This is a genomic window from Tardiphaga sp. 839_C3_N1_4 (genome assembly GCF_051811045.1).
Taxonomy (GTDB): Bacteria; Pseudomonadota; Alphaproteobacteria; order Rhizobiales; family Xanthobacteraceae; genus Tardiphaga.
On record NZ_JBPWQD010000001.1, the window covers coordinates 4,540,778 to 4,766,444 of the forward strand.

Annotated in this window: 213 protein-coding genes, 2 tRNA genes and 1 pseudogene (1 of these 216 only partly in view); 124 read left to right on the plus strand and 92 right to left on the minus strand. The window is 62.0% G+C overall.

Annotated elements, in window-relative coordinates; genetic code table 11:
- The 5 genes in view from AB8A38_RS21725 to AB8A38_RS21745 are tightly spaced (at most 15 nt apart) and all read left to right on the plus strand, a layout consistent with a single transcriptional unit that may run on beyond the window.
- Positions 1-348, plus strand: the 3' portion of a protein-coding gene (locus AB8A38_RS21725) for a formate dehydrogenase subunit gamma (RefSeq protein ID WP_089267785.1). It extends 144 nt beyond the left edge of the window; the window shows 348 of its 492 coding nt (coding positions 145-492); its start codon lies beyond the left edge, outside the window; its stop codon occupies positions 346-348.
- Positions 345-1,916 (plus strand): formate dehydrogenase beta subunit, encoded by a 1,572-nt coding sequence (locus AB8A38_RS21730; RefSeq protein WP_439087359.1) that lies wholly within the window; start codon positions 345-347, stop codon positions 1,914-1,916. The genes AB8A38_RS21725 and AB8A38_RS21730 overlap by 4 nt, the downstream gene beginning before the upstream one ends.
- 11 nt (positions 1,917-1,927) lie before the next feature.
- Positions 1,928-4,837 (plus strand): formate dehydrogenase subunit alpha, encoded by a 2,910-nt coding sequence (fdhF, locus tag AB8A38_RS21735; protein WP_315839558.1) that lies wholly within the window; start codon positions 1,928-1,930, stop codon positions 4,835-4,837.
- A 15-nt stretch (positions 4,838-4,852) separates the two neighbouring features.
- Complete coding sequence (fdhD, locus tag AB8A38_RS21740) at positions 4,853-5,710, plus strand: formate dehydrogenase accessory sulfurtransferase FdhD (protein WP_315839556.1); 858 nt, start codon at positions 4,853-4,855, stop codon at positions 5,708-5,710.
- Positions 5,682-5,909 (plus strand): formate dehydrogenase subunit delta, encoded by a 228-nt coding sequence (locus AB8A38_RS21745; protein WP_068729526.1) that lies wholly within the window; start codon positions 5,682-5,684, stop codon positions 5,907-5,909. The genes fdhD and AB8A38_RS21745 overlap by 29 nt, the downstream gene beginning before the upstream one ends.
- A gap of 169 nt (positions 5,910-6,078) precedes the next feature.
- Here AB8A38_RS21745 and AB8A38_RS21750 read toward each other — a convergent pair whose 3' ends face one another.
- A complete protein-coding gene (locus AB8A38_RS21750) occupies positions 6,079-6,351 on the minus strand; it encodes a BolA family protein (RefSeq protein WP_439087360.1) in 273 nt (90 codons plus the stop codon).
- A 136-nt stretch (positions 6,352-6,487) separates the two neighbouring features.
- Here AB8A38_RS21750 and AB8A38_RS21755 point away from each other — a divergent pair, with 136 nt between their 5' ends.
- Positions 6,488-7,144 carry a J domain-containing protein gene (locus AB8A38_RS21755; protein WP_089267780.1) on the plus strand — a complete coding sequence of 219 codons (657 nt, stop codon included), beginning with the start codon at positions 6,488-6,490 and terminating at the stop codon, positions 7,142-7,144.
- A gap of 399 nt (positions 7,145-7,543) precedes the next feature.
- The gene (locus AB8A38_RS21760; RefSeq protein WP_439087361.1) at positions 7,544-9,046 is read left to right on the plus strand and encodes a L,D-transpeptidase family protein; all 1,503 of its coding nucleotides are present in this window, start codon (positions 7,544-7,546) and stop codon (positions 9,044-9,046) included.
- 33 nt (positions 9,047-9,079) lie between these two features.
- On the opposite strand, the gene AB8A38_RS21765 is transcribed toward AB8A38_RS21760, so the two are convergent.
- Complete coding sequence (locus tag AB8A38_RS21765; RefSeq protein ID WP_439087362.1) at positions 9,080-9,787, minus strand: MgtC/SapB family protein; 708 nt, start codon at positions 9,785-9,787, stop codon at positions 9,080-9,082.
- A gap of 202 nt (positions 9,788-9,989) precedes the next feature.
- On the minus strand, positions 9,990-12,836 hold the full coding sequence (gene secA, locus AB8A38_RS21770) for a preprotein translocase subunit SecA (RefSeq protein ID WP_439087363.1): 2,847 nt from the start codon (positions 12,834-12,836) through the stop codon (positions 9,990-9,992).
- A 368-nt stretch (positions 12,837-13,204) separates the two neighbouring features.
- Here secA and AB8A38_RS21775 point away from each other — a divergent pair, with 368 nt between their 5' ends.
- Complete coding sequence (locus AB8A38_RS21775; RefSeq protein ID WP_439087364.1) at positions 13,205-14,143, plus strand: peptidylprolyl isomerase; 939 nt, start codon at positions 13,205-13,207, stop codon at positions 14,141-14,143.
- 147 nt (positions 14,144-14,290) lie between these two features.
- On the opposite strand, the gene AB8A38_RS21780 is transcribed toward AB8A38_RS21775, so the two are convergent.
- A complete protein-coding gene (locus tag AB8A38_RS21780) occupies positions 14,291-15,097 on the minus strand; it encodes an SDR family NAD(P)-dependent oxidoreductase (protein WP_439087365.1) in 807 nt (268 codons plus the stop codon).
- Between the two features lie 122 nt (positions 15,098-15,219).
- On the opposite strand from AB8A38_RS21780, the gene AB8A38_RS21785 reads away from it, so the two are divergent.
- A complete protein-coding gene (locus tag AB8A38_RS21785) occupies positions 15,220-16,164 on the plus strand; it encodes a GlxA family transcriptional regulator (protein WP_439087366.1) in 945 nt (314 codons plus the stop codon).
- 193 nt (positions 16,165-16,357) lie between these two features.
- On the opposite strand, the gene AB8A38_RS21790 is transcribed toward AB8A38_RS21785, so the two are convergent.
- Positions 16,358-17,320, minus strand: a complete 963-nt coding sequence (locus AB8A38_RS21790) for an acetyl-CoA carboxylase carboxyltransferase subunit alpha (protein ID WP_093757526.1) — start codon at positions 17,318-17,320, stop codon at positions 16,358-16,360.
- 139 nt (positions 17,321-17,459) lie between these two features.
- Positions 17,460-18,110, minus strand: a complete 651-nt coding sequence (locus AB8A38_RS21795) for a DedA family protein (protein WP_315839538.1) — start codon at positions 18,108-18,110, stop codon at positions 17,460-17,462.
- Positions 18,111-18,409: 299 nt separating this feature from the next.
- On the opposite strand from AB8A38_RS21795, the gene cobS reads away from it, so the two are divergent.
- Genes cobS through AB8A38_RS21815 form a run of 4 tightly spaced genes read left to right on the plus strand, consistent with a single transcriptional unit; the run spans position 18,410 to position 22,847 of the window.
- The gene (gene cobS / locus AB8A38_RS21800; RefSeq protein ID WP_068729504.1) at positions 18,410-19,417 is read left to right on the plus strand and encodes a cobaltochelatase subunit CobS; all 1,008 of its coding nucleotides are present in this window, start codon (positions 18,410-18,412) and stop codon (positions 19,415-19,417) included.
- A 4-nt stretch (positions 19,418-19,421) separates the two neighbouring features.
- On the plus strand, positions 19,422-19,832 hold the full coding sequence (locus AB8A38_RS21805) for a GNAT family N-acetyltransferase (protein WP_315839533.1): 411 nt from the start codon (positions 19,422-19,424) through the stop codon (positions 19,830-19,832).
- A 9-nt stretch (positions 19,833-19,841) separates the two neighbouring features.
- The gene (cobT, locus tag AB8A38_RS21810) at positions 19,842-21,743 is read left to right on the plus strand and encodes a cobaltochelatase subunit CobT (RefSeq protein WP_439087367.1); all 1,902 of its coding nucleotides are present in this window, start codon (positions 19,842-19,844) and stop codon (positions 21,741-21,743) included.
- 51 nt (positions 21,744-21,794) lie between these two features.
- Positions 21,795-22,847, plus strand: coding sequence for an esterase-like activity of phytase family protein (locus AB8A38_RS21815; RefSeq protein ID WP_439087368.1), 1,053 nt, complete (start codon positions 21,795-21,797; stop codon positions 22,845-22,847).
- A gap of 4 nt (positions 22,848-22,851) precedes the next feature.
- On the opposite strand, the gene AB8A38_RS21820 is transcribed toward AB8A38_RS21815, so the two are convergent.
- The 3 genes from AB8A38_RS21820 to AB8A38_RS21830 all read right to left on the minus strand — a co-directional run bounded on the left by AB8A38_RS21820 (position 22,852) and on the right by AB8A38_RS21830 (position 28,187).
- Entirely contained in the window at positions 22,852-25,581 is a 2,730-nt protein-coding gene (locus tag AB8A38_RS21820) for a bifunctional diguanylate cyclase/phosphodiesterase (protein ID WP_439087369.1), read from the minus strand.
- Between the two features lie 125 nt (positions 25,582-25,706).
- Complete coding sequence (locus AB8A38_RS21825) at positions 25,707-27,197, minus strand: diguanylate cyclase (RefSeq protein WP_439087370.1); 1,491 nt, start codon at positions 27,195-27,197, stop codon at positions 25,707-25,709.
- A gap of 240 nt (positions 27,198-27,437) precedes the next feature.
- The gene (locus AB8A38_RS21830) at positions 27,438-28,187 is read right to left on the minus strand and encodes an SDR family NAD(P)-dependent oxidoreductase (protein ID WP_439087371.1); all 750 of its coding nucleotides are present in this window, start codon (positions 28,185-28,187) and stop codon (positions 27,438-27,440) included.
- Positions 28,188-28,536: 349 nt separating this feature from the next.
- Here AB8A38_RS21830 and AB8A38_RS21835 point away from each other — a divergent pair, with 349 nt between their 5' ends.
- Both AB8A38_RS21835 and AB8A38_RS21840 read left to right on the plus strand, forming a co-directional pair.
- Positions 28,537-29,463, plus strand: coding sequence for an AraC family transcriptional regulator (locus AB8A38_RS21835; protein ID WP_231078897.1), 927 nt, complete (start codon positions 28,537-28,539; stop codon positions 29,461-29,463).
- Positions 29,464-29,765: 302 nt separating this feature from the next.
- Positions 29,766-30,398 carry an HAD-IA family hydrolase gene (locus AB8A38_RS21840; RefSeq protein WP_439087372.1) on the plus strand — a complete coding sequence of 211 codons (633 nt, stop codon included), beginning with the start codon at positions 29,766-29,768 and terminating at the stop codon, positions 30,396-30,398.
- 252 nt (positions 30,399-30,650) lie between these two features.
- On the opposite strand, the gene AB8A38_RS21845 is transcribed toward AB8A38_RS21840, so the two are convergent.
- Both AB8A38_RS21845 and AB8A38_RS21850 read right to left on the minus strand, forming a co-directional pair.
- Positions 30,651-30,983: a PepSY domain-containing protein gene (locus AB8A38_RS21845; RefSeq protein ID WP_068729486.1), complete on the minus strand. Its 333-nt coding sequence runs from the start codon at positions 30,981-30,983 to the stop codon at positions 30,651-30,653.
- A gap of 119 nt (positions 30,984-31,102) precedes the next feature.
- Positions 31,103-31,351: a DUF2283 domain-containing protein gene (locus tag AB8A38_RS21850; RefSeq protein ID WP_439088580.1), complete on the minus strand. Its 249-nt coding sequence runs from the start codon at positions 31,349-31,351 to the stop codon at positions 31,103-31,105.
- Between the two features lie 65 nt (positions 31,352-31,416).
- On the opposite strand from AB8A38_RS21850, the gene AB8A38_RS21855 reads away from it, so the two are divergent.
- From AB8A38_RS21855 to AB8A38_RS21875, 5 genes are all read left to right on the plus strand, one after another.
- Positions 31,417-31,860: an SRPBCC family protein gene (locus AB8A38_RS21855; RefSeq protein ID WP_439087373.1), complete on the plus strand. Its 444-nt coding sequence runs from the start codon at positions 31,417-31,419 to the stop codon at positions 31,858-31,860.
- A 60-nt stretch (positions 31,861-31,920) separates the two neighbouring features.
- Positions 31,921-32,574 carry a dihydrofolate reductase family protein gene (locus AB8A38_RS21860; protein WP_439087374.1) on the plus strand — a complete coding sequence of 218 codons (654 nt, stop codon included), beginning with the start codon at positions 31,921-31,923 and terminating at the stop codon, positions 32,572-32,574.
- Between the two features lie 330 nt (positions 32,575-32,904).
- On the plus strand, positions 32,905-33,171 hold the full coding sequence (locus tag AB8A38_RS21865; protein WP_231081272.1) for a hypothetical protein: 267 nt from the start codon (positions 32,905-32,907) through the stop codon (positions 33,169-33,171).
- A 250-nt stretch (positions 33,172-33,421) separates the two neighbouring features.
- Positions 33,422-33,604 (plus strand): hypothetical protein, encoded by a 183-nt coding sequence (locus AB8A38_RS21870; protein ID WP_439087375.1) that lies wholly within the window; start codon positions 33,422-33,424, stop codon positions 33,602-33,604.
- Positions 33,605-33,654: 50 nt separating this feature from the next.
- Positions 33,655-33,786 carry a hypothetical protein gene (locus AB8A38_RS21875; protein WP_439087376.1) on the plus strand — a complete coding sequence of 44 codons (132 nt, stop codon included), beginning with the start codon at positions 33,655-33,657 and terminating at the stop codon, positions 33,784-33,786.
- 363 nt (positions 33,787-34,149) lie between these two features.
- On the opposite strand, the gene AB8A38_RS21880 is transcribed toward AB8A38_RS21875, so the two are convergent.
- The 3 genes from AB8A38_RS21880 to rpmB form a co-directional block, all read right to left on the minus strand.
- Complete coding sequence (locus tag AB8A38_RS21880; RefSeq protein WP_439087377.1) at positions 34,150-34,935, minus strand: AlbA family DNA-binding domain-containing protein; 786 nt, start codon at positions 34,933-34,935, stop codon at positions 34,150-34,152.
- Between the two features lie 3 nt (positions 34,936-34,938).
- A complete protein-coding gene (locus AB8A38_RS21885) occupies positions 34,939-36,873 on the minus strand; it encodes a GmrSD restriction endonuclease domain-containing protein (RefSeq protein ID WP_439087378.1) in 1,935 nt (644 codons plus the stop codon).
- Positions 36,874-37,140: 267 nt separating this feature from the next.
- On the minus strand, positions 37,141-37,443 hold the full coding sequence (gene rpmB, locus AB8A38_RS21890; protein WP_089267758.1) for a 50S ribosomal protein L28: 303 nt from the start codon (positions 37,441-37,443) through the stop codon (positions 37,141-37,143).
- Between the two features lie 372 nt (positions 37,444-37,815).
- On the opposite strand from rpmB, the gene AB8A38_RS21895 reads away from it, so the two are divergent.
- The 5 genes from AB8A38_RS21895 to AB8A38_RS21915 all read left to right on the plus strand — a co-directional run bounded on the left by AB8A38_RS21895 (position 37,816) and on the right by AB8A38_RS21915 (position 44,826).
- Entirely contained in the window at positions 37,816-38,772 is a 957-nt protein-coding gene (locus AB8A38_RS21895; RefSeq protein ID WP_439087379.1) for a DUF3108 domain-containing protein, read from the plus strand.
- A gap of 460 nt (positions 38,773-39,232) precedes the next feature.
- Positions 39,233-42,694, plus strand: a complete 3,462-nt coding sequence (locus AB8A38_RS21900; RefSeq protein ID WP_439087380.1) for a helicase-related protein — start codon at positions 39,233-39,235, stop codon at positions 42,692-42,694.
- A 48-nt stretch (positions 42,695-42,742) separates the two neighbouring features.
- Positions 42,743-43,012 carry an RNA-binding S4 domain-containing protein gene (locus tag AB8A38_RS21905; protein ID WP_315844133.1) on the plus strand — a complete coding sequence of 90 codons (270 nt, stop codon included), beginning with the start codon at positions 42,743-42,745 and terminating at the stop codon, positions 43,010-43,012.
- Between the two features lie 151 nt (positions 43,013-43,163).
- Positions 43,164-43,502 carry a ferredoxin FdxA gene (gene fdxA / locus AB8A38_RS21910; protein ID WP_068730400.1) on the plus strand — a complete coding sequence of 113 codons (339 nt, stop codon included), beginning with the start codon at positions 43,164-43,166 and terminating at the stop codon, positions 43,500-43,502.
- 259 nt (positions 43,503-43,761) lie between these two features.
- Positions 43,762-44,826, plus strand: a complete 1,065-nt coding sequence (locus AB8A38_RS21915) for a CarD family transcriptional regulator (protein ID WP_439088581.1) — start codon at positions 43,762-43,764, stop codon at positions 44,824-44,826.
- Between the two features lie 84 nt (positions 44,827-44,910).
- On the opposite strand, the gene AB8A38_RS21920 is transcribed toward AB8A38_RS21915, so the two are convergent.
- Both AB8A38_RS21920 and AB8A38_RS21925 read right to left on the minus strand, forming a co-directional pair.
- Positions 44,911-46,374 (minus strand): M48 family metalloprotease, encoded by a 1,464-nt coding sequence (locus tag AB8A38_RS21920; protein ID WP_315844132.1) that lies wholly within the window; start codon positions 46,372-46,374, stop codon positions 44,911-44,913.
- Between the two features lie 101 nt (positions 46,375-46,475).
- Positions 46,476-47,264, minus strand: coding sequence for a thermonuclease family protein (locus AB8A38_RS21925; protein WP_439087381.1), 789 nt, complete (start codon positions 47,262-47,264; stop codon positions 46,476-46,478).
- Between the two features lie 195 nt (positions 47,265-47,459).
- Between AB8A38_RS21925 and AB8A38_RS21930 the strand changes: the two genes are divergently transcribed.
- Genes AB8A38_RS21930 through AB8A38_RS21945 form a run of 4 tightly spaced genes read left to right on the plus strand, consistent with a single transcriptional unit; the run spans position 47,460 to position 52,449 of the window.
- Positions 47,460-48,665: an ABC transporter substrate-binding protein gene (locus AB8A38_RS21930; RefSeq protein WP_089267753.1), complete on the plus strand. Its 1,206-nt coding sequence runs from the start codon at positions 47,460-47,462 to the stop codon at positions 48,663-48,665.
- A 55-nt stretch (positions 48,666-48,720) separates the two neighbouring features.
- Positions 48,721-49,509 (plus strand): enoyl-CoA hydratase, encoded by a 789-nt coding sequence (locus AB8A38_RS21935; RefSeq protein WP_439087382.1) that lies wholly within the window; start codon positions 48,721-48,723, stop codon positions 49,507-49,509.
- 2 nt (positions 49,510-49,511) lie between these two features.
- The gene (locus AB8A38_RS21940; protein WP_410001862.1) at positions 49,512-50,273 is read left to right on the plus strand and encodes a hypothetical protein; all 762 of its coding nucleotides are present in this window, start codon (positions 49,512-49,514) and stop codon (positions 50,271-50,273) included.
- 49 nt (positions 50,274-50,322) lie between these two features.
- Entirely contained in the window at positions 50,323-52,449 is a 2,127-nt protein-coding gene (locus AB8A38_RS21945; RefSeq protein ID WP_439087383.1) for an acetate--CoA ligase family protein, read from the plus strand.
- Between the two features lie 78 nt (positions 52,450-52,527).
- On the opposite strand, the gene AB8A38_RS21950 is transcribed toward AB8A38_RS21945, so the two are convergent.
- From AB8A38_RS21950 to AB8A38_RS21960, 3 genes are read right to left on the minus strand one after another with little or no spacing between them, the layout of a single operon-like run.
- Positions 52,528-53,334, minus strand: a complete 807-nt coding sequence (locus tag AB8A38_RS21950; protein WP_439087384.1) for an enoyl-CoA hydratase/isomerase family protein — start codon at positions 53,332-53,334, stop codon at positions 52,528-52,530.
- A gap of 25 nt (positions 53,335-53,359) precedes the next feature.
- A complete protein-coding gene (locus tag AB8A38_RS21955) occupies positions 53,360-54,520 on the minus strand; it encodes an acyl-CoA dehydrogenase family protein (protein WP_120287384.1) in 1,161 nt (386 codons plus the stop codon).
- Between the two features lie 27 nt (positions 54,521-54,547).
- Positions 54,548-55,612 (minus strand): acyl-CoA dehydrogenase family protein, encoded by a 1,065-nt coding sequence (locus tag AB8A38_RS21960; RefSeq protein ID WP_439087385.1) that lies wholly within the window; start codon positions 55,610-55,612, stop codon positions 54,548-54,550.
- Positions 55,613-55,868: 256 nt separating this feature from the next.
- Here AB8A38_RS21960 and AB8A38_RS21965 point away from each other — a divergent pair, with 256 nt between their 5' ends.
- A complete protein-coding gene (locus AB8A38_RS21965) occupies positions 55,869-56,654 on the plus strand; it encodes an SDR family NAD(P)-dependent oxidoreductase (protein ID WP_439087386.1) in 786 nt (261 codons plus the stop codon).
- Positions 56,655-56,728: 74 nt separating this feature from the next.
- Here AB8A38_RS21965 and AB8A38_RS21970 read toward each other — a convergent pair whose 3' ends face one another.
- Both AB8A38_RS21970 and AB8A38_RS21975 read right to left on the minus strand, forming a co-directional pair.
- Positions 56,729-56,998: a GlsB/YeaQ/YmgE family stress response membrane protein gene (locus AB8A38_RS21970; RefSeq protein WP_184512203.1), complete on the minus strand. Its 270-nt coding sequence runs from the start codon at positions 56,996-56,998 to the stop codon at positions 56,729-56,731.
- 27 nt (positions 56,999-57,025) lie between these two features.
- Positions 57,026-57,655 carry a YidB family protein gene (locus AB8A38_RS21975; RefSeq protein WP_439087387.1) on the minus strand — a complete coding sequence of 210 codons (630 nt, stop codon included), beginning with the start codon at positions 57,653-57,655 and terminating at the stop codon, positions 57,026-57,028.
- A 133-nt stretch (positions 57,656-57,788) separates the two neighbouring features.
- Here AB8A38_RS21975 and AB8A38_RS21980 point away from each other — a divergent pair, with 133 nt between their 5' ends.
- The 3 genes from AB8A38_RS21980 to AB8A38_RS21990 all read left to right on the plus strand — a co-directional run bounded on the left by AB8A38_RS21980 (position 57,789) and on the right by AB8A38_RS21990 (position 60,313).
- Complete coding sequence (locus AB8A38_RS21980) at positions 57,789-58,805, plus strand: 2-dehydropantoate 2-reductase (protein WP_439087388.1); 1,017 nt, start codon at positions 57,789-57,791, stop codon at positions 58,803-58,805.
- A gap of 475 nt (positions 58,806-59,280) precedes the next feature.
- Positions 59,281-59,538, plus strand: a complete 258-nt coding sequence (locus AB8A38_RS21985; protein ID WP_231078919.1) for a hypothetical protein — start codon at positions 59,281-59,283, stop codon at positions 59,536-59,538.
- Between the two features lie 310 nt (positions 59,539-59,848).
- Positions 59,849-60,313 (plus strand): CAP domain-containing protein, encoded by a 465-nt coding sequence (locus AB8A38_RS21990; RefSeq protein WP_439087389.1) that lies wholly within the window; start codon positions 59,849-59,851, stop codon positions 60,311-60,313.
- Between the two features lie 21 nt (positions 60,314-60,334).
- Here the strand turns inward: AB8A38_RS21990 and AB8A38_RS21995 are convergent, their stop codons facing one another.
- Together AB8A38_RS21995 and AB8A38_RS22000 are read right to left on the minus strand one after the other, a co-directional pair.
- Positions 60,335-61,060, minus strand: coding sequence for a hypothetical protein (locus AB8A38_RS21995; RefSeq protein WP_439087390.1), 726 nt, complete (start codon positions 61,058-61,060; stop codon positions 60,335-60,337).
- Positions 61,061-61,389: 329 nt separating this feature from the next.
- Positions 61,390-61,770 carry a hypothetical protein gene (locus tag AB8A38_RS22000; protein WP_439087391.1) on the minus strand — a complete coding sequence of 127 codons (381 nt, stop codon included), beginning with the start codon at positions 61,768-61,770 and terminating at the stop codon, positions 61,390-61,392.
- 189 nt (positions 61,771-61,959) lie between these two features.
- On the opposite strand from AB8A38_RS22000, the gene AB8A38_RS22005 reads away from it, so the two are divergent.
- Positions 61,960-62,036, plus strand: a tRNA-Arg gene (locus AB8A38_RS22005).
- 60 nt (positions 62,037-62,096) lie between these two features.
- Here the strand turns inward: AB8A38_RS22005 and AB8A38_RS22010 are convergent.
- Complete coding sequence (locus AB8A38_RS22010; protein WP_439087392.1) at positions 62,097-64,826, minus strand: bifunctional diguanylate cyclase/phosphodiesterase; 2,730 nt, start codon at positions 64,824-64,826, stop codon at positions 62,097-62,099.
- Between the two features lie 106 nt (positions 64,827-64,932).
- The gene (locus AB8A38_RS22015; RefSeq protein ID WP_439087393.1) at positions 64,933-65,682 is read right to left on the minus strand and encodes a GntR family transcriptional regulator; all 750 of its coding nucleotides are present in this window, start codon (positions 65,680-65,682) and stop codon (positions 64,933-64,935) included.
- 227 nt (positions 65,683-65,909) lie between these two features.
- Between AB8A38_RS22015 and AB8A38_RS22020 the strand changes: the two genes are divergently transcribed.
- The 19 genes from AB8A38_RS22020 (at position 65,910) to AB8A38_RS22110 (ending at position 82,659) form a co-directional block, all read left to right on the plus strand.
- Complete coding sequence (locus tag AB8A38_RS22020) at positions 65,910-67,151, plus strand: alpha/beta hydrolase family protein (protein ID WP_439087394.1); 1,242 nt, start codon at positions 65,910-65,912, stop codon at positions 67,149-67,151.
- Between the two features lie 2 nt (positions 67,152-67,153).
- Entirely contained in the window at positions 67,154-67,801 is a 648-nt protein-coding gene (locus AB8A38_RS22025; RefSeq protein ID WP_439087395.1) for a cysteine hydrolase, read from the plus strand.
- Between the two features lie 37 nt (positions 67,802-67,838).
- Positions 67,839-68,723, plus strand: a complete 885-nt coding sequence (locus tag AB8A38_RS22030; protein WP_439087396.1) for a polysaccharide deacetylase family protein — start codon at positions 67,839-67,841, stop codon at positions 68,721-68,723.
- Between the two features lie 2 nt (positions 68,724-68,725).
- Entirely contained in the window at positions 68,726-69,427 is a 702-nt protein-coding gene (locus AB8A38_RS22035; RefSeq protein ID WP_439088582.1) for a fumarylacetoacetate hydrolase family protein, read from the plus strand.
- A 2-nt stretch (positions 69,428-69,429) separates the two neighbouring features.
- Positions 69,430-70,314 (plus strand): polysaccharide deacetylase family protein, encoded by an 885-nt coding sequence (locus AB8A38_RS22040; RefSeq protein ID WP_439087397.1) that lies wholly within the window; start codon positions 69,430-69,432, stop codon positions 70,312-70,314.
- Between the two features lie 19 nt (positions 70,315-70,333).
- Positions 70,334-71,185, plus strand: a complete 852-nt coding sequence (locus AB8A38_RS22045) for a branched-chain amino acid ABC transporter permease (RefSeq protein ID WP_439087398.1) — start codon at positions 70,334-70,336, stop codon at positions 71,183-71,185.
- A complete protein-coding gene (locus AB8A38_RS22050; protein WP_439087399.1) occupies positions 71,182-72,144 on the plus strand; it encodes a branched-chain amino acid ABC transporter permease in 963 nt (320 codons plus the stop codon). Before AB8A38_RS22045 ends, AB8A38_RS22050 begins: the two co-directional genes overlap by 4 nt.
- Positions 72,145-72,189: 45 nt before the next feature.
- On the plus strand, positions 72,190-73,449 hold the full coding sequence (locus tag AB8A38_RS22055) for an ABC transporter substrate-binding protein (protein ID WP_089267737.1): 1,260 nt from the start codon (positions 72,190-72,192) through the stop codon (positions 73,447-73,449).
- 62 nt (positions 73,450-73,511) lie between these two features.
- The gene (locus AB8A38_RS22060) at positions 73,512-74,267 is read left to right on the plus strand and encodes an ABC transporter ATP-binding protein (RefSeq protein ID WP_439087400.1); all 756 of its coding nucleotides are present in this window, start codon (positions 73,512-73,514) and stop codon (positions 74,265-74,267) included.
- Positions 74,260-74,964 (plus strand): ABC transporter ATP-binding protein, encoded by a 705-nt coding sequence (locus tag AB8A38_RS22065; protein ID WP_439087401.1) that lies wholly within the window; start codon positions 74,260-74,262, stop codon positions 74,962-74,964. The genes AB8A38_RS22060 and AB8A38_RS22065 overlap by 8 nt, the downstream gene beginning before the upstream one ends.
- 7 nt (positions 74,965-74,971) lie before the next feature.
- Positions 74,972-75,166 (plus strand): hypothetical protein, encoded by a 195-nt coding sequence (locus AB8A38_RS22070; protein ID WP_439087402.1) that lies wholly within the window; start codon positions 74,972-74,974, stop codon positions 75,164-75,166.
- Positions 75,166-76,551 (plus strand): amidase, encoded by a 1,386-nt coding sequence (locus tag AB8A38_RS22075; protein WP_439087403.1) that lies wholly within the window; start codon positions 75,166-75,168, stop codon positions 76,549-76,551. Before AB8A38_RS22070 ends, AB8A38_RS22075 begins: the two co-directional genes overlap by 1 nt.
- 16 nt (positions 76,552-76,567) lie before the next feature.
- Positions 76,568-77,557, plus strand: coding sequence for an amidohydrolase family protein (locus AB8A38_RS22080; RefSeq protein WP_439087404.1), 990 nt, complete (start codon positions 76,568-76,570; stop codon positions 77,555-77,557).
- Between the two features lie 12 nt (positions 77,558-77,569).
- Positions 77,570-78,244, plus strand: coding sequence for a flavin reductase family protein (locus tag AB8A38_RS22085; RefSeq protein WP_315844103.1), 675 nt, complete (start codon positions 77,570-77,572; stop codon positions 78,242-78,244).
- A gap of 115 nt (positions 78,245-78,359) precedes the next feature.
- Positions 78,360-78,710 carry a VanZ family protein gene (locus tag AB8A38_RS22090; RefSeq protein ID WP_439087405.1) on the plus strand — a complete coding sequence of 117 codons (351 nt, stop codon included), beginning with the start codon at positions 78,360-78,362 and terminating at the stop codon, positions 78,708-78,710.
- A 350-nt stretch (positions 78,711-79,060) separates the two neighbouring features.
- Positions 79,061-79,963, plus strand: coding sequence for a LysR family transcriptional regulator (locus AB8A38_RS22095; protein ID WP_439087406.1), 903 nt, complete (start codon positions 79,061-79,063; stop codon positions 79,961-79,963).
- 154 nt (positions 79,964-80,117) lie between these two features.
- The gene (locus AB8A38_RS22100) at positions 80,118-80,552 is read left to right on the plus strand and encodes a TadE/TadG family type IV pilus assembly protein (protein ID WP_315844100.1); all 435 of its coding nucleotides are present in this window, start codon (positions 80,118-80,120) and stop codon (positions 80,550-80,552) included.
- 12 nt (positions 80,553-80,564) lie between these two features.
- Positions 80,565-82,223, plus strand: a complete 1,659-nt coding sequence (locus AB8A38_RS22105) for a TadG family pilus assembly protein (RefSeq protein ID WP_439087407.1) — start codon at positions 80,565-80,567, stop codon at positions 82,221-82,223.
- 52 nt (positions 82,224-82,275) lie between these two features.
- The gene (locus tag AB8A38_RS22110; RefSeq protein ID WP_439087408.1) at positions 82,276-82,659 is read left to right on the plus strand and encodes a ribbon-helix-helix domain-containing protein; all 384 of its coding nucleotides are present in this window, start codon (positions 82,276-82,278) and stop codon (positions 82,657-82,659) included.
- On the opposite strand, the gene AB8A38_RS22115 is transcribed toward AB8A38_RS22110, so the two are convergent.
- Positions 82,633-82,947: a hypothetical protein gene (locus AB8A38_RS22115; RefSeq protein ID WP_439088633.1), complete on the minus strand. Its 315-nt coding sequence runs from the start codon at positions 82,945-82,947 to the stop codon at positions 82,633-82,635. The genes AB8A38_RS22110 and AB8A38_RS22115 overlap by 27 nt on opposite strands.
- On the opposite strand from AB8A38_RS22115, the gene AB8A38_RS22120 reads away from it, so the two are divergent.
- From AB8A38_RS22120 to AB8A38_RS22130, 3 genes and pseudogenes are all read left to right on the plus strand, one after another.
- Complete coding sequence (locus AB8A38_RS22120; protein WP_439088583.1) at positions 82,831-84,441, plus strand: methyl-accepting chemotaxis protein; 1,611 nt, start codon at positions 82,831-82,833, stop codon at positions 84,439-84,441. The genes AB8A38_RS22115 and AB8A38_RS22120 overlap by 117 nt on opposite strands.
- A 56-nt stretch (positions 84,442-84,497) precedes the next feature.
- Positions 84,498-84,897: pseudogene (locus AB8A38_RS22125) on the plus strand (hypothetical protein).
- A 186-nt stretch (positions 84,898-85,083) separates the two neighbouring features.
- Positions 85,084-86,277 (plus strand): hypothetical protein, encoded by a 1,194-nt coding sequence (locus AB8A38_RS22130; RefSeq protein ID WP_439087409.1) that lies wholly within the window; start codon positions 85,084-85,086, stop codon positions 86,275-86,277.
- A 54-nt stretch (positions 86,278-86,331) separates the two neighbouring features.
- Here AB8A38_RS22130 and AB8A38_RS22135 read toward each other — a convergent pair whose 3' ends face one another.
- From AB8A38_RS22135 to AB8A38_RS22155, 5 genes are all read right to left on the minus strand, one after another.
- Entirely contained in the window at positions 86,332-87,093 is a 762-nt protein-coding gene (locus tag AB8A38_RS22135; RefSeq protein ID WP_315844097.1) for a DUF4167 domain-containing protein, read from the minus strand.
- Between the two features lie 478 nt (positions 87,094-87,571).
- Positions 87,572-88,462, minus strand: a complete 891-nt coding sequence (gene prmC / locus AB8A38_RS22140) for a peptide chain release factor N(5)-glutamine methyltransferase (protein WP_410001860.1) — start codon at positions 88,460-88,462, stop codon at positions 87,572-87,574.
- The gene (prfA, locus tag AB8A38_RS22145) at positions 88,459-89,544 is read right to left on the minus strand and encodes a peptide chain release factor 1 (protein WP_315844096.1); all 1,086 of its coding nucleotides are present in this window, start codon (positions 89,542-89,544) and stop codon (positions 88,459-88,461) included. Before prfA ends, prmC begins: the two co-directional genes overlap by 4 nt.
- Positions 89,545-89,601: 57 nt before the next feature.
- Complete coding sequence (gene ptsP, locus AB8A38_RS22150) at positions 89,602-91,869, minus strand: phosphoenolpyruvate--protein phosphotransferase (RefSeq protein ID WP_089267721.1); 2,268 nt, start codon at positions 91,867-91,869, stop codon at positions 89,602-89,604.
- A 266-nt stretch (positions 91,870-92,135) separates the two neighbouring features.
- Positions 92,136-93,389, minus strand: coding sequence for an aspartate kinase (locus AB8A38_RS22155; protein WP_439088584.1), 1,254 nt, complete (start codon positions 93,387-93,389; stop codon positions 92,136-92,138).
- A 155-nt stretch (positions 93,390-93,544) separates the two neighbouring features.
- On the opposite strand from AB8A38_RS22155, the gene AB8A38_RS22160 reads away from it, so the two are divergent.
- Both AB8A38_RS22160 and ubiG read left to right on the plus strand, forming a co-directional pair.
- On the plus strand, positions 93,545-94,012 hold the full coding sequence (locus tag AB8A38_RS22160; protein WP_120287359.1) for a PH domain-containing protein: 468 nt from the start codon (positions 93,545-93,547) through the stop codon (positions 94,010-94,012).
- A gap of 15 nt (positions 94,013-94,027) precedes the next feature.
- Positions 94,028-94,786 carry a bifunctional 2-polyprenyl-6-hydroxyphenol methylase/3-demethylubiquinol 3-O-methyltransferase UbiG gene (gene ubiG / locus AB8A38_RS22165; RefSeq protein ID WP_439087410.1) on the plus strand — a complete coding sequence of 253 codons (759 nt, stop codon included), beginning with the start codon at positions 94,028-94,030 and terminating at the stop codon, positions 94,784-94,786.
- 35 nt (positions 94,787-94,821) lie between these two features.
- On the opposite strand, the gene AB8A38_RS22170 is transcribed toward ubiG, so the two are convergent.
- Complete coding sequence (locus AB8A38_RS22170) at positions 94,822-95,655, minus strand: MBL fold metallo-hydrolase (protein WP_315844093.1); 834 nt, start codon at positions 95,653-95,655, stop codon at positions 94,822-94,824.
- Positions 95,656-95,964: 309 nt separating this feature from the next.
- On the opposite strand from AB8A38_RS22170, the gene AB8A38_RS22175 reads away from it, so the two are divergent.
- Positions 95,965-96,798, plus strand: a complete 834-nt coding sequence (locus tag AB8A38_RS22175; RefSeq protein ID WP_439087411.1) for a LytTR family transcriptional regulator DNA-binding domain-containing protein — start codon at positions 95,965-95,967, stop codon at positions 96,796-96,798.
- A 244-nt stretch (positions 96,799-97,042) separates the two neighbouring features.
- Here AB8A38_RS22175 and AB8A38_RS22180 read toward each other — a convergent pair whose 3' ends face one another.
- Positions 97,043-97,186: a hypothetical protein gene (locus AB8A38_RS22180; protein WP_439087412.1), complete on the minus strand. Its 144-nt coding sequence runs from the start codon at positions 97,184-97,186 to the stop codon at positions 97,043-97,045.
- Between AB8A38_RS22180 and AB8A38_RS22185 the strand changes: the two genes are divergently transcribed.
- The 5 genes from AB8A38_RS22185 to AB8A38_RS22205 all read left to right on the plus strand — a co-directional run bounded on the left by AB8A38_RS22185 (position 97,170) and on the right by AB8A38_RS22205 (position 107,536).
- Positions 97,170-103,226: an autotransporter-associated beta strand repeat-containing protein gene (locus AB8A38_RS22185; protein ID WP_439087413.1), complete on the plus strand. Its 6,057-nt coding sequence runs from the start codon at positions 97,170-97,172 to the stop codon at positions 103,224-103,226. The two genes, AB8A38_RS22180 and AB8A38_RS22185, sit on opposite strands and share 17 nt — an antisense overlap.
- Before the next feature lie 111 nt (positions 103,227-103,337).
- Positions 103,338-104,237 carry an EamA family transporter gene (locus AB8A38_RS22190; protein ID WP_439087414.1) on the plus strand — a complete coding sequence of 300 codons (900 nt, stop codon included), beginning with the start codon at positions 103,338-103,340 and terminating at the stop codon, positions 104,235-104,237.
- A 91-nt stretch (positions 104,238-104,328) separates the two neighbouring features.
- Positions 104,329-105,090: a thermonuclease family protein gene (locus tag AB8A38_RS22195; RefSeq protein ID WP_439087415.1), complete on the plus strand. Its 762-nt coding sequence runs from the start codon at positions 104,329-104,331 to the stop codon at positions 105,088-105,090.
- 119 nt (positions 105,091-105,209) lie between these two features.
- The gene (locus AB8A38_RS22200) at positions 105,210-106,160 is read left to right on the plus strand and encodes an AAA family ATPase (protein ID WP_439087416.1); all 951 of its coding nucleotides are present in this window, start codon (positions 105,210-105,212) and stop codon (positions 106,158-106,160) included.
- A gap of 2 nt (positions 106,161-106,162) precedes the next feature.
- A complete protein-coding gene (locus AB8A38_RS22205) occupies positions 106,163-107,536 on the plus strand; it encodes a vWA domain-containing protein (RefSeq protein WP_439087417.1) in 1,374 nt (457 codons plus the stop codon).
- A gap of 9 nt (positions 107,537-107,545) precedes the next feature.
- On the opposite strand, the gene AB8A38_RS22210 is transcribed toward AB8A38_RS22205, so the two are convergent.
- Together AB8A38_RS22210 and AB8A38_RS22215 are read right to left on the minus strand one after the other, a co-directional pair.
- A complete protein-coding gene (locus AB8A38_RS22210; RefSeq protein WP_439087418.1) occupies positions 107,546-109,288 on the minus strand; it encodes a cytochrome c biogenesis protein DipZ in 1,743 nt (580 codons plus the stop codon).
- A gap of 96 nt (positions 109,289-109,384) precedes the next feature.
- Positions 109,385-109,807: an organic hydroperoxide resistance protein gene (locus AB8A38_RS22215; protein WP_439087419.1), complete on the minus strand. Its 423-nt coding sequence runs from the start codon at positions 109,805-109,807 to the stop codon at positions 109,385-109,387.
- A 149-nt stretch (positions 109,808-109,956) separates the two neighbouring features.
- Here AB8A38_RS22215 and AB8A38_RS22220 point away from each other — a divergent pair, with 149 nt between their 5' ends.
- From AB8A38_RS22220 to AB8A38_RS22230, 3 genes are all read left to right on the plus strand, one after another.
- On the plus strand, positions 109,957-110,436 hold the full coding sequence (locus AB8A38_RS22220) for a MarR family winged helix-turn-helix transcriptional regulator (RefSeq protein WP_439087420.1): 480 nt from the start codon (positions 109,957-109,959) through the stop codon (positions 110,434-110,436).
- Between the two features lie 93 nt (positions 110,437-110,529).
- Entirely contained in the window at positions 110,530-111,741 is a 1,212-nt protein-coding gene (locus AB8A38_RS22225) for an amidohydrolase family protein (protein WP_439087421.1), read from the plus strand.
- Positions 111,742-111,809: 68 nt separating this feature from the next.
- Positions 111,810-113,399 carry a gamma-glutamyltransferase family protein gene (locus AB8A38_RS22230; RefSeq protein WP_439087422.1) on the plus strand — a complete coding sequence of 530 codons (1,590 nt, stop codon included), beginning with the start codon at positions 111,810-111,812 and terminating at the stop codon, positions 113,397-113,399.
- Here the strand turns inward: AB8A38_RS22230 and AB8A38_RS22235 are convergent, their stop codons facing one another.
- The 10 genes from AB8A38_RS22235 to AB8A38_RS22280 all read right to left on the minus strand — a co-directional run bounded on the left by AB8A38_RS22235 (position 113,400) and on the right by AB8A38_RS22280 (position 124,053).
- Entirely contained in the window at positions 113,400-114,992 is a 1,593-nt protein-coding gene (locus AB8A38_RS22235) for a class I adenylate-forming enzyme family protein (RefSeq protein WP_439087423.1), read from the minus strand. It abuts the gene before it with no gap.
- A gap of 145 nt (positions 114,993-115,137) precedes the next feature.
- Complete coding sequence (gene dmeF, locus AB8A38_RS22240) at positions 115,138-116,073, minus strand: CDF family Co(II)/Ni(II) efflux transporter DmeF (RefSeq protein ID WP_439087424.1); 936 nt, start codon at positions 116,071-116,073, stop codon at positions 115,138-115,140.
- Between the two features lie 11 nt (positions 116,074-116,084).
- Positions 116,085-116,360, minus strand: a complete 276-nt coding sequence (locus tag AB8A38_RS22245) for a metal/formaldehyde-sensitive transcriptional repressor (RefSeq protein ID WP_315844078.1) — start codon at positions 116,358-116,360, stop codon at positions 116,085-116,087.
- A 99-nt stretch (positions 116,361-116,459) separates the two neighbouring features.
- Entirely contained in the window at positions 116,460-117,995 is a 1,536-nt protein-coding gene (locus tag AB8A38_RS22250; protein ID WP_315844077.1) for a SpoVR family protein, read from the minus strand.
- Complete coding sequence (locus AB8A38_RS22255) at positions 117,992-119,263, minus strand: YeaH/YhbH family protein (protein ID WP_439088585.1); 1,272 nt, start codon at positions 119,261-119,263, stop codon at positions 117,992-117,994. The genes AB8A38_RS22250 and AB8A38_RS22255 overlap by 4 nt, the downstream gene beginning before the upstream one ends.
- Positions 119,264-119,288: 25 nt before the next feature.
- Positions 119,289-121,232 (minus strand): PrkA family serine protein kinase, encoded by a 1,944-nt coding sequence (locus AB8A38_RS22260; RefSeq protein ID WP_439087425.1) that lies wholly within the window; start codon positions 121,230-121,232, stop codon positions 119,289-119,291.
- A gap of 353 nt (positions 121,233-121,585) precedes the next feature.
- Positions 121,586-122,044: a DUF1178 family protein gene (locus AB8A38_RS22265; RefSeq protein ID WP_116660084.1), complete on the minus strand. Its 459-nt coding sequence runs from the start codon at positions 122,042-122,044 to the stop codon at positions 121,586-121,588.
- Entirely contained in the window at positions 122,041-122,940 is a 900-nt protein-coding gene (locus AB8A38_RS22270) for a carbon-nitrogen hydrolase family protein (protein ID WP_093757467.1), read from the minus strand. Before AB8A38_RS22270 ends, AB8A38_RS22265 begins: the two co-directional genes overlap by 4 nt.
- The gene (gene grxC, locus AB8A38_RS22275; RefSeq protein WP_371422961.1) at positions 122,937-123,212 is read right to left on the minus strand and encodes a glutaredoxin 3; all 276 of its coding nucleotides are present in this window, start codon (positions 123,210-123,212) and stop codon (positions 122,937-122,939) included. Before grxC ends, AB8A38_RS22270 begins: the two co-directional genes overlap by 4 nt.
- A gap of 31 nt (positions 123,213-123,243) precedes the next feature.
- A complete protein-coding gene (locus AB8A38_RS22280) occupies positions 123,244-124,053 on the minus strand; it encodes a ComF family protein (protein ID WP_315844072.1) in 810 nt (269 codons plus the stop codon).
- 197 nt (positions 124,054-124,250) lie between these two features.
- Here AB8A38_RS22280 and AB8A38_RS22285 point away from each other — a divergent pair, with 197 nt between their 5' ends.
- The gene (locus AB8A38_RS22285) at positions 124,251-125,099 is read left to right on the plus strand and encodes a methyltransferase domain-containing protein (protein ID WP_439087426.1); all 849 of its coding nucleotides are present in this window, start codon (positions 124,251-124,253) and stop codon (positions 125,097-125,099) included.
- Here AB8A38_RS22285 and AB8A38_RS22290 read toward each other — a convergent pair.
- The 4 genes from AB8A38_RS22290 to AB8A38_RS22305 all read right to left on the minus strand — a co-directional run bounded on the left by AB8A38_RS22290 (position 125,096) and on the right by AB8A38_RS22305 (position 127,714).
- Positions 125,096-125,494, minus strand: coding sequence for a (deoxy)nucleoside triphosphate pyrophosphohydrolase (locus AB8A38_RS22290; RefSeq protein ID WP_315844070.1), 399 nt, complete (start codon positions 125,492-125,494; stop codon positions 125,096-125,098). The genes AB8A38_RS22285 and AB8A38_RS22290 overlap by 4 nt on opposite strands.
- Entirely contained in the window at positions 125,491-126,018 is a 528-nt protein-coding gene (locus AB8A38_RS22295) for an Ig-like domain-containing protein (RefSeq protein WP_439087427.1), read from the minus strand. Before AB8A38_RS22295 ends, AB8A38_RS22290 begins: the two co-directional genes overlap by 4 nt.
- Positions 126,015-127,262 carry a bifunctional glutamate N-acetyltransferase/amino-acid acetyltransferase ArgJ gene (argJ, locus tag AB8A38_RS22300; protein WP_315844068.1) on the minus strand — a complete coding sequence of 416 codons (1,248 nt, stop codon included), beginning with the start codon at positions 127,260-127,262 and terminating at the stop codon, positions 126,015-126,017. Before argJ ends, AB8A38_RS22295 begins: the two co-directional genes overlap by 4 nt.
- A gap of 149 nt (positions 127,263-127,411) precedes the next feature.
- Positions 127,412-127,714 carry a hypothetical protein gene (locus AB8A38_RS22305; protein ID WP_176454733.1) on the minus strand — a complete coding sequence of 101 codons (303 nt, stop codon included), beginning with the start codon at positions 127,712-127,714 and terminating at the stop codon, positions 127,412-127,414.
- Between the two features lie 209 nt (positions 127,715-127,923).
- Here AB8A38_RS22305 and AB8A38_RS22310 point away from each other — a divergent pair, with 209 nt between their 5' ends.
- Positions 127,924-128,391 (plus strand): hypothetical protein, encoded by a 468-nt coding sequence (locus AB8A38_RS22310; protein ID WP_439087428.1) that lies wholly within the window; start codon positions 127,924-127,926, stop codon positions 128,389-128,391.
- A gap of 1,056 nt (positions 128,392-129,447) precedes the next feature.
- Here AB8A38_RS22310 and AB8A38_RS22315 read toward each other — a convergent pair.
- The 5 genes from AB8A38_RS22315 to AB8A38_RS22335 all read right to left on the minus strand — a co-directional run bounded on the left by AB8A38_RS22315 (position 129,448) and on the right by AB8A38_RS22335 (position 136,268).
- On the minus strand, positions 129,448-130,449 hold the full coding sequence (locus AB8A38_RS22315; RefSeq protein ID WP_315844066.1) for a Bug family tripartite tricarboxylate transporter substrate binding protein: 1,002 nt from the start codon (positions 130,447-130,449) through the stop codon (positions 129,448-129,450).
- Between the two features lie 276 nt (positions 130,450-130,725).
- Positions 130,726-131,973 (minus strand): MFS transporter, encoded by a 1,248-nt coding sequence (locus tag AB8A38_RS22320; protein WP_439087429.1) that lies wholly within the window; start codon positions 131,971-131,973, stop codon positions 130,726-130,728.
- A gap of 223 nt (positions 131,974-132,196) precedes the next feature.
- Positions 132,197-133,168 carry a TAXI family TRAP transporter solute-binding subunit gene (locus AB8A38_RS22325; protein WP_439087430.1) on the minus strand — a complete coding sequence of 324 codons (972 nt, stop codon included), beginning with the start codon at positions 133,166-133,168 and terminating at the stop codon, positions 132,197-132,199.
- Between the two features lie 40 nt (positions 133,169-133,208).
- Positions 133,209-134,165, minus strand: coding sequence for a TAXI family TRAP transporter solute-binding subunit (locus AB8A38_RS22330; protein WP_439087431.1), 957 nt, complete (start codon positions 134,163-134,165; stop codon positions 133,209-133,211).
- 87 nt (positions 134,166-134,252) lie between these two features.
- A complete protein-coding gene (locus AB8A38_RS22335; RefSeq protein WP_439087432.1) occupies positions 134,253-136,268 on the minus strand; it encodes a TRAP transporter permease in 2,016 nt (671 codons plus the stop codon).
- A gap of 206 nt (positions 136,269-136,474) precedes the next feature.
- Here AB8A38_RS22335 and AB8A38_RS22340 point away from each other — a divergent pair, with 206 nt between their 5' ends.
- From AB8A38_RS22340 to AB8A38_RS22370, 7 genes are all read left to right on the plus strand, one after another.
- Complete coding sequence (locus AB8A38_RS22340; protein ID WP_439087433.1) at positions 136,475-137,416, plus strand: TAXI family TRAP transporter solute-binding subunit; 942 nt, start codon at positions 136,475-136,477, stop codon at positions 137,414-137,416.
- A gap of 29 nt (positions 137,417-137,445) precedes the next feature.
- The gene (locus tag AB8A38_RS22345; protein ID WP_439087434.1) at positions 137,446-138,447 is read left to right on the plus strand and encodes a tetratricopeptide repeat protein; all 1,002 of its coding nucleotides are present in this window, start codon (positions 137,446-137,448) and stop codon (positions 138,445-138,447) included.
- A 3-nt stretch (positions 138,448-138,450) separates the two neighbouring features.
- On the plus strand, positions 138,451-138,984 hold the full coding sequence (locus AB8A38_RS22350) for a tetratricopeptide repeat protein (protein WP_439087435.1): 534 nt from the start codon (positions 138,451-138,453) through the stop codon (positions 138,982-138,984).
- Positions 138,985-139,050: 66 nt separating this feature from the next.
- A complete protein-coding gene (locus tag AB8A38_RS22355) occupies positions 139,051-140,961 on the plus strand; it encodes a propionyl-CoA synthetase (RefSeq protein ID WP_439087436.1) in 1,911 nt (636 codons plus the stop codon).
- A gap of 149 nt (positions 140,962-141,110) precedes the next feature.
- On the plus strand, positions 141,111-141,377 hold the full coding sequence (locus tag AB8A38_RS22360) for a hypothetical protein (protein ID WP_439087437.1): 267 nt from the start codon (positions 141,111-141,113) through the stop codon (positions 141,375-141,377).
- A 310-nt stretch (positions 141,378-141,687) separates the two neighbouring features.
- Positions 141,688-142,380: an OmpW/AlkL family protein gene (locus AB8A38_RS22365; RefSeq protein WP_439087438.1), complete on the plus strand. Its 693-nt coding sequence runs from the start codon at positions 141,688-141,690 to the stop codon at positions 142,378-142,380.
- A 144-nt stretch (positions 142,381-142,524) separates the two neighbouring features.
- A complete protein-coding gene (locus AB8A38_RS22370; protein ID WP_212386381.1) occupies positions 142,525-142,743 on the plus strand; it encodes an alkylphosphonate utilization protein in 219 nt (72 codons plus the stop codon).
- A 12-nt stretch (positions 142,744-142,755) separates the two neighbouring features.
- Here the strand turns inward: AB8A38_RS22370 and AB8A38_RS22375 are convergent, their stop codons facing one another.
- From AB8A38_RS22375 to AB8A38_RS22390, 4 genes are all read right to left on the minus strand, one after another.
- The gene (locus tag AB8A38_RS22375) at positions 142,756-142,962 is read right to left on the minus strand and encodes a type II toxin-antitoxin system HicB family antitoxin (protein ID WP_315844058.1); all 207 of its coding nucleotides are present in this window, start codon (positions 142,960-142,962) and stop codon (positions 142,756-142,758) included.
- A complete protein-coding gene (locus tag AB8A38_RS22380) occupies positions 142,962-143,156 on the minus strand; it encodes a type II toxin-antitoxin system HicA family toxin (protein ID WP_315844057.1) in 195 nt (64 codons plus the stop codon). Before AB8A38_RS22380 ends, AB8A38_RS22375 begins: the two co-directional genes overlap by 1 nt.
- 89 nt (positions 143,157-143,245) lie before the next feature.
- Positions 143,246-143,575, minus strand: a complete 330-nt coding sequence (locus AB8A38_RS22385) for a potassium channel family protein (RefSeq protein WP_089267679.1) — start codon at positions 143,573-143,575, stop codon at positions 143,246-143,248.
- Between the two features lie 170 nt (positions 143,576-143,745).
- Positions 143,746-144,441 carry a DUF1013 domain-containing protein gene (locus AB8A38_RS22390; RefSeq protein WP_439087439.1) on the minus strand — a complete coding sequence of 232 codons (696 nt, stop codon included), beginning with the start codon at positions 144,439-144,441 and terminating at the stop codon, positions 143,746-143,748.
- A 245-nt stretch (positions 144,442-144,686) separates the two neighbouring features.
- Between AB8A38_RS22390 and ispH the strand changes: the two genes are divergently transcribed.
- From ispH to rnhA, 3 genes are read left to right on the plus strand one after another with little or no spacing between them, the layout of a single operon-like run.
- A complete protein-coding gene (gene ispH / locus AB8A38_RS22395) occupies positions 144,687-145,652 on the plus strand; it encodes a 4-hydroxy-3-methylbut-2-enyl diphosphate reductase (protein ID WP_315844055.1) in 966 nt (321 codons plus the stop codon).
- A gap of 5 nt (positions 145,653-145,657) precedes the next feature.
- Positions 145,658-146,638: a homoserine kinase gene (locus tag AB8A38_RS22400; protein WP_439087440.1), complete on the plus strand. Its 981-nt coding sequence runs from the start codon at positions 145,658-145,660 to the stop codon at positions 146,636-146,638.
- Positions 146,635-147,084, plus strand: coding sequence for a ribonuclease HI (gene rnhA, locus AB8A38_RS22405; protein WP_068729317.1), 450 nt, complete (start codon positions 146,635-146,637; stop codon positions 147,082-147,084). The genes AB8A38_RS22400 and rnhA overlap by 4 nt, the downstream gene beginning before the upstream one ends.
- Before the next feature lie 105 nt (positions 147,085-147,189).
- Here rnhA and AB8A38_RS22410 read toward each other — a convergent pair whose 3' ends face one another.
- The 6 genes from AB8A38_RS22410 to AB8A38_RS22435 all read right to left on the minus strand — a co-directional run bounded on the left by AB8A38_RS22410 (position 147,190) and on the right by AB8A38_RS22435 (position 154,922).
- Entirely contained in the window at positions 147,190-147,675 is a 486-nt protein-coding gene (locus AB8A38_RS22410) for a peroxiredoxin (protein WP_089267673.1), read from the minus strand.
- A gap of 108 nt (positions 147,676-147,783) precedes the next feature.
- Positions 147,784-148,329 carry a DUF924 family protein gene (locus AB8A38_RS22415; protein ID WP_439087441.1) on the minus strand — a complete coding sequence of 182 codons (546 nt, stop codon included), beginning with the start codon at positions 148,327-148,329 and terminating at the stop codon, positions 147,784-147,786.
- A 54-nt stretch (positions 148,330-148,383) separates the two neighbouring features.
- Positions 148,384-150,072, minus strand: a complete 1,689-nt coding sequence (locus AB8A38_RS22420; protein ID WP_315844052.1) for a long-chain fatty acid--CoA ligase — start codon at positions 150,070-150,072, stop codon at positions 148,384-148,386.
- A gap of 135 nt (positions 150,073-150,207) precedes the next feature.
- Positions 150,208-151,692 carry a D-alanyl-D-alanine carboxypeptidase family protein gene (locus tag AB8A38_RS22425; RefSeq protein WP_439087442.1) on the minus strand — a complete coding sequence of 495 codons (1,485 nt, stop codon included), beginning with the start codon at positions 151,690-151,692 and terminating at the stop codon, positions 150,208-150,210.
- 240 nt (positions 151,693-151,932) lie between these two features.
- A complete protein-coding gene (locus tag AB8A38_RS22430; RefSeq protein ID WP_315844051.1) occupies positions 151,933-153,729 on the minus strand; it encodes a glucan ABC transporter ATP-binding protein/ permease in 1,797 nt (598 codons plus the stop codon).
- Between the two features lie 119 nt (positions 153,730-153,848).
- Positions 153,849-154,922, minus strand: a complete 1,074-nt coding sequence (locus tag AB8A38_RS22435; RefSeq protein ID WP_439087443.1) for an ABC transporter substrate-binding protein — start codon at positions 154,920-154,922, stop codon at positions 153,849-153,851.
- A 235-nt stretch (positions 154,923-155,157) separates the two neighbouring features.
- Here AB8A38_RS22435 and AB8A38_RS22440 point away from each other — a divergent pair, with 235 nt between their 5' ends.
- From AB8A38_RS22440 to AB8A38_RS22455, 4 genes are all read left to right on the plus strand, one after another.
- Positions 155,158-155,589 (plus strand): hypothetical protein, encoded by a 432-nt coding sequence (locus AB8A38_RS22440; protein WP_439087444.1) that lies wholly within the window; start codon positions 155,158-155,160, stop codon positions 155,587-155,589.
- A 149-nt stretch (positions 155,590-155,738) separates the two neighbouring features.
- Positions 155,739-156,137: a phosphoribosyl-ATP diphosphatase gene (gene hisE / locus AB8A38_RS22445; RefSeq protein ID WP_089267666.1), complete on the plus strand. Its 399-nt coding sequence runs from the start codon at positions 155,739-155,741 to the stop codon at positions 156,135-156,137.
- 67 nt (positions 156,138-156,204) lie between these two features.
- Entirely contained in the window at positions 156,205-156,786 is a 582-nt protein-coding gene (locus AB8A38_RS22450) for a YqaA family protein (protein ID WP_439087445.1), read from the plus strand.
- A gap of 46 nt (positions 156,787-156,832) precedes the next feature.
- Complete coding sequence (locus AB8A38_RS22455) at positions 156,833-157,420, plus strand: hypothetical protein (RefSeq protein ID WP_439087446.1); 588 nt, start codon at positions 156,833-156,835, stop codon at positions 157,418-157,420.
- A gap of 2 nt (positions 157,421-157,422) precedes the next feature.
- Here the strand turns inward: AB8A38_RS22455 and AB8A38_RS22460 are convergent, their stop codons facing one another.
- Positions 157,423-157,986, minus strand: coding sequence for a TetR/AcrR family transcriptional regulator (locus AB8A38_RS22460; protein WP_439087447.1), 564 nt, complete (start codon positions 157,984-157,986; stop codon positions 157,423-157,425).
- A 155-nt stretch (positions 157,987-158,141) separates the two neighbouring features.
- On the opposite strand from AB8A38_RS22460, the gene AB8A38_RS22465 reads away from it, so the two are divergent.
- From AB8A38_RS22465 to AB8A38_RS22500, 8 genes are all read left to right on the plus strand, one after another.
- The gene (locus AB8A38_RS22465) at positions 158,142-158,786 is read left to right on the plus strand and encodes a glutathione S-transferase (protein ID WP_439088586.1); all 645 of its coding nucleotides are present in this window, start codon (positions 158,142-158,144) and stop codon (positions 158,784-158,786) included.
- Positions 158,787-159,019: 233 nt separating this feature from the next.
- Positions 159,020-159,988: an NAD(P)H-dependent flavin oxidoreductase gene (locus tag AB8A38_RS22470; protein ID WP_068729293.1), complete on the plus strand. Its 969-nt coding sequence runs from the start codon at positions 159,020-159,022 to the stop codon at positions 159,986-159,988.
- A 24-nt stretch (positions 159,989-160,012) separates the two neighbouring features.
- Complete coding sequence (locus tag AB8A38_RS22475; protein WP_439087448.1) at positions 160,013-160,786, plus strand: thioesterase family protein; 774 nt, start codon at positions 160,013-160,015, stop codon at positions 160,784-160,786.
- An 82-nt stretch (positions 160,787-160,868) separates the two neighbouring features.
- Positions 160,869-162,365: an ATPase domain-containing protein gene (locus AB8A38_RS22480; RefSeq protein ID WP_439087449.1), complete on the plus strand. Its 1,497-nt coding sequence runs from the start codon at positions 160,869-160,871 to the stop codon at positions 162,363-162,365.
- 59 nt (positions 162,366-162,424) lie between these two features.
- Entirely contained in the window at positions 162,425-164,419 is a 1,995-nt protein-coding gene (locus tag AB8A38_RS22485; RefSeq protein WP_439087450.1) for an ATP-binding protein, read from the plus strand.
- 113 nt (positions 164,420-164,532) lie between these two features.
- Positions 164,533-164,781 (plus strand): hypothetical protein, encoded by a 249-nt coding sequence (locus AB8A38_RS22490; protein ID WP_068729285.1) that lies wholly within the window; start codon positions 164,533-164,535, stop codon positions 164,779-164,781.
- A 103-nt stretch (positions 164,782-164,884) separates the two neighbouring features.
- Positions 164,885-165,562: a hypothetical protein gene (locus AB8A38_RS22495; protein WP_439087451.1), complete on the plus strand. Its 678-nt coding sequence runs from the start codon at positions 164,885-164,887 to the stop codon at positions 165,560-165,562.
- A gap of 136 nt (positions 165,563-165,698) precedes the next feature.
- Positions 165,699-167,327 (plus strand): inorganic phosphate transporter, encoded by a 1,629-nt coding sequence (locus AB8A38_RS22500; RefSeq protein WP_439087452.1) that lies wholly within the window; start codon positions 165,699-165,701, stop codon positions 167,325-167,327.
- 239 nt (positions 167,328-167,566) lie between these two features.
- Here AB8A38_RS22500 and AB8A38_RS22505 read toward each other — a convergent pair whose 3' ends face one another.
- A complete protein-coding gene (locus AB8A38_RS22505; RefSeq protein WP_439087453.1) occupies positions 167,567-168,727 on the minus strand; it encodes a patatin-like phospholipase family protein in 1,161 nt (386 codons plus the stop codon).
- 204 nt (positions 168,728-168,931) lie between these two features.
- Here AB8A38_RS22505 and AB8A38_RS22510 point away from each other — a divergent pair, with 204 nt between their 5' ends.
- The 4 genes from AB8A38_RS22510 to AB8A38_RS22525 all read left to right on the plus strand — a co-directional run bounded on the left by AB8A38_RS22510 (position 168,932) and on the right by AB8A38_RS22525 (position 173,176).
- Positions 168,932-169,714, plus strand: coding sequence for a 3-hydroxybutyrate dehydrogenase (locus AB8A38_RS22510; RefSeq protein ID WP_439087454.1), 783 nt, complete (start codon positions 168,932-168,934; stop codon positions 169,712-169,714).
- Between the two features lie 50 nt (positions 169,715-169,764).
- Positions 169,765-170,538 (plus strand): acetoacetate decarboxylase, encoded by a 774-nt coding sequence (locus AB8A38_RS22515; protein ID WP_439087455.1) that lies wholly within the window; start codon positions 169,765-169,767, stop codon positions 170,536-170,538.
- A 239-nt stretch (positions 170,539-170,777) separates the two neighbouring features.
- Entirely contained in the window at positions 170,778-171,809 is a 1,032-nt protein-coding gene (locus AB8A38_RS22520) for a transporter (RefSeq protein WP_439087456.1), read from the plus strand.
- 5 nt (positions 171,810-171,814) lie between these two features.
- Positions 171,815-173,176 carry a carbohydrate porin gene (locus tag AB8A38_RS22525; protein ID WP_439087457.1) on the plus strand — a complete coding sequence of 454 codons (1,362 nt, stop codon included), beginning with the start codon at positions 171,815-171,817 and terminating at the stop codon, positions 173,174-173,176.
- Between the two features lie 6 nt (positions 173,177-173,182).
- Here AB8A38_RS22525 and AB8A38_RS22530 read toward each other — a convergent pair whose 3' ends face one another.
- From AB8A38_RS22530 to AB8A38_RS22540, 3 genes are all read right to left on the minus strand, one after another.
- Positions 173,183-174,196 (minus strand): LLM class flavin-dependent oxidoreductase, encoded by a 1,014-nt coding sequence (locus AB8A38_RS22530; RefSeq protein ID WP_439087458.1) that lies wholly within the window; start codon positions 174,194-174,196, stop codon positions 173,183-173,185.
- Between the two features lie 98 nt (positions 174,197-174,294).
- On the minus strand, positions 174,295-175,209 hold the full coding sequence (locus AB8A38_RS22535) for an alpha/beta fold hydrolase (RefSeq protein ID WP_439087459.1): 915 nt from the start codon (positions 175,207-175,209) through the stop codon (positions 174,295-174,297).
- A gap of 175 nt (positions 175,210-175,384) precedes the next feature.
- Positions 175,385-176,659, minus strand: a complete 1,275-nt coding sequence (locus AB8A38_RS22540) for a hypothetical protein (protein WP_439087460.1) — start codon at positions 176,657-176,659, stop codon at positions 175,385-175,387.
- A 258-nt stretch (positions 176,660-176,917) separates the two neighbouring features.
- Between AB8A38_RS22540 and AB8A38_RS22545 the strand changes: the two genes are divergently transcribed.
- Entirely contained in the window at positions 176,918-178,135 is a 1,218-nt protein-coding gene (locus AB8A38_RS22545) for an MFS transporter (RefSeq protein WP_439087461.1), read from the plus strand.
- Between the two features lie 82 nt (positions 178,136-178,217).
- Here AB8A38_RS22545 and AB8A38_RS22550 read toward each other — a convergent pair.
- Positions 178,218-178,302: transfer RNA gene (locus tag AB8A38_RS22550), tRNA-Leu, on the minus strand.
- Between the two features lie 177 nt (positions 178,303-178,479).
- Here AB8A38_RS22550 and AB8A38_RS22555 point away from each other — a divergent pair.
- Positions 178,480-179,019: a disulfide bond formation protein B gene (locus AB8A38_RS22555; RefSeq protein ID WP_439087462.1), complete on the plus strand. Its 540-nt coding sequence runs from the start codon at positions 178,480-178,482 to the stop codon at positions 179,017-179,019.
- A gap of 31 nt (positions 179,020-179,050) precedes the next feature.
- On the opposite strand, the gene AB8A38_RS22560 is transcribed toward AB8A38_RS22555, so the two are convergent.
- From AB8A38_RS22560 to AB8A38_RS22570, 3 genes are all read right to left on the minus strand, one after another.
- Entirely contained in the window at positions 179,051-181,321 is a 2,271-nt protein-coding gene (locus AB8A38_RS22560) for a TonB-dependent siderophore receptor (protein WP_439087463.1), read from the minus strand.
- 187 nt (positions 181,322-181,508) lie between these two features.
- Entirely contained in the window at positions 181,509-182,573 is a 1,065-nt protein-coding gene (locus AB8A38_RS22565; protein WP_439087464.1) for an AbrB family transcriptional regulator, read from the minus strand.
- Positions 182,574-182,687: 114 nt separating this feature from the next.
- The gene (locus AB8A38_RS22570) at positions 182,688-182,963 is read right to left on the minus strand and encodes a PsiF family protein (protein WP_439087465.1); all 276 of its coding nucleotides are present in this window, start codon (positions 182,961-182,963) and stop codon (positions 182,688-182,690) included.
- 195 nt (positions 182,964-183,158) lie between these two features.
- Here AB8A38_RS22570 and AB8A38_RS22575 point away from each other — a divergent pair, with 195 nt between their 5' ends.
- The 5 genes from AB8A38_RS22575 (at position 183,159) to AB8A38_RS22595 (ending at position 186,517) form a co-directional block, all read left to right on the plus strand.
- Positions 183,159-183,677, plus strand: a complete 519-nt coding sequence (locus AB8A38_RS22575) for a hypothetical protein (RefSeq protein ID WP_439087466.1) — start codon at positions 183,159-183,161, stop codon at positions 183,675-183,677.
- Positions 183,678-183,755: 78 nt separating this feature from the next.
- Complete coding sequence (locus AB8A38_RS22580; RefSeq protein ID WP_439087467.1) at positions 183,756-184,142, plus strand: CidA/LrgA family protein; 387 nt, start codon at positions 183,756-183,758, stop codon at positions 184,140-184,142.
- Positions 184,139-184,861: an LrgB family protein gene (locus AB8A38_RS22585; protein WP_439087468.1), complete on the plus strand. Its 723-nt coding sequence runs from the start codon at positions 184,139-184,141 to the stop codon at positions 184,859-184,861. The genes AB8A38_RS22580 and AB8A38_RS22585 overlap by 4 nt, the downstream gene beginning before the upstream one ends.
- Positions 184,862-185,026: 165 nt before the next feature.
- The gene (locus AB8A38_RS22590) at positions 185,027-185,806 is read left to right on the plus strand and encodes a sulfite exporter TauE/SafE family protein (RefSeq protein WP_068729255.1); all 780 of its coding nucleotides are present in this window, start codon (positions 185,027-185,029) and stop codon (positions 185,804-185,806) included.
- Positions 185,807-185,839: 33 nt separating this feature from the next.
- Positions 185,840-186,517: a DsbA family protein gene (locus AB8A38_RS22595; RefSeq protein ID WP_439087469.1), complete on the plus strand. Its 678-nt coding sequence runs from the start codon at positions 185,840-185,842 to the stop codon at positions 186,515-186,517.
- 81 nt (positions 186,518-186,598) lie between these two features.
- Here AB8A38_RS22595 and AB8A38_RS22600 read toward each other — a convergent pair whose 3' ends face one another.
- The gene (locus AB8A38_RS22600; protein WP_439087470.1) at positions 186,599-186,814 is read right to left on the minus strand and encodes a hypothetical protein; all 216 of its coding nucleotides are present in this window, start codon (positions 186,812-186,814) and stop codon (positions 186,599-186,601) included.
- A 134-nt stretch (positions 186,815-186,948) separates the two neighbouring features.
- Between AB8A38_RS22600 and AB8A38_RS22605 the strand changes: the two genes are divergently transcribed.
- Entirely contained in the window at positions 186,949-187,605 is a 657-nt protein-coding gene (locus AB8A38_RS22605) for a DNA-3-methyladenine glycosylase family protein (RefSeq protein WP_315844025.1), read from the plus strand.
- A gap of 116 nt (positions 187,606-187,721) precedes the next feature.
- The gene (locus AB8A38_RS22610; RefSeq protein ID WP_439087471.1) at positions 187,722-188,816 is read left to right on the plus strand and encodes a DUF2855 family protein; all 1,095 of its coding nucleotides are present in this window, start codon (positions 187,722-187,724) and stop codon (positions 188,814-188,816) included.
- A 10-nt stretch (positions 188,817-188,826) separates the two neighbouring features.
- Here AB8A38_RS22610 and AB8A38_RS22615 read toward each other — a convergent pair whose 3' ends face one another.
- Positions 188,827-190,581 carry a chloride channel protein gene (locus AB8A38_RS22615; RefSeq protein ID WP_439087472.1) on the minus strand — a complete coding sequence of 585 codons (1,755 nt, stop codon included), beginning with the start codon at positions 190,579-190,581 and terminating at the stop codon, positions 188,827-188,829.
- A gap of 221 nt (positions 190,582-190,802) precedes the next feature.
- On the opposite strand from AB8A38_RS22615, the gene AB8A38_RS22620 reads away from it, so the two are divergent.
- A complete protein-coding gene (locus AB8A38_RS22620; RefSeq protein ID WP_089267641.1) occupies positions 190,803-191,360 on the plus strand; it encodes an HNH endonuclease in 558 nt (185 codons plus the stop codon).
- Between the two features lie 26 nt (positions 191,361-191,386).
- On the opposite strand, the gene AB8A38_RS22625 is transcribed toward AB8A38_RS22620, so the two are convergent.
- Genes AB8A38_RS22625 through AB8A38_RS22640 form a run of 4 tightly spaced genes read right to left on the minus strand, consistent with a single transcriptional unit; the run spans position 191,387 to position 194,946 of the window.
- Positions 191,387-192,364, minus strand: coding sequence for a tripartite tricarboxylate transporter substrate-binding protein (locus AB8A38_RS22625; protein ID WP_439087473.1), 978 nt, complete (start codon positions 192,362-192,364; stop codon positions 191,387-191,389).
- A gap of 58 nt (positions 192,365-192,422) precedes the next feature.
- Positions 192,423-193,319: a polysaccharide deacetylase family protein gene (locus tag AB8A38_RS22630; protein ID WP_439087474.1), complete on the minus strand. Its 897-nt coding sequence runs from the start codon at positions 193,317-193,319 to the stop codon at positions 192,423-192,425.
- Positions 193,320-193,354: 35 nt separating this feature from the next.
- Complete coding sequence (locus tag AB8A38_RS22635; RefSeq protein ID WP_439087475.1) at positions 193,355-194,254, minus strand: fumarylacetoacetate hydrolase family protein; 900 nt, start codon at positions 194,252-194,254, stop codon at positions 193,355-193,357.
- On the minus strand, positions 194,251-194,946 hold the full coding sequence (locus tag AB8A38_RS22640) for a GntR family transcriptional regulator (protein ID WP_439087476.1): 696 nt from the start codon (positions 194,944-194,946) through the stop codon (positions 194,251-194,253). The genes AB8A38_RS22635 and AB8A38_RS22640 overlap by 4 nt, the downstream gene beginning before the upstream one ends.
- A 219-nt stretch (positions 194,947-195,165) precedes the next feature.
- Between AB8A38_RS22640 and AB8A38_RS22645 the strand changes: the two genes are divergently transcribed.
- Together AB8A38_RS22645 and AB8A38_RS22650 are read left to right on the plus strand one after the other, a co-directional pair.
- Entirely contained in the window at positions 195,166-196,242 is a 1,077-nt protein-coding gene (locus AB8A38_RS22645) for a phospholipase (protein WP_439087477.1), read from the plus strand.
- 101 nt (positions 196,243-196,343) lie between these two features.
- The gene (locus AB8A38_RS22650) at positions 196,344-197,315 is read left to right on the plus strand and encodes a S1C family serine protease (RefSeq protein ID WP_439087478.1); all 972 of its coding nucleotides are present in this window, start codon (positions 196,344-196,346) and stop codon (positions 197,313-197,315) included.
- 84 nt (positions 197,316-197,399) lie between these two features.
- On the opposite strand, the gene AB8A38_RS22655 is transcribed toward AB8A38_RS22650, so the two are convergent.
- The 5 genes from AB8A38_RS22655 to AB8A38_RS22675 all read right to left on the minus strand — a co-directional run bounded on the left by AB8A38_RS22655 (position 197,400) and on the right by AB8A38_RS22675 (position 202,343).
- Positions 197,400-198,362 carry a DUF1775 domain-containing protein gene (locus AB8A38_RS22655; protein ID WP_439087479.1) on the minus strand — a complete coding sequence of 321 codons (963 nt, stop codon included), beginning with the start codon at positions 198,360-198,362 and terminating at the stop codon, positions 197,400-197,402.
- Positions 198,363-198,406: 44 nt separating this feature from the next.
- A complete protein-coding gene (locus AB8A38_RS22660) occupies positions 198,407-200,629 on the minus strand; it encodes a TonB-dependent receptor family protein (protein WP_439087480.1) in 2,223 nt (740 codons plus the stop codon).
- Positions 200,630-200,699: 70 nt separating this feature from the next.
- The gene (locus AB8A38_RS22665) at positions 200,700-201,083 is read right to left on the minus strand and encodes a DUF2946 family protein (protein WP_133246777.1); all 384 of its coding nucleotides are present in this window, start codon (positions 201,081-201,083) and stop codon (positions 200,700-200,702) included.
- Positions 201,084-201,161: 78 nt separating this feature from the next.
- On the minus strand, positions 201,162-202,049 hold the full coding sequence (locus tag AB8A38_RS22670) for a cation diffusion facilitator family transporter (protein ID WP_439087482.1): 888 nt from the start codon (positions 202,047-202,049) through the stop codon (positions 201,162-201,164).
- Between the two features lie 30 nt (positions 202,050-202,079).
- Positions 202,080-202,343 (minus strand): hypothetical protein, encoded by a 264-nt coding sequence (locus AB8A38_RS22675; RefSeq protein ID WP_439087483.1) that lies wholly within the window; start codon positions 202,341-202,343, stop codon positions 202,080-202,082.
- 411 nt (positions 202,344-202,754) lie between these two features.
- On the opposite strand from AB8A38_RS22675, the gene AB8A38_RS22680 reads away from it, so the two are divergent.
- Both AB8A38_RS22680 and AB8A38_RS22685 read left to right on the plus strand, forming a co-directional pair.
- The gene (locus tag AB8A38_RS22680; protein WP_439087485.1) at positions 202,755-203,339 is read left to right on the plus strand and encodes a L,D-transpeptidase; all 585 of its coding nucleotides are present in this window, start codon (positions 202,755-202,757) and stop codon (positions 203,337-203,339) included.
- A 164-nt stretch (positions 203,340-203,503) separates the two neighbouring features.
- Positions 203,504-204,562 (plus strand): DUF2252 family protein, encoded by a 1,059-nt coding sequence (locus AB8A38_RS22685; RefSeq protein ID WP_439087486.1) that lies wholly within the window; start codon positions 203,504-203,506, stop codon positions 204,560-204,562.
- A gap of 24 nt (positions 204,563-204,586) precedes the next feature.
- On the opposite strand, the gene AB8A38_RS22690 is transcribed toward AB8A38_RS22685, so the two are convergent.
- On the minus strand, positions 204,587-205,327 hold the full coding sequence (locus tag AB8A38_RS22690) for an SDR family oxidoreductase (protein ID WP_439087487.1): 741 nt from the start codon (positions 205,325-205,327) through the stop codon (positions 204,587-204,589).
- A 124-nt stretch (positions 205,328-205,451) separates the two neighbouring features.
- Between AB8A38_RS22690 and AB8A38_RS22695 the strand changes: the two genes are divergently transcribed.
- The 3 genes from AB8A38_RS22695 to AB8A38_RS22705 all read left to right on the plus strand — a co-directional run bounded on the left by AB8A38_RS22695 (position 205,452) and on the right by AB8A38_RS22705 (position 208,608).
- A complete protein-coding gene (locus AB8A38_RS22695; RefSeq protein ID WP_439087489.1) occupies positions 205,452-206,345 on the plus strand; it encodes a LysR family transcriptional regulator in 894 nt (297 codons plus the stop codon).
- Between the two features lie 11 nt (positions 206,346-206,356).
- Positions 206,357-207,244 (plus strand): tRNA glutamyl-Q(34) synthetase GluQRS, encoded by an 888-nt coding sequence (gene gluQRS / locus AB8A38_RS22700; protein ID WP_439087490.1) that lies wholly within the window; start codon positions 206,357-206,359, stop codon positions 207,242-207,244.
- Between the two features lie 101 nt (positions 207,245-207,345).
- On the plus strand, positions 207,346-208,608 hold the full coding sequence (locus AB8A38_RS22705; RefSeq protein ID WP_439087491.1) for an ATP-binding protein: 1,263 nt from the start codon (positions 207,346-207,348) through the stop codon (positions 208,606-208,608).
- Here the strand turns inward: AB8A38_RS22705 and AB8A38_RS22710 are convergent.
- The gene (locus AB8A38_RS22710) at positions 208,535-209,395 is read right to left on the minus strand and encodes a YihY/virulence factor BrkB family protein (RefSeq protein WP_439087492.1); all 861 of its coding nucleotides are present in this window, start codon (positions 209,393-209,395) and stop codon (positions 208,535-208,537) included. The genes AB8A38_RS22705 and AB8A38_RS22710 overlap by 74 nt on opposite strands.
- Positions 209,396-209,594: 199 nt before the next feature.
- Between AB8A38_RS22710 and AB8A38_RS22715 the strand changes: the two genes are divergently transcribed.
- The 5 genes from AB8A38_RS22715 (at position 209,595) to AB8A38_RS22735 (ending at position 213,268) form a co-directional block, all read left to right on the plus strand.
- The gene (locus AB8A38_RS22715) at positions 209,595-209,789 is read left to right on the plus strand and encodes a twin transmembrane helix small protein (RefSeq protein ID WP_068730376.1); all 195 of its coding nucleotides are present in this window, start codon (positions 209,595-209,597) and stop codon (positions 209,787-209,789) included.
- 33 nt (positions 209,790-209,822) lie between these two features.
- Positions 209,823-210,395 carry a cob(I)yrinic acid a,c-diamide adenosyltransferase gene (locus tag AB8A38_RS22720; protein WP_068729209.1) on the plus strand — a complete coding sequence of 191 codons (573 nt, stop codon included), beginning with the start codon at positions 209,823-209,825 and terminating at the stop codon, positions 210,393-210,395.
- A 138-nt stretch (positions 210,396-210,533) separates the two neighbouring features.
- Positions 210,534-211,283 (plus strand): electron transfer flavoprotein subunit beta/FixA family protein, encoded by a 750-nt coding sequence (locus AB8A38_RS22725; RefSeq protein ID WP_120287249.1) that lies wholly within the window; start codon positions 210,534-210,536, stop codon positions 211,281-211,283.
- Positions 211,283-212,218 carry an electron transfer flavoprotein subunit alpha/FixB family protein gene (locus tag AB8A38_RS22730; RefSeq protein ID WP_439087494.1) on the plus strand — a complete coding sequence of 312 codons (936 nt, stop codon included), beginning with the start codon at positions 211,283-211,285 and terminating at the stop codon, positions 212,216-212,218. The genes AB8A38_RS22725 and AB8A38_RS22730 overlap by 1 nt, the downstream gene beginning before the upstream one ends.
- 168 nt (positions 212,219-212,386) lie before the next feature.
- Entirely contained in the window at positions 212,387-213,268 is an 882-nt protein-coding gene (locus AB8A38_RS22735; RefSeq protein WP_439087495.1) for a 3-hydroxybutyryl-CoA dehydrogenase, read from the plus strand.
- A 199-nt stretch (positions 213,269-213,467) separates the two neighbouring features.
- On the opposite strand, the gene AB8A38_RS22740 is transcribed toward AB8A38_RS22735, so the two are convergent.
- Positions 213,468-213,851, minus strand: coding sequence for a tautomerase family protein (locus AB8A38_RS22740; protein ID WP_439087497.1), 384 nt, complete (start codon positions 213,849-213,851; stop codon positions 213,468-213,470).
- Between the two features lie 109 nt (positions 213,852-213,960).
- Here AB8A38_RS22740 and AB8A38_RS22745 point away from each other — a divergent pair, with 109 nt between their 5' ends.
- Together AB8A38_RS22745 and AB8A38_RS22750 are read left to right on the plus strand one after the other, a co-directional pair.
- Complete coding sequence (locus AB8A38_RS22745) at positions 213,961-214,812, plus strand: LysR family transcriptional regulator (RefSeq protein ID WP_439087498.1); 852 nt, start codon at positions 213,961-213,963, stop codon at positions 214,810-214,812.
- 60 nt (positions 214,813-214,872) lie between these two features.
- Positions 214,873-215,067, plus strand: a complete 195-nt coding sequence (locus tag AB8A38_RS22750; RefSeq protein ID WP_089267620.1) for a putative motility protein — start codon at positions 214,873-214,875, stop codon at positions 215,065-215,067.
- On the opposite strand, the gene AB8A38_RS22755 is transcribed toward AB8A38_RS22750, so the two are convergent.
- Positions 215,064-216,053, minus strand: a complete 990-nt coding sequence (locus AB8A38_RS22755; RefSeq protein ID WP_439087499.1) for an AraC family transcriptional regulator — start codon at positions 216,051-216,053, stop codon at positions 215,064-215,066. The genes AB8A38_RS22750 and AB8A38_RS22755 overlap by 4 nt on opposite strands.
- Before the next feature lie 68 nt (positions 216,054-216,121).
- On the opposite strand from AB8A38_RS22755, the gene AB8A38_RS22760 reads away from it, so the two are divergent.
- On the plus strand, positions 216,122-217,333 hold the full coding sequence (locus tag AB8A38_RS22760; protein ID WP_439087501.1) for an MFS transporter: 1,212 nt from the start codon (positions 216,122-216,124) through the stop codon (positions 217,331-217,333).
- Between the two features lie 41 nt (positions 217,334-217,374).
- On the opposite strand, the gene AB8A38_RS22765 is transcribed toward AB8A38_RS22760, so the two are convergent.
- The 3 genes from AB8A38_RS22765 to tlpA form a co-directional block, all read right to left on the minus strand.
- Positions 217,375-217,752, minus strand: coding sequence for a VOC family protein (locus tag AB8A38_RS22765; protein ID WP_439087502.1), 378 nt, complete (start codon positions 217,750-217,752; stop codon positions 217,375-217,377).
- A gap of 20 nt (positions 217,753-217,772) precedes the next feature.
- Positions 217,773-218,132, minus strand: a complete 360-nt coding sequence (locus AB8A38_RS22770; RefSeq protein ID WP_315844001.1) for a DUF1428 domain-containing protein — start codon at positions 218,130-218,132, stop codon at positions 217,773-217,775.
- Between the two features lie 150 nt (positions 218,133-218,282).
- Positions 218,283-218,957, minus strand: coding sequence for a thiol:disulfide interchange protein TlpA (gene tlpA, locus AB8A38_RS22775; protein ID WP_439087504.1), 675 nt, complete (start codon positions 218,955-218,957; stop codon positions 218,283-218,285).
- A gap of 141 nt (positions 218,958-219,098) precedes the next feature.
- On the opposite strand from tlpA, the gene argH reads away from it, so the two are divergent.
- The 4 genes from argH (at position 219,099) to AB8A38_RS22795 (ending at position 225,083) form a co-directional block, all read left to right on the plus strand.
- Positions 219,099-220,496, plus strand: coding sequence for an argininosuccinate lyase (gene argH, locus AB8A38_RS22780; protein ID WP_439088587.1), 1,398 nt, complete (start codon positions 219,099-219,101; stop codon positions 220,494-220,496).
- A gap of 92 nt (positions 220,497-220,588) precedes the next feature.
- Positions 220,589-220,873, plus strand: a complete 285-nt coding sequence (lptM, locus tag AB8A38_RS22785) for an LPS translocon maturation chaperone LptM (protein ID WP_089267832.1) — start codon at positions 220,589-220,591, stop codon at positions 220,871-220,873.
- Between the two features lie 6 nt (positions 220,874-220,879).
- The gene (lysA, locus tag AB8A38_RS22790; RefSeq protein WP_439087505.1) at positions 220,880-222,145 is read left to right on the plus strand and encodes a diaminopimelate decarboxylase; all 1,266 of its coding nucleotides are present in this window, start codon (positions 220,880-220,882) and stop codon (positions 222,143-222,145) included.
- Between the two features lie 316 nt (positions 222,146-222,461).
- The gene (locus tag AB8A38_RS22795) at positions 222,462-225,083 is read left to right on the plus strand and encodes a TIGR02302 family protein (RefSeq protein WP_439087507.1); all 2,622 of its coding nucleotides are present in this window, start codon (positions 222,462-222,464) and stop codon (positions 225,081-225,083) included.
- A gap of 203 nt (positions 225,084-225,286) precedes the next feature.
- Here AB8A38_RS22795 and AB8A38_RS22800 read toward each other — a convergent pair whose 3' ends face one another.
- Entirely contained in the window at positions 225,287-225,664 is a 378-nt protein-coding gene (locus AB8A38_RS22800; RefSeq protein ID WP_439087508.1) for a response regulator, read from the minus strand.
- Positions 225,665-225,667: the final 3 nt, after the last annotated feature.

Sequence of the window (225,667 nt, forward strand, 5' to 3'; positions counted from 1 at the left end):
GCGGCAATCCCGATGATCGCGCTGGCGCGTAACCTGTCGCGCGCCGAGGTCCATGGGGTGTTCACTTTCTACCATGACTTCCGCCATGAGCCGGCTGGCAAACATGTGCTGAAGATCTGCCGCGCGGAAGCCTGCCAGGCGGCCGGCGGCGATGCGCTGGCGGCGCGCGCGGAAGCGAAATTGGGTGTAAAGTTTGGAAACACGACGGCGGATCAGCGCGTTACATTGGAGCCGATCTATTGCCTCGGGCTCTGCGCCACAGCGCCATCGGCGATGCTGGATGGCCGTCTGGTTGGCCGCCTCGATGAGAAGCGCATCGATGCGCTGGTCGCGGAGGCACAGCGATGACATCGTCTGACAAGACTCTCAAGATCTACATCCCGCGCGATGCGGCCGCTGTTTCCGTCGGTGCCGATGAGCTTGTGTCTGCCTTCGAGGCTCAGGCCGCGACGCGCAAGCTCGCAATCGAGATCATTCGCCCCGGTTCGCGCGGATTGCTGTGGCTGGAGCCGATGGTCGAAGTCGCGACGCCGGAAGGTCGCGTTGCCTTCGGGCCGGTCGAAGAGAAAGACGTTGCGTCGGTGCTCGATGCGATGATCGCAAACGGCCTGCATGCGCTGCGTCTTGGTGTCGCGGAGGAAATTCCGTGGCTCAAGAAGCAGACGCGTCTGACCTTTGTGCGCTGCGGCGTCGTCGATCCCCGGTCGGTCGAGGATTACATCGCGCATGGCGGCTACAAGGGCCTCGTCCGCGCGCTGACGCTGGATAGCGCCGGCATCATTGCCGACGTCACCACGTCCGGCCTGCGTGGCCGCGGCGGCGCCGGCTTCCCGACCGGTATCAAGTGGAAGACGGTGGCCGATACCAAAGCTGATCGCAAATTCATCGTCTGCAATGCGGACGAGGGCGACAGCGGCACCTTCGCCGACCGCATGATCATGGAAGGCGATCCCTTTGTGGTGATCGAGGGCATGACCATTGCCGGCATCGCGGTGGGCGCCACCAAAGGTTACATCTATATCCGTTCGGAATATCCGCATGCCGTCGAGGCGATGAATGCGGGTATCGCCGCCGCCAAGCGCGCCGGTTATCTCGGCGACAAGATCCGCGGCTCGGCGCACGCATTCGATCTCGAAGTCCGCGTCGGCGCCGGCGCCTATGTCTGCGGCGAGGAGACCTCGCTGCTGGAGAGTCTCGAAGGCCGTCGCGGCATCGTCCGCGCCAAGCCGCCGCTGCCGGCCCATAAAGGCCTGTTCGGCAAGCCAACCGTCATCAACAACGTTCTCTCGTTTGCGGCGATCCCGTTCATCCTCGACAACGGCGCCAAGGCCTATGCGGATTACGGCATGGGCCGCTCGCGCGGCACGATGCCGATCCAGCTCGCTGGTAACGTCAAGTTCGGCGGGTTGTTCGAAGTCGCTTTCGGCATCACGCTGGGTGAGCTCGTCGATGATATCGGCGGCGGCACCTTCACCGGCAAGCCCGTTCGCGCGGTGCAGGTCGGCGGCCCGCTCGGTGCCTACTTCCCGCGCGAATTGTTCGACACGCCGTTCGACTATGAGGCCTTCGCCAAGCGCGACGGCCTGATCGGCCATGGCGGCATCGTCGTGTTCGACGATACGGTTGACATGTCGAAGCAGGCGCGTTTCGCGATGGAATTCTGCGCCATCGAATCCTGCGGCAAGTGCACGCCGTGCCGCATCGGCTCCACCCGCGGCGTCGAGACCATCGACAAGATCCGCCGCGGCGAACGCGTCGCCGAGAACATCGCCGTGCTGCAGGATCTCTCCAACACCATGAAGTTCGGCTCGCTCTGCGCGCTGGGCGGCTTCACGCCGTATCCAGTGATGAGCGCATTGAAACATTTCCCTGATGATTTCGGCCCGGCGCCATCGCGCCTTCAGGCCGCAGAGTAAAGGAGCAACACATGTCGCTCGTTCACGAAATCGATTTTGGTACGCCGCGCTCGAAGTCCGAAAAGATGGTCACGCTGACCATCGACGGGCAGAGCGTCTCGGTGCCCGAGGGCACCTCAATCATGCGCGCCGCCATGGAGATGGGCACGCAGATTCCGAAACTCTGCGCCACCGACATGGTGGATGCCTTCGGTTCCTGCCGCCTCTGTCTCGTCGAGATCGAAGGCCGCGCCGGCACGCCGGCCTCCTGCACCACGCCGGCCATGGACGGCCTCGTGGTTCATACCCAGAACGCGCGGCTCGCGGCGCTGCGCAAGGGTGTGATGGAGCTCTATATCTCCGACCATCCGCTCGACTGTCTCACCTGCGCCGCCAACGGCGATTGCGAATTGCAGGACATGGCCGGTGCGGTCGGCCTGCGCGACGTGCGCTACGGTTATGACGGCGAGAACCATGTGTTCGCCAAGTCCGGCCCGAAGCACACCCACAATTCGCCGGAAGCCTGCGAAAACGATCACTGGATGGCGAAGGATGAGTCCAATCCGTACTTCACCTACGACCCCTCCAAGTGCATCGTCTGCTCGCGCTGCGTCCGCGCCTGCGAAGAAGTTCAGGGCACTTTCGCACTGACGATCTCCGGCCGCGGTTTCGAGAGCCGCGTGTCGCCGGGCATGAGCGAGAGCTTCCTGGGTTCGGAATGCGTCTCCTGCGGCGCCTGCGTGCAGGCCTGCCCGACCGCGACGCTGACCGAGAAGGCCGTGATCGAGATCGGCCAGCCTGAGCACTCCGCTGTGACCACCTGCGCCTATTGCGGCGTCGGCTGTACCTTCAAGGCGGAAATGCGCGGCGAGGAGCTGGTGCGCATGGTGCCGTACAAGGACGGCAAGGCCAATCGCGGCCATTCCTGCGTCAAGGGCCGTTTCGCCTGGGGCTATGCGAACCACAAGGAGCGCATCCTCAATCCGATGATCCGCGAGAAGATCACCGATCCATGGCAGGAAGTGTCATGGGATGAGGCCTTCAATTTCGCGGCCAAGAAGTTCAAGGGCATTCAGGCCAAATACGGCAAGGACTCGATCGGCGGCATCACCTCGTCACGCTGCACCAATGAAGAAGTCTTCGTCGTGCAAAAGCTGATCCGTGCCGGCTTCGGCAACAACAATGTCGATACTTGCGCGCGCGTCTGCCATTCGCCGACCGGCTACGGCCTGTCCTCGACCTTCGGCACCTCGGCCGGCACGCAGGATTTTGACTCGGTGGAAGACACCGACGTCGTGATGATCATTGGTGCGAACCCGACCGATGGCCATCCGGTGTTTGCGTCGCGCCTGAAGAAGCGTTTGCGCGCCGGCGCCAAGCTGATCGTGGTCGATCCGCGCCAAACCGATATCGTCCGCTCGGCCCATATCGAGGCACAGCACCATCTGCCCCTGATGCCCGGCACCAATGTCGCCGTGCTCACCGCGCTGGCGCATGTCATCGTCACCGAAGGCCTCGCCGACGAGACTTTCATCCGCGAGCGCTGTGACTGGAGCGAGTTCGAAGACTGGGCGGCCTTTGTCGCGCAGCCGAACCACAGCCCCGAAGCCACCGCCATCATGACCGGCGTCGATCCGAAGGAGCTACGCGCCGCGGCCCGTTTGTTCGCCACCGGTGGCAACGGTGCGATCTATTACGGTCTCGGCGTCACCGAGCACAGCCAGGGTTCGACCACCGTGATCGCGATCGCCAACCTCGCGATGGCGACTGGCAATATCGGCCGTCCGGGCGTCGGCGTGAATCCGCTGCGCGGCCAGAACAACGTGCAGGGTTCCTGCGACATGGGCTCGTTCCCGCACGAGCTGCCTGGCTATCGCCACATCTCGGGCGATGCGGTGCGTGAGCAGTTCGAGGCGATGTGGAACGTCAAGCTCAACAGCGAGCCGGGCCTGCGCATTCCTAACATGTTCGATGCCGCCACCGAAGGCACGTTCATGGGCCTCTACGTGCAGGGCGAAGACATCCTGCAGTCCGACCCCAACACTAAGCATGTGGTTGCCGCGCTGTCGGCGATGGAATGTGTCATTGTCCACGACCTGTTCCTGAACGAGACCGCGAACTACGCCCACGTATTCTTCCCGGGCTCCACCTTCCTGGAGAAGAACGGCACTTTCACCAATGCCGAACGTCGCATTCAGCGCGTCCGCAAGGTGATGTCGCCGAAAAATGGTCTTGAGGACTGGGAAGTGACCTTGGGATTCGCCAAGGCACTCGGCTATGAGATGAAATATAACCACCCTTCGGAGATCATGGATGAAATCGCAGCGCTGACGCCGACTTTCGCTGGTGTCTCCTATGCGAAGCTCGAGGAAGTTGGTTCGGTGCAGTGGCCGTGTAACGAGAAGCAGCCTCTGGGCACGCCCATCATGCATATGGACGGCTTCGTACGCGGCAAGGGCAAGTTCATGCTCACCGAATACATCGCCACCGACGAGCGTACCGGGCCGCGCTTCCCGCTGCTGCTCACCACCGGCCGTATTCTCAGTCAGTACAATGTCGGCGCGCAGACACGGCGCACCGAGAATGTGGTCTGGCATGAAGAGGATCGTCTGGAGCTGCATCCGCATGACGCCGAGCTGCGTGGCATCCGCGACGGCGACTGGGTGAAGCTGCAGAGCCGCGCCGGCGAGACGACGCTGCGGGCGCTGATCACCGAGCGCGTGGCGCCGGGCGTGGTCTATACGACCTTCCATCACCCGACCACGCAGGCCAACGTCATCACCACCGAGTTCTCGGACTGGGCCACCAATTGCCCGGAATACAAGGTGACGGCGGTGCAGATCTCGCCCTCGAACGGTCCGTCCGAGTGGCAGAAGGAATATGACGAGCAGGCCCGCCAGTCGCGCCGGATCGCCATGCCTGTCGTGGAAGCCGCGGAGTAGGTCTGTAGACCAGACATGCACGAGCCGGTTCGCTCAGCCCCCCGCAAGATCTGGCGCCAGTCCGGCGTCAGCGAGGGGCTGCGCGCGGTGCCGGAAGAGACCGCGCTGGCGATCACCTATAATGGCGGCACCTATGCCGTCATGATGGGGACGCCGCAGGACTATCGCGACTTCGCCTATGGCTTCAGCCTGAGCGAAGGCGTGGTCACCTCGATCGACGAGATCGAGAGTTTCGAGGCCGTTGAATTCGACGATGGCGTTGAGCTGCGGATGTGGCTCGCAGGCGAGAAGGCCGAGAGCATCAGCGCACGGCGCCGGCAGATCGCCGGGCCGACGGGCTGCGGGTTGTGTGGCATCGACTCGATCTCGGAAGCCGTTAAGCCGGCGGCCATCGTCGCGCCCGGCGGCATGTTCTCCTTCGACCAGATCATGGCGGCGATGGAGACGCTGTCGCCGCTGCAGAAGGTCAACATCCAGACCCGCGCCGTGCACGCCGCGGCGTTCTGGACGCCGGCCGACGGCATCGTCGCGTTGCGTGAGGATGTCGGCCGTCACAATGCGCTCGACAAACTGGCCGGCGCGCTGGCGCAGGCCAAGGTTGATGCAGGGCAGGGCATGGTGCTGCTCACCAGCCGCGTCTCTGTCGAGATGGTGCAGAAGACCGCCGCCATCGGCGCGCCGCTCATGGTGTCGGTCTCGGCACCCACCGCGCTGGCCATCCGCATGGCGAAAGCCGCAGGCATTACGTTGGCCGCGATCGCGCGCAGCGACGGGTTCGAAGTTTTCACACATCAGCACCGCGTGCGTCAGCACGGCGTCACCGCGGATGCATCAGGGCAAGAGCATGGACACCCACACATCGACGTCGCCTGACCGGCTGATCTACATGGCCAACCAGATCGGCGACTTCTTCAACAGCCAGGGCCACGATCACGCCGTGGCCGGCATTGCCGAGCACATCAAGAAGTTCTGGGATCCGCGCATGCGGAAGAAGATCTTCGAACATCTGGATGCGGGCGGCGCCGGGCTGAAGCCGAACGTCCTCGAGGCGATCGCGTCGCTGAAGAAGTAGGACCAACCCACGCGTCATTCTGGGGCGTGGGCGCGTCTTCACGCACGCGAACCCGGAAGCTGGACATGGCTTGGCGCTGTTGGAGACTCCCCGTGCTGAGATTCCGGGTTCGCGGTAGCCGAGTGGCGCTCGCGCCCCGGAATGACGGCGTTGAGGACTATGGCAAAGCCTAGCCCGCTTCTTTCGGCGTCTGCGGTTTCAGCGCCAGCGCATGTACCGTTCCCGCGAGTTCCGCCGCCAGCAGTTCGTTGATCATGCGGTGGCGGTCGATCCGGCTCTTCCCTTCGAAGGCTTCCGACACAATATTCACCCTGAAGTGGGTTTCACCCTCCGGGCGGTGGCCCATGTGACCGGCATGCAGATGCGATTCATCGGTCACGTCGAGGCTGAGGGGCGCGAAAGCCTCTGTCAGCTTCTTTGTGATGTTATCTTTCATGGTCATGATGGCCGGCTTAGCGGTTCGCCCCGCTCATGGTCAATCACGATGTGGCGACCATCTTGGTGCGGCGCAGGCGCCGAATGAGGTAATCCGAATGTCAAGACTTGAAGCTTTTTGCATTGCGTTGTCATAGTCAGCCATGCCCATCGACTCATCCAAATTCTTCGACAGCATCCGTATCAAGCCGAACAAGCTGAGCGCGAAGCAGCAGGCCGCTGCGCGCGAAGAAGCTATTATGTGCGAATGGCCCGAGTGCAAGAACAAGGGTCCGCACCGCGCCCCCAAGGGCCGTGCGCAGGACAAGGAATACTGGCACTTCTGCCTGAACCATGTCCGCGAATACAATCAGGGCTACAACTTCTTCCAGGGCATGGCCCCGGACGCGGTCGCCAAGTACCAGAAGGACGCGCTGACCGGCCATCGTCCGACCTGGAAGATGGGCGCCAACGGCTCTGCGGACAAAACCAAGGCCGGGCAGCCCGACCTCGACGGCGCGATTGATCCGTTTGCCATGTTCAACGAGATGAACGGCATGGGTATGGGGCGCGGCCGGGCCCGCAAGCCGCAGCAGCCGATCAAGGAAGAGACCCGTAAAATCTTCAATGCCGAGCGCAAGGCGCTGCAGGTCATGGGTCTCGGCCCCAGCGCGACGCTCGACGACGTCAAGGCGCAGTACAAGGCACTGGTGAAGCAGCACCACCCCGACGCCAATGGCGGCGACCGCTCCACCGAGGACCGGTTGATCGAAATCATCAAGGCTTACAACTACTTGAAGACCGTGGTCCGGGGCTCGTAAGGCACTCCGAGATCGTCCACGCGATTGCCAATGTTCGTCATGCCCGGCCAGCACGGAGCAAGCTTCGCTGGATGTGTCGGGCATCCACGTCTTTGGCGGCGAGTGAACAAAGACGTGGGTGGCCGGGACAAGCCCGGCCATGACGGTCGAGAGCGCTGCCAAACTATTAAGCATAACCCATCGCCGCCTGCTTAATTCGCCTTCCCGCCAGATACCGCCGCAATTCCGCCCGGCCTGAGATCTTCAATCTCTGTTGACCATCGCCGGAACGGAACCTGTTGCTCACGGCCAGTTGCCTTGCGAGCAAGGGGCCTTAAGGCTAATATTTGCGTACGAATAAGGGCTCATTTGTCTTTATTCCTTGGGGTGTCGACGTCCCGTCGGCTGCGGAGCTTGGCTTTGAAACATCGCTCGCTTGTTCGCGCGCTGCTGACGTCGGTCGTACTTGCGACAGGCGTGGTGCTGGCCGGCTGCAACGGCGAAGACATGTCGCTCGCCAGCAACGCGAAGGCCAACCAGCCCGTTCCGCCCAAGCTCGTCGCCGAGATGACTGAAAAGGACATGGACCTGCAGTCGCCGATGCTGGTCCGTGTGTTCAAGCAGGAAGCCGAACTCGAAGTCTGGAAGCAGAATCGCTCCGGCCAGTTCGCGCTGCTGAAGACCTATCCGATCTGCCGCTGGTCCGGCGATCTCGGTCCCAAGGTCAAGGAAGGCGATCGTCAGGCACCGGAAGGTTTTTATTCGATCACGCCGGCGCAGATGAATCCGCGCTCGTCCTACTATCTCTCGTTCAATACCGGTTTCCCCAACGCCTTCGACAAGTCGCTGGGACGCACCGGTTCGCAGTTGATGGTGCATGGCGATTGCTCGTCGCGTGGCTGCTTCGCCATGACCGACGAACAGATCGCCGAGATCTATTCACTGGGTCGTGAATCCTTCTTCGGCGGGCAGCGTTCGTTCCAGTTCGCGGCGTTTCCGTTCAAGATGACCCCGGTCAACATGGCCAAGCATCGCAACAACCCGAACATGCCGTTCTGGAAGATGATCAAGCAGGGCTATGATCATTTCGAAGTGACGCGGCAGGAGCCGAAGGTCGAGTTCTGCGAGAACAAGTATGTGTTCGATCCGGCCGCGCCTGCGGGATCGACCAAGCCGCTGGTGTTCAATGCCTCGGCCAAGTGCCCGGTCTACCAGATTCCGTCGGAGATCGCAGATGCCGTCAGTGCCAAGCAGGCACAGGATGATGCGAAGGTTGCCGAACTGGTTGCCAAGGGCACGCCGGTCGCGCAGCGTCGTCCCGATATCGACGGCGGCATGAACCGCGTCTTCGCCGCCAAGCTGCCTGATGCCTCCACCGGCCTGTCGGATCCGGAGCTGCCGGGCGTGCAGACCGCCGCCTATTCGCGCGCGCCAGGCACGATCCCGCCGCACGTCAATCCGCCGAAGGCGACCGCTGCAGCGACAACCTCCTATTCGGCGTCGCTGTTCGCAGCATCGGAAGAACCCGTCGTCGGCGTGCCCTCCACGCGTGTAGCGTCGGCCTCGTCGGACGGCGGCTTCTTCAGCAATCTCGCCAAGAAGGTCGGTATCGGCGGTTCGGAAACGACCGCAACTACGGCGCCAGCCGCTCCTGTGCCGACACCGGCCGCGAAGCCGAAGGCCGTCGCCAGCAAGGCTGGTCCATCGCCTGCTCCTGCGACACCGGCTTCTGTAGCTGCAGCGAAGCCGGCCGCCGCACCCGCACCGCTCGTCGCCACCGCGCGCCCGCCGCTCAAGCCGACGCTGTCGGCCGAACCATCCACGCCAGCCTCCGGCGGCGGCGCTGGCACAGCCGCGCTGTCAGGCGCAGCCCCGGTCGTGTCCGCGAATTCGTTCACGGATCGCTTCTCGGCGATGCGCTGAGGCGCGCGTCACTCTCCCTGCAGACATAATCGCTTACGTGTGATTGGCGCCGTTGTTGCTCGCACGCTTCACGATGCTCACCCGGTTCACGCCATCAAGCTCCTGCAGCTTCGAAGGATAGCTGGCGATATCCTGTGATGACACCTTGCTGAGCAGGATCGAAAGCTGGTCGGTGCCTCGCGGGTCGCGGCTTTCCACCAGGAAGCGCTTCACTTGGCCGGTGCGCAGCGACAATGTCTCGCGCAGCAATTCCGGCGTCAGGCCGTTGTTCTCCACCTCGACCTTCAGCATGCAGGTTTGGTTGCGCGAACGATAGGCCTCTTCGAGCGGTTTGATACCGACGAGGATGATCAGGATGATCACCGTCGATGCGCCGGCCGCGAGATACAATCCGCCACCGACCGCAAGGCCGATCGCCGCCACCGTCCAGATACTTGCTGCTGTCGTCAGCCCTTTCACGACCTCGCCGCGCGCCAGGATCGATCCCGCACCGAGAAAGCCGATGCCGGATACGACCTGCGCCGCGATGCGCGAGGGATCCAGCACGACATTGGATTGCGTGAGCAGGATGTTGGAGAAGCCATATTGCGAGACCAGCATGATCAGGCAGGAGCAGACGCAGACCAGCATATGCGTGCGGATGCCCGCGGCCCAGAGCAGCCGCTCCCGCTCGAAACCGATCAGACTGCCGAGCGCCGCGGCGGAGATCAGGCGGATCAGCATTTCAGAATTGGACATCATCGGCCCGCCCCCTCATTCCTGCGGCCGCTCGTGTCGGCACGATGGAACAGGCTAGTCCTCTGCGACGCGTTGTCCAATCGTCGTCAGCGGCGTCCAGCGCAGTGCTTGGCTGCGTGAATGCGTGGAACCAACAGCTCAAAGAAAAATCCCTCCCGAACGGGGAGGGATTTCAGATGGGTTCGCGATTTACCCGGTGGTCGCCTTACGCATACCGCCCGTGGCAGTGCTTGAACTTCTTGCCGGAGCCGCAGGGGCAATCCTCGTTGCGGCCGACCTTGCCCCAGGTTTCCTGATTGTTCGGATCGCGGGCGACGGCGGGCTGCTGCTGGCCCATCGGTGCCAGCGCTGCATTGGCGAAGGCCATTTCGTCCTCGCCGGTGTTGTAGTCGAGCTTGTGGGCTTCCATGACAGGCAGTTCAGGCTGCACGTCCGGCGGCACGATTTCGACGCGCATCAATTGCGCGGTGACGGCTTCGCGCAGATTGGAAATCATGGCCTCGAACAGGTTGAAGGCTTCCGCCTTGTATTCCTGCAGCGGATCGCGCTGGCCATAGCCGCGCAGGCCGATAACCTGACGCAGGTGATCCAGCATCACCAGATGCTCGCGCCACAGATGATCCAGCGTCTGTAGCAGGATCGTCTTCTCGACGTAACGCATCACGTCGGGGCCCCACTGGGCGACCTTCGCAGCCATGTGCTCGTCGGCCTTCTGCTCGATACGGTTGAGCAGCTCCTCGTCGGCAATGCCTTCTTCCTTGGCCCATTCGTCCACCGGAAGATCGAGGTCGAGCACGCGTTTGAGCTCTTCCTTCAGGCCGGCCACATCCCACTGCTCGGCATACTGGTTCTCCGGCACGTGTTTGGTGACGAGGTCCTCGACGAAGGCGCGGCGCATATCATTGACGGTCTCGGCGACGCTGTCGTTCTGCATCAGATCGACGCGCTGCTCGAAGATAACCTTGCGCTGGTCGTTCTGCACGTCGTCATATTTGAGCAGGTTCTTGCGGATGTCGAAGTTGCGCGCTTCGACCTTCTGCTGGGCTTTCTCAAGCGCCTTGTTGATCCACGGGTGGATGATCGCTTCGCCTTCCTTCAGGCCGAGGCGCGTCAGCATCGTATCCAAACGATCCGAGCCGAAGATGCGCATCAGGTCGTCTTCCAGCGACAGGAAGAACTTTGAGCGGCCGGGGTCGCCCTGACGCCCCGAACGGCCGCGGAGCTGGTTGTCGATGCGGCGTGACTCATGGCGCTCGGAGCCCATGATGTAGAGGCCGCCGGGCTTCTCGACGGTCTTGGCCGGCTTGCTGCCTTTGGCCGGCTCGATCTCGACCACTTCCTTGGCGTTCAGCACGATCTCGCGGAAACGTTCGATCTCGGCCTTGATCTCGGCGATCTTGGCGGCCTTCTCGGCCTCGTCGGCGATCTCGGCCGTCTCGATCTGCGCGCGCATCTCGACCGAGCCGCCGAGTTTGATGTCGGTGCCGCGGCCGGCCATGTTGGTGGCGATGGTGATGGCGCCCGGGACGCCGGCTTCGGCGACGATATAGGCTTCCTGCTCGTGGAAGCGCGCATTCAGCACAGCGAACAGTTTCGCCGGCTTGCCGGAACGCGCGGCCGCGTAGAGCTTGTCCATCGCCTTCGGCTTGGTGAAGTCGATCAGCTTGTAGCCGTTCTTGAGCAGATACTCGCCAAGGACTTCCGATTTTTCGATCGACGCGGTGCCGACCAGCACCGGCTGCATCCGTGCATTGGCGCGCTCGATCTCGGCGAGGATGGCGGCGTGCTTCTCGTCCTGGGTGCGATACACCTCGTCGTCCTCGTCCATGCGGCCGATGCCGACATTGGTGGGCACTTCGACGACTTCGAGCTTGTAGATGTCGAACAGTTCGTCCGCTTCGGTCAGCGCCGTGCCGGTCATGCCGGCCAGCTTCTTGTACATGCGGAAGTAGTTCTGGAACGTGATCGAGGCCAGCGTCTGGTTTTCCGGCTGGACGGTGACGTGTTCCTTGGCTTCCAGTGCCTGGTGCAGGCCTTCCGAATAACGGCGGCCCTGCATCATGCGGCCGGTGAACTCGTCGATGATGATCACTTCGTCGTCGCGGACGATGTAGTCCTTGTCGCGGTTGAACAGCGAGTGGGCGCGCAGCGCCTGATTGATGTGATGCACGACGGAGACGTTCTCGACGTCATACAGCGTCTCGCCCTTGAGCTGGCCGGCATCGCGCAGCAGCGTTTCGATCTTCTCCATGCCGGCTTCGGTCAGCGTCACGGTGCGCTGCTTCTCGTCGACCTCGAAGTCGATGACCTTTTCAAGCTTGGGCAGGAAGGTGTCGATGGTGTTGTAGAATTCCGAGCGATCGTCGAGCGGGCCGGAAATGATCAATGGCGTGCGCGCTTCGTCGATCAGGATGGAATCGACTTCGTCGACGATGGCATAGAAGTGCTTGCGCTGGACCATGTCCTCCAGCCGGTACTTCATGTTGTCGCGCAGATAATCGAAGCCGTATTCGTTGTTGGTGCCGTAGGTGATGTCGCAGGCATATGCCGCCTGGCGCTCGGCATCGTCGAGGCCGTGAACGATCACGCCGGTGGTGAGGCCCAGGAACGAGTAGATCTGACCCATCCAGCCGCTGTCGCGCTTGGCGAGGTAGTCGTTGACGGTCACGACATGCACGCCCTGGCCGGCGAGCGCGTTCAGATAGACGGCGAGGGTGGCGACCAGCGTCTTGCCTTCGCCGGTCTTCATCTCGGCGATGTCGCCCTCATGCAGCACCATGCCGCCGATCAGCTGCACGTCGAAGTGACGCTGGCCGAGGGTGCGCTTGGCGGCTTCGCGGACGGTGGCGAAAGCGGGAACGAGGAGATCGTCGAGAGTCTTGCCGGCCTCTAACTGTGCCTTGAACTCGGCGGTACGCGCTTTGAGCGCATCGTCCGACAGCGCTGCGACCTCAGGTTCCAGCGCGTTGATCGCGGCAACACGCGATTGATATCCCTTGACGCGGCGGTCGTTGGCAGAGCCGAAGAACTTGCGGGCGAGCGCGCCGATCATCACGAAATCCTGTCTTTAGCAATGCGGCCCGAAGGCCGTGGAATGGTGCAGCGGTCGCCCAGCCTCGTCATATCCAAAGTCTGTGGCGGATTGCTGTCTGGACCCCGGTGCGGAGCGCCAAAAAAGCAAGACCCCGGGAGATGAGTGGGAGCAAGGCAATCAGGGGTTCAATGACCACGGCGCGGCCGAAATCGCGCCTTCGCCACCGGCCCGGTCGGGGAGAGATATGGCCCGTATGGGGGGTTGTCAACGGCGCGAACCTCTCAAGGATTTCATCATTTTGACAGAGTTTTCGCGTTGCCAAGACGGTACGTTTGGGAGAGTGTCCGCCGTCCCCAACAGGCTCTTATCCGAGATAAGGATTTTCCATGACCTTCGTATCGCCCGCTCTTAAGCCGGGCCTGCGCCCGGGCCGCACCCTGGCTGCCCTGACTGGCGCCGTTGCGGTGGCCTTCCTCACCAGTTTCCCGGTTTACGCGCAGGACGCCAATCCGGTCCTCGCCAAGGTCAACGGCCAGGAAATCCGTCAGAGCGACGTCACCATTGCCGAGGAAGAACTCGGTCCGAGCCTTGCCCAGATGGATCCTGCGACCCGGAAGGACAATGTGCTGTCGTTCCTGATCGACATGAAGATCGTCGCCAAGGCGGCCGAGGACAAGAAGATCGCCGATCGTGAGGACTTCAAGTCCAAGCTGGCCTTCGCCCGTAACCGTCTGCTGATGGACAACCTCCTGGCCGTCGAGGGCAAGGAAGCCCTGACCGACGACAACATGAAGAAGGTCTATGAGGACGCGGCCAAGCAGATCACCGGCGAAGCCGAAGTCCATGCCCGCCACATCCTGGTGGAGAGCGAAGCCGAGGCCAAGACGGTCGCGGAAGAGCTGAAGAAGGGCGCCGATTTCGCTGAGCTCGCCAAGAAGAAGTCGAAGGATCCGGGCGCGGCCGATGGCGGCGATCTGGGTTTCTTCACCAAGGACCAGATGGTGCCGGAATTCTCCGCCGTCGCCTTCGCGCTGGAGCCGGGCAAGATCTCGGACCCCGTGAAGTCGCAGTTCGGCTGGCACATCATCAAGGTCGAGGAAAAGCGCAACCGCAAGGCGCCGGAATTCGAGCAGGTGAAGCCGCAGATCGAGCAGTATGTGGTGCGCAAGGCGCAGGCTGACTACGTCACCAAGCTGCGCGAAGGTGCCAAGGTTGAGCGGCTGGATCAGGCTGCTGCGAAGCCCACGGACGCTGCTCCGGCAGCCCCGGCCGCCAAGGACGCGCCGAAGCCGGCCGACAGCAAGATGGCCCCGGCCAAGAAGTAATTCTGGACCCGAAAAGCCCGCCCTCTGTCGAGAGGGCGGGCTTTTTGCTGCCTGTAACACATACGCCGTCATGCCCGAGACAAGCCCGGGCATGACGGAGTTTTAGTTGCCGGGCTTGGCAGATAGTCCCCGGCCGGGCCGCAACGCTTATGCTGGCACTTTCACCCGATAGCGCGGCGCCGGCGTCGAATGACCAAACTTCGCCGATAGCGTGCGGCGATCCGCCTCAAAACTGGTCCAATCGTCGCCGTTCTGCAGCCCCGGAATGGTGACGCGTTCGCCCTGATCGAGGCCAGCCAGCGCCGCATCAACCATGTCGTTCACATGCATGACGATGGCCTGATCCATATTCTGGTGCGGGAAGCCCGCGATATCCCAGAACTCCGTGGCCGTTGCACCCGGCAACACCGCCTGTACGCGGACTCCCTTGTCGGCCAGTTCATGCACCAGCGAATGGCTGAAACTGAGCACATAGGCCTTGCTCGCTCCGTAGACGCCATTGAGCATCTCCGCGGCAATGCCGACGATCGACGAGATGTTGATGATCGTGCCTTTGTTGCGCGCAACGAAGCCGGGCACGGCGGCATAAGTCAGTCGCGTCAGCGCGGTGACGTTCAGCGTGATCATGTCTTCCATTTTGTCGACATCGGCATTGAGCAACGGCGCCACCGCGCCGACTCCGGCATTGTTGACCAACATCGTGATGCTCGCATCGTCGCGCAGCACAGCTTCGACCTTGGCGAGATCGGCCTTTTGGCCGAGATCGGCGGCGAGCGTGCGGACCGATCGTCCCGTCTCACCGGACAGCCGTTTGGCGAGTGCCGTGAGCTTGTCCTGATTGCGCGCCACCAGAATGAGGTCGTAGCCGCGCTTGGCCAGCCGGTCCGCATAGACGGCGCCAATGCCCGTCGAAGCGCCGGTAATCAGTGCCGTGCCCTGATGTGAAACAGTCATTGTCGTTCTCCTGAATGCTCTCGGCCGCTCGGGCCGTGTCAGGAAACCTAGTCTTGCGCGGCCATGTCTTAAATGTCATATAAACGGCGTTTTAGGACGTTTTCGCCTCCGGGAGCCAGCACATGCAGCGCATCGGTTTGGTCGTATCGCCCGGCTGTTCGCCGATCAGCTTTGCTGCATTGTCAGTATTCGAGCTGGCCAACGTGTTCGCTGATACGCCGCCCTATGACCTGCGCATTCTGTCGGAGACGGGTGGTGCGGTCGGCATGTCGCTGGGCATGAGCGTGACCACTGAGGCGTTCGCTGACGGCGCTTACGATACGCTGATCGTCGGCGGCGGACTCACGGTCGAGACGTCGCCTCCCGGATTGGTCGACTTCATGCGAGAGGCGCCGGAACGGGCGCGTCGGGTTGCCGCGATTTGCGTCGGGGCCTTCGTGCTTGCCGAAGCGGGTGTGCTCGATGGCCGGCGCGCGACAACGCATTGGGCCTATGCCCGCGACATGCAGAGACAGTATCCGAAAGTGAAGGTCGAGGAGGATCGCATCTTCATCTGCGACGACACCGTCTGGACATCTGCTGGCATGACAGCGGGCATCGATCTGGCGCTCGCTCTGGTCGAAGCCGATCTCGGAGCTGACGTGGCGCGCAACATCGCGCGTAAAATGGTGATGTATCACCGTCGCGCGGGCGGTCAGTCGCAGTTCTCGGCGTTGCTGGAATTGTCGCCAAAATCGGATCGCATCCAGAATGCACTCGCCTTTGCCCGGGACAACCTGCAGAAGCCGCTGACTGTGAATGATCTCGCCGATGCGGCCAGTCTCAGCCCGCGCCAGTTTAGCCGCGCCTTTCATGCGGAGACCGGTCAATCACCCGCAAAGGCGATCGAGCACCTGCGATTGGAGGCCGCGCAGCTGATGATGGAGCAGAGCCGGCATCCCATCGACACCGTCGCGCAGCAGACGGGGTTTGCTGATCGTGACCGCATGCGCCGCGCATTTCTGCGCGCCTATGGCCAGCCGCCGCAGGTCATTCGTCGCAATGCACGGTCGCAAGCAGAGGTGTGAGACGCGGTAAGACGTGTTGTGCTGAGGTGCTCGTGAAATCCCTCCCCTTGTGGGGAGGGTCGGCCGTAGGCCGGGGTGGGGGTGCCACAGGCTCAGGTACTTGTGGAGGCACCCCGCCCGTCTCGAACGCACTGTCGTGCGTTCGATCCACCCTCCCCACCGCGCAGCTTCGCTGCTTGAGGGAGGGAAAAGATCACCCGATCTTGCGGCCGATATCCAGAAACTTCTGCCGGCGCTGCTGACGAATAGTCGCCGCGTCCATGCCGCGCATGTCGTTGAAAGCCTGCGCGATGGCGTCACCGGTGATGGCAATCATGGCGGCGGGGTCGCGGTGTGCGCCGCCTGGCGGCTCTTTCAGGATGGAATCGATCACGCCGAAACGCAGCAGATCCTGCGCGGTGATCTTCATATTGGTCGCGGCTTCCTGCGCCTTGGATGAGTCGCGCCACAGGATCGACGATGCCGCTTCCGGCGAGATCACGCTGTAGATGGCGTGTTCCAGCATCAGCACCTTGTTGGCGGTGGCAATGGCGATGGCGCCGCCCGAGCCGCCTTCGCCGATGATCACAGCGACATTGGCAACGCCAAGGCCGAGGCAGGCATCGGTGGAGCGTGCGATGGCTTCAGCCTGGCCGCGCTCTTCCGCGCCGATGCCGGGATAGGCGCCGGCGGTATCGACCAGCGACAGCACGGGAATGTTGAAACGGTCGGCCATCTCCATCAGGCGAACTGCCTTGCGGTAGCCTTCGGGGCGGGCCATGCCGAAATTATGCTTGAGGCGGCTCTCGGTGGTGTTTCCCTTTTCCTGGCCGAGCACGCAGACGCTCTCGCCGCGGAAACGGCCGAAGCCGGCCACCAGCGCTTCATCCTCGCCGAACTTGCGGTCGCCGGCGAGCGGCGTGAATTCGGTGATCAGCGCTTCCACGTAATTCATGCAATGCGGGCGCTGCGGATGCCGTGCGACCTGAGTCTTCTGCCACGGCGTCAGGTTCGCATAGAGCTCGTGCAGCGCGGCGACGGCCTTGTCCTCGATGCGCACGATCTCTTCGCCGATGTCGCTGCCGCTGGCGGCCAGCGTGCGCAATTCATCGATCTTGGAATCCAGCTCGGCAACGGGCTTTTCAAAGTCGAGATAGCTGCGCATGGGTTCGGACATTCACTGGATATGGGAAGGACGGACGGCGGGCGAAACTGCCGGTGCAGGCTTTTCAAGTCAATCGGGGCTGCAAGTCAAGCCGCGAAGGTGTCATTTACTTTGAAAAATCAAAGAGATATTTCAACATTCAAGCGCCTTTTTATGACGTTTCCATTGCTGTGTTGCGCTTGCGGCGATGCCACCACCAGATGGTGGTGCTGGCCAGCACGGCCGCCACGATCACCGCCTGAATCCAGTAGTGTTTGGCCTGACCTTCGAGGCCGGCGATGCCGCCATAGCGGTCCAGGACCGACACTGCGAGCACGCCGGGTAGCACATGCGCCGGCGCCCAGAGCAATGCTGCGGGGATGTTCACGGCATAGAATTTCGCCGGCGCCGTCCCCAGAGCGCCGGCCGTGACTGGTACGAAAGCGCGGATCGGCGGCACGAAGCGGCCGAGAAAGACGGCCAGCGTCCCGAAGCGGTGGAAGAAGGCCTCGCTCTGCGCCACGACGCCCGGATAATTCGATAGCGGCCACGCATCAAGCAGTTGTCGCTGCCGGATATGCCCGATCCAGAATGCGCCACCGTCGCCAAGCACGGCGCCCGCCACGGCGGCCACCAGCACCGCCACCAGATCGAGATCGCCTGCCGGAATCAGGGCGCTCAGCGCCAGAATGACCGTGGTGCCTGGGATGAATGTTCCGAGCACCGGCACGGCTTCCAGCAAGGCAGCGAGGAAAATAGTGAGGTAGCCCAGCCAGGCATGCGCGGCGACAAAATGGGTCAGGGAATCGATGAAGGACGTCACGAAATTCCGATCCGGCGTGGGATGCCTCAGCCAACTGTGACAGCATATATGATTGAAATGGCCGGCCGCGCCGTTCGATCCCCAAATACCGCTGCAAATTGATCGACCTGGAGCATCGGCTGATTCGCAGGGCAGACTTCCAAAAATTGCCGTTAGAACCTATCTCGATGATAACATTCGGGAACTTTGATGAAGAGCTGGGCTTTGTCCAGCCGCGGCTCTCTGATACGTTCCACAAAGCACCCCATCCGCAGCCATTACTAGACTGGTTTCGGGATATCCGGGACCACGGAGGATTGATGACCGCCGCCTCGACCAAACTGCAAGAAAAGACCGACGCGTTGATTGGCATTCCCGACAAGATGGTGTCGGTGCGCAAATTGTTCGGCATCGATTCCGACCTCGAAGTGCCTGCCTTCTCCGAATCCGATCCGCATGTGCCGGACACCGATCCCGATTACCGGTTCGATCGCGCCACCACGCTCGCCATTCTCGCCGGCTTCTCGCGCAACCGCCGCGTGATGGTCACGGGCTTCCACGGCACCGGCAAATCGACCCATATCGAACAGGTCGCCGCGCGCCTCAACTGGCCCTGCGTGCGCGTCAACCTCGACAGCCACATCAGCCGTATCGACCTCGTCGGCAAGGACTCCATCGTGGTCCGGGACGGCAAGCAGGTCACCGAATTCCGTGACGGGATTCTGCCCTGGGCGTTGCAGCACAATGTCGCGCTGGTGTTCGACGAATACGACGCCGGCCGTCCGGACGTGATGTTCGTCATTCAGCGCGTGCTGGAAGTGTCCGGCCGCCTGACGCTGCTCGACCAGAACAAGGTGATCAAGCCGCATCCGGCGTTCCGTCTGTTCGCGACCGCGAACACGATCGGTCTCGGTGACACGTCGGGCCTCTATCATGGCACCCAGCAGATCAACCAGGGTCAGATGGACCGCTGGTCGATCGTCACCACGCTGAACTATCTGGCGCATGACGAGGAAGTCGAGATCGTACTGGCGAAGGCCAAGCACTATCAGAACCCCGAGGGCCGCGACATCGTCAACAAGATGGTGCGCCTCGCTGACCTCACGCGTAACGCCTTCGCCAATGGCGATCTGTCGACGGTGATGAGCCCGCGTACGGTGATCACCTGGGCCGAGAATGCCGACATCTTCAACGATATCGGCTTCGCCTTCCGCGTGACCTTCCTGAACAAGTGCGACGAACTCGAGCGTCCGCTGGTCGCCGAATTCTATCAGCGCTGCTTCAATGCAGAGCTGGCGGAAAGCTCGGTCAACGTGGCGCTGAGCTGATGTGATGGCGCAGGTCACCGTGGAGCGCACGATTGGAGCAACCAAGCGCGCGGTTCAAGGTGGCCTGTTTCGCTACAATGTCGAGAAGATGGGGAAGCAGAAGCACAAGAGCTTCGCCATCTCTTTGCGCGACAAGAAAGAGGTCGTCGGCGGCATTGTTGGCGAAGTCTGGATGACCGTGCTGTTCATCCAGCTCTTCTGGATCGATCAGCAGTTTCGCGGCAAGGGTCATGGCAAGGCGCTGATCGAAGCGATCGAGGATCAAGCGCGAAACTTCGGCGCGGTGCGTGCCTATGTTGATACGATGAGTTTTCAGGCGCCAGACTTCTACCGCGCCTGTGACTATGAAGCTTTAGGCACCATTGATGGTTATCCAGGCGGCGTGACGCGTCACTGGTTTACCAAGGCGCTGTAGGGACTGGCGATGAGCACGACGACGACCAACAAATTCCGCCCCGGCTCCAAGGAAGCGCCGACCGAGCCGTTCAAGCGCGCGGTGACGTCGTGTTTGCGCGCGATCGCCAAAGCTCCGGAGCTTGAAGTGACCTTCGCGGCGGAACGGCCGGGTCTCTCACCGGGCAAAGCCCGTCTTCCTGAACCCGCGCGAAAAATGAGCAAGCGCGACGCCGCCATCGTGCGCGGTCACGCGGATTCGATCGCGCTCAAACTCGCCTGTCACGATCCCAAGGTTCATCGCAAGCTGATGCCGGGCAATCCGCAGGCGCGCGGCGTGTTCGAAGCCGTCGAACAGGCCCGCGTGGAGGCGCTCGGGTCGCGCCGCATGGCCGGCGTGGCGAAGAACCTCACGGCGATGCTCGACGATCATTTCCATCGCGGCAAGTTCGACGAAATCACCGACCGCGCCGATGCGCCGCTGGCCGATGCCCTGGCGATGCTGGTGCGCGAGCGCCTGACCGGCATGGCGCCGCCGGCCGCCGCGAAGAAGATGGTCGACCTCTGGCGGCCGGTCCTCGAAGACAAGATCAGCGATCGCCTCGACCAGCTCGATCGGTTCGCGGAGAACCAGGCCAAGTTCGGCGATGCCGTGCATGACCTGTTGTCGGCGCTGGAGCTCGGCGACGACCACAATGCCGAGCCGGATGACGAAGAGAGCGAGGACGACGAGCGCCAGGGCGAGAACGATCAGGCCGGCGCCGAAGGCTCGCCGGAGAGCGACGCCTCGCAGGAAATGAGCGCCGATCAGGCGCAGCAGTCGTCCGACGAAATGTCTGACAGTTCAATGGAGAGCGCGCAGGCGTCTGCATCGGACACGTTCGACGAAGACGGCGAGATGGGCGACGACGAGACGCCCGGCGAAGCCACGCGTCCGAATTCGCGCGGCGCGAACGAGCCGCGCGGTCCCGAATATCACGCCTTCGCGCCGAAATTCGACGAGGTCATCGCGGCCGAAGACCTCTGCGATCACGACGAGCTCGAACGACTGCGCTCCTATCTCGACAAGCAGCTCGCACATCTGCAGGGCGTGGTTGCGCGCCTGGCCAATCGGCTTCAACGTAAACTCATGGCGCAGCAGAACCGCGCCTGGGACTTCGACCTCGAAGAAGGCATCCTCGATCCCGCGCGCCTGTCGCGCGTGGTAACCGACCCGCATCATCCGCTGTCCTTCATGCATGAGAAGGAAGCGACGTTCCGCGATACGGTGGTGACGCTGCTGCTGGATAATTCCGGCTCCATGCGCGGTCGCCCGATCACGGTCGCTGCGACCTGCGCCGACATTCTCGCGCGCACGCTGGAGCGCTGCGGCGTCAAGGTCGAGATTCTCGGCTTCACGACGCGCGCCTGGAAGGGTGGGCAGTCGCGTGAGGCGTGGCTCGGCGCCGGCAAGCCGGCCAATCCCGGCCGCCTCAACGATCTGCGCCACATCATTTACAAGTCGGCGGATGCACCGTGGCGTCGGGCGCGCAAAAACTTGGGTCTGATGATGCGCGAAGGTCTGCTCAAGGAGAACATCGACGGCGAGGCGCTCGACTGGGCGCACAAGCGCCTGCTCGGCCGCCCCGAACAGCGCAAGATACTGATGATGATCTCCGACGGCGCGCCGGTGGACGACAGCACGTTGTCGGTCAATCCCGGCAACTATCTGGAGCGGCATCTGCGCCACATCATCGAGGAGATCGAGACCCGCTCGCCGGTCGAACTGATCGCCATCGGCATCGGCCACGACGTGACGCGCTACTATCGCCGCGCCGTGACCATCGTCGACGCCGAAGAACTCGGCGGCGCTATCACCGAGAAGCTGGCGGAATTGTTCAGCGAAACGGCAGGGCCGGCACCGACTCATGGCCGACGACGCAGAACGCATTAGGCTTTACAGGATGGGTTTTGCTTTGCTCTACCCATCCTCTAGGGCCATTGCTTGACCGCTCATCTCACCCGTCGTCACTTTCTTGCAGTCGCGGCTTCAGCAGCCGCGCTGCCGTCGCTTGCCCGTGCGCAGCCCGTGCTGGTGCCGGCAACGCCATTGGCCCGTGCGCCGGTGTCGATCGAGGTGGAAGCGCGGCCGATTCCGGCTTTCGATACGCGTGATCGCGCGCATACAAGGTTCGGGTCGCTGCAATATCGCAGCGGATTGGTCCTGACGTCGCGCTACAAGGATTTTGGCGGCATCTCCGGTCTTCGCCTGGATGACAAGGGCGAGGGTTTCATCGCCATCAGCGACAAGGGCACCTGGTTCACCGGGAAGATCGCCTATAGCGGCGATGCCATGGTCGGCATTGTCGATGTCGAGGCGGCGCCGATGCTGGGCGCCGACGGCAGGCCGATTACCGCGCGCGGCTGGTACGATACCGAGTCGATCGCGGTGGACGGCCCGACGGTCTATATCGGCCTCGAACGCGTGCATCAGATCCTGAAATTCGACTTCGGCCGCGATGGCGTGCGGGCCCGGGGCGAGCCGATCCCGCAGCCGCCGGGCATGCGCAAGCTGCCCAGCAATGGCAGTCTCGAAGCGCTGGCGATGGTGCGCAAGGACAGGTTCAAGTCGTCGCCGCTGGCCGGCATGCTGCTGGCGATTTCGGAGCGCGGGCTCGACAGCGCCGGCAACATCTCGGCCTGGATCATCGGCGGCAAGGCGCCGGCGACTTTCTCGGTTCGCCGCACCAAAAATTACGACATCAGCGATGCGGCGCTGCTGCCCTCCGGCGATCTGCTGCTGCTGGAACGCAAGTTCTCGCTGTTCGGCGACACCGGCGTCCGCATCCGCCGCATTCCCCTCGCATCGATCGTGCCGGACGCCGTCATCGACGGTCCCACCATCTTCGATGCGGATCTCGGCTATGAGATCGACAATTTCGAAGGGCTCGATGTCCATGTCACGCCGGAGGGCGACACGGTGCTGACGCTGATCTCGGACGACAATTTCTCGATGCTGCAGCGAACCCTGCTGATGCAGTTCACGCTGCTCGAATAAGCGGTTACGCCGCAACCTCGGCCTTGTTGGCCTGATGCGCGATCAGCAAGTCGCGCAGTTCGCTTGCGGGTCTGGCGGCGCTGAACAGATAGCCCTGCATCTCGGTGCAGCCGAGCGCGCGCAGCAGCTCCTTCTGCCGGAGCGTCTCGACGCCTTCGGCCGTCGTCGTCATGTTGCGCGAACTCGCGATGTTGACTACGGCCTGCACGATCGAGGACGACCCCTGTGCATCGGCGATATCGGTCACGAAGCAGCGGTCGATCTTGATCTTGTCGAACGGGAAGCGCTGCAGATAACTCAGGCTGGAATAGCCGGTGCCGAAATCGTCCAGCGCAATGCGCACGCCGATCTCGCGCAGTCCGTGCAGGATTTCCAGTGCGGTCTCGTCGTCGCGGATCAGCACGGCCTCGGTGATTTCGAGCTCCAGCCGCCGTGCCGGCAGGCCGGACGCGGCGAGGGCGGAGGTGACCTTCAGGGCGAGCGACGCGCAGCGGAACTGGACCGGCGAGACATTGACCGCCACCCGGACGTCGTCGGGCCAGCTGGCAGCCTCGGCGCAGGCGGTGTTCATCACCCATTCGCCGAGCTCATTGATGATGCCGATATCTTCGGCTACCGGAATGAATTCGGCCGGCGAGATCATGCCGCGTTCGGGATGACGCCAGCGCAGCAGGGCCTCGCAGCCCACGATGGTGTCGTCGCGCAGCGTCAGCAGCGGCTGATAATAGACTTCGAAGCCGCCTTTGGCGAAGCCGCCATCGCCGGCCGCGTGACGCAGTTCAAGCTCCAGCGAGCGACGGGCCTGCACCCGCGCATCCATTTCGGGCTCGAAGAAGCGGAAAGTACGGCGGCCGTCGGCCTTGGCGCCATACATCGCAAGGTCGGCGTTCTTCAGCAGCGTATCGAGGTCCGCGCCGTCGCGCGGCGCCAGCGCGATGCCGATCGACGCGTCGGTGAGCAGGCTGTGGCCGAGACAATCGAATGGCTGGCGGATCGCATCATAGATGCGGCCGACAAGATCTGTGATGTCGGAATGGCTCTCGACGCCCGTCTGCACGATGGCGAATTCGTCGCCGCCGAGTCGCGCCACCACGTCGGAGCTGCGCACGCAGCCGCGCAGCCGCAGCGCAATGCCCTTGAGCAGTTCGTCGCCGACGGGATGACCGAGCGAGTCGTTGATGCCCTTGAATTCGTCGATGTCGATATAGAGCACCGCGCATTGCGCGCCGCGCGCGACGCGCTTCAATTCGCGTTCGAGCTCGTTGCGGAACAGCGTGCGGTTCGGCAGGTCGGTCAGCGCATCGTAATGCGCCAGATGCGCTATCTTCTCCTCGGCATTGCGCCGCTCGGTGATGTCTTCATGGGTCGCTACCCAGCCGCCATCGGCCACCGGCCGCGACGAGATCTGGATGGTGCGGCCATCGGCGGTCTGCATGATCTGGATGTGCGACCGCCCGACGTCGCGCAACACTTCGGCCACATAGGCGTCAACGCTGCCAGCGAATGAGCCCGTGTCCTTGCGATGCGCGATCACGTCACGGAACGGACGGCCGGCTGTGATGACGTCGCGCGACAGCCCGTACATGTCGAGATAGCGCTGGTTGCAGACCACCACGCGCGCCTGCGCGTCGAACAGCAGCAGGCCCTGCGTCATGTTGTTGATGGCAGTGTCGAGGCGGTTCTTCTCCAGCGTCATCTGCAACTGCGCTGCACGGTTCTGCCGCTGGATGTGACGGATCATCAGATAAAGCAGGCCCGCCAGGATTAGGGCCGACAGCGTCGCGAGGGTCACGAGAAATTTGGTCTGGTCGCGCCAGTTGGCCAGTGTGCCCTCGACCGTCGTGGTTGCGACCAGCGCGACCGGGAAGTTTTGCAGCAGGCGGATCGAGCCAAGCCGATCGATATTGTCGATGGGGCTGACGGTACGGATGGTTGCGGGAGCGTCGCTGAAGCGCAGGTGCTGCAGCAGCGGGCCGCTATTGAAAACCTTGCCGATCGACGAGGGCGTCTGCGGGTAGCGCGCCAGCAAGGTGCCATCGCGGTGGAACATTGCGATGGTCCCGTTTTCGCCGAGCGAGACGGAGGCAAAGAATTTTTCGAATTGCTGCGGTTCGACGCTGCGCGTCACGATGCCGAAGAATTCGCCCTTGGGCCCTGTAATGCGACGGGCGAACAGCGTCTTCCACCGGCCGGTGATGCGGCTCAGGACGGGCTGCACGATCTCTTCGTCCTGGGTGAAGGTCTGCGATTTGAGTTTCTGGAAATAGTCACGGTCGGCAAGCACCAGATCCGGTCCGGGCCAGCCGCCTGTCCAGTTGACCAGACGGCCTTCGGCATCGAGAACGGTGATGTCGTTGGCGAATTCATCATCCACCTTCGACTTCAGCATCATGTGGGACTCGTAGCTCGACATGTTGCTGGCAAAGCTGTGGACCGACATCACGCCATTGGCGAGAAGATGAGCCGTGAGGCTCTTCTGGATGCGCTGCAGATCCTGGAATTGCTGATCGAAATGCCGGCTGAGCAGCAGCACGGTGTTTTCAAGTTCGCGGTTGGAGTTGTCGATCGTGCGCTGACGGAAATTGTTCACGGTCATCGCCGTGCCGGCGGCAATGGTGACGATCAGCACGGCGCCAACGACCACGAGCCAGCGCACCGGCGCGCGGCGCGTCGTCGAGCGCCCATCGCCATGCTCGGCGGAGCCCGGCGCTGAAACGCGCACGTCGTTCGTCATTCGCCTCCCCAGCAGCCGCATGAATTCCTACCCCTCGTGCATAGGAATACCCGGGCAAGGGTGGAAGACGCGTTAGGAAGTCAGGTGAACCGCGGGTTAATTACAACCGTACAAATGGTATCTGCTTACGCCGCAAGGCTTTTCTGTTGCGGTGCGACCGGCCATGTCTGGTTGCGACCGTGCGCTTTTGCGGCATAGAGCGCACTGTCGGCATTGCTGATCAGGTCGTTCGACGTGGTCAGCGATGACGGCACGAGACACGCTGCACCGACGCTGATCGTCGTCGTGGTCATGCCGTCGCGCTCGAGATGGCCGACTTCGACGCGGATCCGTTCGCCGAGCTCAATGGCGTCGGCGAGGGAGAGGCCCGGCAGGATCAGCGCGAATTCCTCGCCGCCATAGCGCGCGGCGCAATCGCTGGCGCGTTTGGCATGCCGGGCGATGCTCCAGGCGATCCCGCACAGAACGAGGTCACCGGCCTGATGGCCGAAATTGTCGTTGAACACCTTGAAGTGGTCGGCGTCGATCATCAGCAGCGAGATCGGTGCGCGGGCGCGCTGGGCGCGCTGCCATTCCTTGTCCATGACGACGTCGAAATGACGTCGGTTGGCGAGACCGGTGAGGCCGTCGGTCATGGCGAGGCGCGCCATCCTGTCTTCCATCTCGCCGCGCTTGCCCATCTCGCGCGCCAGGATCAGCATCAGCGCGCAGGCGATCAGGCCGAGCGCGGCCATGGCGCCGCCGATCTGCAGCGCTTCCTTGCGCCACTGGCCGAAGATCACGTCGGTAGACCGCCCCACCATCACGATCAGCGGATGCGAGCCTTCACGCCAGACGAAAAGACGCCGCACGCCGTCAGTAGCGGAATCGCCGATATGGGAGCCGGAGAAATAGGCCAGCGCTTTCTGTACGCCCGGGACCCGGCTGAGATCGCGGCCGATGATCTCCATGTCGAACGGTGCGCGCATGATCAACACGCCGTCCTGCCGGATGACGGAAATCACGTCGTTCGGCTCGAGCTGCAGGCGATCGGAGATCTCGTGGAAATAGCTGTAGCGGATGAAGCCGGCGACGATGCCCAGGAAAGTTCCGTCGCGCGCCGCGATGCGGCGGCTCAGCACGATGCCGTAACTGCCCTGATGCAGCATCGGCTTGGAGATATAGAGGCCGAACAGCGGATCGCGCTTGTGGACCTTGAAGAATTCCTCATCGGCGAAATTCTGCGGCTTTGGATCCAGCGTCGACGAATCCAGCGTCACGTTGCCGGCGACGTCCGTGACCTGGATGGCGCCGAAGTGGCGCGCGGTGGCGGCATGGTCGAACAGGATCAGTTGCCGCATCGGTCGCGAAATCTCGACCAGTTCCGGCTCGGTCATGTTGCCGACCACATTGCGCAGCGACAGATCGTAGAGTTCCACATTGCGGGCGACATCGGCATCGATGCTGGAGGCGAGGTTGCCGAGTGTCTGGTGCGCCAGCTTCTCGTCGCCGCGCCGCATGCTCATCAGCACGCTGCCGCAGATGACTGTGAATCCGACAACGACGATCGCCGCAGCGGCCAGCAGCCAGCGCGGGGAGATCCGGCGGGTCGTCTCGGATGTATTACGGGCCAGCATTGGCTTTCGTCGATCAAAAAGGACTGCGTTACAATCACCGACGCATAGCATCAGAACCGGTAATTCTTTGACAGCTACGCGGTGATCAACAGTTTCGTTTCGCCGTTTTGTGACGGGCGGTTAATAGGATGTGAAAGAAATCGAGACGCTTTGGTCGGCGAGTGCGCAAAAAGAAATGTGGGCGTGCCGCGCAGGCACGCCCACAAACGTCGGGAGGAACCCAGAAAGCGGGTTCCCGCATCACCGCATGGCGCCGGCCACCATGATGTCGCGGCCGGAACGATCAGCACTGTCGTCGCAGGTCAGCGCCACGGCGATGTCGGCGATGCCTTCGGTTGTGTGGTTGCGCGCAGCGGGCAAAGCGATGAACTGCCGGTTCCGCACGCTGCCGTCGAGCACGTCGATGGCGGCGGGTTCCTCAGGGCCGAGCATCCCGGGCGCGATGGTGCTGACGCGGACATTGCGCGTGCCATAGGCGCGGGACAATCCGCGCGTCATGGCATCGATGGCGGCGTCCGCGCCGGGGTCCGGCAGCGATGCGGGCGCTGTCGGAATGCCATCGAGCGCGGTGAGATTGACGATGCTGCCGCCGGCGACGCCGAACATCCGCACCGCCTCCTGGCATAGCAGCATGGCGCCGAACACCTTCAGCTCGCGCTTCCGGTGCAACTCGTCCTCGGACACCACGTCCGCCACCTCGCTGCGCGCGAAGGCGCCGTTGTTGACGAGGATATCGAGCCGGCCGAAGGTCGCCGCGATTTCCTCATACAGCCGCCGCACGTCCGGCCAGCGGGCGATGTCGCCCTGGACGGCGATGGCACGGCCGCCGCGCCACACGATTTCGGCGACCACGCGCGCCGCGCCGCGGGGATCGTCCGCGTGATGCACGATCACCGCCGCGCCTTCCGCGCCGAAGCGCCGCGCAATGCCCGCGCCGATGCCGTCCGCGGCGCCGGTCACGAGCGCAACTTTTCCTGCCAGTCTTGTCATGGCATGTCCTTAGATCTGGATGATGTCTGTCTTGATCGTCAGTCGTGTGCGTAGATTTTGAGGCGGAATCGATCCGGGCGTGATCGCGCCCCGACAACAGTCTGGACGCGCAAGGCGGGGAGTTCGACCCGATACCCGTATGGCCTGGCAGATCCGAGGCCCGCGGGCGGCTCGCCGATCTGCTCTGTGGCTGACGCTGTTATCGCAAATGCAGCCGCGTCGGCGTTAGCGCGATCCTGCATCTGTTTTGCACGATCCTGCAAAAGTGATCCCGCAGCCATTTCCCTGCCACGGCACTGCACCTAGATACACCTCGGCATAAAAGGCCTGCCGCTTGAGGGGTTTGCGTGTGACCGAGACGATTCGTGAGATTGCCGACATCATTGCCCGTTACGCCGCCAATGGCAGCGACCATCCGACCGGCCTCGCCAGCCTCTATCTGAAGCGGCAGACCGAGCCGACGCAGCTCGTGCATACCGCGCAGTGGCCGTGTTTCGGCCTCGTGGCGCAGGGCGCCAAGCGGCTGCAACTGGGCACCGAGACCTACACCTATGCCGCCGGCGATTATGTGCTGGTGTCGCTCGATCTGCCGATGTCGTCCTGCATCGTCGAGGCGTCGGAAGCGCAGCCGCATCTCGGCATGGGCTTTGCGATCGATCCGCAACTGTTGAAGGAGGTGCTCGGCCGGTTCGGCAACGGCCATGCCGATGCGCCCGCGCATCCGCAGCTCCCCGAGCGCGGCGTCGTCGTCGCCAAGGCCTCCGCCGATCTGCTCGACGCCACCCTGCGGCTGCTGCGCCTGCTCGACCGTCCGCAGGACATTCCGGTGATGGCGCCGCTCCTGGAGCAGGAGGTGCTGTATCGCCTGCTGGTCGGTCCTTACGGCGCGCGTCTGCGGCAGATCGCGCTGGCCGAAAGCCCGAGCAACAAGGTCGCCAAGGCCATTTCCTGGCTGCGCAGCAACTATGCCAGCCCGCTCCGCATCGAGGATCTCGCCGACCGCGTCGGCATGAGCGAGTCCTCGCTGCATCACAATTTCAAGACCGTCACCGCGATGACGCCGATGCAGTATCAGAAGCAGCTAAGACTGCACGAGGCGCGCCGCCTGATGCTGGTCGAGCGCCTCGATGTCGGCAGCGCCGGCTATGCGGTCGGCTATCAGAGTCCGTCGCAATTCTCGCGCGAATATGCCCGGCTCTACGGCCAGCCCCCGATCCGCGATGTCGGCTCGGCGCGCGGCCCGGTGCTCGGAGGCGAGGCCCGCGTCGCGGGATGACGTCGCTCTTTTCTTCCCCTCTCCCCCAGGCGAAGCGAAGCTTCGCTAGGCGGGAGAGGGTGGGGCGTAGCGCCGGGAGAGGGGGACTTTCCGCACGCGCGGAGTTCGCCCAGCCACGCTCCGTCCTCTCCCCACGTCATTGCCGGGCAGCGCGAAGCGAGCTTCGCTAGATGACCCGGCAATCCACCTTAAGCCGCGAGCGCAGACGAAGATGGATACGCGGGTCAAGCCCGCGTATGACGTCGGAGTGTGAGGCGGCGTGGTCGATTCATAAAAGCGGCCGGGTAATAAAAGGGAAGAACATGATCTCTGCGGTGATCTTTGATTTCGGCGGGGTGATCACCTCCTCGCCCTTCGAGGCCTTTGCGCATTACGAGCAGAGCCATGGCCTGCCGAAGGACATCATCCGCCGTACCAATGCGGACAACCATTTTGAAAACGCCTGGGCGAAATTCGAGCGCGCCGAAATCGATCTCGAAACCTTCGATGCGCTGTTCGCCGCCGAGTCCAAAGCGCTCGGCGCCGAAGTGCCGGGCCGCGATGTGGTCAAGCTGCTGAAAGGCGAGATCCGCCCCGACATGGTCGAGGCGCTGCGCCGCATCAAGGCGGCGTTCAAGACCGGCTGCATCACCAACAACCTGCCGGCCAATGCCATGGGCTCCACCGACGGCCGTGCGCTCTATGTGGCCGAGGTGATGGTGCTGTTCGATCACGTCATCGAATCCGCCAAGATCGGCCTGCGCAAGCCCGATCCGCGCATCTACACGATGATGACCGACAAACTGTCGGTCGATCCGAAACACTGCGTCTATCTCGACGACCTCGGCGTCAACCTCAAGCCCGCGCGCGAACTCGGCATGACCACGATCAAGGTGACATCCGCCGCGCAGGCGCTGGCCGAGCTGGAAGCCGCGACGGGATTGAAGCTGACTTAAACGACGTCACCAGTATTCGACGACCTCACTCCGACAGAAGTGTCCCCTCTCCCCCAGGCGAAGCGAAGCTTCGCTAGGCGGGAGAGGGTCAGGGAGAGGGGGCGCCACAAGCTCCGTCGCCCGCGGCCCCCTCTCCCGGCGCTAACGCGCCACCCTCCCCCACAAAGGGGGGAGGGGAGCCACACCGTCGCTGCACTACACAAAAAACAAACGGCGCGCTCATCGCGCGCCGCTTGCTCACTTCCCACCCGATCAGATAATCGAACGGTCCACATGGCGCACTTCGCCGGTGCGCGCATCGATGTCGACCTGGATCCATTTGCCGTATTGATCGCGGCCCTCGATCTCCCATTCGTTGTCGTCGAAATGGGTGTTCTGCACCGTCACCACGCCGATCCCCGAGGCGATCGCCAGTGCGTCCTGCAGCGTCAGCGGGCCGGATGGCACCACTACGGCCGCGCGCGGCGCGGGCTGGCGCATATAGACATCGGCGGCGAAGGCCGGCGCCGCGACGCCAATCGCGCCCGCCAGTGCCAGCGGAAGCAAGGCCTTCGAAAATACGGCCTTCTTCAAAATCTGTTGCATCGAAATCTCCTCATCTGTCCCACGCGCCGCATGCGGCGCAACCGGGTTAAGAACGGTGCACGCTGCACTGCGTTCCCGGAGGAAATGAGGCGATTTGGTGCGGGAAAAGCGGTGATGCGCTACACATCAGCACTCTCACGAATGAGATTTTTGGTCGAGGTCAGTGATGATAAAGAAAGCTGGCAAAGCGTTGGTGAAAAATCGATATCGAAGCCCACCACATCGCCGTTGGCGTCGAGATCGACCACCAGCCCTGCGACGATTTCCCGGCTCCCGGCGCCGGGCGCATCCTTCAGCGCGATAGAGAGACTGTCAGGATTTTTATTCCGCTGAGATGTCGGGGCCTGGCGGGCCCGTTCGTCATGGATGTATCGGGCGGCGGAAGCTGCCCGCCGGACGACAACCGAAGTAACCGAGCCACAGGAAGAAGCCCATGCCCAGCACGATCCGTCTGCATCGCGTCATTGCCGCCAGGCCGCAGAAGCTCTATCGCGCGTTCCTCGAGCCTGACGCGATTGCGAGCTGGCTCCCACCCTATGGCTTCACATGCACCGTCCATGAGCTGGATGCGAAGGTCGGTGGCCATCACAGGATGTCATTCCGGAACTTCACCACGGGCGGCAGTCACTCCTTTGGCGGGACCTATCTGGAGCTCGTTCCCGGTGAGCGTCTCGTCTACACCGACCGCTTCGATGATCCCAACCTGCCGGGCGAGATGAAGGTCACGGTGACGTTGAAGGCCGTGTCTGTCGGCACGGAGGTGAACATCGAGCAGCAGGGCGTACCCGACGTGATCCCGGCCGAGGCCTGCTATCTCGGCTGGCAGGAATCCCTGCGCAAGCTCACGAAACTCGTCGAGCCCGAGATCAACCAGTAGCGCCGTCGCTTCCGGAACGGTTTAAGGAAGCGCGACCAACAGCAGGAAGGAAGGCCAGCCATGGCACTCGCCCGTGTCCAACATGTCTCCGTCTCGCTCGACGGTTTCGCCACCGGCGAAGGCCAGAGCCTTGACGCGCCGTTCGGCCATGCCGGCGAGCGGCTGCACCAATGGATGTTCGCGACCCGATGGGGTCGCCAGATGCTCGGCCAGCCCGGCGGCACGGCGGGCATCGACGACGCGTTCCTGCGGCTGTTCGCGCCCGGGATCGGCGCCGAGATCATGGGCGCCAGGAAGTTCGGTCCCCCCACATGGCATGAGGATCCGGACTGGAAAGGCTGGTGGGGCCCCAACCCGCCGTTCCACACGCCTGTCTTCGTCCTGACCCATCATCCGCGCGCATCGATTGAAATGGAGGGCGGCACGGTGTTCCACTTCATCGACGCTTCGCCTGCCGAGGCCCTTGAGACGGCCCGCGAGGCTGCGGGCGGCAAGGACGTGCGCATCGGCGGAGGTCCCACCACGATCCGCGACTTCCTTGCCGCCGGGCTTGTCGATCACATGCACATCGTAGTGGTTCCGATCCTGCTCGGCCGCGGCGTACGCCTGTGGGATGGCGTGGAGGGTCTCGAGAAGGACTACGAGATCGAGACGACATCCTCTCCCGGCGGGGTCGCACACATGACATTCGCTCGAAAGCACACACCGCTATGAGAAATTGCGCCAAAAACCGATCCCAAAATGCCATGTCGTCGAACTGCCGAAGGCGTTCGGTAACGGCGCGATCCACGACATGAGGAACCGATGGTCCGTTTGGCGTAGGGGGGTGCCGAGACCACCAGATCGATGATGACCGTTTCGTTGCAGTCTGTGATCGAAATATTCGTAAAGCACCTAAGGTCGCGCCGGGGCAGGCTCGGGAGGCCGGGCTGGCTGGCGCGATGCGCGGAAACTGCAATGTTGCAATGCGGTATTGAACTGTGCAATGCAGCAAAAGAAGTCTAGGCTCCCTCGTTCAATCCTACGAGGAGATTAACAGTGAAGATGACCTTATCGATCGCCGTCGCGGCCGTGATCTCGATTGCGGGTGGCTGCGCCGGCTTCGCTGCGGAGTTGCCGACCTATGGATCGGCGGGTTTGCCGATATCGGCGGTGCAGGTTCGTGTGCTGGGAGCTGCGAACGTCCAGGAACAGTCGGCAGCGCCAACCTCCACGGCGTCTCTGCATCAGCTGAGAGTTCTGGCACCGCGGACGGAAATGACGACCGCGACGGCACCAACCCGGACCGAAACCGCCCGCTCACTTCGTTGACCGGCACCTCGTACCGATATCGCCGCGTCTTTCATTTTCGAAAGGGCTTCGCGTGCACATCAGGGCGGTGCCGCACCTCTCCCCGCCGGGGAGAGGTCGGCGCGTCTTCGCGGCGGTGAGGGGGCTCATGACAGACGGGCGATCCATCTGCTCAATGTTACCAATCCCGTGATATCTCTATCAGACGAGAGGTTCGGGATGGACCTCGACAGCTAAAAACCCAACTAACAAAGGGCGCGAAAAGCGGGCGATGACGGCCGGCAAAAAGGCCGGGACAGCACGCGTGACAAAGGGCAACACCCGCCTGGCCCTGGAGCTGCTGGAAACGGCGCGTGACATGCACGCCAGCGGTGTTCTGACAGACGTTGTCCGCGACAAGATCACGATGCGTCACCTCGGCGGTGCCGCCACTCTTGCAGATCGGGTGAACTGACGGGCGCGGACATCAAGGCCCTTCGCGAGCAGGCCAATCTCAGCCAGGCGGTGTTTGCAAGCTACCTGAAGCTGACGGTCGGCTATGTCTCCAGGCTCGAGCGCGGCACGGAAAGTCCGAAAGGACCGACCCTGGTCCTGCTCGATGTCATCCGGCGCAAGGGCTTTGAGGCGATTCTTTGAGTGCGACAAGAGCCGCGAGTTGCCAACGCCTCGTGCGGCGCAACCGAGTTAAGAACAACGCGCGCGGGCTGCGTTTCCGGGGGGGCGGGCTAGCTCGGATAAAAGTCGCTCCAACCAATCCTGCGCTGTTCACGCATGTATATCACCCAGTCGTTCTACAGGAAAAAGGAGTATCCCCGCTGGGGATGTAGTTTTCACGTGTAAGAGCACTTTGAGCAATGTTCGCTCCTTGCGAGGGGAACAGTTTCAACCCGTGATGTCAAAAAAGCGGTCGCAGAAGGGCAGATATACTAGATCAGGTATTTTTCACGCTCTTGCTTGAGGCGACGACAGCATTTGAGCTTCGACGCCGTCGCACGAAGTTCATCTATTGCCTTCCTTCCGAACTCGATCAAACACTAGCGCCTCTATCTCGCGTGCTTGCAGTTTAAGTGACTGGTTTCCCGCCCTGAGATAGACAATCTCGTCCGATCCATCCTTATTCGCCTTGCGACAAACACAAATGCGATCACGGCGCGGTTCTACAATTACTACGCAAATCTTGCACCCGTTTCTATCCACAATCCCGTACTGCAAGTATCCCAAAATAAGGCGGTAGTCAGGAATGAACGACGAAAGCGCTGCAGTAAGGCGAAGCTCCCATTGATCGAGATTTTTGCTGCCGCCGATGTATGGAAACTCATTTTCTATTCCATAGGGGCTGCCGTTGTCGCAAATCCCGATGGCTAGCGTTCCTCCGTCTGCGTTAAGGAATGCTGTGATTGTTTTGATAACCTCATGGATTATTTCGTCTTGAAATAAATCTTCATGGCGTGCTCCCTGGTCGTTTTGGAGTCTGCGCGTATTCAGACCGAGTGTCTGCTTGAACTCGACTTTGTGTCCTTCGCCGGCGCGCAGAGATTGATCGAGCGAAGTATAGAATTCATTAGACAGTTTTCGCGCGCTAAACACCCGAACGTCATCAAGCTCCCCTGTTTCGATTGGCGGGAAACAATCTATTTTTGCTTGCTTACATACGTTCTCAAGCGCCGCCAAAACTTCAAGGGCGCTCAATCCTTCATATTCCGGAAGAACTCGGATTTCGGCGATTGAGCACTCCACGCCGCTTCTGTACGCCGCCGACACGAAGTCAACGATATTGGAGGGCATTCGTTAGACCATGAGTTTCGTGCGCTCTAACAGATCGTCAGCGATGCGGCCTGCTCTTTGTGACCAGAATGCCGGCATTTGCTTGGGGTCTGCCAAGAGAAGCTTAAATTCTTCAGGGCCGATAAAAACGCCCTTGAAAAAGGAGGAGCTGCTTTGGAATTTGATTCCTGAGTTCTCTATGAAAGTGCGCGGGGACTTTGCCTTCCATTCGTTGTTGGTGGGTCGAGCTAGTGGCATAAGGTTGGCGATCGAGTTCACCCAATCACGCCCTGCTTCTTCTTTGTCGAGAAATGCTTTCAGCTTGCCTGACGCATTGTCCGCACACCAGCTGCGAGGAAATATGTGGTGGAGTTCAAGAGAGCCCTCGGAGGTAAGGGATATGTCAACTCCATCAATGTCGCGAACCGTTCCGGCAATCATCGGAAGTAGCAAAGCGGTCTGACGAGCGCCTCCGGGGCGCCCATCGGTTAAATAGTCAATGAGTTGATCCCGTGTAGGCAGGTCAACCGAGTTTATGAGGTCTGTGGCTATCATTTCGTCGCAATGCTGCAACCAAGCCGACTTTGTTTTGTAATCGCCCCTCTTGCGTAGAAGGTCTTTCAAGTAGGAAAGATCTTTCGCGAGAGTCGTCAGAAATCCTTGATCGTATCTAGTTGCAAGGGCATTGCGCCAGAAGAACGCTTTGAAAAGGGAGTTTAAATCCGCAACGCTCCACATGCCATGGCTGCTGATGGGGTCGAATTCTTTGTGCCACCGGATTCCAGTGTAGATTGAACAAGAGATTGGATATGGGCACTTATCGTAACTGAAAAGCCCATCAGCAACGAGGCGCTGAAAATCGCCTAAGAAGGCGGCTAGTTTTCTATCGTTCTGAACGATAAATTCCCAGTGCAGGGCTGGAGTGGCAAGCAAGTCGGGGGATTTCACAGAATCAATTGTAGTAACTTTTCTCGTGCCGCTAACTTGGCGAGGCTTTGGTTTGTCTTTTCTGTCGAGCGCAACAAATGCTGCTGTAACAATTTGCGCGATTAACTCGGGGCGTCGCTCAGGAACCGCCCAGCCGACTGCGCCGTCTATCTGGCCGAAATCTCTTATCCATTCGCGGATGTGGATTGGTCCGCCATCATTCGCTTCTGTCTCGCGGTAGATCCATGAATTTATCAAGTCTACCGTCGAAACTTTCATCCCTGATAGGTTCAGCGTTTCAAAGATCTCGCAAATTTGACCAAGGTCATATTTTTCGGGAACTATACACGCAGCCAATTTCGTTTCGGTGATTCCGTCGAAGGCGGATTGCACTATCGCGTTTCGGCGCTCAAGCTCGGTTGCTTCCGGAAGCTCGCCGTTTGGATAGTTCTCAGGGTTTTTGATTTCTTGCGCGTAGCGATACCAAGTTCTGAGAACGGCTTCGCCAGGAACATCGCTGGCTAGTGGAAAGAGTCCTTTGCCAATGCACGCTGCACTAGTCGTTAAGCCCGCCTTCTCAAGTTCGCTGGCTTTCTTGAAGACAACTCGTTCAAGTGGGTCCGGCTGCGACGCGTTAAGGAAGTAGCGACCTGCATACTTGCTTCCGCGAAACTCGGGCGTAAATCCAGCGAAGGCCATAGCGACCGCAGTGCATCGCTGGCGGCCGTCGAGAATGGCAAAGACCCTTTGATTTCCTTCATCGGATCCGAAATATTTTGTAACCTGCTTTCGAGCTTGGCCATCGTAGTCTTGGATAGAGAGACGTTCCAGATCCAAGGGATTGCGATCCGACTGCTCCCACAGCGTAATCATGCCGACAGGATATGCGTCGATGATGGACGTGGCCAAAGCTGCAATGGCTGATGTATCCCAGACGAATTCTCGTTGAAACTTTGGAACCTGCCAAGTCGCGCTTCGGAGACTGTCGATGAGATTGGCAATCGAGTAATCAATGATGCGAATTCCGGCCATAAGCTTCTCTTCCCCGTGAATCGTTGCAGGGTAGCAAATTCGCTACAGAGCAATCGAATCGCTCTAGTAAGGATATGCAGACATCTTGCAATCAACCTTACGACGAATGCTCTGCCACCTGCTAGTGAAGGTAAAGATCTTCAGGTGGCGCACAAAGTTTTGGATCAGTGAAGTGGCGCGGGTCCCCTTACAAACCAAAAACGGCCGGATCTTGCGATCCGGCCGTTTTCAAATTTCTATCCGCTCAAGGTGAGCGGCGGGTCAGGCTCAGGCCGCGACTGCTGCGGTTTCGGCCTTCTTCTTTTCGATGGCGCGCTTCAGCAGCACGGCCTTCTGCGACAGCTCGCTCTCGCGGGCCTTGATCAGATAGGCGTCGAAGCCACCGCGGTGGTCGACCGACTTCACGGCATTCGCCGACACGCGCAGGCGCACGCCGCGGCCGAGCACGTCGGACAGGAAGGTCACATTGACCAGGTTCGGCAGAAACCGGCGCTTGGTCTTGATGTTCGAGTGGCTCACTTTGTGGCCCACCTGGGGGCCCTTCAGTGTCAGTTCACAGCGCCGAGACATGGCGAAAATCCTCTGTCATCCCCGCAGCTAAAAGGCGAAGAGCCCAAAGCCGGGCAGGGGGTCAAAAATCACGTCCATTTCAGGAGTGGCGGACGTATAGGGGGCTTGGCCGCGATCGTCAAGATATCCGGCTCGCAAAAGTCGCGGCAAAACCGGCAAAAACCCCCGCATTCGGGTTCTGTATAGCCCGTCCTACGAGCGGAAACCACATGGAATCCAACCCGGTTCCCATCATATAAACGACGTATTCGGGCCGGAAACAGGTCGCTCCAGCCCAATTGAGCGATGCGGCCCTGCGCCTTGAGCCGGGGATCGCCGACCAGGTGATATCAGCAAGTGAGCCTTCGCACGCCCCGCTTTGTGACCCGACCGGTGACGACCCTGCGGACCGCCGCGCCAGCAAAATCGCGATTTGCGGGCCTCGGCGCGCGTTTCGCCGTCGCCGCGGGCCTGATGCTGCCGGTTTTGCCGGTGGAGGCCTCGGCGCAGGCGCAAGGCCAGATCCAAAGCCAGACTCAAGGCCAGGCCCCGGCCGTGCCGGTTCAGGCCCCCGCGCAGGCGGTGTTGGCGGGCGGCAAGCTCGAAGCGAAATATGAAGCCAGCCTCGCCGGCATTGCGGTGGGCAAGGGCCAGTGGGCCATCGACATCAACGAAGACCAGTATTCCGCGACCGCCAGTGGCGGCACCGCGGGTCTGCTGAAAGCATTTGCCGGCGGCTCGGGCTCCGGCCAGTCCACCGGCCGCGTGGTCGCGGGCGCGCTGGTGCCGTCGAATTATCAGGCCGTCACCACCTCCGCGAAGAAGTCCGAGACGATCAAGATGCTGATCACGCCGGGCTATGTGAAGGAGTTCTCCATCGAGCCGGAGCCGCCGCTCGATCCCGAGAAGATTCCGATCACCGATGCGCATCGCCGTAACGTGATCGATCCGATGACCGGCTCGCTGATGCGCGTCGGCGGCACCGGCGAATTGCTGACGCCGGATTCGTGCCGCACCGCCGCGTCGATCTTCGACGGCCGCATGCGCTACGATCTCAAGCTCGACTACAAGCGCATGGAAAGCGTGAAGGCCGAGAAGGGCTATCGCGGGCCTGCCATCGTCTGCGCCGTCTATTTCACGCCGATCGCCGGCTATGTGCCCGACCGCGCCGCCATCAAATATCTTGCCGCCCAGCGCAATATCGAAGTGACCCTGGTGCCGATCGCCGGCACCCGCGTGCTGGTGCCGTATCGCATGGTGGTGCCGACCCCGCTCGGCGTCGCCATGCTGGAAGCCACCGAATTCGTCACCACCCCCGCGCCGGCCAAGGCCGTGGCGAAGACGAACTGAGTCGAACTGAGAACCAGACACGATTGAGCGGACGGAGGCGCGACGGGCGCTGCGGAATCACCGTGGAACTGCGCGCGTGTTGCCGCCGGAGTGCCGCAACATGGCCGCAACACCGGATGCCAATTGACGGCCGTTATCGCCGGTTTTCTTGCGACTTTGTTGCAGCCGGCTTGCGACTTTCATGCGACGGGCGCTTGACTCAAAGCCGGTTCGGAGTCCGTGCGCTGTTCATAACTTCGGGGATTTGTCGGCCCTTGTTGCGCTGTCACAAACTTGATCTAGTCAGTCTCGGAGAATGTCAGCGCGAGATGTTGGGGTGATGCGGCCATGGAGGTGCCGAGTCACCGATTCGGGCCGCTTTCGTTCCGGACTCGTTCCAAACCATCAAAAAGTGCGGCTCTGAAGCGTCGTAACCTGTCTCCGTCCTTGACAGTCGGCGGCGCGGAAATATCTGAAAAACATGGCCTTTTTGTCTTCTCCGCCCACGCTGTCCAACGGCAGGGCCCCCGGCGCCGGCGTCACCGCAGTGCTCGGCCCCACCAATACCGGCAAGACCCATCTCGCCATCGAGCGCATGCTCGCGCATTCGTCGGGCATCATCGGCCTGCCGCTGCGGCTGCTCGCGCGCGAGGTCTATAACAAGATCGTCGACCGCGTCGGACCACAAGCCGTTGCGCTGATCACCGGCGAAGAGAAGATCAAGCCCGCCAAGCCGCGCTACTGGGTCTCCACCGTCGAGGCGATGCCGCGGGATCTCGACGTGTCGTTTCTGGCCGTCGACGAAATCCAGATCGCGGCTGATCTGGAGCGCGGCCACGTCTTTACGGACCGCATCCTGCACCGCCGCGGCCGCGACGAAACGCTGCTTTTGGGTGCCGCCACCATGCGCCCGATCATCGAGCGGCTGCTGCCGGGCGCCAGCATCGTGACGCGGCCGCGTCTGTCGCATCTGGAATTCGCCGGCGATCGCAAGATCACGCGGCAGCCGCGCAGGACAGCGATTGTCGCGTTTTCCGCCGATGAAGTTTATGCCATCGCCGAACTCATCAAGCGCCAGCACGGCGGCGCTGCTGTCGTATTGGGCTCGCTGTCGCCGCGCACGCGCAACGCGCAGGTTGCGATGTTCCAGAATGGTGACGTTGACTACTTAGTGGCAACCGACGCGGTCGGAATGGGCCTCAATCTCGACGTCGACCACGTCGCCTTCGCCAGCGATCGCAAATATGACGGCTATCAATTCCGCCGTCTGACGCCATCCGAATTCGCGCAGATCGCCGGCCGCGCCGGCCGCGCCACGCGCAACGGTACCTTCGGCACGACAGGCCGCTGCGAGCCGTTCGAGCCCGAACTCGTCAATCAGCTGCAGAACCACATCTTCGAGCCGGTGAAGGTGCTGCAGTGGCGCAATTCGAAGCTGGATTTCTCGTCGATCGCATCGCTGCAGGTGTCGCTGGCCGAGGTGCCGCGCCACGAGGCACTGACCCGTGCGCCGATCGCCGAAGACCTTCGCGTGCTCGATCATGCCGTCCGTGACGTCGACGTGCGCGAGATGGCGCAGGGCAACGCCGCCGTCGAGAAACTGTGGGACGCCTGCCAGATTCCGGATTACCGCCGCATCGCGCCCGCTGCACACGCAGAGCTGGTAGTCACTATCTTCAACTTCCTGATGCAGCGTGGGCGCATCCCCGATGCCTGGTTTGGCGCTCAAATCGCGCAAGCGGACCGAACCGATGGCGATATCGACACGTTATCGGGCCGAATCGCGCAAATCCGGACCTGGACATTCGTGGCAAATCGTCCCGATTGGCTCTCAGATCCTGATCATTGGCAGGGAATTTCGCGCGAATTGGAAAATAAACTGTCAGATGCCCTTCATGAGAGGCTCACTGAGCGTTTCGTTGATCGTCGTACCAGTGTATTGATGCGCCGCTTGCGGGAAAACACGATGCTGAATACTGAAATTGGTAAGACGGGCGAAGTGATCGTAGAGGGCCATGTGATTGGCCGTCTCGACGGATTTACATTTTTGCCCGATGCGGCCGAGGCTGGCTCGGATGCGAAGGCCTTGCAGGCCACCGCGCTGAAGGCGCTGGCCGGCGAGATCGACGCGCGCGCCGAGAAACTCGGCAACGCGCCGGACGATCAGTTCGTGCTCGCCTCCGACGGCACCATGCGCTGGACCGGCGACGCGGTGGCCCGTCTGGTCGCAGCCGACGATGCGTTGCATCCCCGTCTCCGTATCATCGCCGATGAGCGCCTCTCCGGCGCGCCGCGCGATGCGGTTCAGGCCCGTCTCGATCTCTGGCTGAAGACGCATATCGAGAAGCTGCTCGGGCCGCTGTTCGATCTCACGAAGGCTGAAGACATCACCGGTATCGCGCGTGGCATCGCGTTCCAGCTCACTGAAGCGCTGGGCGTGCTTGAGCGGCAGAAGATCGCGACCGAGATGAAGGATCTCGATCAGCCGTCGCGCGCCGTGCTGCGCAAATATGGCGTCCGCTTCGGCGCCTATCACATTTATATCCCTGGCCTGCTGAAGCCTGCGGGGCGTTCGCTCGCGGCGCTGCTCTGGGCGTTGAAGCAGGACAATGTCGATATGTCGGCGCTGTCGAGCGCACAGCACCTCGCAGGGTCGGGCCGTACATCCTTCCCGGTCGACAAGCTGCTCGATCGCGATGCCTATCGCGTGCTGGGCTATCGCCAATGCGGCGAGCGCGCCGTGCGCGTCGATATTCTGGAACGTCTGGCCGATCTGATCCGTCCCGCGCTGGCGTGGCGTGAAGCGTCTCCGGGCGAGAAGCCCGCGGGCGCCTTTGATGGCCGCCACTTCGTGGTGACGCAGGCGATGACCTCGCTCACCGGTTCGGCCGGCGAAGATTTCGCCTCGATCCTGCGTGCTCTCGGTTATCGCATGGAGAAAAAGGCGCCGCTGCCGCCGGCACCGCCAAAGCCGGTCGCTGCGACGACGCCGATCGAGCCCAAGGCCGATGACAACACGGGCGATCAGCCCGACGCCCTGGTGGGACTTGCCGAGTCCGACAAGCCCGGTGAGGACAATGTCATTGCGGTCGAGGCTGCCGCTGAAGCGGCCGAGACGGCTGAGATCGCGACTGCCGAGACAGCCGCCGATGCAACTGCTGATGCAGCTCCGGTTGAAGAAGCGGCCGCGGTGCCGTCAGCATCGCTGTTGCCTGAAGTCGCGCTGGTGCCCAGCACCGCGCCTGAAGCTGCGCCTGTTGAAGAGACGGCTTCCGTCGAAGCGCCGCCAGAGCCCGCTGCGGCCATTGTCGAAACCGGGACTGCTGCCGAGACCGCACCTGCTGCAGTGGCCGATGCTGCTGCGCCTGCCGAGGGCGACGCCGCCGCGGCTCCTGCCGTCGCTGCCGAGCCCGAACTGGTCGAAGTCTGGCGCCCGGGTGGCCGTTCGGAAGAACGCCGTCCGCCGCGCCACGATCGCAACCGCCACCATCGCAATACCAACGCCCCGCAGGGCGCTGCGCAGTCGGCTCCCGCCGAAGGCGCCGTGGCCGATGGCGCGCAGCGCGAGCGGCATGACCGCGGAGGCCAGGGCCGCCGTGATCGCAACAATAACAACGAGTTCCGCCGTCCGCGCAGCGACGCGCCGGCCGCCGCGGTCTCCGCCGAAGGTGCGCCGAACCGCGACAACCGTGGCAATCGCGGTAACCGCGACAGCAAGCCGGGCGAGGGTGGCCGTCCGCCGCGTGAGCGCGAACGCTTCCAGGGCAAGGGCAAAGGCCCCTTCAAGGGCGGCGACAAGGGCCGTGGCAACGACCGCGGCGGTGCAACCCGCCCGTTCGCCACATCGGCCGCACCGCGCGAACGGGACCGTCCGATCGATCCGAACTCCCCCTTCGCGAAACTCGCCGCGCTCAAGGAGCAGCTCAGCGGCCGCAAGGATTGATACAGGTCATGTGAGGCGGCGCCGTGCCGCCATTTGGTGGTGTGCTGATTGGAGCGCCAGCGTCTTGATAAATGGCTGTGGCACGCGCGGGTGGTCAAGGCCCGCACCAGTGCCGCTGCGCTGGTGCAAGGCGGCAAGGTTCGCATCAATGGCGAGCGCGAGAAATCGCCGGGCCACGGTGTGAAGATTGGCGACGTCCTCACGGTGGCGCTGGATCGCACCGTGCGGGTGATGAAGGTCGAGGGCTTCTCGGAACGGCGCGGCGATGCCACTGCGGCGCGTGTGCTCTATACCGATTTGCAACACGTTCCGGAGTAACTATCTAAGCCAGACGCCGCGTCCAACGATGGTTTTGTGGCAGGCTTTTCCCTTGGTCGAAATGCCCTGACCTATGCCGGCCGCATCCCTTGCGGCAGCGGGGTTGGTGCGCTACGCAAACACTGAATATCGATCGTTTCCGGAGTTCTGGATGACTTACGTCGTCACCGACAATTGCATCAAATGTAAATACACCGACTGCGTCGAAGTCTGTCCCGTGGACTGCTTCTACGAGGGTGAAAACATGCTGGTCATCCATCCGGACGAATGCATTGATTGCGGTGTCTGCGAGCCCGAATGCCCGGCGGACGCGATCAAGCCTGATACCGAAGGCAATATCGAGAAGTGGCTGCAGATCAATCTGGAACACGCCAAGACGTGGCCGAACATCACCCAGAAGATCGACGAACTGCCCGAAGCCAAGGAATTCGACGGTCAGGAAGGCAAGTACGAGAAGTATTTCTCGGCGGCGCCTGGCAAGGGCGACTGAGTTCCCCGGTCACAGCGATCAAGCAATTGATTGGGTGACCCCGATACCCCCAGCCACACGAAATTTACCCTAGCCCCGATTATGCCCCGGAAGCGGCCGCCGAGCGGCCGCGACAGGGCATAAATCATTGATTTTTGCGGGAAATGTGCTATAATAGGCACAATTCAAGAAGCTGGACCATGTGGTGCCGCTCGATTTGGCCCTGCCGGGTTCCCGTTTAAACATCAAACAGGGGCGTGGCGGTTTCCACGCGCAGGCTGTGTCACAGAAAACGCGTAAAAAGAGTGTTTCCAAGGCTGCTGTTTCGAAGAAGGCTACTGCTTCGAAGGTTTTGGATCCGAAGGCTTCCAAGAAAACAACTGCGGCGAGCCGCGTTGTGAAGGGTCCTGCTGCGAAGAATTCTGTCACCAAAGGCCGTGCCCGGGCCCCTGTCAAGGACACCCGGACCGCCGCGAAGGCTGCGGCTGAAAAGTCCTCCAAAAATAAAAGAAGTGCAATGCCCAACAAGACTGCCAAACCTGCCCCGAAGGCTGCTGCTTCGAAGACCACTGCCGCCAAGCCTGCTGCGCCGAAACCGGCCGCGAAGGCTCCTGTGGCCAAGGCTCCGGTTGCTGCGCCTGCTGTGAAGGCTGCTGCGCCGAAGGAAGCTGCCAAGGTTGCTGCAAAGCCCGTGGGCGCCAAGCCGGCGCCTGCTGCGGCTCCACGCGCCGAAGAGCCCAAGAAGCCACTGACCCAGCGTCAGGGCTTCAAGACCAACGAATTCGTTGTCTATCCGGCGCATGGTGTTGGCCAGATTCTCGCCATCGAAGAGCAGGAAATTGCAGGCGCCAGGCTTGAACTCTTCGTGATCAATTTCATGAAGGACAAGATGACCCTGCGCGTTCCGACCGCGAAGGTCGCGAATGTCGGCATGCGCAAGCTGTCCGAGCCGGCGCTGGTCAAGCGCGCGCTGGAGACGCTGAAGGGCCGTGCCCGCATCAAGCGAACCATGTGGTCGCGCCGCGCACAGGAATACGAAGCGAAGATCAACTCGGGCGATATCGTTGCGATCGCCGAAGTGGTCCGAGATCTGTTCCGCTCCGACTCGCAGCCCGAGCAGTCCTACAGCGAACGTCAGCTGTATGAAGCAGCTCTCGATCGTCTGTCGCGCGAAATCGCTGTGGTCCAGCACGTCACCGAGACCGAAGCGGTCAAGGAGATTGAAGGCCAGCTCGCCAAGAGCCCGCGCCGTGGCGCCAAGGCCGAGGCAGGCGCCGAAGCCGGTGCTGACGAGGCCGACAGCGATGGTGACGATGATGTCGCCGCCGCGGACGAGGCTGCATAAGCAGCGTCTCGCAAGTTGAATACGAAAAGCCCGGCCGAGAGGCCGGGCTTTTTTGTTGTCGATGAGCAAGTAGCTGGGTGGATTTCAATCCACCACGACCTTGACGCGGTCGCGGGCTTTCACGCTGGCATTGTTCTCGAGCCCGTTCAATACGCGGAAGCGCTCCAGTGGACGATCGACGCCGCTCATGCGATGCGACAGTGACTCCACGGTGTCTCCGGGCTGCACGGTGATCACCTTGATGCGCAGCGGACGGGCGGCCTGAATCTCGGCCAGCGTCAGGCGGCGGAACGAGTTGACCGTCTCGCGGGCGTTGCGTTCGCTCTCGGTGCTCTTCTGCTTGGCAGCGAAGATGAAGCGGTAGACGTCGCTGCCGAAGCGCAGCGCGTAAACGCGGAATTGCCACTGGTCGCCGCGCGCGATGGCGGACGCTGCCGGGAAGCCGTTGATGGTCAGCTCTTCCGTGGTGGCTTTGTCGACATTCTCCATCCATCCGGAATTGAGGTAGTCGCTCAGCGTCTGTTCGGAAGGTACGCGGACCACGTCGAAGCGCATGGCCTGACTGCCGCCTTCGCGCACGCCGATCACCGCCTGCGCCGTATTGTCGAGGGTGAAGGCCTCCGGCGCCTGGAAGGTGAAGCCGAGCTTGGGATGCAGGAAGCGGCGGCCACGCACGAAACCCTCGCTCGGGTCCTCGCCATAGACGATGCCGTCGATGGCCGAGAGATAGGTCTCGCGATCGCGCTCGCCGCCGTCGGGCGAGGAATATTGCCGCGCATTGGCTTGCGCATTCTGCACGCGCTCGGGCGTCGCCGGATGGGACGACAGGAAGTCCTGCGCGCGGGGATCGAGCGGCGTGCGGCTGGCCTTCAGCGCCGCGTTACGCTCCATCGCAGCGAGAAAGCGCGACGCGCCATAGGGATCGAACTTTGCGCGGGCCGAGATGCCTACGCCTATGCCGTCGGCTTCGAATTCCTGCGCGCGCGAGAAGCTCGCCATTGTCAGTTTGGATTTGGCGAGCGCGAGCGCAGTGAGATCGGGATCGCTGCCCATATCGGTGACGACGCGCGTGACGATCGATGCCTGCCGTGCCTGCTCTTCGCGGATGGACGCGTGTTTGGCGAGCACATGCGCCATCTCGTGCGACAGCACCGATGAAATCTCGGATGTATCGCTGGCCAGCGCGATCAGGCCGCGCGTGACATAGAGTTGTCCGGTCGGCAGGGCGAAGGCGTTGACGGCGCCCGAATTGAGGATCGTGACCTTGTAGGCCAGGTCTGGTCGCTCAGAGGCAGCGACCAGCCGATCGACGGTCTTGGTGATCAGTGATTCCAGCCGCGGGTCGTCATAGGCGCCGCCATAGGATGCGAGGATGCGCTCGTGTTCTTTCTCGGCGGCCGGGGTCTGCACGACGGCCGGCTTCGGCGGTTTGGCCGCTACCGTTGGCTTGACCGACGAGGCGGCCTCGAACCGGCTGGCATCGCCGCAGGCCGACAGAGCAAGCGCAGCGCACAGCAGGGCCGGCGCAGCCCAAAGGCGGCGGCTCAAGCTGGTTTGCCGTCCCACACCCGTCACGTCGTCCACTCTCTGCCCAAACAGCCCATTCGCCCAAATCATCTTCGCTCAAGCGATCTTGCTGCCCAAGTGGCCTACTTGTCCCCGACCACTTCGATCTGCCACACCCCGAGCGCCTCGATCCGCGGCCCGCCGCGCCTCTCGATCCATCCCCGAACGCGAATATGCCGTCTTTCCAGAGACTTAAGCATAATTCCTGCCGTCTCGAAGGCGGCCATCATGCGCCTTGAAACAGTCACCGCAAAGTCCTCAGTCCAGCGACGCCCGAAATTGACGTAGGTCACCGTCCCAGCTTGGCGAACCGACAGAACCCGCCCCTCGACCACCCCGAAACGCCCCACATCGGCCAAGATATCGCCGGGACTTTCCGCGTTTTTTATGACGTTGGTTTGAGCCCAGATTCCGCGCTTCGACCGGCGGGCTGAGCCTTCCGCAGCGGCGAGTTCCGCCGCACAGGCTTTATCCGAAACCGTTCCGGAGGCGAGGGCAGCGCCCTGCGCCAGAAGCTGCGCCTGGAGCGACGGCGCAGCGGGATCGACGAAGACAAAAGCCGGTTGTCGGCCGTAGCGATCCGGCATGTCGCTTTCGCCGTACAAGGTGACATCACGGCCGGCAATCAATGCGAAGAGATCATTCGTCGGCCTTGATGAGTTTGCGATCGGCTCGATCCCCGCCAGACGGATTACGTTGCCGTCGCTCAAACGTAATGTTCTGACATCGATCACGTCGGCGACGCGACCTTCGCCCTGCGCGGCAAACATGCAGGTGGCCGACGCAGATTGCGCGGATGTTGAAATGCCGATCACTGCCAGCAACAGCGTTGCGGCATGCGACACGTCACACTTTGCAGATGCGGCACGCATCACGCCACCTTGCGAGCTCCGGTCAACCTCTCGTCGATCATAGCAAGCAATCCATTCCGCTTTGCGGAAAACCTTGATGTCTTTGCAGCTATTCTTGGCAGCGCCGCCGCTTGCCGCTGTTGTTCCATTGCGGCATGATCGCGATAACAACAACACCGCGCACGAACAACAACGGCGCGTCCGAGGGAGGGACTTTTGAAGAAGATCATTTCAGGTCTGCTGGCGTCAGCAATGGCATTCGCGGCCACAAGTGCCATGGCGCAGACCAAGCCGCTGAAGCTCGGCGCGATTCTCGATATGTCGGGCCTGTATGCCGATATCACCGGCGTCGGCAGCGAGACCGCTGCGAAGATGGCTGCGGAAGATTTCGGCGGTGAAGTGCTGGGCCGCAAGATCGAGATCATTGCTGCCGACCATCTCAACAAGGCTGATCTGTCCGCCAACATTGCGCGCGACATGCTCGACAATCAGGGCGTCGAGGCGATCATCGACGTTGCAGCATCGGCGACCGCACTGGCTGCGAGTGAAATCGCACGCGCGCGCAACAAGATCATCATCTTCAACGGCCCGGGCTCGATCCGCCTCAGCAACGAGGCCTGCGGCCCCTATACGGTGCATTACGTGTTCGACACCTATGCGCAGGCCAATGTGACCGGCCTCGCCACCGTGAAGAACGGCCTCGACACCTGGTTCTTCCTGTCGGCCGACTATGCATTTGGCGCGGACCTCGAGAAAGACACCACGGCCGTCGTTACCAAGGCCGGCGGCAAGGTGCTGGGCTCGGTCAAGCATCCGCTGAATACGTCCGACTTCTCGTCCTTCCTGCTGCAGGCCCAGAGTTCCAAAGCCAAGGTTGTCGGCCTCGCCAATGCCGGCGGTGATACGATCACCGCGATCAAGCAGGCCGCCGAATTCGGCCTGACGCGCAGCGGTGGCCAGAAACTGTCGCCGCTGCTGGCCTTCATCTCCGATATCGACAGTGTCGGTCTTGATACTGCGCAGGGCCTAATCCTGGCAGAAGCGTTCTATTGGGATCTCAATGACGAGACGCGCGCGTTCACCAAGCGTTTCCAGGAGCGCACCAAGCGCGTACCGACATCGGCCCAGGCCGGCGTCTATTCATCGGTGCTGCATTATCTCAAGGCCGTGAAGGCCGCCGGCACCACGGACTCGGCGCCAGTCATGAAACTCATGAAGGAGACGCCGATCAACGACATGTTTGCCAAGAACGGCCGGATTCGCGAGGACGGCCGCATGGTGCATGACATGTACCTGTTCGAGGTGAAGAAGCCGTCGGAATCCAAGGGCCGCTGGGACGACTACAAGCTGCTGGCGACCGTTCCCGCAGAGCAGGCATTCCAGCCGCTGGAAGCCTCGCGCTGCCCGCTGGTAAAAAAGTAATTGTCGGGGCCTGAGGCTTGCCGGACGATCAAGAACAACAACAAGGAGCGCAATCATGAGCGACATCGTCCTGCAGGACCTCGATAACGGTCTTCTGACTATCACCATGAATCGTCCGGATCGGCGCAATGCGCTCAATCCGGAGATGACACAGGGCCTGGTCGCGGCGGCTCGCCGCGCGCAGGAAGATCACGACGTCCGCGCCGTCCTCATCAAGGGCGCGGGCGGTACGTTCTGTGTCGGCGGTGACGTCAAGTCGATGGCCGCGGGCCGCGCACCGCTGCCGTTCGAGGCCAAGCGCGCCAACCTGCGCCGCGGCATGGAAGTATCGCGCCTCCTGCACCAGATGGCGAAGCCGGTGGTGGCGCAGCTCGACGGCGCTGCCGCGGGCGCTGGCCTCTCCATCGCGCTGTCCTGCGATCTGCGCGTCGCCGCAAGCTCGGTGAAGATCACCACGGCCTTCGCCAAGGTCGGCTTCTCCGGCGATTATGGCGGCACCTATTTTCTGACCAAGATGCTCGGCAGCGCCAAGGCACGCGAGCTCTATCTGATGTCGCCGGTGCTCTCCGCACAGGAAGCGCTGGCGCTCGGCATGGTGACCAAGGTTGTCGACGACGCCGAGGTGGAGAAGGCGGCGCGTGACCTGGCAATGTCACTCGCGCAGGGCCCGAGCATCACCTACGGCTACATCAAGACCAACATCAACAATGCCGAGTCGATGACGCTCGAAGCCTGTTTCGACGGCGAGGCGATCCATCACACCCGCTGCAGCGATACCGACGATCACAAGGAGGCCGCCAAGGCCTTCGTCGAGAAGCGCAAGCCGGTCTTCAAGGGGCAATGATCATGAGCCAGATGCGGTTGCGGCAAGTTTGTCTGGTCGCTCCGCATCTGGAGCCAGTGGTGAGCGATATCGCGGCCATTCTCGGCCTCGATATCTGCTACCGCGACCCCCATGTCGGCAAATACGGTCTCGAAAATGCACTGATGCCGGTTGAGGCGACGTTGCTCGAAGTGGTCGCGCCGACGCAGCCGGGCACGGCGGCTGGGCGGTTCATGGAGAAATCCGGCGGGCGCGGCGGCTATATGGTGATCCTGTCCTGCGAGGATCCTGACGAGCGCGGGCGCTTCGCCGCCAGCATCGGCGTGCGCACCGCCAATGTGATCGATCATCCGCCCTATCACGGCGTGCAATTGCATCCACGCGATTGTCGGGCTGCCTTTATCGAATTCAATCACACCAAGGACAGCGACGACGATTTTGGGCCGTATCCGCCGGCCGGTCCGGACTGGCAGGAGGCGATCCGCCACGACATCACGCGCGCGCTCACCGAGGTCGAGCTGCAGAGTCCGGACCATTACGATCTGGCGCAGCACTGGAGCAATATCATCGGCGTGCCGCTGACCTCCGCCCGCAACGACGATCCGCAGATCGCGTTCACGAACGGCTGTTTACGCTTCGCCAAGGGCAAGAGCGAAGCGATGACCGGGATCACTTTTCGCGTCAACGACGTCGCACAGGTGCTCGGCAGCGCACGGGCACGCGGATGTCCCTGCGCCGGCGATGCATTTCTGCTGGCCGGGGTCACGTTTCGCGTCGTTGCGTGAGCGCGGCAATCGCCGCACGATCAGGCAACAACGATAAACCGGAAACGCCATGACTGTGACACGTCCGCATCCGCTGGACTCGTTCTTCAATCCATCCAGCATCGCCATTATTGGCGCCTCCCGCGATGTCACGAAGATCCCGGGCCTGCTTCTCTCCTTTCTGCGCAAAAACAAGTTCTCTGGTGCGATCTATCCGGTCAATCCGAACTATCCGGATATCGATGGGCTCGCGTGCTATCCGACCATCGAAGCCATCGGGCAGCCGATCGACCTCGCCATCGTGATCATTCCTGCGCGCGTCGTGCTCGGCGCGCTTGAGGACTGCGCGAAACTCGGCGTCAGGCATGCGATCATCATCTCTTCCGGCTTTGCGGAAGAAGGCGGCGATTCCATCGCCATGCAGGACGCCATTGCGGCACTGGCCAAGCGCACGGGGATGCGGATCTCCGGACCGAATGCGGAGGGGTATTACAACAAGATTGCCGGCATTGCTGCTACCTTCAGCCCGACCGTCGATGTAAGGCCGGATCAAATACCGCTGGTCGCTACCACGAAGCGGATCGGTATCGTCGCCCAATCCGGCGGCATCGGCTTTGCGATCTATAACCGCGCCAAGTCGCTCGGCATTGCTTTGAGCACCGTGATCTCGACCGGCAACGAATCCGATCTCGGTGCCGGCGAATTCTTCGACTACATGGTGCAGGATACAGCAACCGACGTGATCCTGCTGTTCATCGAGGGCATTCGCGACGTCGACAAATTTCTCGCCGCGGCTCGCAAGGCGGCGGAGCTCGGCAAACCGGTCATCGTCGTAAAGGTCGGCCGCTCCGGTGCTGGCGAGCGCGCAGCAGCCTCGCATACTGCCAGCATGGCGGGCTGGACGGCCGCCTATGATGCGGTGTTCGCGCGCTATGGCTTCATCGTCTCCAACGATCTCGATGAAGCGGTGACCATCGCCGCCGTGCTGACCACGTCGCCGCTGCCGAAGGGCGATCGCGTCGCGGTCATCACCGTCTCGGGCGGCGCAGGTATCTGGGGCGCTGATGCCGTGTCGGCGCAGGGGCTGCAGGTGCCCGAATTGTCGGACGACGTTCAGGCGACGATTCGCGGGCTGATCCCGTCCTACGGGTCGCCGCACAATCCGATCGATATCACGGCCCAGGCGGTGCACAGCGGGGGGCTGCAAAAGACCATCGAATTGCTCGACAGGTCTGACGAGGTCGATGCAATTCTGGTCGTGATTTCGCTGTCGAGCGAGACGCGGATGCCGTTCAAGACGCCGGAGCTGAAGCCGCTCATTGCTGCGCAGAACAAACCGATCGTGTTCTGGTCTTATACGCTGCCGTCCAATTTTGCGCGCACAGGTCTCGCCGAGTCCGGCGTCGTCGTTTTGTCAGGGCTCGCCCATGTCAGTGTCGCGTTGCGGCGACTTGTTGATCACGCAAAATTCAAGCTTGCAGAGCCGGTTGCTACAGCGGCACCTGCGCAGAATGATCTGGCTGAGCATCTGACCGCGCCGACGCTCTCCGAGTATGACAGCAAGACGCTGTTGCAGATTGCCGGTGTCGCGCTGCCAGGCGAGGTTCTTGTCACCGACAGATCGGCGCTGAATGCGGCGATTGCCGAGATAGGCTTCCCGCTGGTGATGAAAATCCAGTCGCGCGACATTCCGCACAAGAGCGAGGTTGGCGGCGTCAGGGTAAATATCACCACGAAGAATGAAGCCGCAGCTGCCTATGATGCGCTGACCGCCAGCGCCCGGCAGCACCGACCGCAGGCCGCGCTGCAGGGCATGCTCGTTTCGCCGATGGCCAGGAAGGGTGTCGAGATCATCGTGGGCACACTACTGGACGAGACCTTTGGGCCGATGGTGATGGTCGGCCTTGGTGGAGTGACGGCGGAATTGTTCAAGGACGTGGTCTATCGTCCGGCGCCGGTGAGTGCCGATGAGGCTGCTTCCATGCTAGGCGTACTCAAGGCCGCGCCGTTGCTGAACGGATTTCGCGGGACGGCGAAGGCTGACGTGTCCGCAGCAGCGGAGCTGATTGCACAGATCTCGCAGCTTGCGGCGCAGTTCGAGGGCGAGATCGCGGAGATCGAACTCAATCCCTTGCTCGTGCATCCGGCGGGCGAGGGCGTCACCATCGTCGATGCGTTGGTGGTGAGGAAGGGGTAGCGCGGCCGTCAAATAAAAATGGCCGGGGCGATCCCGGCCATTTCACAGTGAGGTTTGAAAAATAAACCCGACGGGGACTTAGCGCCCCTTGAAGTTCGGCACCCGGCGTTCGGCAGTCGCCGCAACGCCTTCCTTGAAATCTTCTGTCTTACGCAGGCGCGTTTGCTCGGCCAGTTCGTGCTCGGTCGCCTTGGCCACGCGATCGGCGAGGCCGCCCCGCATGGTGGCGCGGGTCGAAAGCAGGCCGAGCGGCGAGCATTCCGCGATTTCTTCCGCAAGCTTGATGGCGGCGTCGCGGACCTCGGCCTGCGGCACCAGCACATTGGCGAGGCCCATCTTCAAGGCTTCTTCACCGCCGACGCGGCGCGATGTATAGAACATCAGCTCGGCGTTGTTCTTGCCGATCAGCTCGGTCAACGCCACAGTGAGGCCGAAGCCGGGATGGAAGCCGAGCTTGGTGAAATTGGCAGCGAAGCGCGTTTCCGGGCAGGCGACGCGGAAATCGGCCGACACCGCGAGGCCGAGGCCACCGCCGATGGCCGCGCCCTGGACGGCCGCAACGATTGGCTTCTTGGCGCGGAAGATGCGTACGGCTTCCATATAAAGATGCCCGATGGAGCCGAGATTGTCGGCGGGGTCGCCGCTCTTGGCGGCGGCCTCGGTTTCCTTGCGGTTCGGGTCGCTGAAATCGGCGCCGGCGCAGAATGCCTTGCCCTGCGCGCATAGAACCGTGGCGCGGATCTCAGGATTGGCGTCGATCTCGTCGAGCGCATTAGCGATCTGCTGGATCAGCATGATGTCGAAGAAATTCAGCGGCGGCTTGCGGATCTCAATGATCGCAATGTGGCCACGGGTCTCGACGGCGATGTCTTTGTAGGTGGTCATGATGGCTCTCTGTTGAATGGATGGATCAGCGCAGACCAAGACCGCGCGCGATGATGCCGCGCAGGACTTCGGTGGTGCCGCCCTGAATGGTGAGTTTCGGTGCCGTCTTGATGGCGAAGCCGAGCATTTCGTCCAGCGTGGCGTGGTTCGAGGCGTTGTCGTCGACGAAGGCCGCGAGTTCGCGCACGCGATGGGGCAGCTGCTGCTCCCAGATCGTACCGATATCCTTGACGATGGACGCTTCCACCACCGGCTCCTTGCCGGCCTGCAGCATGCCGGCCACCGACACCGACATGCGGCGCATCGTGTGCAGCTGCGCGACAAGGCGGCCGATGCCTTCGGCGCTGCGGGTGTCGGGTTTGGGTCCGACAGCGCGGACCAGTTCGGTCAGCACGTAATAGGTCTCAAGGAAACGTTCGGGACCGGATCGCTCGTAAGCGAGTTCTGAGGTGGCCTGTTTCCAGGCGCTGTCGATCTCGCCCAGCATGTGGTCGTCGGGCACGAAGTGATCGGTGAACACGACTTCGTTGAACTCATACTGGCCGGTGATCTGCGCGATCGGATTCACCGTGATCCCGGGCTTCTTCATATTGACCAGAAACTGCGTCAACCCGTGGCGGCGGTTTTCCTTGGTCGGGGCCGAAGTGCGGAAGATCGCGATCATGTAGTCGGCCATATGGGCCGAGGTCGTCCAGATCTTGCTGCCGTTGATGAGCCAGCCGCCGTCGGTCTTGGTGGCCTTGGTCTTGGCAGCAAACAGGTCGGAGCCGGAATTCGGTTCGCTCATGCCAATGGAGAAACAGACCTCGCCGCGGCAGATGCGCGGCAGGATGTCCATCTTGATATGCTCGGGGGCGTATTTCAGCAGCACCGGGCCGCTCTGGCGGTCGGCGACGAAAAAGCGGCGCACCGGCGCGTTGGCCACGCGCATCTCTTCGGTAACGACGTAGCGTTCGAGGAATGAGCGCTCGTGGCCGCCATATTTCTTGGGCCAGGTCATGCCGAGCCAGCCGCGCTCGCCGACGCGTTTGCTGAATTCGGGATTGTCCGAGTCCTCGCGCTGGGGCTTGTGCGGATCGAAAGTGCCGGCGGCGATTTCTTCGGCGAGAAAAGCGCGTACTTCCTTGCGCAGCTGCTCGCATTCGGGCGGCAGGCGGATCGGATCGAAACGAAGGGCTGCAGTCATGTGAAAGATCTCGTTTCTTATGTTCGATCAGCGCGACGCGACCAGAGGCCACAGCTCGTCGGCACCGCGCGCGGCGACCAGTTTGCCGAGCTCGACCGCCCAGTAGCTTTCGCTGCCGAAATCATCGCGCCATGCCAATGCGCGCAGCGTGTAGCGATGCAGGATGTGTTCCTGCGTGAAGCCGATGGCACCAAGAATCTGATGCGCAATGGCGGCGCCCTTTTCGGCGGCCTCGGAGCAACGGATCTTTGCAGCGGCGGCCTCGAGGAAGAGCGCGTCATCGAGCGGTGCGCCGCTGGAGAAGGCATCAGCCGCGGACCTGGCAGCGGCGAGGGCTGCCGAGGTCTCGCCCGCTAGCTTCGCCAGATTGTGCTGCACCGCCTGGAATTTCGAGATCTTCTTCTCGAACGCCACGCGCTCGCCGGAATAGTTCACGCCGATGCCGAGTATGGTTTCCAGTGCCCCGGCAATCTGCTGGCTGCGCACGAGTGCGCCCATCAGCAACAGCGCGTTCTGATCGAAGCCCGATGGTGCAGATTGAAGGGTCACCGGCTTCACAGCGTCGAAATGCACCGTGTCGGAGGGGTCATCGGCCAGACCGAGCCCAGCTTCAATCCGGCAGGCGCTGGCGTCCACCAGGGCAATAGAGTCGCCGCCAATGCCGGAGGCGACGACGGCGATGCATTTCGCATCCGTCGCGAACGGCACGCCACGTGCGCGGCCTGTGATTGTACCATCCGCGTTGAGCGTGAGGCGATCGCGCGGGTTTGCCGGCGCGACGGTCATCATGCCTTCCGGCGATTTGATCTGGGCCTGCGCGAGCAGCCAGCCCGCCAGCATGGTCTCGGCGAGCGGTACAGCAACGCCAGCGCGGCCGGCGACGCTGAGGACGCTGAAACCTTCGGCCATGCTGGTGCCGGAGCCGTCGCACTCTTCAGGCACCCATGAGAGCGGCAGTCCTGCATCGGCCAGTGCCTGCCAGAGCGGCGCTTTCCAGCTGCCGTTCTTGTCGTGATTGATGGTCTGTGCGTCAGCGAGATCGGCGAAAATACGTTCCGCGGTTTCCGCAACGATATTGTCTGCGTCCGTCAAGGCGTTCCCCGTGTGCTAGCGCATCTCATTCGGCAGGGAATGCCGGGCATGGGCGCTGCCACTTTTCTTGCATTCATGATGCGGAAAAGGCGAAGGGAAGACAAGCGGGCTGGCCGCAGAGGGGCCTGCGGTGGCGGCATGATGTGTTGGTGCAGCGCAATTTAATTCCGCAAAGCGAACTTGCGCCGCGTTGTATACCAGCGCGGCCTCATTATGGTAGATCGCATCAGCGTCGGAACAAGCAGAGGAAATGCAGATGGCAAGTGACGGTTTGTGCGTCGTGATTACAGGGTCGGCATCGGGGCTTGGTGCTGCGACCGCGGCCATTCTCGCCAAGGACGGTGCTCGTATTGTCATCAACTATTCGTCGAGCCAGAAGGAAGCCGAAGCCACTGCCGAGCTGTGTCGTGACGCGGGTGCAACCGAAGTCATCGTGGTTCAAGGCGATGTATCGAAGGACGATGATTGCAAGAACATCGTCGCGGCTGCCCAGCACTGGGGGCGGATCGATGCGCTGATCAACAATGCCGGCATGACCAAGCATGTGCCGCATCACGATCTCGATGGCCTGACCGCGGAAGATTTCCAGCGCATCTACGCGGTCAACACGATCGGGCCCTATCAGATGGTGCGTGCGGCGCGCACCTTGCTCGAAGCCGGCGCCAAGGCGTCGGGTCGTGCTTCGGCCGTCGTCAATGTCTCGTCGATGGCCGGTATCACAGGCGGCGGTTCGTCGGTCGCCTATGCCGCCAGCAAGGGTGCGCTGAATTCGATGACGCTGTCGCTTGGCCGTGCACTGGCTCCGCTGATCCGCGTCAATACGGTCTGCCCCGGCTATATCGATACGCCCTGGTTCACCAAAGGTCGTGGTGCGGACGGCGCTGCTAAAGTTCGCGATGCCGTGATCGCGCGAGTTCCGCTGAAGGTGGCCTCGACCGCGGAGGACGTCGCCGCCCTGATCTGCTTCCTCGCCACGTCGCAGTCGAGCAATATGACGGGCGAATTGGTGCGGATGGATGCCGGCATGCATCTGCTGGCCTGATCGGAAGCCTGCGTCAAACAGCAAAAAAGCCTCGGTGATGGCCGAGGCTTTTTTCATTCTCGATTGCAGGTAGGTCAGCGATTGCCCGGATCGGAAATCACGTTACGGGCAACCAGCCTGTTCCAGATGAACAGCACCACGAGGGCGCCGATCGTGGCAGTGATGAAGCCGGCACCCTGGTTCGGGCCGTAATGGCCGATCTGTTGGCCGATGAATGTCGCCAGGAATGCGCCGGCAATACCCAGGATCGTGGTCAGGATGAAACCGCTGGGATTGTTAGGTCCTGGCGACAGAAGGCGGGCGATAATGCCAGCGACAAAGCCCACAACGAGAATCCAGATCATAGCAATATCCCCTCTTTCAAGTGCGCGTTAAACCCAGCTGGACTTAACTTCGTCTTCCGTGGGTAGCCGGCCATGCGGTGTGAACTGATTAACGGCATCGGGCAGCTCGTTGCTCAGCTCTGCGAGAAGCTGTTCACGTGACATGCCGGTGCGCGACGTCAGTTGCGCGATCTGATCGGCGCCAAGTGCGGCGCCGAGATCGTTAGGCGAAATCTGCTTGTTCGGGCCGGAACTGACCCAGGAATCCGCGGCGTCGCCATGGCCGTTCTGCTGGAACTGCTTGAGCAGGTCGCCGAGGCCACCGCTGAGCACGCTGCCGGCGGCACCGCCCGCCAACAGACCGCCGAGCGGGCCCTTCAGAAGGTCGCCGAGGCCGCCACCGCCTGCTGCAGTGCCAGAATTTCCGCCGAGGAGGCCGCCAAGCATACCACCGAGGCCGGTATCTTGCGCGCTGGCCTTTGTTGTATTCGGCGGCGGGATTTCTTGCGCGTGCCCCTGTGCCGCCGGTTGGCTACCAGTGAAGTGCTTGTAGCCTTTGTAGGCGAGCAGCGCGAGGATCGCCATCGTCATCGGCGACATGCCGCCGCTCTTGTCGTCGGGATCGCTGGGGCCACGCGGCCCGTTGGCCATGCCATTCAGAATGTCGAGCAAACCCATGATCATCTCCTGTTCTGCCAGCCCGGCGAAAGCATAGCTGCGCGGTATGACGCCTACAAGGCGCGTCGGTTCCGCCGATAGGCAGCGCTGCGGCATTTTGCTAGTAACGGATGCTGGATGAACGGGAGATGACGTGATCGAAACGCGACCCATTTGTATCGCCGGTGCCGGCAGTATCGGCTGTTTCGTGGGTGGCATCCTGGCGGCAGCCGGCCGTGACGTCGCCATACTGGCGCGGCGGCGCATCGTGGACGGCATCGAGGCGCACGGTCTGAGGCTGACGAGCTTCGAGGGCCTAGATCAATGTCTCGCCCCCGACCAGCTGCGCCTGTCGGATGACCCCGCCATCATGAGTGAGGCGAAGATCATTCTGGTCGCGGTCAAGAGCGGCGATACGGCGGAGATGGCGAGACTGATCGCGAATCATGCTGCGAAAGACGCGATCGTCGTCAGCCTACAGAATGGTGTCGGCAATGTCGGGGTCCTGCGCGCAACCCTGCCCGGGCGCCGTATCCTCGGCGGAATGGTGCCATTTAATGTCATCGCAAAGGGCGATGGTCATGTTCACCGCGCAACGTCAGGAAACATCGTCGTCGAACGCGATGGGGCCGATACCGCTTCGGCGCTATCCGTGCCTGATCTTGCGGTCCTTGCGTGCGACGACATCGTCGCTGTCCAGTGGGGCAAGTTGCTGGTCAATTTGAACAACGCGCTCAATGCGCTGTCGGATATACCGCTGCGGTCGCAGCTGGCACAGCGCGCGTGGCGCTCGTTATTCGCCGATCAAATGGCGGAAGGCCTAGCCGTTCTGAAGGCGGCTGGTATCAAACCCATCTCGGCAACACCGATTCCCGCGTGGCTGACACCGCATTTGCTGCGGCTGCCTGACGGCCTGTTCAATATGCTGCTCGGGCGGACCATGAAGATCGATGCAAATGCGCGCTCGTCCATGTGGGAGGATCTGCAGCGCGCCCGCCGCACCGAGATTGATTATTTGCAGGGTGTTGTCGTTGAGCTGGCGGCAAAATATCAGATCGCGGCTCCGCTTTCGCTGCGCGTGATGACACTGATCAAGCACGCAGAGACGTCAGGCAGGGGATCGCCCGCACTCATGCCAAATCAGATTCGCAGTTACCGTGACATTGATTGAGCCGAAGGGAGCGTCGGACCGGCTTCGGCGCTATCATTACGAGAATGTTACTAATCATTTCGGCTACTATCGGCGGACTCAACTATCCGAATGTTCAAATCGCCTCTGCCGGTCAATGCGATGGTACCATTATCCGTTGCATTCGCATCAACCCGATGATTCTCCGTTAAATATCAATTGCCGATGCGCGTCGGTGAATTCTCAGTAAATGAGATGTAAAGAGTCTTTTAGCCCGTCATTCGCGGGTAAGTAGCAGTTCGCGTCGTAAAGACGGCTCGCAGGAGTACGGCTAGTTCAATACTGAACATCATGATGTGACATCAGGGGCTATGTCATTCGCGACATCTTTAGTATAGAAGGCCGCGTGATTTGACGGTGGTTCGCGCTTCGTGCGCCGGGCCGGGCGTTTGATCCTTTCATAATCATCGGCAAAGCGTGTGCCGGTCGAATTATTCAACTAACAATCGGAGCTACAATGGCCAAGAAAGCGAAAAAGAAACTCGTCCGTCGCGAGTACACCAAGGAAGACGTAAAGATCCTGAAGGCGCATTCGAAGGCTCAGACTCCGCTTGAGAAGATTTCCAAGGAGATGAAGCGTACCGGTGGTTCGCTGCGTCAGAAAGCCATCAAGCTTGGCATTCCGCTCGGTCATCGTCGCCGTAAGGCGAAAAAGGTTGCCACGAAGGCTACCAAGGTGACCAAGACTGCAAAGGCCAAGAAGGCCAAGAAGTAAGCTTCCGTACTGAACGAAGCCGGCCTGAAGTGCGTTAGCGCTTCGGGCCGTTTTCTTGGGTGGAGCGATCGATGCGAACCTTATTTTTGAAGGTCTTGAAGCGGAAATCCTTCGCCGCTATCGCTGTGGTTGCGGCGATACTGAGCATGGGTGCCATCGCACCCGCATTTGCGGTTCCTCCGACGGTCACTCCCTCGCCGGGTTATGATGCCCGGCTTGCCGAACAACGGCGTGCGGCTGAAGTGCAGGCGCCTGCCCATGTCCGCAAGCCGTTGCCGCGACCTCCTGCGCAACGTCGTCGCTATAGTCATTGAAGCTGACCCGTGAAGCGATTTTCATGAATCACGGCCCCATAAGGTTGTTTGTGCTGTGTGGCGTGTTGGTCGCGGCAACCATGGGCGAGGCCAGAGCGGCTGATTATGCGAGCCAGATCAGTGCCTTCCGCCGGGCGCACAAGCTCTCCTCTGTCACGCTGGACAGTAAACTGAATGCGGTCGCGCTTGCTCAGGCGCAGGCGATGTCATCCAGCGGTAAGGTCAGCCATGAGGTCGGCGGTGTTTTCTCCGCACGCGTGGGGAAGCTCCGCAAATCCAAAGCAGCTGAAAATATCGCGGCGGGCTTCCTGACATTTCCCGAAACGTTGAAGCAATGGGAAGAGAGCCCAAGTCATCGCGAGAACCTGCTCATGTCCGGCGCGCGCAAGGTCGGCGTCGCTTACGTCGCCAATCCCAAGTCGCCCTACCGGATGTTCTGGGCGATGGTGATCACGGATTGATACTTGATGGGGCGTTACGCCTTAGGTGCGCTTGGTCTTGGCCGGCGCGGGCGTGCCGAATAGCGCGTCCTTGATGTCTTTCAGCCCCGATGACAATTTGGACCACCCGCAGGCAAGCGGCTCGGTCGTGCAATCTGGCTCCTTGGCGCGCACTTTGGGCCGAGGCCTGGGTAGCACGACAGGTTTCACGTCGCTTGGGGTTTCCGCAGTCTGCCGAAAGTCCGTTTCGAGCGCAGCTTGGGTTTGTGCCTCGCGCTGCTTTTCAGCGAAGGCGGCGACGATGACGCTGCGACGCTGATTGTCCAGATAGATCTTGTACTGCTCGTCGATCGCCTTCTGTTCAGCCGTGGTTGGGTTCGGGCCAGCGATATCAAAGCTGCGGTTCTGCATGAAGTCGTGATATGTATAGCCGCCACCGCGCTTGCGCCGTCCCGCGAACTTGCTTTCGCAATCCGACAGCGCCACAGCCTTGGCGTCTTTCGAAGCCGTCGATTTTTCGATGCGTTCGGCGCAATCCTCATAATCCGCCGGCGCGGCAGTCCACCATTGCGCATGAGCAGGCGAAGACATCAACGCGAGACCGGAGAGTGATGCGGTCGTCAGTAGCGCAAATATGAGTGACTTGTATGCGGACAAATGAGCCACGTGGGTTCCGATGTAGATAACAAACCCAATTCTCGCCATTTGTGGGCCATTTTTCAACCTCGGATGTGTTACTTCTCCCCGCTTTTGGAGCGAGTGCAGCATGACTGCATCAGTGCGGTCATGTGGTCAGCAGACCGGCGTTATTTCGCGATACAACGCTGATGTGGAAGTGTTTCAGGGCAGAGATCTGTTGCTGCACTCATATCACTGAAATTGATGACTTCAGAGTTTTGAGTCATTCTTGACAGTAGTTTTCGGATCGCGCTGCTACTCGACGCGCAATCACCTACACGGGACCACACGTAGTTCGCGAAGCGATGGGCTCACGTCCGATGCGGTGCCGTCGTTTCGTGCGCCTGGGACTCTATCCGATAACAGACACGAAAAAGGGCGGTCCTTTGGGCCGCCCTTTTTCTCAGATGTCAGTTGTATTACTGGCAGATGTGTAGTCGGCCATCCTCGCCGCGGAACCAGGTTCCCGGCTGACAAACGAAGCCCATGCGCTGTGCGTAGGAATCGTGCGGGACGCCATTGTAGCCATCATAGGAATTGTAGCTGTTCCGGAACGGCGCAGTTGCGATGGCCCCGGCGGTACCCACAGCCGCACCCGCTACACCAACCGCACCGCCAACCATGCCTGCCGCAACGTCACCCGGCCAGAAGCCCGAATCACGATAGCCGCCATCGACCGTGCTGGCTCGGTATTCCAGCGTGGCCTGTGTCCGGCGATTCATCGGATCCTTTGCCATCACCGGCGTAGCCATCAAGCCAGAGACCACGGCAGCAGCAGCAAGAAGTTTCATCTTTGTCATGCGGGATTCTCCAACGTTATTATGACAACCAGCCAACGATGGGCGGTCTGAGACGTTCCGCGGTCCCGATCTTTTAGGGCCATGTGACGCCGGTTCCGGTCCCGTCCTATTTGAACTGACAACGGGTAGCGATGATCGAACGGCTCTGGTATGGAACTGTCCATGCCCGGTGTTCCTGACCGGGATCGCGGTCCCGTAGCTCAGCCGGATAGAGCGACGGTTTCCTAAACCGTAGGTCGCATGTTCGAGTCATGCCGGGATCGCCAGCTTTCCTTCTGTTTAGCCCAAAACAGGCCATTTTCGCGACGACTTCGGACCTGCTGGTGTCAGGCGACGGCGATCTCGCGCTTCTGGAGCATGGCGCGAATCTCTCGTGACGGCTTGGCGGCACTGAAAAGAAAACCCTGCATCTGGGTACAACCGAGCATACGCAGTGCGTCGAGTTGATCGGCTGTCTCAACGCCCTCCGCCGTGGTGATCATGTTGCGGGCGGCAGCGATGGTTACAACCGCCTGTACGATGGATGACGATCCGCCGGGCGCTACGATGTCCCGGATGAAACTGCGGTCGATCTTGACCTTGTCGAACGGGAATCGCTGCAGATAGCTGAGCGATGAATAGCCGGTCCCGAAATCGTCCAGCGCGATCCCGACACCGATGCCGCGGAGCTGATGGAGGATCGCGAGCGCCATCTCGTCATCGCGGATCAGCACTGTTTCGGTGATCTCAAGTTCGAGTCGGTGAGCCGGCAAATTTGCTGCCACGAGAGCTCGAGCGACATTCAAGGCCAGGGTCTGCGTCGTGAATTGAATCGGCGATACATTGACAGCGAGCTTGATCGGCACCGGCCAGGAGGCCGCCTCAGCGCATGCCGTTCGCAACACCCATTCGCCGAGTTCGGTAATCAGGCCGGTTTCTTCGGCGATCGGAATGAACTCTGCCGGCGAAATCATGCCACGAACCGGATGTCGCCAGCGGAGCAACGCTTCGCAGCCAGTGATCTCGTTGCTGGCGATATCGATGACGGGTTGATAGTGAACCTCAAGTCCGCCTTCCGCGAGTGCCTTCCGCAGATCCTGCTCCAGCGCACGCCGCACCCTTGCGTCTTCATCCATGGCAGGTTCGAAGAAGCGAAAGGTGCGCCGCCCAGCGGCCTTGGCGCTATACATTGCGAGATCTGCGTGTCGCAGCAATTCGTCGAGATCGGAGCCGTCATCGGGGGCTACGGCGATTCCGATGCTGGCATCGGTCGTGATCTGGTGGCCTAGGCATTCATAGGGCTGCCGGATGGCCTCATAGAGCGGCACCATCAGGTGGGTGACATCGCTGCGGCGAGCAATTCCCGTATGCACGATGGCGAATTCGTCGCCGCCCAGGCGCGCGACAAAGCCGGCATTACCGACACAGCTGCGCAGCCGCGTGGCAACGATTTTCAGCAGTTCGTCGCCGATCGCATGGCCGAGCGTGTCATTGACGCTTTTGAACTCATCGATATCGATATAGAGAATCGCAAATCGCGCGCTGTCGTGGAGCGTTGCGATTTCCGCTTCGAGGCGCTCACGGAACATCACCCGATTGGGGAGATCTGTCAGAGCATCGTAATGCGCAAGATGGGCAATGCGCTCTTCCGAACGTTTGCGATCGGTGATGTCCTCGAGCGTCGAGGCCCAGCCGCCGTCCCCCGATCTCTGAACGAGGATCTGGACCGAGCGACCGTCAGGCGTAGTCAGCAGCGTATCGTGGACGGGGCCTTCAGCGACGCTTCGCAAGAACGACGTGCAGTATTCGTCGACATCGCCGATGAAGGTTCCGTTGTCCTTGCGATGCTGGATGAGGTCGCGGAAATAGCAGCCTGGCTTCACGATCTTGTCGGATAGTCCGAACATGTCGATGAAGCGCTGATTGCAGACGACCAGCCGGCCATAGGCATCGAACAACAGCAGGCCCTGCGTCATATTGTTGATTGCAGTATCGAGATGCGTCGATTTTTGCGCCAGCATCCGCTCGGCCGAGCGGTGTTGGCGGTTCAGTTGCCGGACGATCAGGAACAGTGTCGCCAGGATCACCAATGCGGCAAGCGTCGCACCGATGATTTGATATTTGGTCTGCTCACGCCAGTCATGCAGTGCCGCGGGCATGCTGGTGGTCGCTACGATCATCACCGGAGCTGCCGCGAGGCGCCTTGCAGAGCCCAATTCGTCTTCCCCGTCGATGGGGCTGATATAGTGCCCCGTCGAGGTGCCGCCCGACGACCAGAGGTCCTTGAAAACTGAGCTGTTACTGAGGTTCTGGCCGATAACGGTTTCGTTCTGCGGATAGCGAGCAAGCACGGTGCCGTTGCGGTGGATCATCAAGATCTTGGCGTCTTTTTCGAGCGCGAGGGATGCGAAGAAGCTCTCGAAGTGAACCGGCTCGACGCCGCGGCTGATAATGCCCATGAATTCGCCATGGCGTCCGATCAGCTTGCGCGAAAACACGGCGGTCCATGCACCAGTCACCCTGCTGATGACGGGCTCGGCCAATACGACCGTGGGTCCGTTGTCGGCCTGCAGCGTCTGGAAATGCTGACGGTCGGCGATGTTGATGGCCGGCACCGGCCAGGTTTCCGACGAGTTGAGCAGCTTGCCTTCGGAATCGAACAGGTTGATGCCGCCGACATAGGGCAGGCTGCTGAGCTTGGTGCGCAGCATGCGGTGGACGTCGATCCCCGACATCAGATGCTGGTAGGCGGCGCTGTTCTGGATGTTGGCCGACTTCATATAGGTGATGACGTCGTTCTGGATGCCCTGCAGGTCTCCGAACTGCTGGTCGAAGTGTCGCGCGACCAGCAGAACCGTATTTTCCAGTTCGCGTTTCTTGCTCTCGATGGCGCGGTCTCGGAAATGGACGGTGATGTAGGCGGTGCCGATGGCGATGGCGGTAATCAGCAGGCAACCGCACAGGATGAGGCCTTGGATCGGCCCGCCTTGAAATCGGAAACGGCCCAGCGCGGCGAAGCCAGCAAGGCCGCCAGCGCCATCAGACCGTTCCCTCGACTTTGCGTCGTTTTGCCCCATGCGTAGTTTTGTACCGGGGGGACCGCCAACACGCCGTTACGAACTTCGGTGAACGATGGGTTAAGATGCTGCGCCATAACGACGATTTCGATACGACGCTGGCGGTCTATCCCGCGGCCGAACCGTTGACGATATCGGCTTGCTCGCCGCGCTCGATCAGCGATTTGACCAGCGAGGATTTCACGCCGGAGACGTGTTCGCGCATCAGTACCTCCGCGCGCCAGGGCTCGCGGGCCATAATGGCGTCGTAGATCCGGTGGTGATCATCGTGACGCCGGCGCACGTCGCGATGCTCGAAGGCGACGATGTTGCGGCTCGATGACATCGGCACGTGGTGGCAGATCCGGATCATCTCCGCCAGCATGCGGTTACGGGCGGCGCCCAGCAGGGTGTCGTGGAAGTCGCCATTGATGCCGCGATAGATGGTGAGATCGCCTTCCGCGAACTCACCGCGCGCCAGTAGTTTGTCGCCGGCGACAAGGCTTTCCTCGATGATGGCGCGCTCCTCGGCGCTCAGTCCACGTTCGGCGGCGAAGCGTGCGGCCACACCTTCCAGCGATGCGCGAATTTCATAAGCATCGACGATAGCGGAGAGTGGGAATTCACGGACGGTGAAGCCGCGATTAGGAGCGTAGTCGAGCAGCCCTTCACCGGCCAGTGCCTGCAAGGCGGCTCGGACGGGGGTCCGAGAGACCTCCAACGTCTTGCTGAAGCGGACCTCGTTGATCCGTTCGCCTGCGCTGACCGTGCCATCCAGAATGGCGTCGCGGATCTGATCCGTCACCGACAGCGACCGGTTGGCGACGCGGCCAGGGCCAGTAGCTTCAGGCAGCGGCGAGAGGGATGAGTCGGGCATCGGTGGTGCTCCGCAGCAAAGTGAATACAATTAAATCCGAGTGTGGCGGGTCTTTACTACTCAGCATACCAAAAAACACGATTTAGCTGCATAAATATCGCGCATAAAGGCGAGGCAGTTCGCGGAAATGATGAGCATCGGGAAAAGTGTATGTAATTGCGGTTGACTCGTGACCCGAACCCGCAATGATGCGGTCACGTTCACAAGAAGCAGGCGGTACGCGTCTCATGGCGGCAGGGAAGTCGATCGGCGAAAACGCCATCGAGGAGATCACGGCGGATCGCACCCCGCACTATGAGCCGTTTGGCTGGCATCACTGGCCCGAGCATCCCTGGCTTGCCTATCAATTCCGCCGCGGTCTCGGTGAGACCCAGGAGGGCGGCGGCAGCGTGTCCGAGGTGATGCTGGCCGGTTCGCGGATGATCCCGGGCGACCTCGAAAGCTGGCATAAAGAGTGGATGGTGATCGCGGATGCCAACTGGCAGCGCGGCCTTTCCGAAGAAAAGCTCGGCCACATCCGCACGGCGATGAACTGCTTCCTGCGGGCCGCCGACTACTACCGCCAGGCAGAATTCCATCTCGAGCCGACCGACCCGCGGCGGCTGCCGACCTTCGAGAAGATGGAGGCCTGCTCGCACAAGTTCATTTCCTATCTCAATCCGCCCGGCGAAGTGGTCGAAATCCCTTATGAGCCGGGCAAGCCGATTTGCGGCTACTTCATCCGTGCGCCATTTCCGGGCGGCGAGCTGCCGGTGCTGATCTGCATGGGCGGTCTCGATTCAATCAAAGACGAAATGTGGTTCATGCAGGCCCATGGTTGCTTGCAGCGCGGCATTTCGGTGCTGATGGTCGATCTGCCCGGGCAGGGCGGTACCTTGCGCCGCCACGGTCTTGCGACCCGCGCCGATACCGAAGTGCCGGTCGGCAAATGCATCGACTGGCTGGAAAAGCGCGCCGATGTCGATAGCTCGCGCATCGCAGTCTGCGGCTCCAGCATGGGCGGCTACTATGCCGCGCGTGCCGGCTGCTACGAGCACCGCCTTGCGGCGGTGATCTCGCATGGCGCTGTGTGGTCGGTGCATGACATGTGGGGTCAGAAAGGCGACGACTTCGGTCTGGCGATGCATATCCGCTGGGTATTTGGCGCCAAGACCATGAAGGAAGCCCATGAGCTGATGAAGCCCTTTACCCTGAAGGGCCATCTCGAGCACATGAAGTGTCCCTATCTGGTGCTGCATGGCGGCCACGACGTGCTCACGGTGACCGCGGCGCGCTCGACCTATGACCACGCCATTGCCAATGGTGTCGATACGACACTGCGCGTGCTGGAGCCGGATGAGACTGGCGCCGAACATTGCCAGCATGACAATCCGACCATCGGTCAGGAAGTGCTGGCCGACTGGCTCGCCGACAAATTCAAGATCGATCAGCGCGCGCTGCTGAAGACCTCATTCAACCCGCTGGTGTGATCATGAATCTCGGCGTCAATCAAATCAAGGCGGCCGTCGTTGCGATCGACCTGCATCGCGGTCATCTCGACATGTCGGTGGCAACCATGCCGACAACGCCGGATGTCGCGAAACAGGTCATTGCCTCTAACAAGCGGTTGTTTGACTGGTGCCGTAGTGTCGGCATCCCCGTGATCCATCAGGTCACGTCCTATCGCGACGAAGAAGAAATCCGCGCCAACCCGTTCTGGCGGACCCGCGCTGAGGACCCAAAAGCAACGCGCAAGAATGTGATGCGGCATAATATCATGGGCGGCCCCGGCTGCATCGTGATGCCGGAGCTGCTGGACCCCAGCGACTTCATCGTCAACACCAAGAAGCGCTACGACTGCTTCTTGGGCACCGATCTCGATTTCGTGTTGCGTTCGCACTGCATCAATACGCTGCTCATCACCGGCGTAAACACCAATTCCTGTGTGCTGGCGACGACGACGGCTGCCAATGTGCGCGATTACTCGGTGATCGTCGTCGAGGACTGCGTTGACAGCATGGACGGGCCAGAGTTGCATTCCGCTGGCCTTGCCTGCATCCGCACCGCCTTCGGCTTCGTGATGGATACCGATGCGGTGATGCAGCTCGATGGCCTCAAGGGCGCAGGACGTGCCGCATGATCCCATACAATTTCCCAATTTCGAAGGGCATCCAGCCATGACCGGTCCCATGCAGCCGCGCGAGCGTTGCGACTATTCCGCCATCGTCGATCGTCCCAAGCTGAAACTGCCGGGCAATGCCCGCATGATCGTCTGGACCATCGTCAATCTCGAAGTCTGGGATATTACCAAGCCGATGGCGCGTCAGGTGCTGCCGGCGCCGACCGGCATTCCGCTGCTGCCCGATGTCGCCAATTGGGGCTGGCACGAATACGGCATGCGTGTCGGTGTCTGGCGTTTCTTCGATCTCTACAAGAAGCTCGGCATCAAGCCCACGCTGTCGATCAATGCGCGTGTCTGCGAGGACTATCCACGCGTCGCCCAGCAGGCGAAGGACGCCGGCTGGGAGTTCATGGGCCATGCCTATGAGCAGGGGCCCATCCACAAGGAGGCCGACCAGAAAGCGATGATCAACCGCTCGATGGATGTGATTGAGAACTTCACCGGCAAGCGCCCCGTGGGCTGGCTCGGGCCGGGTCTTACGCAGACGCTGGAGACCCCGGAGTTCCTCGCCGAAGCCGGCGTGAAATATATCGGTGACTGGGTCTATGACGACGAGCCGACGGTGATCCGTACCGAGAAGGGACCGCTCACAACGCTGCCTTACACGGTGGAGATGAACGACATCCCGATGATGATGGTGCAACATCACGAGAGCACGCAGCTCCTGAATCGCGCCAAGGATCAGTTTGATCGCCTCTATGCCGAAAGCGCCGAGCGGCCGAAGATCATGTCGATCGCGATCCACCCGTATATTTCGGGTCAGCCGTTCCGCATCAAGTATCTCGAAGCGATCTATGACTATGTGAACCAGTTCGAAGGCGTGGTGCATTGGAATGGCGCCGAGATCCTCGATTGGTACAATACCCAGGTGGCGAAGTGAGCGTGACGTCCCAGCAGATGCTGCCCGCAATTCCCGTCACCGGCGTGCCGGTCGTGGGTGGCGGTTTTTTCCCTGTACGCCGCGTCTATTGTGTGGGGCGTAACTATCTCGACCACATCCGTGAGATGAAGGAAGCCGACGAGCGCGATCCGCCGTTCTTCTTCCAGAAGCCGCGCGACAGCGTGGTGCCGGACGGCGCGCGCGTGCCTTATCCGGCGTTCACCGAAGACTTCCAGTTCGAGGTTGAGCTGGTGCTGGCGATCGGACGCGGCGGCCGCAATATCGCGGTGGAGGAAGCGCTCGATTATATCTGGGGTTATGCCGTTGGCATCGATCTCACCCGTCGCGACCGCCAGCGCGATGCCCGCGATATGCAACTGCCTTGGGAAATGGGCAAAAGCTTCGACGCGTCTGCGCCTTGCGGTGAAATTGCGCCGGCACGTGATGCCCGGCATTTCAACAATTGCGCGATCACGCTGTCGGTGAACGGCGTCGAGAAGCAGCGCGGTGATATCGGCCAGATGATCTGGAGCGTGCCGGAGATCGTGGCGCAGCTGTCGAAGCAGATGAAGCTCGAGCCGGGTGATCTCATCTATACGGGAACGCCTGCCGGCGTGGGTCCCGTCGTTCCGGGCGATGTCATCGACGCGCGAATCGAAGGCCTGCCGTCGCTCGGCATCACCATCGTTGAGCCGGAGGCCTGATCATGTTGCCGACCGAACGCATTTCCTACTCGCCGATTGACGCTCGTCCACCGCTGAAGCTGCCGAATGGCAAGCGCATGGCAGTGTGGATCATCGTCAATGTCGAGGAATGGGACGCCAAGCAACCGATGCCGCGCACGGTGCTGACACCGCCAGCCGGCGGCTCGCCGTCGCCGGACGTTCCGAACTGGGCCTGGCACGAATACGGCAATCGTGTCGGCTTCTGGCGCATGCTGAAAGTGTTCGACGACTACAAGCTCCCCGCCGCGCTGGCGATCAATGGCTCGGCAATCGCCGCTTACCCGCCCATCGTCGAGGCAGCCAAGGCGCGCAACTGGGAATTCATGGGTCATGGTTTCACCCAGCGCAATATGCAGAAGGTGGAGAACGAGCGCGAGGATATCCGCAAGACTGCCGACGTGATCGAGAAGGCCACTGGCAAGCGACCGCGCGGCTGGCTTGGGCCGGGTCTGACCGAGACCTGGGAAACGCCGGACCTGCTGAAACAGGAAGGCTATGACTACGTCGCCGACTGGGTACTCGACGATCAGCCGGTATGGCTCAAGACCACGACGACACCGATCGTCAATGTGCCCTATACGCAGGAATGCAATGACGTCGCGATGATGCTGATCCAGCATCACAAGGCGTCGGAATATTACGACCGGGCCATCGACCAATTTGAGCAGATTTACGAAGATTCAGAGCATTCGGCCCGGGTCATGGCACTGGTTGTGCATCCCTACATCATGGGCGCGCCGCATCGCCTGAAGCACTTCCGCCGGATCTTCGAGACCATCCAGAAGAAATCCGACGTGGCCTTCATGACCGGCGAACAGATTCTCGATTGGTATCTTTCGGTCGGACCGAAAGCGCCAGAAGCATAGATCAGGCAAGCAGCAGGGCATGAGTCTCTTTCAACTCCTCAACGGCCTGACCTTCGCCGCGCTGCTGTTCGTTGTGGCGAGCGGCTTCACGCTGATCTTCGGCCTGCTGCGTATCGTCAATCTCGCGCATGGCGCGCTGTATCTGTTCGGCGGCTATATCGGCTACAGCGTTGCGGTGAAGACCGGCAGCTTCGTCGTCGGTGGTATCGGCGCCATGGCGGCGATCGCGGCCATCGGCTTCGTGCTCGATCAAGGATTGCTGCGCTTCGTGCGCGGCAACGAATTGCGACAGGTGCTGCTGACCCTCGGCGTCGCCTTTTTCCTCAACGATCTCGCGCTGGTGATCTGGGGCGGCGACAGTTTCACTGTGCCGATCCCGGAGATGTTGCGCGGCGGCACGCGGGTGCTCGGCACCTTCTATCCGATCTACCGGTTGTTTGTGCTGGGCATGGGCATCTTCGTCTTCATCGGCCTGTGGGTGCTGCTCAATCATACAAGGCTCGGCGCACTGATCCGTGCCGGCGTGGATGATGCCGAGATGGTCGAAGCGTCCGGCGTGAATATTCGCCGCGTCTTCCTTTTCACCTTTCTGTTCGGCTCGGCGCTGGCCGGCCTTGGCGGCCTGATGGGAGGCGCGTTCCTGTCGCTCTATCCCTCAGCGGACGCGGAAATCCTCACCTTTAGTCTCGCCGTCGTCATCATCGGTGGGCGTGGCAGCCTCGTTGGGGTCGGTGTCGGTAGCCTGCTGGTCGGGCTCCTGAATACGCTCGGCCAGGTGATGTTCCCCGAGCTCGCTTATTTCGTGATCTTCGGCCCGATGGCGGTGTTGCTCGCATTCCGTCCGCTCGGCCTGTTCGGACGTGCCACATGACGCAGCCCGTATCCAAAACGTCAGTTCTCGCCGGCATGACTAGCCGTGCGCTCGTCATCGCCGGGCTGGTGGTGATTGTCGCGGCATGCCTGCCGATGGTGCTGTCGAGTTATCAGGTCGGCCTCGCCACCGAAGTGTTGATCTTCGGAGTCCTCGCCATGTCGATCGATATTCTCGCCGGCTTTGCCGGTCGGACTTCCCTCGGCCATGGCGCCATCTTCGGTGTCTCGACCTATGTCGTCGTCTACGCGACTGGCCAGGCTGGCCTGTCGCCCTGGACGGGTTTCGCGCTCGGTGTGCTGGCAGCTACCGCGGTGGCCTCGGTATTTGCGTTGCTCGCGGTGCGCACCTCCGGCGTCTATTTCCTGCTGCTGACGCTGGCGCTCGGCATGATCGTGTGGGGCGTCTGCCTACGCTGGACGCAGGTCACCGGCGGCGAGAACGGCATGCGCGCTGATGTACGGCCGGCGGCTCTGATGAGCCATAGCGCGTTCTACTGGGCGGTGCTCGCCGGCGCGGTTGTCGTGTCCTTCGCCATGTGGCGGTTCGTGCGCTCGCCGTTCGGCCTGACGTTGCGCGGTATCCGCGACAGTGAAAGCCGCATGCGCAGCCTCGGTTACAATGTGCCTCTGCATCTGTTCATCGGCTTCACGGTGTCCGGCATCTTCGCCGGCATCGCCGGGGGGCTCTATGCGATGTTCAACAATTTTGTCAGCCCTTCGACCGTCGCGCTCGCGCAATCGGTGGAGGGTGTGTTGATGATGATCGCGGGCGGTGTCGGTACGCTTTTCGGCGCCTTTGTCGGCGCAGCGGCGATCATCGTGCTGGAGAATATCGTCAGCTCCTATACCGAACGCTGGTTGATGGTGCTCGGCATCACCTTCGTTCTCATCATGATCTTTGCCCCCGAGGGCATCATAGGCAAGCTGCGCGCGATCACCTCGCGCAAGGTGCGATAAGTCGGTTTCACGTTTCAATCGGGTTGCTCACGAAAGGACTTCGAGATGGATCGCAGGCAATTTCTCAAGAACACTACGGCGGCTGTCGCTGCCGCGGGCGTCGGCGTCGCTCCGTGGCGCTCCGCACAGGCCCAGGCCGGCCCGATCAAGATCGGTCTGCTGGCGCCGCTGACCGGCGTTGTCGCTTCGGGCGGCAAGGAAATGGTCGAGGGCGTGCAGTTCTATCTCGATCAGGTGAAGAACGAGATGGGCGGCCGCAAGGTCGAGCTGGTGATCGAGGACGATGCGTCGAATCCCGACACCGCTTTGCAGAAAGCGCGCCGTCTGGTCGAGCAAGGCAATTGCCACATGCTGATCGGCAATCTGCTCGCCAATACCGGCCTTGCTGTTGCCAACTACGTCAAGGGCACCGGCACGCCCTACTTCATTCCGATTATCGCAGCTGACGATCTCACCCAGCGCGCCCGCATCAAGAACGTAATCCGCGTCGCCGGCTATTCTGCCAGCGCCTTCACCCATCCGTTCGGTGATTGGGCCCTGAAGCAGGGCTACAAGAAGATCGCCACCATCAGCCAGGATTACACCTTCGGCCACGAACAGTGCGGCGGTCTCGCCCAGGTGTTCACCGAAGGGGGCGGGCAGATCGTGCAGCAGTTCTGGCATCCGCTGAACACTGCCGACTTCAGCCCCTATCTCGGCCAGCTTGCCGATCTCAAGGTCGATGCCATCTTCGCGATGGAAACAGGTGCCGATTCGACTCGTCTGATCCAGCAATACGCGTCATTCGGCCTGAAGGAAAAGACGCCGCTGTTGATGGCGATGAACGGCACCGACCAGTCGGTGATCCGCACCATGGGCCCCGAATGTGAAGGCATCATCGCAGCGGCGCATTTCGCTGAAGGTTCGGACGTCCCGACCACCGCGAAGTTCGAGAAGGATTACGAGGCGAAGTACGGCAAGATCCCGTCGCTCTACGGCTTCTCGATGTATTCCGGCATGATGTGGATCGATGCCGCGCTGAAAAAGATGGGCGGCAAGGTCGAGGACCGCGAAACCTTTATCGATACAGTACTGAAGACCGAGCTCGACAATTCGCCGCTCGGCAAGACCGTGAAGTTCGACGACTACGGCAATCCGATCTATGACGTCTATATCCGCAAGGTCGTGAAGCGCGCCGATGGCAAATACTGGAACGTGCCGATCGAGACCTATCCTAATGTCTCGCAATTCTGGAAGTACGATCCGGCGACCTATCTGAAGCAGCCGCCTTACTCGCGGACCTTCCAGGGCATCAAGAAGACCTGATTCAATATTGCTGACATCGAGGCGTGGCCGTGTCGCCGCGTCTCGTTCACTGGGAATTATTCGTGTCCGAACCGATCCTGACGCTGACAGATGTGGTAGTGGCCTTCGATGCCTTGCGGGCGGTCGATGGCGTCAGCCTGATTGTGCCGCGGGGCCAGCGCCGCGCCATCATAGGCCCCAATGGCGCCGGCAAGACTACATTGTTCAACGCCATTGCCGGCGCGCATCCGCCGACATCGGGCAAGATCAGGTTCAATGGACATGATGTGTCCAGACTGCCGCCACACCGGCGTGCGCAGCTCGGCATCTCGCGTACCTTCCAGATCACCAACTTGTTCCCTACGCTGAGCGTGCAAGACAACATGATGCTGGCGCTGCGTGGATTGAAGCCGAAGAAGTTTTCGCTGTTCGGCTCGCCAGATGCGGACGAGGGTGAGGCCGCGCATATCGTGGATGCGCTAAAGGCTGCGCGGATCGCCGAGCGCGCCGACATTATCGTCAAGGAAATGTCCTATGGCGAGCAGCGGCAGCTCGAAATCGCGATTGCGCTGGTGACGACGCCGACCATGCTGCTGCTGGATGAGCCCGCAGCCGGCCTGTCGCCGTCGGAGCGCTCGATGATTGCCGAGGTGATCCGCTCACTCGATCCGGCGATCACCGTGATCCTGATCGAACACGACATGGATCTGGCACTCGGTCTGGTCGACTACGTCACCTGCATGTTCGAAGGCCGCGTGCTGGTGGAGGAGCCGCCGGAAGGCATCCGCCGCAACAAGCAGGTTCAGGAAGTCTATCTCGGGAAGCCGCGTCATGCTTGAGGTCAAGGATCTGCACAGCGGTTACGGCGACGCCGTCGTGGTGCGCGGCGCTTGGCTCGAGGTGCGTCCCGGCGAGATCGTCGCGCTGCTCGGCCGTAATGGTATGGGCAAGACCACTTTCATTCGTTCCATCATGGGCCTGACGCCGCCGCAGGTGCGCTCGGGTACGATCACCTGGCGCGACGAGAGCCTCATTGGTCTGCGTCCTCACGATATCGCCAATCGCAAGATAGCGATCGTGCCGCAGGGCCGCCGGCTGTTTCCGTCGCTGACGGTGACCGAACATCTGACCATGCTGAAGAGCGCGCGCGCCAGGGATGGCTGGACGCTCGATCGCGTATTCGGCATTTTTCCGCGGCTTGCGGAGCGCCGCTATCACCGCGGTGGCCAGTTGTCTGGTGGTGAGCGCGGCATGCTGGCTGTGGGCCGTGCGCTGATGATCGATCCCGAATTGATCCTGATGGACGAGCCGTCCGAAGGTCTCGCGCCGGTGATGGTGCAGCACCTCGAAAGCATCATTCTCGACCTTAAAAAGGAAGGGTTGTCGATCTTGCTGGTCGAGCAGAATCTCTACAGCGCGCTGGCCGTCGCCGATCGCGTCTACATTATGGAAACCGGGCAGATCGTGCATCACGGTACGTCGCAGGAAATGAATGAGCAGACTGACGTGCTATTCCAGCGCCTCGGCGTGCATTGAGGTGATCATGAGCGAGGACCTGTTGCGCCAAGTCGCTGCCGAATTGAACAAAGCGCCCGGCGCTGCTGAACGCACACCGCGCATGACGGGGCTGGTCGTGGAAAATAATACGCGCGTCGCGACTGCAGCAGTTCAAGACATGGCGTTCGATTCGACGGCCTATGCGTATCAGGCGTGGCTCGCTAGTATGGACAAGCGCTGATGCAGAGCGCAATCGCAGCCCTTGATCTCTGCGCCCTCGCGGATGCTGTCGCTAAAGGCGAAGTCACGTCCGTGAAGGCGACAACGGTGGCGCTGGAACGGCTCGATCTGATCGGTCGCAAATTGCATGCCGTGGTGCGGCTTGACGACGAACGGGCGCTGGACGCGGCCGAAGCCGCCGACAAGTTGCGCGCATCGGGGGCGGCATTACCGATGCTGCATGGCGTGCCTCTTGCACATAAAGACCTCTTCTATCGCGCCGGTGATCTGTCCGGTGGCGGCTCCAAAATCCGGGCTGACTTTCGCGCTGACGTGACAGCCACGGTGATTACCCGGCTCGACGCCGCCGGCGCGCTCGATCTCGGCCGGCTGCAGCTGGCTGAATTCGCCATGAGTCCGACGGGCTATAACGAATCGCTGGGGCATGCGCGCAACCCGTGGAATCCGGGGCATGTGCCGGGCGGCTCGTCCTCCGGTTCTGGCGTTGCCGTCGCCGCGCGCCTCGCGACCGGCTCGCTTGGGACGGATACCGGCGGTTCACTACGCCATCCCGGCGCGATGTGCGGCCTGATCGGGTTGAAGCCGACCTGGGGATTGGTTCCGACCGATGGTGTGATGCCGCTATCTGCCTCACTGGATTGCACGGGACCTCTGGCCCGTACCGCACGGGATGCCGCGCGACTGCTGTCGGTGATCGCGGACCGCGACTATGAAGCGACGCTCGATACGGGTGTAACCGGGATGCGCATCGCAACTCCCGGTGGGTACTACCGCGAGCTCCTGCATCCGGATGTGGCGACTGTGCTGGACGAAGCTGTCAAGACGCTGCGGTCGCTCGGCATCACCATCGTCGAGACCACGCCGTCGGATATGGCCTTGATCAACGCGCTGATGCAGATCGTCATGAGCGTCGAGGCCGCGACGATCCATCGCCGCTGGCTGATCGAGCGACCGCAGGATTATGCCGATCAGGTGCGCTCTCGCATCGAGCCCGGCCTGCTCTATCCGGCGACACGTTATGTGGAAGCGCTGTCGCTGCGTGCGCAGATCACCCAGCAATGGATCGCATCCTGCATCGGATCCGCCGATCTCGCGCTGCTGCCGGCGATCTCGATTCCGGTGCCGACCATAGCGGCGACCACCGAAGGCGATCCTGCTGACGTCGCTGCCGTGATCGGCCAGCTCACACATTGCACCCGCGGCGTCAATTATCTCGGTCTACCCGGGGCCTCAGTGCCGTGCGGCTTCGATGCGGCAGGTCTGCCGATCGCGTTCCAGCTGGTTGGCCGCCCTTATGCGGAAGCCGATATCCTGCGTGCCGCTCACGCCTATCAGGGCGCGACCGACTGGCATCAGCGCGTCCCCGCCAGTGCCGAACTGAACTAAGAAGAAGAGATTTCGAATGCCGATCATCGACATGCACACTCATGCACTCAGCAAGCGCGTCGAGCCGCTGGTGGTCGGACATTACGATCCGATGGACAATCCCTATCGGCGCGACATGTCGCCGGCGAGCCGCGAAACTGATGCAGAGCAGGGCAAGCTGCTCCCGGGCCTGATGCTCGACATCGCCAAGCGCCGAGAGATGATGGCGAAGATGGGCGTCGACTTTCAGGTGATCGCACCGGCACCGGCGCAGCAGAACTACTGGGCCGACGAAGATTTGCAATGTGCGCTGTCGCGCGTGCAGAACGAAGACATTGCCGCGCTCGTGGCGCAGGATCCTGCACATTTCGCCGGGATGGGCACGTTGCCGATGCGGTTCCCCGGGCGTGCGGTGGAGGAGGCGGTTCATGCAGTCGAGCAACTCGGCCTGCGTGGATTCCAGATCGATACCCGCGTCGAAAACCTCGAACTGTCTCATGCCGCCTTCGATCCACTCTATGCCCGGCTTGCCAAACTGCGCATACCGCTGTTCGTGCATCCCCTGGGTTTCTCCCATGGCCAGCGGCTCGGCGATTTCTTCATGGTCAACAGCGTCGGCCAGCCCATCGAGGAGACGATTGCGATCGCCCACTTCATCATGGGTGGCATTCTTGACCGGCATCCCGATCTCGGCGTGATTATCGCCCACGGCGGTGGTTTCTACCCATTCTACGCAGCCCGACTGGATCACGCCTGGAAGGTGCGTCCGGAAGTACGCCGGCTCACGGCAGATGCGCCGTCGACCTATCTCAAGCGGCTCTGGTTTGACACCTGCGTGTTCTCTGCGGAGCTGATCGACAATCTCGTCAAGACGGTGGGCCTCGATCGCGTCATGATGGGTTCGGACTACCCGTTCGACATGGGGGACCCCGATCCGGTGGGGCTGGTCAACAAGGCTAAGCTATCGGACACTGATCGTCAGAAAGTCCTGTTCGGCAATGCGAGCCGGCTGTTCAAGATCGGATAAGCTCCTGCCTCGTTGCGGCAAGGTGCGGCACAAGAGGCAAGACCTGCGATGACAATTCACTTTGATTTCGCCAAACTTAGCGCGCCGGAGCGCTACAAGTTGCTTTGTGGTCTCGTTGTCCCGCGACCGATTGCGTTGATCACAACCATTTCCGAGGCTGGTGTGGTCAATGCAGCGCCGTTCTCGTTCTTCAATGTGTTCTCCGAAAAGCCGCCGCTGGTCGTGGTCGGCCTGCAGGCCAGGCCCGATCTGTCGGTCAAGGACACGACCCGTAATGTGCGCGCCAATGGGTTGTTTGTTATCAATATGGTGGATGAGGCCCTCGCCAACGATATGGTCGACTGTTCAATCAGCTTTCCATCCGACATCGGCGAACTGGATGCTTTGCAGCTTCCAATGACGGCTGGCATCAATGTGCCGGTGCCGCATTTGGCGAAGGCGCCTGCGGCACTGGAATGCCGAAAAGTGACAATGATGAACTTTGGCGCAGAGCGCGACCTACTGGTCGGGGAGGTCCTGGGCATTCAGGTTCGCGATGGTGTTGTCGACCCCGTCACCTTGCGTACGGACTATGATCACTATCTTCCGGTCGCACGTATCGCGGGAACCATGTATGCACGGATGCAAGATCGGTTCGAGATCAAACCCGACAGTTTCGACACTTGGCAACTCCGTAGCTCCCGCTGAGGGAGTTTTGTTCGGGGAGTGCGTCGGAATGCCGGTGGTAGTTCTCTGCGCGTTCGATTAACCGTCAGAGGTGAGAAATCGCCGCTCCTGCGCTTGCATGGGATATGACTGCTGGATGTATCGGAAAACCATCATTGTTGTCGCGTGGACTACACTTGCATTGATTGCTTTTGCGACTTTGTCACCGATCGGGCTGCGGCCGCATTTTGGCGGTGTCAGCCTTGAGCGCTTCGGCGCATTCGCACTTGTGGGCCTTTTGTTCGGTCTCGCTTATCCCCGCCATCTCTGGCTTGTCCTGACGCTCGTTGGGGGGGCGGCAGTCGCGCTTGAGGTGCTGCAACATCTGACGCCGGACCGGCACGGCGAGGTGCGGGATGCGCTGGTCAAACTTGCAGGCGGCGTCACCGGCATCGGGATATCGCTCGCGCTCCATCAGACCTTAAAACGGTTTGTCACCTTAGGTTGAGAATGAGCTGCACTACCTCGCTGAGGTACGTCAGTTTTTTCTGCGAATCGCGTTTGCTGAGTTCCAGCCTGTGAAGCGCTATCCTGGATGCTTCGCATCTCGCGGCTTTGAAAAAATACGTGTAATCACGGTAGCGTTCTACCCGCGCCCCCTCTTTGAGATTGCTAATGGCAGAAATAACACATGCCTCCACGTGAAAGTACTTGGCATGTGTAAAAAGACACCGATACAACTTGAAGGAAGGTGTATGTCGTATCGTCTACAATTTCGACGAGCCTAAGAAACGTTTCGGCCAGATTGATGTAGATGGCCGATGACTTTGGTGTGACGTCCCGAAGCGGACAATTCCGTTGCGTGGAGAGGACGTCGATCTCAAAGGACAACGTATTATGCATCGGCGGTACCAGCATTCGAGCATCCCAACCGAAATCATGCGATCGGTTGTCGGTATCTCCGAAGCCGGCAGCATCACCAAGGCCGCGAAGCTGCTCGGCCTGAGCCAGCCTGCCATCAGCTCGCAGATCAAGCGCATTGAGCACGCGGTCGGCGGCAGTATCTTCCAGAAGTCTGCCAACGGCTCATCGACGACAGAGCTCGGAAAGCTCGTTCTGATCCAGGCCAGGAAGATTCTGGAGGCGAATGACCAGTTGCTCTTGCTGCGTGGCGCTTCGCCCGAAGATCAGACCATCCGGCTTGGTCTGACCAACTTCTATTCGCAACGCGCAATGGAAGGGATGAGCAAGGCGGCGATGAACAATGTCTGCATCTATTCAGATAATTCGGCCGAGATCGCGAAAAGCATGCTCGACGGCTACATCGATGTCGGCGTGTTCCTCAGTATCTCCGATATGCCCGGGGATGCGGCCATAGATATCGTCGCGCAACGCGACGATGAATTGACCTGGGTTCGATCCAAGGATTTTACGTTAAGCCCTGGCGCGCCCATTCCGTTGCTGACTTGGCCGGGGCAGATCGTGCATAACGTCATGATTCAGGCGCTTGAGCGTAGGGGCATGATCTATCGTATCGCATTTTCCAGCCCGGACTATCATGCACGGATCGAAGCTGCGAAGGCAGGCATCGGTTTAACCCTGCTGCCAACGGCTCTGATCCCGGCGTCGCTCTTGGCGGCCAATGAGTATTATCTTCCAAAGCTGGCGATACCCAAACTCGTGCTATGCGCGCGTGAGGGGATTCGCAAGAAACACAGCATTCTAATAAAAGAACTGCACGTTAAATTCTTCGGTATATAGTTCTGTCATCGACGCGCGTATCAGAAAATGTGATCTCCTCATCAAATCCAATGCCATCATCCAATACAATGCAGGCATTGGAGATGATCGATCCCACCAAGTGGTAGCAGAAGTTGTATAGGTAGTTTTCACGCGGTCTTGCGAAGCTCAGCGCATGTTGAGATTCGATGCCAGCATGGGAAAACTCCTGTCGTGTCGACGCGGCGCTTCCGCAGTCGAATTCGCGATGCTGCTTCCCGTCTTTCTGTCGATCGTTTTCGGCATCGTCGTCTTTGGGTCATATTTTGCAGTCGTTCACGGTGTTCAGCAGCTTGCTGCCGAGGCAGCACGTTCCTCTGTCGCCGGGCTGACCGAGACCGAACGTGGCTCGATCGCATCGACCTATGTCACGTCGAATGCCGCGACTTATCCGCTGATCAATGCGTCAAAGCTAAGCGTCAATGCGGCGACATCGTCGTCGAACGCAAACGTCTTCGTGGTCACGGTCAACTACGACGCGTCGACCATGTTCATCTATTCGCTTCCTTTCGTGCCGATGCCTCCATCGCAAGTCTCGCGATCTGCCGCCATTCCCTACGGAGGGTTTTGAGCGATGGAACCGATGCGCGCACTTCTCAAGAGGTTTCGCACCGACCAGCGGGGAAATATTGCCATCATGTCTGCGGGCGGCATGATCCTGGCCGTTTGTTGTGCTGCACTGGGTGTCGATATCGGGACCATCGCTGCGGATCGTCGCAAGACGCAGGCTGCCACGGATCTCGCCGCGATCGTTGCGGCCAGCAACTTAAGCAATGCGACAAACGCAGCAAAGGCGGCGGTCACCAGCAATAACTATCCAGCCAGCGCCCTGGTTGGTGTAGAACTCGGAACTTACACAGCCAATTCCGCCGTCGCTGCGCAAAGCCGCTTTGTCACGCCAGCGACTGGAACAGCCAATGCGGCGCGGGTCAGTCTTCAGACGGCGACGCCGCTCTACTTCAGCCATTTCTTTACCGGCAGCAACAATTTCACGATCAAGACAACGGCGACCGCAACAACGACGGCCATCGCGTCGTTCTCGATCGGTTCGCGATTGGCATCGTTAAATGGCGGCTTGTTGAATAGTGTTCTCGGATCAATTCTGGGCACGACCCTGTCGCTGTCAGTCATGGACTACAATGCGCTTCTTGGCGCGCGCATCGATGCTTTCACCTTCCTCTCGGCGCTGGCGACGCGTGTCGGTCTGACCGGTGTGACTTATGACACGCTGCTGAATTCGAACATCAAGATCGGGGACGTTCTCGCTGCAGCGCTGAGCGCGCAGCAGGCTACCAATGGCAGCGGCACCGCGACCACCGCACTCTCGACGATATCGCAGGCTTCGGCATCTGTGACGACCAAGATTGCGCCTGGCAAGCTGATCGATGCGGGCCCCTACGCGAACCTGATTGTGGGCGTCAAGCCGAAAGACGGTGTGAGCATCTCGCTTTACGATTTGCTACAGGCAACAGCTGGAATCGCTAATGGCACCAACCAGATTGCCACATCCGTCAATTTAGGTCTGCCGGGCATTGCCAGCGCGTCACTGACGGCGACGATTGGCGCACGGCCACAGGGATCCGGCTGGATTGCCGTGGGCACGCAGGGCGTCAGTGTTCATACAGCTCAGACACGTGTGCTGCTATCCATCCAGTTGATCGGAAGTGGTTCGGCGTCATTGGTCAATCTACCGGTCTATGTAGAGGTCGCGTCGGGCACAGCGACGCTGAACAAGGTCAATTGCGGCTATCCCAACGTCAATACATCGAGCGTCACGCTTGGCGTTACGCCGGGCATTGTCGATGCATGGATAGGTAACGTCACTGTAGCCGACCTCAACAATGTTGCGACCAAGCCGAATCCAGGGCCGGCCCCGCTTGTGAATCTCCTGGGCATTCCAATTGTGACTGCAAAGGCCCATGCGGGCATGGGCAACACCACGCCGGTCAGCGTCAATTTCAGCTATTCGGATATCGCGTCGCAGACGAAGAAGACCGTAAACACGACAAACTTCACGTCGTCCCTGACGGGCAGTCTGCTTGGCGACCTCAACATCAGTGTTCTTGGACTGGGTTTGGCGATCCCGGGTCTTGGTGGACTCGTCACCAGCATCATCAGCGGGGCAACCAGTTCAATCGATCAATTGCTGGCGGCAACGTTGGCAAGTCTCGGCGTCGGAATTGGACAGGCCGATGTGTGGGTATCCGGCATTCGCTGTGACGGCGCAGTGTTGGTGAACTGAATCAGTAACGCGTGAACTTCAATGCCAGCTTTAACAGAAGAGGACTGATAAAATGGGATACGAAGCCGCAATGAACCGCCCCAACGTTAACCGCAAGCGCTCGGTTGTCGTCTCGAAGAAACGCACTAGCGTCAGCCTGGAAGACAGTTTCTGGGCCAGCCTGCAAGCGATCGTTCGCATGGAGAATACAACTATCGAGCACTATATCGAGAAGATCGAGCGCAAACGCGAAACACCAAATTTGTCGTCTAACCTGCGTATCGCTGTGCTCGAATATTTCCAGCAGATTGCTGCACGCAGCTTGACGGCCGGTACCGCCGATCAGCCGGCAGCGAGCAGCAATGCCAAGCTGCATGACAATCACAACCAACTGGCTGAAAAGGTCGCGGCCTATTGGGGCCGTGCGGGATCACAGAATCAGCAGCTGGTCGACTAGGCCAGCTGCTCGATTCTTCCAGTTTATTTGATTTAAGGAAACGACGCGCAGTGCCGCGCGACGTCGTTCGTCGACTATTTTACGACAACAGCCGTTTTGGCCACGGAGCGACAGATGTTTAACCGACAGAGCAAGACCGATTTGCAGAATGCATTGGCGCAAGCGACCGCCATCAGTCGCTCCCAGGCCATCATCGAGTTCAATCTCGATGGCACGATCATCAAGGCGAATGAAAATTTTCTCAAGGCACTCGGCTATACGCTCGATGAGATCAAGGGCAAGCACCACGGCATGTTTGTGCAGCCTGCCGTGCGCGAGAGTGTCGCTTATCGGGAGTTCTGGGGTAACCTTAACAGGGGCGAATTTCAGGCAGGGCAGTTCAAGCGGGTCGCCAAAGACGGCAGGGAGATCTGGATCGAGGCTTCCTATAATCCGGTCATGGACAGGAGCGGCAAGCCGTTCAAAATCATCAAATTCGCCACAGATATCACGGCGCAGAAACTCGAAAGCCTTGAGGCCTCTGGAAAAGTGGCCGCGATCAGCCGTGCGCAGGCGGTCATCGAATTCTACCTTGACGGAACTATCATTACCGCAAACGAGAACTTCCTGAGTACGCTTGGTTACGCGCTGTCTGAAATACAGGGGCGGCATCACAGTATGTTCGTGGAAGCCGGTGAACGCGATGGCGCAGCCTACCGGGACTTCTGGGCGCGGCTCGGTCGGGGTGAGTATCAGGCGGCCGAATACAAGCGCGTCGGCAAGGGGGGCAAGGAAATCTGGATTCTTGCGACCTATAATCCCATTCTCAATGATGCTGGCAAACCGTTCAAGGTTGTAAAATTCGCGACCGACGTGACCCAACAAAAGTTGCTTGCCGCTGATAGCAACGGCCAGATGGCGGCTATTCGCAAGTCGCAGGCGGTCATCGAGTTTCGCATGGATGGCACCATCCTGACGGCAAACCAGAATTTCCTTGATACGGTCGGTTACATGATCGACGAAATCCGGGACCGGCATCACAGCATGTTTGTCGATCCGATAGAGCGGTCTGGCGCGGCCTATGTGGAATTCTGGGCGAGCCTCAATCGCGGGACCTATCAGGCCGCGGAATACAGACGCATCGGAAAGGGGGGGCGGGAGATCTGGATCCAGGCATCCTACAATCCGATTTTCGATCTCAACGGCAGGCCGTTCAAAGTGGTCAAATACGCTGCCGATATTACGGCGCAGGCCATGGCCCGCCTGAAAGCGGAGCGCGCTCGTTCCTTGATCGAGTCGGTCGCTGCCGGCAGCGAAGAGATGAATGCATCAATCCGCGAAATCTCCGAGACGATGGTGAAGTCCCGGCAGACGGCAGAATCCGCGGTGCAACAGGTGGAGACGGCGGACATCCAGGCGCAGCGGCTTACCTCGGCGGCTCATGCGATGGGTGGCATCGTTGGGCTCATCGGCGACATTACCGGCCAGATCAACCTGCTCGCGCTCAACGCGACCATCGAATCGGCTCGCGCTGGTGAGGCGGGGCGGGGCTTTGCGGTGGTGGCGGCGGAGGTCAAGAATTTGGCCAACCAGGCCAAGCAGGCGACCGACAAGATCAGCAGCGAGATCGAGGCCCTGAACGGTATCTCCGGTGACGTGGTTGGCGCGCTGGTCTCGATCAAGCAGGCGATCGAGCATGTTAACGAGTTCGTGACCTCGACGGCGGCGGCCGTCGAAGAGCAGAGCACTGTGACCAGTGATATGTCGGACAACATGCAGCGCGCGGCGTCTGAACTGGCCTGATACGCTGAATTTGTACGGCTTTGTCGGATCATCCGCGATTGTGCTATCAATTGCGGATGATCCTGCCGTTCAATGCCGCCACCCGAACAATGATCGAGACTCGCCTAGCCGCATTCACGCGGATCGAACAGGGCCAGTACGCTTCGGGGCTGAAGCGTGCGGCGGTGGCCCTCGTGATGGTTGAAGCCGCGACCGAATTGGAGACCTCGCTGTTGCTGACGTTACGCGCGTCCGGTCTGCGCGCTCACAGTAATCAATGGGCACCTCCTCGCGCGGCCGCAGGCGTTCGATTTCGTTGCCATTCCCGAGAGCGACAGGCGCCTGATCCGCTACAGTCATTTCGGCCACTTTATTCACGCGCCGACCGCGGCGCTGATCTATCAGTTCAGCGAAGTTCTTGCGGGTCGCACCACCCGTGTGGCCGAGCTGGAGCAGCCGGTCTTCGCCTGGAAGTGATTCTGCTCCCCCGGCGCGACGTGTCAGCGCAGGCAGTGTCCGGCTTTGGAAAGACATTGTTCACCAAACTCATCCAACGTTATTTTGAGCGGGGTATGTTTGACCCGCCTGGGACGGGCGCGGGGCGGCGTCCCGCCTCATTCCTCTGCATTGCCGGCTATGCCGGCTGCCATCTCGACAGGTCCCATGTCTCATTTGATTCGCGCCTTTACTGCCACTGTCCCGCTCGCGGTATTTTTGTTCATGCCGGTCGCGTATGCGCTGGATTCCGCCCAATTACCGGCAGGCGTTGCCAATGCGATGGCTCAGGGCGCTTCGCCACAGGCCATTGTCGAATACCGCCGCAAGCTTGCAGAATATCAGGAAGCGCGCGTGGCCTTCGATCAAGAGGCCGGTGCCTATTGGGATGCAATCTCTGAGAAGCGAAAAATCCGCAATGCCAAGCGCCGCGACCGCCAGCAGATCACGCTTAATGACTATGTGCTGGAACAGGCGCCGCTTTATGAAGGACCAAAACGTCCGGTGAATCCGGAGCCTGAGGATAGCGGTCCGCGCGTTCGCAAGGATCTTCCGGTGGTGGCGGATTTCCTCGCGGCGGCGAGGGAGCAATTTCAGTTCGTGCCGCAGCGGCCTGCCAATGAGATGGAGTTCAAGCGCGCTTATGCTCGTGCTGCCCTGCAGGCCGGGCTGACACGCGACATTGCGGTGCGCGTCTATTCCTTCGAAACCGGTGGCAATGGTGGCCATGACATGCAGTCGGGCCTGAACCCGTCACGTCCGGGGTCGCGCGCGATCTCCACCGCTATCGGCTACAATCAGCTGCTCACAGCCAATACGACGACGCTCGTTGCCGAACAGGGGCCTCAGATTTTGAAAGTTCTGACCGAGAAGGCATCGACGCTCTCGGGTCCGCAGCGTAAGGTGATGGATCACAAGATTGCGGTCTTCAAGCGTATGCAGGCGACTGTGCGCACCGTTCCGCAAAACTGGAGCGCGCTCGAGAAGCTGGGCACGACGCCGCAGGGCTGGGCCATGCATGCGCTGGTGCTGGACATGGATATCGGCCCGCAGTTGCAGGTCCACAAACTGCTGACGTCAGTGAATTTTGCCCGCGCCCGCGGGTTTGATCGCCCGCTCAGCGCGGCCGAGCTTGAGATGATGAATCTCACTGGCGATGGCAACGGCTTAGATATGGTGACCATGCCGCTGGCGATGCGCGAGCAGGTGCCGACGGCGAACTTCTTCCAGCGTGGCGGCTATGAGCGCAATCCGGTGGCGATTCGCCACAATACCGTAGCCAAGCTGCTCGCAGTCACCAATGCGCGGATGGACAGCAACAGCAATTTGCCAGGCGCAAAAGAATTGGCCGCGGCTTTCTGAGCCACGGCCAATCTATGCCTCGTGATGTGCGCTCTCGCCGGAGAGCGGCTGGGCCTATGAATTGCCCGGATTGAAATCGTCGCTCGGTGCTTCTGCTGGCGCGCCAGCTACAGCAACGTCGGGGCGAGGACCGTGCGGACGGCGGCGACGACGCGGCGGGAAGCGCTCTCCACCACCACTCTGTTCGAAGCCACCTGGAGCAGCACCCGGCTGAGGCTGCGCACCACCCGTGATGAAAGAAGGCAGACGATCAACACCATCGCCGACCGGCATCATCGGCTGCGGTTGCGGCTGATATTGCGGCTGAGCCTGCGGCTGATTTTGCTGGCGGTGTTCGCGATGATTGTTCTCGCGGGGCTGATAGGGCTGACCACCCTCACGCTGCGGAGGCTGCTCGCGCTGCGCAAAGGGCTGCTGCTGCACTGGCACGAAACCGGGCTCGGCGCCGAAGTTCGAGTAGCTCTCGCTCTCGTCATCGTTGTCCTCAGGCGGCATCTCGTTTTCGGTGCGCGGTTGCGGCTGATTCTGCCGGAACTGCTCCTGCGCGGCGGCGATCAGGCGGAAATAGTGCTCGGCGTGCTGATAGTAGTTCTCGGCAGCAACGGGATCACCAGAGCTGCGTGCATCGCGGGCGAGCTGGACGTATTTCTCTGCGACGTGGGAGGCGGTACCGCGGATCTTGATGTCGGGGCCATTCGATTCGAAGACCCGGGTCATCGGGTTCTGGCCGCGCCGATTGTTATTGTTATTATTATTGTTGTTGCGGTTGTTGTTGTTGTTCCGCATCCGCTTGTTGTTGTTCTGACCGTTTCGCATGTGTCGCCTTCAGTTATCGATCCAGAGTGTCACAGAGCTATGTTTCAAAGAGATGATTGCCGCAGCACATTGCGGGATGCGGACGCGTCAAGCGTCCGAATCGTCGTGCAGACCTTTGCTGCATCGATCTTGCCGTCATTCGCGTTCAACAAAGACGCGTTCCCCAACCGCCCGCTGACCATGCCAGCCGGACCAAATCACTCACCTGCCGAAACAAGGTCAGGCTTCTGTGCGTGAAGTTTAAAGCGCAATATCAGGCTTTCGTTCGCTTTGCGGTCGCGAGCAGCGCAGCTCTCTCAGCCATCGCGCTCAACCAAACCTGCCTGTTGGAACCTTTCACCCGGACGGGCTCTCTAGCGAGAATTCTGGCTTCCTGCCGTAAATCTACGGGGCGAGCCAACCCTGAACCGATGTTGTGACAGGAAGGTAGTCGCTCCCCGGGGATATTCCAAGTGGTTTTTTCTGTCCTAAGAAGGCTTTATCGGGGCTTTTTTTGTCCTGATACCGCCCTGCAAATGCCTCCCAGATCGGCTTTGGCCGGCCTCGGCAGGGTTAACCCGGATACCGCCATCAGACCGGCGACATCGTCGCTTTGGTGGTGGCCCACCTCGACCACCAGCAGGCCGCCGGGCACCAGCAACCGGGCGGCCTCGGGGGCGATGATTCGATAGGCATTTAATCCGTCTCTTCCACCATCCAGGGCGCGGAGTGGGTCGTGGTCGCGCACCTCGATGTCGAGGTCGGCAATGTCGGCCGAGGGAATATAGGGCGGATTGGAGACGATCAGGTCGAAGCCGCCGGTCAGGGCTGAGGCATAGTCGGAGACAACGAAATGGGCGCGCTCGATCAAGCCGAGTTGCGCAGCGTTGGAGCGAGCCGTTCGCAGGGCGTCGAGATTGATATCGGTCGCAATGCCGGTGGCGTTGGTTAACTCTGAAAGCAGCGCCAGCAGGATTGCGCCGGAGCCTGTGCCGAGATCGGCGATCACAAGCGGACGGTCACGCGGACCTGTCGCATCGAGAAGTTCGAGCGCCGCCTCGACGAGGGTTTCGGTATCGGGACGGGGTACCAGCGTGTCGGGGGATAGCTGCAGCGGCAGGCCCCAGAATTCTTTCATGCCTAGGACGCGGGCCACGGGTTCGCCATCGATGCGGCGCTGTGCGAAGCGGGCAAGTTGGGCCGCTTCATTGGACGTCAGGATGCGCTTCGCAGCCGAGATCAACCCGGTCAGATCGAGTTCGAGCGCGGCACCTGTCAGCAAGCGCGCGTCGAGTTCAGCGGAATCGATGCCGTGGGTGCGGAGCAGATTGGTCAATGAGCGTCGCGCGTTCTCGATGCTCTGTCCGGCGAACATGTCGCCGGCGCTCACGCCGTGTCGCCCTGGGCAGCGAGTTGTGCAGCCTGATGCTCTGTCGTCAGCGCATCGACCAGTTCGCCCAACGCTTCGCCGGCAATCACCTGCGGCAGCTTGTAGAGCGTGAGATTGATGCGGTGGTCGGTGACGCGGCCCTGCGGGAAATTGTAGGTGCGGATGCGCTCCGAGCGGTCACCGGAGCCGACCTTCTCCTTGCGCTCGGCCGAGCGGGCGGAATCGATACGCTGCTGTTCGGCGTCATAGATGCGCGAGCGCAGGATGTTCATCGCCGAAGCGCGGTTCTTATGTTGCGAGCGGCTGTCCTGCATCATCACCACGATGCCGGTCGGGATATGCGTGATGCGGATCGCTGATTCGGTCTTGTTGACGTGCTGGCCGCCGGCGCCCTGTGCGCGCATCGTGTCGATGCGCAGGTCGTCCTGCTTGATGTCGATATCCACTTCTTCGACTTCGGGCATGACAGCGACCGTTGCCGCCGACGTGTGAATGCGCCCCTGAGTCTCCGTATCGGGCACGCGCTGCACGCGGTGTACACCGGATTCGAATTTCAACTTGGCGAAAGCACCGCGGCCCTTCACCTCGGCGATGATTTCCTTGTAGCCGCCCATGGTGCCTTCGGACGCCGAAATCACCTCGACCTTCCAGCCGGCCAGTGCCGCGAAGCGCTCATACATCCGGTACAGGTCGCCGGCGAACAGTGAAGCCTCGTCGCCGCCGGTGCCGGCACGGATTTCCAGCACGACGTTGCGCTCGTCCATCGCATCCTTCGGCAGCAGCGCCACGCGGATTTCCTGCGCCAGCGCCTCGATGCGTTCTTCCAGCGCCGGACGCTCGGCCTGCGCCATCTCGCGCATCTCCGCATCGGTCGAAGTGTCGGCGATTATCGCATCGATATCTTTGAGCTCTGCAAGCGCGCCGCGATAGGTCTTCACCGCGTCGATCAACGGATTGAGCTCGGACAGCTCGCGCGTCATCTTCACATAATTCTCGGCGCTGACCTGACCCATCAGTTGTGCCTCGAGCGAGGCGTGATGTGCGAGGAGCACGTCGAGTTTTGTTTCGGGTAGCAGGGACATCGTGGAATCTCGGAGATCGCGGAAAGGGGAAAGCGCGTCGTGCGGGCAAGAGCCTCGCTACAACGACAGCCCTTCGGCTTCGGCGAATTCAGTGAGCTTCTGCCGGATCGAGACGCTGCCCGAGGGAGCGTCGAGCAGTTGTGTCATCAGCGCCTCGGCCTTTTTGGCATCGAGGTCGAGAATCATTGCCTTCACGGGACCGTGTGCGGTGGCCGACAGAGACAGCGAGCGATAGCCCATGCCAATCAGTGCCAGCGCGCCGATCGGCTGCGAGGCCATCTCGCCGCACAGCGAGACGTGACGTTTGGCGGCGTCGCCCTTTTGCACGATCTCACGCAGTACGCGTAGGATCGGCGCCGACAGCGTATCGAAGCGTTCCGACACCTTGGCATTGCCGCGGTCGACAGCGAACAGGAACTGGAACAGGTCGTTGGAGCCGACCGAGACGAAGTCGACCTTCTTCAGGAGTTCGTCGAGCTGATAGACCAGCGCAGGCACCTCGATCATGGTGCCAACATCGATCCGCTCTGGCAGCGCATGACCATGCTGGCGCAAATAAGTCAGCTCGCGTTCGATGATCGCCTTGGCCTGATCGAACTCGGCCACTTCCGAAATCATCGGGAACATGATGCGCAGCGCACGCCCGCCGCCGGCGCGCAGCAATGCGCGGATCTGGCCGCGCAGCAGGCCGGGCCGATCGAGGCCAAGACGGATCGCGCGCCAGCCCAGCGCTGGGTTCTCCTCGACGATGGTCTCCATGTAAGGGAGTGCCTTGTCGCCGCCGATATCAAGGGTGCGGAATGTCACCGGTTTCGGGCCGGCAGCATCGAGCACCGCACGATACAGCGCCAGCTGATCGCTGGAGCGGGGCAGGCTTTCCCCCACCATGAATTGCAGTTCGGTGCGGAACAGGCCGATGCCCGCCGATCCGGTATCGTCGATATGCGGCAGGTCGATGATCAGACCGGCATTGATCAGCAGGTCGACCTTCTGGCCGTCCTTGGTTACGCAGGGAAGGTCGCGCAGCGCTGAGTACTGCGCCTGTCGCCGCGCGCGGAAACGCACGCGTTCGGCATAAGCGGATTCGATCTCGGCCGAGGGCCGAATATAGATCGAGCCCGAGGTGCCATCGACGATGACGGCGTCGCCTGGATCAGCAATGCCCGGCGCATTTGCGACTTCGCCGATCGCGGGAATGCCGAGCGCGCGCGCCACGATCGAGACATGCGAATTAGCCGTACCTTCCTCCAGCACCAGGCCACGCAACTTCTTGCGGTCGTAGTCGAGGAGGGCGGCCGGGCCCATCGCGCGTGCGATCAGGATCGCATTGTCCGGCATCTGCTCGCGCGACGGCGCGTGATCCTGGCCGACCAGCTGCCGCATCAGGCGGTGGCCGAGATCTTCAAGATCGTGCAGGCGGTCGCGCAGATAGGGATCGGTGGAACGCAGCATGCGCGCACGGGTATCCGACTGCACGCGTTCGACGGCGGCTTCCGCAGTGAGGCCGGTGGCGACCGCTTCGTGCAGCTTGTGCGACCAGCCGTGGTCATTGGCGAACATGCGATAGGCTTCGAGCACATCGCGGTGCTCGCCGCCGTCGGCGACGTCGCCGCGTTCCAGCATGCGGTCGAGGTCCGACCGCAGCTTGGTCAGCGCCGTGTCCAGCCGTTTGATTTCCTTCGGCAGGTCTTCGGCGATGTAATTGGTGATGACAACGCGTGGCTCATGCAGCACCACATGGCCGAGCGCGATGCCATCGGAGAGGATGGCACCGGTCTTGTGCAGGGAATGCCGCGCAGCGGGCTCGGCGCCCGGCTGCGCCAGCGCCGAAAGCTCGCCGGAAGCGATCATCTCGGCGAGCACCATCGCCGTTGTCTGCAGCGCCTCGACTTCTTCCTCGACATAAGTGCGCTTGGCGCGGTTCTGCACCACCAGCACGCCGAGCGTATTGCCGGCGCGCAGGATCGGCACGCCGAGGAACGAGTGATAGATCTCTTCGCCGGTCTCCGGGCGGAACGAGAACGCCGGGTGGCTCTGGGCGTCGTTGAGATTCAGCGGTGTGGCTTCGGAGGCGACCAGGCCGACCAGGCCCTCATGGGAACTCAGCACCGTCTGGTGGACGGCGTCGCGGTTGAGGCCTTCGGTGGCGTAGAGCTCGAGTGTATTGTCGACGCGCAGCACGTATGTCGAGCAGACTTCCGCCACCATATTGGCGGCAATCAGCACCACGATCTTGTCGAGGCGTTCCTGAGCGCTGACCTGCTCCGCCATCACTTCGCGGAGCCGTCTCAGCAAGACTCGGGGGCCACCCGACGCGCTCCGCATGTGCCGACACCCTCCCCACGAGGCCGACACCTGACAAAAGCCGTGCGCCGACGCTAAGCCTCAGAAAACAATAGAATTTGCACCGCCGCGCAACAAGAGGCGTAGCGACAGAACCGTATCAGATTGTCCGAAACGGCGCCCTCAGCCGCAACGGCTGCCCATGCAGGCCGTATAGCGAATTGAGGCTTGTTTTGCCAAGCAAAACACCTGCCAGACAAGAAACACACCGTTCACATCAAAATAACGGATGTTTCAGGAAAAATTTTCTACGCTTTGTCGAGACCATACAGCGTGTGCAGGGTGCGAACCGCCAGTTCCGTATAGGCCGTATCGATCAGGACCGAGAACTTGATCTCGGACGTGGTGATTGCCCGGATATTGATCTGGCGCTCGGAAAGGGCCGCAAAGGCTTGTGCGGCGACGCCGGCATGGCTGCGCATGCCCGATCCGATCACCGAGACCTTGGCGACATCGGTTGCGCTGTCGATGCGGGCATAGCCGATCTTGGCCTTGGCCGCGGTGATGGTCTCTTTAGCGCGGACATAGTCGGTGGCCGGGACGGTGAAGGTCAGGTCGGTGGTCTTGCCGTCTTCGGAGACGTTTTGGACGATCATGTCCACATTGATGTTAGCTTCGGCCAACGGCACAAAGATCGAGGCAGCGACGCCCGGCTTGTCCTCGATCTGGCGGACGGAAATCTGGGCCTCGTCCTTGGAAAAGGCGATTCCGGTAACGACGTGGCTTTCCATGATTTCCTCCTCGCTGCAGATCAGCGTGCCCGGCGGGGTGCCGTGCGGGTCGATGTCTTCGGGTTTGTCGAAACTTGAGCGCACGAAAATCGGCATGTTGTGGGTCATGCCGAGTTCCACGGAGCGGACTTGCAGCACCTTGGCGCCCTGCGACGCCAGTTCCAGCATTTCCTCGAACGCCACCTTGTTCATGCGTTGTGCCTTGGGCACGACGCGCGGATCGGTGGTGTAGACACCGTCCACATCGGTATAGATGTCGCAGCGGTCAGCCTTGACGGCGGCGGCAATTGCCACGGCCGAGGTATCGGACCCTCCGCGACCGAGTGTGGTGACGCGGCCGGTTTCGGCATGGATGCCCTGGAAGCCGGCGATGACGGCCACTTCCTTGCGCTCCTTGAAGCGCTTGATGAGCTTGTCGCCGTCGATCTCGTCGATTCGGGCCGAGGCATGGGCGTCCGACGTCTTGATCGGGATCTGCCAGCCCTGCCAGGAGCGGGCCTGGATGCCGATGGTCTGCAGCGCGATCGCCAGCAGGCCGGCAGTCACGAGCTCACCTGACGCGACGATGGCGTCGTATTCCCGGGCGTCATGCATCGGCGACACTTCGGTGCACCAGGCCACCAGTTCGTTGGTTTTGCCCGACATCGCCGACACCACGACCGCGACCTCATGACCGGCATCGACCTCGCGTTTGACATGCTGCGCGACGTTGCGGATGCGGTCGATGTTGGCGACGGACGTACCGCCGAATTTCATTACGAGCCGGCCCATGACGAGTGGTGCATTCCCTGACGACAGTGGGTAAAGATACCGCGCACTACGCACGCGGGCGAAAACGCGCGTATACATAGCGGCGAGGGTGGGGGCAAGCAACCCGGGCTCCTGGTCCCTTAGAACGCACCGAGACAGGGCATTTTGGACGGTTTATGGGGCGCTATATCGACGATATCCTGCAGCCGGGCGAGAAGGTGCTGTATTCCAGCAACTTGCACTGGGTGGTCTATGTCCCGGCCATCGCGGCCTGGATCGTCTCGGCGGCTTTGCTGGTCCTGACGCGTTACGCGATCAACGAAACCCTTGTTCTGCTCTGCCTGGCATCCTCGGCCGTAGTGGCCTTCGCGGCGCTGTACTGGTCGATGAAGGGCTGGTTCCAGCGCTGGACGACCGAGACGGATGTCACCACGCTGCGGGTCGTGCACAAGGAAGGGTTCATCACGCGCAAGACTTTCGAGATCAGTATCGACAAGGTCGCGAGCGTCAGCGTCAATCAGAGCATTCTGGGACGCATCTTGAATTATGGTGACATCGCCATCGAGAACATGGGTGATGATGAAGAGGTCATCAAGATGATCGCGTCACCACTCGCATTTCGCAGCCACATCACAGCGCGATAGGACAACGGCTCCACAATGGCCATGCAATCCAGCTATTCCGATGCTTCCGCATCCTCCGTCGATGCCAGCGAAGTCGCGAAATTCTCCAAGCTGTCGGAGGAATGGTGGGACCCGCGCGGCAAGATGGCGCCGCTGCACAAGATCAACCCGCTGCGTCTGACCTATATTCGCGACGCCGCCTGCCGCAAGTTCGATCGCAATGTTCGCAGCCTGAATTGCCTGAGCGGATTGCGCATGCTCGATATCGGCTGCGGAGCGGGTTTGCTCTGTGAGCCGTTCACGCGGCTCGGAGCACAGGTGATCGGCATCGATCCCTCCGCCACCAATATCGCCGCCGCCAAATTGCACGCCGACAAAGGGCATCTGTCGATCGATTATCGTTGCACCACCGTCGAGGAGATGGACGTGCGTGAGCGCTTCGATATCGTGCTGGCGATGGAAGTCGTCGAACACGTCGTCGATGTCGGCGCATTCCTCGATCGCTGCGCGCAGATGCTCAAGCCCGGCGGCATGATGGTGGTGTCGACGCTGAACCGTAACTGGAAGAGCTTTGCACTCGGCATCGTCGCCGCCGAATATGTGCTGCGCTGGCTGCCACGTGGCACGCATCAGTGGGACAAGTTCGTCACCCCGGACGAACTCGCGCATCATCTGTCGCGCAACAAGCTGGAAATCACCGAACAATCAGGTGTGGTCTACAACCCGCTCGGTGACCGCTGGATGCTGTCATCCGATATGGACGTGAACTATATGGTGGTCGCGGAAGAGGTCTAGCGTTTCTGTTCCGCCTGTCCCGCTTCGACAGGTCGTCAAACCCCGTTGAGAATAATCACCGTCGGTGCCTTGGGCAGCGCATTGAGTGATATCGTCAGCGTTTGGGCGCTGCGCTGGTCGATTTCGAAATCTTTTCCGATCTTCGTCATGAAGTCGCTGAGCGGTGTCATGAAGCGATGCATGGGTAGCACCACGGAGGCGCGCAGCCGCCTCGTGATCTCGGATACGCCGTCGAGGGACATTGTGTAGCTGCCATCGATCGGCACCATCACGATGTCGAGGCGGCCGATCGCGGCGAAGTGGCTTTCGTCGAGCTTGTGATGCAGATGGCCGAGATGGCCGATGCACAGGCCAGCAACCTCGAAGATGAAGATCGAATTGCCGTCTTTCACCATCTCGCCGCCCGCGTCATCGCCATAGTAACGGCGGATGTCTGTCGTGACGTTGCGGATCAGCACGTCGCCGATGCGCTCATGGATTTGCGCCGGCTGTCCACTCCCGCCCCACCCATGCAATACCGTCTTGATGCGCGGGTCGGGGTACAGCGTGTAGTGGGTGCTGTGCGCTCGGTTCATCGTCACCACGTCCGGGATGCGATCGAGCTTGTAGACGCCGTTGTAGTCGGTGGCGATGGTCACGCCGCCGGGTGTGTCGATGTAATAGGTGGAGTGCCCGGCATAGGTGATGGCGACCTCATCGGCCTTCGCCGCAGTCCGTTGCAAACCGACCGGAATTGCGAGTGGTGGCCGTGTGGCCATTGCCAGACACTCACTGCCGCGCGGGGCATTTTGCGCGAGCGCTGGGGTAACAACCCAACTCATTGCCCAACAAGTCAGGGTGCTGAGGACAACAGGCAGAAATCGCAGCATGATCCGGCAGTCTCCGAATGCGCTTTGCTTCAATGTATCGCCAAAAGCGGACGCTGCAATGCTGGTTGTGGCGCCGGAGACTGCCCAAGATCGCGGCGCATCGCACGATGTGGATGCCCGGGTGCCGCGATGGAATAGTCGCCACGCTGCAGGGATTGACACGTTGTCTAAGGTAATATGGTTGGGTAGATCTTGTGATCACTACCGTGAGCATTGCAGTTGTCATCCGATTCAGTCCAACCCTGGGAATTCGTCAGCCGCGATGATCGTGTTGCGGCGTCGCAATCGGGCTGGGTGTTTGACACGGCGATGCTGCTGCTGACGCGGCCGCTCGATGCGGCGATTGCCGGGATACTTCAGGCCATAGGCGTGGACGCCGAAGCAGATCGCGCATGGATGTTCGAATACGACGCCGACCATCTGCGCTTTCGCAACACCCATGAGTGGAGTCGCGGCGGAGTCGGATCCTTTGTGCAGGATCTGCAGCATGTGCCGGTGACCATGATCGGCTGGCTGCATCAACGGCTGGTTCTGGGGCAGGCCGTGATGGTCAATGATATCGAGGCGCTGCCACGCAGCGCCGGTGCGTTGCGCGCTGAGTTTATCCGGCAGAACAACAAGAGCGTACTCAGTGTGCCGGTGTTTCATGACGGCAGACTCGTTGCCTGTATCGGTTTCGATGCGGTCGCAGCATCGCGCCGGTGGTCGGATGAAATCGCTGATCTGTTTCGTTGTGCCGACCTCATCGCGGCGGCGCGCTACGGCCGGTCGCCGATCACCTCTGGTGGGGAAGATTCGCAGGCTGCGTATCCCGCACTGATCTACCTACGTCGCGCGCATGGCATTCTCGGCACGCCATTGGCCGAAATCGTCGGCCTGCGCTCGTCCAAAGACTATACCGAGGTGTGGCTGGTGGATGGCGCGATGGTGCTCGATCCAAGGCCGCTGACACAGTGGCTGGGCCTGATCCCGCCGGGTTGGTTTGTGCGCATTCATCGCACGGCCGTCGTCAATCATCAGTTCGTGCGCGAGGTCGTGCGCCGGTCGAGCGGGGCATGGCAATTGCGCTTGCATGATTATGAAGACCATTGGCCGGTGTCGCGCGCGGGTCGAGCTGAGTTACGCGCGCACCTTGGCGTTTGAACGACACGAAGCGAGATGAATGCGAGCGCGTTGACGACTCACATTCCGCGTGCCGATTGCTATCAATCGCGTGCTGATCACGACTTAACAAATCGTTAGCGACGTCAGTGTGTTGAGTATTTTTCGCGCTGTGTGTTGCTACGTTTCAACACGCGAAAAACCTGCAGGGCATTCGTCGAACCTATAGGTCGATTCGTCGATCTTTGATTGCGACTCGTCATGCGATCGCGTGTCTCATGGAACTTCACTCGCGTGGATCTGCGAGCTGGAGTTGGATCGTGAAGCTCCCGGTATTTTCAGTCGTCAGCGCAGCGTGCTGCAGCGGCTCGAGTACGAGCAGCGGCACCGGCGCGCGCCGTGCCAACACATTGATGTCGTTGACAGCCATGATGCTGTCGCTGTTGTTGCTTGCCGCCCCGGTGCTGGTGGTCGCGGCGATTGCCTCGTCGCAAGCGGTTCATGCGCAAGCTTCGGGCGTCGGCGGCAATGGCGGAGCACATGCATCCAGCAATCCGAAAGCGGGCGGGACAGGCGGTGTGATCGACCCGGCTAATGGCGGCGGTGGCGGCGGCGGCGGCGGCAGGGATGCCGACAACAAGCACCCGAAAGACGCTGACATCGGCAACGGCGGCAAGGGTGGCAGCGGTGCGCATGCCAAAGGAGGAGGGCTAGGCGGCTCGGGAGGGGCGGTGGGCTTCAATGGCTCGCAACTCTTGGGCGGCGAAATTCAGGGCCAGGCGGGACAATATGGTTGGTTTCCCGAGAAGGGCAAAGGCGCGGATGGAACCAACTGGTTTCACGGAATGGGCCATGACGGCGGCAGCGGCGGTGGCGGAGGCGGTGGCGGCACCGGCGCGATCTTCAGTGGAGCATTCGTTCCCGGCAACCAGTTCATTGCAGGCGGCAGAGGCGGCTACGGCAGCGTCGGTGCCAATGGTGGCGATGGCGTGTTGGCCTTTTATGGCACCTTCATGGAGCCCGGTTACGGCGGAGGAGGAGGCGGCGGCGGTGGCGGTGGTGGTGGCGGCATAGGCCTCTTCTCCACCGGAGACACTTTGGAAACGCTGGCACCGATGATCAGGGGTGGTCTCGGCGGTTGGGGCGGCGCTGGCGGCGGTGGAGGTACTGGCGCCCCCGATGCTATCGGCAACTATTGCCCCGGCGGACAGCCGCCTTGCATCACCACTGCGACCGACGGCGGCATCGGAGGCGATGGCGGCAGTGGCGGTAATGGTGGCAGCGGCGGCGCCGGCGTTGTCGTCTCAAGAGCGCGGATGACGGTCATTGAAGGCGGTGCATCGGTGCTTGGTGGGGGCGGCGGCGGCGGCGGGGCCGGGGGATCTGGCGGCCAGGGCGTCTCCGGCGGCAATGGCGGCAATGGCGGTGCTGGCGGTAGCGGCGGCAATGGCGTCGTGTTGACGACTCCCGGCACCATACGCGTCGATCGCGGCGGACTGGTGCAAGGCGGCGATGCGGGGGTCGGCGGCGCCGCTGGTCCGGGTGGCGGCGGATGGGAGCTAGGCAATGGAAGTAGCGGTCACGCCGGCGCGAATGGAGCGGGGGGAGCCGGCATCTTCGGGCAGAGCGCCGGCATAACGGTTGTTGCAGGCGGGACGATCGAAGGCGGGCGGAATATCGACGGATCGCGCGCCGCGGCGATTTTGTTCACCGGCGGTGGCAACAGGTTGGAGCTCTGGTCCGGCTCGAACATTACAGGCGATGTCGTCGTCGGTCTGAATGCAAGCAATCCCAATATTTTTGCGTTGGGCGGCTCACAGAATGCGACTTTCGATCTCTCTGCACTCGGCACGAAGTATCGGGGTTTCTCAGCGCTGGAAAAGAATGGCGACGCCGTCTGGACGCTATCGGGAGTATCGACATCTTTTGACGGCGATTTGCGCGCCAACGCCGGCAGTCTGGCCTTTGCTGGTGGCGCCAGACTGACGACGGCCAATGGCTATGTTGGCTATGACAGCGGCACCGATGCCAATGTCACCGTCGCTGGCCCAGGCGCATCCTGGCTCAATACCAATCTGTTCGTCGGTTATCGCGGCAACGGCTCGTTGCTGATTGCGGATGGCATGCATGTGACTGCAGCTACCGCTTCAATTGGCAATGATGCGTCCTATGTCACGCATGGTGCTGTGAAGGTCGACGGTCTGGGATCGGTTCTCGATGCCCAGACCTTGAAGGTCGGGGCGGCGTCTGTCGGTTCGCTCGCGGTGAGCAACGGTGGCGCTGCGAAAGCGCGCACGATTCAGGTAGGCGCCTACGGTGTCAGTGGTACGTTGAGTATCGGATCCGAGCCCGGGGCAGCGGCTTTGGCGCCTGGTGTCGTGACGGGCCTGGTTGAACTCGCGCAAAGCGGCACGCTCAATTTCAACCATACGAGCGGCGACTATCTCTTTAACAATCTCATCACCGGCAATGGTGCGATCAATGTGCTGTCAGGCACCACGATCCTGTCCGGTCGCGGTGCTGCTTTCACGGGCACCACGGAAATCCTGAGCGCAACGCTTGGCGTGACCGGACAACTCGGTGGCACGGTCAATGTCGATGCGGGCGGACGCCTTACCGGCAATGGCTCCGTCGGTGCCACCACGGTGCTCAATGGTGGCACCCTCGCGCCTGATGGCACGGGTCGTCTGACTGTGAGCGGCAACCTGTCGATGCTCGCCGGCAGCGCCCTTGATTTCAATCTCGGTCATCTTTCGAGCGGAGCAGCCTCGACGACGTCAGCGAGCGTCTTCGTCAATGGCGATGTTTCGCTCCACGACGTGACGTTCAATATCAGTGGTACGGGCGCCCCTGCGGTCGGGTACTATCGCGTGATCAACTACACTGGCGGTTCGTCAATCTCCGGACTGACCATTGGCACGACGCCCCCGATCTCGGGACTGTTTCCCGTCACCTATTCGATCGACAGCTCGCGGCTCCATGTGGTCGATCTCATTGCTTCGCCCAACGGCACCGATATCCTTCAACGTTGGGATGATGCGTCGAGCGGCACCGCGGGTGGCAGCGGAACCTGGAATGCGTTCAACAACAATTGGTTTGATTTGGGCGGCGTTGCCAATACCCAGTGGGGATCCATTTATGGCGTCTTCAACGGCCCAGGCGGCACGGTCACGATAGATGGATCGCAGAAATTCTATGGACTGCAATTCGTCGGCGGTCTCTACAACCTTGTTCAAGGCACTGGCGAACTGCGGCCAACCGCGCTGGGCGGTTCGGACGGTATTGGCGAGCTGCGTGTTCTTTCGGGCGAGACGGCGACGATTTCGGCTCCGATTGTAGGTGCCGGTGGTGTGAACAAGACGGGCGGCGGCACACTCGTGCTCGCTGGCACCAGCACTTATACCGGCGGCACGACCATCAGCGGAGGCACGCTGCAGATTTCGTCGAATGCAAATCTCGGCGCCGCAACCGGCGGTCTCAGCTTCGATAACGGCATCTTGCATACGACTGCAAATATCGCCTCGGCACGGAACGTCTCGCTGCTCGGGATCGGCGAGATCGATACCGACGCTGCAACGGCGCTGGTGCTCACCGGTACGGTGTCCGGCGGGGGCAGTCTGATCAAGGCCGGCGACGGCACACTGGTGTTGTCGAACGTCAATAGCTGGACCGGCGGCACCGTGCTTGAAGCCGGTACGCTGCAGCTTGGCGCTTCCGGTGCTCTGCCCAACGGCAGTGACGTGATCGTCTATGGCGGCAAGCTCGATCTCAACGGTTACAATACCACGACGCATTCGCTGGTCGGCTTCGGTGGCGAGATTGCGCTCGGCAGTGCGCAACTGACGCTCGATCAGGCGAGCGATACGGTCATCGCAAGTACAATCACGGGCGTGGGCGGCAGCCTCGTGAAATCCGGCAGCGGCACGCTGCTGTTGTCCGGCACAAATACATATACGGGCGGCACGACAGTCTCGGGCGGCGCTGTTGCAGTTCTCGCGGACGCCAATCTCGGCACGGGCACGCTGACGCTCTCGGGTGGCACGCTGCTGACGCTGGCCGATATCACGTCCGTGCGAAGTATTGTACTTTCCGGCAGCGGCACAATCGAGACGCTGTTCGGAACGACATTCTCAACTATTGGAGATGTCTCGGGCGCCGGCGCATTGACCAAGGATGGTTGGGGCACGCTGGTTCTGGCAGGCGTCAACTCTTTTAGCGGCGGTACGACGATCAATGCCGGTACGCTCCAGATCGGCAATGGCGGGACCACCGGCACGCTGTCCGGCAACGTCATGAACAATGGTATTCTGGCGTTCAACCTATCCAACAACTTCACCTATAATGACGTCATCTCCGGTCCCGGCGCATTCATTCAGATCGGCGTAGGCCTCGCGGCGTTTGGCAATGACAACACCTACAGCGGTGGCACGTTGATCTCTGCCGGTACGCTGCAGCTCGGGACTGGCGGCGCCGCGGGCTCTATCATCGGCGATGTCATCAACAACGGCACGTTCCAGATTTTACGTTCGGATGTCTACACATTCGGCGGGACGATCACGGGAATCGGCATGTTTCGACATGTCGGCACCGGCACGACGGTCCTGACGGCTGACAATACTTATAGCGGTGGCACGGAGATCACGCAGGGCATTCTGCAGATCGGTGATGGTGGTTTCACAGGATCGATCATCGGCAATGTCATCAACAATGGCGAACTTGTCGCGAAGCGCGACGGTTTGCTGACATTGGCGGGCGCGATCTCCGGCACGGGCTCATTCACGCAGAGCGGCTTGGGCATTACGCGCCTCGACGGCCTCAATAGCTATACTGGCGCCACCGACGTCAAGGCCGGCACGCTCAGCGTCAACGGCTCGATCGCCGCGTCGACGTTGGTGAGCGTCGAGCGGGGCGCGACGCTCGGCGGCAACGGCATCGTTAGCACCACACAGATCCAGGATGGCGGCATGCTGTCGCCCGGAAATTCGGTCGGGCTGCTGTCAGTACAAGGCAATCTGACGTTTGCCGCGGCTTCGAGCTACATGGTCGAAGTATCCGGTCTGGCGGCGGACCGGACCAATGTCACAGGCGCCGCGTCGCTCAACAATGCAGGCGTTCGCATCAGCTTCGATCCCGCGGCTTATGTGCGTGAACGCTACACCATTTTGAATGCCGCAGGCGGCATCGCAGGCACGTTCAGCCCGAATATCGTCAGCGACGAGCCGACCTCGTTCATTACGACGCTGAGCTACGATGCTCAAAACGTCTATCTCAATGTCGATCTGAAACTGACGGGTCTTAACATCAATCAAAACAACATCGCTTCGTCGCTGAATGCCTATTTCGGCAGCCATGGCGGCATCCCCTATGCGCTCGGCGCGATGGCGCCGGAAGATCTGACGCTGTCGTCGGGCGAACTCTCGACCGGCGTGCAACAGAGCACCGTACAGGCCATGACGCAATTCATGGGCGTGCTGACCGATCCCTTCGCAGCCAATCGCGGCCTCACGACGGTGGGCACAGAGTCAAACGCCTTCACGTCGGCCAATCGTTCCGCGACGTCGTGGCGCGACGCCTACGGTGCGATCACTAAAGCGCCACCTGCGACGGCGAGTTTCGAATCGCGCTGGAGCGTCTGGGCTGCTGGCTTCGGTGGTGGTCAGGCGACTGACGGCAATACGGTCGTTGGTTCGCATAACAGCAGCAGCCGGATCGGGGGCGTTGCCGTCGGTGCCGATACGTGGCTGTCGCCGCAGACGCTTGCCGGCTTCGCCGTGGCTGGCGGCGGCGCCAGCTTCGGCTTGTCGGATAATCTCGGTTCAGGTCATTCGGACCTGTTTCAGATCGGTGGCTTCATCCGCCATCACCAAGGCCCCACTTATATCACAGCTGTGCTCGCCTACGGATGGCAGAACATCACCACCGAGCGGCTGGTGACCATCGTCGATGCCGACCGGCTGCGCGCGAACTTCACCGCGCACGCTTTCTCGGCGCGTGCCGAAGCCGGTCATCGGAGCGTGGTGCCGTGGCTTGGCGGCGTGGGTTTGACGCCTTATGCCGCGGGCCAGGTCACGAATATCGACCTGCCAGCCTATGCAGAGACGCTTGTTTCCGGCGGCAATGATTTCGCGCTTAATTACACCGGACGCAACGTCACTGCCACGCGTAGCGAACTCGGCCTCCGCATCGACAAATCCTTCGCTCTCGACGCCGCGTTGCTCACGTTGCGCGGGCGCGCCGCCTGGGCACATGATTTCAACCGCGACCGCATCGCGCAGGCCTCGTTCCAGTCGCTACCTGGCGCGAGCTTCGTCGTGAATGGCGCGGCGATGGCAGCCGATGCTGCGCTGACCAGCGCGAGTGCGGAGGTCATGCTCGGCAGCGGGCTGTCGGTCGCGGCGACGTATGAGGGCGAGTTCTCCAACCTCACCCACAGCCATGCCGGCAAGGGCGTCGTGCGCTTCGTTTGGTAAGCCACGTCCGAGGCGGTCGCGATCGCATCGCAGGCATGGGCGCAGGCCGCTTGACCCTGCGGCGTGACGCAGTCAGGTTCCGCGCCATCGCTCGCGGACCCATCCTGCCTCATGTTCACCATCGCCTCGCTCTGGATCCCCTTCACTATCATCGCCTCGCTGGGGCAGGTGGCGCGCAATGCCATGCAGCGCTCGCTCACCGGACCGCTTGGGACCTGGGGCGCCACCAACATCCGTTTTCTGTTCGGCTTCCCGTTTTCGATCGTCTTTTTCGTGGTGATCATCCTGGCGACGGGCGACAAGGTGCCGTGGCCATCAGCCGAATTCTGGCCGTGGCTGCTACTCGGCGCGCTGAGCCAGATCTTTGCCACAGGGCTCATGCTGGCAGCGATGAATGATCGCTCCTTTGTGGTGACTACCGCCTATCTCAAGACCGAGGCGATCCAGACCGCGATTTTCGGTTTTGTCTTTCTCGGCGATCATCTGACGGTGCTGAAGGTCACGGCGATCCTGATTGCCACGATCGGAGTCGTCGTCACGGCGCTGCGGCCCGGTGCCGCGCGCAACATCGCCAGCATCCGGCCGACCGTCCTTGGACTGGTCGCGGCTGCCGCTTTCGCACTGTCGGCCGTTGGTTTTCGCGGCGCCATCATCACGGTGCCCGACGTCAGCTTCGTCACGGCGGCGTCCTATGCGCTGGTCTGGGCATTGTTCGTGCAGACCTTGATCCTGACCATCTATCTGCTGGCCCGTGCACCCAAGGTGCTGAGCGCTATCCTCGGCCTGTGGAAGCCATCGATGCTGGCCGGCTTCATGGGGGCGGCAGCCTCGCAATTCTGGTTCCTGGCCTTTGCACTTACGGCCGCCGCCAATGTGCGGACGCTGGCGCTGGTCGAGGTGCTGTTCGCGCAGGCTGTCGCCTATTATTCGTTCAAGCAGCCCTTTTCGGCGCGCGAATTGTCGGGGATCGCGCTGATTGTCGTCGGCGTGGCGATGCTGGTTGCGGTGTGACGGCGCAGTGCGCGTGATGTCTCTTTCGTGAGCGCGCCTGCTGCGATAGGACTGATCGCAGCCCTCCCGTGCCGATCCCGAGACCAGATTGATGCGCATCCTGTCCCTGTTCTTCCTGCTGCTTGTCGCCAACCCGGCCTCGGCGGTCGAAGCCATCGTCAAGGACGGCGACACCATCCAGATCGGCAATGTCGCCTACAAGCTCGCCGGCCTGGACGCACCGGAGGTGGATCAGCCCTGTGTCGATGAGCATGCCGACAATTGGGCCTGCGGCGTCGAGGCAAGGGATCAGCTGGTGAAACTGATCGGCAAGCGCGAGGTTCGCTGTGAGGACCTTGGCGAGGACAAGATCTACAAGAACCGCCGCGCCGGTCTCTGCAGTGTCGTTGGCGAGACGGGTAGCCTCAATCAGGCGGTGATCCGATCGGGGTATGCGGTGAGCATCGAACCGTCGGACAAGGCAAGCGCCAAGACCAATTTCAAGGCGGACGAAACTGCTGCCAAGGACAAGCGCCAGGGTCTGTGGCGCGGGTGCTTCGTGACGCCACCGGAGTTCCGCGTCAAGGCGAGCGATAGCCCATTGCTCGGCTCGGCCTGTCGGAGCGACAAGGACAAGGAGCTGCGCGCGGCACTATTCCCCACCGATCTCACGATGCCGGCCGGCTGCAATATCCGGGCGAAACAGGTTCGCCGCGCCAAGTTTACCGGCCATGTCGGCGTTTATCTCATTCCCCAGTGCCAGAATTATGCGACCCAGCCGAAGCCGGATCGCTGGTTCTGCAGCGAGGACGATGCCCGCGCCGCGGGTTACCGCAAGGCGCTCAATTGTCAGGCCCCCAGTCGCCGCAACTGAGCGATGAGCCGGTGGCGCTGGACGCCGCGGGCTGAACCACGTAGCAAATCAGGACGCCGGAATGAGCCGGGCGAGCACGCCACAGCTTATTCCAGTATGCGAAATCCGGAGTGAAGCGCGTGGCCGAGAGCACCAGTTCGTCAGCATCGATCGAAGCCGTTGAGCGCAGCCTGGCTTCCGCCGGCTATATCGCCAGCCGGCAGATCGCTACCGCCGTCTATCTCGCCGAGAAAATCGAGAAGCCGATCCTGGTCGAAGGTCCCGCCGGTGTGGGCAAGACCGAACTTGCCAAGGCGATCGCTGCCTCGCGTGGTCTCGAGATGATCCGCATGCAGTGCTACGAGGGCCTCGACGAGGCCAAGGCGCTGTATGAGTGGAAATATGCCAAGCAGCTGCTCTACACCCAGATCCTGAAAGACAAGCTCGGCGAAGTGCTGGGCGGCGCCGATACGCTCGCCAAGGCGCTCGACCAGCTGCACGATTTCGGCGACGTGTTCTTCTCCAAGGAGTTCGTCGAGCCGCGCCCGTTGCTGCGCGCGCTGGAACAGCCGATGGGCTGCGTGCTTCTCATCGACGAGATCGACAAGTCCGACGCCGAATTCGAATCGCTGCTGCTCGAAATCCTGTCCGACTTCCAGGTCACGATCCCCGAGCTTGGCACCGTCGTAGCCATCGTACCGCCGACCGTGATCCTGACCTCGAACGGCGAGCGCGATCTTGGCGATGCGTTGAAGCGCCGCTGTCTGCATCTGCATATCGGCTTCCCCGAACCGAAGCTCGAAGAGCGTATCGTCGAAACCCGCGTGCCCGGTGTTTCCGCGACACTTCGCAAGCAGCTTGTCGGTTTCGTCAATCAGGTTCGCACGCTGGACCTGAAGAAGCTGCCGTCGGTCAGCGAGACCATCGACTGGGCAAAGGTGCTCGTGCTGCTCGGTGCGTCCGAACTCGGCCACGAGATGGTCAAGGATACGCTCAACGTGCTGCTGAAGTACGAAGGTGATATTGAAGCGACATTGCCGCAGGTCTCGGGCTTCGTTGCCAAGGCCGACCGGCAGGGCGTGTTCGGTTAGCCATGCGCGATACGCTGCATCGGTTCTTTCGAGCGGCGCGCGGCGCCGGTGTCAGGATTTCGCCTGCCGAAAGTATCGATGCGATGCGTGCCGCCGCCGAAGTGGGTCCCGCCGATCGCGCCATCCTGCGCGATGCGCTGCTGCTGACCATGGCGAAGTCCGGCGAGGAGAAGGCGGCGCTCGCTGCCTGTTTCGATGCGTTCTTCACCCATCCTGATTTCGACGCGCCGTCGGCGGCAAATGACGACGACGAGACTGGCGAGGGGACAAGCGAGAGCGGGACCGACGCCGCGGCAGGCACCCCGTCGGCACAGGATTCGACCGAACTCGGTTCGCTCGCGCAGATGCTGCTGGCGCAGGATCGCGCCGCCATTGCCGCGGCGCTTTCAAACGCATCGAATGCTGCCGGCCTGACCGACATCCGTGTCTTCACCCAGCGGGGGCTGTTTGCCAGCCGGGTGCTCGAGCAGCTCGGGGTCGCGCAACTGCGCGACGACATTGACGCGCTCACGACGCGCAATCCAGCGGATGCAGAACGGCTTGCAACGGCGCTCGGCAGCCTGCGCGAGACCGTCAGCGAAATGGTCGCGCAGGCGCTCTTGCTCTATGGCCGCGAGGAGAAGGAAGCGCTGCGCAATGAAATCCTGCGCAATGCGCCGATGGCGCGGCTGGAACAGCGACAGATCGCGCAGATGCGCGTTCTGATCCGGCAGATTGCGCGGCGGCTGCGCGAGCGCTTCAGCAAGCCACGCAAGCGCCAGCGTCGCGGCCATCTCGACGTCCGCCGCACCATTCGGCGCAATGCCGCATGGGGCGGCGTGCCCTTCATGACGGCGTGGAAGCGTCGTCATCGCGACAAGCCGAAGATCGTCGCCATTTGCGACGTCTCAGGCTCCGTGGCGCAGGTCTCCGATTTCTTCCTGTTACTGATCCACAGCCTACATGAAGTTGTGTCCGATGTGCGCTCCTTCGCTTTTTCCGGCAACCTGATCGAAGTCAGTGAAGTTCTGGAGAAGAACAAACCTGAAGAGGCGATGAAACAGATCATGTCGTCGGTTGGCTATGGCTCGTCCGACTATGGTCGCTCCTTCGTCGATTTCGAGAAGAGTTTCATGAGTGCGATCACGGCGCAGACCACGGTCATTGTTCTTGGCGATGCCCGCAGCAACAATCTGGATCCGCGCGCCGACATCCTTCGCCGCATCGGCGAGCGCTCGAAGCGGCTGGTCTGGCTCAATCCCGAGGGCCGCATGGGGTGGGGCTTCGGCGATTCCGAAATGCCGCGCTATGCGACCTTCTGCAATGTCGTGCGCCAATGCGCGACGGCGCAGCAACTCGAGCGCGCCGTCGCGGATATCGTGGCGACCTATCAATAGCCGTCGTCATCAGCCGAAGGTGAAGGCATAGGCCCGCACGCCCGGATCGAGGAATTCGATTCCGAATGTGCGGTCGGTGATGCCGCCGGCCTGCCGCACCAGCTGATACAGCTTTGCATCCGTCACGGTTCCATACCCATCGGCATCGGTATCGGTGCCGTGGCTGGTGCCGGGCGCTGCGCCGTCGATGGTCACGCGGAAGCGCACCGGCTTGCCGTCCCGTGTTGGGCCGAGAACCAGATGCAGGTCGCGGGCGTGGAAACGATAGGCGATGCGGCCCGACGTATCGTCGAGCTGTGCATATTCGCGGCCGATGGTCCATGTGCCGCCCAGCGTCCAGCGGTTCAGTGGTAGCATGTCGATGCCGCGATAGAGGCTCGGCACGTCTTCGCGTGCGCCGCCGGGCGAGGTGAAGCCGGTGGCCTGCGCATAGCCGAGATAGGTCTCCGACGAACGAGGTTGCTCCTCGTCCGCAGCGACCTGCGTGCCTTCAGCCTGGACCGTCGCAGCCTGAACAGTCGGCTTGTGGCCGGCTTCTGCGAGCAGTTGCTGGATCACCTGTTCGGACGTCGCGTAATTGCCTTCGCCGATCGCCTGATGACGGATGCGACCATCGGCGCCGACGAAATAGAGGGCGGGCCATGCGTTGTTGCTGAAGGCGCGCCAGACTCGGAAGTCGTTGTCGATCGCGACGGGATAGCCGACGCCGAGCTTCGTTGTTGCAGTGCTGACATTGCCGACGTTCTTCTCGAAGGCAAATTCCGGCGTGTGTACGCCGATCACGACGAGGCCCTGATCGCGATACTTGTTGGCCCAGGCACGGACATGCGGCAGCACGCGTAGGCAGTTGATGCAGGAATAGGTCCAGAAATTCACCAGCACGACCTTGCCCTGCAGGTCTTCAGCCTTCAGCGGTGACGTGTTGAGCCATTGCCTGCTGCCCACGATCGACGCAAGCGGACCCGCCAGCGTCGTTCGAGCCGTGGCATTGCCCATGGACGTTCCGGCCTGCGCGGATGGTGCGAGCTGCAGCGTGTCGATCAGCTTGCTTTCAAACGCTGTCGTTGACGGCAGTGATAGTTGCGTCAGCAGACGCGTATCCAACCCGGCCCAGATCGCGATGGCGCCGAACACCACTGCGCCACCCAGCGCGCGACGCACGCCGCCGCTCCATGGCATCAGCTCGCGCGCCTTGGCGAGTAAACGCCCGCCCAGCAGCATGCCGGCGGCGAGCGACGTTGCCGCACCAAGGCCATAGGCGAGCAGCAGCAACACGGTGTCGATTCCCGGCCCATGCAGTGCCGCACCGGTGAGGATCAGGCCCAGCACCGGACCTGCGCAGGGCGCCCAAACCAGACCGGTGGCGATGCCGAGCAACAGTGACGACAGCGGCGTGCGATGTGCATTAGCATCCTTCGCGCCGGCCCAGTTCGTCAGCTTTACGCCGAATAGCACCAGCGGCGCCATCAGACGCGTGGCGAGAGTCGGCAACAGCAGTGCTAGGCCGAACAGCGTCATCACGATGAGGGCGATGCTACGGCCGTAACGATTGGCCTCGATCGCCCAATTACCGGCGACCGAGGCCAGACTTGCAGCCACCGCGAAAGTCAGTGTAAGGCCGATCAGCAAGGGCAATCCGCTGCGGCGAAACGGTTCGTCCGCGCGGGCAAGAATGATCGGCAGGATCGGGAAGATGCAGGGCGATGCGATGGTGAGCAGGCCGGCCGCATAAGCGAGGATGAAGAGCGTCACGGTGATCTCCAGAAAACGCATGAGTGAAACCGGCGACCGTTCGGGGGAGCGCCGCGATCCGCGGACCGGTTGACGGTCCGCGGAAGAAGGTGAGGGTCAGATCAGGTTGATCGCGACATTGATGTTGCCGCGCGTTGCCTTCGAGTAAGGGCAGATCTGATGCGCGGCATCGACCACCTGGCGAGCGACGTCCGGTGCCAGGCCGGGCAGGCTGACATTGAGGCGGGCCTGCAGGAAGAAATCACCGCCGGTGGTGCCGAGATCGACTTCGGTGTCGACGGCGACGTCGGGCGGCAGCTTGATCTTCAGGTTGCTGGCGGCGCGCCCCATGGCGCCGATGAAACAGGCCGACCAGCCGGCCGCGAACATCTGCTCGGGATTGGTGCCGGCGCCAGCCGAGCCGGGAGGCGACAGCTTGACGTCGAGCCGGCGGTCGGAGCTGCGTGACGCGCCGTCGCGGCCACCGGTGGTGTGGGTCTGGGCGGTGTAGAGAACCTTTTCGATGGTGGTCGAGGTCATGATCGTCTCTCCTTTTATATCGCATACGATGTAATCGAGTGCGATATAAATGGCGGCATGGGTGCTTTTGTCAACTCTTCCGATTTAATCGCATCCGATATATATGGGTCCGAGAGGTCACGTTCTCGTGTCCCTGACGGAGTGCAAACATGCCATCCACCAAGCCCAAATCGATTGAACAAACCTCCGCCGCGCAGGCCGGCCCGAAACTGTCTGATTTCCTCTGTTTTTCGATCTATTCAGCCAATCTGGCCTATGGCCGGGCCTACAAGCCGATCCTCGAAAAGCTCGGTCTGACTTACACCCAGTACATCGCCATCGTCGCGCTGTGGGAGCAGGACGGGCAGACCGTGGGCAGCCTCGGCGAAAAGCTGTTTCTGGAGTCCAACACGCTGACGCCGATCCTGAAGAAGCTTGAAGCGATGGGCTATCTGCGCCGGCAGCGCGATCCCGGGGACGAGCGGCAGGTGGTGATCAGCCTGACCGACGAAGGTCGGCGGCTGCGCGAGAAGGGGCTGACCATGAATCTCGTCAAGGCATCCGGCCTTGAGCCCGACGAATTCAAGAAGATGCAGCAGGGCGTTGCTACGCTGCGCGATAACCTGATCAAGGCTGCGCGCGAAAGCTGATCCGCACATCGGCCATGCAGTGGCCGGCATGCCGATGCATGCTGCGCCGTCCTCCTGTAACCTCGCGGCAGCAGATCAGTCCGAGAGGTTGGCGTGAGCGACATCGATACGATATTTACGCAGGCGAAATTCGCCGACGGCAGCCTCAACACGATTGCCGTCAGTAGCGGTCTGATCACCGCGATCACATCAGGCAGCGATCCAATACCAATAGCCCCAGAGACCGTCGATCTCGGCGGGACGCTCGTGATCCCTTCCTTCGTCGAAGGCCACGTCCATCTCGACACCAGTTTCTACGGCGATATCTGGCGGCCGCATGTGCCCTATTCGAACGGCTTCAACGTGCAAGAACGCGTCGCCATCCAGGCCGACAACATGGCCAAGGCCGCGCCGATGGCTGAGCGAGCGCGGAGCCAGCTTGAGCTTTGCCTCGGTCACGGTAGCACGCGCATGCGCAGCCATGTGATGGTCGACAGTTCGGTCGGCCTGACATCGCTGGAGACCATCCTCGCAGTGCGCGAGGCGCATCGCGATCTCATGGATATCCAGCTCGTCGCATTCCCGCAAAGCGGCATCCTGCGCAGCCCCGGCACGCCGGATCTGCTCGATGCTGCTTTCGATCTCGGCGCGAACGTGATCGGCGGCCTCGACCCCGGCGGATTCGATCGCGATGTCGAGAAGCACCTCGACGTGGTGTTCGGCATCGCCGAGCGACGTGGGGTCGATGTCGATGTCCATCTGCACGATCCCTCGATGCTCGGCATCTTCGAGATAGAGCAGATCTGCGCGCGCACGCGGGCATTGGGCATGCAGGGCCATGTCGCCATCAGCCACGCTTATTCGCTTGGCGATGTCGCTCCCGATGTCGTGCAGCGAACAGCGGAGTTGCTGGCAGCGAGCGACGTTGCCATCATGACCAATGCGCCCGGGGCACGGCCATTTCCACCTGTAAAACTGCTGCGTAAGGCGGGCGTCACCGTGTTCGGTGGCTGCGACAACATCCGCGACAGCTGGTGGCCTTATGGCGATGGCGACATGCTCGGCCGTGCGATGATGATCGGCTACCGCTCCGGCTTCAACACCGATGCCGATCTCATGCTTACCTTCGACATTGTTACCGTTGGTGGCGCCAAGGCGTTGCGGCTGGACGATCACGGCCTCCGCGTCGGCGCCAAGGCCGACTTCGTCGCCATCGATGCACCGCATGTGCCGCAGGCCGTGGTCGATCTGCCGAAGCGCCGCGCGGTCTACAAGAACGGCCGGCTGGTTGCGCGAGACGGCGAGATCGTCGCCCGAAAGGCTTGAATCATCGGCTGGACGCGTTACGACTGCGCCAAACAAAGCTGGCATGCCACGAATTCTGGAGACGACGAATGCTTGAAACACCGCGCGCGCGACGGGGTATGGTGACCTCGCCGCATCACCTGGCGTCGCAGGCCGGTCTCGACGTGCTCAAGGATGGCGGGACCGCTGTGGAAGCGGCGATTGCCACGGCAGCAGCGCTGGCGGTGGTCTATCCGCATATGACCGGCATCGGCGGCGATGGCTTCTGGTTGATCGCCGAGCCCGGCAAGGCGCCGATCACGGTGGATGCCTGCGGCCGCGCCGGCGCTGCTGTCGATCTCGCTTACTATGCGGCGAAGGGCGCTGCGACCATCCCGTTCCGCGGCCCGCTTGCGGCCAATACCGTCGCCGGCACGGTGTCCGGCTGGCAGAAGGCGCTGGATGTTTCGCAGCATTGGCAGAAGCCGATGGCGCGCGAGCGGCTGCTGGAAAGTGCGATCTATTATGCCGAAAATGGCATCGTTGTTACGCGCAGCCAATCCGAACTGACGTCTGAGAAATTCGCGGAGCTGAAGGACCAGCCGAATTTCGCCGGGACTTTCACGCCGAACGGGCAGGCGCCGGCCGAAGGCGATGTGATGAAGCTGCCGGCGCTCGGCGCGACGCTGAAGCGTCTGGTCGCCGAGGGCTTCGAGAATTTCTACAAGGGCAAACTTGCCGATGCGATCGCGGCTGATCTTGCCAAGGTGGGGTCGCCAGTCACCGCGGCCGATCTGCAGAACCATCAGGCGAGCGAGCGTCCGCCGCTGTCGACCACCGTGCGCGGCGCGCAGCTGTTCAACATGGCGCCGCCGACGCAGGGTCTGTCGTCGCTGATGATCCTCGCGATGTTCGATCGGCTCGGCGTCACCCAGGCCGAAGGTTTCGATCACATTCACGGTCTGATCGAGGCCACCAAGCAGGCCTTCATCGTCCGCGACGAGCATGTCGGCGATCCCGATCACATGACGGTGGATCCGGCGTCATTCCTCGACGATGCCAAGCTCGATGAACTGGCGCGCCATATCGATCGCAAGATTGCGCTGCCATGGCCGCATGTGCGCAAGCCCGGCGATACCATCTGGCTCGGCGTTATCGACGGACATGGCCGTTCGGTGTCCTTCATCCAGTCGGTCTATTTCGAGTTCGGATCCGGCGTCGTGCTGCCGGAAACCGGCATCTGCTGGCAGAATCGCGGCGCCTCGTTCCGGCTTGCCGAGAGTGGCTGGAATGCGCTGAAGCCGGGCCGCAAGCCGTTCCACACGCTCAATCCCGCGATGGCGATCTTCGATGACGGCCGTCGTATGGTCTACGGAAACATGGGCGGCGAGGGGCAGCCACAGACGCAGTCGGCGGTGTTCTCGCGCTACGGCATGTTCGGCATGCCGCTGCAGCAGGCGGTGACCGCGCCGCGCTGGCTGCTCGGCAAGACCTGGGGTGACGAGAGCGTCACGCTGAAGGTCGAGGATCGCTTCGATCCCGCATTGATCCAGCAGCTTCGGGATGCCGGTCACGTGGTCGAGGTGCTCGGCAGCTATACCGGCACCATGGGCCATGCCGGCGCCATCGTGCTGCACGCCAACGGCGTGCTCGAAGGCGCGACGGACCCGCGCTCGGATGGTGCTGTCGCCGCTTGGTGATCAGCTCGCCATCATCTTGCGTAGCTCGGTCTTGAGGATCTTGCCGTTGGCGTTGCGCGGCAGCGGCTCCTTCAGGAAGGTGATGGTGTCCGGCACCTTGTAATCGGACAGCCGCTCCGCACAGTATTTGCGGATGTCGGTCTCGTTGCCGCCATCGGGGCAGTAGGCGAAGGCGTGTACGCGTTCGCCGAGCACCGGATCGGGCTTGCCCACCACTGCGCTTTCGACGATGGCGGGATGATGTGACATCACGTTTTCGACCTCGGTGCAGTAGATCTTGAAGCCGGCGCGATTGATCATGTCCTTCTTGCGGTCGACCACATAGACATAGCCATCCGCATCCATGCGGCCGATATCGCCGGAGCGCCAGTAGCCGCCGACGAATCCGGTGCGAGTCGCATCTGGATTTTCCCAATAGCCGGGTACGACCATCGGACCGGCAATCAGCAATTCGCCGTCCTGACCGGCTGGCACTTCCCGGCCGTCATCATCGGCGACGACGATATGTGCGCCCGTCACGGGCCGTCCGACCGAGTTGATCTTGCTGACGGGCGAGCCGGGCGGAAACATCGTCGCGGGTGATGAAGTCTCAGTCGAACCATAGGCATTACAGAGATTGAGCTTCGGCAGCACTTCGGCGAGGCGCGTGATGGTCGCTTCGGGCATCGGCGCGCCGCCGAAGCCGGCGATGCGCCATGAAGACAGATCGTGACGATCGAAATCCGGCTGCAGCAGGCAGAGATTATACATTGCCGGCACCATCAGCGTGTAGGTCATGCGCTCTCGCGCGGCGACGGCGAGAAACTCCGGCGCCTTGAAGGCTGGCAGGATCACGGTGGTGCCGGCGACATTGATGGTCGCAAGGATCAATGCCACAAGCCCGGTGACATGCGATGCTGGCACCGCCAGCATCGTGACGTCACCGTCGTGCAGGCCATAGCCGTGCTGGAAGTTGAGCAGGGAGTGGATGATGCTCGCATGGGTGAGCATCGCGCCTTTCGGGTTGCCAGTGGTGCCTGACGTATAGAGCAGAAAAGCGGTGTCTTCCTGATGGAGTTCGGGAAGCGCAGCGGCAGGCGCATCTTTCGTCAGCTCCGCAAACGATGGCGCACGGCCGCCGCCGACCACCCACTGATTGCGCAAGTCCGGACGTGGTGCGGGCAGGTTGGCCTCGCAGTCGTCGTCATAGACGAGCGCTGAAGCCCTACACTGCTGCAAAACATAGTCGATCTCGGGTGCCCGCTGCCGCGTATTGAGCGGCACGACGATCATGCCGGCGCGGACGGCGCCGAGCGCGCAGAAGATGAATTCCAGGCAATTGCCGAGCAGCATCGCGATGCGCTCGCCTTTCCGGAAACCGGAGGCGATCAGATTGCAGGCGACATTCTCCGCGACGCGATCGAGCTCCGCATAGGTGACTCGTTTTTCGCCGAGCACCAACGCAACGCCATCAGGCTTCCGCGCGACTGCGGCGCGCAGCATGGCGTCGAGGGTCGGCGGACGATCGGAGAAACAGGTGACGACGCGTTCGCCGTAGAGAACTTCATGGCGGGTGGCCGGCGTTGAGGTGTCCGGCGCGATCTGTCCTTGCATGTCCATCCCAGACGTTTTTTTGCGCGCCGCAATCGGCACGCTCCGCCATTTGGCTGGCGATGATGACGTCAGGTTAATCAGCCAAGCGGCGAATGCCAACCCGCTTCGCCGCATGGCTCGTAACGCGGGAGATGTGCGTCCGGCGCTAGCGCGCTTCCACAGTCACGTGCTGCAATTCATGCACGGCCGCGAGGCGCTGCCGCACCGTCTCCGTGCTCGCTCCGCCGGCAAAGCCGACGATCGCAGCATGCGCACCGGGGCCGACGCGCCAGACGTGGAGGTCGAAGATGCGGGCGTCGCCGGGGCGCTCGACCTCATCGCGAATTTCCTGTTCCAGATGCGGATCTGACGTGTCGAGCAACACGGCCGCCGTGTCGCGCAGCAGATTCCACGCCCAGGCGGCGATGAGTATGCCGCCGATGATGCCCATCACAGGATCGAGCCAGACCCAGCCAAGATAGCAGCCGGCTAGCAGCGCGGCGATGGCCAGCACCGAGGTCAACGCATCGGCCAGTACATGCATGAAGGCGGAGCGCATGTTGTTGTCGCGATGATGCGTGCCGTGGCGATGGTTGTGGTCATGGCCGTGATGATCATGATGATCGTGGCCGTGGTGATGACGCCCGCCGCTCAGCAGAAACGCGCTGGCGATATTCACGATCAAGCCGATGACGGCGATCGCCGTGGCTTCGCCGAAGGCGACTGTGAACGGATTGAATAGCCGCTGCACGGATTCGACGGCGATGCCGATGGCGATGATCGCCAGCACCAACGCGGAGGCAAAGCCGGCGAGATCGCCGACCTTGCCCGTGCCGAAAGTAAAGCGGCGGTTATGTGCGTTGCGGCGTGCATAGGCATAGGCGCCCGCAGCAATGGCGAGCGCCACGGCATGTGTCGCCATGTGGAAGCCGTCAGCCAACAGCGCCATCGAGTTGAAGACTGTGCCGGCAACGATCTCGCCGACCATCATCAGCGCCGTAAGGACGACCACCCACAGCGTACGTCGGGTGTTCTCGTCATGATTGTCGCCCAGAAACATGTGCTCGTGGGACAGGTGGTCGATGTCGGCGTGGGTGCGCATGCTGCCGGTCCTTATTTCGCGTAGCGCCGGATGGCGGCGATGAGTTCTTCGGCGCCGGCCGCCCGGTCGTCGGCGCTGAGACCGGGATGGGCGACATGCTCGCGGACATGGTCCTCGATCAGTTCATCCATCAGCCCGCTCACGGAGCCGCGCACGCCTGCGACCTGATGCAGGATCGTGGCGCAGTCGGCGTCCTTCGTAATGGCCTTCTCAATGGCGGCCATCTGGCCGGCGAGGCGGCGAACACGGGCAAGCAGTTTGGTCTTGTTAGCGGTGAGATGTGACATAGGATAGGCCCCTACCCTATATTTCGTCCAAGCGAAAGTCCCGCCCGGCAAAAAGCCGGGCAGGGGAGGAGTTTGCGGGAGGAGACGGAGAGGGATCGATCAGGCGGCCGCGGCCATCACGCGAGGATGGGCGACGTGTTCCTTGAGCACCAGGCCGGAGGCATCGACCTCGGCAAGCGAGACGTCGTAGCTCCAGAGATCGGCGAGATGCTGCAGCACCCGTTTCGCATCGGGCTCATTAAGCAGGGCGCCATTGAGCACCGAATGCTTCAGCATCAACCGGCGATCACCGGCGAGATCGACGTCCACCACTTCGATATTCGCATCGATCAGGCCGACATCGTACTGACGGGCCAGCACACGTCGGACGCGACGATAGCCGCGCTCGTCATGGATGGCGTCGACGCGGATGCCTTCCGACACGGCCGGATCGTCATGTAGGTGGAACATCCGCATGTGGCGCATCAGTCGGGGGCTAAGGAACTGGCTGACGAAGCTCTCGTCGCGGTAGTTCGCCCAGATATCGCGCAGGACGGCCATCGCATCGCCTTTGCCCGCGATATCGGGAAACCACGCGCGGTCCTCGTCGGTCGGATCCGTGACGATTTTTTCGATGTCCTGCATCATTGCGAAGCCGAGCGCATAGGGGTTGAAGCCCGAGAAGCGCCGGTCGTCGTAATTCGGCTGGAACACGACATTGGTGTGCGACTGCAGGAATTCCAGGAAGTTGCCGTCCGAGATCTGTCCGGTCTGATGCAGCCGGCTCATGATGCGATAGTGCACGAAAGTGGCCGTGCCTTCGTTCATCACCTTGGTCTGACCTTGCGGGTAGAAGTATTGCGAGATGTGCCGAACGATGCGGATGAGTTCGCGCTGCCAGATTTTCAGGCGCGGTGCGGATTTCTCCAGAAAGTACAGCAGGTTTTCCTGCGGGAGGCCGAGCAGAGCGCGTCGTCGCTCCGCGCTGAGCAGTGAAGCACTCTTCGTCCGCCCCGTCGGCACCGTGCGCCATAGATCGTTGAACGAAGTTTCTTCGTGATTGCGGCGTTCTTTGGCGCGTTTTTCCTCGGCCCGCAAATCCAGCGATTTCTTACCGGGATAGCGATCGACGCCGTGTGACATCAGCGCGTGCGCGGCGTCGAGTGTCTGCTCCACCGCTGCGCGGCCGTGCTTTTCCTCGCACTGCGCTACATAGCCCTTGGCAAAATCGAGATAGTCGAGAATGCCGTCGGCGTCGGTCCACTGCTTGAACAAATAATTGTTCTTGAAGAAGTGATTGTGGCCGAAAGCGGCGTGGGCAATCACCAGCGTCTGCATCGTCGCCGTGTTTTCCTCCATCAGGTAGGAAATGCATGGCGACGAGTTGATGACGATTTCATAGGCCAGGCCCATCAGGCCCTTGCGATAGGACGCTTCCTGATGGGCGAATTGTTTGCCGAACGACCAGTGCTTGTAATACAGCGGCATGCCTACGGACGAGTAGGCGTCCAGCATCTGTTCGGCGGTGATGACTTCGATCTGGTTCGGGTAGACGTTGAGGCCGAGCTCCTTTTCGGCGATCTCCTCGCAGGCATCGTGGATGCGTTGCAATGTGACAAAGTCCCAGTCGGCACCTTCATAGAGACGGTCTGTCATGGAGCCACCCTCTCCTTGGCTTGGCGACGCTGAAACAGGTCGTGGAACACCGGGAAAATCTCGCTGCGGTCGTTGACCTTGCGCATCGACAGCGGCGCGCCTTCCGCGCGCAGCCGCTGATACAGCGTCCACAGTGAGGATTCCGACATTTCGAACGGATGGCTGCCGGATTCGCCTACTTCCAGATAGGCGAAGAACTGCGTCACCGGCAGGATCATGTCCTTGAGCAGGCGACCGGAGAGATCGCCGTCGGCATAGGAGTTGTCGCCGTCCGAGGCCTGTGCGGCATAGATATTCCAGTCGGCGGGGCGATAGCGTGACTGGACGATCTCATGCATGGCCTGCAGTGCGCTGGACACCAGCGTGCCGCCCGACGCGGGGCCATGGAAGAAGGTCTGCTCGTCGACTTCCTCGGCGCGGTCGGTGTGACGGATGAAGACGATCTCGACCTTGCGATAGCGACGCGTGAGGAAGACGTAGAGCAGCATATAGAACCGCTTGGCGAGATCCTTCATGTGCTCGGACATCGAACCGGAGACGTCCATCAGGCAGAACATGACGGCCTGTGCCACGGGCTTCGGCATGGTTTCGAAGCGGCGATAGCGGATGTCGATGGGATCGATGAACGGAATCCGCTGCATCTTGGATTTCAGCCGCGTGATCTCTGCCAGCAATTCGGGGCGGCGCTCGTCACTGCAATGCTCCAGTTCAGCTTCCAGCTGTGCAATGGCCTCGGGTCGGGGTCGCTGCAGTGCAACCCGTCGTGCCATGGCCAAGCGCACGGTGCGGCTGACCGAGATATTCGCGGGCGAGCCGGACGTCGTATATCCGGCGCGGCGCAGGCCCTCGTTTTCGACTTCGGCCAGCTTGCGCTTGGAAAGATCCGGCAGTTCCAGATCGTCGAGGAAAATGTCGACGAACTCCTCCCGGCTGAGCACAAACCGGAATGCATCCTCGCCGTCGCCTTCGCCGGCATCGTTCGATCTGCCGCTCTTCGATTGCGGCCGCTGAAGGTAATCACCTTCCACAAATTTCACGTTGCCGGGCAACACCCGGTCGCGAATTCCGCCTTCGCGATAGAAGCGGGGCTCGTTCATCCCGTCGAGCGGGATGGATACTTCGCCGCCTTCCAGGACGTCTTTGATGTCGCGGTCCTGGGAGGCTTTCTTGACGGCTCCCTGAACCAGAGCTTTCGCGCGTCGCAAGAACCGCTGGCGGTTCTCAAGACTCTTACTGCTCGGGTTCAGGCGTCTATCGACGATATGCATGGCCACGTTATGTTGGCTCCTTGCGTCAGCCGGCCTGTTTCACGCGCATATACCATTCGACGAGACGGCGAACCTGGCGCTCGGTGTAGCCGCGATCGACCATCCGCGCGACGAAGTCGTCGTGTTTTTTCTCGGTCTCGCCGTCCTTCTTCGATCCGAAGGAGATCACCGGAAGCAGATCTTCAACTTGAGAGAAGATGCGCTTTTCAATGACTTCCCTGATCTTCTCATAACTCGTCCAGGTCGGATTCTTTCCACCGTGCTGTGCCCGCGAGCGAAGTGAGAACTTCACGACTTCGTTGCGGAAGTCCTTGGGGTTGGCGATTCCGGCCGGCTTTTCGATCTTGCTCAGTTCCTGATTGAGCAATTCGCGATCGAGCAATTGTCCGGTGTCAGGATCCTTGAAGTCCTGATCCTCGATCCAGGCATCGGCATAGTCGACGTAACGATCGAACAGGTTCTGGCCGTAGTCCGAATAGGATTCCAGATAGGCTTTCTGGATTTCGTGACCGATGAACTCCGCATAACGCGGCACCAGCTCGGCCTTGATGAATTCGAGATAACGTTTTTCGACTTCATCAGGCATCTGCTCCCTGCGGATCGCCTGCTCCAGCGTATACATCAGGTGCACGGGATCCGCCCCAATCTCCGACGTGTCGTGATTGTAGGTCGCGGCCAGAACTTTGAACGCGAAGCGCGTCGAGGCACCGTCCATGCCTTCATCAACACCGGCGGCGTCCTTGTATTCCTGAACGCTGCGGGCCTTCGGATCCGACTCTTTCAGGCTTTCGCCGTCATAGACCCGCATCTTGGCGAAGGTGGTCGAGTTTTCGTGCTTGCGCAGCCGCGACATCACGGAGAAGCGCGCCAGGGTTTCCAGCGTCGCCGGTGCGCAAGGTGCGGTGGCGAGTTCGGAACCCTGAATGAGCTTCTCATAGATCTTCTGTTCTTCGGTGACGCGCAGGCAGTACGGCACCTTGATGACGCAGATACGATCGATGAAGGCTTCATTATTCTTGTTGGCTTTGAAACTCTGCCACTCGGACTCGTTGGAGTGGGCGAGAATCACGCCAGTGAACGGGATTGCGCCGATATTTTCGGTGCCGATATAGTTGCCTTCCTGCGTCGCCGTCAGCAGCGGATGCAGCATCTTGATCGGCGCCTTGAACATTTCGACGAATTCAAGCACGCCCTGATTGGAGCGATTGAGGCCGCCGGAATAGCTGTAGGCGTCGGGATCGTTCTGGGCGAAGATCTCGAGCTTGCGGATATCCACCTTGCCGACCAGCGAGGAGATGTCCTGGTTGTTCTCATCGCCGGGTTCAGTCTTGGCGATGGCGATCTGGCGCAATCGCGACGGCTGGATGCGGGCGACGCGGAATTGCGAGATGTCGCCGCCGAAAGCTTCGAGCCGCTTGTAGCACCACGGACTCATGAGGCCCGTAAGGCGTCGGCGTGGAATGCCGTATTTCTCTTCGATCATCGGGCCGAGTGTGTCCGGATCGAACAGGCTGAGCGGGCTTTCATAAACCGGAGAGAGTTCGTCGCCGGCTTTCAACACATAAATGGGATGGACTTCCATCAAGGCCTTGAGGCGCTCGGCAAGCGATGATTTGCCGCCGCCGACCGGGCCGAGCAGATAGAGAATCTGCTTGCGCTCTTCGAGGCCCTGCGCCGCATGGCGGAAGAAGGCGACAATGCGTTCGATCGTATCTTCCATGCCGTGAAAGCCGGCAAAGGCTGGATAGCTACGGATGGTACGATTCAAAAAAATACGGCCAAGGCGTGGATCCTTGGCCGTGTCTATCATTTGAGGCTCGCCGATCGCCGCCAGTAGGCGTTCCGCCGCGTTCGCATATCGCATCGGGTCCCCTCTGCAGGATTCCAGATACTCGGACATCGACATGTCCGTCTCACTTCGGGCTTCGTAACTTCTAGCGAACGCATTGAACAGAGAATCGTTGTACATGATCCCTCTCTCCTTGCTGGTCGGCCGTCCTGTTGGTCGCGATGCTCCTAAGGTGGTAACGGAACGCGTCTTCCCGATCGCGACTCAACATCAGCACTATAGCCTTCAGGACACATCCAGGTCCGAAATCGCGCAATGCGATCTGAGTGCAACGCGCGACTCATATTCAGGCACTTGCTTATAAGTTAGGCGAGTTTTGGCATGTCTCAAGGGCTAACAAAGCGATTGTGCACGGCTGTGACTCGAACGCCACAAAGCTGCCGTATGTTTTAAAGCTTTCGGAGTCATGTACCGACGGCGCAGTTTGGATGAGTCGAAACGCGCACAAGCGTGTCGGTGAGCGGAGGTTGCGCTCAGTTCCGATCGCCGGGAAGGACGGGCAGCGGAGTCACCTCGATACCTTCGTCGATCAGCGACCGTGCCTCATCCGGCGTCGCTTCGCCGTAGATCGGACGGTGTTCGATGTCGCCATAATGCATCTTGCGGGCTTCGGTCGGGAAGCTTTCACCGACATTGTCCGCGTTTTTGGTGACGTGATCGCGCAGTTCTTTCAGCTTGGCGCGCAGTTCGGCCTCCTGCGGCGCCATCATCAGCGGGGCGGTGGTCTCGGAACCGGCGTCAGGGGCGGGTGCCGGGCGATTTTTGCTCTTGCCCACGATGCGCGGGGCCATAATGGCCTTTTCGACTTTCACCGATCCGCAATTCGGGCAATTCACTAGCTTGCGTTTCACTTGGGAGTCATAGGCGCCGGAACTCTGGAACCAGCTTTCGAAAGCATGGCCCTTCTCGCAGCGTAGGTCGTAACGGATCATGTCGCTTGCCGGACAAGGTGCAGATAGTCTGGGCCCGATTTGGGATCGCTGACGCTGAAACGGCGGCCGTGCTGCAGGGACGGCACGGTCTTGCGCGCTTCCGTCACCTTCGCAGGATCGATCTTGGCCAGAATGAAGCCCGGCTCGATGCCGGTCGCTTCGGCCAGAACCACGCCCCACGGGTCGATGATCAGCGAGTGTCCATAGGTCGCACGCTTGTTCTCATGCACGCCGCCCTGGGCCGCCGCAAAAACGAAGCAGCCGGTCTCGATGGCACGGGCGCGCAGCAGCGTGTGCCAATGGGCTTCGCCGGTCTTCTGGGTAAAAGCCGACGGCACGGTGAGGAACGACGCGCCGCTTTCAGCTAATGCGCGGTACAGCGCCGGGAAGCGGACGTCGTAGCAGATGGTCAGGCCGATGCGACCCCAGGGGAGATCGGAGATAACGGCGGTCTCGCCCGGCTGATAATTCGCGGATTCGCGATAGCTCTCGCCGTTCGGCAGGTCGATGTCGAACATATGAATCTTGTCGTAGCTCGCCAGGACATTGCCGTCCGGTCCGATCAGGAACGAGCGATTGGCGGCGCGTTCCGGATTGGCCAGCACGGCCAGCGATCCGATATGCAGGTAGATCTTCAGCTCCGCGGCGAGCGCGCGATAGGCCTTCAGCGAGAGGTCGTCTTCCTCCGGACGCAGATGTTCGAACAGCGCCGTGCGGTTGAGCTGCATCATGTTGCTCACTTCCGGCGTGAGCACATAGTCGGCGCCGGCGAGCGCGGCTTCGCGGATCAGATGCCGGCCCTGTTCGAGGCTCGGCTCCGGCAGCAGGCCGGTGCGCATCTGCACCATGGCGGCGGTGAAGGTCTGGGGCTCGGACGTCGGGGATGTCTGGCTCATGAGGTGGCCTTCTCGCCTGCGATCATGGCGTCAAATTTGCCTTCGCGGTCCAATGCATAGAGATCGTCACAGCCGCCGATCAGGGTGCCGCCGATGAAGATCTGCGGGAAGGTGGCGCCGGGGTAGGTACGGTCGAACATTTCCTGGCGCAGGTTCGGATCGGTCGCGGTGTCGAAATGGGTGAATGCAGCTTTCTTGCGCTGGAGCAGCGAGATCGCGGCGCTGCAATAGCCGCAGCCGGGGCGGGTGTAGATTTCAATCGCGGCGGCCATCTGGTGCTCCGGTTCGCAGGGAAGTGTCTGATTATATGGGGACCTTGTGGGCCTCCACAACCCGCGCAAAGACCAACACGTCGACCTGGGCGGCTTTGGCGCGCAGCAGCGCCCGTGCGCAGGCGTCCGTCGTGGCACCCGAGGTCAGCACGTCGTCGACCAGAATGACGCGGCGGCCCTGGATTTCAGCCCGGCGTTCAGGCGGGACCTTGAAGGCGCCTTGGACATTACTGGCGCGCTCGGTGCGCGAAAGGCCGATCTGGTGTTCGGTCGGGCGTATTCGCCGCAAGGCGTCGCGGGATATAGCAACGCCGCTCTGCCGGCCGATTGCCCGTGCCAGCGCGCCGGACTGGTTGAAGCGCCGGCTGAAGCCGCGCCGCCAATGCAGCGGCACCGGCACCAGAATATCGGCATCCGCTAGCAATTCCTTCCCCGCACGTGCCATCCAGCGACCCATGATTGGCGCGAGGTCTGTCCGGTCATGATATTTCAACTGATGCACCAGCGTGCGGGCGACATCGTCATAGCGCACAGCTGCGCGGGCGCGCTGATACGCAGGTGGATCGGCAATCGCCTGCATCGACAGGATGCCCGGGCCGGGATCGTAGACGAAGGGGATGCCGAGCCGGCTGCAGAACGGCGGCGCGATGAAGGACAGCTTGCCCCAGCAGGCCGCGCAGACCCCTTCGTCGGCGACGGGTTCCCGGCAGGCGACACAGAGCGTCGGCAGCGCGATGTCGAGCGCAAGACGGGCGGTTTGCGTCCATGCAGACCGGCAAAGCCTCAGCGCGCCGCGCAATTGCGCGGGGAGGGACCATGACACTGTCGCCTCTGCGTCCATGGTTGAAGGCTAGAGCGGGCCTTGATGACTCTCAAGCAACAATCTCAGGCCTCATCCTGAGGAGCGGCAACTTGGCCGCGTCTCGAAGGATGGAGCCAGGCGAGTTCATGGTTCGAGACGGCGCAAATGCGCCTCCTCACCATGAGGGACTAAGTGTACGGATTGCCAGATCCCTTGTCTTCGGCGTACCAAGCCGCATGGCTCAGACCCCGAATGCCGCACCTATTCTGTTCGATCGCGCTCTGCTGCGAGCGCGGCAGGCGCGTGCATCGCGGCTGGGCGCCGAGAATTTCCTGCTGGATCGTGTCATCGCCGACATGGACGAGCGATTGCAGGCGGTGCTGCGCCAGTTCGACAATGCCGCTGACGTCGCGACGCCGGGCAACCGTCTGCATGACGTCGTGGCCGGGCGTGTCGGCCATCTCACACATGCCGACGTGCCCGACGTCGAAAGCGATGGTCTCAATCTCGCGCCGGCGTCGCTCGATCTCGTCATCTCCGCGCTCGGGCTGCACTTCGTTAACGATCTGCCCGGCGTCATGGCGCAGATCCGCCGCGCGCTGAAGCCTGATGGTCTGCTGCTGGCCGCAATGCTCGGCGGCGACACGCTGACCGAGCTGCGGCAGTCCTTCGCCGCGGCGGAAGCCGAACGCGAAGGCGGCATCTCGCCGCGCGTCGCACCAATGGCCGATCTGCGCGATGTCGGCGCATTGTTGCAGCGCGCGGGATTTGCGCTGCCGGTGACCGATGTCGATCGCGTCGTGGTGCGCTACGACAGCGCCTTCGGTCTGATGCAGGATCTGCGCAGGATGGGCGCCACCAATGTACTGGTCGAGCGCCGCCGGGCGCCGCTCCGCCGCGCGACCCTGCTGCGTATGGCGCAGATCTACAGCGAGCGTTTCGCCGATCCGGACGGCCGCGTCCGCGCGACGTTCGACATCATCTGGCTCTCCGGCTGGGCGCCGCATGAGAGCCAGCAGAAGCCGCTGAAGCCGGGTTCGGCGAAGGCAAGTCTTGCCGACGCGGTGAAGCGGCTGAAGCCCTAGAGCAGATCGATCAGATGCGGGATCAGCGGGATATCCGCAGCCGGCATCGGATAGTCGCGTAGCTTGTTCGGCCGCACCCAGGCGAGGTTCTGGCCTTCCCTGGAGATCGCGAGGCCTTCCCAGCGCCGGCAGATATAGAGCGGCATCAACAGGTGGAAATCCTCATAGGCATGGCTGGCGAAGGTCAGCGGCGCAAGGCAGGCTTCCTTCACGGAGATCCCGAGTTCTTCATCGAGCTCGCGGATCAGCGCCGCTTCCGGGCGTTCGCCGGGCTCCAGCTTGCCACCGGGAAATTCCCACAGGCCGGCCAGCGCCTTGCCTTCCGGCCGCTGCGCGATCAGCACGCGGCCGTCGGGATCGATCAATGCGCAGGCGACGACGAGAACGAGTTTCATATGGTCTCGCGATAGTTGGGCGCCGCCGACATCAGCGGCGCGCAAGGAACGATCATATCGCCCGGCTTTCCCGGAGCAGTCTCGATATTGGTGGGCTTCGCCAGTGGCTCGGTCGCCGGAGCGATCTGAATATCGACATGTGTCCTGGTACGAAAGCGCCGCCAGTCGATCATATAGTCCACCGTATCCGGCCCGGAGAAGTCGGCGCGGGGTGTGTAGATCACTTGGAGCGCTCGCGTGCGTCGCCCGACACAGGTCTGATCGTCGGTGACGAGATTTTTGCGTATCGTGACCGTGATCGTCCTGCCGCACAGGCTGCCATGGCTTGGCGGCGTGACGATGGAAAGCCGCGGCAGCACTGGTTCGCAATTCTTGTTCCAGCGCACCGCAAAGCCGATGCCAACTTCCTGACCCGCCTTGGTGCTGCGGGTTAGCATCTGCTCCCGGTCGGTCATGGTCTCCTGCGCCTGGCCTTGGCCAGACGACAGGATCAAAGCCCATGCGACGACCGTGAGGAGTCTCACGACCGATAGTCACCGTTGATGGCGACATATTCCTTGGTGAGGTCGCAGGTGAGCACGCGGTCGCGGCCCTTGCCGAGGCCGAGGGTGACCTTGATCTGCACCTTCGGATTCTTCATCGCGTTGGACACTTCGGTCTCGTCATAGGACGGATCGCGTGCGCCCAGTTTGGCGACGCGGATGCCGTTGAAGGAGATCGAGAGCTTGTCGCGATTGGCGGGCTCGCCGGCCTTGCCGACAGCCATGACCACGCGGCCCCAATTGGCGTCTTCGCCGGCGATTGCCGTTTTCACCAGCGGCGAATTGGCGATCGACATGGCGATCTTCCGCGCCGAAGCCTTGGTCGTCGCACCTTCGACGACGACTTCCACCAGCTTGCGCGCGCCTTCGCCGTCGCGTGCGACCTGTTCGGCGAGGTCGTTGAGAATGACGTTCAGCGCCTTCACGAAGGGCTTCAGCCTGATATCGCTGGCCTTGGTGATCTTCGGTGCGCCCTGCGCGGCTGCGGCGCCGGTCGCGAACATCAGCAGAGTGTCCGAGGTCGAGGTGTCACCGTCGATGGTCACCGCGTTGAACGAATCTTCCACACCGGCCTTCAGCAGTGCCTGCAATGCGGGTGCGCTGATCGGCGCATCCGTGAAGATGAAGGACAGCATCGTCGCCATGTCCGGCGCGATCATGCCCGCGCCCTTGGCCATGCCGTTGATGGTGACCTTGGCCTTGCCGAGTTTCACGGTGGCGGTGGCGACCTTCGGGAAAGTGTCGGTGGTCATGATCGCCTTGGCGGCGTCCATCCAGCCGTCCGGCCCGGCGCTTTCCGCCAGTGTGGCGAGCACGCCGTTGAACTTGGTGGCGTCGAGTGGCTCGCCGATCACGCCGGTCGAGGCCAGGAAGATCTCGTTCGGCTTGCAGCCGACGGCCTTGGAGGCGATGTCGCCGGTGAGTTTGGTCGAGGCCTTGCCGGTCTTGCCGGTGAAGGCATTGGCATTGCCGGAATTGACCACCAGCGCCTGCGCCTTGCCGTTTTTCAACACGGCGCGGCACCATTCCACGGGAGCCGACGGGCACTTCGACTTGGTGAACACGCCCGCTGCCGTCGTGCCCTTGTCCATCACCGCGAGCAGCACGTCGGTGCGGCCCTTGTAGCGGATGCCGGCGGCGGCGGTGGCGAGGCGCACGCCTGCAATGGCGGGCATCTCGGGAACGTCGGTCGGGGCGAGGGGGGAGACGGGGGACGGCTTGGCCATGAGTGCTTTCAGCTTTCGTAAAAAGATGAAGCGCTCTGTATCACCTCTGCCACCGTGGTGGGAGAGGGCTTCATGGCGAAGGGAGCAATGTCATGTCTCCGTCATGCGGCACCCGTCCGGTCGCGCATGATCCTGTCCGAAAACCGGGACTAGCCCGGGCCGAATTTGAACTTGCCGTCGTCTTCGAGGAACGGGCCGCTGCGCATATAGAGCTGGCCGTTCTCGCCGATAAAGAAGAGCGTGTTCTTCGGCACTTTCTTGGCGCCCTTCAGCAGAAACTTGGCATTGTTGGTGCCCATCTTGTACGCGAAGGTCTTGCCCGACGCGTCGTAGCCGTAGCCCATGTCGGGCGAGAGCACCCAGGGGGTTGGTGCCTGAGCAAGCGCAGGGCCGGCCAGGGCCGATGTCACCAGCGCCGTGGCGCACAGCATCGTAAAGGCTCGAGCGGTCATCCCAAATTCTCCGAAACGTGTTTTTGAAAGTACATCGCGGCTGCGCGGTTGTCTTGAACAAATCACGAACGGTGACGGCCCGTCAATACGACATGCGGTCGCGACAGAGTTTGTTATTTCGCAAGCGCGGTCTGGCGACTATCTTTCGCATTCGGGCTAAGCCGGTCCACGATGAATTCGGCGATGGGGATGATTCGACAATGCGAGCGATGGTGAAAAGTCTTCTGGTTGTTGGCGCGGTGGTATTTGCGCCTGGTCTTGCTGCGGCGGATGATTTCAAGCTCAGCAACAACCAGCGCATCTCCTGCGGGCGTGGGCTTGCCGCTGGCAAGCTGAGTACGGCGACCTGCCGCTCTTATGCCTATCTGTTCAATGCGAAAACCTCGGAATATTTCCGTTGCTCGGTGTCGCTATCGATGACGCGTGATGCCAAGGAAGTCATCAACGTCCAGAGCGACGGCGGCTGCGTGAAGAAGCCGCGCGTGTTCGATACTGACTCTAGCTATTCCTTCGATGCCACGGAGACCGAGCCGCCGAACACCAATTCGTTCTTCGGCAATGGCGGCTTTGCCATGTGGGTCAGCGACAACACCCAGCAGAAAATTCGTGGCTGTGTCACGATTCCCTCGGGCCTCGGCTCGGACGTGTCGCGCTGCATCGACATGAAGTTCGAGTAGACGGTCTTTCTTTTCCCACGGCGCAGTTATCGTAGGATGCTCTCGGTCGTCATGGCCGGACTTGTTCCGGCCATCCACGCCTTCCTTTGTCGCCAAGACGTGGATACGCGAGACAAGCCCGCGCATGACGGCGTTTGGTTTGAGCGCGCGCGTCACGTGATTTCCAATTCAACTGTCAAACAGCCATGGCTCTTCAGACATGCGTCATCACCCCTGTTGTTTGCGGCGCGGGGGCGCCGTCGTGTTTCGCATTCCACCCCTCCATCAAGAGGGCGTGCGGAACGCCGGGTGCCCGTTGCACCCTTGGGCCTGATGCCATGCGGTCTTCCGCAATAGTAAATGCATCAGGACTTTCGGACGCGCCGAGCAAGTGCCCAGCGTTCCGCCTGCGGTGTTTTTTCGGTTGCTTGCGCGTTGCCATAGCGAACGATCCGATCACCAAAATTACAGTCCCAAGGCGAATGGGACAGGGTGCCTCAAGCGAGTAAGCCGAACGCGTTTTGACTTGGTCGTCCGTCACACTGTCCAGGGATCTTTCCATCTCAAGGCCGGCCGTGTCCTTGCCAGTGGCAGTGCTGGCGCAGATCCGTCCTGCCCGAAGACAGACGTCACCCGTGAACCGCGTAACGCCGCATCTCCGGCGTCCACCGCATCCCACCCCGCGAACGTGACGATCGCGATCGCCCCTCTTGGTGAGGCAGGACAAAAGGGAATATAATCAAGAAGGGGATATTGTCAACGGTGAATAGGAAAAAATGTTGGATGTCTTGCCGCCCCAAATTCGTCATTCCGGGGCGCGGGCGCGCCTTCGCGCACGCGAACCTCAGCCACTCCACGTGGACTGGCGGGGAGTCTCAACATGTTCAGCGCGAGGCACTTCGAGATTCCGGGTTCGCACTACAGCGGCTTTGCCGCCTTCGTGCGCCCCGGAATGACAGCGATGAGCAATCGCCAGCCCCAAATGCCGAAGGGCACGCGTATTGACGCGTGCCCTTCGATTAACTTGCTATGGACAGCGCGGCGTGAACTGTCTGTGCCGACCCGTTGCGTTCCTGCTTACTCCGGCTTGATGCCGGCGAACTGGGCGACCTTGCCCCACTTTTCGATTTCAGACTGCACATAGGCATCCATGTCGGCCGGCGAACCGCCGGTTGGATCGGCGCCGAGCTTGATCAGGCGGGCAGTGCCATCGGCCGACTTGATGAACTTGTCGGTCGAGGCATTGAGCTTGGCGATGATCTCCTTCGGCGTCTTGGCCGGGGCTGCGATGGTGAACCAGGAGGCGGCATCGTAGCCGGGAACGCCAGCTTCGGCGATGGTCGGAATGTCCTTCATTGGCTCCCAGCGCTTGCTGGTGGAAACGGCGAGTGCACGGATCTGGTTGCTCTCCGCGAAAGGCTGCGCGGCCGGCAGGTTGTCGATCATCACATGGACGCGGCCGCCGATCAGGTCGGTCAGTGCCGGGGCGCTGCCCTTGTAAGGCACATGGGTCAGCTTCACGCCGGTCATCGATTTGAACAGTTCGGTCGACAGATGCGCGGTCGAGCCGAGGCCCGGCGTGCCGTAGAAATATTCGTCCGGCTTGGCCTTGGCGAGTTCGATGAATTCCTTGACGCTCTTGGCCGGCAGCGAATTGGTCACCGAGAACAGGTTCGGCACCTTGGCGATCACGATCACCGACGCCAGATCCTTGACCGGATCATAGGTCATGTTCTTGAACACGAACTTGTTGATTGCATGGGTGCCGGGCGTGCCGACCAGGAAGGTGTAGCCATCGCCTTCGGCTTTGGCGACGAAATCAGCGGCGATGTTGCCGCCGGCGCCGGCCTTGTTCTCGACGATGAACTGCTGGCCCATCTCTTCGGACATCTTCTGCGCGACGACGCGGGCCAGAATGTCGGTGGTGCCGCCGGCCGCGAACGGAACGATGAACTTCACCGGCTTGGTGGGCCACTCTGCGGCGCTGGCGCGGCGCGACAGGATCGGCAGGGTGCCGAGGGCAGCCGCGCCGCCGAGGATCACGGAGCGGCGGGACGGGAAGCGGGTCGATGATGACATCTCGAAGAGTCCTTTTGCATGTCGGACAGGCCGCGCGGCTGCGACGCGCGATCTGATTGAGGGTGTTTAAGACAATGAAGGGAGGCCGGCATCAAGTGGGAACCGGCACGGCTGGGGCAACGAACCCGACGGTCCGCTCCTGCGACTCATCTGCGCAACCGGCAGGTCCTTTCAGCTTCTCCCGATCAGGCGTTCCATGGGTAAAATGCATGGGAACGTACTGGGTGGATGGTACTATGCTGCACTGCGAGTTGCTACCGCAATGCAATACCATCCTTAAGCATTCGGTACTAACGGCTGATGACGTGCGTCGGAAGGTCGCGTCTCCGGCATGGCGACGACGAACAGGATGAGGCCCAGGCCCGCCAAACCGGCAAGTGACAGGAATGCAGCGCTGTAGCCGGCCTTGACCACGATCACGCCAGCAATCGCGGTACTGAGCGCGCCGCCCAGCCCCGCCGCCGTCGCGATCGCGCCCTGGCTGATATTGAAGTGGCCGGTGCCGTAAGTGAGGTCCGCGACAACAAGCGGAAAGATCGCGCCGAAGATTCCGGCGCCGATGCCGTCGAGGGTTTGCACGCCGACCAGCCAGTAGGGATTGTCCGAGAGCGGATACAGCGCGCCGCGCAGGGCCAGCACTGCGAGCGCGCAGGCAAAAATCGGTTTGCGGCCCCAGACATCGGCCTTGCGGCCGACCAGCATGGCGACCGGCACCATCACCAATTGTGCCGCGACGATGCAGACCGACATCAGCGTGGTGCCGAGCTCGCTGTTCACCAGTGCGAGTTTCTGGCCGACCAGCGGCAGCATCGCCGCATTGGAGAAATGAAACAGCACGGTGGCAGCGGCAAATATCAGGAGCGGCTTGCAGGTCAGCAGCACCTGAAAACCGGACGGCCGCTCGGCCGCATCGTGATCGTGGGTATCGTCGAGATCGCCGAGGCCGCGGGCCATCTGGTGATCGATGGCGCCAGCGGGGATCGTCAGCGTCGCGATAATGCTCGCGGCGGCCATGGCCGCCATCAGCCAGAACACGACGATGGGCCCGAAAGAATAGGCGAGGACGCCGGCCAGCATTGCCGCCGTCGCATTGCCGGCATGGTTGAAGGCCTCGTTGCGGCCGATACGCCGGGCGAAGGCTCTGGGGCCGACGATGCCGAGCGTGATCGCGGCCAGTGCCGGCGCGAAGATGGCGGCAGCGACGCCGGTGAGCGCCTGCGTCGTCGCGACGAACAGGAAGCCCGGATAGAGCGGCAGCACGATCGAGCCGAGCGTGACGATGACGGCGGCCATGACTACGGCAGCGCGCTTGGCCGTGGTCTTGTCGATCAGGGCGCCGGCCGGCGTCTGTGCGACAATCCCGGCGAGGGCTGCGACCGACATCACCACGCCGATCGAGGCTTCATCCCATTTCTGGACCGTGAGGAGATAGATCGCGAGATAGGGCCCGAGCCCATCGCGGACATCGGCAAGAAAGAAGTTCAGCGCGTCGAGGGGGTGTTTAGTCTTGTCGGCGTCGTGCACGCGTGGTCCTCACGGCACGTGAGGTGCCCGGCAGGCAACGGCGGTTGGTTGATCCGGTTCCGCGGTATTCGACGCGGTCGCTGTCCCATCGGCTGTCGTCCCCACTCTGCGTGCACCTTCGGCGCATCAGGCGCAGATGACAGGAGAGTGGATTGTTACTCCCTCAAACAGAAGCCGCGACACTTGCGTGTCGCGGCTCAAAGGCTGGTTGGTAAAGCCGGCTCTACTTGCCGATGCCCTTCTCCTTGAAATACTTCAGCGCGCCCGGATGGAACGGCACCGGTGAACGCTCCTGTATCTGGTTGTCGAGCGAGAAGCTCTCGGCTTCCTTGTGCACGGCGACGATGTCGGCCTTCTTCTCCACCAGCGTCTTGACGATGTTGTAGGCGTCGTCGTCGCTCATCTTGTTGCCCGTGACGATGATGTTCCAGACCTCGGTATTGGCGTTGTCCTTGTCCATGCCGGGATAGATGCTCTTGCTGATGGTCGAGGGCGAATACAGCTTGCCGTACTTCTCGTTCATCTTGGCGGCGAGATCGGCATGGTCGACGAACTTGATCTTCATGCCCGGCGTGGCGGCGAGATCGGTCACGGCAGCGGTCGGTACACCGCCGACCCAGAAGAACGCGTCGATCTTGCGGTCCTTGATGGCGTTGACGGACTCAGCGACGCCGAGGCGCTCGCGCTTCATGTCCTTGTCCTTGTCGAGACCGGCGGCCTCGATGACGCGGAACGCCATCACTTCGGTGGCGCCGCCCGGCGAGCCCGTCGAGACACGCTTGCCCTTGAGATCCGACATCTTCTCGATGCCGGCGCCCTCGATGGTCACGATATGCATGCGGTTCGGATAGACCACCAGCAAGGTCTGCAGCGGGACCTTGCCGCTCTTGAACTTGTCCTGGCCGTTCAGTGCGTCCAGCGCGGCGTCGGCCATGCTGAAGCCAAGTTCGCTCTGGCCCGAGGCGATCAGCTTGAGGTTATCGACCGAGCCGCCGGTGACTTCCGCCGTGGCCTGCGTGTTCGGCAGCGCCTTCGACAGCACATTGGCGATGGCGCCGCCGAGCGGATAATACACGCCGCCGGTGCCGCCGGTGCCAATCGCCATGGTCTTCTGCTGCGCGATGGCCGCGCCGGCAAGGCCGGCCGTCGCGACCAGCGCCACGGCAATCGATGTCTTTCTGAAACGCTTGAACATGGTTGTCCTCTCCTCCGGTTTTCCTGTGATGTCGCGGTGACTATTTCACCGCGCCGACTTCCTTGAGATATTTGAGCGTGCCGGGATGATAGGGCGCCGGCGATTGCGCTGATGTCTGCGTGGCCAGATTGATGTTCTCCGCCTCTTTGTGGACGGCGACGAGATCGGCCTTGTTCTCGAAGATCGTCTTCGTGATCGCATAGGCCGTGTCGTCCGACATCTTGTCGGTGGCCATGATCTGGTTCCAGGCGGCGAAGCCACGGCTGTCGGTGGTCTGGCCCGGATAGCTGCCGGCCTTGATCACGCTGGGCGCGAAGATCTGGCCGTATTTCTTCACGATCGGCTCTAACAGATAATCGATGTCGATCAGCTTGATGGTGACGCCCGGCGTTGCGGCAAGGTCGACCACCGCGGCAGTCGGCACGCCGCCGCCCCAGAAGAAGGCATCAATCTTGCGATCCTTGAGCGCGGACGCGGATTCCGCCACCGACAGACGTTCGCGCTTGACGTCCTTGTCCTTGTCGAGGCCCGCGGCTTCGAGCAGGCGGAAGGTCTGCGCCTCGGTGGCGCTGCCCGGCGCGCCGCCGGAAATACGCTTGCCTTTAAGATCGGCGAATTTCTCGATGCCCGTGCCGGCGATGGTCACCACATGCACCGGGCTGGAATAGACGGCGACGATGGTGCGCAGCGGAACGGGCTTCTTGAATTTGTTCTCGCCCTTTACGGCGTCGGATGCGACGTCGCCGGTCATGAAACCGAGATCGGCCTGGCCGGTCTCCAAGAGCTTGATGTTGTCGACGCTGCCGCCGGTGACTTCGCCGGTGGCCTGGGTATGCGGCAATTTCTTCGACAACAGGTTCGCGAGACCGCCGCCGAGCGGATAGAAGATGCCGCCGGTCCCGCCGGTCGCAATGGCGATGGTCTTGTCTTCCGCAGACGCGCCGGTCGCCGCGCAGGCGATGCCGAGCAGTGCAAGGCTAAAAGCTGTCCATCTCATCGCGTCACTCCCTGAAGTCGGCGGCGCCGCTTATCTGCGGCGTCCGCTGTCATGCGATAACTTGACGTTATTCGTTTCTGTCGTTGGTCATGCCGGCGCCGGTTGCGTCCTCGTCCTTGCCTGCCACACCAGCACGCCGAGGCCGATGATGAGGCCGGGTACGAATGTGTAGCTGATGTCGCGACCGATGATCGATTCGATGATTGCCTCGATCAGGCTCGGGAACACCAGCAGTAATCCCGATAGCAGAAGCAGGCCGCGCTCGATCGGTGTATTTTGTCGCAGTGCCCAGTTCTGCGCGACGGCGGCGAGTGCCAGCAGTCCCAACGTGGTCTTGAAGGTGATCTCGACGATGTCGACCCACGAGCCGCCCTTCGGAATGTTCAGCAGCAGGCCGACGCCTTGCGGATCGCAGACGAAGACGAATGGCACCAGGAACGCCGGCAGTGTGTATTTCCACGATTGCAGCGTGGTCTTGTAGGGATCGCCGCCGGTGATCGCAGCCGCCGCGAAGGGCGACAGCGCGGTCGGCGGCGAGACTTCCGACAGCACCGCGTAATAGAAGATGAACATGTGTGCGGCGTAGTCAGGCACGCCGAGCTTGATCAGCGCAGGTGCTGCGATCACGGCGCAGATGATGTAGGAGGCGGTCACCGGCACTGCGAGGCCGATGATCCAGACGATCAGCGCCGTATAGATCGCCGTCAGCAGCAGGCTGCCGCCCGCATAGGAAATCACGATCGACGAGAATTTCAGGCCGAGGCCGGTGAGCGTGACGACGCCGACCACGATGCCGGCGCAGGCGCAGGTCGTGGCCGCATTGAGCGCGCCGATCGAGCCATCGGCCAGTGCCTTCACCAGTTTCTTCGGCACCAGCGCGGTATCCTTGCGGAGGAAACTGAGCACGAAGGTGACGAGCGTGGCGTAGAACACCGACAGCGACGGCGAGTAGCCGATGATCATGAAAACGACGACGGCGAGCAGAGAGATGAAGTGGAACCCATAACGCTTCATCATCACGCCGAGGCTGAGCTCAGGCCTGACATTGACATTGTGGGCGCCGAACCGCTTGGCGTCGATCTCCACCATGATCAGCAGCGACAGGTAGTAGAGACAGGTCGGGATGGTCGCCATCCAGATCACGTCGAGATAGCTGATCTTCAGAAATTCCGCGATCAGGAACGCGGCGGCACCGAGCACCGGCGGTGACAGGATCGCGCCGAGACCGCCTGCGGCCAGCAAGCCGCCGGCAGCATTCTTCTCGAAGCCGGCCTTGGCCAGCATCGGGGCGGCGACGGTGCCGATCATCACCGTGGTGGCGACGCCGGAGCCCGAGGGGCCGCCGAGCAGGAACGAGGACAGCACCACGGTGCGGCCCGCAGCGTTCGACTTGTTCCCCATCAAGGATAGCGAGAAATCGATGAAGAACTTTCCGGCGCCGGACATCGAGAGGAAGGCGCCGTAGATCGTGAACAATATGATCAGCGTCGCCGACACGTCGACCGCGACGCCGAAGATGCCCTCCAGCGTGATGAAGAGATGGCCGACGAGGCGCGGCAGGTCATAGCCGCGATGGGTCCATGGCGCCGGCAGATGCGGGCCGAGCATCGCATAGGCAATAAAGAAAACGGACACGACCGGCATGATCAGGCCCGTGGTACGGCGCGTCGCTTCCAGCAGCAGCACGATGAAGACGATGCCGACGATAACATCCATATGATCCGGCAGCGTGGCGCGGTCAGTGAAATCGTCCCCGCCCCACAGCGCATAGGCAATGGTGCCGATGGCGACGATGCCCGGCACGATATCCCACCAGCGCACGCGGTTGCGGAAGCGCGCGGCAACGGGGAACAACAGAAAGCTCAGGATCAGCGTGAAGGCGACATGGACGTAACGCAGTTCCTGCGTCGGCACGATCGCGTAGGCGGCATAGAGATGAAACAGGCTCATCACCACGGCGATGCCGGTGGAGATCGTTCCGGCCCAGCCCAGCAGGCGATTTGTTGCGCCTTCATCGGCTTCGATGAAGGCTTCAGCCTTCGCCAATGCCTCGTCGGAGACGGCAACGGTGTCGTCGCTCGCGTTTGATTTCTGGTCAGCCATGTTTCATCCCCCGGGATATTTCCCGCAGCCGGCTTTGCCGGCCTTATTCTTCTGAGTGCGGCGCATTCATGCCGTTTTACCCGGCTGGCGCAAGGGCTTACCGGTGAAACTTTCGTCGCGGCAACGGCGTTCGCTGTGGGGACGCCGTTGACCGCATGAGGGCTGCGGTTCACTTTCGCGGCCTGAATGACAGGAATAAAATGAGTATGAGGAAGCGTCTGATAGCGGCCATGACGAGTGTGGTCGTCATGTGCAGCGCAGCGGCACGCGCCGAACCGTCGATCACGCTGCTGACCGGCAATACATCCGGGATCTATTTTCCGCTCGGCGTCTCGATCGCGATGATCTATGCGGATATTCCCGGCGCGAAAGTTCAGGTGCAGACAACCGATGGTTCGGTCGAGAACCTCTCGCGGTTGCAGCAAGGCACCGGGCAGGTGGGTTTTGCGCTTGGCGATGCCCTGAAGGACGCCTGGGCCGGCAATGCCACGGCGGGCTTCGATGGCAAGCAGGACCGATTGCGGGCGATCGGCGCGCTCTATCCGAATTACATCCAGATCGTTGCCACCAAAGAGAGCGGGATCAGGACGCTGAACGATCTCAAGGGCCGAAGCCTCTCGGTTGGTGAGCGGAGATCGGGCACTGAGCTGAACGCCCGCGCCATTCTGGGCGCTGCGGGGCTGCGCTACGAAAATCTCGGCGAGATCAGGTATGTCTCCTTTGCCGAATCCACCACGATGATGATCGAGAAAAAGCTGGACGCGACGCTGCAGTCTGCCGGTCTCGGTGTCACGTCGATCAAGGAACTCAGCGAAGCCACGGATATCGTCATCGTGCCAGTGCCGCCGCCCCTGGTGAAAAAGATCGGCGCGCCGTTCAAGCCGGACAAGATTCCAGCCCGGACCTATGTCAGTCAGGACAAATCCGTGCCGACGGCATCGGTGATGAACTATCTGGTGACGAGCAATGCCGTGCCGGATGACGTCGTCTATCAGATGACCAAGCGCCTGTTCGACGGCCTCGACGAGCTCGCCATCGCGCACCGCGCCGGCCACGAGATCCGGCTGGCGAGCGCCGTGAGCAAAAGTCCGGTGCCGCTGCATCCCGGCGCGCTGCGCTACTATCGGGAGCGGGGCCTGATCAGGTAGAGTTGTCCGGCTGGCTTGCTGGGGCTTTCATGGGTCATCCGTTCCGGACATTGGTTCTGTGCGCCGCGCTTGCGGCGCCATCGCTGCCCTATGCGGCCGTCCGGGCGCAGGGTGCGGCCGAGGCCGCTGCCACCTGCGCGAATGACGACGCCTTGCCGCCCGAGCAGATGCTCGGCATCTGCGGCCTGGTGATCGGCTCGACGGCGGCATTGCCGGACCGCGTTCGTGCCCTGATCGTGCGTGCCGGGCTGCAACTCAGGCTGGAACAGGTCGACCTCGCCGTTGCGGATGGCGATCTGGCGGTTCAGCTTGATCCCCTCTCGGCTGCAGCGCTCGAAGCCCGGGGCAAGGCGCTTGCGGTCGGCAAGAAGTTCGACCGTGCGCTTGATGACTTCGACCGCGCGATCAAGCTGCGGCCGAACGAGGCTCAATTATTTGCGAGCCGCGCCGCGACCTTCGCATCGATGCACGAAAATCGCCTCGCGGTCCGCGACTATACCGAAGCTGTTCGCCTCGATCCCAATCGGGTGCAGAGCTTGCTCGATCGCGCCGCCGCCTATGCCAAGGTCAAGCGCTTCGATCTGGTGATCGACGACCAGAGCGACATCATTCGCCTGGAGCCGACCGCGGAACATTACGATGCGCGCGGTCAGTCCTATGCGCGCAACAATGCCTATGACCGCGCGATTGCGGATTTCGATGCGGCGATCCGGCTGGAGCCGAAGGCCAGCTATTTCGTGAACCGCGGAAATTCCTTCAGCCTCAGCGGCGCATATGATCGCGCTATCACCGACTACACGACGGCGCTGCAGCTTCAGCCGGAGCTGGCGATGGCCTACAACAATCGCGGCGTCGCCTGGCGCGACAAGGGCGACCCTGCGCGCGCTCTGGCCGATTTCGACGCAGCCGTTCAGATCGATTCAACGCTGGATATCGCTTTGCGACATCGCAAGCAGCTTGAGAAATATCGGGTGGCGGCGCGCAGGCCGGCGGTCGGATTGCATCCATCCGCCGATGCGAGCACGCGATAGACAATGACTTTTCGCAATTCATATGTGGGCAGCGGGCCATGCATCGTCAGCGTTCTGCTCGCACTATGTTGCGTGGCTCCCGACAGGGCATGGCCAGCGGTCAACGAGCCCGCAGCCACCGCGCCCGTCGATTCCGCGTTGTGCGTGGCGGCTGTTGTGTCAGGCGATGACGAGAAGATTCTCGCAGTTTGCAGTACGCTGATCGACAACGAAAAGACTGAGCGGGCCGACCGGCTGAAAGCGTTGATCGCGCGCGCCGGCGTCTACAGCCGCAAGGATGAGACCGATCGTGCCATCGCCGATTACGATGCGGCGCTGCGGCTCGATCCGACCCAGGCCGTTCTGTTCAATGCGCGTGGCGAACTCTGGCGCAAGAAGGGCGATCGGCCGCGCGCCGTCCGTGATTTCGGTGCGGCGATCAAGCTCGATCCGCAATTCGAGGTGGCGCGTGCCAATTACAAGGCGCTGGCGCAGGAGATCGAGCGGATCGGTGTGGAGATGTCGGTCAAGCCACAACCAAAGGCACCCTTGAAATAGCCTGTCATCCCGTGACAATGACGAGATAATGAACCCCGGTGGTAAAGCTGGGGCGGGAGAGACGCCATGACGACCAACGCTTCCAGCCGCTATCACGACGTCCACGCGCAGTCGCTGTCCGATCCGGAAGGCTTCTGGGGCGAGGCGGCGAAGGCGATCGACTGGATCGTGCCGGCGAAGAAGGTGTTCGATCCGTCCGTGGGGCTCTACGGCCGCTGGTTCGTCGGCGGCGTGCTCAATACCTGCTACAACGCGCTGGATCGCCATGTCGCGGGCGGCCGCGCCGATCAGGTCGCGCTGATCCACGACTCGCCGCTGACGGGTGAGGTCCGGAAATTCACCTATGCGCAGCTGCTGCATGAGGTGCAGGTGCTCGGCGCCATCCTGCAGGACCTTGGCGTCGGCAAGGGCGATCGCGTCATCCTCTATATGCCGATGGTGCCTGAAGCTGTGGTCGCGATGCTCGCCTGCGCGCGCATCGGCGCGGTGCATTCGGTGGTGTTCGGTGGCTTCGCGGCAAAGGAGCTCGCGACACGCATCGACGATGCGCGGCCGAAGCTGATCCTGTCGGCGAGCTGCGGCATCGAGCCCGGCCGCATCGTGCAATACAAGCCGCTGCTGGATGAAGCGATCGCGCTCGCCAGCGCGAAGCCGGATGGCTGCATTGTCCTGCAGCGGCCGCAGCATGGCTGCGATCTGGTGGCCGGCCGCGATCACGACTGGGCCGAATTGCGCAGCAAGGCGATGGCGGCGAAGAAGTTCGCGGATTGCGTGCCGGTGCTGGCGACCGATCCGCTGTATATTCTCTATACGTCGGGCACGACCGGCAAGCCGAAGGGCGTGGTGCGCGACAATGGCGGTCACGCGGTCGCGCTCGCCTGGTCTATGGAGAATCTCTACGGCGTGAAGCCGGGCGAGGTCTGGTGGTGCGGCTCCGACATCGGCTGGGTGGTCGGCCATAGCTATATCGTCTATGCGCCGCTGTTCCATGGCGCGACCTCGATCATGTATGAAGGCAAGCCGATCGGCACGCCGGATGCCGGCGCGTTCTGGCGTGTCATCTCCGAACACAAGGCCGTTGCTTTCTTCACGGCGCCAACCGCTTTCCGCGCCATCCGCAAGGACGATCCGGACGGCAGTTTCATCCGCAAATACGATCTCTCGCATTTCCGCACGCTGTTTCTCGCCGGTGAGCGCGCCGATCCGCCGACGGTGGACTGGGCCGAGAAGCAGCTGAAGGTGCCGGTGATCGATCACTGGTGGCAGACCGAGACCGGCTGGTGCATCGCCGGCAACCCGGTGGGCCTTGGCCAGTTGCCGGTGAAGCATGGTTCGCCGACGGTGCCGATGCCCGGCTACAAGATCGAGGTCGTCGACGAAGCCGCGGGGCCGCTGCCTGCGGGGACCATGGGCTCTATCGTGATCAAACTGCCGATGCCGCCGGCCTGTCTGCCGACATTGTGGGAGCAGGACGAGCGCTGCAAGGAAGCCTATTTCAACGAATTTCCCGGCTACTACAAAACCTCCGATGCCGGCTATCTGGATGACGACGGCTACGTCTATGTGATGGGCCGCACCGACGACATCATCAATGTCGCCGGCCATCGCCTCTCTACGGGCGGTATGGAAGAGATTCTGGCCTCGCATCCCGACGTTGCCGAATGCGCCGTGCTGGGCATCAAGGACACGATCAAGGGCGAAGTGCCGTGCGGCTTCCTGGTGCTGAAGGCCGGCGTTGAGCGGCCGGTTGCTGATATCGAGAAGGAAGTGGTCGCGCTGGTGCGCGACAAGCTCGGCCCCGTCGCGGCGTTCAAGCTCGCCATCGCCGTCGGCCGGCTGCCGAAGACGCGGTCCGGCAAGATCCTGCGCGGTACCATCAAGAAGATCGCGGATGGCGACAGCTGGACCATGCCCGCGACCATCGAGGATCCGAAGTCGCTGGACGAAATCGGCGCGGCGCTGAAGGGCAGGGTCTGAGCAGACCTTACAAATCCCGCATTTGGCGTTAAACACTCTCACGTCATGCCCGGGCTTGACCCGGGCATCCATCTTCCTTTCAAACGGCAAAGCTGGATTGCCGGGTCAAGCCCGGCAATGACAGAGAAGATCAAGTAACGGAACCATGCATGCGACTGACCTCGACCTCTCTCATCGCGCTGACGCTGGCCGCGACGCTGCTCGGCGCCTGCGCGCGCCGTACCGACATTCCGATGTCGAGCCTCGGCGATGACGATGACGCGATCTGCCGCGCCAATGGGGTCGCTGTCGGTTCGCCGGAATATGCGGCCTGCCGCAAGGACCGCGACGTTCAGCGCAGCAATGCCATCAATCGTGCCGACCGCGCGCAGCGCAATCTCGGCGAGTATATGCTGAACAATCCAAGCCGGCCGTAGAGCTACTCCCTCATCCTGAGGAGCGGCGCACTCGCGCCGCGTCTCGAAGGATGGGCTAGGCACCGGTGCCTCACACTCATGGTTCGAGACGGCGCTGTGCGCCTCCTCACCATGAGGGTTCGAGTTCGTTGCCTATCGCTTGATCTCCGTCAATTTCATGTGTCCGTTCGGCAACGCATATGCCGTCTCGCACTGAGGCGCGGGCTTGCTTTGATCGACATCAACGTGCGTGCGTGCGCGCCGTCGTCTTTCGCGTAGATCGTGGTGAGATCATTCACCCGAGACGATTCGAAAGTTGGGGCGCTTTGCCATGAAGACGATCTGGACAACGATATCGCTGCTGCTGGCTGCGACGGCCATCACTGCCATTCCTGCTACCGGCCATACGGCCGATCTTCCAGCCGCGACGCCGTATACCAAGGCGCCGATGGTTGAAGCGTGGAATCCCTGGATGATCCGTCTGCGCGTGCTTGGCGTCATTCCGGAGAATGGCGGCACAGTTCACCAGGTGCCGGGCTCCAGCCTGAAGACCTCCGATCAGGTCGTTCCCGAACTCGACATCTCGTATTTCTTCACGCCGAACCTCGCAGCCGAATTGATCCTTGGCGTCACCAAGCACCACGTCACCGGCGGCGGCACCATCGCCGGCCTCGATGTCGGCAAGGCCTGGCTGCTGCCGCCGACGCTGACCTTCCAGTATCACTTCACGCAGTTCGGCGCCTTCAAGCCCTATATCGGTGCCGGCGTGAACTACACCTGGTTCTTCAGCCAGAGTGCCAGCGGCGTGGGCGTCACCAACAGCCGTCTGAAAGACACCGCGGCGCCGGTGCTGCAGTTCGGCTTCGACTACATGATCGACAAGCATTGGGGCTGGAACGTCGACGTGAAGAAGATGTGGATGCGCCCGGATTGGGAAGGCACGCTGGCCAGCGGCGCGGCGATCACCGGTCAGGTCAAGCTCGACCCGTGGCTGGTCGGCACGGGCATTACTTACAAGTTCTGATTCTTTTGATCTCTCACTGTGTGACTGAAGGGCCGATGTCAGTCGGCCCTTCTTTCTTGCGATTTTGCCGTGCAACGGTTGCTTTCGGCGCTCCCATCCTGTTGGGTGCCCCGCTCCACACCACCGCACCATCAGGAAGACATCATGGACATCAAGGTCAGGGATTCGAACGGCGCGCTGCTCGCCGAAGGCGATACCGTCACGCTGATCAAGGACCTCAAGCTGAAAGGCTCGTCTACCGTGCTCAAGCGCGGCACCGTGATCAAGAACATCCGCCTCACAGACAATGAAGACGAGATCGAAGGCCGCACCGACAAAGTTAAGGGCCTGGTGCTGCGCACGGAATTTCTGAAGAAGGCGTGACGGCTACGAGCTTCAAGTCTCGATGTAATCCGCGATGCTGGTCGGCGCGGGCACCGGTAATCCGTCTTCTTTGAGGCCTTCAACGTGGAAACGGATAGCATCCCGGATCTCGGCTTCGACGATCTTTACTGTATCCCCCGTTGCGACGCAGCCGGGCAGGTCCGGCACGTATGCGGAATAGTTGTTGTCGGTCTTCTCGATGACTACGGCGTAACGCATTAAGGCTTCTCCGTCAGTGCCGCCTGCTTCAGGATACTTCTAAATGTGCCAGGTGCAAGATCGTCTGAAGGCTTGCCGGCGATCGTGACGCGCCCCGGCTTCGTTGAATGTTTGAATTGCCGGTGGCTGCCGCGCATGGCGACCAGAAACCAGCCGTCATCCTCGATCAGTTTGATCGCGTCCCGGACCTTCATGGTGTCGAGCCTGCCCCTGCGACAACCCGGTAGGACGGCAGATTATCACATCCAGATACTTAGTGGAGAACGTTCGCGCATTCTTCATTCTACTCCCGCCCTTCCTCATGCTCGCGGAATGTCGAGAGTCGCGACAGGAATGCCAGCATCAGTCCGATGCCGCAGATCGAGAATAGCATCGTGAAAATCTTGGCGATGGCGGTGGTCGGCGACAGCGTGGCGTCGCCGACGGTGGTGAGCGCCATCGCGCTGAAATAGGCGGCGTCGATCCACGGCCAGCCTTCCACGGCGTGAAAGAACACGGCGCCGCCGGTCATGGCGATGGCCAGCAGAAACAGGATCGCGCGAAATTCCGGATCGCGCAGGCCGCGGCGAAAGCCGGCCAGCAAGCGCACCAGACCAAGCCAGAGAGATGCCATCGCAGCGTTGCCCCCATGCGCCCGCGCGCAGGTTGGATGTCGCAGGATTCGATGACGTTTGGAAAGCGAAGATTGTTGGACGCCGCACGCCAACAAAAAACGCGGCGGGATGAACCGCCGCGTTTTCGTTTCTGCGATTGCCACCGCGCATCTGTGCGCAGCGCAGGCGCCTATTCGTCGTCGTCCTGCTTCTTGCCGCCGCCGATGCCCTTCAGCTTGGCGAACACGGCATCGACATTGAGGTCGTCGCGGCCGCCTTCGGCGGTCTCGAACTCGTCCTTGCGGGTGGTTTCCGAGGCCGGCAGCAGGGTGGCGCCTCCATAGGCCTGATCGGTCGGCTTTTCCTTGGCTGCGCGCTGCACTTCGAAATCGAGTTCGATCTGCGAGCACAGGCCGAGGGTCACCGGGTCCATCGGTGTCAGGGTCGAGGCATTCCAGTGGGTGCGATCGCGGATCGAGGCGATCGTGGTCTTGGTGGTGCCGACCAGACGCATGATCTGGCTGTCCTTGAGCTCCGGATGGCTGCGGACCAGCCACAGGATCGCGCTCGGGCGCTCATGGCGGCGCGACACCGGGGTGTAACGCGGGCCCTTCTTCTTGGCGGCCGGCGGCAGGATCACCTTGCTCTCTTCGAGCTTGAGCCGGTAATTCTTGTCCTTCTCGCCCTTTTCGATCTCATCGCGGGTCAATTGCCCGTTGGAAATCGGGTCCATGCCCTTGATGCCCTGGGCGGCGTCGCCGTCGGCAATGGCGCGGATCTCGAGCGGGTGCATCTTGGTGAAATCGGCGACCTGATCGAAGGTCAGCGCCGTATTGTCGACCAGCCACACGGCCGTCGCCTTTGGCATCAGCGGGGCATTGCTCATGGCACATCTCCTTTGCGCTTCGCCCACCTCTTTCGGAGGCGAAGCCGTCTGGTCATCGGTGATGACGGGAATTAAGGCTCTATATAATCTGTCCGAGGGCAACCGCGCAATGCCCGGCAGTTCGGCCTTGACAGCGCCGCAAACCGGCCCCAAGTCCTTATTCAGACAAGCTCTTTGGCTGAATTTTGCCAATCTGACCCATCGCACCTGCCATTTTGGTGCCCAGGCCCCTGGATCGCCCCGATATGACGAGCAAACCGTCCCTGAAAATCGTTCTTTGTTCGCCGCGTGGCTTCTGTGCCGGCGTGGTTCGGGCGATCGATACGGTCGAACGCGCACTCGCGATCCATGGCGCGCCCGTCTATGTCCGGCATGAGATCGTCCATAACAAGTATGTGGTGGACAGCCTCAGGACCAAGGGCGCGATCTTCGTCGAGGAACTCGCCGAAATCCCGGACAATACCTCCGCGCCGGTAGTATTTTCCGCCCATGGCGTGCCGAAATCAGTTCCCGAGGATGCTCGTCAGCGCAATTTCTTCTCGCTGGACGCAACCTGCCCGCTGGTGACCAAGGTGCACCGCGAGGCGGCGATCCACTTCAAGCGCGGTCGCGAGATCCTGCTGATCGGGCATTCGCATCACCCGGAAGTGGTCGGCACCGTCGGCCAGCTGCCGCCTGGTGCTGTGCAGCTCATCGAGACGGCTGGTGACGCACAGACCTTCCAGCCGAAGGATCCGAACAATCTCGCTTTCGTGACCCAGACGACGCTGTCGATCGACGACACCGCCGAGATCGTCGAAGTGCTGAAGAGCCGCTTCCCCACGATCAACGGGCCGCACAAGGAAGACATCTGCTACGCCACCACCAACCGCCAGCTTGCCGTGAAGAAGGTGGCGCCGGTGGTCGATGCGCTGATCGTGGTCGGCGCGCCGAACTCGTCGAACTCGCAGCGTCTGCGCGAAGTGGCCGAGCGCGAGGGATGTCGCGTCTCGGTGCTGGCGCAGCGCGCGAGCGATCTCGACTGGAGCATGTTCGAGGGCATCACCAGCCTCGGCATCACCGCGGGCGCCTCGGCGCCGGAAGTGATCGTCGAAGAGATCATGGATGCCTTCGCGCAGCGTTATGAGCTGCATGTGGAAACGGTGTCGGCTGCTGAAGAAAACGAATTCTTCCCGCTGCCGCGTTCGCTGCGTCCCGAGGCCGCGGCGTAACCGCGATGGCGGTCTATACCGATGTTGCCGCCGATGATCTCGCGGACTTCCTGAAAAGCTACGATGTCGGCGAATTGCTCTCCTACAAGGGCATCGCCGAAGGCGTCGAGAATTCCAACTTCCTGATGCACACCTCCAAGGGCGCGTATATCCTCACGCTCTATGAGAAGCGCGTCGCGGCGGATGACCTTCCATATTTTCTGGGCCTGATGGCGCATCTCTGCGCGCGCGGCGTGAATTGTCCGCAGCCGCAGAAGAATCGCGACGGCGCGGTTTACTCGTCGCTCGCGGGACGGCCTGCGGCGATCATCAACTTCCTCGAAGGCATGTGGCCGCGCCGTCCCAACGCGATGCATTGCGCCGGTGTCGGCGAAGCGCTGGCGAAGATGCATGTCGCCGGGCGCGATTTCCCGCTGGTGCGCAAGAACAACCTGTCGGTCGATGGCTGGCGCGGTTTGCTCGCACTCGCGGCACCGCGCGCCGATACGGTTCAGCCCGGGCTGCGCGCTTTCCTGCAGACCGAACTCGACCATCTTGCCGCGCATTGGCCAAGCGATCTGCCGGAAGGTGTGATCCATGCGGATCTGTTTCCGGACAACGTGTTCTTTCTCGGCGACAAGCTCTCCGGCCTGATCGACTTCCCGTTCGCCTGCAATGACATGCTGGCCTACGACGTGGCGATCTGCCTGAACGCCTGGTGCTTCGAGCCGGACCTGTCGTTCAATGCCACCAAGGCGCGCGCTTTCCTCAATGCCTATGAGGCGGTGCGTCCGTTGACCGGTGCCGAGCGCGCGGCGTTTCCGCTGCTGGCGCGCGGTGCGTCGATCCGCTTCCTGCTGACGCGGCTGGTGGATTTCCTCAATGTGCCGGAAGGCGCCTTCGTGAAGCCGAAGGATCCGGTCGAGTATGTCCGCAAGCTGCGCTTCCACCAGTCGGTGAGGTCGATGGCCGACTACGGCGTCGAAGCGGCGAGGCAGCCCGCGTGACCGCTGCGACGCCTGTGACGATCTATACGGACGGCGCCTGCTCCGGAAATCCCGGCCCCGGCGGTTGGGGCGCGATCCTTCGTTTCGGCGATGCCGAGAAGGAGCTCAAGGGCGGCGAGGCGCACACCACCAACAACCGCATGGAGCTGATGGCGGCGATCTCGGCGCTGGAAGCGCTGAAGAAGCCGTGTTCGGTGGATCTGCACACCGACAGCCAGTATCTGCGCAACGGCATCATGAGCTGGATTCACGGCTGGAAGAAAAACGGCTGGAAGACGTCGGACAAGAAGCCGGTGAAGAATGTCGACCTGTGGCAGCGGCTCGATGCTGCGCTGAAGACCCATGACGTGCGCTGGCACTGGGTCAAGGGCCATGCCGGCCACGCCGAGAACGAACGCGCGGATCAGCTGTCGCGGGACGGGCTGGCGGAGAATCGCGGCAGGTAGAAGCGGACGGCATTTTGCGCTGACTGCACCCGCGGCGAAGACGTGGATGGCCGGGACAAGCCCGGCCATGACGAAGTTCGTGGTTCTCTAATCGAAGATCTCAGCTCAGAGCTGACCGAGCAGGGTGTCGCCGCCGGAGACTTCGACCTTTCCCGGTGCCGGCTCGAGGTTGAGCTTGGTCACCTTGCCGTCTTCCACCAGCATCGAATAGCGATGCGAGCGGATGCCGAGGCCGTTGCCCGATGCGTCGAGCTCCATGCCGATCGCCTTGGTGAAGTCGGCATTGCCGTCGGCGAGGAACACCGCTTCGTCGCGCAGGTCGGTGTCTTTCTTCCAGGCGTTCATCACGAACACATCGTTGACGGAGATGATCGCGATGGTGTCGACGCCCTTGTCCTTGATGGCATAGGCGTTGAGGAAGATGCTCGGCAGATGCATCTTGTGGCAGGTGCCGGTATAGGCGCCGGGGACGGCGAACAGCGCCACTTTCTTGCCCTTGAAGATGTCGTCGGTGGTCTTCACGGCCGGACCTTCGGAGGTCATGACACGGAGCTTGGACTCGGGCAGCTTGTCGCCAACTTGAATGGTCATCGTCGGTCTCTCCTGAAAGTAAGGGTGAGTGTGTTTAGACCGGCTGCATGACGCGGGCAATATTATGTGCTGCGCAAAACTTGGCCTGCGGCGCGCATCATGATGATGTCATCCGCCGAAGCCGCCGGCATCCAGAAACGCCTGTTCCTCCGCAGTGGTGCTGCGCCCCAGCACCCGGTTACGGTGGGGGAAACGGCCGAAGCGCCGGATGATGTCGGCGTGCTCGTCGGCATATTTCAGATTGTCGGTCTCGCCGGTGGCGCGAAACAGCGCGCAGCAGCGCTCCTGATCGGCGAGGTCTTCCGAATGCATCAGCGGCATATAGACGAACTGCTGCATCTGCTGGTCGACGCGCTGATCGACGCCGTGTGCGACGGCCCTGATCGTGAGGTCGCAAGCGAGGCGATCGCTGGAAAAGGCACGTGCGTCGTTGCGGAACATGTTGCGGGGAAACTGGTCGAATACAAGGATCAGCGCGAGCGTGCCCTCGTCACTTGCTTCCCAGGATGCAAGGCCGCCGGCGACGGCGTCATCCCACAGCGCGCGGAAGCGGCGGGTGATCTCGGCATCGAAATCGTCGTCCTTGGCGTACCAGCGCTCCCAGCCGGCGTCTGTCCAGAAGGCGATGATGTCGGCGGGAGTCGTTGCAGTCATGCTGAAGTCCATAGGGTGGGCCATGGGAAAGCGGGCCCACCCTATAGCAGTGCGTCAGGCCGCTGAGGCCTGCTTCTTCTCGTCGCGGAGTTCGCGGCGCAGGATCTTGCCGACATTGGTCTTCGGCAGAGCGGTGCGGAATTCGATCTGTTTCGGCACCTTGTAGTTGGTGAGCTGGGTGCCGCAGAACTTGATGATGTCCTCGGCGGTGACGTTCGGGTCCTTCTTGACGACGAAGGCCTTCACCGCCTCGGTGGTCTTCGGATCGGGCACGCCGATCACGGCGCATTCCAGCACGCCGGGATGGCTGGCGATGACGTCCTCGACCTCGTTCGGATAGACGTTGAAGCCCGAGACCAGCACCATGTCCTTCTTGCGATCCACGATCTTGGTGAAACCGTCGGGGCTCATGATGCCGATATCGCCGGTGCGGAAGAAACCATCCGCGGTCATCACCTTGGCGGTCTCATCCGGCCGGTTCCAGTAGCCCGACATGATCTGCGGACCCTTGGCGCAAATCTCGCCGGGCTCGCCGAGCGGGACTTCATTGCCGTCGTCGTCGCGGATCGAGATGTAGGTCGATGGCACCGGCACGCCGATGGAGCCGTTGAACTGATCGACATCGGCCGGGTTGCAGGTCAGCGTCGGCGAGGTTTCCGACAGGCCGTAGCCTTCGGCAACGAAGCAGCCGGTCGTCTTCAGCCACCGTTCGGCCACGGCCTTCTGCACCGCCATGCCGCCGCCATTGGAAATCTTCAGCTTGGAGAAATCCACCTGGTCGAAACCGGGCGTATTCAGCAGGCCGTTATAGAGCGTGTTGACGGCCGGGAAGCTGTTGACCTGATACTTCATCAGCTCCTTCACGAAGCCCGGCATATCGCGCGGGTTCGGGATCAGGAGGTTGACGCCGCCGGCGCGCACGGCAAGCAGGAAGCAGGCCGTCAGTGCGAAGATATGATAGAGCGGCAGCGCGCAGACGATGAACAGCTGGTCCACATGCGGCGGCTTGCGCAGCGCCGGCTGCAGCCAGGCATCATTCTGGAGCACATTGGCCAGGATGTTGCGATGGCGCAGCGTGGCGCCCTTGGAGACGCCGGTGGTGCCGCCGGTATATTGCAGGAAAGCGACATCGTCGGGCCCGAGCACCGGCTTCTTCATCTTCATGCTGCGGCCGGCGGAGACTGCATCGTTGAACCAGACGGCGCCCGGCAATTCGTAAGCCGGCACCATCTTCTTCACGCGGCGGACCACGAGATTGACGATCACACCCTTGAAGCCGAGCATGTCGCCCATGCTGCCAAGGATGACGTGTTTCACATTGGTTTTGGCGATCACCTGCTGCACCGTGGAGGCGAAGTTCTCCAGCACGATGATGGCTTCGGCACCGGAATCCTTGAGCTGATGCTCAAGCTCGCGCGGAGTGTAGAGCGGGTTGACGTTGACCACGGCATAGCCGGCGCGCAGCACCGCGGAGGTGGCGATCGGATATTGCAGCACGTTGGGCATCATCAGCGCGACGCGGGCGCCCTTGGCGAGGCCCTTGCTCTGCAGATAGGCGCCGAGCGCCAGGGACATTTCGTCGAGCTCACGATAGGTGATCGACTTGTCCATGCAGATGAAGGCTTTGCGATCGCGGAATTTGGCAAAGCTCTCTTCGAGCAGATCGACCAGCGACGGATACAGGCTGACGTCGATGTCGGCTGGCACGCCTGCCGGATATTGTTTGAGCCAGATGCGCTCCATGACACTTCCCCCTCGATTTGATTATTTCGTCGAAGTATTGAGCAAAGCTGCCCTTGATAGCAAGGCGCGGCGCAACATGACGCGGCCGGAAACCGGCTGCGTTAACGATGATAGTTGAGCCTTGTCGACGAAGGTCTAAGTGCGCGGAGCTGCCGCAGCCGGCTTGGCTTCGCCGGTGGTAGCCTTCGGTGCGGGTTTGGCCGCTGCCTTCGGCTTGGCCGGCGTTGTGGCCGGAGTGGCGGTGGCTGCCGTGGCAGGCTTGCCGGCTGCAGGTTTGGCTGCCGCTGCAGGCTTTGGCGCGGCTGCATCGGGCTTGACTGCTGCCTGTTTGGAGGCGGCGGGTTTGGCCGCAGGCTTGGCGGCTGGTTTCGCCTCGGCCGATGCTGCGGTTTTGGCGTCCTTGGTGTCGGCTGCCGCGTCAGGCTTCTTGGCGGCGGTCTTGGTGCCCTTCTTGCCCTTGGGCTTCGGTGTCTGCCGGGCTTCCTCCACCGCATTGGCGGCGATCAGGTCGGTCCCGACTTTCTTCGGTCCGGTATAGACGATCACCGGTTCGACCGGCGCGGCGGCTGCGGCGATCATGTCGACCGGGCGCAGCGTTGGCGGCTGCAGGCCGGCGGTGAAGAACGACATGGCCTGGCTGCCGGCTTCGTTGCTGGCGACGACTTCGTCATCGGCATCGCTGGCCGGGCGCTTGCGCTTCGGTCCGCACATTTCGTCGCGCAGGTTCGGAGGCGCGGCGTCGATCGGCGCGAGCGCGTCCACGGTGCCGAGGGCCGGACGCAGCCAGGTGAGGCCGCCGGCGCCATTGTTGAAGCCGCGCTCCAGGAGCTGCGCCGCCTTGACGGCACGGGCCTGGCCGGACGAGGCGCCGAGCACCACCGCGATCAGCCGCTTGTTGCCGCGGGTGGCGGTGGCGACGAGATTGTAGCCGGAGGCGCAGATGAAACCGGTCTTCATGCCGTCGGCGCCGGGATAGCGGCCGATCAGCTTGTTGAAGTTCGGCGTGATGCGGCGGCCGAATTTGATCGCAGGAATGTGGACGAAATATTCGTATTCCGGCAGGTCATGGATGATCGCGCGGGCGAGGATCGCAAGATCGCGCGCCGATGTGACCTGACCATCGGCCGGCAGGCCGTTCGGATTGACGTAGTTGGTCTGCGTCATGCCGAGCTTCTGCGCGGTGGCATTCATCATTGCCGAGAAACCGTCGACAGAACCGCCAACGCCTTCAGCGAGCACGACGGCCATATCATTGGCCGACTTCACCATCATCATCTTCAACGCGTTGTCGATGGTGACCTGCGTGCCGGCGTTGAATCCCATCTTCGACGGCGACTGCGCCGCGGCGATCGGCGACACCGTGACTACCGTATCGAGGCTGATGCGTCCCTGCTTCACCGCCTGCAGCGTGACATAGGTCGTCATCAGCTTGGTGACGGAGGCGGGATACCACGGATAGGTCGCGTTTTCGGCCTGCAGCACCTTGCCGGTATCGGCTTCGACGACAAGCAGCGCTTCAGCGCTCGCAGCGCGAGGCGCGGCCACGCCGAGTGCAAGTGCCGCGGCGAGAACGAACCAGTTGAGTGATAGCAGGCGGCGCGATGCGAAGTGAAACTGCACTATCCGATTCCGGTCCTTTGCGGCCCGCCTGCAGTGCCGTGACACCGCGCGCAGCAATTCTTGGATTTGAGGTTCGGGGCTCTCAGGTCGGTTTGGCGTCACGCGGTGACAGAAGCAAACCTATACCGGCCGGGAGCATCAGAACAGTGGCGAGCGGGTTAAATCGGTGATGAAAGGGGCCAAATTTCGGCCGTTCTCCCAAAGCCTTCACTTCCCCAGGTCTTCACTTCTCCAAAGACTTCACAGCGGCTGGGCGGCGTCCGGCAGGGCCATGCTGGCGCGTGCGTCCTCCTGAACCATGAACTGGGCGGCGGCCAGACTGGCGAAATAGCCGCCCTGCATCACGAGTTCGTCAAAAGTTCCCGCTTCGATCACGCGGCCGTTCTCGAATACCAGAATGCGCGTGGCGTTGCGGATGGTAGACAGTCTGTGCGCGATCACGAAGGTCGTGCGGCCTTTCATCACTTCATCGAGAGCGACGTTGAGCTTGGCCTCGGTCACGGCGTCGAGCGCGCTGGTGGCCTCGTCGAGGATCAGGATCGGCGGGTCCTTCAGCAGTGCACGGGCGATCGACAGCCGTTGCCGCTCGCCACCGGACAGCATGCGGCCACGTTCGCCGGCATTGGTGTTGAAACCGTTATCGCTGCGCTCGATGAAATCGAGCGCCTGGGCGCGGGCGGCGGCAATGCGCAGCTCTTCATCGGTCGCGTCCGGTTTGCCGACGCGCAGATTGTCGGCGATGGAGCGATTGAACAGCAGCGCCTCCTGGAACACGACGCCGATGTTCCGGCGCAGGCCCGACAGCGTGAGTGCACGGATATCCATGCCGTCGATCGAGATGATGCCGGATTGCGGATCGAAGGCCCGGTGCAGCAGTGCGATGGCCGTGGATTTGCCGGCGCCTGTGGCGCCGACGAGGGCGATGGTCTGGCCGGGCAGGGCCGTGAAGGACAGATCCGCGATGGCCGGCCGCTTGCCGTCATAGGAGAACGACACGTCGTTGAATTCCACCATGCCTTGCAGCCGGCCGGGATCCATGGCGTCGATGCGGTCCCGTACGGCAGGCACGGCATCGAGGACGTTCATGAAATCGCGCAGCCGCGGCGCTTCCATGAAGATGGTGTTGATGAAGGAGACCACCTGTTCGAGCTTCTGGATCAGCATCGTCGCAAAGGAGACGAACATCACGATCTCGCCCACGGTGGTGAGACCCTGCTGATGCAGCGCGATGCCGACGGTGAAGATGGCCAGCACCGTGATGGTGGTGGAGGCGCGCGTCATCACCGAGACCAGGGCCCACCATGACAGCACCGGCATCTGCTTTTCGAGCAACTGGCTGGAGACGCCGCGCAGGCCTTGCACCTCGGCATCGATGCGCGTGAAGCTCTGCACCAGCGCGACATTGCCCAGCGCATCGGACGCGCGCGCGGAAAGGTCGCCGTAATGCTCCTCGACGTCGCTCTGCATGCCCGACGTCTTGCGCACGACCATGGTGGTCAGCACCGTGAACACGACGCAGAGGATTACGAGCAGGATGGCCAGCCGCCAGTTCAGATAGATCGACAGCGGCAGCAGGACGAGCAGCGAGACGATGGAGGCGAAGTGCTCGCGGAAGAAGCCGAGCCAGACGCGCCACAGGGCATCGGTGCCGGCCAGCATCACTTTCATCAGGCGCCCTGAATGCGTACCGGTGTGGAAGGTCAGCGGCAATTGCATGATGTGTTCGAAGTAATCGGTCAGCACCGCCTGGCGCTGGCGATGCGCGAGGCGATCCGCATGAAGCGCAACCACCGCGCCGCAGACGATGGTGAACAGGCCGAACGCAACCCAGGCCGCCAGCAGTGGCCAGGGCGATGCGCTGTCCGTCTGCATCGCGGCCGTCGAGAGATTGCCCGAGAGCACGTCGATGATCCGGCCGAACAGCACCGGTTCGGCGAATTGCGCGCCGGCTAGCAGCAGGTTGGCGCCCGCAAGGATCCAGCCGAGGCGCTTCTCCTTGCCGAGCAGCTCCAGCACACGGGTGTAAAGACGGATCATGGGAGGTCACTCAGCGCAGCGCGAACGGGATAACCGATTGCGCATAGTCTAGGCGGGGATGGCAGCCGAATACAGCTTCGGGAAAAGTTGTTCAGTTGAACTTCTTCAGTTGAACTTCTTCAGTTGATCTTGCGGCCGACCGAGCCCGGCAGGAAGCTGTCGTCGAAGATGTCCGCGGCTGAGGGGCGCTTCTTGAAGGTAAAATCTTCGGCGATCTCGTCGAGCGACGCCTCAAAGCGTGCGGCGTCGATGCCACCCAGCCCGTCGCGGCGGACGTCGTCGGTCAGGATATTGTCGGTAATGGCAATGTGGAGCCGCGTCAGTTCGAGCTCGCGCGAACCATTCTCCATCTGGGTCATGACGTCGGTGATCGCCTTGGCCGGGTCCTGGATTGCCAACTGCGTCCCGGCGGTGACGGCACGAATGAATGCTTTCACGGCCTCGGGTCTGGCGGCAGCGAATTTCGGATTGACGATCAGCGCGAGGCCATAGGCGGCGGACCCGAAGTCGGCGAAACGAAACACTGCCAGGTCATCGGCGGGGACGCCGCGGTCGCGCAGGTTGACCGCCGAGAGATAGGAGAAGCCGGTGACCGCATCGACCTGACCGGCCGAGAGCATCGGTTCGCGCACCGCGGCGCTGATCCTCTCCTGTTTCACGGTTGCAAGCTTGATGTTGTTTCGCTTGGCCAGCGCCGGCCACAGCCGGATCGCCAGATCGCGGTCAGCGACCCCAAGCACTTTTCCTTCGAGGCTGCCGAGCGAGATCACGCCGCGGCTCTTGCGGGCGACGATGGCGTAGGGGGCTAGGTTGAGCAGCACGAAGACGGCTTTCACCGTCGCGGCATCGGAATCGCCGCGATAGCGGATCAACGCATTGAGATCGGCTAGCGCCATGTCGCAGGCACCGGAGGCGATCCGCGCGATGGCCTCCTTCGATCCTGCGGCCACGGTGGTCGTTACATTCAGGTTCTCGGCCCGGTACAGGCCGCGGGCATCGGCCAGCACGAAAGGTGCGGCAATCGCATCGACTGCGCGATCGAGCGCAAACTGGATATTGGTCGGTGTTTTGTCGTCAGCTGTCTTGTTGTCGTCGGCGGCCTGTCCCGATGACGCGCAAAAAGCGACGGAGCCCAGCGCACTCAGCGAGAGGAGGACATGCCGCCGGGAAATGTTGGTCGCGTTTCTGGGCATCAAGATACTTAACGACTGACGGACCGGCAGTTACCCCGCCGGGCATGTCTGATTGATGGCGCCATGGTGCGACATCTTGCGCGTCGTTTCTAACCGTAAAAGGCTGAACGGGAGATGACTGCCCCGATTTGGACACCGATCGTTCAGCTGCCGTTGGGGTTGGGGAACTCATAGTGGTCGAAGTGGTTGGCTATGCAGAGGCCCACAGGGCCAGACGACCACGGAGGACATTGAGATGTTCGTACGAAATGGATTGTTTAATAAGACTGGCCGCGCCGCCATCGTGGCGAGTGTTGCGGCCATGACTATCTCGGCAATTGCGCCGACCGGAGCAATCGCGGCGCCTGTCGCCAAGAACACAAGCCAGGCTGTTGCAACTCACGGCACCAGCGATGCGACCGATTTCAGCAGCGCGCGCCGTCGCTACTATCGCGGTGGCGGCAACGCTGCCGGCCTCGCGGCTTTTGGCGCCATCGTCGGCACCATTGGCGCAATCGCTGCCACGCAGAGCCGTCGCGACTATTACTACGATAATGGTCCGGGCTACGGCTACTACGGCGGTGGCCCAGCCTATTATGATGGCGGTCCTGCCTATTACGGTGGCGTACCGTATCGCGGCTACGGCGGTGGTCATGGTTACGATAATTCGCGTCGTATGACCTGGTAGTTCGCGATCGGTCACAACTTATTCCGTCATGCAACTGTCACTTAACTATCAAACGCCGGTCGCGCTTGCGGCCGGCGTTTGACGTCGTTGCAGACACTTGAATGCCAGCCGTTAACGCGCTGGCGACAGCTTTGAGATAGTGTAGTTGCATGAGTGATTCGCTCGACCGGCTTTATCAGGCGGTGATCGCGGCCAAGGATCTCGATCCATCGGTCTCGCGAACGGCCCGGCTTTATCAGCAGGGGCCGGAAAAGATGGCGAAGAAGCTGGCCGAGGAGGCCATCGAGGTCGTCATCGATGCGATCAACCGCAAGCCGGACGCCGTGATCCGTGAAAGCGCCGACCTTCTCTACAATTTGACTGTATTGTGGGCGGCCGCGGGTGTGCGTCCTGAGCAGGTCTGGGCCGAGATGAGCCGGCGTGAAGACATGCTCGGTATCGCCGAAAAGCTCCCGAAACCGCCGAAACGGCCCAAATCCATCGAGCAAAGCGCTGCACGGCGGCCAATTGTCGCGCTCGAAGGTCGTCGCCTTCGCAAGTTGAGTTGAGCTTTTCGTCTCGCGCGTGTCAGCCCAGCCATAGACAAATCGGCGTCAGGATGGTTCATCGCGGACCATGCTCAGACGAATGTATGACTGGTGTATCGACGCCGCCCACAAGCCCTATGCCCTCTGGATTTTGGGCATCGTGTCCTTCGCGGAAAGTTCGTTCTTTCCGGTGCCGCCGGATGTGATGCTGATTCCGATGGCGCTGGCCCGGCCACAGAAGGCCTGGCTCTATGCGGGCATTTGCACCATTACCTCAGTGCTCGGCGGCGTGGTGGGGTATCTCATCGGCGCGGTGCTGTATGACTCCGTCGGCCAATGGGTCATTCATTTCTACGGCTACGGCGACAAGGTCGAGGCATTCCGCGCCGGCTATGCCGAATATGGCGCATGGATCATCCTGCTGAAGGGGCTGACGCCGATCCCCTACAAGCTTGTCACCATCACGTCAGGCTTCGCCAACTATAATATCTGGATGTTCATCGCGCTGTCGGTGGTTGCCCGTGGCGTGCGCTTCTATGTCGTCGCCGTCCTGCTCAACCGCTACGGCGTGTGGATTCGCGAGACCATCGAAAAGCGTCTGGGTCTGTGGGTTGCGCTGGGCGTCGGCGTTCTGGTGCTCGGCTTCATCATCGCATTCCGGCTGTTCTAGATCAGGATGCTTCCCCCGGCGCAGGTGCCGGGATACATTTCGCATCATGTTCGATTTGACCTGTCTGTTTGCTCCGGTAACCCGCAACTGCGTCGTGGCTGCGATCGCGGCGCTGGCCGTCGGCGCAGCCACCGTGTGTGCCTGGTCGCAGGCCATGCAGCAGCAACCGGCGCCGCAGAAGTCGATCACGATTCAGGTCGTCCCGGCTCCCTCGGCGCCACCGCCGCCTGCCGCGGCCTTCGCGCCGGCGCCGATGGCTGAACAGGCGCCGCCGCCGTCACCGCCGCCCGCGCCTGAGAATCCCGGCCTGTTCAACGAGATCGGCAAGCTGTTCAAGAATTCCACTTCGCTGCTGCCGTCGCTGCCCGCCATGCCCTCGCTGGGGACTGACAGCCTGACCAAGCTGAACACGGTGGTGAAGGGGCGGGTCGCTTGCCCGGTCGCTGCCAATGGCGCACCGGACTGCAAGGCGGCCTCCGACAAGCTCTGTCAGAGCAAGGGCTTCAAGGACGGCAAGAGCCTCGACACCGACGCAGCGCAAAGCTGCTCGCCCAGGGCCATGATCCCCGGCCGCGCGCCGGAGCCGGGTGACTGCAAGACGGAAAATTACGTCACCCAGGCGCTCTGCCAGTAGGTCTATGCCGGCAACAGACCCGCTGCGCGATAGCTCTCGATGAGCGCGTCATAGAGCGAGACATCCGCGCGGCTTCTTGCCATCAGCTGGGCGCCGGTGATGGCGGCGAAGATGGCGCGCGCGCGTGGTTCGCTCTCCTCAGGGCTCGCGGCGGTCACAGCGGTGAGAACCTTGCTCAGCCATGCCACATTGATATCCGTGAAGGTCCGGATCTCTTTCTTCACTGGCTCCGGCAGGTCGTCATGTTCGGCGGCCATGAAGCTGCACAGGCACATGCGGTTGCCGCTCTCCAGCGCCTTGCGGAACGTGCCGGGATATTGGCGCAGGCACGCGGCCGGATCCTTGGACTCGGCCAGCAGTGCCTCCAGATAGGCCGCTGAATCCTCCCAATAACGCCTGGCGACGGCGGCGCCGAGATCGGCCTTGCTCGGGAAGTGGTGGTAGATGCTCGCAGCCTTGATGCCGACCTCTGCCGCGAGATCGCGGAAATTCAGGCCGCTATAGCCATGGGCCTGCGCGGTCAGTTTCGCTGCCGCCAGGATGGCTTCCCTGGAATTCGAACTCATATCCCGGTCTCACAACCTCGTGCTTGCGGCCTACCAAGTGATAGATAGGCGTTGACGCCGACAAATCAAAGCCGTAAATGCAGCCTACCAACTGATAGGTAGGAAGAATGATGAGCACTCAAATCACCAATGGCGACGCGACAAAGCTCCCGATGATGACGATTCACGATTGGAGCACGGGGCCTTACCCGGCGCGCGTTCGGATCGCGGTGGCCGAGAAGAAGCTTCGATCGCGCATAAATTTTGTGTCGGTCGATCTCACCAAAGGCGAACACAAGAAGCCCGCGTTTCTCGCCAAGAACTATTCCGGCACGTTGCCGGTGCTCGAACTCGACGACGGCACTTTCATTGCCGAATGCACGGCCATCACCGAGTATCTCGACGCGCTTGATGGCACCCCCACGCTCACGGGCGGCACGCCGCGCGAGAAGGGCTTGATTCACATGATGAGCAAGCGTGCCGAGCTGGAGCTGCTCGACGCCATTAGTGTCTATTTTCATCACGCGACACCGGGGCTCGGACCCAACGTCGAGATCTATCAAAATGCCGAGTGGGGTTTCCGCCAGCGTGACAAGGCGCTCAGGGGGATGGCGTACTTTGACGGGGTGCTGAAAAAGCAGCCGTTCATTGCCGGCGAGTTTTTCTCGATGGCCGATATCACGGTAATCGGCGGTTTGATCTTCGCCGGTCTCGTGAAGCTCGAGGTGCCTGCGGAGTACGAGGCTCTCCACGCCTGGTACGCAAGGATGAACGAGCGTCCCAGCGTCAAGAATCGTGTGACGATGTCAGAACCCGCTTGATCGGGCGCTTGCCGATAATCGATCAGTCATCCCGATAATGGGGCGCCACCTGGAAGTGGGCGCCCCATTATTCCGCGTACCGGGCAAACGCCGCTCAGGGCCGGCTTTTTTCTCCCGCAGCGCAATTGCCATCCGCCCCAGGCTTCTGGCATCGTCCGGCCGCCTCCCGGATCGACCGGGGGCGGGCGCGCAGGATCGCGCACAAATCAAGAAAAGAAGTCGAGGAATTTCCCATGTCGATGCCGGCTTTGTTCAAGAACCGCCTATCGCTGCCCGTGATCGGTTCGCCGCTATTCATCATTTCGGTGCCGGATCTCGTCATCGCGCAGTGCAAGGCTGGAATCGTCGGCGCGTTTCCCGCGCTGAATGCACGTCCGGCGGCGCTGCTCGACGAATGGCTGCACCGGATCAAGGAAGAACTCGCTGCGCATGACAAGGCGCATCCGGATCGGCTCTCCGCACCCTTCGCGGTCAACCAGATCGTGCACAAGTCCAACAACCGACTCGAGCAGGACATGGCGCTTTGCGAAAAGCATAAGGTGCCGATGATGATCACCTCGCTTGGCGCGCGTGAAGAACTCAATCAGGCGGCCCATGCCTGGGGCGGCATCGTGTTTCATGACGTCATCAATCAACGTTTCGCGCACAAGGCGATCGAGAAGGGTGCTGACGGCCTGATCCTCGTTGCGGCAGGCGCCGGCGGTCATGCTGGCGAGATCTCGCCGCTCGCGTTCGTCGCCGAGACTCGGCAGTGGTTCGACGGTCCGATCGCACTGTCGGGCGCCATCGCCAACGGTCGCGCCATTCGCGCCGCGCGTATCCTCGGTGCCGACTTCGCCTATATCGGTTCGGCCTTCATTGCCACCACCGAAGCCAATGCGGTGCCGGGCTACAAGGACATGATCGCGGCCTCCGGCTCGGAAGACATCGTCTATTCGAATCTCTTCACCGGCGTTCACGGCAACTACCTGAAGCCGTCCATCGTCGCCGCCGGCATGGATCCGGACAATCTGCCGGAGTCCGATCCAACCAAGATGAATTTCGGCACCGATGCGTCAGGCGAGCGCGCCAAGCCAAAGGCCTGGAAGGAAATCTGGGGCAGTGGCCAGGGCATCGGCAGCGTGTCGAAGGTCGTGCCGGTGGCCGAGCTCGTTGCGCGCTTCAAGAAAGAATATGACGAAGCGATCGATCCGCCGCTCTGATCCTGCATTGAGAAGGCCGATTTGATGGACGCCATCTATCGCGTGGACGGCAATCATGTCGTCACCAGCCCGCATGCTGCGGGTCCATGGAACGAGACCATGCAGCATGGCTCCGCACCGTCGGCGCTGGTGACATGGCTTGCCGAGCAGATGCCCACCGCAAGTCCGATGCATGTGACGCGTGTCACCATCGACTTGTTGCGGCCGGTGCCGGTGGCGCCGCTCACTTTCGAGACGGAAGTGCTGCGCGAGGGTCGCAAGATTCAGCTCGTTGGCGTCAGACTGTTGGCGAACGGTACAGTCGTGGTGCGTGCGACAGTGCTGAAGATCAGGGCGGAGGCGCAGGCGCTTCCGTCGGAGATCGCCGATCCGCCGGTCACGGTGCCGCCGCCGGATCAGGGTGGATTGCTGGAGCCACGTTACGCCAGCAGTCCCTTCGTCACCGGCATGACCATTCGCGCGGTGCGCGGCGGCTTCCTGTCGCTGGGGCCGGGCGCGATCTGGTACCGTGCCAACCGGCCGATCGTCGAAGGCGCCGGCCTCTCGCAGGTGATGCGTGCCGTCATCGCGGCCGACTTCAGCAACGGCTCGTCACCGGTGCTGAGTTTCGACGACTGGACCTTCCTGAATGCCGACCTCACCGTAAGCCTGTCGCGTCCCCCGGTGGGCGACTGGATCCTGCTGGACGGGGAGAGCTGGATCGGGCCGGATGGCGCCGGTCTTGCTGCGTCGAAGCTCGCCGATATCAATGGTTATTTCGGCCGGGCAGTGCAGAGCCTGGTCATTGAGAGACGGTGACGACCGGCGCGCTTTTTAGAATTTTTGTCCTGGACCGGGAACCGATTGATATTGCCCCGGTTATCGCGCGTCAGGGGGCAGTATGAGTTCGACGCACGTGCAGGACGACAAAGCCAGAACCGGCATCTGGGGATTGGATAATATCCTCTCCGGCGGATTCTCCCGAGGTCACATTTTTCTTGTCGAAGGCGCGCCGGGGACAGGCAAGACCACGGTCGCGTTGCAGTTCTTGCTGGAGGGCGCGCGGGTCGGAGAGAAATGTCTCTACATCACGCTCTCCGAGACGAATAGTGAGTTGCGCGATGGCGCAGCGTCCCATGGCTGGGCCCTCGACAAAAGCATTGAAGTTTTCGAACTCCTGCCGCCGGAAAGCCTGCTTGACGAGGATCAGCAGCAGAGTCTGCTCTATTCGTCCGACCTCGAACTCGGCGAAACCACCAAGCAGATATTCGAGGCGGTGGAACGCACCCAGCCGAGCAGGGTCGTGCTGGACAGCCTGTCCGAAATCCGGCTGCTGGCGCAGAGCTCGCTGCGTTATCGCCGCCAGATACTGGCTATCAAGCATTACTTCGCAAAATTCGGCACGACGGTGATGTTGCTCGACGACCTCACGGCGGAAGTGGCCGACAAGACAGTGCACAGCGTCGCGCATGGCGTGCTGCGGCTGGAAGAACTGGCGCCCTCCTACGGTGCCGAACGTCGGCGTGCGCGGGTGATCAAGTATCGCGGTGTCAAGTTTCGCGGCGGCTACCACGATGCCACCATCACCACGGGCGGCCTCAACGTCTTTCCTCGGTTGGTCGCATCCGAATTCCGCAACAGCATGGATCGCAAGACCAAGTCGAGCGGCATTGCGCAGCTCGATCAACTGCTCGGCGGCGGTATCGAAACAGGCTCGAGTACATTGATCCTGGGGCCGGCGGGCACGGGCAAATCGCTGACCGCGATCGTCAACGTGGTCGCAGCGGTGAAGCGCGGCGAGAAGGCGGCCATGTTTATCTTCGACGAGGAGCTTGGACTGCTGTTCGATCGCATGAAGGGGATCGGAATCGATCTCGCCGCCATGCAGGAAAGCGGGCGTCTGTTCGTCGAGCAGGTTGATGCCGCTGAATTGTCGCCGGGTGAATTTGCGCATCGCGTCCGTCGTCAGATCGACGAGCACAACATCAAGACCGTCGTGATCGACAGTCTCAATGGCTATCAGGCCTCGATGCCGGAAGAGAACTCGCTGATCCTGCACATGCATGAGCTACTGCAATATCTCAACCGCAGGGGCGCAGCGACCTTCATGACGGTGGCGCAGCACGGCCTCGTCGGCGATATGAAGGCGCCGGTGGACGTCACCTATCTCGCCGATACCGTGATCCTGCTCCGTTACTTCGAGGCACGCGGCAGCGTTCGCCGCGCGATGTCTGTAATCAAGAAGCGAACCGGCGCGCATGAGTCGACCATTCGCGAGTACCGGATCGACGGGCGAGGTCTCACAATCGGCGCGCCGCTTAGCGAATTCCAGGGCGTGTTGCGCGGCGTACCCATCTATAGTGGTCAAAGCGCTCTGCTCGAGGGATCCTCGGCGTGAAACCGGGACGTTCCTCCGAGCGCGCTGTCATCCTTGCTCCCACAGGGCGTGATTCTGCAGTGGCTGCCGCCTTGATCCGCGAGGCCGGTTTTTACGCGCAGCCCTGCGAGGACTTCCTGTCGCTGCTCGAGGAGATCAAGGGCGGTGCCGGTGTCGCCGTGATCGCCGACGAGGCGATCAAGACCGTCGATCTGCGCGGCCTCGGCAACTGGCTGCACGATCAACCGTCATGGTCCGATTTCCCGATCGTCTTGCTGACGCGTCAGGGCGGCGGACCGGAGCGCAACCCGGATGCCGCGCGGCTCGGACAGTTACTCGGCAATGTGACGTTCATCGAGCGCCCGTTTCACCCGACAACCCTGATTTCGATCGTCGGTTCGGCCGTCCGCGCGCGCCGGCGCCAATATCAGACGCGTGCCATTCTCGAAGATCTCGGCGACAGTCAGGGGTTGCTGCAGACGGCGCTCGATGCGGGACGGCTCGGGACGCTCGAACTGCATCTGCCCGAACTTCGGCTTGAGGTCTCGGATACGACCAAGGCATGCTTCGGCCGCCGACCGGATCAGTCGTTCACGTTCAGCGAGTTGCAGGCCGCGGTTCATCCCGATGATCGCGAGCAACGCCAGCAGGCGCTCGATGCGACGCTGATGGCCGGCGCGGATTACAATGTCGAATACCGCAATATCTGGCCGGACGGCTCGGTGCATTGGGTCGAGACGCGTGCGCGCATGGTCCGTGGGCCTGACGGCAAGCCGAAAACACTCGTCGGCGTCTCCGTCGATATCACGGCGCGGAAGTCTGCCGATATCGATCGCGACAATTTGCTGGAGCAGTTGACGGCGGAGCGGTCCGCGCTTGCCGAGCTTACGGCGACGCTCGAACAGCGCGTTGGGGAACGCAGCAACGACCTGATGAAGGAAGTTGCGGCGCGCGAGAAAGCGCAGGACCAATTGCGTCAGGCGCAGAAGATGGAGACCATCGGCCAGCTCACCGGCGGCGTCGCGCATGACTTCAACAATCTGCTGATGGCGGTGATGGGCAATCTCGATCTGCTGCGCAAGCGCATGCCGGACGACCCGCGCCTGAAACGACTGGTCGATGGCGCGATGCAGGGCGCCGAGCGCGGCGCCTCGCTGACGCAGCGGCTACTGGCCTTTGCACGGCAGCAGGATCTGAAAGCCGTGGCCGTCGATCTCGGTGCGCTGGTCCGCGGCATGAGCGATCTGCTCGAACGTTCACTCGGGCCGCGCGTCGCGCTGCGTCTCGATATTCCCAACGATTTGCCGCGGGCGCAGATCGATCCCAATCAACTCGAACTCGCCATCCTCAATCTCGCGATCAATGCGCGCGACGCCATGCAGGACGGCGGCTCCATCGATATCAGGGTGAAGAAGCATCGGGTCGGCAAGGGCGATCCGATTCTGAAGCCCGGCGACTATCTCAAGGTGTCGATCATCGACAATGGCGCCGGCATGTCGCCGGAGACGTTGAAGAAGGCGATCGAGCCGTTCTTCTCGACCAAGCCGGTCGGCAAGGGGACTGGTCTCGGTCTGTCCATGGTGCACGGTCTGGCTGTGCAGCTTGGTGGCACGCTCGATCTCTCCAGCGTTGTCGGCAAGGGAACGACGGCGACCCTCGTGCTGCCGGTCACCGACAGGAAGCCGGAGGCGGTCGATCCGGCCCATGTCATGCGCCACGCCGCGCGCTCTGCCGTGATCCTGTTCGTCGATGACGATCCCCTGATCGCGATGTCGACGACGGAGATGCTGGAGGATCTCGGCCATCGGGTGATCCCCGCGAATTCGGGGCGGCATGCGCTGGAGATTCTGAAAAGCGACGAGCCGCTCGATCTGATGATGACCGATCACATGATGCCCGGCATGACGGGCATCGAGCTTGCGGCTTATTCCCGCGAAATGCGGCCATCGCTGCCGATCCTGCTCGCCACCGGCTATGCGGATTTGCCCGAAGGCGCTCAGGTCGATCTGCCGCGGCTTGCCAAGCCGTATCATCAGGATCAGCTCCGGGATCGGCTCGATCAACTGCTGGGCTGAGCCTCCCGCAGCGGTGGTATCAATCTGCTCACGGCGCAGCGAAATTAACCATTCGTTAAATCCTGTGGAACCAACAATGCCCTGATCGGGAATCAACCGATTCAGGGGCCATCATGGATATCGAAGCCTATTTCGCGAAGACGCCGGCCACGATCGAGGAGATCAAAGCACGCGTGGCCGCAGCTTTCGGCCGTCATCCGCTGTGCCGCGAGGTGCAGTTCGACATCGTCAGCACGCCCCGCGCCGGAAAAGGCGCGAACTGGACCATCAGCATGCAATCGGTCGCCCCGGATGCGCTGTGGGAAGCCTCCGATATCGTGAGCGATATCCAGGAAGCCTATGTTCTCGCCAACGCCGCCTGAGCGTTTATGAGTATTATAACACCGCTACGGTATGGTTAGGCCTTAATTAATCTCCATTTGTGAGGACAGGTACCTCTGGTAGTCCTGAATTTCGGAGACTGGCTTGACGCGTGTGCTGACCCTTCTTGTGCTGGGCTGCCTGTTGCTGACCGGCGTGGCTGTTGCGAGCATCCTCGGTCGCGATAGCATCCCATCGCTGTCGCTGTCATATGACGACAGTGCCGCGCAAAATTCGGTCGCGGTGTCGCGCGGACCGGTTTCCAACTCCCAAGGCAAGAAAGACAGGCTGCCAGTCGCCGGCGCCATGATGGCGTCGCTCGATCCGCAGCAGGTGCCGAGCGTTGACGGCAGTCCGTTGCGCCAGGCTTTTGCATCCGACAGTCCGATCGAAGCGCCCGGTTCGACGGTGCTTGCGCCGATCGTGGTGCCGCAGCCGACCGCCAAGCCCAAGGCCGCCGCCAAGCCGGTGCAGAAGACCTATACGCTGCTCAGCGATGCGCAGATTTCGGCGATCAAGAGCCGGCTCAATCTGACCGCGTCGCAAGAATCCTACTGGCCCGGCGTCGAGGCGGCGCTGCGCAACGTGGCGCGCAGGATCCACGAGACCAAGCAGGCCAGTTCGTCGGCCGGCGCGCCGCCGATCGATCCCGACAGCGACGAGGTGCAGCAGCTCAAGTCCGCTGCAATGCCGTTGCTGTTCCAGTTGCGTGAGGATCAGAAGCGCGAAGTCCGTGCACTGGCGCGCATGATCGGGCTCGAAAAGGTCGCGTCGGCGATCTGAGCGCCTGTCACATGCCGGTCCGCCGGCGACGCATGACTGTCGCAACCCGTAACAGACAAATTGTCGCGCCTGTCATCCGGGTTTCGCATCCGTGGTGCAGAGATTAACGCCTCTTAACCTGTAACGGGGGCGTTTCATGACCGATTTCACACTCAATCAACCCATTTCCGGAAGCGGGCCAGTCGAGCCGGCATCGCGGCCCAATCTCGACAAGGGCTTCAACCCGCTGACGATGATCCTGTTTTTCGGCATTCTCGCCGCCGGCCTCCTGTTCGTCGCCTACAGCATTTATGTGGACGTCAACGCCACCGGCACCCGCGTCACCAGCTACCTGCCCTACCTCCTGCTGTTCGTGGCGCTGCTGATCGCGCTCGGCTTCGAATTCGTCAACGGCTTCCATGACACCGCCAATGCGGTGGCCACGGTCATCTACACCCACTCGCTGCCGGCGGAATTCGCCGTGATGTGGTCGGGCTTTTTCAACTTCCTCGGCGTGCTGTTCTCCACGGGCGCGGTGGCCTTCGGCATCGTTTCGCTGCTGCCGGTGGAATTGATCCTGCAGGTCTCCAGCGGCGCCGGCTTCGCCATGGTGTTCGCGCTACTGATCGCGGCGATCATCTGGAATCTCGGCACTTGGTATCTCGGCCTGCCGGCCTCCAGCTCGCACACCCTGATCGGTTCGATCATCGGCGTCGGTATCGCCAATGCGCTGATGCGCGGCCGCGACGGCACCTCGGGCGTCGATTGGGGCAAGGCCACCGAAATCGGCTATGCGCTGCTGCTGTCGCCGCTGTTCGGCTTCGCCTGCGCCGCCATCCTGCTGCTGATGCTGAAATTCGTGGTGCGCAATCCCGCTCTGTATAAGGCACCGGACGGCAACAAGGCGCCGCCGCTGTGGATCCGCGGCATTCTGATCGCCACCTGCACAGGCGTGTCCTTCGCGCATGGTTCGAATGACGGTCAGAAGGGCATGGGCCTGATCATGCTGGTGCTGATCGGCACCGTGCCGACCGCCTATGCGCTGAACCGCGCATTGCCGGAATCCCGCGTTGCCCAGTTCCAGGTCAACTCCATCGCGGCCGCCAAGGTGATTGCAGCCAAGGGTGCCGGTCACAGCATCATCGGCGATCCCCGTCCGGCTGTGACCACTTACGTGTCGCAGCGCAAGATCAGCGAAGGCACCTATCCGTCGCTCGCCGTTCTCGTCCAGCAGGTCGGCGATCAGGTTCGCAGCTATGGCACGCTCGACAAGGTGCCTGCGGAATCCGTCGGCAACACCCGCAACGACATGTATCTCGCATCGGAGGCCATCCGCTTCCTGATGAAGGACAAGGAAAACGACCTCAACAAGGAAGATGTCGCGACCCTCAACGCCTATAAGGGCTCGCTCGATGCCGCCACCAAGTTCATCCCGGATTGGGTGAAGATCGCCGTAGCCATCGCACTCGGCCTCGGCACCATGGTCGGCTGGAAGCGCATCGTCGTCACCGTCGGCGAGAAGATCGGCAAGACGCATCTGACCTATGCGCAGGGTGCTTCGGCCGAACTCGTGGCCGCTGCCACCATCGGCGCGGCCGACGTCTTCGGTCTGCCGGTTTCGACCACCCACGTGCTGTCGTCCGGCGTTGCGGGCACCATGGCGGCGAACGGCTCGGGCCTGCAGATGGCCACCATCCGCAACCTGCTGATGGCCTGGGTGCTGACGTTGCCCTGCGCCATCATGCTCTCGGCCTCGCTCTACGTGCTGTTCAGCCAGTTGTTCTGAGGATAGGCGAGGCCGCTGCGGAAACGCGGCGGCCTCGCTCTTTCAAACCGCTAAAAGAAAAGGCCCGCGCATCATCTGCGCGGGCCTTTTTGTATAACACTGTCATTCCGGGGCGCGTGCGCACTTGCGCGCGCGAACCCGGAATCTCGACATGGGATGAACACTTCGGGATTCCGGGTCTTCACCTCCGCCGGCTAAAGCCGGCTACGGCGAATCCCGGAATGACGAGCAATATGCCTTTACGAACTGCTCTCGCGATGCACGTCGTGCACCACGATGCCCTTGCCTTGCTCCGGCAGCGCCAGCCAGTCGCGGCGCTTCAGGGTGCGACGGGTATCGTCGAGGCCGCTCTGCCAGTGTTCGCGCATCGAGGTCGCCGAGAATTCGTGGTCCTTGGAATCGCCCTCATAGGCCTTCTGCTGGTAGATCATCTGCAGGATGGTGATCTCCGGCAGATCCGACAGGCTGTCGCGCCGCGCGCGTTCCTCGTCGCTCAGCTGGTCGTCGGGAATGCGCTGCAGCACCTTGTAGAGTTCCGACTTCAGATTGTTCATGCGCCGGTAGATGTCGGTGTTGTGGCGGGTGCGGGACGAATAGACGATGTCCTTGTGCCGGGCCAGCACCTCCTGGATATCCCGTGGCAGCACGCCGCGGGCGCTGAACAGATCGACCTGGAAGACGAGCGAGTTCATCTTGTCTTCCTGGTCGAGCAGGTGCTGCAGCGGCGTGTTGGAGACGATGCCGCCATCCCAGAAATGATCGGTGCCGATCTTCACCATCGGCAAAGCTGGCGGCAGTGCGCCTGATGCCATCACGTGTTCGGGCGCGATGACTTCCTTCTTGTTGTCGAAATAGAGGAAGTTGCCGGTGATAACGTTGACCGCGCCGACGGCGAAATGGATTTTGCGCGAATTGATGAGATCGAAGTCGACCAGTTCGAGCAGGGTGTCGCGTAGCGGCGAGGTGTCGTAATAGCTCGTCGCCGTCTTTGCACCGGCCGGGCTGAACCAAGGATTGACCTCGTGCGGCTTGAAGAAACCGGGCTGGCCGAGGGTCGTGGTCATGAACGAGCTCGCGAGATTGCGGGCCTTGCGATAGACGTCACCGTCCGGTGTGTAGTGCCAGACCTTGCGGGCGGTGATGCGGTCCCAGAAGATCTGCAGCTTCTCCAGCCGGTCTTCCGGCGGATTGCCGGCGATGATCGCCGAATTGATCGCGCCGATCGATACGCCGCACACCCAGTCCGGCTCCATGCCTTGCTCATGGAGCGCCTGATACACGCCGGCCTGATAGGCGCCGAGGGCGCCACCGCCCTGCAGCACCAGTGCTACACGATCACAGCGATCGGGGCGCCAGCCGGTCTCGACAGTCGTATCTGAATCGGGTGTCCGCGCGTCCATCTGGGTCTTCTCCTCAGCGATCACATGATGTTGGCGGCAGAATTCAGATGAGCAGTGACGGCGTTGTGACAAATGGCAAATTCGATGACCGCGCGTCAGTCCATGAGCGCGTCACGCGGCTGAAGGAAATTCCTCATACCGCCGTCAAACAGCATCGCTAGCAAAGAAGCAGATATTAACGTTTGCTTACGAAGGGCTGCGCGCATGCTGTCTGAAAAGTCCGCCATCATCACCGGCTCCACCAGCGGCATCGGCCTTGGTATCGCGCGCGGCCTTGCGGCCAGCGGCGTCAATATCGTGCTGAACGGCTTCGGCGACGCCCATGAGATCGAGGCGATCCGCAGCGAGATTGCCGACAGCCATCAGGTCCGGGTGCTCTATAGCGGCGCCAACATGGCCGACGGCAACGACATCGCGGCGATGATGGCACAGGCCGAGCAGGAATTCGGCGGTGTCGATATCCTGGTCAACAATGCCGGCATTCAATATGTCGCGCCGCTCGAGGAATTCCCGGTCGAGAAATGGGACGCGATCGTGGCGATCAACCTGTCGAGTGCGTTTCACACCACGCGTCTCGCCATTCCCCACATGAAGGCGAAGTCCTGGGGCCGGATCGTCAACATCGCTTCGGCCCATGCGCTGGTCGCCTCGCCGTTCAAGTCGGCCTATGTCGCGGCCAAGCACGGCATTGCCGGGCTGACCAAGACGGCGGCGCTGGAAGTCGCCGAACACGGCATCACCGTGAATGCGGTATGCCCGGGTTATGTGATGACGCCGCTGGTCGAAAAGCAGATCCCGGAGCAGGCCAAGGCGCGCGGCATCACTGAGCAGCAGGTGATCTCCGACGTGCTGCTGGCCGCCCAGCCCACCAAACGTTTCGTGACCGTCGAAGAACTGTCTTCGGTCGTCAATTTCCTCTGCACCGACCACGCCCGTTCGATCACCGGCATCACGCTGCCGGTCGATGGCGGGTGGACAGCGCACTGAGTTCAATCCAACGATCCGAACCCTGCGATTTCACACTCAAGGAGTTTCCGATGCGCCAGGAAGACATCCTCCGTTTGCCGTCGATGCCGATGGCCGGCCCGAGCTATCCCGCCGGTCCCTATCGCTTCATCAATCGCGAATTCCTCGTCATCACCTATGAGACCGATCCGGACCTGATCCGGATGGGTTTGCCCGAGCCACTGGAGCCGATCGAACAGTCCATCGTGCATTATGAGTGGATCAAGATGCCGGACTCATCCGGCTTCGGCAGCTATACGGAAACGGGCCTCGTGATCCCCGCGCGTTTCAAGGGTGAGGACGTCAATTTCGTCTCGCAGATGTATCTGGACGATGATCCGCCGATCGCCGCCGGCCGCGAGATCTGGGGCTTTCCGAAGAAATACGCGCATCCGAAGCTTGAAGTGGTCAAGGACACGCTGACCGGCACGCTGGAATATGCCGGGCAGCAGGTTGCCATGGGCACGATGGCCTACAAGCACGGTGCCATGGCCGGCAATGGCGAAGCGACGCACGCCACGCTCTCCAAGACCCAGATCAATCTGAAGCTGATCCCCGGTGTCGATGGCAGCGCGGAAGTCTGTCAGCTGGTGGCGATCAACCTGACTGATATCACCGTCAAGGGGTCGTGGTTCGGCCCGGGACGCCTGCACCTGGTCCCGCACGTCAATGCGCCGGTCGCCGACTTTCCGGTGCGCCGCGTGATCGGTGCGCATCATTTCCTGGCCGACCTGACATTGCCCTATGGCCGTGTCGTCCATGACTACAACAAGCAGAGCGATACACTCGCCGAAGCCGCCGAATAGAGCATGATCCGGAAAAGTGGAAACCGGTTTTCCGAAAGATCATGCTTGAGACAATGAGATGAGGTGATGATCCGATTTTTTCTAATCGGACCATCATCTCATCTCGGCTGACATATCCCTGTAACAAGGGTGTCATTAAGTGCCTGCGGCGGACTGACACAGTCGGAGAGCCGCAGGCAGATATTTTATTTTTTGGTGGCGCATGCGTATTGCGTTGCGTGAAAAACGGTGGGTGTCCGATGCAGCTTGAAGTGCCGGTCACAACTGCGGAGGTGTCGTCCACACTTGGCTCGGCCGATCGGATTCCGGGTCTGGTCTGGGCCTTCCGCATCCATTCCGACGGCAAGCCCGAGCCATTGCCGGTCGATGCGGGTATCGACATTGCCCATGGCGGATTGCTCTGGCTGCATTTCAACCTGACTGACGCGCGCGCGCTGCAATGGCTGGCGCAAATCCCGTTGCACGCGCCAGAGCAGGCCCGTGCCTTGCTGCTGTCCAAGGACACCTATCAGCAGCTCCATGCCACCGATGACAGTATCTATGGCGTGATCTCGGACCTGTTGCGCGATATCGACGAGGCAACCGAAGACACCGGCTATCTGCGCTTCGTGATGACCGAACGCCTGTTGATCAGCGGCCGTCATCATGCGCTGTGTGCCGTCGATGCCACGCGTCGTTCGCTTGAGCAGGGCCAGCGTATCGACAGCATGGCCTCGCTGCTTGAGACGATCGTGGAGAATGTCGCCGACACCATGGATGGGGTCGCCGACAGTTTGGCGATATCGCTCGACGAGATCGAGGAACAGGTGGTCTCCGGCGATTCGCGGGACATGCTGCAGAAACTCGGTCGTCTGCGCCGGACCTGCGTGCGGCTGCATCGGCAGCTTTCCGGGCTGCGCATCGTATTCCAGCGGCTTGAGGCCAAAGGTCAGCGCGAGCTGAAGCCTGCGCTGCAATTGCGCGCCGGCAAGCTGGCGCAGCGGCTCGACGGGCTGGATCACAATGTGGTCGAGATGCGCGAGCGCAGCCGGTTGCTGCAGGAAGAGCTGCATCTGCAGATCGAGGAGCGCGGCAATGAAAGCCTGCGTGTGCTCTCGGTACTCACCGCACTGCTGCTGCCGCCGACGCTGGTCACCGGCATCTTCGGAATGAACACCAAGGGCCTGCCGCTGACCGATGTTGAAACCGGATTTTTCTGGGCGGGCGCGCTGATATTGATTTCGTCAGCATCGGCCTATGCCGTGATGAAGCGCCTCAAGATCATCAGGTAGCTATCATGGTTGGTGTGTTTCCGTGCTGGATGGCCCGTGCGATGATGGTGCTCGTCGGCCTTGTCGCGTTTGGGACGGTCTCGCTGTCATCTGCGTATGCCGGCGATTGGCGCGATAACGGCCTGAAGCCGATCAATGACCGGCTCGCCGAATGGGGCGTTGCACTGTCAGCCACCTATATCGGCGAGGCGCTCGGTAATGCCTCCGGCGGCATCCGGCGTGGTGCGGTCTATGAGGGGCGTTTCGATTTCGGCGTCGATGTCGATCTCGACAAGGCGGTCGGCTGGAGCGGCGCGACCTTTCACGCCAATGTCTATCAGATCCACGGACCTGGCCTGTCGCGCGACTATATCGGCAATCTGATGCTGGTTAGCGGCATCGAGGCGCTGCCGGCGACGCGGCTTTATGAATTCTGGATCGAACAGTCGCTGTTCGGCGGCAAACTGCTGGTGAAGGTCGGTCAGCAACCCTCCGATATCGAATTCATCGACAGCAAGTATGACGATATCTTCGTCAATTCGGCGCTGGGCTGGCCCGGCATCACCGGCGTGATCCTGCCGGCCGGCGGACCGTCGCCGCCGCTCGCCGTGCCGGGCGTTCGATTCAAGGCCAGTCTGTCGGATGCGTTTACGGCCTATCTGGCGGTGTTCAATGGCAGTGCGGCTGCGCCCGGCCCGAATGATCCGCAAATTGCCAACGCGCACGGTCTCGCATTTCGCGTCAACGATCCGCCGTGGATCATCGGGCAGCTGAAATACAGCTACAAGCTCGGGCCGTCTGAGCTGCCCGGATCGATCACCGGAGGCGGCTGGGTGCATCTTGCCGAATTCGATGACGAGCGCTGGACCGCGCAGGGCCTGTCGCAGGCCGATCCAGCCGGCACCGGTGAACCGCTGATGCGGCGCGGCAATCGCGGCGTTTTCGCCGTTTACGAACAGCGGCTCGCCTTCAGCGCACTCGGGCCTGACAAGGGCATCGGCTTCTTTGCGCGCACGTCGATCAGCCCGTCCGATCGTAACCTGATCAGCTTCTATCTCGATGGCGGCATTCAGGTGTCGGGTTTCTCGGCAGAGCGGCCGGATGACAGGTTCGGCATCGCCATGACCTATGCGCGCATTTCGGATGGCGCACGCGGGCTTGATCGTGACGTCCAGCTTTTCACCGGCATTCAATCGCCGATTCGCGATTTCGAAGCCGTGCTGGAAATGACATATCTTGCTGCGGTCGCTCCGGGCGTGGCGGTGCAGCCGGTGTTTCAATATGTGATGCATCCCGCCGGCGGGGCCGTCGATCCCAACGATGCCACGCAGACGAAGCGGATCAAAGATGCCGCGGTATTCGGCGTCCGCACCACCATCAATTTCTGAGATGTCTCAGCAGGCAGCTTCGGCCGGCGTTTTACTCAGGCCCGCAGCCGCCTCGGCGATCATCTCATAGGACTTGAGCCGCGTGGCGTGGTCGTAGACGTCGGAGACGATCATCAGCTCATCCGCGCCCGTCTCCTCGACCAGCGCAGCGATGCCGGCGCGCACGGTTTCCTTGGAGCCGATGATCGATCGCCGCAGCATGCCCATGGCCTGCATCTTCTCGGCCGGCGCCCAGTAGGTCTCGATATCGTCGATCGGTGGCGCGCTCAGCCCGCGGGTGCCGCGGAACATGTTGGTGAAGGACATCTGCTGCGTGGTCCACAACCGCTTGGCCTCGGCATCGGTGTCGGCGGCGATGATGTTGACGCCGACCATCGCATGCGGCTTCGTTGACTGTTCGGAGGCTTCGAAGTGCTGGTGATAGATCTGCAGGGCTTGCAGCAACTGGTCGGGCGCGAAATGCGAGGCGAAAGCGTAGGGCAGGCCGAGCGCTGCGGCGAGCTGCGCACCATAGGTAGAGGAGCCGAGAATCCACAGCGGCACATCGGTACCCGCGGCCGGCACAGCCTGCAGGCGCTGGTTTGGGCCGGCCGGGGCGAAATAGGCCTGCAGCTCCTGGATGTCCTGCGGGAAATTGTCGGAATTCTGCAGCGAGCGGCGCAGCGCCCGCATGGTCATCTGGTCGGTGCCGGGTGCACGGCCGAGGCCGAGATCGATGCGGCCGGGAAACAGCCGCGCCAGCGTGCCGAACTGTTCGGCGATGACGATGGGGGCATGGTTCGGGAGCATGATGCCACCGGCACCAACGCGAATGGTTTTGGTCCCCGCTGCGATATGACCGATCACCACCGAGGTCGCGGCGCTGGCGATGCCGATCATGTTGTGATGTTCGGCGACCCAGAAGCGCTGATAGCCCCAGCGTTCCGCATGGCCGGCGAGATCCCGGGAATTGTCGAGCGCGCCGCGCGCATCAGTGTCCTGGGTGACGCGGACGAGGTCGAGGATGGATAGTGCGGTCATGACTGGGCTCCCATTGCCCTTGCCATGTGGGCATGGCTGGGGCCGATTGCCAGCCGGTTGCGCGCCCGGCATGGCAGCTCGGCGTTACTCCCGAGCGGTCAGGTCAGGTCCGCGTGGAAAGCGCGCACGATTGCGGCGCATTCGGCCGGCTTTTCCATCTGCATGAAATGCGAGGCGTCAGGCACAGTGGTGAAGGCAAAGCCGCCGTCGCGCGCGAAGGCACGCTCCATGTCGACGAACGGGCTGGTTCTCGTCTTCGGTTCACCGGCGACGAGCTGCACCGGCAGCCTGACGCTGCACATCCGCTCCCAGGCGCCCGGGAGATCCTGCATGGTGAAGATGCTGGCCTCGAATTCCCTGGCGCAGGCGAGTTCATAGAGCTGGCTGTCGTCGTTCCAGCGCAGCGTGGATGCGGCGAGTGCTTGCAGTCCGGCATCGTCGACGCCGGCAAATGCCCGGCTGCGGCGATAGGAATCGAACAGCTCCTGCACGTTGGGAAAGGTAGTGCGACGCTGCGCGGCGCGTCCGGCAAGCCTGTCATTTTCCGTGCGGAAACTCTGGAACTCCGGATAGCTCGCTGGCGGTGTTGCCGGCGGCTCGAAGCCGACGACGCCGATCCACGACGTCTCATATTCGGCGGCATGCAGCAGGGTCGTCAGGGCGCTCATCGAATGAAATGCACCGAGGCTCGGCGCCGCGCCGAGTTCGCGTGTGATCCCTTGCATGATCGCCTCATAGTCGCGAATGAGCTGCGGCCAGACATGCGGGATGGGCTGGCGATACGGACTGCTGCGGCCGTGATGACGGAAGTCGAACACCACGGTCTCGTAGTCATCCGTGAAGAGGCGCCAGAAGCTTTGAAAAGCATCGATGGCGAGACCGTTGCCATGGCTGCAGATGATCCGTGGACCTTTTCCATAAACGCGGATGCTGGCTGTGGCGCCATCTTCGAGCAGAACCTGAAAAGCGTGCGTCTCGGCCGCAACGGCCGGAGCGGAAGGCGCATAGTCCATATGGGGGAGAATCCGTTATATTTTGGAGCAGAAGGCGAAGCTGTCGCATGCTTGGCCGGACCGCAGAGTCTGAGAGACTTCGTCTGAAAGACTTTGCTGCTCACCGTCAGTTCGTACGCAGTTGCAGGATACAAAGCGCGGCGGGGCGGTTCAAGCCACACCCGGTCATACCAGCTCAGCTGGAACGCCTGACGATCGCCACGCGCCCGTCGAGCGGGATCGTCGCGCGTCCGTCTGTCACCGGTACGCGGCGCCACTCGGCATCGTCATTCGGACGGTTGAAGGAGAGCGAAGCAGCAGAACCCTCGACGGAGATGTCGATCGGCTCCGTGGGCACAGAGATGTCCTCGGCCTGCTCCACATTCCAGCAGCGCACCGCGCGCCATACCGCAAGCAACGGTTGTCCCTGCGCATCCCAAAACGCGATGTGCCGCAGGTCGGGCGCCGTGGATGCCACGCGTAGCGGCGGATCGTTGCTGGCGCGGCGCGCGCCTTTCAATGCGGACAGGAGATTCCGGATCGCATGGTAGCCGGGCTTCGGCGAGCCGTCATTGCGAACGAGGCCCCAATGATGCTCTCCGTCGTCGGGATCGGTACCGCCATCGAAAAATTCGTAGAGGAATGTCCGGAGAATGCCGAGGTGGAAGTTGTTGAGCAGCAGCCGCGGCAGATAGAGCGCCGCCGCCGTCTCCGACACGCCGGATGTGCCGGGCTTCACGACGTTGCAGTAGCCGCATTCGGTTGCCAGTGCGGGCGCACCGGGTTTGAACGCGTCGCGCATATTGTGCAGATACCACGACACCGCGGCGTAATCGTCGGATGTCTCGGGCTCCTGTGCACGCTGCACATAGGAATGGATGGCGACGGCATCGCTGAACTGCGCGGCCGGGCGCAGCAGCGCGACGTCGGCGGGCTTCCAGTTGATCACGCTTGGCGACAGCAGCGGCAACTCCGTCGCCGCATATCGCGCGCGCAGCGCATGGTGCACCTCGCGCTGATAGTTCACGACGACATTGCTCCAACCGGGCTTCGCCAGCGGCAGCGACAGGAACCAGTCGCTGTTGCCCTCGTTCTGGCCCTCCATCGCCGAGATGCGCTCGATGCCCAGTGCAGCGAGATAGGTCATCATCTCCGGCACGGTGTTGGTTGCCGGCGACACGACAAGATTGAACAGGATGTTCGAGCGTTTGTTCAGCGCGCGCCAGCGATCGAGATCGTTGCTTGGCCGCAACTCGTCGCGCAGATGGCGAATGCCTGATGCCGCGAGCAGATCGTGAAACCGGTCGAAATGACTCGCATATGGCTCGCTGCTGATATGCACATTGACGCCGACACTGTCGGTAAAGGTATCGGACGGGCCGGGAAGCGGCAGCGCGGCCAATGGACTCGAGCGCAGCATCATCGATGCGGCGCCTCCCATCAGGATGGCTCGTCTGCTCAGGCCGGGCATCTCGATCTCGCACGCTTGAAGCCCCAGTGACGCTTCGGGGCAGTCTGAGCCTGTTAGACTTAATAAACCGCCGATCGACAAGAGATGTTCTCGTCAGCGATCTACCGAACCGGTCCGCTGGCCCGCGAGATCACTGCCATCGCGGAATGAACAACTGTATGCGCTCGCAAAAACGTGAGCTGCGATAGCCCTCGGCCTGTCGGCTCCGGCCCGTCCCGTGCGTCTTCCACTCAGAGAGCGCTAACGTGGAGACCAGGAATGACCAATTCTCACTATCGCTGGGTAATCGTCGCCGCGGGCGGCCTTCTGGGCTGCGTCGCGATCGGCGGCATGTTTTCGCTGCCGGTGTTCCTGCAGCCGATCGCGCGGGATACCGGCTGGTCGGTCACCGGTATATCGAGCGCCATGACAATTGGCTTCCTCGCAATGGCTGTCACCAGCATGATCTGGGGCACCTTGTCCGACCGATGGGGGCCACTCCCGGTGGTGTTGACCGGGTCGGTCGTGCTCGCGTCAAGCCTGGTGCTGGCGAGCCTCGCGACGTCTCTGGTCGTATTTCAATTCGTCTTCGGGCTGATGGTCGGCGGCGCCACCGCTGCGATCTTTGCGCCGATGATGGCAACGGTTACCGGCTGGTTCGATACGCATCGTAGCCTGGCCGTGTCGCTGGTTTCGGCGGGGATGGGCATGGCGCCCATGACCATGTCGCCGCTGGCGGCCTGGCTCGTTTCGAACCACGATTGGCGCACCTCGATGCAGATCGTGGCCGTCGTCGTGGCCGCGATCATGATTCCAGTCTCGCTGCTGGTGCGCCGCGCGCCGGCGCTGGCGACCGCGCCTCCCGCGCCATCCGCCGAGCCGGTGCAAGCAGAGATGTCGCGTGCGCAGGCGCTACGCTCGCCACAGTTCATCATCCTGCTGCTGACGAATTTCTTCTGCTGTGCCACGCATTCCGGGCCGATCATCCATACTGTGAGCTACGCGATCAGCTGCGGCATACCGATTGTCGCTGCAGTCACGATTTATAGCGTCGAAGGTCTGGCAGGGATGGGCGGCCGTATCGCCTTCGGCCTGCTCGGCGATCGCTTTGGCGCCAAGCGTGTACTGGTCTTTGGCTTGCTCGCCCAGGCGTTCGGCGCGCTCGGTTTTGTCTTCGTGCGTGAGCTCGGCGGGTTCTACACCGTGGCGTCGGTCTTTGGCTTCATCTATGCAGGCACCATGCCGCTCTACGCCGTTCTCGCGCGCGAAAACTTTCCGTTGCGGATGATGGGCACAGTGATCGGCGGAACGGCCATGGCCGGCAGTCTTGGCATGGCGACTGGACCTCTCGCCGGAGGTTTGATCTACGACGCGTTCGCCAGCTACGCTTGGCTCTATATCGGCTCCTGGATTATGGGGCTCGGCGCTTTCCTGATCGCAATGACATTCAGGCCGATGCCGGTCGTGAAAGCGGAGCCCGCCCCCCTGCCGGCGTGAGGACAAATCTTCCAGTCGCCATTTGCGGGTGACGCGCTTCGGAAATATAGCCCGTCGTCAACGGATTATGCTGATGAACTGTTGGTGCCCCTGGCCGGAATCGAACCAGCACTCCTTGCGGAACTCGATTTTGAGTCGAGCGCGTCTACCAATTCCGCCACAGGGGCCTTCGGACGCCGGCCGGAGACCGGGGGCGCGAAGCGGGCGGAATATAGCGGGCGCGGGCGGCGGGTCAACCTGCGGTTTGGCCGATAGAGCCGCCGCGCACACTCCAGTGTGATCGGGGCTGCCTCGACAGGCTGGTGAGCCCGGGATAGGACGCAGCAGCCACTCCGGAGAGCCCCGTGACTGCCCAGACCGCCCCTCAATCCGCGCCCGTGCATGCCTCATCCAACCCGGCGCTGATCGCCGCGCTGGCGGTCGGCCTGATCGCGCTGGCGACGCTGGCGGGAGCCTGGTTCTTCCAGTTGGTGCTGGACATCCAGCCGTGCCCGCTCTGCCTCGAACAGCGCTATGCCTATTATCTCGCGATCCCGCTGGCGGCGCTGGTGGCGATTGCCGCCGCCAGGGACGCGCCGCGCGCCCTGGTTGTGACCGGCCTCGGTGTGCTGGCGCTGGCGGCGCTCGCCAATGCGGTGCTCGGCGGTTATCACGCCGGGGTCGAATGGACGTTCTGGCAGGGTCCGACGGACTGTTCGGGTCCGGTGGTCGATCTCGGCAAGGCCGGCAGCCTGCTGGAGCGCCTCGACACCGTGAAGGTGATCCGCTGCGACGAGGTGCAGTGGCGCTTTCTGGGCCTGTCGCTGGCCGGCTACAATGTGCTGATCTCGCTGGCTATGGCGGCGATCGCGCTGTGGGGCGCAGGCAAGACCGCACGGCGCTGATCCGCCGCCGGTCCTGCCTGCTGGCGCACCGCTACCAGCGATAGCGCAGCGTGCCGATTACCGTGCGACCCTGGCTCAGATAGCAGTAGCCGGAATTGCAGACCGCGACCTGCTCGTCGGCGACGTTATTGGCGTTGATCGAGGCCTGATAGCCCGCGAACTTGGGTCCAAGCTTGGCGAGATCGTAACGCGCGGCCAGATCGAACAGCGTATAGCCGTTGTTGCGCGAGGTGTTGTCGTTCGACGTCCAGGTCGCGTCGATATAACGGACACCGGCGCCGAGACCTAAGCCTTCGAGCGAACCGTTCAGGAAGGTGTAGTTCATCCAGCTCGACGCGGTGTGCTTCGGTGTCACCGCGGGGGTCTTGCCGAGCTCCGACGCGATTGAGCTCCTCGTGATCTCTGCGTCGGAATAGGTGTAGGCCGTCACCGTTTCGAGTTCGGGCGTGAGCCGTGCGCGTGCCTCGAATTCGAAGCCCTGCACGCGGATTTCGCCGACTGAGGCGTAATAGGCGATACCGTTGACATAACCGGCGAGCTTGGCGGCGTTCTTCTCCTTGAGGTCATAGATCGACGCCGTGAGTAGCACGTCGGGCCGTGGCTGATACTTCACGCCGCCTTCGATCTGTTCGCCTTCGGATGGCGCCAGCACGATGCCGTTGATGCCGAGCGAGGTCTCCGGCTGGAACGAGGTCGCATAGCTCACATAGGGCGCGATGCCGTTCTCGAAGTGATAGAGCAGGCCGGCGCTGTAGGAGAACGCACTGTCGCTCCGCGCGCCTGTGACGGCGCCCGTATAGGAATTGGTTTGCGTGCGATCGGTCCAGTCCTGACGGCCGCTGAGCGACAGGTGCCAGTTGCCGAGTCGCATCTGGTCCTGCAGATAGACGCCAACCTGTTCCTGCGTCGAACGCGAACCGGACGTATAGCCCGGGGTTGGGCCGGCAATGCCGTAGACGGAATTGAGGATGTTGAGCGCATAGCTGGGATTCACGGGGCCCAGGCCGAGCTTGAAGTCCCAGGTATTGTGATCGTAATTCACGCCGAACAGCGTGCGGTGGACGATCGGGCCGGTGGCGAAGTCGGCCTGCAGCGCATTGTCGGTCTGCCAGCTCGTCTGGTCGTCGCCGACGGCCACGGCACCGCGGTCATAGACGGTCGATGTCGCCGTCGCGAAGCTGCCGCTGACATAACGCGATTCCGCATGCAGCACGCCGAACCGCGTGTGCTGGCGGAACGTGAAGACGTCGTCGAAGCGGTGCTCGAGCTTGTAGCCGACCTGCGCCTGTTGCTGCCGCAGATAGTCGTATTTCGGATCGCTCGATCGCAGCTTGAGGGTCGCGCCGTTGACGTTCACCAGCTGGCCGTCGCGATTGAGCATGGCGACGCTGGCGTCGGTTTCGTCCCTCTGGAGGATGGCATAGGCCGTCAACGTGGTGTCGATGGTCGGTCGCCAGGTGATCGATGGCGCCAGCATCAGCCGCTCGTCGGCGATGTCGTAATTGGTCTCGCCGGCGCGGCCGAGGCCCACCAGGCGGTACAGCAGCGACTTGTCGGAATTGGCGCCACCGATGTCGAACGCCGTTTGCATGCGGCCATAGGTGCCGCCTTCCAGTGAAATCTCGTTGACCTGATTCTCGACCGGGAATTTCGATCGGCGATCGACGAGACCGCCGGGGACAGACTGCCCATAGAGCACGGCGGCCGGGCCCTTGATCACCTCGACGCTGTTAAGCTGATAGGGTTCGGTCCGGAATGTGGTGAAGCCGGAGGGAAACTGCTTCAATCCGTCGCGGAAGTCGCCGAGCGTCGTCGTCGAGAAGCCGCGGACATAGATCTGATCGAAACGCGGATCGTAGCCGAAACCGCCGGTGGTGACGCCGGCTGTGTAACGCACTGCTTCGGGAATGCTGGTGACGCCACGATCATCGAGTTCCTTGCGGTCGATGACGCTCACCGAACGCGGCGTGTCGATCAGCGGCGTATTCGTCTTCGATGCCGAGCTGGCCTGACCTGCGACATAGCTGTTGTTGTCGGCGCTATAGATGCGCTTGTTGACCGATGATGCGGGTGCAATCTGCGGCGTCGTCGCGCGTGTCCGTTGTGTTGCGCGTGCCGATGTCTGTGATCTCGTTGCAGTCGTGTTGCGTGCGCGCTGTTGGGGCTTCGGCGCATCCACCGTGACTGGCGGCAGGCTGGCCTGCGCGAATGCGTCGCGCGGAAGATCCGTCGCCAATGCCATCACACTGACGGTGCAAAGCAGTGCAGTCTGCTTCGTCGATTTTCTTGTTCTCAATTTCATTTCAACGCCTCGATGATGCTGGTCACGCCAGCTTGATCGAGCGTCTAACTTGATTGGTTCTTTGGCGCACTACGATGCGCGATAGAATACGTCTAGACCTTGCGACGCAGGCATCTGCAACGCTGCAAGAAGCTCATATCGTTAGATCGATTCCATTGTTTCAATCGGTGTCTGCGAAGATCGAAGATCAATCGTCGATGTCGTCCTGCGCCTTGCCGAACAGATGCACGATGCCGGGCGTGACGATCGAGACATAGATGAAGCGCGACAGATGATGCGCGCCGACGAACACCGGATCGATATGAAGGGTCAGCGCCAGCGCGAGCATGGCGTCCATGGCGCCGGGCGCGAAGGCGACGACGACATCGCTCAGCTTCACAGTCGTGGTCAGCGCGATGATCGTCACGAACACGGCAGAGATGGCGATGGCCACCGTGAATGAGCCGAGCGCGGCCCAGACATGGCTGAGAATGGTGCGCGGCGAGATCTTGCCGAAGCGTGAGCCGATCAGGCTGCCGATGCCGACGAGGGCGGTGATGTAGGCCCATTGCGGCAGCGTGCCGTGGACCCAGCCGGTGCCGTGCAGCACCGATGAGGCCATCATCGCACCGAACATCCAGCTCGCCGGAAATTTGATCCAGCGCATGAATAGCGACACGGCGACAGCCGCGGCGGCGAGTTCGGCGAGCGCCAGCGGCGAGGCTTCCGGTCCGCGTGACGGCAGCGGGCCGTGACCCATCAGTCCGGTGGCGGCGAGCAGCAGCGGCACCATGCCGGTGAGGATGATGACGCGGAAAATCTGCACGACCGCGATGCCGGGCACGTCGGCATTGCGCTCGGTGGCCAGCATGATGATCTGCGACAGCGCGCCGGGGCTGCCGGCCAGCAGCGCGGAGGTGCGGTCCCAGCCATGGACGCGCTGCAGATAGATACTGCTGCCGAAGGTGGCGCAGAACGTGGCCAGTGCCAGCAATGCGATGGTCACCGGATAGGCGCTGAGATTGTGCACCATCTCCGGCGACACCATCGAGCCGAGCGACAGTCCCAGTGTCATTAGGATGACATGGGCCATCGGCTGCGGCAGGCCGACTGGACGGCCGAGGATGCCGTAGGTGGCGACCGCGATCATCGCGCCGGAGATCAGCCCGCCCGGTAATTCCGCCCAATAGAATAGCGCGCCGCCAATCGTTCCGATGACGAGCGTCTCGAGGGTGGTGCGGATCTGCAGGGAGCTGGGAAGAGCGATGGCCATTTGCACGGGAAGCTGAAGGAGCCCGCTTTATGGCAAAGTCCGCATCTGGCGACAAATGCGGTGTGGTCTACCTGTCCCTCGCTTTCGGGCGAGGGACAGGTAGATGACGAGAGTTTAGTTCGTTTTCGTGGTCTTCTTGCATTCCGAACGGAATTTACGGCGCTCGGTACCGTGCAGGCCCTTGGCGTCGGCCTGTTTCGAACATTCAAGCGACGCCGCCGTGCGGGGCTTTTCCGCTGTCTTGTCCGCAGGCGCCATCTTGTCGGCGGGGGCCGCCTTGGCGGGCGCAGTCTTGGTGGCCGCCGGCGCAGGTGTCTGAGCGGTGGCCGCGCCGAGCAGGAGGAAGGAGGCGACGGCAGCGGTAGCTAGGCTGGAAGCGAATCGGATCATGGCAGCACCTCGAATTGAACAGGGAGGATAGGGTGGGCGCGCCGGGCTGAACGGCAGGTGAATGAGTTGAAATATATCTGACGGTGCGATCACGATAATTTTTCGCAGGGAGCTGCGATCTCGTTGCCACATGCAGCGGTAGCGATAGGATGCCTTCGTCCACTTTTACTTAGTGTAGCAAAGGGAGAGAACACCATGACGATGCCCGTCAAATTCGCCTGCGCGATTGCAATGTCCGGTTTTGCTCTGCTTGCCTTCAGTCCGGCCCATGCACTCACCGCGACTGAATGCAGTGCAAAATATCAGGCGGCCAAGACCGCCGGCACGCTGAACGGCCAGAAATGGAACGACTTCCGCAAGGCTGAATGCGGGACCGATGCCGCTGCGACGACGCCGGCCGCCGCGCCTGCTGCAACCGCGGCGCCGAAGGCCGAAGCCAAGCCTGCCGAAGCCAAGCCTGCGGCTACGCCGAAAGCTGCTGCAGCCCCCAAGCCGGCAGCGACGACAGCTGCGGCTCCGTCAGGCCCTGCCACCTTCCCATCGGCGGTCGATCCGAAATACGCCAAGGAGACGGCCGGCAAGGCGCGGATGCACACCTGCGTGGATCAGTACAATGCCAACAAGGCCGCCAATGCCAATGGCGGCATGAAGTGGATCGAAAAGGGTGGCGGCTACTACAGCGAGTGCACCAAGAAGCTGAAGGGCGCCGCCTGATCGGATCAGCCGTGCGCTGAGGTTGATCGACATCACTTGCTTCGCGGGCGATAACGATCCGTCACCCGCGGAGTCCCCATGATTGCCAGTCTGTCCCTGATCCTGCTGTGCCAGCTCGCTGGCGAGATCGCCGTGCGCGCTTTTGCATGGCCGGTGCCCGGCCCGGTGCTCGGCATGTTGCTGCTGCTCGCTCTGCTGTTGCTGCGTGACCGTGCCGTGCTGTTCGCGCAGGGGCCGCTGCAGGGCGGCGGCGTGGAGAACGCCGCCAAGGGCCTGCTTGCACATCTGTCGCTGATGTTTATCCCCGCCGGTGTCGGCGTGGTGCAGAAGCTCGATCTGCTGGCCGAGCATGGCACGGCCATCGTCGGCGTTCTGGCGATTTCGGTGGTGATCACGCTGCTGGTGACGGTGGCGACGTTCCTCGTCATCAGCCGGGTCATGACACGCGGGCGAAGCGCGTCATGAGCGCCAATCCTTTCTCGCTCTGGGTCTACCTTTCGCAGCAGCCGCTGCTGTGGCTGACCGTGACGCTGCTGGTCTATGCGACGGCCGATGCGCTGTCGCTGGCGACCGGTCGGCATCCGTTCGCCAATCCAGTTTTCCACTCGATGTGGATCATCGCCGTGTTCCTGCTGCTCACCGGGACGTCCTACACGACCTATTTCAGCGGTGCGCAATTCGTGCACTTCCTGCTCGGTCCGGCGACGGTGGCGCTGGCCGTACCGCTCTACGAAAATCGCAAGGTGGTGGCGGCAGCGATCGTGCCGATGCTGGCTGCGCTGGTGGTCGGCTGTGCTACGGCGATCGTCTCGGTCGTGGTGCTGGCAAAGGCCTTCGGCCTGCCGCAAAATGTCGTGCTGTCGCTGGCGCCGAAATCGGTTACCGCCGGCGTCGCCATGGGTATCAGCGAGTCGCTCGGCGCCGACGCATCGCTGACCGCGGTGGCGGTGGTGCTCACCGGCATCATGGGCGCGATCATCGTCACCCCGATGATGAACCGCATGGGCATCACGGACTATCGCGCCCGCGGCTTTGCCGTCGGATTGGCGTCGCATGGGATCGGCACAGCGCGGGCCTTTCAGGTCGATGCGGTGGCCGGGGTCTTCGCCGGCATTGCCATGAGCCTGAATGCGCTGGTGACCTCTCTGCTGGTTCCGCTTGCCGTCACCCTTCTGGTGCGCTGATGGTCACGACAGCGTTTTCCTGGCAGGCGGATTTGTGATGCCGACTGCATGGAGCCGGGCCGGAAAGGTCACTATGGTCACGCCGTTGCGCGCATGATCCGTACAAGTGGACACTGATTTTTTCGAAAGATCATGCTCAGATGAGAAGATGAGAATCAGCCGTTCATGATGACTGTGATGCAGGGGGCGCTCGGCCTGGCTTCGGGCGCACTGGTCGGCTTCTCGCTCGGCCTGGTCGGTGGCGGCGGCTCGATCCTCGCTGTGCCGCTGATGGTCTATGTCGTCGGCGTGCCTGAGCCGCATGTCGCGATCGGCACCAGCGCCATTGCGGTCGCGGCCAATGCGGCGGTCAATCTCGGTAATCATGCGCGTGGCGGCAATGTGCACTGGTCCTGCGCGCTGGTGTTTGCTGCTGCAGGAATCGCCGGTGCGCTCGGAGGCTCGATTCTCGGCAAGCAGGTGGACGGGCAGAATTTGCTGGCGCTGTTTGCGGTCCTGATGCTGGTGATCGCCGTGCTGATGCTGAAGACGCGCGCCCAGGTCGGCGAGCACCGCGTCGAGATCAGCATGTCGAACACGCCTTCGCTGCTTGCGCTGGGTCTTGTCACCGGCGCGCTGTCCGGCTTTTTCGGGATTGGCGGTGGCTTTCTGATCGTGCCGGCGCTGATGGCGGCCACGGGCATGTCGATCATGAGCGCGATTTCGTCATCGCTGGTGGCGGTCACCGCCTTCGGTCTCACCACGGCATCGAGCTATGCCTGGTCCGGGCTGATCTCCTGGAAACTCGCGCTGGTGTTTATTCTGGGCGGTCTGCTCGGCGGACTGTTGGGAACCAGCCTGGCGCGGCATCTGTCGCTGCGGCGGGGCGCGTTGAATACCGTTTTTGCGTCTATCATTATCGTCGTGGCGCTCTATATGTTGGCCCGCAACATCTACATTACCTGAGCGCTGGCGCATGATGCGTCTTCGGAGAACATCATGACCGCCGCAATCCGCGATACCTCGAAGACCGCCACGACGCGCCGCGCGGCGCTCTGGCTTTTCGGTGGCGCCATGCTGCTCGGCGCGTCCGGCAAGGTGCTCGCGGCATCTGGTGCCGCCAAGGACGAAGATGTCCTCAACGAAGCTGCGGTACTCCGCGATCCGGACATCCCGGCGGCAGGCAACCCGAAGGGCGACATCACCATCGTCGAATATTTCGACTACCAATGCCCCTATTGCCGCAAGATCGCCCCCGACCTGCGCGCCTTGGTGAAGGAAGACGGCAAGGTTCGCCTGGTGTCGAAGGATTGGCCGATCCTGGGGCCGGTGTCGGTCTATGCGGCCCGTCTCGTGCTCGCTGCGAGATACCAGAACAAGTTCATCGAGGCGCAGGACGCCCTGATCAGCCTCGATACCAAACTGACGGAAGCGATCGCGCGCGACCGGCTCGCGAAGGCCGGCATCGATGTCGATCGCGCCGTCGCCGATCTGCAGAAAAATCAGGATGCGATCGTTGCCAAGCTGAAGCAGATCGATGAGCAGGCGACGGCTTTCGGTTTTAACGGCACGCCGTCCTTCATTGTCGGCAAGTTCCGCATTCCCGGCCCGATCACCAAAGAACAGTTCGTTCTCGCAATCGCCGATGCGCGTAAAGCCGCGGCCGCGAAGAAGTAAGCTTCAGCGGGTTCAAACAGAAAAATGCCCCCGCTCATCGGCGAGGGCATCTTTGATCGGCTTAACCAGTCTTCTCGTTGCTTACGACTTCACCTGCGAGGTCAGCTTGGCCCAATCCTGCTTGGTGCGCGTCTTCAGTGCTTCCCACTCATTGGCAGCAACATCCCAGTTGACGATCGTCCGGCGCTCCTGCGCCGTCTGGCCGTTCGCCACTGACGAGGTCGACATCGAATCGTAGATGTAAACGCCGACGCCCAGGATCAGTGCACCCAGGATCATTCCAAAAAACGTCCGCATAGCGGTAGCCTCCATTGAACCCAAACAACGCGACGTCCGGGGCTTTGGTTCCCGGTTGCATGGTGCGCTATTGCCGCAGCGCATTCATTGGCAGCATTGATCTTGCGGTCACGCCGTGGTGATCCTTGGGAATCATGACCGTTCATCTCACCGACCAGTCCGTGCTCGACGACGCCGTCATGGAGCTGGTGAAGCGCGACCCTCGGCTGAAACCGATCCTGGCCATGGCCGGGATGCCGACGCTTCGGCAACGTGCGCCGGGCTTCGAGGGGCTTGCGCAGATCGTCTGCGGGCAGCAGGTCTCGGTGGCATCGGCTTCGGCGATCTGGGGCCGCGTCTCCGGCGCCTTCTCGCCATTCGATCATCACGCCATCCGCAAGGCGCGCACCGATCGCCTGGGCCGGCTCGGCCTGTCAGCGGCGAAGATCAAGACGTTGAAGGCGCTGGCGCGCGAACTCGCCGAGGAGCGGTTGAATCTCGACGTGCTTGCCGAAGAAGACGCTGATGCCGCGCATAACACGCTGGTCGCATTGCACGGCATCGGGCCCTGGACGGCCGACGTCTATCTGCTGTTTTGTCTCGGTCATGGCGATGCATGGCCGGCAGGCGATGTCGCCATTCAGGAATCCATCAAGGTCGGGCTCGGTCTCAAGGAGCGCCCGACCGTGAAGCAGATGGCGCCGCTGGCAGAACCATGGCGTCCGCTGCGCGGTGCGGCGGCGCATCTGTGGTGGGCCTACTATCACGCCATCAAGAAGCGCGAAGGCGTGATCGGTAAGGTGACGACGTAGGACAGTCTGTCTTAAACGGCGTTTGAAACGGACGTTGTTTTAAACAACTCCGCTGTCGCAAAACAGACATTGGCGGCGGGAATGATCGCAGCAGCAAAACGCTGCGGAGTTCGAACATGAGTACATGCACGCAATTCAATATCGCTAAGAATGATTTTCAAGGCACGACGCTGGTGCAGATGTCGCTGCCGCGACTGGACGAACTGTCCGATGATTGCCTTCTGGTCGAGGTCGAACGCTTCGCCTTCACCGCAAACAATATCACTTATGCGATGCTGGGCGATGTCATGAAATACTGGCAGTTGTTCAAGGCGCCTGACGGCTTCGGCAATATTCCGGTCTGGGGTTTTGGCAGGGTGATCGCGTCGATGCACCCGCAGATCGCCGAAGGCGAGCGGCTGTTCGGCTATTTCCCGATGGCCTCGCATCTGGTGATCGAGGCCGCGGATGTCAGCAAACGCGGCCTGCGCGATGGCGCGGCGCATCGGCAGGGCGTGGCGCCGGTCTACAATGCCTATGCGCGGGTGACGGACGATCCGGCCTTTGCCGGGCGCAATGGCGACTATCAGGCGCTGCTGCGGCCGCTCTTCATGCTCTCGTTCCTAGTCGATGATTTTCTCGCCGAGGAGGCCTTCTTCAGTGCACGCACTGTCATTCTGTCCAGTGCCTCCAGCAAGACCGCCTTCGGTCTCGCGCATCTGCTGCACAGCAAGCGCAAGCCGATCCGTGTGATCGGTCTGACCTCGGCGGGGAATGCCGATTTCGTGCGGTCGCTCGGCTGCTACGACGATGTCGTGCTCTACGATCACATCGATTCGCTAGCCGCCGATCAACCGGTGGCCTTCGTCGATATGGCCGGCAATGCCGACCTACGCGGCCGGCTGCATCGGCACCTCAAGGACAAACTCGTTTATAGCGGGCGCGTCGGGCTCACCCATCAGGATGTAGCGGTGGATGAGGCGCTTCCGGGCGCCAAGCCCTCATGGTTCTTCGCGCCGGACCAGATCCGCAAGCGCGCCAAGGAATGGGGACCGGGCGGCATCGATAGCCGGTTCAACGCCGCGTGGGCGGGATTCCTGCCGCTGCTTGAACAGTCGCTCACGGTTGCCGAGAGCCGTGGCCCTGTCGCCGTCGAGAATGTCTATCGCGATACACTGGCCGGCCGGGTGCCGCCCGATCAGGGGCATATGTTGTCGCTCGCGGACGGCTAGTGGCGGACCGTCACATCTCGCCGAGGGCTTCGCGGCGGCGCTGTTCGGACTCTTCGGCATAGCGCCGTGTCGCGTGGGCTTCCGAGAGCGTGCCGAGCACGCGGTGGCTTTCGGCCTCGACCACCGCCAGCGATTCCGCTTCGGCGCCCTCGAATACCACCATGGCGTCGCGGATGTTCATGTCCGGATGCAGGACGACGTCGCGGCAATGCAGCAGGCTGTCGAGCCGGAACGCCGTCACGTCAGGCGAATGCGCTTCAGCGACGATGGCGAGGCCGACATAGCGGCCTTCGGGATCGACGGCGACGACCTGGGTCTTCGAGCCGAGCGGGAATTTCTCGCGGAATTCGTCGAGCGGCATGGTGGAGTCGACAGTCGGCACGTCCGGGCGGAGCAGGCGCTTGACGGTGAGATCGCGGATCCAGCCGACGTCCGCGGCGCTGCGGATGGTCTCGCCGCGCAGGTGCAGGCGCCATGTGGCGAAGGAGTAGCCGAACAGCTCCCGCGTCATCTGGGTGGAGATGATGACGGCGACCAGCACCGCGGTGGTGAGCCAGAGATTGCCGGTGGATTCGAGCGCGATGAAGGACATGGTGAGCGGGCCGCCGATTACCGAGGCCGATAGCGCGCTCATACCGATGATGGTGTAGACGGCGGGGTCGATGGTGAAGCCGGCGCCGATTGCATTGAAGCCGACCGCGAACAGATGACCGCCGAGCGCGCCGAGAAACAGCGTGGCAAAAAACAGCCCGCCACGAAAACCCGTCCCGAGCGAGACGATCGAGGCGAGGGTCTTCAGCGCCATCACAAACGCTACCAATGCGACCGGATAGGCTGTCATGCCGCCGAAATGCAGCGCACCGTGTCCGGAGGCCATGACCTGCGGCGTCAGCAGCGCCATCAACCCGACCAGCAGCCCGCCCAGCGCCGGACGCAGCGGCGGCCACAATTTGATTTTGGTGAGCAGCGCTTCGGTCCAGGCGACGACACGCATGATGCCGATACCGAAAGTCGCGGCGAAGACGCCGAGCAGGGCCGCCACTGCGAGATCATGACCGAGCACGTCGCCGAACCGGCCGGCAACGACGCCAAGCGACAGTGGATCGAAGGCATGGGCGACGAAATAGCCAATCACCGCGGCGATGCCGACCGGCATCAGGCTGGCGGACGTATAGCCGCCGATCACCAGTTCGAAGGCATAGAACGCGCCGGCCAGCGGCGCGCCGAATGCGCCGGCGATCGCGGCCGCCGCACCGCAGCCGACCATCACGCGCTGGTCGCCGCGACGCAGGTGGAAGGCACGCCCGATGGAGGCGCCGAGCCCGCTGGCGAGCTGGGTGTAGCCGGCCTCGAGGCCGACCGAGGCCCCGACGCCGCTGGACCACACGGTTTGCAGCGCGACGATGACGCTGCCGCGGAACGACATCCGCCCCCCATGGAGCGCGTTGGCCTCGATGGGGTCGACCTCGCGGGCCGGTCGCCAGCGCAACAGCAGCAGGAAGGCGACCCCCAGCAGCAGCCCGCCAAAGGTGGGAACCAGAATCGCGCGCACCGGATCGATCCAGAACTGGCTGGAGAGCCGCTGGCCCCATTCCAGATTGAACAACACGGCGTGAAGGACACTGACCGCAGCGCTCATGCCGGCCACCACGAGACCCCCGATCACGCCGATCAGCGCTGCCAGAATCGCAAGGCTGGTTTCATGCGCACGGACAAAGGCGCGCAGCCGTTGCGGGGCCTCGAGATAGCGGGAGGAAGGGACCATCGGGCAGCGTCCGGTATCTGCGGCCGCGAACCGGGCGCGCGCCACGGGGTTTAGCGGCAGGCGCTGCGACAGACCACCCGCAGTTCCCAGAAAAGCGACCCAACGCGGCGCTTTTGTGAGGGGATAAGGTCTGCCCTATGCCCTTCACAACCCTGTCACGCTGCCTGTAGTATGTGGAGACAGGTTGCTTCGCAGCCATATGTGGGGGTCAGGAGCGTTACTTGAACGCACATGTCTCGCAAGGCGGTTGGCCGGTTCTGGTCCTCAATGCGGACTTCCGGCCGCTGAGTTACTACCCACTGTCGCTGTGGTCGTGGCAAGACGCGATCAAGGCAGTGTTTCTCGACCGTGTGAATATCGTAGAGCACTACGATCACGCGGTGCGGAGTCCTTCGTTCGAATTTCAGCTACCCAGCGTGGTGTCGTTGAAGTCGTTCGTGAAGCCGACGACGCATCCCGCCTTCACCCGGTTCAACGTCTTCCTGCGCGATCGCTTTTCCTGCCAGTATTGCGGCTCGCATGACGATCTGACCTTCGATCATATCATCCCACGCTCAAAGGGCGGTCAGACCACCTGGGAGAACGTTGTTGCGGCGTGCTCTCCTTGCAATCTGCGCAAGGGCAATATGACGACTCAGCAGGCGCGCATGTTCCCGCGCCAGACGGCGTTCGCGCCGACGGTGCACCAGCTGCATCGCAACGGCCGGCTATTTCCGCCAAACTATCTGCACGGCAGCTGGCTGGACTATCTCTACTGGGATACGGAACTGGATCCGTAGGGCCGTCGGGCGCTACGCCAAGATCGCTATTCCTGCTTCAGCTCGAGCTTGCGGATGATATCGCCCCATTTGGTGATCTCTCCGAGCACATAGGTCTGGGAGTCGGTCACCGAACCGCCAACGGCCGCGAAGCCGATGCGGTCGAATTGTTCGCGAACACCTGCGTCTGCAAGCGTCTTGTTCACGTCGGCGTTGAGCTTGTCGATGACTGTCTGGGGCGTCTTGGCCGGCACCAGGAATGCCACCCAGGTTGCATCCTCGTCGTCACTCAGTCCGAGCTCGCGCGCGGTCGGGACATCCGGAAGCGATGCCATACGCTCGCGGCTTGTCACCGCCAGCGCCTTGACCTGTTTGCCCTTTACCAGCTCCATGGCCGCGGGCAAGGCGACACTGGCCAGAGGTGTGTGACCACCCATCACCGCGTTTAGTGCGGGACCTGCACCCGTGAATGGCGCATGCACGATGTTGGCCTTGGCGTTGAGCTTGAATATTTTTTCGGCCGACAGATGCGGCGTGGTGCCGACGCCGGCGGTGCCATAGGTGAAGTTTTCCTTGGCGGCAGAGGCGATCACCTCGCGCAGGGTCGATGCTGTGAGATTAGGCGCGCCGACGATCAGATTGGGCGTGGTCGCCGCGACCACCACGGTCTTGAATTCATCCGGCGAATAGCCGGCCTTTGCCGACAGGCTCGGATTGACGGCGAATGCGCTTGTTGTCACCAGCAGGGTATAGCCATTGGGTTCGGCCCTTGCAGCCGCGGCAGCGGCGATATTGCCCCCGGCACCACCGCGATTCTCGATAACGACGGGTTCGCGCCACAGGTCGTTCAGTTTCTGTCCGACAATGCGCGCGATGATATCGGCGGGGCCGCCGGGCGCGAAAGCGACGAGCAGGCGCACCGGCTGCGCCGGGTAGGGCTGCTGGGCGACGGTGGGACCGATCGCCGTCAGCAGCGCTGCGGTGATGACGACCGCGCTGGATGTGCGCTTGAAGAAGTGCGTCATGATATTCCTCCTCGATGTTTTTTTCGGGAGGCTTTTGCGCCTCCTCAACGGGGGTGGTTCAGAACACCTCGTCCTTGAACCACCGGCCCTGCGCTAGCGCGTATTCGGCAATCTCCATACGCGTGCCGATCCAGACATCGTCGCGCTTGCGCGCCAGCTTGATCATGGCGTCGTAAACCCACGCGCCTGCCGGCCGACCGAACACATGGGTATGCGCGGTGACATCGAGCATAAACGGTGCCGCGTCGGCCTGGCTTGCATTGTCGAGGATGGCGCGGAACTGATCGATCAGCGTCGCCGGCGCATTGCCGTAGCGGATGCTGTGCGGCAGATCGTTCACGTCCATCGTCAGCGGAATACCGACGATGCGCTGCTCCGGCGCATCTTTCTGCGTGATGATCGAGGGCAGGTCGTCGTCATTGCAGTCGCCAAACCAGACATAGCCTTCCTCAGCGAGCAGCTTTGGCGAAATCAGGCTTCCGGTGCCACGTGGGCTGATCCATCCTTTCGGACGTTCCCCGGTGACGGCGGCGATGAGGTCACCAGTGCGGCGGATATTGGCCCGCTCACCGGCCTCGTCGAAATAGACCGGGATGACATCCATGCCATAGGAATGCGCCACGATCTCGTGACCGGCGGCATGAAGCTCCTTCAGCACGGTCGGGTGGGTTTCGGCCAGCACGCCGTTGACCATGATGCTGGTCTTCACATCGTTTGCGGCAGCGATGCGCGTGAGGCGCTGGATGCCGCGCACGGCGCCGTAGCTTGCCCAGGAATGCGCGTTGGTATCGAAAAAGCCCGGCTGCAACACGTTGCCCATCGGCCCGATGCCCGGTGCCTTGCCGGGCGACCAGGCTTCGTAGGCCAGGTTGAAAACGATGCCGATGCGCGCGCCATTCGGCCAGCGAAAGTCCGATGACGCACGCTGCACGCGGAATGTCCGGGAGTCGCTCATGTTGTTGTCCTTGTTTTGGCGAGTGCGGTGCCGTGTCAGGCCACGATGCTATTGGACAGGATGCCGATGCCTTCGATCTCGGCTGTGACGCGATCTCCCTTGAGCAGGAAGCGCGGCGGCGTCATCGCATAGCCGACCCCGGACGGCGTTCCGGTGGCGATCACGTCTCCGGGCTCCAGCGTGAGACCGCGCGTCAGATGTTCGATGATGGCTGGGATATCGAAGATCATGCGGCTGGTGCGGCTGTCCTGGCGTACCTCGCCATTGACCGTGCTGAAGATCCTGATGTCGGCAACATTTGGCAGCGCGGACGCATGGACCACAACCGGCCCGAACGGGCAGGAGCGATCGAGGCCCTTGCCTTTGAACCACTGGCCGTAACGGCGTTGCATGTCGCGGCCGGTAATATCGTTGATGATCGAATAGCCGAACACATGATCGAAGGCGTTCTGCGCGGAAATGTTGCTGCCCGGCTTGCCGATGATGACGGCGAGCTCGACTTCGTAATCGAGCTGTTCGGTGACATTGGCATGCTGCGGAATGGTTTCACCTGAAGCGATCACGGCGGTCGGCGGTTTGGTGAAGAACTCCGGCACGCTTGGCAGCGGGGCGGGCGCCTTGCCCTGTGCGCGCATGCCTTCGTCGATATGATCCTTGTAATTGCGGCCAACGCAGAAAACGTTCTTCTTCGGCCGCGGGATCGGTGCCATCAGCGTCAGAGATGCCAGCGCAACAAGGTTCGCGGCATTCGCGGTGGATGCGAGATTACGCACGATGGCGAGCCCCGCTTCGCCGGCTTCGGCGAGATCGCCCACATGGCGCGGCGCGGAGGCCTGGCCTGCATCTGGCCACGCCTTCGTCAGATCGAGCATATTGTCATCGATCACGAGGCCCAGATGCGATCCGTCTGCGGCTGCAAAAGTCAGGAAGATCATGTGGTGGTCTCATTCTGTTCGTGGGGGTCAAATTCTTTCAACGACGCCGCTGCCTGGTCGCGCAGCAAACGGACATGCCGTCGTGCGAGCATTTCCGCGCGGTCGGGATCGCGCTGTGCGATCGCGTCGATGATGTCGTGGTGCTCATGAAACGATTGCGAGCCGCGATTGAGACGCTCGATAAAGCGCAGTCCCGCCATTTTCAGATGGCCGAATGAGTCCCATGTTTTGCCGAGCAGGGCGTTGCCGCTCTCTTTGATCATCAGCGCATGAAAGGCGGTGTTGGCAGCGGCATATTCGGCGGGGCGTGCCAGCGCGCCGGCTTCATCGAAATCGGCGAACACGGCCCGCAGGCGGAGCGCGACATCAGCCGCACCGTTGAGCGCCACTTCGCGTGCCGCCAGACCTTCCAGCATTTCTCGGATCGACAGCCATTCGAGATATTCCGGCAGCGATGTCGGCATCAGCCGTGCGCCGCGGCGCGGGCGAAACGTGATCAGCCCTTCCTGCTCGAGCCTGCGCATGGCCTCACGTACGGGCGTCCGGCTGACCCCGAGCTCTGCCGCAAGCTCCTCTTCGCGAAGCCGCAAGGGGGCCGTGAGGCCGGCCGCGCGCACCCCCAGCCGAACTTTCAGGGCCGTATAGACTTCGTCTCTCAGATAGGGCCTGGCGGCGATCGGGCTGATGCTCATAAATTTTGTATATGTATACAAAATCGATAAGTCTACGGTATTTCAATGCTGCGGCGCAGCGATTGTACCGAATGCGAGTGATTTGGATGATCTGTAACTGGGGCTGACAGATCTTTCGCCGGGTGCGGAGATGGCCGCTTTGCCGTCGTATCAGTATGGTCTCTGGCCTCTCGCTCGGTCCTGGATTGATGGGGCCAAACGATTTGCCCGGAGCTTCCGATGAGCGACATAGTCGTCGACGATATCGTTGTTCTGCTGCCGCCCCTGCTGCAGTCGCTCGAGGCGCTGCAATTCGTTGCGCGCAATCTGCATCCGCCGACTTTCGGTGCCGTCATGGAAGCGGTGGGCGAGCCCGATCAGGCGCTCAAGGCGGTGCGGGCAGAGCTCAACGCATGGCCGGATGATTTTAGCGATCTGCGGGCGCATCTCGATGCGGCGAGTGACGGGGCGCTGACGGCCTTTACCGGCCTGCGCGCCGCCCAGCAGCCCGGTGGCGATCTGCCGATGGTGTTTCGTGCATTGCGCCACGCCACGCGCGCGCAGGAATCGCTTTATGCCACGGTGGCGCGGCTGCCGCCTGTGAGTACGTTCTTTCTTCCGCCTGACGAGCGCGAGAACGCGGCACTGCTTGAACGACTGGCATTGCCTTCGGCAGAGAACACCGGCGTCATTCATGATGGTGAGCCCGGACGTCGCGGCGGTTTCTCGATGTATGTGCCGGAAACCTACACGCCGGATCGTGCCTGGCCGCTGGTGATGGCGTTGCATGGTGGCAGCGGCAACGGTCGGGCTTTCTTGTGGAGCTGGCTCGCCGATGCGCGCAGCTCTGGCGCGATACTCATCGCGCCGACGGCGATCGGCAGCACCTGGGCGCTGATGGGCGACGATGCCGATACGCCGAATCTTTCGCGCATTCTCGATCTGGTGCAGTCGCGCTGGCATATCGATCCCGCGCAATTGCTGCTGACCGGCATGAGCGATGGCGGCACCTTCTGCTATGTCAGCGGCCTCCGCGCCGAGTCGCCCTTCACCCATCTGGCGCCGGTGGCCTCGACCTTCCATCCGCTGATGGCGCAGTTCGCCGATGCAGATCGCCTGCGCGGCCTGCCGATCCATCTCGTCCATGGCCGTCTCGACTGGATGTTTCCGGTGCAGACCGCGCGCGAGGCACAGCATGCGCTTACGATCGCCGGCGCCGATGTCACCTATCGCGAGATCGACGATCTCAGCCACTGCTATCCGCGCGAGGTCAATGCGGTGCTGCTGGCGTGGCTCGCACAACGTCCCGGTGCGTAACCAAACGCCGCAGGGCCGCTAAGTTCACAGGCTGGACTTCCACGTCCGCCATCGGTTCTTATATGGCGGGGGCTACCCATCCCGGACAAAGGAGATTTTGCATGCCTTCACTGACCGAGTGGAAAGTGCCCCCGGGCGTGCAGCCGCGTGCTGAGGATTACGGGTTCGACCTCGAACAGGCGCTGGAGGCGGTGGTTGGGCTGCATTGCATCATCCCGGAAGATGCTTTCACGGCAGATACGCTCGGCACCGAGCGCGCCGGCAATGGCGTGCTGATCGGTGACGGCCTCATTCTCACCATCGGTTATCTCATCACCGAGGCCGAAACGATCTGGGTGCATCTCGGCGACGGCCGCGTGGTGCAGGGCACGGCGCTGGGCGTCGATCAGGAAAGCGGTTTCGGACTCGTGCAGGCGCTCGGCGAGATCGACATCGCGCCGCTGCCGCTCGGTGAGTCGGCGAGCGCGAAGATCGGCGATCGCGTGGTGGTCGGCGGCGTCGGCGGACGCACGCGGTCCGTGGCCGGCAAGATCGCCGCGACGCAGGAATTCGCCGGCTATTGGGAATACCTGCTCGACGACGCGATTTTCACGCATCCGGCGCATCCGAACTGGGGCGGTGCCGCCCTGATCAACGCCAAGGGTGAGCTGATCGGCATCGGCTCGCTGCAGATCGAGCGCGAGCACGGCGGCAAGAACGAGCATCTCAACATGATCGTGCCAATCGATCTGCTGAAGCCGGTCCTCGACGATCTCAAGACCTATGGTCGTGCCAACAAGCCGCCGCGGCCGTGGCTCGGGCTGTATGCCGCCGAGGTCGAGGACAAGGTCGTCGTGGTCGGGATCGCCAGGAAGGGCCCCGCGGCCCGGGCCGAGCTCAAGACCGGCGACGTGATTCTTGCCGTCAACGGTGAGGAGGTATCCGATTCCGTCGAATTCTATCGCGCACTCTGGGCGCTAGGTCCGGCCGGTGTCGACGTGCCGCTGACGCTCTATCGCGGTGGCGATACATTCGACGTCGAATTGGTATCGACGGACCGCTCGAAGATGCTGAAAGCTCCCCGGCTGCACTAACGCCACGATACATGCGCAATCGCGGCCTTGTCCTAGACATCAAGCGCACCGCAACATGCGCGGTGCGCTTGTGTCTCGACATGATCAGTGCGCGTGTCCGCCACCGGCAGGTGCCGACGCGCCGACGGCGTTGACATCGAGTTCGATGTCCACCTTGCCGGCCTTCTCGAACTGTAGCTGCACCCTCACCTTGTCGCCCTTGGCGAACGGCTTGGCGAGATCCATCAGCATCAGGTGATAGCCGCCGGGCTCGAGCTTCACGGTGGCGCCGGGCTTGATCTCGAGCCCCTCATTGAGCGGACGCATCTTCATCACGCCATCGGTCACGCTCATCTCATGCACTTCGATGCGGCTGCCGCCGGTGAATGTGCCCCCCAGGAGTTTGTCGCTGGTCTTGCCGTTGTTGGTGATGGTGAGATAGCCGCCGGCCACCTTGGCCGCGGGCGGTGTGGCACGCGTCCAGGGCGTCATGATCATCAGGTCGCCCGCATGGACCATGCCGGCCATCTGCGCCATTGCATCGTGTGGTGATGCCGCGGCAAGGCGCACGATCGGCGCCGGTGATTTCAGGCTGTGCGGATCCTGCCCCGCAGCCGGGATCTGCGCCCAGTCTTCCGAACCCTGCTCGCAGCTCTGCAGTGTCGGCAGATACAACGGTGCATCGGCCTTCAATGCGGCAGGCATATAGGCCGAGAATACGAACTCGTCGTAGAAGTCGTTGTCGAGCTTGCCGGTCCAGGTGATTTCCTTGACGCCCTCCGACGCTTTCATGCCGTGCATGAAATCGTAGGACTGCGCATAGGCGCCTTTCTTCACGGCGATGGTCCAGCCCGGCTTCGGCATCGGCTTCACCGCGATCATGCCTTCCGGAATCTGCACGGTGATCTTCGTCGTTGGCGAGGCGCCGCAGCCATGCGGCACGGCGAGCACCGCGCGATAGGAGCCGCCGACCGTGGCCGGACCGCTCTGCACGAAGACATGGGCGTAAGCAGGTGATGCCACTGCGCCCAGCGCGGCGAGAAGCAACAGCATGGAGCGGTTGGTCATGGAACGTCCTTTCGTGGATTGAAGCATAGCGGAATTCGTCATCTTCACCACCTCGCCTTGACGCCGGCATAGATGGCGCGGCCGGTGCCGGGTTCGAATAGCGGCGATGTCGCTGTGGCTTGATTGAGAATGCTGGCGGACGCGATGTAGCGGGTGTCGAGCACGTTGCGTGCTTCGATATAGCCCGAGTATGTGCCGCCATTGTCGACGCCGGCCTTCAGGCCGAGCAGCGCATAGGGTTCGGTCTTCAGCGTATTGGCGCTGTCGACATAGTAAGCTTCCGGCACCCATTCGAGATTGGGGCCGAGATAGAAGCCGTTGGCGTGCTTGTAGAGCAGTTCCGCGCGCAGATAATGACGGGGCGCGCCCGGCAGCAGGTTGTTGCCGAAAGTCGCGTCATTGTCGAAGCGGAAGTCGTTGAACGTATAGGCCACGTTGAGCCAGAGCTTGTCGGGCTGCGGCGAGGCGTCGAACATGCCCTTGAACACGGCGATGCCGAGGCCGGCCTCAATGCCCTGATGGATGGTGCGATCTGCATTCGAGACGTTGCAGCTTCCGTTGGAGCTGTAGATGCACTGTAACTCGTCCCTGATTTCCGCCCGGTAGCCGGTTAATTCCCAAGTCAGGTCAGGACGCCGACCGCGGGTCCCGATCTCATAGGTCGTTGCGCGCTGCGGCCGGATGCTGGTGAAGGGGATCATCGGATTGCTCGCGCCCGAACTGTCCCTGCCAGACACGCTCTCGCCGAAGCTCGGCACTTCGGCGCTGCGCGAGATGTTCGCATAGGCCTGCCATGTCGGGTCGATATTCCAGAGCAATCCGCCCTTCGGGCTCCACAGATTGAACTCGGTTGATCCCGATCCGTCGACCCCATTGGGCTTCAAACGATCCTGTCTGTCGCGCGTCGCATAAAGGAATTGCGTGCCACCAATGACAGCGACAGTCGGAAGGAAATAAAACGAATTCTCAGCATAGACCGAGGTGTTCTTCGATCGATCGATGAACGAGAATGTCAGTGCGCCCTTCTGGCCGGCGACGTTGACATACTGGTTGTTGTCGATCCGGCCATTGATCACATTGACGCCGGCGACAAACACGTTGCGATAGCCGCCGATATTGCGGTCGTCGGTCACTTTCGCGAAGCCGCCATAGTCCTGATAGCTGTAGTCCAGATACTGGAAGATCGGATGCATCAGGTGCCGATCGACGCCGAAGACGCCGAAATCGATCGTGGTGTTGTCGAGACGGATGGTTGTCTTGTTGGCGAGGCGCACGGTGTCGATATTGCGCTGCTGGTCGCCGGTGAGATTGCCTGCTGCTGCCGTCTCAGGAGAATTCAGTGCCGACGCCTTGCTCACCGAGCCTGGAATGCGCTGACGTACGCTGTTGGCATTGAGATAGAAGCGGGTCTCGAAATCCGGCGAGAACTGGTAGCCGACATTGCCGCTGACGCGTGTTGCCTCGCCACTGCTGTGATCGCGGAAGCCATCGGCGGACTGCGTCGAGGCCGTGATAAAACCATCCCACGGACCATTGGCGCCGCCGGCGTTGGCCTGCAGGCGGCGGAAGCCGAAGGCACCCATGTCGATCGACGCGCCGTTCGGAAAAGGATCGCGGCCGGTGGGCGTCACGAAATTGATCGCGCCGCCGAGTGAATTGGCGCCAAAGCGCAATGCGTTGCCGCCCTTGAACACCTCGACATATTTATAGGCGGTCGGGTCGATCTCCTGGAAATCGCCATAGCCGTCGGCAGTGTTGATCGGGATGCCGTCCATATAGAGCTGCACGCCGCGCAGATGGAAATTGCGCGACAGGCTCGATCCGCGGATCGACAGCCGGGTATCGTCGCCCCATTTCGGCTGCGCGAACACGCCCGGCACATAATCGAGGATGTCCTTGATGGTGTTCGACGGCGTCGATGTTCGCCACGCATCCGCCGTCACCAGCGCGACGCCGCCGGGCGTCTGCTGGATCTCGCGGAGTGCCTGCTGGGCGGTGAGCACTGTAAGGGCGCCTGGGACGCTCGGGGCCTGCGCGCCGACAGGTGCTGGCGTTGCCGCAGGAGCGGTACGCGCCGCGCGGGCGTTCGGCGCAATTTGAGTTTGGCGTGGTTTGCGCGCGGCGGCAGCGCGCTGCTGTGCGGGCGCATCGACAGTGACCGCCGGAAGCGATGTGAAGGGGGTCGATTGGGCTGATGCCGCGCCTGAGATGAGCGTGGCTGCGGATGCGAGCAGGACGCTGCGCAGCCGCATGGAAACGGATAGCATGAGGAAAACTCCACCGGGATTGAACTGAGATACGCGCACGCTGATGCGCGGCGTCTGACGGCGTGGAACGTCAGCTCAGGCGCGGTGGCGCGCGGGCCCGGTGGTCGGAGGTTGCGGCTTCCGCAACGATGCGATCGTCGAGGGCAGCCACGGGAGCGATCGCGATGGCGATGCGCGAGACGAGGAAAGTCGCGGAGGCAGGGGGGGCACCCGGCGCATGGGTGCCGACGCAGATCGGGCAATGCACCGCCGGAGCGCCGGTGGTCTTGCCGGCGTCGTCAGGGGAGGCGGCAAGGTCGGGATGGGTAAGGCAGAGCTCGAAGCCTGCGGCCTGCGCAGTCGGCGAGATCGCGGCGAGCAACAGGCTGGACAGCACGACATTGAGCACAAGCGCATAGGCAGCGGCCAAAGATGCCACGGCCCCAAACCAGCGTTTGCGCGAAACATGTGTCACGGGAACGATCCTCGCCTCCCGATTAACACGGGGACGGAACCTGTCAAAGCCGTTCGTGACCGGATTCGTTGATCCAGGTCAGAGAACCACGATGCCGGAATGCTTCGCCTTGTCGTCGGGTTCGACATGGATGGTGATCAGAGCCTCGCCGATCTCCTGGCGGATCGCGGTCTCGAGCTTGTCGCAAATGTCGTGCGCGGCGCTCACGGTGGTCGATCCTGCAACCACCAGATGGAAATCGATAAAGGTCATGCTGCCGGCGCGGCGGGTGCGCAGGTCATGCGCCTCGATGGCGCCGTCGGCATGGGCCGATATGGTCTGCTTGATGCTTGAGAGCATGGCTGGCGGGATGGCCTCGTCCATCAATCCGCTGAGCGACTCCTTCATCAGGCCCCAACCTGCCCACAGGATGTTAAGCGCGACGAGCGCCGCAAGGATGGGATCGAGAATGGCGATGCCCGACAGTGCCGCTACTCCGACGCCGCCGAGAACACCGATCGAAGAATACACGTCGGACAATAGATGGCGGCCGTCTGCTGCGAGAGCCGGTGAGCGATGGATGCGACCTTGCCTGATGAGTACCCATGCCCAACCTGCATTGATGACGCTCGCCGCTGCGTTGAGGAGCAGCCCGACCCAGGGCGCTTCGACGAGGCGCGGCACCAGATAGCTTTGATAGGCTTCGCGCAGGATCAGGATCGCGGCGAGCACGATCAGCACGCCTTCGAGCACGGCCGAGAAATATTCAGCCTTATGATGCCCGTACGGATGATCGTCGTCTGCCGGTTTCGCGCTCAGCGTGGTTGCAAGCAAGACGACGATGGCCGTCACGACATTGACGATGCTTTCAATCGCATCGGACAGCAGTGCGACGCTGCCGGTCAGATGATAGGCAGCGTATTTCATACCGAGGACCAGCAGGCCAACGGCAATGCTGCCTTGCGCAAGACTGCGAACGCTTGTCATCTGAAGATCTCGTTGGGGTAACGCGAAGTCTCACGCGGCTGTGTGCTCTAATATGCCGATCACAACGATGCAAGCCGTGAAATCCAGCTGCAAGTGCTTCGCATTATAAGGCGCGTGTACTTCATCGAACACATTGTCCTTCCAGCGGACATGATATCGATGTCCTTCCAGCGGACATGATATCGATGTCCTTCCAGCGGACATGATATCGATCTCGTCATGCGCGTGGCGTTTGTAGGGGTCATCCGCGCATTGATAGTTGCGGGACGACATCGTGCGGAATCGTGTCGTCATGGCGCGGTCCTCAATGTCGTCGGCCTCAACAGGGCCGGTGAGACCCATGGTGGAATGATCCGGCACGCATCGGCGGGCCTAGCTGCTGCGGTTCCGAGGGCAGGCTCGCGCTGCGCGCCGGCCGACCCTCAAAGGCGATCGATCAACCTGAGGTTATTCGTGAGCCTGCGTGGCTGTGGCGCGATCACCACAGCGGCGCGCAAAGTGCGGCGCAGAGCTGTTCCATGAGCGAAATGACACGCTGTTGAGCCTGATTTGATCGCTCAGCCCTGTATGAGGTGCGGGTCGTCCGCGTTGGACGCGTTGCAGCAAGGGTTGGGAATGACAGGTTTTGGTGGATCACGCGGGCTGCGCCTTCTGGCGCTTTTGATGTTGCCCGCTGTGCTGGCAGGATGTGCAAGCAGCGGGGGGATGGTGTCGTCCACCGGCTTTGGCGGTCCGTCCGCCAGCTATGCCGAGTTGAATGACGGCGAGCACACGCTGCCGGCCATCGACGTCTCCGCGATCGATTCGGCGATGCTGCGTCAGCGCGTCGCTTACCGCACCAAGGAACCCGTCGGCACCATCGTGGTGGATACGGCCGCGCGACATCTCTATCTCGTGGAAGGCGATGGCAAGGCGATGCGCTACGGCATCGGCGTCGGCAAGGCCGGCCTGGCTTTCGCCGGCGCTGCCGTGATCAAGCGCAAGGCCGAGTGGCCGCATTGGACCCCGACGGAAAACATGATGAACCGCGAACCCGCGCGCTATCGCAAGATGGCGGGCGGCATGGAAGGCGGCATCGACAATCCACTCGGGCCACGCGCGATGTATCTCTATCAGGGCGACCGCGACACCATGTTCCGCATTCACGGCACCACCGAGCCCGAGACCATCGGCCATGCCGTCTCAAGCGGCTGCATCCGGTTGATGAATCAGGACGTCGTTGATCTCTATAATCGCGTGAAGATCGGTAGCCGCGTGGTGGTGATCCAGAGCGGTCGCGCCGAGTCCTGAGACGCGTCGTCAACCGAGAATTCAAAACGCCGGGTGTCTCTGATACCCGGCGTTTTACGTTCAGTGCCGCGAATTTTGCCATAGCCGGTTTCGTTGCACCGTCTTATGGTGCATTTTATATTGAATACATCTTTTGATTGTTTTTGAGTGATCGCGAGGCCCAGATGTCTTTCCGCGAAGATAACAGTGCGTATGAGGATTGGCTGCGTGACCAGTGCCACGTCGTGGAAAAGGATCTCAGGCTCAAGCACAGGCTGATGCGCGAGGATTCCTTCGTCTTTTTGCGTGGGACGTATTTCCGGTGGGCAAGGAAGGTCGAAGAACTCTGCCCGACTTTATGTGACGCGCCGCATGTTCTCTGCGTCGGAGACGTGCATCTCGAGAATTACGGGACCTGGCGCGATGCCGAAGGGCGTCTCGTATGGGGCATCAACGATTTCGATGAGGCGGCGAAGATGCCGTATCTGTTCGATCTCGTTCGTCTTGCGACCAGCGCGCAGCTCGCGCCGGGCATGAAGCTTGGGCGAGCGGCGATCTCGCGTGCCATTCTCGCCGGCTACCGCAAAGGCCTTACCGATCCGCATCCGGCACTCTTGGATCAACGCGAATTCTGGATGCGGCCCTATGCCGTTCGCGCACGCAAGAAGCCGGCGAAGTTCTGGAACGAGGTGAAGAAGTATCCGACCGCCAAGCCGCTTGCAAAGGTCGTCCAGGCACTGAAAAAGTCGCTGAAGGGCGCAACGATCGAGAGATTTGGCAGCCGTGTCGCGGGCACCGGCGGCCTCGGCCGGCCACGATACGTGGCCGTCGCTACTGCGGAAGGCGGTTTCTGCCTGAGGGAGGCAAAGGCGCTCGTCCCTTCGGCATGGCTTTGGGCACATGGTAGCAAGTCGAGCATTGCGCATCTTCACGCCCTGGCGTTTGGACGCTATCGCGCGCCGGATCCGTTTCTGGCCATAGACGGCAAGTTCGTGATCCGCCGGCTTGCGCCGGACTCCCGGAAGATAGAACTCGGCAAGAGTCCGGGCGCCGAACTGGCCAAACTGACCACGCAGCTATTGAATGCGATGGGGCAGGACCTTGCCGCCATCCATGCCGCGGGCAGGATCGGCGCAAAAGTTTTGCGCGCCGATCTTAAAAAGCGCCCTCCGGGATGGCTCGGCAAGGCTGCCAAAACCATGTCTGAACTGGTCGAAAGCGACTACCACGCCTGGAAAAAGTGACGAGCCGCGGCAGTCGTTCCGATCTCACACAAGCCCGCCATTGGCGCGCAGCACCTGGGCGTTGATCCAGCCGCCCTCAGGGCCGACCAGGAAAGCAACGGCATTGGCGATGTCTTCGGGTGTGCCGAGACGCTCCATTGGCGTCGCCTTGGCGAAACGCTCGATCAGTTCCGGTGACTTGCCATTGAGGAACAGGTCGGTTGCGGTCGGGCCGGGCGCGATGGCGTTCACGGTAATCGAGCGGCCACGCATCTCCTTGGCCATGATGCCCGTCATGGTTTCGACCGCAGCCTTGGTGGCGGCATAGATGCCGTAGCTCTCAAGCTTGGTGCCGACGACGCCAGTGGAGAAGTTCACGACCCTGCCGCCATCGCGCAGCCGCTTGGCGGCTTCGCGCATGGTGTTGAACGTGCCTTTCAGATTGACCGCGATCTGCTGGTCGAATGACGCATCGTCAGCATTGGCGAATGTGGCGAGCTTCATGATGCCGGCATTGTTGATCAGCACGTCGATGCCGCCGAAGGCGGTCTCGGCGGCATCGAACATCCCGCGCACCGCGGCGGGATCGCTGACATCGGCCTTGGCGGTCAGCGCGCGGCCACCCGCGGCTTCGATCTTTTGTGCGACAGCCTCGGCCAGCGCGGCATTGCCGGAGTAATTGACGATGACCGTGAAGCCATCACGGCCCAGTCGCTCGGCGATGGCTGCGCCGATGCCGCGGGATGCGCCCGTCACGATGGCTACCTTGCTGGATTGGTTGGTCATTTCGCTTCTCCTCGATAAGACGGCCGCTGGCAGCGTCGTTCTGATGGAAGAAACTTAGGTCATTCCATTTTCCGGATAATGATGCATTATCTGGCATCACAATCCGGATTTAGCGAACAAATCGATGGACCGTTTCGAGACAATGCGGGTGTTCACCCGGGTGGTGGAGCGGCGCAGCTTTACGGCTGCTGCGGCGGATCTCGGCCTGCCGCGGTCGACCGTGACCGATGCCGTCAAGCAGATCGAGGCGCGGCTCGGCGTGCGGTTACTCGAGCGCACCACGCGGTTGGTGCGGCCGACGCTGGACGGCGAGGCCTATCACCAGCGCTGCCTGACGCTGATCGCCGATCTTGAAGACGCCGAAAGCGCGTTCTGCGGCGCCAAGCCGAAAGGGCCGTTGCGGGTGGATATGAATGGCACGCTGGCGCGCAATTTCGTGCTGCCGCATCTGCCGGACTTTCTCGCCGAATATCCTGATATCCAACTCTATCTCAGCGAGGGCGATCGGCTGGTCGATCTGATCCGCGAGGGCATCGACTGCGTGGTGCGTGTCGGCGAGCTCCGCGACAGCGATATGGTGGCGCGCCGGCTGACCATGATGGACGAAGTCACCTGCGCCGCGCCGTCCTATCTCGCGCGCATGGGCGTGCCCTTGTCCATCGATGCGCTCGAAGGCCATCGGATGGTCGGCTATCACTCCTCGGCGACGGGCGCGGTGCTGCCGCTGGAATTTCAGGATAGCGGCGCGCTGCGTCTTGTCTCCTTGCGGGTGGCGATCACGGTGAACAGCGCCGATAACTACGCGGCGATGGCGAAGCTCGGCTTCGGTCTGGTGCAGGTGCCGCGCTATCGCATCAAGGATGAACTCGCCGATGGCACGCTCGTCGAGGTGCTGCCGCAATATCCGCCGACACCGTCGCCAGTGTCATTGCTTTATCCGCGCAACCGCCAGCTCTCGCCGCGGGTGCGCGTGTTCATGGACTGGCTGACGCGTGCTTTTGCGCGCGACCTCATTTAGTGAAACCTGCGATGGCCCCTGTTTTTCGCTTCGCGCCCAGCCCCAACGGCTATCTGCATCTCGGCCATGCCTATTCGGCGCTGCTGAATTTCGATCTGGCGCGCGAGGCCGGTGGCCGGTTGCTGCTGCGGATCGAGGATATCGATGCCACGCGCTGCCGGCCGGAATTCGAGGCGGCGATCTACGAGGATCTCGCCTGGCTCGGCATCGCCTGGGAGATGCCGATACGGCGACAGTCGCAGCATTTCGCCGACTACCGCGCCGCGACCGAGCGGCTCGCCGCCATGGGACTGCTCTATCCGAGCTTCGAGAGCCGCACCGAGATCGCGCGCATGATCGCGGCCGAAGAAGCGAAAGGCTCATGGCCGCGCGATCCCGATGGTGCGCCTCTCTATCCCGGCATTGCCAGATCGTTGTCGCCACAAGCCGTCGCCGAACTCAAACAGGCGGATGCTCCGATGGCGCTGCGGCTCGATATGGCCAAGGCTATTGCGGCCAGCGGTTCGCTCACATGGACCGAGCAGGACACGGGTCCGGGCGGCGAGACGGGTGCCGTCACCGCGCAGCCAGGTGCGTGGGGCGATGTAATTCTGGCCCGCAAGGAAACGCCGACCAGCTATCATCTCTCGGTGGTCATCGACGATGCGCTGCAGGGAGTGACCCATGTGGTGCGCGGCCAGGATCTGTTCTGGTCGACCAGCGTGCACCGGCTGTTGCAGCAACTGCTCGGCCTGCCGCAACCGGTCTATCGGCATCATTTGCTCGTGCGCGATGGCACCGGTGCCAAACTGTCGAAGTCGACCGGTTCCACCAGCCTGCGTGAGTTGCGGGCCGGGGGCGCTACACCAGCGGATATCCGCCGCATGGTCGGGCTGCCTGACCCGTCTGCCGCAAGTTAGCCGCAAGCGCGCCGCAAGAAATTCGCAAGCCGGACCAGGCCCGCGGCGTGACTCCGCGCGCCTCGCCGTGGCATGGTGCCGCCGGGACGGGTGGGCAACATATGGCGCTGACATCGCGCTCTCCGCGCAAGATGCGGACGCGCACCAAGCAAACGCTGAAAAAAAGCGTGGCCAAGAAGCGTGCGGTAAAGAAGCCTGCATCGAAGCCGCGCGCCAAGCGCAGATCCGCGCGTGCCGATACGATGGTGGAAACCGCGCTGGCGGTGTTTGCCCATGAGGTGCGCACGCCGCTGACCGGCATTCTTGCGGTCAGTGATCTGCTGGCCACCTCCGATCTCGACGAGCGTGAGCGGCGCTGGGTCGAGACGATCAAGGCTGGCGCCGAACATCTGGCTGGTCTCGCGACATTGTTCGTCGATGCGGCGCGCAGCAGCAAATCCAGATTCGAACTGCGGCAGGATTTCTTCGATCTGCGCGCGTTTGCCCGCAACATCGGCGACTCGCTCGCGGGCCGCGCGGCTGCCAAGGGACTGCTGTCGCGGGTCGCGATCTCCGACAGACTGCCGGTGTTCGTGGTCGGCGATCCCGTGCGGCTGCGCGCGGCGCTGGAAAACCTGATCGACAATGCGGTGAAGTTCACCGAACAGGGCAATGTGGCGCTGAAGGTCTCGCCCGTGCGTATGGCCGGCAAGGTCGGTGTATCCTTCACCGTCTCCGATAGCGGCATCGGGCTCACGCTTGCCGAGATCAAGCGGCTGTTCAAACCGTTCTCGCAGGCCAATGTCTCGATCGCGTCGCGTTTTGGCGGTGCCGGCCTTGGCCTGTCGTCGGTCAAACAACTCGCTCGCGCCATGGGTGGCGACATCACTGTGGCGCAGAGCCGCGGTGGTGGGACAGTGTTCACGCTGACGGTCGGCCTCGACAAGACGAGCGGTCCGATCGCCATCATGTCGAGCGCCGATGATGCTTCTTTTGCTCCGGGTGACGCGCTGCGAGTGCTGAGCGTCGAGGACAATCCGTTTGGTCGCGTCGTGCTCAATGCCATTCTCGCCGAACTCGGTCATCAGGCCGAGTTCATCGGTCGTGGCGAAGCAGCGGCGGAGCGCGTCGCGCAGGGCACGTTCGATGCGGTGCTCATGGACATGGTGCTGCCGGGTATCGACGGCGTCGAGGCGATCCGGCAGATCCGTGCGCTGAAGGCGCCGCATGGCCGCGTCGCGATCATTGGGGTGTCCGGTCGCAGTGAAGATGAAGCCGCATCGCGTCAGGCGGGCGCCGACGCGTTTCTGATCAAACCGGTGTCTCCGCGGGCGCTAGCGACTGCGCTGCTTGAAGCGAGACGCCGTGGGGCAGCCGCGACTTGATGATGGCGGCATTGAGTTCGCCGCCGAATACGAAGATCGCCGCTATAAAATACAGAAACACCAGCGCGATGATCACCGACGCCAGACCGGCATACATCGTCACGTAATTGTTGGCGAAGCGCGCCAGATAAAGGCCGAAGCCAATACCCGAGGCCAGCGACGCCAGCATCGTGAAGATGATGCCCGGCAGGATCTGCCCGAAGGTGCGGCGGCCTGCCGGCAGCCACACATGCAAGATGAACAATGCGATCACCATGGCGACGATGGTGATGCCGTAACGCGCCACCGTCAGTAGCCGCTCGTTGTTCTCGACCATCAGCGGGACATAGCGCCTCACGATTTCCAGCATCAGCGGGCCGAGCACGATCAGGAACGCCATGGCCAGCGCGGTGACGGCGGCCACCAGCGTGTAGCCGATCGACTCCAGCCGCAGCCAGTACCAGCGCCGCAGCTCGATCACCGAGTATGCGCGGTTCAGCGCGACGCGCAGGCTCTCGACGCCGTTGGAGGCGAAATACACTGCGAGCACGAGACCAATGGTCAGCGCATCGCCGCGGGTGGTGGTCAGCACGTCGTGGATCTGCGAGGACAGGGCGCCGGCCACCTGATCGGGCCAGACCTCCAGCAGCAGGCCGACGGCCTGATCGGCGAGATTCTTGGAGCCGAAAAAGCCGGCCAGCGAGGCCAGCACGATCAGGAACGGAAACAGCGCCATCAGGGTGGAGAGCGCGATATGGCTGGCGATCGCCCAGCCGTCATCGGCAAGAAACGTATAGAAGGCGTCCATCACAACATCGTAGACGGTGCGTATCTGCCCCACGTGCCACCTGGTTCGGGATCGGCCCGGCAAATCACCGGCCCTCATGTTAGCTTCTGATATCTAACGCGAAAAAGCCAGATCGTTGCATTACGGCGCGCGCGTGACCGCTGTGCCATTTTGACGGTCGGCGATAGCGCAGCCTGTGGCGCAGTGTTATGTAGCTGATATGACGTCAACGCTCAGCAATATTATCCTCCCCATCGCGGTCGGCGCCGTTGCGCTGGTCCTGCTGCTTGGCCTGTTCAACATGATGCGCGGCGGCTCGCCTGATCGCTCGCAGAAGCTGATGCGGTGGCGCGTGGTGCTGCAATTCGTCGCCATTATCCTCACCATGGCCACCGTCTGGGCGATGGGCCGCTGACGCAAATTCCTTAACTGGCGCTGGATCAATTCGATGGTCGTTCTCAACCGCATCTACACCCGCACCGGCGATGACGGCACGACGGCCCTCGGCACCGGCGAACGTCGGCCGAAATATGATCTCCGCGTCAGCGCCTATGGAACCGTGGATGAGACCAATGCGGCGATCGGCGTGGTGCGGCTGCATCTCGCCCATGCGCGGTCCTTGGATGCGATGCTCGGGCTGATCCAGAACGATCTGTTCGATCTCGGGGCTGATCTCGCGGTTCCGCAGCGCGAGGGCAAGGCCGAACGGCTGCGCCTGCTGGCGAGTCAGGTCGAGCGGTTGGAGAACGATATTGACATGCTCAACGCGCCGCTGGCCGATCTGACCTCGTTTGTTTTGCCTGGCGGAACTCCTGCCGCCGCTCACCTTCATGTCGCCCGCACGATCTGCCGCCGTGCGGAACGGATCATGGTGGAACTCGCCGCCCAGCCCGATGAGCCGGTCTCGGATGCTGGTATCCAGTATATGAACCGGCTGTCGGACTTCCTGTTCGTCGCCAGCCGCTCGCAGAACGACAATGGCGCCGGCGACGTGCTCTGGGTGCCCGGCCAGAACCGGTAATTTCGGCCAAATCGGCTGGCCTAGAGACATTCGATTTTAGGGTCTGGCGCGTTGACCCCGTGTGGCAGGGGCTTTAGGTTCCGCGCCCAAGCTTCCGAGCAAGCTCTGAAACAATAAAACTCACACGAAAGAGGATCGATGAAGGTTCTGGTCGCGGTCAAACGGGTGGTCGATTACAACGTCAAGGTTCGCGTCAAGAGCGACGGATCGGGCGTCGAACTGTCCAACGTCAAGATGTCGATGAATCCGTTCGACGAAATCGCTGTCGAGGAAGCCCTGCGCCTGAAAGAGGCCGGCAAGGCAACCGAAGTGGTGGTGGTGTCGATCGGTCCCGCACAGGCGTCCGAAACCCTCCGCACCGGCCTCGCGATGGGCGCGGACCGTGGCATCCTCGTCAAGGTTGAAGGCACCGTCGAGCCGCTCGCCGTGGCGAAGATCCTCAAGGCTGTCGCCGATGAGGAAAAGCCGGGCCTGGTGATCCTCGGCAAGCAGGCGATCGACGACGACGCCAACCAGACCGGCCAGATGCTGGCTGCGCTGCTCGGCTGGCCGCAGGCGACCTTCGCCAACAAGCTCGTCATCGAGGGCGACGACGTTACCGTGACCCGTGAAGTCGATGGCGGTCTGCAAACCGTCAAGCTCAAGGGACCGGCCATTGTCACCACCGATCTTCGTCTGAACGAGCCGCGCTACGCCTCGCTGCCGAACATCATGAAGGCGAAGAAGAAGCCGATCGACGAGAAGACCGCCGATGGTTACGGCGTCGATATCTCTCCGCGTCTCGAGATCATCAAGACCAGCGAACCGGGCGGCCGCAAGGCCGGCGTCAAGGTCAAGGACGTCGCCGAACTGGTATCGAAACTCAAGACTGAAGCCGGGGTGCTCTAATGCCGACATTGCTGCTTGCCGATCACGACAACGCCACCCTGAAGGATTCCACCAACAAGGCGCTCACCGCTGCCACCCAGATCGGCGGCGAGGTGCACATCCTCGTTGCCGGCCAGAATGCGAAGCCGGCCGCGGAAGCTGCCGCCAAGCTGCAGGGCGTCACCAAGGTGCTGCTCGCCGACGACGCCTCTTATGCCCACGACCTCGCCGAGCCGCTGGCCGCGCTGATCGTGTCGCTGGCGCCCGCCTATGACGTGCTGATCGCCGCTGCGACCACGCGCTCGAAGAACGTGATGCCGCGCGTCGCCGCCTTGCTCGACGTGATGCAGGTGTCGGAAATCACCAAGGTGATTGCGCCCGACACTTATGAGCGTCCGATCTATGCCGGTAACGCGATCCAGACCGTGAAGTCCAAGGACGCCAAGAAGGTCATTACGGTGCGTACCTCGACCTTCGGTGCAGCCGGTGAAGGCGGCAGCGCGGCGGTGGAAGACGCCAAGGCGGCCGAGAATCCCGGCCTGTCGACCTTCGTCGGCGAGGATATGGCCAAGAGCGATCGTCCGGAACTGACCTCGGCGAAGATCATCGTGTCCGGTGGCCGTGCCATGCAGAGCCGCGAGAACTTCGCCAAATACATCGAACCGCTCGCCGACAAGCTCGGCGCCGGTGTCGGCGCGTCGCGCGCCGCGGTGGATGCCGGTTATGCCCCGAACGACTGGCAGGTCGGCCAGACCGGCAAGGTCGTGGCTCCGGAGCTGTATATCGCCATCGGCATTTCCGGCGCGATCCAGCATCTCGCCGGCATGAAGGACTCCAAGGTGATCGTCGCGATCAACAAGGACGAAGACGCGCCGATCTTCCAGGTTGCCGATTACGGCCTGGTCGCCGATCTCTACCAGGCCGTGCCGGAGCTGACCGAAGCACTCGGCAAGTAGAGGCCCCGGCAGGTAAGGATTTGGCAAATAAGGCCTTGCTGAATTATGGCTTTGCGCCTCAATTAACGACATCGGCCGGAGTGACTGACTCCGGCCGATATTTTATGTAAAGATGGCTTTCCGAACGCGGCATGCGCGGGCGGCGTGTTCTCAGAGATGACAAGCAAGATGGCGGTTATGATCAAGAAAGTCGGCGTGATCGGCTCGGGCCAGATGGGCAATGGCATTGCGCATGTGGCTGCATTGGGCGGCCTCGAAGTTGTGCTGAACGATGTCTCCGCCGACCGCCTGAAGTCTGCCATGGCGACGATCAACGGCAATCTGTCGCGTCAGGTGTCGAAGAAGGTCATCACCGAGGATGCGCGCAAGCAGGCGCTGGATCGCATCACCTCGTCGGACACGATGGATGGTCTCGCCGATTGCGATCTCGTGATCGAATCTGCGGTCGAGAAGGAAGAGATCAAGCGCAAGATTTTCCACGATCTTTGCACGGTGCTGAAGCCGGAGGCGATCGTCGCTTCCAATACATCGTCGATCTCGATCACGCGCCTCGCGGCGTCGACGGACCGTCCCGAGAAGTTCATCGGCATTCACTTTATGAATCCGGTGCCGGTGATGGAGCTGGTCGAACTGATCCGCGGGATCGCCACCGATGACGCGACCTTCGACGCGTCCAAGGAATTTGTCACCAGGCTCGGCAAGCAGATCGCCGTCTCGGAGGACTTCCCGGCCTTCATCGTCAACCGCATCCTGTTGCCGATGATCAACGAGGCGATCTACACGCTGTATGAAGGCGTCGGCAATGTCGAAGCCATCGACGCCGCGATGAAGCTCGGTGCGCATCACCCGATGGGCCCGCTCGAACTCGCCGATTTCATCGGTCTGGATACGTGCCTGTCGATCATGCAGGTGCTGCATGAAGGCCTTGCCGACTCCAAGTATCGGCCGTGTCCGCTGCTGGTGAAATATGTCGAAGCCGGCTGGCTCGGTCGCAAGACCCAGCGCGGTTTCTACGACTACCGCGGCGAGAAGCCGGTCCCGACGCGCTAAGTTTCGCGCGCTGTCCGTTAGAGTAAGACTTCGTCATGGCCGGGCAAAGCGCGAAGCTGCGCCTTGCGCGGGCATGACCGAGTGCCTGGTTAGATGAGAGCCCGCATCAAGCTCACCGTCGCCGGCACCAGACTGACAATCGTCGCCATGCCCATGCCGACTCCGCACAGATGCGCCATCAATGTCTCGCGCTGCGTAATCATGTCACGTACTGCGCCACGCCGTTGCCGAACGACCAGTTCTCCGGCAGCACCTCGACGAGATTGATGAAAACGTCCTCGGGCCGCAGCCCGGGCGCTGCCGTCAATCGCTCGACGATTCCGCGATAGAGCTTCTGCTTTTGCTCCACGCCGCGCGTGTTGCTGACGGTGAGCTGGATGAGGACCAGGTCGTCGGTGCGCCGGATGCCAAGATAATCCGGACTATAGCTGAAGTCGTCGCCGTCGTGCTCGTGAATGACGATGAAGCGATCGTCCCTGGGTACGTTGAAGGTTTCGATCATTGCGTCATAGACGCTGTCGGCAATGGCTTTGCGCCAAGCGGCGGGCTTGCCCCGCTTCAGTGAAATGCGAACCAGCGGCATGGTGGTCTCCTGTTGTTCAAATCCGATGCAGCAAACCTAATCCCATATTGATCATTGTAAAATCGTATGAAATAATATTTCAATGATGTCATATTGAAATGATTGGCTGATGAAAGCGCTCGATATCGAAGCCGTGCAGGCCTTTGTGCTGGTGGCCGACCTCACCAGCTTCACCCGTGCCGCCGAGGCGATGGGAAGTACGCAGTCGGCGATCAGCCTGAAGATCAAGCGGCTGGAAAGCGGGCTTGGCAAGCGCCTGCTGGAGCGAACGCCGCGGCTGGTGCGTCTGTCCGTCGAGGGCACTGCTTTCCTTGCCGCAGCCCGAAACCTGGTGGCGGCACACCAGTCGGCGATCGGCGCGTTTGCGGTGGAGCAGCGACGGCTCGTGGTCGGCATCAGCCAGCATCTCGTCGGTGCCGATCTGGCGCAGCTGTTGAAACGCATGAGCGCGACCGATCCGTCGCTGGTGATCGAGCTGCGTATCGAAACTTCGCGCGCGATGCTGCAAGCCTATGATGGCGGCGAAATCGATGCGGCGATCGTGCTGCGCCACGATGTGCGACGGCGGGATGGCGAAGTGATGCTCGAAGAGGAGTTCGGCTGGATTGCTGCGCCGGATTTCAACCATCGGCCGGGGGAGCCGCTACGGCTGGCGACCCAGGCCGAGCCGTGCAGCGTGCGAGCGATGGCCGTGAGTGCGCTCGATGCGGCGGGCATTCGCTGGACGGAAGTGTTCGTCGGCGGCGGAGTGGCGACAATCGGTGCCGCGATTTCCGCCGGGCTTGCGATCGGTGCGTTGGTGCGCCGCGTCGCGCCGGTCGGCAGCGTCGATCTCGGCCCGCGCCTTGGATTGCCGAAACTGCCGAATTGCGACGTGATGCTGTATTCCAACCTCACGGATGCCGGCGCCCGCGGCGCGCTGCGCACACTCGGTGCGGCATTCAGGGCCGGTGCGGACTAATTGGAAATTCGTTAACCCCGCATCGCTATACCGTCGGTACCGCGTTACGGAGTGTTTCTGATGGATATGGCTTTGGTTGCCAGCGCGCTTGCCATGAAGGCAGCGGGAACGCAGCAGCAGATTTCGACCTCGATCATGAAGTCGAATGCCGACATGGAAAAGAACACCGTGCTGACGCTGCTCGGCGGCGCGCAGCAGGCCTCCCAGGCCAATCTCGGCGCAGGCGTCGGCGGCAACCTCGATATCGCCGCTTAAGGCGCTGTCGAGCCTGGCCGTTCGCCGCCGGAGGCAGCAGTCAGTGTCGCGCGAAAATGGCTCGGCGGCGCGCCGATAATGCGCTTGAAGGCGCGGCTGAACGCGGCTTCCGATTCATAGCCAAGCCGGCGAGCGACGACCGCGATCTTCAGGCGGTCGCGAACGAGCCACTGCTTTGCTTCCCGCATTCGCAATTGCGCGACGTAACGCGCCGGTGTTTGGCCGACGACATTGGCGAAGCGCAACGCAAATGCCGAGCGTGACGCATGCATGACGTTCGCCAGCGCCTCGACGGTCCAATCCCTGGTTGGATCGCGGTGGATCGCAGCAAGAACGCGCCCGATACCGGGGTCGCGCGCGGCAGCGACCCAGCCGTCAGAGCCGCAGCCTTTCTCCACCCAGTTGCGGATCAGTGCCGCGGCGACAACATCGGCCAGCCGCGTTAGCATGCCGCCGGCACCGACGCGATCCAGCGCCAGTTCGGACGTCATGGCCTCAAGCAGATGGGGGATGGCAGGCTCGCCGGTGGCAAGTTCGTGCATCTGCATCAGCTCAGGCATCATCAGAAGCAGGGGATGCTGGCTGTCGAGGTTGAAGGTCATACCGGCACCGAACAGCACGGTTTCTTCGCCATTCCTGTTGCCGCCGCTGCAGGTGTCGAGGATGCCGCAGCAAACCGGCTCGAACTGGCAATTCTCGACTGGTGCCGGGAAGGCATCGGGTGAACTGGCCAGTGCGTGTTCCGCGCCGCGCGGCAGCAAGACCGCATCACCCGGTTCAAGGCGGACCCACGCGTTATCCAGAGTTCGCAGCCAGCAGCCGCGCTCGGCGACAAAGTGAAATTGCGCCTTCGGCCGTGCCGGGAAGACCAGCCCCCATGGCTCGGTCATGCGGCAGCGGACGTAATCGACGCCCTCAATCTTCAAGCCCCGGAGCATTTCGGTCAGGGGGTGCGTGACGACAGGTCTGGACGAATGATCAAGCATCGCGGGTTTTCTAGCATGGAAACTCCAGGAGGTCACCTCCATCTCCGGTGTCCCTTCTGGAGGCTGCCATGACTGATTCCGCCACTGCCGCACTTGATGCCGATATTTCTCCCGTAACCACTGAGCGGGCGAACCCGGCCTGGGCGGCTGTTGTCTCCTTGATGCTTGGCGCGTTCAGCCAGGTCACTGCTGAATTCCTGCCCGCCAGTCTGCTCACGCCGATCGCCAGTGATCTCGGTGTCTCTGTTGGCGCTGCCGGGCAGGTGGTCACGGCGACCTCCCTCGTCGGGATCATCGCCGGGCTGGCCACCGCCATCGTGACACGCGCCATGGATCGCCGCCTCGTCCTGTGGCTGCTGACGGTGCTGCTGATCGTGTCCAACCTGCTGTCGGCGACGGCGAGCAACCTGCCGATCCTGTTGTTTGCCCGCGTGCTGCTCGGCATCAGTCTCAGCGGCTTTTGGGCGATGGCAACCGCCACCGCGATGCGACTTGTTCCGGCGGAGGCGCTGCCGCGCGCGATCTCGCTGATTTTCAGCGGCGTTTCGATCGCCACTGTCAGTGCTGCGCCGATCGGCGCATATCTCGGCGATCTCTGGGGTTGGCGGAGCGTGTTTTTGCTGGCCGCCGCCGTCAGCGCCGTCGTGCTTGTCTTTCAGATGCTGACGTTACCGCGCTTGCCGCCGCTCACATCACCGGATGTGCGTACGCTGTTCGTGCTGATGCGTCGGCCCAGTGTCCGGCTCGTGATGATCGCGATCGCCGTCAGTATCTCGGGCCACTTCGCCGGCTTCACTTACGTCCGGCATTTCCTCGAGCAGGTGCCGAAGCTTCCGGTCACTGCAATCTCAATCGTCCTGCTCGCTTATGGCGTCGGCGGCTTCTTCGGCAATTTCGCGGGCGGGGTGCTTGTCGCCCGCAGTGCGAAACTTGCGATCGTCACGGGGTCTGCGGCCATCGCCGTGCTCGCGCTGGTTCTGGTTGTTTTCGGCAGTTCGGGCCTTGTCGCAGGCATCGCGGTGGGCCTCTGGGGCTTTGCATTCGGCGTCCTGCCGGTTGGCTTCCAGACGTGGATGGTGCGGGTCGCATCGGACGAAGCTGAATCTGCGGGTGGTCTGCTCGTCTCGGCTTTCCAGGTCGCGATCACGGTCGGCGCAGTGGTCGGCGGCCTTCTGGTCGATGGCTTCGGCCCGTTTGGTTCCGTTGGTTATCTTGCAGCGGCGACGCTGGCGGGCGCACTGCTCGTGTCGCTGTCGCGCAGCGGTGAGGTGGTGGCTTGAAGCGAGAAGAGAGGCAGCAGCTTGCTGCCTCTCGGCTTCTCTTACGCGAACGGCGTGATCCAGCCGATCCCGGCGCCGCCGGGCTGCAGCAGGATTGCGAGCCGGCCGACATCGGGAATGTCGAATACCGGCCGCATCAGCGTCGCGCCGGCCGCGACAGCTTTCTTCACTCTGATATCGACATCGTCGACCGCCAGATACGGCATCCAGCCATCGGGGACATTCTCGTAGCCCGGACCTTCGGCGTGGAAGATGCCGCCGACCGGCACATTGTCCATCATTGCGATCCAGTAGATGCCACCGCCGGCCAGCGTCTTGGCCTGATAGGTCCAGCCGATGGTCTCCTGATAGAAGGCTTTCGCGCGCTCGGGATCGCGCGTCACGAATTCATTCCAGTTGAAATGGCCGTGCGGCGTCATGGCGTCCTCCCACTATTGCATCAGACCGAAACCAGCGTCTTGAAGCCACCATAGATCATGCGCTTGGCATCGAACGGCATCGCCTTAGGATCCATCATCTTGGCGAGGCGCGGATCCTTCATCACCTTCGCATTGATGCGGTCGCGATCCTTGCGTGACTTGTAGATGATATAGGAAAACACGACGGTCTCGTCAGGTTTCAGCTTCACGCTGCGCGGGAACGAGGTCCATTTGCCAACGCTGACGTCATCGGCAACATATTCATGATAGTCGAGCGCGCCGTATTCGCGCCAGATTTTGCCGGCCTTGCGTGCGAGGCTGCGATAGGCGGCGAGGTTCTTCTTCGGCACCGGAACAATGAATCCGTCAGTATAGGCCATCGGTCGTTTCTCCCTGCTGTCATGCAAAAGCGCCGGGCGTGAAGCCCGGTTGTTTTCAAGACGAACGTCATTGCGTCCATCCGACAGGATGGCCGGGGATTTCGCGGCTGGGGCAGGCGGCCGTATGTCGCAGTCGTTTATGCCGCGGTCTCAGAAACTCGCTGCGGCGGGCTTCACCGCCGCTTTCAGTAGCTTGATGGCGTCTTCGCTGTCCCATTCGGCGGGGCCGGCGATGGTTGCGATCTCGCAACCCTTGCCGTCGATCAGCACCGAGGTTGGCATGCCCAGCGCGCGGCCGATGCCCTTGAGGTCCTGGAACACCTTGGCCGAGGTGTCGGTGAAATAATCCAGCCGGTTGAGGCCGCCCTCTTTCAGGAACGCCTTCGGCTTCTCGGCGTCGCGGGTGTCGATATTGATCGCAACGACCTGGAAATCCGGGCCGCCGAGCTTCGTCTCGAGGTTATTCAGCGCCGGCATTTCCTTGCGGCAGGGCACGCACCAGGTGGCCCACAGGTTCACCAGCACCGTCCGGCCGCGCCAGTCGGACAGCTTCTTCTCCTGGCCGTCGGCATCCCTGAAAGCGAGGTCCGGCAATTTCAGCGGCGTCCTGGCCATGGTCAGGCCGGCGACTTCGCCGCGCGCCAGCGGTTCGATCTTCTTCGACAGCGCTATGGCCGGCGCACAGGTCGGATCGCCTGGTGCAGCCTGCTGCCGCAGCCGATCCATATTGGATACCGCGGCAAAGCCGATCACGGCGCCTACGAGCACCGCGCCGAGCACGATCAGGCGGCGTTTGGCCGGACGGGGGGCAGGCTGGTCGGGCATAGGGTTTGTCATTCGGTCTCAGTTAGGGCTATGCAACGGTTGGCGACGGACGATCCGTCGGCTGCGGTTAAAGATGAGTGACAATTCATGGCTTCGCGCAAGGGCAACGGCAAGTCCGGCAACGACGGTAAGGGCTCCAATGTGAGCAACAAGATGTGGGGTGGGCTGTTCGATGAAAGCCCTGACGCCATCATGGAGGAAATCAATGTCTCCATCGACGTCGATCGCCACCTTTATGCCCAGGACATTACCGCATCCAAGGCCCATGCTGCGATGCTTGCCGCGCAAGGGATTATCACCGCGAAAGATGCGAAAAATATCGCGGGGGGTCTAGACACGATCCTGTCAGAGATCACCAAGGGCTCGTTCACATTCAAGCGTGCGCTCGAAGACATTCACATGAATGTGGAGAGCCGGCTCGGCGAGCTGATCGGCCCGGCCTCCGGCCGTCTGCACACCGCGCGTTCGCGCAACGATCAGGTGGCGACCGACTTCAGGCTGTTCGTGCGCGATACGATCGACGAGATCGACGCGGCCTTTGCGTCGCTGCAGCGGGCATTGGTCGATCGTGCGCTGGAACATGCGGAGACGGTCATGCCTGGCTTCACCCATCTGCAGACTGCGCAGCCGGTGACCTTCGGTCATCATCTGCTGGCCTATGTGGAAATGGTGTCGCGCGATCGCGGCCGTTTCGCCGATGCGCGCAAGCGTCTCAATGAAAGCCCGCTCGGCGCCGCGGCGCTGGCCGGCACCTCGTTCCCGATCGACCGCCATGCCACGGCCAAGGCGCTGGGCTTCGATCGCCCGATGGCGAATTCGCTCGATGCGGTGTCGGACCGCGATTTCGTACTTGAGACGCTGTCGGCGGCTTCCATCGCGGCCGTGCATCTGTCGCGCTTCGCCGAGGAGATCGTGATCTGGACCTCGCCGCTGGTCGGTCTCGTCAGACTCTCCGACAAGTTCACCACCGGCTCCTCGATCATGCCGCAGAAGCGCAATCCGGATGCGGCCGAACTGGTCCGCGCCAAGACCGGCCGCGTGATCGGATCGCTCACCGGATTGTTGATTGTCATGAAGGGTCTGCCGCTGGCCTATCAGAAGGACATGCAGGAGGACAAAGCCGGCGCGATGGAGGCCTATTCGGCGCTGTCGCTGGCGATCCGCGCGATTGCCGGCATGGTTCGCGATCTCGTGCCCAACGAGGAGCGCATGAAGGCCGCCGCCGGCGAGGGCTATGCCACGGCCACCGATCTGGCGGACTGGCTGGTGCGGACGCTGAAAATGCCATTCCGCGAGGCGCACCACGTCACCGGCCGGATCGTCGGCATCGCCACCAAGAAGGGCGTGGCGTTGCATGAGCTCGACCTGAAGGAGATGCAGGCGGTGGAATCGAAGATCACGGCAGAAGTGATGAAGGTGCTGTCGGTGGAAGCCTCGGTGAAGAGCCGGGTCAGCTATGGCGGCACGGCGCCGAAGAATGTGACGTCGCAGGCGAAGGCCTGGCTCAAGCGACTGGAAAAAGAGCGGAAATTGGGCTGATCGGGCTTGGCGTGCGAAAATTCAATGGATTTCGGGGTCTCGCCAGAGCGTGGCAATCTTTGTATGGTGCGCCCGCATTTGGGGATTTCGCTGTGACTTGTCCGACCCGCCCTGCGTCCGCGCGATGGGCCATTCTCGTTCTGACCGCTTCTGCTTTGGCGCTGGCTGGCTGCGGCCGTAAGGGCGGCCTCGATCTGCCGCCACAGGCGTCCGCGCAGCCGATGGGTACCGGCGCTCCGGCGGCCGATCCCGATGCACAGTCGGCTGCGAATAAGGGCAGGGACGTGTTCGCGCCCTCGAACGGTGTGGATGAGGGCCCGCCGGCGGCGACCCGTGGTCGCAAGAAGCCGTTCCTGCTCGATCCGATCCTGGACTAACTCGCCATGCGCCATTTCGACTATCGCAACGGCGTGCTGCACGCCGAAGGCGTTGATATTGCCGAAATGGCGGATGCCATCGGCACGCCGTTCTATTGCTATTCGACCGCAACGCTGGAGCGGCACTATCGCGTCTTCACCGACGCCTTCGCCGATACCAAGGCGCTGGTCTGCTACGCCATGAAGGCGAATTCCAACCAGTCGGTGCTGCGCACGCTGGCCAAGCTCGGCGCGGGCGCTGATGTGGTCTCCGGTGGTGAGTTGAAGCGCGCGCTGGCCGCTGGCATCCCGCCGAAGAAGATCGTGTTTTCCGGCGTCGGCAAGACCGCGGATGAACTGCGGCTGGCGCTCGATGAGGATATTCTCTGCCTCAATATCGAGTCGGAGCCTGAACTCGCATTGCTGTCGGAGATCGCCAGCGAGACCGGCCGTACGGCGCGGATCTCGATCCGCGTGAATCCCGATGTCGATTCCGGCACGCATGCCAAGATCTCCACCGGCAAGTCCGAAAACAAGTTCGGCATCCCCATCAGCAAGGCACGCGAGGTCTATGCCCGCGCTGCGAAGCTGCCGGGCATTGAGGTCACCGGCGTCGATATGCATATCGGCAGCCAGATCACCGATCTCGCTCCGATGGAGCAGGCATTTCGCATCCTGGCCGATTTCGTCACCGTGCTGCGCAACGACGGCCACACGATTTCGCATGTCGATTTCGGCGGCGGTCTCGGCATTCCCTATTACGAGGACCGCGCCGCGCCGCCGGAGCCGATGGCCTATGCGGCCATGGTCAAGCGCGTGACGCATAATCTCGGCTGCACGCTGATGTTCGAGCCCGGCCGGATGATCGTCGGCAATGCCGGCATTCTCGTCGCGCGCGTCATCCATGTGAAGCATGGCGACGGCAAGACCTTCGTCATCATCGATGCAGCCATGAACGATCTGATCCGGCCGACTCTGTACGAGGCCTATCACGAGATCCTGCCGGTGGCGGCGCCCGCACCCGGCGCGAAGCTGGCGGCCGTCGACGTTGTCGGCCCGGTCTGTGAGACCGGCGATTACCTCGCCCTCGACCGCAAGCTCCCGGAGCTGAAGTCCGGCGATCTGCTCGCGATCATGACCGCCGGTGCCTATGGCGCCGTGCAGGCGGGAACCTACAACACCCGCGCGCTGGTCCCGGAAGTGCTGGTGAAGGACGATCAATATGCGGTGGTCCGCCCGCGGATCGAAGTCGAGCAGCTGATCGCCATGGACAAGGCCGCGCCCTGGTTGTGAGGCGGTGATTTTACCTCTCCCCGCACTTGCGCGGGGAGAGGTCGCGGCGGGTGAGGGGCGGGGTACAGGGCTCTCTTCAAGCTCAAGCGCAGGTAGGCGGATCTCGAAGAGCCCTCACCCCACCCTCTCCCCGCAAGAGCGGGGCGAAGGAGCGCACGGCCGGCGTTCCCTTACAAAGACCCCTCACGCCTTCGTGACCCCAATCGCTCCGAATCGACTTAGGCTCAGGCTTTGCATGTGCACGGATGGCCCCCCGTGCCATGCCTCATTGCCGCCGCCGTGCTAGTGTGTCGTGCGGTAACATCGGAGATCGTCGTTGAGCGCTGCGCCCCCCGACCGACCACAACCACCACACGATCCAAATGCCGATCGACAGGCGGTGGCGCAGCTTCAGCTCGCGCAGGCGCTGCAGCGTGCCCGGCTGGCGATTGGCTGGGAGCGGGGGTGGCCGCATCTGGCCCGGCTGCTCAGTGTCGTCGGGTTGTTTCTGGTGGCGTCCTGGGCCGGTCTGTGGCTGACGCTTCCTTCTACTGCGCGCGCCATCGGTCTTGCGTTGTTCGTCATCGCCGCGCTGGCGACGCTCGTTCCTCTCCTGAAGTTTCGCTGGCCGTCGCGTGAAGAGGGCTTGTCGCGCCTCGATCGCGGCACCGGGATTGCGCATCGCCCCGCAACGGCGCTGACCGACACGCTGTCGTCGCAGGACCCGATGGCCCGGGCGCTGTGGCTGGTTCAGCGCGAGCGTACGCTGGCCTCGCTCAAGAAAATCCGCGCCGGCCTGCCGTCGCCGCGCCTCGCGATCCATGACCCTTGGGCGCTACGCGCCATCGTCGTCGTGCTGCTGTTCGCCACCTGGTTTGCCGCCAGTGGCGAGCGCGGCGCACGGATCATGGCGGCGTTCGACTGGAACGGCGTGCTGGCGCCGGCGAATGTGCGCGTCGATGCCTGGATCACGCCGCCGCCTTACACGGGCAAGCCGCCGATCATCCTGTCTGCCGCCAACAAGGATGCGTCCACGGCCGATGCCGCTGCATTGCCGGTGCCGTCGGGCTCGACGCTGATCGTGCGCTCCAGCGGTGGAGCGCTTGATGTCGTTCTCACCGGCGGTGTCGCTGACGTCGCGCCGACGGCGGAAGCCCCGAAGGGTACCAACGAAAAGCATTTCACCATCACGTCTGATGGGACAGCACATGTTCGTGCGCCGTCCGGCCAGCCGCAGTGGAAGTTCACGGCAACGGGTGATCGTCCGCCGACCATCGCGCTCGCCAAGGACCCGGAGCGTCAGACCCGCGGTTCGCTGCAGATGTCCTACAAGCTCGAGGACGACTACGGCGTTACCGAAGCCCATGCGCAATTCGCGGCGCGTCCCGCCGAGACCAAGGATGGCATCAAGGAAGCCGCCAAGCCGCGGCCGCTGTTCGATGCGCCGTCCTTTGCGCTGGTGCTGCCAAATGCGCGCACGCGCAACGGCGTCGGCCAGACCGTCAAGGATCTCAGCGAGGATCCCTATGCCGGCGCCGATGTCACGCTGACGCTGACCGCGAAGGATGAGTCGGGCAACGAGGGCAAAAGCGAGCCCTTCAGCATGCGACTGCCGGAGCGGCTGTTCACCAAGCCGCTGCCGCGCGCGCTGATCGAACAGCGCCGTATCCTGGCACTCGACGCCAATCAGCGCGGCCAGGTTTCCTTCGCGCTGCAGGCCCTGATGATCGCGCCGGAAGCTTTCACGCCGGAAGCCGGTCAATATCTCGGGCTGCGCAGTGTTGCCACCCAGATCGAACGCGCCCGCACCGACGCGGCCCTGAAAGAAGTCGTCGCCAGCCTCTGGGCGCTCGCCGTCACCATCGAGGACGGCGACATCACCGATGTCGACAAGGCGCTGAAGGCGGCACAGGACGCGCTGAAGCAGGCATTGGAGCGCGGCGCCAGCGACGAAGAGATCAAGAAGCTCACCGAGAACCTGCGTGCGGCGCTGGACAATTTCCTGAAGCAGCTCGCCGAGCAGATGAAGCAGAATCCGCAGCAGCTGGCGCGTCCGCTCGACAAGAACACCAAGGTGATGCGGCAACAGGACCTCAACAACATGATCGAGCGCATGGAGCGGTTGTCGCGCTCAGGCGACAAGGACGCCGCCAAGCAGTTGCTCGAACAGATGCAGCAGATGCTGGAAAACCTGCAGATGGCGCAGCCCGGCCAGTCTGGCGACAGCGAGATGGATCAGGCGATGAACGAGCTTGGGGACATGATCCGCAAGCAGCAGCAGTTGCGCGACAAGACTTTCAAGCAGGGCCAGGACCAGCGCAACGAGCGCCGCCGCGGCAAGCAGGGCGAGCAGGGTATGGGCGATCTGCAGCAGGATCAGCAGAATCTGCGCGACCGCCTCAAGCAGCTGCAGGACCAGCTCGCCAAGCAGGGGATGGGCCAGGGGCAGAAGGGCCAAAAAGGACAGCAAGGGCAAAAAGGCCAGCAGGGCCAGCAAGGGCAGGGCCAAGGTCAAGGCGGCGACGATCAGGCGGACGCCGACGGTGACGGCGACGGTGATGGTCTCGGCGATGCCGACAGCGCCATGGGCGATGCCGGCGGCCAGCTCGGCGAGGGCAATGCCGACGGCGCGGTGGGTTCGCAGGGCAAGGCGCTCGATGCGCTCCGCAAGGGCGCCCAGAAGCTCGCGCAGGCCATGCAGCAGGGCGAGGGTGAAGGCCAGAACGACGGCCCCGGCAACAATCCCGGCCGCCAGCAGAGCGGTGGCCGGCAAAGCGATCCGCTCGGGCGTCCACTGCGTGGCCGCGAACTCGGCGACGACCTCACGGTGAAGATTCCCGGCGAGATCGACGTGCAGCGCGTGCGGAGAATCCTGGAAGAGTTGCGTCGTCGCCTCGGCGACACGACCCGGCCGCAGCTCGAACTGGATTATATCGAGCGGCTGCTGAAGGATTATTGAGGGCGGAGTTAGGAAGCGCCGGTGCCAGTGGTTTCCCTCCCCCAAGCGAAGCGCAGCGGGGAGGGTCGGCCGATAGGCCGGGGTGGGGTGCTTCAGCAAGTGAGAGCGGCGTTTATGGCACGACCCCACCCGTCTGGCCTTCGGCCAGCCACCCTCCCCACTGCGCGGCTTCGCCGCTTGGGGGAGGGATAAGAAAGAGCCCTCTATCCCTTGTTCTTCACCGCCAGCGCATCCGCCACGGCAGTGCGGATATCCGCCACCGAAAACGGCTTCGTCACCACATCGTGCACGATCGCATTCAGGCCCGTCGCGCGTTCGCGCTGGTCGGCATAACCGGTCATCAGCAGGATCGTGAGGTCGGGGAAATCGCGCGCGACGGCCAGCGCCAGCGCAATGCCGTCCATGATGGGCATCTTAATGTCGGTCAGCAGCAGGTCGAATGCGCCGCCCTGCTCGTTGAGAATCTCCAGCGCCTCGGCGCCGTCTTCGGCCGTGACGATCTCGTGGCCATCCATGGCGATGGCGCGGCCGACCAGCAGCCGCATCGATTCTTCGTCATCTGCAATCAGGATACGCGCCACGAC

Excerpts from the sequence above, each read along its gene's own strand:
- AB8A38_RS21730 (WP_439087359.1), top strand. The coding sequence starts at position 345 with ATGACATCGTCTGACAAGACTCTCAAGATCTACATCCCGCGCGATGCG.
- fdhF (WP_315839558.1), top strand. The coding sequence starts at position 1,928 with ATGTCGCTCGTTCACGAAATCGATTTTGGTACGCCGCGCTCGAAGTCC.
- fdhD (WP_315839556.1), top strand. The coding sequence starts at position 4,853 with ATGCACGAGCCGGTTCGCTCAGCCCCCCGCAAGATCTGGCGCCAGTCC.
- AB8A38_RS21745 (WP_068729526.1), top strand. The coding sequence starts at position 5,682 with ATGGACACCCACACATCGACGTCGCCTGACCGGCTGATCTACATGGCC.
- AB8A38_RS21750 (WP_439087360.1), bottom strand. The coding sequence starts at position 6,351 with ATGACCATGAAAGATAACATCACAAAGAAGCTGACAGAGGCTTTCGCG.
- AB8A38_RS21755 (WP_089267780.1), top strand. The coding sequence starts at position 6,488 with ATGCCCATCGACTCATCCAAATTCTTCGACAGCATCCGTATCAAGCCG.
- AB8A38_RS21765 (WP_439087362.1), bottom strand. The coding sequence starts at position 9,787 with ATGATGTCCAATTCTGAAATGCTGATCCGCCTGATCTCCGCCGCGGCG.
- secA (WP_439087363.1), bottom strand. The coding sequence starts at position 12,836 with ATGATCGGCGCGCTCGCCCGCAAGTTCTTCGGCTCTGCCAACGACCGC.
- AB8A38_RS21775 (WP_439087364.1), top strand. The coding sequence starts at position 13,205 with ATGACCTTCGTATCGCCCGCTCTTAAGCCGGGCCTGCGCCCGGGCCGC.
- AB8A38_RS21780 (WP_439087365.1), bottom strand. The coding sequence starts at position 15,097 with ATGACTGTTTCACATCAGGGCACGGCACTGATTACCGGCGCTTCGACG.
- AB8A38_RS21785 (WP_439087366.1), top strand. The coding sequence starts at position 15,220 with ATGCAGCGCATCGGTTTGGTCGTATCGCCCGGCTGTTCGCCGATCAGC.
- AB8A38_RS21790 (WP_093757526.1), bottom strand. The coding sequence starts at position 17,320 with ATGTCCGAACCCATGCGCAGCTATCTCGACTTTGAAAAGCCCGTTGCC.
- cobS (WP_068729504.1), top strand. The coding sequence starts at position 18,410 with ATGACCGCCGCCTCGACCAAACTGCAAGAAAAGACCGACGCGTTGATT.
- AB8A38_RS21805 (WP_315839533.1), top strand. The coding sequence starts at position 19,422 with ATGGCGCAGGTCACCGTGGAGCGCACGATTGGAGCAACCAAGCGCGCG.
- cobT (WP_439087367.1), top strand. The coding sequence starts at position 19,842 with ATGAGCACGACGACGACCAACAAATTCCGCCCCGGCTCCAAGGAAGCG.
- AB8A38_RS21820 (WP_439087369.1), bottom strand. The coding sequence starts at position 25,581 with ATGACGAACGACGTGCGCGTTTCAGCGCCGGGCTCCGCCGAGCATGGC.
- AB8A38_RS21825 (WP_439087370.1), bottom strand. The coding sequence starts at position 27,197 with ATGCTGGCCCGTAATACATCCGAGACGACCCGCCGGATCTCCCCGCGC.
- AB8A38_RS21830 (WP_439087371.1), bottom strand. The coding sequence starts at position 28,187 with ATGACAAGACTGGCAGGAAAAGTTGCGCTCGTGACCGGCGCCGCGGAC.
- AB8A38_RS21840 (WP_439087372.1), top strand. The coding sequence starts at position 29,766 with ATGATCTCTGCGGTGATCTTTGATTTCGGCGGGGTGATCACCTCCTCG.
- AB8A38_RS21845 (WP_068729486.1), bottom strand. The coding sequence starts at position 30,983 with ATGCAACAGATTTTGAAGAAGGCCGTATTTTCGAAGGCCTTGCTTCCG.
- AB8A38_RS21855 (WP_439087373.1), top strand. The coding sequence starts at position 31,417 with ATGCCCAGCACGATCCGTCTGCATCGCGTCATTGCCGCCAGGCCGCAG.
- AB8A38_RS21860 (WP_439087374.1), top strand. The coding sequence starts at position 31,921 with ATGGCACTCGCCCGTGTCCAACATGTCTCCGTCTCGCTCGACGGTTTC.
- AB8A38_RS21865 (WP_231081272.1), top strand. The coding sequence starts at position 32,905 with ATGACCTTATCGATCGCCGTCGCGGCCGTGATCTCGATTGCGGGTGGC.
- AB8A38_RS21870 (WP_439087375.1), top strand. The coding sequence starts at position 33,422 with ATGACGGCCGGCAAAAAGGCCGGGACAGCACGCGTGACAAAGGGCAAC.
- AB8A38_RS21880 (WP_439087377.1), bottom strand. The coding sequence starts at position 34,935 with ATGCCCTCCAATATCGTTGACTTCGTGTCGGCGGCGTACAGAAGCGGC.
- AB8A38_RS21885 (WP_439087378.1), bottom strand. The coding sequence starts at position 36,873 with ATGGCCGGAATTCGCATCATTGATTACTCGATTGCCAATCTCATCGAC.
- rpmB (WP_089267758.1), bottom strand. The coding sequence starts at position 37,443 with ATGTCTCGGCGCTGTGAACTGACACTGAAGGGCCCCCAGGTGGGCCAC.
- AB8A38_RS21900 (WP_439087380.1), top strand. The coding sequence starts at position 39,233 with ATGGCCTTTTTGTCTTCTCCGCCCACGCTGTCCAACGGCAGGGCCCCC.
- fdxA (WP_068730400.1), top strand. The coding sequence starts at position 43,164 with ATGACTTACGTCGTCACCGACAATTGCATCAAATGTAAATACACCGAC.
- AB8A38_RS21925 (WP_439087381.1), bottom strand. The coding sequence starts at position 47,264 with ATGCGTGCCGCATCTGCAAAGTGTGACGTGTCGCATGCCGCAACGCTG.
- AB8A38_RS21935 (WP_439087382.1), top strand. The coding sequence starts at position 48,721 with ATGAGCGACATCGTCCTGCAGGACCTCGATAACGGTCTTCTGACTATC.
- AB8A38_RS21940 (WP_410001862.1), top strand. The coding sequence starts at position 49,512 with ATGAGCCAGATGCGGTTGCGGCAAGTTTGTCTGGTCGCTCCGCATCTG.
- AB8A38_RS21945 (WP_439087383.1), top strand. The coding sequence starts at position 50,323 with ATGACTGTGACACGTCCGCATCCGCTGGACTCGTTCTTCAATCCATCC.
- AB8A38_RS21950 (WP_439087384.1), bottom strand. The coding sequence starts at position 53,334 with ATGACCACCTACAAAGACATCGCCGTCGAGACCCGTGGCCACATTGCG.
- AB8A38_RS21955 (WP_120287384.1), bottom strand. The coding sequence starts at position 54,520 with ATGACTGCAGCCCTTCGTTTCGATCCGATCCGCCTGCCGCCCGAATGC.
- AB8A38_RS21965 (WP_439087386.1), top strand. The coding sequence starts at position 55,869 with ATGGCAAGTGACGGTTTGTGCGTCGTGATTACAGGGTCGGCATCGGGG.
- AB8A38_RS21970 (WP_184512203.1), bottom strand. The coding sequence starts at position 56,998 with ATGATCTGGATTCTCGTTGTGGGCTTTGTCGCTGGCATTATCGCCCGC.
- AB8A38_RS21975 (WP_439087387.1), bottom strand. The coding sequence starts at position 57,655 with ATGGGTTTGCTCGACATTCTGAATGGCATGGCCAACGGGCCGCGTGGC.
- AB8A38_RS21985 (WP_231078919.1), top strand. The coding sequence starts at position 59,281 with ATGGCCAAGAAAGCGAAAAAGAAACTCGTCCGTCGCGAGTACACCAAG.
- AB8A38_RS21995 (WP_439087390.1), bottom strand. The coding sequence starts at position 61,060 with ATGCTGCACTCGCTCCAAAAGCGGGGAGAAGTAACACATCCGAGGTTG.
- AB8A38_RS22000 (WP_439087391.1), bottom strand. The coding sequence starts at position 61,770 with ATGACAAAGATGAAACTTCTTGCTGCTGCTGCCGTGGTCTCTGGCTTG.
- AB8A38_RS22010 (WP_439087392.1), bottom strand. The coding sequence starts at position 64,826 with ATGGGGCAAAACGACGCAAAGTCGAGGGAACGGTCTGATGGCGCTGGC.
- AB8A38_RS22015 (WP_439087393.1), bottom strand. The coding sequence starts at position 65,682 with ATGCCCGACTCATCCCTCTCGCCGCTGCCTGAAGCTACTGGCCCTGGC.
- AB8A38_RS22020 (WP_439087394.1), top strand. The coding sequence starts at position 65,910 with ATGGCGGCAGGGAAGTCGATCGGCGAAAACGCCATCGAGGAGATCACG.
- AB8A38_RS22025 (WP_439087395.1), top strand. The coding sequence starts at position 67,154 with ATGAATCTCGGCGTCAATCAAATCAAGGCGGCCGTCGTTGCGATCGAC.
- AB8A38_RS22030 (WP_439087396.1), top strand. The coding sequence starts at position 67,839 with ATGACCGGTCCCATGCAGCCGCGCGAGCGTTGCGACTATTCCGCCATC.
- AB8A38_RS22040 (WP_439087397.1), top strand. The coding sequence starts at position 69,430 with ATGTTGCCGACCGAACGCATTTCCTACTCGCCGATTGACGCTCGTCCA.
- AB8A38_RS22045 (WP_439087398.1), top strand. The coding sequence starts at position 70,334 with ATGAGTCTCTTTCAACTCCTCAACGGCCTGACCTTCGCCGCGCTGCTG.
- AB8A38_RS22050 (WP_439087399.1), top strand. The coding sequence starts at position 71,182 with ATGACGCAGCCCGTATCCAAAACGTCAGTTCTCGCCGGCATGACTAGC.
- AB8A38_RS22055 (WP_089267737.1), top strand. The coding sequence starts at position 72,190 with ATGGATCGCAGGCAATTTCTCAAGAACACTACGGCGGCTGTCGCTGCC.
- AB8A38_RS22065 (WP_439087401.1), top strand. The coding sequence starts at position 74,260 with ATGCTTGAGGTCAAGGATCTGCACAGCGGTTACGGCGACGCCGTCGTG.
- AB8A38_RS22070 (WP_439087402.1), top strand. The coding sequence starts at position 74,972 with ATGAGCGAGGACCTGTTGCGCCAAGTCGCTGCCGAATTGAACAAAGCG.
- AB8A38_RS22075 (WP_439087403.1), top strand. The coding sequence starts at position 75,166 with ATGCAGAGCGCAATCGCAGCCCTTGATCTCTGCGCCCTCGCGGATGCT.
- AB8A38_RS22080 (WP_439087404.1), top strand. The coding sequence starts at position 76,568 with ATGCCGATCATCGACATGCACACTCATGCACTCAGCAAGCGCGTCGAG.
- AB8A38_RS22090 (WP_439087405.1), top strand. The coding sequence starts at position 78,360 with ATGTATCGGAAAACCATCATTGTTGTCGCGTGGACTACACTTGCATTG.
- AB8A38_RS22100 (WP_315844100.1), top strand. The coding sequence starts at position 80,118 with ATGTTGAGATTCGATGCCAGCATGGGAAAACTCCTGTCGTGTCGACGC.
- AB8A38_RS22105 (WP_439087407.1), top strand. The coding sequence starts at position 80,565 with ATGCGCGCACTTCTCAAGAGGTTTCGCACCGACCAGCGGGGAAATATT.
- AB8A38_RS22110 (WP_439087408.1), top strand. The coding sequence starts at position 82,276 with ATGGGATACGAAGCCGCAATGAACCGCCCCAACGTTAACCGCAAGCGC.
- AB8A38_RS22130 (WP_439087409.1), top strand. The coding sequence starts at position 85,084 with ATGTCTCATTTGATTCGCGCCTTTACTGCCACTGTCCCGCTCGCGGTA.
- AB8A38_RS22135 (WP_315844097.1), bottom strand. The coding sequence starts at position 87,093 with ATGCGAAACGGTCAGAACAACAACAAGCGGATGCGGAACAACAACAAC.
- prfA (WP_315844096.1), bottom strand. The coding sequence starts at position 89,544 with ATGTCCCTGCTACCCGAAACAAAACTCGACGTGCTCCTCGCACATCAC.
- ptsP (WP_089267721.1), bottom strand. The coding sequence starts at position 91,869 with ATGCGGAGCGCGTCGGGTGGCCCCCGAGTCTTGCTGAGACGGCTCCGC.
- AB8A38_RS22155 (WP_439088584.1), bottom strand. The coding sequence starts at position 93,389 with ATGGGCCGGCTCGTAATGAAATTCGGCGGTACGTCCGTCGCCAACATC.
- AB8A38_RS22160 (WP_120287359.1), top strand. The coding sequence starts at position 93,545 with ATGGGGCGCTATATCGACGATATCCTGCAGCCGGGCGAGAAGGTGCTG.
- ubiG (WP_439087410.1), top strand. The coding sequence starts at position 94,028 with ATGGCCATGCAATCCAGCTATTCCGATGCTTCCGCATCCTCCGTCGAT.
- AB8A38_RS22170 (WP_315844093.1), bottom strand. The coding sequence starts at position 95,655 with ATGCTGCGATTTCTGCCTGTTGTCCTCAGCACCCTGACTTGTTGGGCA.
- AB8A38_RS22175 (WP_439087411.1), top strand. The coding sequence starts at position 95,965 with ATGCTGCTGCTGACGCGGCCGCTCGATGCGGCGATTGCCGGGATACTT.
- AB8A38_RS22185 (WP_439087413.1), top strand. The coding sequence starts at position 97,170 with ATGTCGTTGACAGCCATGATGCTGTCGCTGTTGTTGCTTGCCGCCCCG.
- AB8A38_RS22180 (WP_439087412.1), bottom strand. The coding sequence starts at position 97,186 with ATGGCTGTCAACGACATCAATGTGTTGGCACGGCGCGCGCCGGTGCCG.
- AB8A38_RS22190 (WP_439087414.1), top strand. The coding sequence starts at position 103,338 with ATGTTCACCATCGCCTCGCTCTGGATCCCCTTCACTATCATCGCCTCG.
- AB8A38_RS22195 (WP_439087415.1), top strand. The coding sequence starts at position 104,329 with ATGCGCATCCTGTCCCTGTTCTTCCTGCTGCTTGTCGCCAACCCGGCC.
- AB8A38_RS22205 (WP_439087417.1), top strand. The coding sequence starts at position 106,163 with ATGCGCGATACGCTGCATCGGTTCTTTCGAGCGGCGCGCGGCGCCGGT.
- AB8A38_RS22215 (WP_439087419.1), bottom strand. The coding sequence starts at position 109,807 with ATGACCTCGACCACCATCGAAAAGGTTCTCTACACCGCCCAGACCCAC.
- AB8A38_RS22220 (WP_439087420.1), top strand. The coding sequence starts at position 109,957 with ATGCCATCCACCAAGCCCAAATCGATTGAACAAACCTCCGCCGCGCAG.
- AB8A38_RS22230 (WP_439087422.1), top strand. The coding sequence starts at position 111,810 with ATGCTTGAAACACCGCGCGCGCGACGGGGTATGGTGACCTCGCCGCAT.
- AB8A38_RS22235 (WP_439087423.1), bottom strand. The coding sequence starts at position 114,992 with ATGCAAGGACAGATCGCGCCGGACACCTCAACGCCGGCCACCCGCCAT.
- dmeF (WP_439087424.1), bottom strand. The coding sequence starts at position 116,073 with ATGCGCACCCACGCCGACATCGACCACCTGTCCCACGAGCACATGTTT.
- AB8A38_RS22245 (WP_315844078.1), bottom strand. The coding sequence starts at position 116,360 with ATGTCACATCTCACCGCTAACAAGACCAAACTGCTTGCCCGTGTTCGC.
- AB8A38_RS22250 (WP_315844077.1), bottom strand. The coding sequence starts at position 117,995 with ATGACAGACCGTCTCTATGAAGGTGCCGACTGGGACTTTGTCACATTG.
- AB8A38_RS22255 (WP_439088585.1), bottom strand. The coding sequence starts at position 119,263 with ATGCATATCGTCGATAGACGCCTGAACCCGAGCAGTAAGAGTCTTGAG.
- AB8A38_RS22260 (WP_439087425.1), bottom strand. The coding sequence starts at position 121,232 with ATGTACAACGATTCTCTGTTCAATGCGTTCGCTAGAAGTTACGAAGCC.
- AB8A38_RS22265 (WP_116660084.1), bottom strand. The coding sequence starts at position 122,044 with ATGATCCGTTACGACCTACGCTGCGAGAAGGGCCATGCTTTCGAAAGC.
- AB8A38_RS22270 (WP_093757467.1), bottom strand. The coding sequence starts at position 122,940 with ATGAGCCAGACATCCCCGACGTCCGAGCCCCAGACCTTCACCGCCGCC.
- grxC (WP_371422961.1), bottom strand. The coding sequence starts at position 123,212 with ATGGCCGCCGCGATTGAAATCTACACCCGCCCCGGCTGCGGCTATTGC.
- AB8A38_RS22280 (WP_315844072.1), bottom strand. The coding sequence starts at position 124,053 with ATGGACGCAGAGGCGACAGTGTCATGGTCCCTCCCCGCGCAATTGCGC.
- AB8A38_RS22285 (WP_439087426.1), top strand. The coding sequence starts at position 124,251 with ATGGCTCAGACCCCGAATGCCGCACCTATTCTGTTCGATCGCGCTCTG.
- AB8A38_RS22290 (WP_315844070.1), bottom strand. The coding sequence starts at position 125,494 with ATGAAACTCGTTCTCGTCGTCGCCTGCGCATTGATCGATCCCGACGGC.
- argJ (WP_315844068.1), bottom strand. The coding sequence starts at position 127,262 with ATGGCCAAGCCGTCCCCCGTCTCCCCCCTCGCCCCGACCGACGTTCCC.
- AB8A38_RS22305 (WP_176454733.1), bottom strand. The coding sequence starts at position 127,714 with ATGACCGCTCGAGCCTTTACGATGCTGTGCGCCACGGCGCTGGTGACA.
- AB8A38_RS22310 (WP_439087428.1), top strand. The coding sequence starts at position 127,924 with ATGGTGAAAAGTCTTCTGGTTGTTGGCGCGGTGGTATTTGCGCCTGGT.
- AB8A38_RS22315 (WP_315844066.1), bottom strand. The coding sequence starts at position 130,449 with ATGTCATCATCGACCCGCTTCCCGTCCCGCCGCTCCGTGATCCTCGGC.
- AB8A38_RS22325 (WP_439087430.1), bottom strand. The coding sequence starts at position 133,168 with ATGTTCAAGCGTTTCAGAAAGACATCGATTGCCGTGGCGCTGGTCGCG.
- AB8A38_RS22330 (WP_439087431.1), bottom strand. The coding sequence starts at position 134,165 with ATGAGATGGACAGCTTTTAGCCTTGCACTGCTCGGCATCGCCTGCGCG.
- AB8A38_RS22335 (WP_439087432.1), bottom strand. The coding sequence starts at position 136,268 with ATGGCTGACCAGAAATCAAACGCGAGCGACGACACCGTTGCCGTCTCC.
- AB8A38_RS22340 (WP_439087433.1), top strand. The coding sequence starts at position 136,475 with ATGAGGAAGCGTCTGATAGCGGCCATGACGAGTGTGGTCGTCATGTGC.
- AB8A38_RS22345 (WP_439087434.1), top strand. The coding sequence starts at position 137,446 with ATGGGTCATCCGTTCCGGACATTGGTTCTGTGCGCCGCGCTTGCGGCG.
- AB8A38_RS22350 (WP_439087435.1), top strand. The coding sequence starts at position 138,451 with ATGACTTTTCGCAATTCATATGTGGGCAGCGGGCCATGCATCGTCAGC.
- AB8A38_RS22355 (WP_439087436.1), top strand. The coding sequence starts at position 139,051 with ATGACGACCAACGCTTCCAGCCGCTATCACGACGTCCACGCGCAGTCG.
- AB8A38_RS22360 (WP_439087437.1), top strand. The coding sequence starts at position 141,111 with ATGCGACTGACCTCGACCTCTCTCATCGCGCTGACGCTGGCCGCGACG.
- AB8A38_RS22365 (WP_439087438.1), top strand. The coding sequence starts at position 141,688 with ATGAAGACGATCTGGACAACGATATCGCTGCTGCTGGCTGCGACGGCC.
- AB8A38_RS22370 (WP_212386381.1), top strand. The coding sequence starts at position 142,525 with ATGGACATCAAGGTCAGGGATTCGAACGGCGCGCTGCTCGCCGAAGGC.
- AB8A38_RS22375 (WP_315844058.1), bottom strand. The coding sequence starts at position 142,962 with ATGCGTTACGCCGTAGTCATCGAGAAGACCGACAACAACTATTCCGCA.
- AB8A38_RS22380 (WP_315844057.1), bottom strand. The coding sequence starts at position 143,156 with ATGAAGGTCCGGGACGCGATCAAACTGATCGAGGATGACGGCTGGTTT.
- AB8A38_RS22385 (WP_089267679.1), bottom strand. The coding sequence starts at position 143,575 with ATGGCATCTCTCTGGCTTGGTCTGGTGCGCTTGCTGGCCGGCTTTCGC.
- AB8A38_RS22390 (WP_439087439.1), bottom strand. The coding sequence starts at position 144,441 with ATGAGCAATGCCCCGCTGATGCCAAAGGCGACGGCCGTGTGGCTGGTC.
- ispH (WP_315844055.1), top strand. The coding sequence starts at position 144,687 with ATGACGAGCAAACCGTCCCTGAAAATCGTTCTTTGTTCGCCGCGTGGC.
- AB8A38_RS22400 (WP_439087440.1), top strand. The coding sequence starts at position 145,658 with ATGGCGGTCTATACCGATGTTGCCGCCGATGATCTCGCGGACTTCCTG.
- AB8A38_RS22410 (WP_089267673.1), bottom strand. The coding sequence starts at position 147,675 with ATGACCATTCAAGTTGGCGACAAGCTGCCCGAGTCCAAGCTCCGTGTC.
- AB8A38_RS22415 (WP_439087441.1), bottom strand. The coding sequence starts at position 148,329 with ATGACTGCAACGACTCCCGCCGACATCATCGCCTTCTGGACAGACGCC.
- AB8A38_RS22420 (WP_315844052.1), bottom strand. The coding sequence starts at position 150,072 with ATGGAGCGCATCTGGCTCAAACAATATCCGGCAGGCGTGCCAGCCGAC.
- AB8A38_RS22430 (WP_315844051.1), bottom strand. The coding sequence starts at position 153,729 with ATGATCCGTCTTTACACCCGTGTGCTGGAGCTGCTCGGCAAGGAGAAG.
- AB8A38_RS22435 (WP_439087443.1), bottom strand. The coding sequence starts at position 154,922 with ATGCCCAGAAACGCGACCAACATTTCCCGGCGGCATGTCCTCCTCTCG.
- AB8A38_RS22440 (WP_439087444.1), top strand. The coding sequence starts at position 155,158 with ATGTTCGTACGAAATGGATTGTTTAATAAGACTGGCCGCGCCGCCATC.
- hisE (WP_089267666.1), top strand. The coding sequence starts at position 155,739 with ATGAGTGATTCGCTCGACCGGCTTTATCAGGCGGTGATCGCGGCCAAG.
- AB8A38_RS22450 (WP_439087445.1), top strand. The coding sequence starts at position 156,205 with ATGCTCAGACGAATGTATGACTGGTGTATCGACGCCGCCCACAAGCCC.
- AB8A38_RS22455 (WP_439087446.1), top strand. The coding sequence starts at position 156,833 with ATGTTCGATTTGACCTGTCTGTTTGCTCCGGTAACCCGCAACTGCGTC.
- AB8A38_RS22460 (WP_439087447.1), bottom strand. The coding sequence starts at position 157,986 with ATGAGTTCGAATTCCAGGGAAGCCATCCTGGCGGCAGCGAAACTGACC.
- AB8A38_RS22465 (WP_439088586.1), top strand. The coding sequence starts at position 158,142 with ATGACGATTCACGATTGGAGCACGGGGCCTTACCCGGCGCGCGTTCGG.
- AB8A38_RS22470 (WP_068729293.1), top strand. The coding sequence starts at position 159,020 with ATGTCGATGCCGGCTTTGTTCAAGAACCGCCTATCGCTGCCCGTGATC.
- AB8A38_RS22475 (WP_439087448.1), top strand. The coding sequence starts at position 160,013 with ATGGACGCCATCTATCGCGTGGACGGCAATCATGTCGTCACCAGCCCG.
- AB8A38_RS22480 (WP_439087449.1), top strand. The coding sequence starts at position 160,869 with ATGAGTTCGACGCACGTGCAGGACGACAAAGCCAGAACCGGCATCTGG.
- AB8A38_RS22490 (WP_068729285.1), top strand. The coding sequence starts at position 164,533 with ATGGATATCGAAGCCTATTTCGCGAAGACGCCGGCCACGATCGAGGAG.
- AB8A38_RS22500 (WP_439087452.1), top strand. The coding sequence starts at position 165,699 with ATGACCGATTTCACACTCAATCAACCCATTTCCGGAAGCGGGCCAGTC.
- AB8A38_RS22505 (WP_439087453.1), bottom strand. The coding sequence starts at position 168,727 with ATGGACGCGCGGACACCCGATTCAGATACGACTGTCGAGACCGGCTGG.
- AB8A38_RS22510 (WP_439087454.1), top strand. The coding sequence starts at position 168,932 with ATGCTGTCTGAAAAGTCCGCCATCATCACCGGCTCCACCAGCGGCATC.
- AB8A38_RS22515 (WP_439087455.1), top strand. The coding sequence starts at position 169,765 with ATGCGCCAGGAAGACATCCTCCGTTTGCCGTCGATGCCGATGGCCGGC.
- AB8A38_RS22520 (WP_439087456.1), top strand. The coding sequence starts at position 170,778 with ATGCAGCTTGAAGTGCCGGTCACAACTGCGGAGGTGTCGTCCACACTT.
- AB8A38_RS22525 (WP_439087457.1), top strand. The coding sequence starts at position 171,815 with ATGGTTGGTGTGTTTCCGTGCTGGATGGCCCGTGCGATGATGGTGCTC.
- AB8A38_RS22530 (WP_439087458.1), bottom strand. The coding sequence starts at position 174,196 with ATGACCGCACTATCCATCCTCGACCTCGTCCGCGTCACCCAGGACACT.
- AB8A38_RS22535 (WP_439087459.1), bottom strand. The coding sequence starts at position 175,209 with ATGGACTATGCGCCTTCCGCTCCGGCCGTTGCGGCCGAGACGCACGCT.
- AB8A38_RS22540 (WP_439087460.1), bottom strand. The coding sequence starts at position 176,659 with ATGCCCGGCCTGAGCAGACGAGCCATCCTGATGGGAGGCGCCGCATCG.
- AB8A38_RS22545 (WP_439087461.1), top strand. The coding sequence starts at position 176,918 with ATGACCAATTCTCACTATCGCTGGGTAATCGTCGCCGCGGGCGGCCTT.
- AB8A38_RS22560 (WP_439087463.1), bottom strand. The coding sequence starts at position 181,321 with ATGAAATTGAGAACAAGAAAATCGACGAAGCAGACTGCACTGCTTTGC.
- AB8A38_RS22565 (WP_439087464.1), bottom strand. The coding sequence starts at position 182,573 with ATGGCCATCGCTCTTCCCAGCTCCCTGCAGATCCGCACCACCCTCGAG.
- AB8A38_RS22570 (WP_439087465.1), bottom strand. The coding sequence starts at position 182,963 with ATGATCCGATTCGCTTCCAGCCTAGCTACCGCTGCCGTCGCCTCCTTC.
- AB8A38_RS22575 (WP_439087466.1), top strand. The coding sequence starts at position 183,159 with ATGACGATGCCCGTCAAATTCGCCTGCGCGATTGCAATGTCCGGTTTT.
- AB8A38_RS22580 (WP_439087467.1), top strand. The coding sequence starts at position 183,756 with ATGATTGCCAGTCTGTCCCTGATCCTGCTGTGCCAGCTCGCTGGCGAG.
- AB8A38_RS22585 (WP_439087468.1), top strand. The coding sequence starts at position 184,139 with ATGAGCGCCAATCCTTTCTCGCTCTGGGTCTACCTTTCGCAGCAGCCG.
- AB8A38_RS22590 (WP_068729255.1), top strand. The coding sequence starts at position 185,027 with ATGATGACTGTGATGCAGGGGGCGCTCGGCCTGGCTTCGGGCGCACTG.
- AB8A38_RS22595 (WP_439087469.1), top strand. The coding sequence starts at position 185,840 with ATGACCGCCGCAATCCGCGATACCTCGAAGACCGCCACGACGCGCCGC.
- AB8A38_RS22600 (WP_439087470.1), bottom strand. The coding sequence starts at position 186,814 with ATGCGGACGTTTTTTGGAATGATCCTGGGTGCACTGATCCTGGGCGTC.
- AB8A38_RS22605 (WP_315844025.1), top strand. The coding sequence starts at position 186,949 with ATGACCGTTCATCTCACCGACCAGTCCGTGCTCGACGACGCCGTCATG.
- AB8A38_RS22610 (WP_439087471.1), top strand. The coding sequence starts at position 187,722 with ATGAGTACATGCACGCAATTCAATATCGCTAAGAATGATTTTCAAGGC.
- AB8A38_RS22615 (WP_439087472.1), bottom strand. The coding sequence starts at position 190,581 with ATGGTCCCTTCCTCCCGCTATCTCGAGGCCCCGCAACGGCTGCGCGCC.
- AB8A38_RS22625 (WP_439087473.1), bottom strand. The coding sequence starts at position 192,364 with ATGACGCACTTCTTCAAGCGCACATCCAGCGCGGTCGTCATCACCGCA.
- AB8A38_RS22630 (WP_439087474.1), bottom strand. The coding sequence starts at position 193,319 with ATGAGCGACTCCCGGACATTCCGCGTGCAGCGTGCGTCATCGGACTTT.
- AB8A38_RS22635 (WP_439087475.1), bottom strand. The coding sequence starts at position 194,254 with ATGATCTTCCTGACTTTTGCAGCCGCAGACGGATCGCATCTGGGCCTC.
- AB8A38_RS22640 (WP_439087476.1), bottom strand. The coding sequence starts at position 194,946 with ATGAGCATCAGCCCGATCGCCGCCAGGCCCTATCTGAGAGACGAAGTC.
- AB8A38_RS22645 (WP_439087477.1), top strand. The coding sequence starts at position 195,166 with ATGAGCGACATAGTCGTCGACGATATCGTTGTTCTGCTGCCGCCCCTG.
- AB8A38_RS22650 (WP_439087478.1), top strand. The coding sequence starts at position 196,344 with ATGCCTTCACTGACCGAGTGGAAAGTGCCCCCGGGCGTGCAGCCGCGT.
- AB8A38_RS22655 (WP_439087479.1), bottom strand. The coding sequence starts at position 198,362 with ATGACCAACCGCTCCATGCTGTTGCTTCTCGCCGCGCTGGGCGCAGTG.
- AB8A38_RS22660 (WP_439087480.1), bottom strand. The coding sequence starts at position 200,629 with ATGCTATCCGTTTCCATGCGGCTGCGCAGCGTCCTGCTCGCATCCGCA.
- AB8A38_RS22670 (WP_439087482.1), bottom strand. The coding sequence starts at position 202,049 with ATGACAAGCGTTCGCAGTCTTGCGCAAGGCAGCATTGCCGTTGGCCTG.
- AB8A38_RS22675 (WP_439087483.1), bottom strand. The coding sequence starts at position 202,343 with ATGACGACACGATTCCGCACGATGTCGTCCCGCAACTATCAATGCGCG.
- AB8A38_RS22680 (WP_439087485.1), top strand. The coding sequence starts at position 202,755 with ATGGTGTCGTCCACCGGCTTTGGCGGTCCGTCCGCCAGCTATGCCGAG.
- AB8A38_RS22685 (WP_439087486.1), top strand. The coding sequence starts at position 203,504 with ATGTCTTTCCGCGAAGATAACAGTGCGTATGAGGATTGGCTGCGTGAC.
- AB8A38_RS22690 (WP_439087487.1), bottom strand. The coding sequence starts at position 205,327 with ATGACCAACCAATCCAGCAAGGTAGCCATCGTGACGGGCGCATCCCGC.
- AB8A38_RS22695 (WP_439087489.1), top strand. The coding sequence starts at position 205,452 with ATGGACCGTTTCGAGACAATGCGGGTGTTCACCCGGGTGGTGGAGCGG.
- gluQRS (WP_439087490.1), top strand. The coding sequence starts at position 206,357 with ATGGCCCCTGTTTTTCGCTTCGCGCCCAGCCCCAACGGCTATCTGCAT.
- AB8A38_RS22705 (WP_439087491.1), top strand. The coding sequence starts at position 207,346 with ATGGCGCTGACATCGCGCTCTCCGCGCAAGATGCGGACGCGCACCAAG.
- AB8A38_RS22710 (WP_439087492.1), bottom strand. The coding sequence starts at position 209,395 with ATGGACGCCTTCTATACGTTTCTTGCCGATGACGGCTGGGCGATCGCC.
- AB8A38_RS22715 (WP_068730376.1), top strand. The coding sequence starts at position 209,595 with ATGACGTCAACGCTCAGCAATATTATCCTCCCCATCGCGGTCGGCGCC.
- AB8A38_RS22720 (WP_068729209.1), top strand. The coding sequence starts at position 209,823 with ATGGTCGTTCTCAACCGCATCTACACCCGCACCGGCGATGACGGCACG.
- AB8A38_RS22725 (WP_120287249.1), top strand. The coding sequence starts at position 210,534 with ATGAAGGTTCTGGTCGCGGTCAAACGGGTGGTCGATTACAACGTCAAG.
- AB8A38_RS22730 (WP_439087494.1), top strand. The coding sequence starts at position 211,283 with ATGCCGACATTGCTGCTTGCCGATCACGACAACGCCACCCTGAAGGAT.
- AB8A38_RS22735 (WP_439087495.1), top strand. The coding sequence starts at position 212,387 with ATGGCGGTTATGATCAAGAAAGTCGGCGTGATCGGCTCGGGCCAGATG.
- AB8A38_RS22740 (WP_439087497.1), bottom strand. The coding sequence starts at position 213,851 with ATGCCGCTGGTTCGCATTTCACTGAAGCGGGGCAAGCCCGCCGCTTGG.
- AB8A38_RS22745 (WP_439087498.1), top strand. The coding sequence starts at position 213,961 with ATGAAAGCGCTCGATATCGAAGCCGTGCAGGCCTTTGTGCTGGTGGCC.
- AB8A38_RS22750 (WP_089267620.1), top strand. The coding sequence starts at position 214,873 with ATGGATATGGCTTTGGTTGCCAGCGCGCTTGCCATGAAGGCAGCGGGA.
- AB8A38_RS22755 (WP_439087499.1), bottom strand. The coding sequence starts at position 216,053 with ATGCTTGATCATTCGTCCAGACCTGTCGTCACGCACCCCCTGACCGAA.
- AB8A38_RS22760 (WP_439087501.1), top strand. The coding sequence starts at position 216,122 with ATGACTGATTCCGCCACTGCCGCACTTGATGCCGATATTTCTCCCGTA.
- AB8A38_RS22765 (WP_439087502.1), bottom strand. The coding sequence starts at position 217,752 with ATGACGCCGCACGGCCATTTCAACTGGAATGAATTCGTGACGCGCGAT.
- AB8A38_RS22770 (WP_315844001.1), bottom strand. The coding sequence starts at position 218,132 with ATGGCCTATACTGACGGATTCATTGTTCCGGTGCCGAAGAAGAACCTC.
- tlpA (WP_439087504.1), bottom strand. The coding sequence starts at position 218,957 with ATGCCCGACCAGCCTGCCCCCCGTCCGGCCAAACGCCGCCTGATCGTG.
- lysA (WP_439087505.1), top strand. The coding sequence starts at position 220,880 with ATGCGCCATTTCGACTATCGCAACGGCGTGCTGCACGCCGAAGGCGTT.